The sequence below is a fragment of the Variovorax sp. GW821-FHT10D07 genome (assembly GCF_059415325.1).
The window spans coordinates 1-223677 of the sequence record NZ_JBWKMZ010000006.1 but is presented as its reverse complement, the minus strand read 5'-3'; the positions used below and the strand labels follow the sequence as shown (position 1 = coordinate 223677).

The window sequence follows — 223677 nt, the reverse complement described above, 5'->3', positions numbered from 1 at the left end:
CTGATGGGCGAGCGGCCGGGCCGCATCGTGCGCGAATGGCGCGTCGACATGCCGCGTCCACGCAGCGATGGCGCCGCCTTCACCGCGCTGCGGCTCGACATCCTCGCCGCCCTGCAGGCCACGCGCCGTCATTCCTCCATCGAATCGCCACCCGGCCTGCCAGAAAGAAAGCCCGTCGAATGACCGACCCGAATCCCGCCCATGGCGCCGCGCCGCGCGCCACCCATGTCTGCGCCTCGTCCGCCTGCGACTGCGGCCTCACGCGGCGCGACATGCTGCGGCTGTCGGCCCTGGCCGGCGCCGCGGTGGCGGCACCCTTTCTCTCGGCCGGCGATGCGATGGCGCAAGGCTTCAAGGGCGACGACCAGCCCGTGAAGATCGGCTATTTGCCGATCACCGATGCCACGCCGCTGTTGATCGCGCATGCGCGCGGGCTGTTCGACAAGGAAGGACTGCGCGCCGAGGTGCCGCGCATGTTCCGTTCGTGGGCGCAGATCGTCGAGGCCTTCGTCGCGGGCCAGGTCAACGTGATCCACCTGCTCACGCCGGCCACGCTGTGGGTGCGCTACGGCTCGAAGTTCCCGGCCAAGATCGCGGCCTGGAACCACATCAACGGCTCGGCGCTCACCGTGCTGCCCGAGATCGGCAAGCTCTCCGACCTCGGCGGCAAGACCGTGGCGGTGCCGTTCTGGTACTCGATCCACAACGTGCTGCTGCAGGACATGCTGCGCGCCGAGGGCCTCAGCGCCGTCACCAAGGGCGCGGGGGCCGGCGGCGGCGTGGGTCCGAAGGAAGTCAACCTCGTGGTGCTGGCACCGGCCGAGATGGTCTCGGCGCTGGCCGCGCGCTCGATCGCGGGCTTCATCGTGGCCGAGCCCTTCAACGCGGCGGCCGAGATCGCGGGCGTGGGCAAGGTGCTGCGCTTCTCGGGCGATGTCTGGAAGGACCATGCCTGCTGCGTCACCTTCCTGGCCGAGCGCGATATCGCCGAGAAGCCCGAATGGGCGCAGCGCGTGACCCATGCGATCGTCAAGGCCCAGCTGTGGACGCGCGACAACCGGCTCGACGCGGCACGGCTGCTGTCGAACGCTGGCGAACGGCGCTACACGCCGCATCCGCCGCAGACCCTGGCCAAGGTGCTGGCCGCCACCGACTACGCGAGCTACGAGGCCAGCGGCGTGGTGCGCCACAAGGGCTGGAGCCAGCGGCGCATCGATTTCCAGCCCTATCCCTTCGCCTCCTACACCGAGCAGCTGGTGCGCGCGGTGCAGGGCACCCGGGTCGAGGGCGAGAACGCCTTCCTGCGCGCGCTCGATCCGAAGTTCGTGGCGCGCGACCTGGTCGACGACCGTTTCGTGCGCAAGGCGATCGAGGCCGTGGGCGGGCCGCAGGTGTTCGGCGTGGCGCCGGACTACCAGCGGCGCGAGACCATCGCGGTCTGACGTGGGCCGCCGCCTCGGACTGCCGCTGGCCGGCCTCGCGCTCGCGCTCGTGCTGTGGTGGGTCGGCAGCGCCTGGCTCGCGCAGCGCACGCCGATCGCCGCGGCCTTCGCGCCCTGGCCGTCGGCGCTGGCGCTCGCGCGCCTCGTCGCCGGCCCCGACATCTGGCAGCACGCGCTGCTGAGCCTGCAGCGCGTGGCCATCGGCCTCGCACTGGCGATCGTGTTCGGCGTGCCGCTGGGCGTGCTCACCGGGCTGTGGCGCGGCTTCGCGCAGGCCAGCACGCCGGTGTTCCAGTTTCTGCGCATGATCTCGCCGCTGTCGTGGATGCCGATCGCCGTGATGGTGCTCGGCGTGGGCGACCTGCCGGTGTATTTCCTGCTGGCCTTCGCGGCCGTGTGGCCGATCCTGCTCAACACCGCGGCCGGCGTGGCGCAACTCGACCCGCACTGGCTCACGCTCGCGCGCAGCCTGTCGGCCACGCGCCGCGAGACCGTGCTGCGCGTGATCCTGCCGGGCATCACCGCGCACCTGCTCACGGGCGTGCGGCTGGCCATCGGCATCATCTGGATCGTGCTGGTGCCGGCGGAGATGCTCGGCGTGTCGGCCGGGCTCGGGTACTTCATCCTCGACACGCGCGACCGGCTCGCCTATTCGGAGCTGATGGCGGTGATCGTGCTGATCGGGGCGCTGGGCTATCTGCTCGATGGGTTGGCGCGGTGGTTGCATGCGCGGTGGACGCATGGGTGAGGGGCTTTGCGTGCCCGACCAGGATCGTTGACTCGGAGGCTTACGGTGTATATACTTTTTGTATATACAAAGGAGGGCCCATGACCCATGCCCGTGTCTTCCAGTCAGGCAACAGCCAGGCGGTCCGCCTGCCGAGGGAATTTCGATTCGCCTCCGACCAGGTGGAGATTTTTCGCCGCGGCAACGAAGTCGTCCTGCGAGAACTGCCGGCCAGCGCGGCGGCCATATTCGACGCACTCGCCGAAATGCCCGCGGACTTCATGGCGGACGGCCGCGGCGATGCCCCTCCCCAGGAACGGGACGGGTTCTAATGGCGATCCGCTACCTGCTCGACACCAACATCTGCATCTACATCGCCAAGCACAACCCGGCCAAGGTGCGAGCGCGTTTCGAGCAACTGCCCGCCGACGCGCTGGCCATGTCGGTCATCACGCTCGGCGAGCTTCAGCATGGGGCGGAAAAAAGCCAGGCCCGTTCGAAGGCCCTGGCCGCATTGCACCAACTGCAGAGCGTCATCCAGGTCATGCCGCTGACGGAGGCGGTCGGGCAGCACTATGGCGAGATTCGCAGCGACCTCGAGCGCAAGGGCCGGCCGATCGGCAACAACGATCTATGGATCGCCGCCCATGCGCGTGCCGAAGCGTGGGTCCTGGTCACCAACAACGAGCGCGAGTTCAGCCGCGTCGAAGGTCTGTCGGTCGAGAACTGGGCCTGATCTCCCCGAGGCTTCGACGATTCCGATGGACTGAATTCACTCCGGAGCGGCGACATGGATGAAGCGATGTGCAACCACGAGCGCCTGCCTCTCTTCGCAATCCTCCTGTGGCTTTGCATCGCCCTCGGTTCGGCCAACGCGGCGCCGCCGACCTACCAGGATCTGCAGGCTGACCCGGGCACTGTGCCGATGCAGCCAACCTGGCAATTGCGGCCGGTGGATGCATCGGCGCCGCCCTGGGCAGATATCTTCACTTTCACCATCGGCATCGCCCCGGACCTGATCGAAAAGGCGCGTTGGCTGAGCCTGAATCCGGGCAGGAACAGCGAGCGCGCGCCCGCGCTGTTCGACGCCCTCGACGGGCGCGTGCTTTTCCTGTCACCGACGGCGCGCAGCTTCTGCGATGGCCGCTGGCAGGTCGCGTGGCTGGAGCGCATCGGCATCATCGGCATCGACGCCGCATTCCAGCCGACGCTCAAGGTGTGGCTGGTGGAGCAAAAGCCCGGGGGCGGACAACGGACCACCGTGGGCATCGGGCGCATCGATGCGCAAGGGCAGTGGGCCGTGCCGCCCGTGCGTTGCGATGGCAAGGACACGACATCCATCGAGTCCCCCGCCGCCCTGTCCTACCTGATGCCCGACGAATCCAGGCCAGCGGCTTCCGATCTGCAGGTGGACACGGTCTACGCACAGCCCGGCTTGCGCGATGCCGCGGGGCAGTGGCGCACGCCGCCGCCGCCGCGTGACATCACCACGGCGCAATGGATGGACTACCAGCGGCAGAGGCCGGCACCCGGCTCCACTGGCTCGGGCCTCATCGACGCGCGAGGCAGGATGGTGATTCCGTTCATCTTCGGCGGGCTGCCCGACGCGACGGCCCAGCGGCGCATCCGGCTGTGCACCGCCGTCGGACTCGATCGCCAGCGCAACGCCAGCACGCCGCACGCGTGCCGCTGGCAACGGCTGCGCGGCGGCAACACCGACGCCGCACTGCGGCCGGCCAAGGACGCGGACACCGGCCGATGGGGCTACCGGAACGCGCAGGGCCAATGGGCGATCGCGCCGCAGTTCCAGGAGGCGCGAGCGTTTCGTCACGGCTATGCCGTCGTCGCGGGCGCGTTCCCCCAGGACTGGCGGCCGCCCGGGTGGCAGGACGAGCGGCCGATCATCCGGCAGTTCCACCGCATGGGCCGCCATTGGGTGGCCGAAGCCCTGGTGCGCAACGCGTCCACCGCCGGCGCATGGGAGATACGCTACGGCCTGCTCGACGATGCGGGGCAATGGCTGGCCGCCGTGCCGCAGCCCGCGCTGCACGTGACCGTGCCGTTTCCACCCGGTGGCCGCAGCAGCCACTATGCCGGGATGCTGGCGAGCCACCTGCCCAGGCTGCTGGGACGTGGCGTGCAGGTCGATCACGTGCCGCAAGCCACCGAGGCCGACTACCGCCGGCTGATGACGGAGGGCGGCAACGAGAAGGTCCTGCTCGCGGCTCTGAGGCTGCCGCGCGGAGGTATCGAGGGCGTGCACCAGGGCCCGCCGATCGATGCGCTGATGCAGGCCCTTCGTCCCGTCACGCTGCTGGCGTCGCAGCCTCTGGTGCTGGCCATCGACAGCACGAAGGCCGATGCGCTGGGCATTCACGACACGGACGACCTGCTCGCCTACGCGCGGGCCCACCCCGGCAGCCTGCGCATCGGCACGGGCGAAGACGGCTGGACCGGCCACCTCGCCTTCGGCCAGTTCCGCGCGCTGAGCGGCGTCGACGTGCAACGCGTGGTCTTCAAGGGCATGTACCCCGACTCGGACGTCATCACGAAGGAGCATGCGGTGGACCTGCTGTTCGCGCCCGTGAACGGCGTGGCGGTCGCGGTACGGCGCGGCCAGTTGCGCGTGCTGGGCACCACCGCCGACCCGGCGCGCCCGCAAAGCTTCGACGGTGTGCCGTGGCCGACGTTGGCCTCGAGCGCGCCCCTGGCCGGCTATGCGACGTACGATCACTTCAGCCTCTGGGCACCGGCGAATTCGGATGCCGCGTCCAATCGCATCGTGCAGCAAGCCGTGGCCCAGGTGCTGGCCAGGCCCGAGGTGCGCAAGCAGCTGCAGGACCTTCAGGTCGTTGGCGGAGGCGGTTCACCCGAGAGCTTGCTGGCGCTGGAAGACGAAGAGCGCGAACGCTGGCTGCGTGCGCTCTCCTCGTCGGCGCGTTGATCGCGCTGCCGGGTCTTCGGGCGTGACGGCCTCGACCGTCGCGCTCATTCCGTCGCGAACCACGCCAGCGCCATCGCCGGCAACGCGAACCCGATCCACGACGCCAGCGGCCATCCGCCCTTCGCATAGGCCCAGGCACCGAGTGCCGACCCCACCGCACCTCCGAGGAAGAAGGTGGCCATGTAGAGCCCGTTGAGCCGCGAGCGGAGTTCGGCACCGAGGCCGAAGATCGCGCGCTGCCCCAGGGTCATGTTGGCTGCCACGCCGAAGTCCAGCACCACCGCCGCGACCACCAGCAGGCCCAGCGACAGCGGCGATCCGCCATGGGTGAAGTGGGCCAGCAGAAAGCTGCCCGCCACCGCGAGCATGGCGCCGATGGTCGCGCCGCGGCTCCAGCCGCGGTCGGCGGCACGGCCGACCAAGGGCGCGGCCACGGCGCCCGCCACGCCCACCAGCGCGAAGAGGGCGATCTCGGCCTGCGACAGCCCGTAGGCGCTGCTCGCCAGCAGCAGCGGCGTGACGGTCCAGAACAGGCTGAACGATGCGAACAGGAAGGCGTGATAGAGCGCGCGCCGCTGCAGGACCCGCGTGGTGCGCGCGAGCCGCACCATCGATGCGAGCAACTCGCCGTAGCGCAGCCGGTGCGACGGCGTGCGCGTCGGCAGCGCCAGCGCGAGGACCAGGGCCAGCACCAGCATCAGCGCCGACGAAAGCACGAACACCAGGTGCCATGACGACAGCTGCGCGACGAAGCTCGCCGCCGGCCGCGCCCCCATGATGCCCAGCATCAGCCCGCTCATCACGCTGCCGACGGCACGCCCGCGCCGGGCCTCGGGCACCAGGTGGGTGACGTAGGGCACCAGCACCTGGACCGCCACGGTGCCGAGCCCGATGAACAGCGCCGCCGCCAGGAAGGGCAGCGGATGGGTGGACAGCCCCGCGGCCAGCAGCGACAACGCATCAATGCACAGCAGGACCAGCACCAGCAGCCGGTTCTCGACCAGGTCGCCGAGCGGGACGATGAACAGCAGGCCCAGCCCGTAGCCGAGCTGCGTCAGCGTGACGATGAGGCCGGTGGCGGCGGGCGACAGCCCGAGCGCGGCGCTGATGAGTCCGGCCAGCGGCTGCGCGTAGTAGAGGTTCGCCGCGGCCAGGCCGCAGGCCGTGGCCACCAGCGGCACCAGCCAGGCATGGGGTTGCGCGGCGGTGGTGCGTGGCGTCGCCGTGTTCGTGGAGGTCGTCATGGGGAGCGAGAGAGCGTGGAAGAAAGGAGGGTGCCAAATAAGGAAATGTTCATGTCCCAAATTGGCAAAAAAAAGATCGGTCGAAGTTCAGTCGAAGATGTGCATCGCGGCCTCGGCGACCGCCAGCATCTCCTTCTTGCTGCGGCCCGTGGTGCCGACCACGCGCATGCCCTGGAGTACGCACAGCACGAGGCGCGCGGCGGTCCTGTCGTCGAGGGTGGTGGCGATGGAGCCGTCGTCCTTGCCCTGCCGGATCAGTTCCTCGAGCAGCGCCTCGTTCCGGTCGAGCGAGCGCTTGACGCGCTGCGCGACCTCGTCGTCGAGCGTGGCCAGTTCGGTGGCCGTGCCGACCACGAGGCAACCGCGCTCGCCCTCGACGCCATGCGACGAGCCCGCGAAGAAGCCGAGCACGTTGAGCAGCCGCTCGCGGCCCGTGGCGCCGCGCTCGACCTGGGCCCGGATCAGCGGATCGCGCCTCTCCTTGTAGCGGTCGAAGGCCGCGAGGAAGATGCCGCGCTTGTCCTTGAAGGCCTTGTAGACGCTGCCCGAGGTCAGCGCCATCGCGGTCGTCAGGTCGGTGATCGAGGTGCCGTGGTAGCCGCGTTCGCGGAAGACCAGCACGGCCTTGTCGAGCGCCTCGTCCATGTCGAACTCGCGCGGGCGACCGCGGCCCCGCGTGGTGTTGGTCTGGATCGAAGGGGAGGAGGACATGGGCGGCGAGTATATAGGGAATGATCGATCCCTATTATGCGGGCCGGCAAAGGCGAGGCTTTCCCGGCCGCTGAGCTGCGCTCCCTAGACCTGCTCACGGGCATCCGGCTGGCCATCGGCATCAACTGGATCGTGCTGATCGGGGCGCTGGGGTATGAGCTCGATGGATTCGCCCGCTGGCTGCATGCGCGGTGGACGCATGGATGAGGGGGCTGCCATCCCGGCGGTCACGAGACCGTCATTCGCGAATGTGATCCTCGCAGTAGTTGAAATGCCGTCCACAAGCTTGCCGATACGATCCTCTTCTTCCTTGTCGGCTTCCGTGCATGGTGGTTGTGGGCGAGTTGTCGTACGGGGCTCTGGCCGGGGCAAGGACGACAGGCTCGTGCGAGCCGTTGCCTCTGGCCTGACGTGTACCGCAGTTTGCGTCTGCATCGCCTGGATATCGACAGCGAAGGCGGTCGCCGCGGGCACTGACGCGCAGTCGGTGGATATCGCCACTGGCGCTTCGTCCGAATCGCAGATGCTGGACTTCGATGTGCCGGCGCAGCCATTGGTGACTGCCTTGGCGCAATACGCCGCGGTGTCGGGGCGATCGGTGATGTTCATCGACGAATGGGTGGCCGGGCGAACTTCCGCGCCGGTGCGAGGGCGCTATACGTCGCATGCAGCCTTGCGGATCTTGCTGGCCGGCACAGGCTTCACTGCGGATGACGTGGACACCCAGCTTTCCGGTGCCTTCATACTGAAGCGTGTCGCAGCGGCGCCTGTGGCGGCATCGGCTGCCGGTTCGCAACGCCGGTACGACGCCCTGGTTCAGGCCCGTGTCTGGGAGGCATTGTGTGCCGATCTCCGCACTGCCCCCGGCCACTACCGCTCGATCCTGCAACTGCGGGTGGCCGCGTCGGGCCACATCAGCCAGGCCAGCCTGGTTTCGTCTTCGGGAGATCCTGGGCGGGATGCGGCCATGCTCGCGGCATTGGCGAATCTGAAGATGGACGGCCCACCACCAGCAGACCTGGCTCTGCCGCTCACGCTCGCCATCCTCCCGCACGACGTATTGCCCGGACCCCGCTGCGCCACGGTGCACTGACGCATGACGGAGAACGTCATCCCGCTGCTGCGCAGCTTCCTGGTTCAACGCTACGATCAGCTCAAGCAACGCTTGGCCCTGCGGCTGGGGAATGCCGAACTGGCGGAAGACGCCTTGCACGAGACTTGGCTGAAGCTGCAGCGCAGCCAGTCCATTCCGGGGCCCATTGCCACGCCCCAGGCGTACCTGCTGCGCATGGCGGTCAACCTGGCCATCGACGTGCGGCGCGCGCAGAGCCAGGTCTTGCTGTCCGACGACATCGAGGCGCTGATGAACGAACTGCCGGACCCGGCGCCCGGTCCCGCCGAGGTGGCCGAAGCCCGTTCGCAGCTGGAGGCGCTGGATGACCTTCTGTCGCGCTTGCCGCCGCGCCGCCGCGAAATCCTGCTGCTGATTCGGCTGGAGGGCTGGTCCCAGCGGGACGTGGCCAAGCGGCTCGGTATTCCCGTACGGAACGTCGAGTACGAACTGAAAGCCGCACAGGATTTTCTGTTCTCACGACTGGAACCGAAATCCGGCGGGTTCTCATGACGGCACGAAGAAACAGTTTGAGGATTGCGGCGTCCGCAACCGTCTACAAGGTACGGGCCCCCTGAGACCATCATGACGACGCACCCTCAACCACTGAAGCTGCCCGAGACCCTGCGCGAAGACGCGCGCGCCTGGGTGCGCAAGTTGCATTCGGGCGCCGCGACGCAATGGGAGGCACAGGCGTTCCGGCGCTGGCGTGACGCAAGTCCCGCGCATCAAGCGGCGTTCATCGAGGCCCGGCAGCAGTGGCGAGTGCTTCAACCCGCGCTGAACGGTCTGGTGCGCACCGACGCCGAAGCGGCGAACCTTCACCGCGAAACCCTGCGCACGCCCGAGGCGAGCCGCCGGGCCTTCCTGGGCGCGGCTGGAGCGGCAGCCGTGGCTGGTGTCGCGGGGGGGGCGGTCTATTCGCCCTTGGGGTTGTGGCCCGCGGCCAATGAATGGAATGCGGACTGGCGCACGGTCGCCGGCGAGCAGCGTGCGATCGCGTTGTCCGATCAGATCGGCGTGACCTTGAACACCCGGACCAGCGTCCGCCGGTTGACCTCGGACGGCCAGACCGTGGGGCTGGAATTGCTGAACGGCGAAGCGGCGATCGAGATGCTGGCGAGTGCGCGCGACTTCAGCGTCGTGGCTGGCGCCGGCCGCAGCATTGCCGAATCGGCTCGCTTCGAGATCAGCCGCCTGGAAGGACGGGTGTGCGTTACCTGCCTGGCGGGACGCGTACGCATCGAGCATCCGGCCGGCGACCGCCTGCTGCTGGCACGCCAGCAGGCGGTCTACCGCGATCACTCGATCAGCGGCATCGCCACCGTCGACCCCAAGGTGGCTTCTGCCTGGCGGCGCGGTGAACTCGTGTTCAAGCAGGTCCCCTTGTCCGCGGTGCTGGATGAGATCAATCGCTACCGCCCCGGGCGCGTGGTCCTGATGGTGGATTCGCTGCGGGAGAAAACGGTCACCGCGACCTTCAGGCTCGACCGTCTCGATCTGGCATTGCTCCAGATGCAGCGTTCCTTCGGCTTGAACGCCCGGTCGCTCCCCGCCGGTGTGCTGGTCCTGAGCTAGGGGCAGGTCCCGGGGGCGGGTGGTGACCCTGTCTCGATGTCGCGTCGGGTCCACGTCGAATGATCGGTGGCGTTGTCGAGGCTTCTCATGGTTGTCGTGCGCAGCCACTGTGAAGCTTTCGTGACTTTGCCGAAGTGCAGCGCGTCCCCGCCGTTGATCTGCAAGGACTTTTCAGATGGAGGCCGCAGCGGCGAGCGCGTGCCCGCAACGAGTCCAAAAATATTCTTCTGGAATTCGACGTTTCCGTCCCGTCAAGGAACTGACGGCTCCTATCGCGTTGGCTCTTGATCGCCATCGCAGGGGGCTTCTTGAATGCGGCTTGCCTGCGCGACGCGAGCAGCCTCTTCGGCACAGTCCTTACTTCGGCGGGAACAAGAAATGACCATCAGTGGGTACAACGAGAAGAATCGACCGACACGCGCGGCGCGGCAGGTTTTCAGGATGGCGCCAGTCGCGCGGGCCATCGCGGTGGCGCTGGCCGCGGGTGGGGTCCTCGGCAGCGCGCACGCCCAGCGGGTGTTCGGTCCGGCGTGGTTCGCCGACAAGGGCGCGACTCGGGCGGGCGTGATCGCAACGGGCAAACTGCCGAACGGCACCCCGGCGTCCAGCCTGATCAACCCGGCGCAGCCATCGGCCGCGGCGAGCCAGCAGTTGCAGGCTTCCATCAACAACCTGAACCTGGCCGCGCGCACGATCGCCGCGCAACAGGCGCAGCAGGCACAGAAGCGGGCCGAGGCGCTGGCCAGCGGCGAATCTCCGCCGGACGGCCTGGCCGAAGGCGGCCTGAAGGTCGACACCCATTCGCTGACGGCCGGTTGGCTCAATGCCAGGAATCCCGTTCAAGCAGCAGCGGACGGCAGGACCACGGTCACCATCGAGCAGACCGCCGACAAGGCCATCCTGAACTGGGAGACCTTCAATGTCGGCAAGAACACGACGGTGAAGTTCGACCAGCGTGGCGGCACCCGGGCCAAGACCGGCGTCAACGAGTGGATCGCGCTCAACCGCATCAACGATCCCAGCGGCCGACCCAGCCAGATCGCTGGCCGCATAGAGGCCGAGGGCAGCGTCTACCTCATCAATCGCAACGGCATCCTGTTCACCGGCAGCAGCCAGGTCAACGTGCGCAACCTGGTCGCCTCCAGCCTGAAACTCAGCGACGAACAGTTCAAGGCCGGTCTCAACACGCGCCTGGGCGCGAAGGCGGGCGACCCCGGTTACTGGAGCGGCCTGGAAGTCGGCGTCGGGATTCCCACCTTCGGCGAGAACCCCAAGCAGATGCCGACCGATTCGAACGTCCTGTTCGAAGACATGGGCCCGGCCTTCGATCCGGGCAAGCCGCCGGGCGACGTCAAGGTGCTGGCCGGTGCCCAGATCACGGGCCAGGGTGGCCACGTGCTGATGTTCGCACCCAAGGTCAGCAATGCGGGCAGCATCCGGACGCCGAGTGGCCAGACGCTGCTGGGCGCCGGCGAGAACGTGTGGCTGGAAGCCAGGGAAATCAGCCCCACCGTGCGCGGCTTCGATGCCGTCGCCTCGTCGGTGCGGCCCTGGGTCTTTCCGGCCAAGTTCCTGATCAATCCGCAGACAGCGCCCGCCTTCCAGCCCTACCTCATCGGGCGCATCGTGTCCGACATCCTGCCGCTGATGGAGCAGCGCGCGGCCCAGGTCGGCTACAGCGTGCTCAACACCGGCATCGTCCAGGCCGATCACGGCGACATCACCATGGTGTCGCGCGAAATCAATCAGCACGGCATCCTGCAAGCCAGCACCGCGCTGAACAACCGGACCGGCTCCATCCGCCTGCACGCCTGGGGCCAGGGCGTCCACAACATCGACATCAATCTGGCGGCCAACGTCTCGCACCTGGCGGCCTGGTCGGGCGGCACGCTGACCCTGGGGCCGGACAGCATCACGCAAGTCGTCAACGACTGGCAGGACACCACCCGGATCGAAAGCGGCTCGCTGGCCAACCGCTACCAGCCCGGCCGCATCGAGCTTTACGGCAAGACGATCGACGTGCAGACCCGTGCCCAGGTCACCGCCGCTGCGGGCAACATCGACATCCAGGCCCAGGCCAACCCTGCGGCCCTGCAGCGCAACACCCAGGTGGGCGACGGCAGCCGCATTCTCATCGGTGAACATGCCACCGTCAGTACCGCGGGACTGATGCAGATGCCGGTGGACATGGCCAGCAACTTCATCGAAGCCGAACTGCGCATCAACGAACTGCGCGACTCCCACCTGCAAGCGAATACCTGGCTGTACGGCCGGAAGGTCGTCGTGGATCGACGCAAGTCGGGGACCTTCAAGGGGCTGATGGCGGGGGTCGAATGGGTCACCGACGAGTCCGGCAAGGTGGTCAAGGGCGTCTGGGTCGGCACCCCGCTGGCGGACGTGACGGGCTGGGTGGGCAACGGCCTGATCGGCTTGTCCGAGCTGGCGGCGCGAGGCGGCGACATCACGATCCAATCCAACGGCTCGGTGATCACGCGGCCGGGATCCATTCTGGACGTGTCCGGCGGCTCGGTGCGTTACAGCGACGGCTGGAACACGGAAACCCTGCTGCGAGGCGTGGACGGGCGCAGCTACACCATGTCGTCCGCGCCGGCGGACATGACCTACGAGGGCATCGCGGGCCAGTACCAGTACACGCATGCGCGCTGGGGTGTCACGCAGACCTATGTCAATCCGCTGTTGTCGGGGCGGCGCTGGGAGCCGGGCTACGAGGAAGGCCGGAATGCCGGTTCGATCGACATCCGTGCCGGCAGCGCCTTCATCCTGGAGGGTGAGTTCAGGGGCTCGGTGCAGCCCGGCGACCGGGTGCAGGAAGCGTCCGAGCTGCCTCGGGCCGGCCGCCTCACGGTGGGTTCCAACCGGGCGCAAGAGGGCATGTGGACCCTGGGGCAGGTCATCATCAGCGACAGGCCCGTGCTGCTGCCGGCGGATTTCTCCATCGACAGCCCGCTGGGCAGGGACGCCTTCCTGACCGAGCCGGAAGGGCAATCCCCCGGCGCCGGCGCGGGCGTGGGCCGCACCACGTGGCTGTCCGCCGCGGGGTTGAGCCATTCAGGCCTGGGCGCCATCGAGTTGAACCTCAACACGGGCTTCGTGCTGGAAGACAACGCGGTGGTGAATCTGCAGCCGGGGGCGCGCTTCACGGCCGCGGTCTACGATGGCCAGGGCATCCCCGGCAACTTCGACATTCAGGGCAAGCTCATCGCCCCGGGTGGCTCCATTGCCCTGAGCGCCGGCGGCCAGGCGGACAGCGTGCTGCGCCTGGGTGCGAACAGCCTGCTGAGCGTCGCGGGCCAGTGGGTCAACGACACCGCTGGGGGCGTCACGCTGGGCCGCGCCATCCATGGTGGCTCGATTGCACTGGGGACCCCGATGAAAGAGGGCCTCGGCACGGTGTACGGCAACGTGGACGTGGCCGCCGGCGCAGCGCTGGACGTGTCCGGCGGCGGCTGGCTGTCCGGTGTCACGTCGGGCGGCAAGGCGGGCAAGGTGCAGGCGGGCAATGGCGGGGCCATCAGCCTGACGGCGTTCGACAACACGGCGCTCGACACGCTGGACCTGCGCGGCTGGGCGGGGGGCGATGCGTCCCGGCTCACCCTCACTGCGACCGGTGACGTGCAGGTGGGCGGCTCCGCGCCCGCGGGCGGGGCAACGGGCGAAAGTACATCGGGCGCAGCCAAGCCGCTGCACCTGCCGCAGACCCTGTATGCCGAGCGCGGCTTCGGCACGATCGGCATCCGTTCGCTCGGCGGGGACATCGTGGTCGCGGAAGGCGCACGGGTCCAGATCCAACCCGCGAGCTGGGACATGCCCGCCGCGGTATCGACACTGCGCACGCTGCCCAGCGGCGGCGCATTGGGCGATGTGCTGGCCCCCAGGGCACTGGACGAACTGAGCGAGCCGCGCCGCGCCGCGCGCGCGCCCGGCGGCCTGTCGCTGGCGACCGCCGCGTCCGGCGGCGGCATCCGCATCGACGCGAACGCCAGCATCCAGACCGAAACCGGCGGCGCGATCTCGCTGGACGCCGACGGGTCCGGGCAGGCTTCCGTGCTCGTGGCGGGCCGTCTTCAGGCGCCGGCCGGGACGCTGAACATCCGCGCCAAGAACACCTTGACGCTGGCCGACGGGGCCGAATTGCTGCTGCCCGGCGTGGCGCAAATCTTCCACGACCCGGTCATGCGCCTGCCCCAGGGCAGGGTGCTGCCGGGCGGCACGGTCACGCTCAACGCCGGCACGCTGGATGCGCAAGCGGGTGCGCTGATCGACGTGTCGGGCGCGCGGGGCACGGTGGCGTATTGGGATCGCGGCACGGGTGCGCTCGGCGCCCTGCGGCGCGTGAACCAGGAGCTGGGCAGCGATGGCGGCGCGGTCGTGATGGCGGCCGCGGCCGGCGGTGCCATGAATGCCAGGCTTCGCGCCCACGGCGGCAATGCCCAGGCGGCGGGCGGGTCCTTGTCCATCACGGACACCAGCGCGGCCGGGAGTGCGTCCGGGGACCTGGTGGCGCCGGACATCGGCTCCTTCCTCTACTACAAGAGCCCCACCGGCACGTACACGTTCAACGGCGAAAGGTACGCGCGGATCATCGGCACCAGCGGCAACCTCGATGTCCATGACGAGTACGCCGGCGACGTCAAGATGAGCAGTGCCATGCGCACCGCGCTCAACACGATGCTGCCAACGTCGGTGTCCAGCAGCCAGGGGCTGGTCCTCGACGCGGGTGCGGCGCTTGCCGCGGGACCGGGCGCCGACAGGGCGCCGTGGGAGCACGACGCGAGCATCGACAAGCGCGTGGTCGAACTGCTCAACAAGTATTTCTGGAGCGGCACCGGAACGGCACTGACCCACAAGATCGACATCGGCAACATCGCCACCTCGGATGGCACCCTGCACGTGTCGGCGAGGGCGCTGCAGGACACGGGCTTCTCGGCGGTCGATCTGCATTCCACGCAAGTGGGCGTGCGGCTTGCCGGCGGCGTCGACCTGAGCGTCGCCGGTCGCCTGGGCATCACCGCCCCGGTCATCAGGAGCGACGGGCTGGGCGGCGTGGTGCGCCTGCACGCCCGCCATCTGCAACTGAACCCGCTGGCAGGCACGGTCGGCGCCACGGCCGGCAATGCCGGCGAACTGATCCTGTCGGCCAGCCAGGCCATCGACATCGCAGGCAGGGGTGCGAAGGGCGAATCTGCGTCGCCCGTCGACGTCAAGCTGCGCGGCTTCGAACGCACGGTGCTGGACACCGCCGACCTGCGCTTCGTGGCAGGGGCCTACAGCGAAGGCGGCACCGACTACGACGACTCCCAGCTCAGGGCCACGCTGGACGTGGGTGGCGCGCTGGAGATCAAGGCCGCGCAGGTCTACCCGGCCACGGCCGTCACGGCGCGAATCAACTCGGACCGGTCCATCACCGTGCGCGGCAACGGGAGCGCCGCGGCGCCTCTGTCGGCCGGCGGCAGCCTGACGCTGAACGCGCCCGTCATCGAGCAGGACGGCGTGCTGCGCGCGCCCTTCGGGCAGATTGCGCTGAATGCCAGCGAGCGCCTGACGCTGGGCACGAACAGCCTGACCTCGGTGTCCGGCGCGGGCCTGGACGTGCTCTACGGCAGCCTGCGCAACGCCGAATACTGGCTGGACCCTGCCAACCCGCAGGGCCGCAATCGTGCGAATGCCGGCGATGCCAGTTCCCTGGACGAAAACCGCTATCTGTCGTCCCTGCCGGAAAAGCGCGTGCTGCTGCAAGCGCCGGACGTGGCCATGGCCGCGGGCGCGGTGGTGGACATCGCGGGCGGGGGCGATCTGCATGCGTGGGAGCACGTGCCCGGCTCGGGCGGCTCGCACGACGTGCTGACGCTGCCCGGCATGTACGCGGTGCTGCCGGGCTACCAGGGCCTGTCGCCCGTGGCGGGCGGTGCGGCGGGCCAGAAGGTCTGGCTGGCCGGCGGCGGCCTGGGGGCCGGCTGGTACACGCTGCTGCCGGCACGCTATGCGCTGCTGCCCGGTGCCTTTGCGGTGCAGAGCACGGGCCAGGCCTTGCCGGCGTGGGCTGCGTCCCGTGGCGAGGTGGCGAGCCTGCGTGACGGCTCGACGATCGTGGCCGGGCGGGAACAGGACACGATCAGCGGCGCGCGCGATGCCACGGCCTCGGGCTGGCGCGTGCTGCCCGGCAGCCTGGTGCGCAAGGTCAGCGAATACAACGAAGCGCGGGGCAACGCCTTCTTCTCGTCGGATGCGTTCAAGCTGACGCAATACCGCCTGACAGGGCAGGACGTCGTGACCCCGCGCCTGGCCCGCGATGGCGGCGCGGTGGTGTTCAAGGCCGATCGCGCCCTGACGCTGGACGGCGAGCTGCGCGCGCAACCCGATGCGGGCGGGCGCGGCAGCCTGGTGGACATTGCCGCCGCGAAGATCGCCATCGTCGGCGCGGGGCAGGACAGCAACGACCTGCGTGCCGACGGCTACCTGGTCGTGGACGCCGGCAGCCTGACGCGCTTCGGCGCGGGCAGCCTGCTGGTGGGCGGCACGCGCACAGGCGATGTGCGGGGCCTGCAGGTGGACGTGGCCGCCAGCGACGTGGTGCTGCGCAACACCGCAGGCACCGCGCTGAGCGGCCCGGAGGTGATCCTGGCCGCGGCGAATGCGGTGTCGATCGAGTCGGGCAGCGTGCTGCGCGCGGACGGCCGGGCCTCGGGCGACGAAGCGAACCTGGTGCTCAAGCCGCAGGTGGCGGCCGTGTGGAGCGACAACAACACGCCGAACGACACCAGCGACGACCACATCGTCACACCCTCCAGGGACTGGGGTGCGCTGGTGCGCGTGAGCAGCGGCCAGGCCGTGCGGGCGTTGCGCGAGAACGTCGACACCACGGTCGGCGGCCAGGTGCGCATCGGCGCCGGCGCGCTGCTGCAGGGCGGCGAGGCGCTGCTGCTCGACGCCACCAGCAACACCGAGATGGCTGCCGGCGCGCAGCTGTCGGGCAAGGCCTTGTCGGTGGCCGCGAGCCGCATCGGCATCGGCGGCGGCAGCGGCGGCCTGGTGCTGGACGCCGACGCCCTGGCGCAGTTGTCGCGCGCGCAGGCATTGACGCTGCACAGCTACGGCAGCCTGGACTTCTATCGCTCGCTGGACATGCGCGGCCTGGCGCAGGTGGTGTTCGACGCCGCGGCCCTGCGCGGTCATGGCGCCGATGCCGTGCTGGTACAGGCCTCCCACCTGACGCTGCAGAACACGGGCGCGTCGCTCGGCAGCGCGGGCACGGGCAGTGGTCGCCTCGAGCTGTCGGCAGGCGAACTGGTGCTGGGCGCGGGCGACAAGACGATGTCCGGTTTCGACCAGGTGCTGCTGTCGGCCAGCCGTCGCATCGCCGGCGAAGGCACCGGGGGCCTGGACGCCGGGACGGCGGCGCTGACGCTGCGCACGCCGGTGCTGCAAGGGGTGTCCGGCGCCGACCAGGCCCTGCGAACGCAGGGGCAACTGGTGTTGCAGCAAGAGGCGCAACTGGATGCGCAAGAGATGGCGGCACTGGGTCGCGCCAGCCTGGGCGCGCGCCTGAGCCTGTCGGGCCAGGGCGTGACCGTGGCGCTGCCGGTGCTCGCGCTGGGCGGCAGCATCGCGGTCGATGCCGGCACGGGCAACCTCACGGTCGCAGAGTCGGGCCGCCTGCACGCGGGAGGCCTGGAAAAAGTCTTCTTCGACGCGGCCCAGTACGTGGATGCGGGCCAGATCAGCCTCGCGACGCGAGGCGGCTTGATCGACCTGGCCCCGGGCAGCCTGCTGGACCTGTCCGCCCATCCACGCGGCGGCGACGCCGGCCGCCTGACGGTGGATGCATCGGCCGGCGGACGGGTCCACTTCGGGGGCTCGCTGCAGGCGCAGGCCGGTGCCGACGGCAATGGCGGCAACTTTGCGCTGGCCATCGATCGGCTGGACGATTTCGGCGCGCTGGCGCGAACGCTCAACGATTCGGGTTTCAGCCGGTCGCGGCAGTTCCGCGTCCGCCAGGGCGACCTGACGATCGCGGGCACCACGCGGGTGGCCGACTTCGAAGTCATCACCGACCGCGGCGTGATCTCTGTCGACGGCACGGCGCGCGTCGAGGCCAACGCGGCCTACGGCGGCAGCATCCGCCTGGTCGGCGGGGCAGGGCTGACGATGCAACCTGGCGCGGTGCTCGCAGCCCATGCCACCGACGCCATCGACGGCCTGGGCAGCAGCCGCATCGACCTGGAAGCGGTCGACGGCCAACTGAACCTGGCCGGCGGCACGCTGGACCTGAGCGGCGGCGAGGGCGGCAAGCTGCGGCTGCGGGCGCAGCGCACCGCAGGCAACGACGGCCTGAACGTCACGGCGCTGAACGCCGCCGTGCAGGGCGCGCGCTCCGCGGTGCTCGAAGGCGTGCGCCGCCATGCCAGCACGGACGGCACGGTGGAATCCGTGGCCCCGCGGGCGATCGCCGAGGCCAATGCCTTTGCAGGCCACACCGACATCCTGACGCGGCTGGGCGGCAATGCCGCCGCCTATGCGCTGGCGGCGGGCATCGAGATCACCAGCCCGGGCGACCTGACGCTGGGCCGCGACTGGAATCTGTTCGACAGCTTCGGTGCGGCGCACCGCGAAGGCACGCTCACGCTGCGCGCCGGCGGCAACCTGAACATCGACGGCCATCTGAGCGACGGCTTCGACGTGGCGGGCCGCGACAACGGCGCGGGCCGGGCGGCGCGGCTGCAGCAGGCCGCGTCGTGGAACCTGCGCCTGGTGGCGGGCGCGGACCTGAATTCGGTCGACGCACTGGCCACGCGGGCGCCGGGTGCGCTCGCGAGCGATGCCGGCACGATCCGCGTGGGCACGGCCGGTGCCGAGTCGGGCGCCGGCAAGCTGGTGCGCACCGGCAGCGGCGACCTGACGGTGCGCGCCGGGCGCGACCTGGTGCTCGCCCACAAGGAGTCCGCGCTGTACACGGCGGGCCGGGCCGAGGCCGATCCCACCCTGGGTGGCGGCTTCGACACCGCCAGCGTCGATGCCCAGTACGGCACCGCGGGCGGTCACCTGGACGTCGCGGTCCAGGGCAGCGTGCGCGCGCCGACCCAGCAGGGCCTGCGTTCGGACCAGATCCTGACCGAATGGTTGTTCCGCCAGGGACGCTACGGGGGCGAGTTCGGCAGCCCCACCGGCTACTACGACGCGTACAACATGGGCGACAGCTGGGCGCCGGTCATGTCCACCCGGGGCCAGCAACCGAGCTGGTGGGTGAACCACGCCAGCTTCCAGCAGGGCCTGGGCGCGCTGGGCGGCGGCAACGTGAAGCTGTCGGCGGGCGGCGACCTGGTGAACCTGGTGGTGGCCTTGCCCAGCACCATGCGCGTGACGGGCGGGCGTTCCGCCGGCGATGCCGCGGCCTCCATCGTGACGCGCAATGGCGGGCAACTGCAGGTTAGCGCGGGCGGCGCCCTGAAGGCCGGCCAGTACTACGTGGGCCGCGGCGCCGGCGAGATCGACGCAGGCACCAGCGCCGCCGGCTATGTCATGACCGGCACGTCGAGCAACGGGTCGGGCGCCACCTATGCCTACGACATCGCGCCCGTGCTGGCGCTGTCGGACGCCACGCTCAAGCTGCAGACGCTGGGCGACCTGGTCCTGCAGACCGTGATCGACCCCATGCAGATACGCCGTGCCTACATCGACCAGGCCGACAAGGACACCAGTGGCGGGGCCAGCCATGCGATGTTCATGAGCAGCCAGACCGAGCGCAGCGCCGTCACGCTGGTGTCCACCGGCGGCAACGTGCGCCTGGAAAACCAGTCGGAGTACGTGGCGGGCAACGACACGGGCAACACCACCAAGCTGGTGAACGGCATGACGGACACCAAGCTCCAGACGGACATGGTGGGCCTGTATCCGGCCAAGCTGAGCGTGTCGGCCCTGAGCGGAAGCATCGACATCGCAGGCCTGCTGGCGATGGCGCCGGCGAACACCACCGACCTCTCCTTGCTGGCTGCCCAGGATCTGCGCTTCCTGCGCGGCAGCAGCCTGCTGAACACGGGGGCCATCGTGATGACCCAGACCACGCTGGACAAGTGGCCCTCGATCTTCCGCCCGTGGACAGGCCTTACCACCATGCTGGGCGGTGCGTCGGCGTTTGGCGCGCCGCTGAAGTCCGTCTATGGCGGTTTCTCGGTGACGAATGCCTTCCTGACGAACAGCGCCAATGGGGGGGCGGAGCTGTTCGACAACCCGGAGACGCTGCCGATGCAGGCGCACGACTTCGCGCCCAGCCGCCTCTACGCGGGGGCCGGTTCCATCAGCGACCTGAACCTGATCGCGTCGGAATCGGTGCGCGTGCAGGCCGGCACCGACATCCGCAATTTCGAGCTGAGCGCGCGAAACCTGCGCGCCACCGACAGCACGGTGCTGGCGGCGGGCAACGACATCCTGGCTGTCGCCAACCGGTTCCTGTCGCATCCCTATGCGGGAGCCAGCGGAGGCGCGGCCTCGTACTACTACGACAGGGGCAGCCGCACCGCGCTGCAAGGGCCGGGGGAGCTGCTGCTGCTGGCCGGGCGCGACATCCAGGGCAACAACTTCTCGCTGTACACCAACGGCAATCGCTATTGGGACTACGTGTCGGCGACGCCGCGCGGCGAGGAAACGAACATCATCAAGGCCCTGCCCGTCGAGGGCGCCGACATCACCCTGATGGCCGGCATGAACAAGGCCGCCAGCTACGACGCCTTCGAGTCGGCCTACCTGAACCCGGCCAACGTGGCCGCCATGCCGCAGTACCTGAAGACCACCCTGGCGGACGGCACGGTGGCGCCGCTGTACCTGACCGACGGCGTGGACCACCGCGGCGACCTGCCCAAGCTCACGCGCCGGGGCCTGGTGTCCTTCGTGGAAGGCGTGCTCGGTGCCGACAAGGTCGCCGGCCTGACCGGCCGCGCGGACGGCAAGCTGAGCCCGCAGCAGGCGTGGGAGCAATACCGGCAATTGCCGCCCCTGGTGCGCGAGCAGTTCCTGCGCCAGGTCTTCGTCTATGAACTGCGCGAGGGAGGGCGCGACCAGAACGGGGGCGACGGGCAGAACGGTCCGATCAACGGCGGCTACCGCCGCGGCTCCGCGGCCATCGACACGCTGTTCCGCGGCGCGACGGCCGAAGGCCAGCCCGTTCGCTACGCCGCGGACCTGCCGGACAACTGGCGCAGCAGCTGGTCCGGCGTGGGCAGCATCGCCGCGACCCGGATGGCGGCGCGCACCCACCAGGGGGGCGACATCAACGTCTTCACCCCCGGCGGCGGCCTGCAGGTGGCGGGGCTGGGCGCGGTGGTGCCTGACGGATACGGCCTGGTGACGCTGGCCTCGCCGGGGCAGGTCAATGTGTTCGCCGACCGCGACATCATCGTGAACCGCTCGCGCATCCTGTCCTTCGTCTCGCAGGCTGAGCCCCTGGGCAGCGACCAGGTGTTGTGGTCCAGCCAGGGCGACATCGACGCCGGCCGCGGCGCGAAGACGGTGCGCATCCCGCAGGCGCCGGAAGTCACGTCGGACGCGGACGGCAACATCACCGTGCAGGAAAAGCGCGACATGAGCGGCGCCGGCATCGGCACCGTGGGCGAAGGCGACGTGGACCTCGTCGCGCCGCGGGGGACCATCGATGCAGGCGATGCCGGCATCCGGGTCGCCAGCAACCTCAACATTGCCGCGCTGCAGGTGCTCAACGCCGACAACATTCAAGTCGAAGGCGAAGCGACCGGTCTGCCGATGGTGGCGGCGGTGAACATCGGTGCACTGACCAACGCCAGCGCGGCGGCGGCGTCGGCGGCCATGGCGGCGCAGGAATCCCTGCGAAACGAGCGGGACGCGGCGCGGCGCAGCCTGCCGTCGGTGTTCACGGTGCGGGTGCTGGGCTTCGGCAACGAAAGCCTGTCCCCGGGAGGTGCGGATACATCGCCGCCGCCGCGCCCCGGCTCGCCATCGAGCGTTTCGCTTCGATACGACCCTGCCCACTCCGTGCAGGTCTTCGGACACGGCAACCAGTTCGACGCGTCCGTGATGTCGTTGCTGACCGAAACCGAGAAGACCAGGTTGCGGCATGCCAAGTAAGACGCTTTCCCCGCTCGACTTCGGTCTCGGTCCTTGTTCCCAGGGGCAATGAGCGAAGGCGGTCCGCTATGAATGCACATTCTTCGTGTTGTCCGGGCGTCGCCGGCGCGGCCGATGCATCGTCTCTTGATCCCGATCCTGAGTTCGTGGGCAGCGGCGAGCTCCCCGGCGTGGTGCTGCGGGCGTTCCTGACGGCGAACTACGCGTACCTGCATCGCCGGTTGGCCCGCGATCTCGGCTGTTCCGATCGGGCCAGCGAGTGCTTGCACGACGCCTGGCTGCGCTTGGGCGACATGACGGCATCGGAGCCCGTGCGCAGTCCCGGGGCCTACGTCTACCGAACGGCTCGCAACCTGGCCATGGATCGCCTGCGCCACGATCGGTCCTGGCAGTACGTGGCCGAGTGGGATAGCGCACTCGATCTCCTGGTCGATCATGCGCCCGGCCCGGATGCCATCGTCGAGGCGCGTTCGGCCGTGGAGGCCGTCGAGGAGGCAATGCAGCGGCTTTCGCATCGGCATCGTTCGGTACTCGTTGCGCTGCGACTAGAGGAGATGACCCGCCAGGACGTGGCGGACCGGCATTGCATCTCCCTGCGCAGGGTGGACACTGCACTTCGTCAGGCCCTGGACTATTGCGCTCATGCGTCCGGTCAGACAGCGTGGGCGGAAGTCTCTTCGCCCCGACCGGGTCCTTCTCGACGATGGCAGGAGAAAGTCGTCGCCCCGATGCGCGCCAGCGGCCGCGAATGATCAGAGGCGCGACAGCGGGATCCACGCAGCTCGGCTGGTGCGCCCGCCCGGCGATCACGAAGACCGATAGCGCTCCAGCCAGTGCGCGTACGGCGCGGGCAGCGTCCAGGCTGCCTTGTCCACGCCGAGCTCGAGCGCGGCGCGGTACGGCCAGTGCGGATTCGCAAGCAGCGGCCGGCCCAGCGTGACCAGGTCGACGGTGCCGCCGGCGACCAGTTCGTCCGCTTGCCGGGGCTCGCTGATGAACCAGCTGGTGGTGGCGGGCAGGCCCGTTTCGCGGCGCACGCGCTGCGCGATCGGCGCCATCAGGGCCGGGCCCCATGGGATCTTGGCCTTGGGTGTCGAGAAGCCGATGCTGACGTCGATGAAATCGAGGCCGGCCGCCTTGAGCCTGCGCACGAGCTCGATGCCTTCCTCGAGGTCGTCCTGGCCCGCGAACTCGGTGACGCCGAAGCGGGCCGCGAGCGGCAGGCGTTCGGGCCAGACCTCGCGCACGGCGGCGAGCGTTTCGATCAGGAAGCGCGCGCGGCCTTCGAAGTCGCCGCCGTAGGCATCGGTCCGCGTGTTGGACCAGGTCGAGAAGAAACTCTGCGCCAGGTAGCCGTGCGCGAAATGCAGCTCGAGCCATTCGAAGCCCGCGTCGAGCGCGCGCCTGGCCGCGGCCACGAAGTCGGCCTTGACGCGCTCGATGTCGGCCAGCGTCATGGCCTCGGGCACCTTCGGCAGGCCGCCGCCGAACGCGACGGCCGAGGGGGCGATGGTCTGCCAGCCGCGCGCGTCGTCGTCTGCGATGTGGTCGTCGCCTTCCCAGGGCCGGTTGGCGCTCGCCTTGCGCCCGGCGTGGGCGATCTGGATGCCGGGCACGGCGCCGGCGGCCTTGACCGAGGCGACGATCCTGCGCCACGCCTCGGCCTGCGCATCGGTCCAGATCCCGGCGCAGCCGGGCGTGATGCGGCCCTCGGGCGAGACGGCCGTGGCTTCGGCGATGACCAGGGCCGCGCCGCCGCGCGCGAGGCCCGACAGATGGACGTGGTGCCAGTCGTTGACCACGCCGTCGACGGCCGAGTACTGGCACATCGGCGAGACGACCATGCGGTTTTTCAGCGTGACATCTTTCAGCGTGAAAGGCGAGAAGAGGCTTGGCATCGGATCCCTGGAGAAGGTGTGAAGAACAAGGTTTGATCGTACCTTAGTTCGATAACTATCGAACAATAGGACAAAAGCCGATCCGTGCTATGGTCGCGCGATGCGCAGCCTCAACCATCCGGCCCTCGACGATGTCTCGCTGACCCAGGTCCTCTATGCCCTGAGCGATCCCGAGCGGCTGCGCGTGGTGCACGAGCTGGCCGGCTGCGGCGAGGCCAGTTGTGCCGCGCTGGGCGGGGGCCGGGCGAAGTCGAGCATGTCGCACCACTTCAGGGTGCTGCGCGAGGCGGGCATCGTGCGCACCCGCACCGACGGCCCCGCGCATGTGAACGAGCTGCGCCGCAAGGAAGTCGACAAGCGCTTTCCCGGCCTGCTGAAGGCCGTGCTCGCGGCCCAGGAGCCGGCCGCGAAGCAGGGCTGAGGGCGCTGCCTCAGACCCGCTCGAAGCGCTCCACCTGCTTCGAGACCACCCAATCCGTCGTCAGGCTGTCGAAGCGCTGGAAGTGCGCGCTCGCGAGATGCGCGTCGAAGGCCGCGCGGTCGTCGTAGACCTCGTAGAGGAAGACATGGCCCGCGTCGTCGGGCGCCACGCAGACGTCGAATTGCCGACAGCCGGGCTCGTGCTCGACCGAGCGCGAGGCGTTGGCCTTGATCTCGCGGAGGAAGTCTTCCCGGTGTTCGGGGGCGATGTGGAAGCGGGCGGTGACGATGTGCATGGTGGGTGGATTCTCGGTGGATCGGAAGACCGGCCGCCGATGCGCGTCGGCTGAGGGCTCGGCGTCGCTCGTGTGGATGCGCCAGCCACGGCGGAGGGAGTCGTCGAGGAATTTAGAAATGCGCAAACTGTTTCCAGTATTGATTTGTCATTAGCTGGAATCGGCGTGTCAATAAAACACGTTAATTTTTGCTATTGCAAAAGAAGGGTTTCATTCTGATTTTCACTCCAAATCCCTAGTCTCAAAGTTTCTCAATTTTCACGATTTCGCCACACCTGATGCCAATCGTTGAGCACTATTTCCCGAAAACAATACAAACATACTGACTCTTCGTAAGAATTCGATGGTCCAGGTTTTCGACGAAAGAAGGGTGGAGTAATCTTTATGAAACTGAACATTCACTCTCTTTGGTGAAGGCGATTTGCGCTGTTCGGACATACGACGAAAAGGATCCAAGTGATAAAGGACGTGGGGATGCAACAAGAGGGAACGGCACACGAGGCCGGCCCGGACTCCGAAGTTATCGAAAAGCGCGTCAATCGATTCGTGGTCCACGTGACCCCGCCGCTCGAACCACCGACGTCGGCCCCTGGAGCGTGCGCATGGTGAGTTCGGCGGCACACACGGCCAAACCCATCACGACGCTGGCGCTTGTCTTTGGCGACGACCACAACCGCAGCGCGCTGCGCAGCGCCCTCGACCCGCAGGGCTTCGCCTCGGCGGCCTTCGATTCGGTGCAGGCCTTGTGCGAGTCCATGTCGACCGGCCACCACTACGACGCGCTGATCGCCTGGGCCGACAAGGCGTGGAGTCCGCGGCGGTGGGTGAATCTGCGCAGCATGGTGCGATTGCCGATCCTCGTCGTCGTGGCGCGCGATGCCGTGGAACTGGCATCGGCCTTCGGCAACGAATCCCTCAATGGCGAACGGATCGAGTTCGCCACGGCGCCCGTGGACGGCACCGAGTTGGCCATGCGATTGAGGCTGCTGCACTCGCGAAGGTTCGGGGGCAATGCCTTGCCCGAAGAGGAAGACCTGGTCTGGGGAAGCTTTCACTTCAAGCGGCACGCGCGCGTGGTGCTGGTCGATGGGGTGGAGGTCCGGCTGCAGCCGCGCGAGTTCGACATCGCACTGATGCTGTTTCTCAACCTCGGCAAGGTGGTGGCCCGCACCGACATCGAGGCACAGATCTCGGATTGGCGCGCCAGTCCTGGTTCGCGCGTGCTCGATGTGCATCTGGCCCGGATGAAAAAGAAGCTCTCACTGGGGCCGGAGAAGGGCGTTCGGCTGCTGACGGTCTATGGCATCGGCTACCGGCTGGTGATGCTGGGCCATCCGCTTGGGGGTGTGGCCGACGCGGACTCGGAAGGCCACGATCTTGAGCCTTGAGAAGGTTCTCGTCGCTCTCCCTCGCGATGTCCCCGCCCTCCATCATTAATAACTTTATCAAAAAATTAGCCAGACACTTTTAATTGAGATGTATTTGTGGAAGTCTATCGCAGTCGTCTTCGAGTGGTTGAAAGAGTTAATCACGTTTTTAATTTCTATTGTGTGATGCGACGTCCTGCGTGGTTTTCTATCTATACGATGACAATTGTCCGCAATAGGTTGCGGGCAATTCTTCATATCAATATTTAGGACTTTCATGTCGAAAAAACATCTTTCCAAGTTCGCAGTGATTGCGGCAGTTGCCGCCGTGTCGCAAGGTGCCTTCGCGGCTGCCGCAGACACCGGCAACATCAACTTCGAGGGTGAAATCACCGCCAGCATCTGCTCGATCTCGCCGAAGAGCCAGAACATGACCGTCTTCCTCGGCAAGCCGACGGTCAACCGGTTCAAGGCGGCGGGCGACAAGGCCCAGCCGGCCGACTTCACCATCGACCTGCTCGATTGCCCCGCCGTGGCCGCCGGCAGTCCCGCCAACGTGGCAAACGTGACCTTCAAGGGTGACGGCGACATGACCGCCGCGAGCGGCGGCAAGTGGCTGAAGATATCCAATGCCGGTCAGGCTGGTGGCGTCGTGGCTGCCAAGAACGTGGCCATCCAGATCCTCGATTCGGCCAGCACCCAGGTCGACCTGAACACGGGCAAGTCGGGCGACTACATCCTGGGCGAGGGCACCAACTCGCTGAAGTTCAAGGCTGCGTACATCGCCACCGCGGTCGGTGTCACGGCGGGTCCGGCGAGCTCGAGCGCCACCTTCCAGGTCGACTACAAGTAAGCGGATCGACAGCGAGGGGCGCCAACGCCCCTCGCGTTGTCGGCGGCGCGAGGCGTGGCGATGCTCAGTCGCGCGGCGCTCGCGCCAGCCCACGCTTCTTCTCCTTCTGATTTTCTTGAACGCACCGCCATCGGTGCGGAGTGCTTGCGCGCGCGCGTCGAATGCGGCTTGCAAGGCGGGGATACATAAATGTGTAGCAACAAACAGATTCGCTGGCTCTTCGTCCTCATCCCGCTGCTCGGTCTTCAATGTGCCGCGCATGCGAGCATCATGCTGAGCGGCACGCGCGTGATCCTGCGCGAACAAGCCCGCGAGGCCTCGCTTCCCATGAAGAACTACGGCACCGCCCCTTACGTGGTGCAGGCCTGGATCGATGCGGGCGAAGGCAAGAACAAGACGCCGTTGCTGGTTTCCCCGCCGCTGTCGCGGCTCGACCCCGGCAAGGAAAACATCCTGCGCATCATGCGCGCAGGCGGTGAGTTGCCATCCGACCGCGAGTCGGTGTTCTGGATCAACGTCAAGGAGATTCCCCAGAAGTCGCAAGAAGAGAACGTGCTGCAGATCGCGCTGCAGAACCGCCTCAAGGTGTTCTATCGCCCCGCCGGTCTCGAAGGAAGCTCCGCCGAGTCCCGCAGCAAACTCAAGTGGGCGGTCAGTGCTGACGCTCAAGGTCAAGGTGCGATTCTGAGAATCGCCAATCCGACGCCTTATCACATCACCTTGGTCACGCTGAACATCAACAACGGCCAGCAGATCATCGATCCGGGCATGCTCCCGCCTTTCGGCGAACTGTCCTATCCGCTCAGCGCGATCAAGACGCCGCAAGCCGTCCAGGTCAATTTCGTGACGATCAACGACTACGGCGCCGGCACGCCCGAGGAGTTCGTCAAGGTTCCTGCGGCACCCGAGCCGGTGGCGGTGCAGGCCGAGCCCGTGCCGAAAAAGCCCGAGGCTTCCGCGACAGATACCAGCCAGCGCTGACCGGCCATGGGATACATCTCCTCATTGGGGGCGCCGTTTCGCCTCTCGCTGTGCGCCGCCGCCATCGGTATGCTGGGTACGCCGGCCTTCGCGCAGAAGTCGCCGCCAGAACAGTTGCCCGAGAAGTCTGCCGCCTCGGTCTTCAACGAAGACTTCCTCAACTACGGTGCCACCCAGAAGAGTGCGGACCTGTCGCTCTTCGCCTTCGGCAACCGCGTGCTGCCGGGGCGCTACACCGTCCGCGTATCGCTCAATGAGCGCGATGTCGGAAAGGTCGAGATCCAGTTCGACGACAAGCCAGGGAAAAGCGATGCCGAGCCCTGCCTCACGCGCCACATGCTGGACGACTGGGGCGTCAACGTGCTGGCATTCCCAGCCCTCACGGCCTTGTCGGACGATGCGTGCGTCGCCGACCTGGGCGCTGCCATTCCCGATGCTTCATTCGGCTACGACGGTGTGAAGCTGCTTCTGACCCTGAGCATTCCGCAGGCGGCATTGAAGCGCTCGGCGCGCGGCGCGGTCGACCCCGGCAAATGGGACACGGGCATCACCGCCGGCATGCTCGACTACCAGGTCAACTTCTCGCGCTATGGCGGCGACACCTACAGGCGCTCGTCGGATCCCTTCGCGCAGACGCGAAGCCTGTTCGACAACAACCCTTTCGATCGACCTCCCAACGACCCTCGGCGCGACACGTTGTACGCGGGCCTGCGAGCCGGTTTCAACCACCGCGAATGGCGCTTTCGCCATTTCTCCACCTACAGCCGCGGCACGGATGGGCGTGCTCGCTGGCAGGCCGTCGAGACCTATGCGCAGCGCGACTTTCCAGCGATCAACGGGCGCTTGCTGATCGGCGACGGCAGCACGCCCGGCAACTTCTTCGACAGCCTGCCGTTCCGCGGCGTGCAACTCGCTTCCGATGAAGCGATGCTGCCCGACAGTCAGCAAGGCTACGCGCCCACCATCCGCGGCATCGCGCAGACCAATGCCCGGGTCACGGTGCGGCAGAACGGCTACGTCATCTACAGCACCTTCGTCGCGCCCGGCGCTTTCGTCATCGACGACCTCAATGCCAACGGCTCGGGCAGCGACCTGGAAGTCGTAGTCACCGAAGCCGACGGCCGCGAAAGCCGGTACTTGCAGAGCTTCTCGGCCGTGCCCACGCTGTTGCGCGAAGGCGCCTGGCGCTATTCGGCCACGGTGGGCAAGTACCGGCGTGCGTCCGGGCAGGGCCGTGGCTACAACAGTTGGGGCGGGCTGTCGCAATGGCCGTGGACCCAGTCCCGGCAACCGCTGGCCGAGCCTGCGTTCTTGCAAGGCTCGCTGGCACACGGGCTGGGCGGCGACTACACGCTGTACGGCGGATTGATCGTGTCAGGTCGTTATCAGTCGGTGCTGGCCGGCGTCGGCAAGAATCTTCGAGCTTTCGGCGCCATTTCGGCCGACCTGACGGCCGCGCGCGCCACGGTGCCGATGCCGCTACTGGTCGACAAGACCTACAACGGCCAGTCCCTGCGCTTTCTCTATTCCAAGGCCTTCGAGGTCGGCACCAATGTTCGCGTGGCTGGCTATCGCTATTCCACCGGCGGCTATCGCACTTTCCAGGAGGCCGCCGACATGCAGGGCCTGCTGCCGCTGGAGCGCCTCAACAACCGGCGCAGCGAGTTGCGCCTGGAGCTCTCGCAGCAACTGGGTGACAAGTGGGGGTCGGTGTTCGTCTCGGCGCGGCAGCAGAGCTATTGGGGCGCCCGCGACAAGGACCGTGCGGTTCAATTCGGCTGGTCGGGCAGCTACAAGCAGTTCAGGTTCGGTGTGCACTACAACCGCGGCGTGTACCAGGATTCCCGGCGCAGCAGCCAGATCATGTTCACCGTGAACATGCCGCTGGGCGCATCGGGGCTCAGCGCGCAATACGCGGTCACGCAGGAGCGCAACGGCCGTACCAGCCAGCAGGCCAATGTCTTCGGTTCCGCGCTGGACGATTCGCGTCTCAGCTACAGCGTGACAGCCGGGCATGACGATGGCCAGGGTTCCACCGGCGCCGTCAGTGCCAATTACCTGTCGCCCGTGGGGCGTTTCGATCTGGGCCATTCGCAGGGGGCCGGCTATCGGCAGACCACCGTCGGCATGGCGGGTGGCCTGGTGGTTCATGCGGGTGGTGTCACGCTGTCGCAGACCCTGGGCGAGACGATCGGGCTGGCGCGGCTGCCCAAGGCGCCTGGCGTGGGCTTCGAATCGATGTCAGGCGTGGCGACCGACTGGGCGGGCAACGCGGTCATCCCGAACCTTAACCCCTATCGCATCAACCGGGTGGCCGTGCGCACGCAGGACCTGGGCGACACCTTGGACGTCAAGAACGCTGCGACCGAGATGATTCCCACCCGAGGCGCAGTGGTTCTTGCGGCTTTCGAAACCTCGGTGGGCTACCGGCTGATGTTGACGTTGGCTGATCGCAAGGGCGAGCCACTTCCTTTCGGCGCCAGGATCGAAAGCGACACCGGCGTGGAGATGGGTATTGTGGGATCCGAAGGTCAGGCTTTTGTAACGGGTGCGGGTCAAAGCGGACGCTTCATCGTGCGCTGGGGACAACGGACGGTCGATCAGTGCACGGTGACCTATAGCTTGCCCGAGGCAGAGAGTCCTCCGCCTATCCGCGAAATGACGGCGAGCTGTGAATGACAGAGTGGATCCGCTGCGATGTTGGCTGATGCGTTTCATTCTTCGATGGCTAATCTTCTCTCGCAGCTTATCCGGTCATGGGATTATTTTAAAAATTAGCCTTAATCTACTGATTGGTGGTGTGTAGATGATAAAAAATCGTATTGATGTCCTTGTTTGGGTTGTCTTGTTTAATTGCTTGATCTTGGTTTCTACAGGTGTGAATGCAGCTTGTCCGGCGGTCTTGAATGTCAGGGGCCCTTCATCGATTACCTATGATCCCTCTGGGCCAGATCTATTGTGGGAGGGGAGTGTGAGTGTTTCAGGAGGGACTTTGGTTTGTCCTGCTAACCCGCCAGGTACTTATCCTATTAGTGGTTATATTGCGTATAATGAGCATTATGATGGAATTGGGACTCCTAATGGCAACATCTACGAATCTGGAATTCCAGGAATTGGATATCGACTGTGGCTTGAGGGTTCTACAGTAGCAGTCGCGGGAAGATATTGGCCAACTATTGTGCGGGGTCTGCGTTGGCTCGGAAGTTTTACTATAAACCCGCACACTATGCGTGTTCAACTGATTAGAACAGGACCTATTTCACAGGGGGATTGTTGTCGGGTGTATTCGGAAAGATTTCTGCAGGTGGTATGACGGATGTGATTTTATATACTTGGTCTCCAGCCATTGTCGTCAAACCCAGCGTCCCAACTTGTGTGGTCATTACGCCATCAGTGAGGGTTCCTTTGGGAAGCGTTCCGCGCGCAGAGTTCGCCGGCCTAAACAGCACTTCGGCCAGCCGGCCGCTCAACATTGGCCTGTCGTGCTCTGGCGGGGACGGTATTAGGGGAGTCAACGTTTATACGACATTGACCGACAATACAAACCCTGGAAATCGGTCAACCTTGCTCACGCTGACAAGCGCCTCTACAGCGAAAGGGGTCGCAATTCAAGTGCTCAAAAATGGGGCGGTACTCGGCTATGGACCGGCTTCGAGTGCCAATGGAAACACGAATCAATGGTTCGCCGGCATGTCTTCCGGGGGAATTCTCAACATTCCCTTGACTGCTCGGTATGTTCAAACTGGGCCGACAGTCACTGCGGGGTCAGCCAACGGTGTGGCGACTTTTACGATGAGCTATAAGTGACGTGATCGACGGGCGATGACGATGTGACTGCGCGAATTCAGTGTTTTCCCCAAAGGTGGTCGTGTCGTTGACAGCTGACTCACTGGCACGGACCAAGAAAGCAGCGGCAACTGCAGCCGCGCCAGCATGTTCGAATCAGGCTTGTTGTTGAGCACTTCGTTGTTGAGATCACCCGATGCGATCCCTGCAGGTTCTCGTCATCGGCTTGAACTGGACGCGGCAGACGCGCTCAATGTCTCCCCGGCTTTCGTGACGAGGTCACTCAGCCAGGCCGTTAGCGACGCCTTGGCCTCCCGGTCCGCTTCGACGATGTGCTTGGCGATTGCCTCGTTGTGCGTGCTTTCCGCACTCATTCCCAGGATCAGTGGAGGCTCGGAACATCGGGGGTGCCCGCCAGTCATCGGCGTAGGTCTGATAACTGGAACCTGGCTGTGATCGTGAGTCCAAGGCCTCTCAATTGCACAATGGTCATGCCATCGCAAACCATTCGATTAGGACATATCCCGAGCACGGCATCCGGCCAATCGATCCACCTCACTGTTGCTCTCGGGAACATCCACAGCCAGTGGCATCTCGATCCAAATGCTCAGTTATGGGCCCGCGTCGAATGCCAACAACAACGCGAGTCAATGGCTTGCGGGCAAGACTGGCAATGAGTCTTCAACATGCCGTTGACGGAGCGCTACGTTCAAAAGGGCGCGACGGTCACTGGGGGTTCGGCCAATGGCCTGAGACAGTCACGATGAACTATCAGTGATTGACCAATGACATTGAGGGCCGAGGCGCGTTGAAAGACCCCGATCAGCTCGCCTTCCCCCGCCCCAACTTCTTCACTCCCTCGGCACGCCCCGCAGCCGCCGAAGCCTGCCCGACCTGCATCTGCTCCACCCACAGCAAGGTGTCCACATAGGTCATGAAGCGATTGAGGTACTCGGGCGAGAGATCGCGCATGAGGATCAGCGCGCGGTGCACGAGGTGGTGCGAATTGAGCGGACCCGCGTTCTCGGGCATCTTCGCGAGCGACTGCGTGAGCCGGCGATCGGCGCTCAGGCGCGACCAGGTGCCGCGGAAGTAGCGCATGGTCTTGAGCTCGGCGGGCGCGGCGGCGGACGAGGCGAGGCTCGCCGACGTGGCGCGAGCCGGCACGGCACCGCTTGGTGCCGGGGCTTCCTCGGGCAGCGGCGACTGACGCGCGATGTGTTCGACGAGCTCGGCGAGCGCGCCGCGCGGCAACGGCTGTGCCGCCGCGGCCGCCATCTCCGGCGCCGCCTTCTCGAAGTCCTCGCCATACGCGCTCAGCAGTTGCCGCAGCCGCTCGTCGAGCAGCCGCCTGGCCTCGCCACGCTGCGCCGCGGTGCGCTTCGCAAGCGTCTCGATGAAATGCAGCCGCACGGGATCGAAGCGCTCGGCCCCGCGCGCGCGCCAGGCCGCGACGGCCGCGAGCGGGTCGTCGTTCGCGTCGATGGGCGCGTCGCTACTCACGGGCCTTCGCTGCAGTGCCGGCGGTGCTCGCCGCATACGACGGCCGCGGCGTCGGCGCCATCTCCACGCGCCGGTTCTTCGCGCGGCCATCGGCATCGGCATTCGAGGCCACGGCCTGCTCGGCGCCGAAGGCGGCGGCGAACACGGAGGACGAGGGCACGCCTTCCTCGATCAGCGTGCGGGTCACGGTCAGCGCGCGCTGGGCCGAGAGCTCCCAGTTGTCGGCGAACAGGCGTGCGCCCTCGCGCATCTGGCGGTTGTCGGTGAAGCCGCTCACCATCAGGATCTCGTCGCGCGAACGCAGGTAGGTGGCCAGCGGCGCGGCGAGGCTTCTCAGCACCTGCCGGCCCTCGGGCTGCAGGTCGGCGGAATTGAAGGCGAACAGCACGCTGCCGCTGATGCCGATGCGCCCGTTGTTGAGCGTGACGCGGCCCGCGGCCAGCGGCCCGGCCAGCGCCTTCTCGAGCGCCTCGCGGCGCTGCGCCTCGGCCTGGCGCTGCTTGACCTCGGATTCGAGCTTGGCCGCGAGGTCGAGCTGCATGCCGATCGCGCAGACCAGGATCAGCACGAAGGCGCCGAGCAGGCCCGACATCAGGTCGCCGAAGACGGCCCAGACCGGCACGCTGGTCTCGAGACCCGCGTCGTCGATGTCCGCGTCCTGGCGCATCACGCCTCGCTGGCCACGGCGGCGGGCTGCCGGCTGGCGATCTGCTGCAGGTCTTCCACGATCTGCTTCTGCGACATGATGCTGAGGTCGATGACCTCGCGCGCCTGCGCCACGTAGTAGGCCAGCTGTTCGTCGCTGCGCGCCATCGACTTGCCGAGCGCGCCTTCCACGCGCTGCAGGTGCGCCACCAGCTTGTCGTTCGATTCGCCGAAGCGCTGCACCGCGAAGCCGAAGGTCTCGCCGAGGCTCGCGACCTCGACCGCGCTGCCCGTGACCTGCGCGGCCACCTCGGCCATCTTGCCGGTCTGCGTTTCCACCTGTTCGGCGAAGCGGCTGCCCGCGCGTTCCATCGCCTCGGCCGATGCCGCCACCAGCGCGTCGACCGCGCTGCGCTGCTCGGTCGACGCATGGTTGACCGCGTCGAGCAGCGTGCCCAGCGTCTCGAGCAGGCGGTTGCGTTCCTCGAGCATCGCGTTGTCGCGCGCCATGCTGTCCGACAGCTTCTGGCGCAGCTCCGACACCACCTCGGCGGCGGCGCGCGGCGCTTCGGCGGCGGCCTGCAGCAACTGCGCGATCTCGGTGACGGTGCGCTTGGCATGCGCCTCGTTCTGCGACGACATCTCGCCGGCGGTCTTCGTCAGCGCATCGAGCAACTGGCGCTGCTGGTCGGCGCTGTGCGCACCGGCCTGCTGCCATTCCTGGCGCAGCGCGCCGGCCATGGCTTCGAGCGAGCCGGTCCAGGCGGCGAGGCGCTGCTCGTCGCGCGAGGCGAGGTCGGCCTGCGTCTCGAGCAGCTTCTGCTGATGGTCGAGCGCATGGGCGCCGGCCTGCTGCCATTCACGCTGCAGCGAGGCGGCCATGGACTCGAGCGAACCGGTCCAGGCGGCGAGGCGCTGTTCGTCGCGCGACGAGAGGTCGGCCTGGGTCTCGAGCAGCTTCTGTTGATGGTTCAGCGCATGGGCACCGGCCTGTTGCCATTCCTGCCGCAGCGACGCAGCCATGGCCTCAAGCGATCCGGTGAAGGCCGCGAGGCGCTCCTCGTCGCGCGCGGCGAGATCGGCCTGCGTTTCGAGCAGCTTTTGCTGATGGCCCAGCACATGGCTGCCCGCCTGTTGCCATTCCTGTTGCAGCGATGCGGCCATCGCCGCGAGCGAGCGGGTCCAGGCCGACAGCCGTTCCTCGTCGCGCGAAGACAGATCGGCCTGGGTGTCGAGCAGCTTCTGCTGGTGGATCAGCGCCTGCGCGCCGGCCTGCTGCCATTCCTTCTGCAGGGCCGCGCCCATCGAGGTCAGCGATTCGGTCCAGGCCGCGAGGCGCTGTTCGTCGCGCGCGGCCAGCGCGGCCTGCAGCTCGCCCTGCGCGTCGCCCACGGTGCGCAGCAGCGAGGCCGCATGCGCCTCGAAGGCCGTGGCGGCGGCCGACAGCGCCTGCTGCGCGTCGTCCGAGAGCCTGTCGCTCGTCTCCTGATGCCGCGCAAGCGCCTGTTGCCAGGTGTCGGACACCTTGCCGACCGTGGTCTCGAGCCGCGTCGACACACCGTCGACCAGCGCGGTGGAGCGCTGCTCGAAGCTCTGCGCGAAGCCTTCGAGCGAACCGCGCAGGTCGCTCGACAGCGCCTCGCTGGTGCGCTGGTGCGCGGCGAGCGCGCCCTGCCAGGTGTCGGCCACGCGACCGGTGCTGGCTTCGAAGCGCGAGGACAGGCCTTCGAGCTGCTGCTGCACCGTCTGCGCGATGCTGCCGTGCAGCGAGGCGGTCTCGCGCGCGATGCCCGCCATGGTGGCCTCGACCACTGGCTGGATCGCGGCGCCGGCCACGCGCGCGCTCTCGATCAGGCTGTGCTTGAGCGACTGGTCGACCGAGCTCGCGAGGCCGGCGTAGACCGCCTCGGCCTTGCCGTGGAACTCGGCCTGGTTGCCGATCAGGCGCTCGCTGAGCACCTGGGTCTGGCGTTCCATCGCGCCCATCATGGCCTGCAGCTGGCCGACCAGCTCGGGCATCAGGTCGGCCTGGCGCTGCAGCAGCTTGAAGGATTCGTCGCGCCGGTGCGCCTGCGAATGCACGCGCAGGGTGCTCGCGATCTTCGCGTCGAGCGCCTGCGAGGCCTGCAGCCGCTCGCGCCGGCACAGCGCCGACACCAGGCCCAGCGCCGCCGAGGCGGCCACGCCGGCCACCGAGGTGCCGAAGGCGAGGCCGAGGCCGCGCACCGGGGCCGAGAGCGATTCGCGGATGGCTTCGAGGTCGGTCGCGCCCTGCAGCGCCGCGCCGGTGCCGTTGAGCGTGACCACCATGCCGAGGAAGGTGCCGAGCATGCCCAGCAGCACCAGCAGGCCCGCAAGGTAGGGCGCCAGCGCCGGCCCGGGCAGGCCCACGCGTTCGCCCTCGACGCGCAGGCGCACCGCGTTGCGCAGCGAGGGGTGCAGCGAGGCGAGCCAGTCGCCGAGGCTGGCCGGAGGCTCGGACAGCGCGTTCGTCGCCTGCACCAGCGAGCCCGTGGCTTGCTGGAAGCGATGCAGCTCGAGCCCGCCCATCAGGTAGAACGCGGCCACGAGCCCGGTGACGGCCAGCGCCAGCGTGTTCGTGCCGATGTAGCCGGCGCCGACCCAGCCGACGACGGCCAGGCCCGCGACGAACACGGCGTGATGGAGAAATCGGGTCATGTGGATCCAGTCAGCCCTTGTGACCGGTGCGCAGGGCTTCGAGCAGCCCGTCGACCGGTTGAAATCGAAAGTCCAGTTCGGCCTGCAGCACGTCCTGGATGTCCTTGCGGAAGACCGCGAGCCAGTCGGCATGGCCGCTGGCATCGGGGTCTTCCCCCGTCGTTTCCTCGCTCTGGCGGGCCTTGCGCAGTCGCGCGAAGCGCTTCTCGAGCGCCGCCGGCACGCTCGCCAGCAGGCTGCGTTCGCGCGCGCCCAGCACCTGTTCCATCACCACGTCGACGGCGGCGAGCCGCGCCATGTCGTGCGAACCGGCCGCGAGCCGCGCGCGCAGCCGGCCGCGCAGCGGGCCGATGGCCGTCTCCATCGCCTGCTGCCGCGCGAGGTAGCGCTGGCGCATCGGCGCGAAGTCGGGCGGCGTCTGGGCGTCGGCGGTTGCCGCGGCCGCGCGTGCCTTGGCGGGCGCGAAGCTGCCGTCCTCGGCGATCGCCTGGGCCAGCGCGGCGCGCACGCGCGCGCACTCGCTTTCATCGGCGCGCACCGAACCCCGCGGGGCCGGCGGCAGGCTGGCCGGCGTGCCGTTGAGGGCGGCCGACAGCGAGATCGCGTCGGTCCAGCCGAACCATAGGCTCAGCCGGTCCGCCGAAGCCTGTTCGGATTCGCGGATGTCGCCATCGGTCAGTCGGGAAAGCAAGCGGACGAGCGCCGAGCCGTTGAAACCAGTGCGCTGTGGAACGTGCGCCATGCCAGAGTCGGAAAAACCCGGCAGTCTACACCGCCGACCCTCGGGGGAATCCCGGGGGCGGGCCCGCTGGCAGTGGCGCGGACGGCGTTTCGCCAGGGGCGGCGCGGGCCGCCGAGGCGGCGGGAATTTTGTATCGAAATCCAACCTGCCCGTGCCGGGCCCGGCGCTCAGGCCGGGGGCTTGGGCAGCGCGTGTGCGAGCAAGGCCACGGCCGCCTCGACCGGCCGGTCCACCGCCAGGCCTTCGGCCCAGTCGAAGCGCAGCCCTTCGAAGGCCGCGCCGCCGGGCACCAGCCGCCTTGCGCCGGCCGCGCGCGCGCGGGCCGACAGCGCGCGCACCTGCGCGCGGAAGCGCTCGGGATCGGCCCGCAGCGCCGCACCGTCGCCATCGAGCGCGAACACGCCCGCCAGCAGGTGCGTCGCGCCTCCGGCCGCCACGCAGTCCGTGAGGATCGGCACCCAGGCCGCGCCCGCCGTGAGGATCGCGAAGCGCTCGCCGCGTTGCCGCGCGGCCAGGACGGCGGCCTCCGCCAGGCCGGTCACGGGCACGCCGGCGCGTTCGCGCAGTACCGCGAGCCCGGGGTCGCCGAAGCAGGCCAGCAGGATGGCGTCGGCGCGCGGCGCCTCGGCCAGCAGCGCGGGCATCGCGGCCGCTGCCGCGTCGTAGCTCGGGCGGTCCTTGATCACCGGCGGGCCGGCGGAGGCGGTCCAGCCGATGGCCTTCAGGCCCGGCGGCAGCAGCGCGCGGGCGGCCGAGACCACGGCCTCGGTCATCGCCTGGCTGGTGTTCGGGTTGAGCACCAGCAGCGTGGCGTCGCTCATCGCCCTTCGTCCGTGGATTGCGCGGCGCGCTGGCCGGCCCACATGCGCAGCAGCACGCCCACCACGTCCTGCGAGGGCGCGGCCGCGCCGGGGCGCAGCCGGGTCTCGACCAGCGACAGGTGCGAGCGCATCGCGCGCGCGGCACCGCCGCCGTCGCCCTTGAGCAGCGAGGTGAAGATGTCGCGGTGCTCGTCGCAGGCGCATTGCGCCGAATGCGGCGCCTCGTACATCGCCACCAGCATCGAGGTCCGGCTCACCAGTTCCTGCATCTGCTGCAGGATGAAGGTGTTGCCCGTGGCCTCGGCCAGGATCATGTGGAAGTCGGCCGACAGCCGCACCGAGGTGGCGCGGTCGCCCTCGACCAGCGCGGCCTGCTCGCGTTCCATGTGCTCGCCGAGGCGGCGCAGCGCCTCGGCGCCCGCGTTCTGCGCCAGGTGGGCGACGATGCCGCCCTCGAGGATGCGGCGCGCGTCGTAGATCGAGCGCGCCTGCTCGAGCGAGGGCGCGGCCACGAAGGCGCCGCGGTTCGGGATCATCTCGATCAGCCGGTTGGTGCCCAGCCGCAGCAAGATCTTGCGGATGCGCTCGCGGCTCACGCCGAAGACCTCGGCCAGCGCGGTCTCGCGCAGCGGCGCGCCGGGCGCCAGCGCGCCGGCCAGCAGCGCGCGCGAGAGCGTGTCGTAAACCGCGTCCTCGCGTTCCTTCATGCGGTGCTGCCCTCGTCGGTGTGCGCCAGCCAGTGGCGGGCGATGCGTTCGCGGCTGGTCACCCAGGCGCCGCCCTTGTCGTGGAGGTGGCGCAGGATGCGCTCGAGCGCGCCGATGCGCCCGGGCCGGCCGATCATGCGCAGGTGCAGGCCCACCGACAGCATGCGCGGCGCGTGGCCGCCCTCGCGCCACAGCCAGTCGTAGGCGGCACAGACGTAGTCGGCGAAGGCGTCGCCGGTATCGAAGCGCTGGGTGTTCTGGAACTGCATGTCGTTGGTGTCGAAAGCATAGGGCAGCACGAGGTGCGGCCGGCCGTCGACCGCCACGCGGTAGGGCGTGTCGTCGTTGTAGGCGTCGCTGTCGTAGAGGAAGCCGCGCTCCACCAGCAGGCGGCGCGTGTGCGGGCTCGGGTTGGAGCGCGTGTGCCAGCCCACGGGGCGGCGCCCGGTGGCGGCCTCGATCGCCGTGCAGCAGCGGTCGATGGCCAGCCGCTCCTCGTCGAGCGTGAGGTCGATGCCGCGCTCCCAGCGCCAGCCGTGCGCCGAGACCTCGTGGCCGGCCTGCGCCGCATGCCGCGCCAGCCACGGCGAGCGCTCCACCGCGCGGCCGCAGGCGCTGAGCGTGAAGTGCCCGCCATGCTGCTCGAACAGGTCGGCGATGCGCCAGTAGGCCACGCGCGTGCCGTACTCGAAGTGGCTGTCGATGCAGCGGTCGGGCACCGGCTGGCCGTCGATCACCTCGTAGATGGCCTCGTTGCGGCTGTCACCGTCGGTCATCGAGAACTCCGCGCCCTCCTCGAAGTTGACGACGAAGGAAACGGCCACGCGCGCCGCCTCGGGCCAGCGCACGGCGGGCAGGTCGCGGCCGTAGCCGATGAAGTCGCGCGTGGTGGCGGTGGTGTCGGAAGAAGTCGGATCGGCCATGGTCAGAACTGGGCCAGCCGGCGCAGGCCGACCAGCCTTTCGGCGATGAAGAGCACCACGGCGGCCAGCAGGATCAGGCAGGCCGAGATGGCGGCGATGGTGGGGTCGGGCGACTCCTCCAGGTAGTGCAGGATCTCGATCGGCAGCGTCTTGCTGCGCGCGTCGGTCAGGAAGATCGAGATCGGGTAGTTGTCCATCGAGGCGAGGAAGGCGAACAGCCCCGAGGTCAGGAAGGCCGGCGCCAGCGCCGGCACCATCACCTGCAGCAGCGCGCGCGGGCGCGACAGCCCCAAGGTCTGCGCCGCCTCGAGCAGCCGGGTGTCGAACAGCGCCAGGCTCGCATGCACCGTGCGCGTGACGTAGGGCAGGGTGATCACCACGTGCCCGATCAGCAGGCTCCAGAACACGTTGGCGAGCCCGACCGCGCGGAAGGCCTGCAGCAGCGCCACGCCGATCACCAGCCCCGGCATCATCAGCGGCGATACCAGGAAGGCCAGCAGCGCCTCGCGGCCGCGGAAGCGCCCCTGCTCGATCGCGATCGCGCACAGCGTGCCGAGCACCAGCGCCGCGAGCGTGGCGCCCGCGGCCACCGCGGCCGACAGCAGCACGGTGTCGGCCAGGCCCTCCTTGGCCAGCATCGCGCGGTACCAGCGCAGCGACCACTGGCCTTCGGGCAGGTTGAACACCGGCGAGGGGCTGAACGAGACCAGCACCACCACCACCAGCGGCGCCAGCATGAAGACCGCGGTCGCCGCCATCAGCAGCCCGCCCGCGATGCGGTTCCAGCGCGCGCTCATGTCGTGGCTCCTTGTGGCTGCCCGCGCGCCTGCAGCCGGCGCGTGAGCAGCGTGCTTCCCACGACCACCGCGACCGCGATGGCCAGCAGGATCACCGCCAGCGTCGAGCCCGACTGCCGGTCGCGCATGAACAGGTAGGCGCGCGCCAGCAGCGCCGGCAGCGTCTGGTAGCGGTCGCCCACCAGCAGCGCGGGGATCACGTACATCGACACCGCCATCGAGAACACGAAGGCCGAGCCCGCCACCACGCCCGGCAGCGACAGCGGCCAGGTCACGCGCACGAAGGCATGCAGCGGCTTCGCGCCGAGCGTGGCGGCGGCCTCGGCCAGGCGCGAGTCGATCTGGCGCGCCACCGTGAACACCGGCAGCACCATGAAGGGCAGGAACACGTGCACCGCGGCGATCACCAGCCCGCGCTCGTTGAACAGCAGCCGCGCGGGCTCGTCGACGAGGCCCAGGCCCAGCAGCACCTGGTTGACCAGGCCGTTGCTGCGCAGCAGGATGGTCCAGGCGAAGCTCTTGACCACCACGCCCACCGACAGCGGCAGGATCAGCGCAAGGAACATCAGCCCCTGCACCGGCAGCGAGGCGCGCGCCATGGCGAAGCCCACCGGGTAGCCGATCAACAGGCACAGCAGCGTGACGAGCAGCGCGATCTTCAGCGTGTTCCAGACCACGACGGCGCTGAAGGGATCGGTCGCGAAGCGCGCGTAGCCCGCGAGCGAGAAGCCGCCCTGTTCGCCCTGGAAGCTGGTGGCCAGCAGCGCGGCCAGCGGCAGCACGAACAGCAGCACGAGGTAGCCCGCGCCCGGCACGGCGAGCCAGCCCGGCGATCCTTCGGCACGGCGCATGCTGCCGCTCATGGCGCCGCCTCGGCCGCGAACAGCAGCGTGTCGGCCACCGGCCATTGCACCGACAGCGTCTCGCCGGGGCGCGGCGCCAGGTCGTCGTGCGCCGGGAATTCCGCGAGCAGCGTCGCGCCGCCGCCGGGCGCGCTGAAATAGACCAGCCGGTTGGCGCCGCGGTAGACGGTCTGGCTCACCACCAGCGAGAGCCGGTTCATGCCCGCGGCCGCGGGTTGCGGATCGCGGGAGGCACGCAGCCGCTCGGGGCGCACGCCCACCAGCACCTCGTGGCGCAGGCCGCCCGCGCCGACATCGCGCGCGCGCTCGGCCGGCACCTCGATCTCGCCGCAGGCGGTGCGCACGCGCGCGCCGTCGAGCGTGCCGCGCCATTGCGAAGAGAGGCCCACGAAGTTGAGCGCGAACTCGGTGCGCGGCTGGCCGTAGATATGTTCGGGCGCGTCGAGCTGCTCGATCGCGCCGCGGTTCATCACCGCGATGCGGTCGGACATCACCAGCGCCTCTTCCTGGTCGTGCGTGACGAAGATCGCCGTCATGCCCGCGTCGCGCAGGATCTGGCGCAGCTCGACCTGCATGGTCTCGCGCAGCTTGCGGTCGAGCGCCGACAGCGGCTCGTCGAGCAGGATCAGCCGCGGCCGCGTGGCGATCGCGCGCGCCACCGCCACGCGCTGCTGCTGGCCGCCCGACAGCGCCGAGATCGGCCGGTCCGCGAGCGCCGCGAGCCGCACCGAGCGCAGCGCCGCGTCCACCGCCTGCGCGAGCTCGGCGCGCGGCGTGCCGCGGGCCTTGAGGCCGAAGGCGATGTTCTCGCTGACCGTGAGGTGCGGGAACAGCGCATAGCTCTGGAACACCACGCCGATGTTGCGCTGGTGCGCGGGCAGCGCGGTCACGTCGCTGCCGCCCACGCGCACCGTGCCGGCGTCGCACGCCGCGAGCCCGGCGACGATGCGCAGCAGCGTGGTCTTGCCGCAGCCCGAGGGGCCGAGCAGCGACACGAATTCGCCGGAACCCACCTGCAGGTCCAGCCCGTCCACGACCGTCTGCGCGCCGTAGCGCTTGACGATCCCGCTCAGTTCGAGGGTGCTCATGCGTTGCTTCCCGTCGGGGCGCGCGGCGCGCGCCTCACAGCGCCATCTCGCGGTCCCAGCGCTCGACCCAGGCCTTGCGGTTCTCGGCGATGTAGGCCCAGTCGGGAATGAACACCTCGCCCTTGGGCAGGCCGGCCGGCGCGGCCACGCCGGTGTTGGTGGGCATGGCGAGCGAGATCTCGGCGATCTGCTGCTGCCAGGCACCGAGCATCGCTTCGACGAAGGCATTGGCGAGGTCGGCCTGCGGCCCGCCCCTGACCTTGGCGATGCCGGTCGGCATGGCCATGCCGCCTTCCTTCGGCAGCACGAAGTCGATCGGCGCGCCCTTGGCCTTGCGGTCGAAGGCGTTGAATCCGATCATGCCCGCGATGGCCGTGGCCTCGCCCTGCTCGAGCAGGTTCAGCGCCTGCGGCAGCTGGGTGTAGACGGTCAGCAGGTTGGGCTTGAGCGCCTTGAGCTTGCGGAAGGCGGCCTCGGGCTGGTACTGCGCATCCTTCATCGGCTTGCCGGTCTCGAGCGCGGCCGCCACCAGGAACATCGACAGGCCCTCGGTGTTCTGCAGCGAGGGGATCACGACCTTGCCCTTGTTGGCCGGCTCCCACAGCGCCGCGTACGAGGGCATTTGCTTGAGCTTGGCCGTGTTGACCGCCACGCCGGTGGTCGACTGCATGTAGTTGGCCCACATGCCGTCCATGTGGACCGTGCCGGGCTTGAGCTTCGCGAGGCTGGGGATGTCGCGGGCGGTGAGCGGCTCCAGCACGCCTTCCTTGACGGCCGGGATCATCACCGGGTCGTCCATCAGCACCACCGACATGTACTGGCGGCCCTTGTTGTTGACCATCTTCTCGAGGTTCACGAGCGAGCGCGTGCCCTCGAAGATCACCTTGCAGCCGGTCTGCTTCTCGAACACCGGGATCAGCGGATCGAGGAAGGCCTTGTGGCTGCCCGCGCCGCCGACCACGAGTTCGCGGCCCTTGCCCTGGGCGCGCACCCAGGCCGGCGCGGCCAGCGTGGAAGCGGCGAGGAGTCCCTGCCCGAAGGCGCGGCGCGAGAGGCCGGATGCTGAGCGATTCATCTGCATGTCCTTGGGGGGCGATGCCCCAAATGGGTGGATGGAAGGCCGTGGCAGCCGCCAGTCAGCCCAACAATTGTGCGCTCTTCAAAAGAAATTGTGCACAATTCATGCAGGAAGCCAAATCCGTGCCAACCCGCGGGTGCGGGTGTCGCGGAGAAAAGAGGGAAAGCGCTAAGCGCGCAGGCGACGTGCCGGCTCCGCCTCGTGCAGGTAGGCCGTGAAGGTGTCGCGCGGCGACGAGCCTGTGTGGCGCGTGAGGATCTGCCCGACCTCGCCGCGGTGGTAGCCGCCATGCGCGATCACGTGGCCCAGCATCTCCTCGCGCGACATGCGGCCGGCCGAGCCGTCGGTGAAGTCGAAGGCGAGCGGGGCCGCCAGGTCGTCGTCGCCGATCGCCTGCACGTGCGCGACGAACCAGCGGTCGTTGTCGCGCACCGCCTGCAGCAGGTGCCCGGGCGCCAGCCGCTGGGGCGAATGGGTGCCGGTGTAGGCATGGGGCCGGCCCTCGAGGTGGGCCCTGAAGATGCCGTCGACCGCATGGGCATGGTCGAGGGTGGCCCAGGCCGCCTCGAGGTCGTCCTCGGGCAGCGTGCCCCGCGCGGCCAGCAGGCCGGCGAACAGGCTCTCGTCGGCCCAGGCCTTGTAGCGGAACATCGAGGTCAGCAGCGTGCGTGCGCTCATCGGGGGTCTCCTGGCGAAGCGCCGCGGCGCGGCGCGCTTCGGGGCACGATGATCCCCGGCGCCCCTGGCGCGGTCCAATGAAATGCAACCGGCCCACTGATAAGAGCCCCGCATCAATGCAGGGCCTGGCCGGGCGGCCGATTGCGCGGGCGCGGCTTCATGGGCACGATGCTTGCGGATGCGTCGGCGTACGGCCGATCCGCATCCTCCACCTCCAAGGCAGCGCCGATGTCCTTCCTGTGGCCCGGTTACCTCTGGTTCCTGCTGGCGCTCGCGCCGCTGCCGCTGGCCTATGCCTGGCTGCTGCGGCGCCGCGGCCGGCTGGCCCAGCGCTATGGTCGGTTGCAGACAGAGGGCGCCGCGACGCTGCGGCGCGGCTGGCGCCGGCACCTGCCGCCCGCGCTGTTCCTGCTGGCCTGCGCCGGCCTGCTGTTCGCCGCCGCGCGGCCGGTGGCGCGGGTGCCGCTGCCCTGGGCGCGCACCTCGATCATGCTGGCGATGGACGTCTCGCTGAGCATGCGCGTGAACGACGTCAAGCCGACCCGGCTCGAGGCCGCGCAGGCCGCGGCCAAGTCCTTCCTGCGCGAGCTGCCGCGGCGCATCGAGGTCGGCCTCGTCACCTTCGCCGGCAGCAGCCAGGTCGCGCAGCGCGCCACGCTCGACCGCGACGCGCTCGCGGCCAGCATCGACGCCTTCCAGATGCAGATGGGCACCGCGGTCGGCGACGCGATCGTGCTGTGCCTGGCCGAGCTGTTCCCGCAGGACAACATCAGCCTCGGCGAGATGACCTTCGGCGGCAACGCGCCGCGCGGGCGCAGCCTGGACGACAAGGCGAAGCCGCCGCCGCGCCAGATCACGCCGGTGGCGCCCGGCTCCTACGATGCCGCGGCGATCATCCTGCTGAGCGACGGCCGCCGCACCACCGGCATCGACACGCTCGAGGCCGCGAAGATGGCGGCCGACCGCGGCGTGCGCGTCTACGTGATCGGCATGGGCACGCTCGACGGCGACATCGCCGCGCCCGACGGCATGGCGATCTACATGAAGCTCGACGAGCCCACCTTGCGCGAGGTGGCGCGCATGACCGGCGGCGAGTACCACCATGCCGGCACCGCCGAGGCGCTGCACGGCGTCTACGAGAAGCTCGGCTCGCGCGTGCAGGTGCAGCCGCGCGAGAACGAGCTCTCGGCCCTGCTGGCGCTGCTGTCGGCGCTGCTCGCGATCACGGGCGCGGGGCTGTCGGTGCTGTGGTTCGGGCGCATCGTCTGAGCCGCGGTTTGCCGCTCCCGCGCGGCGGCGCCACAATCGCGGCTGCACCCGCTGGCCCGCCGGCCACCGTGTCGCATCCACCGGCCGATCCTCCATGCAGCATTCCCCGTTCCTCCTGCGCACGCGCCCCATCGGCGCTGGCAACCTGCGCGCCTTCGAGGTCGTGGCGCGGCACCTGAACTTCCGCGCCGCGGCCGAGGAGATGTCGCTCACGCAGCCGGCCGTGAGCCGCCAGATCCAGGCGCTCGAGGAGGAGGTGGGCGTGCGGCTGTTCCTGCGCCACACGCGCGCGGTCGAGCTCACGAGCGCGGGCGCCTTGCTGCTGCTGTCGGTGCAGCAGGCGCTGCCGCGCATCGACGCCACCATCCGCCAGATCCGCCAGAGCGCGTCGCGCAAGAGCGTGGGGCTGACCACCTTCGCCTCGTTCGCCTCGATGTGGCTGATCCCGCGCCTGGAGGCCTTCCAGCGCGACCATCCCGACATCGACATCCGCATCGATGCCTCCGATGCGGTGATCGACCTCGAGGTCAGCGACATCGACCTCGCGCTGCGCTACGGCCGCGCCGAGCACATGCCCGAGGGCGCGGTGCGGCTGTTCGGCGAGCACCTCACGCCGGTGGCCAGCCCCTGGCTCATCAAGAGCAACCCGCCGATCGAGAAGCCCGAGGACCTCGCGCGCTTCACGCTGATCGAGGTCGGCGATGCGCACCCCAGCTATGTCGAGTGGCTGGTCTGGCGCCGCTGGTTCGAATCGAACGGCCTGGCCCGGATCCAGCCGCGCCGCTGGCTCTACTTCAACTACGACTACCAGATGGCGCAGGCCGCGCTGACCGGCCAGGGCGTGGTGCTGGCGCGCAGCCCGCTGATCGCCGAGAGCCTGGCCAACGGCGACCTGGTCGAGGTGCTGCCGCGCCAGCGCATGGATTCGCCGATGGCCTACTGGCTCGTGAGCGGCCCGCGCAGCGCCGGCCGGCCCGAGCTCCAGGCCTTCGGCGCATGGCTGCAGCAGCAGGCAGTGCTCACGCGCGCGGCGATCGGCGATGCGGTCGACGACGAGGCGCCGGTGGCACGGCGCCAGAGTGCCGCATGAACGCCGCATGAGCGCCGAGTGAGCGGCGGGCGCGGCAACAGCGTCTACGTCGAGCTGGCGCCGCTCGCGGCGCACCGCGCGCTGCTCGACCACCTGTTCATCCTCGTCGACGACGGCACCCTGACCGCGCCGGGCCGGCACCGCTTCGCCACGCCGTTCTCCGAGATCCGCTACCTGCGGCGACCGGACGACGACCCGCCATGGCAGGCCTCGTGGTCGCGGCCCGTGGCCGCCGCGCGGCCCCGGCAGCGCGCGCTCGCGGGCATGGTGGTCGGCTTTCGCGCGCATGCGCAACCATCGCCCGGCGCGTTGCCGGAACTCGGGCCGATCGGCATCGAGGGATCGCTCGACGCGGTGGTCCATGCGCTCGATGCGCTCGCGGCCGACCTGTGCCCACGTCTCGGCGGGGCACCGGCGATGGCTGCGGTGTCGCAACGCACGCTGCGGCGCCGCTTCGAGGCCAGTGTCGGCCTGGGCCCGAAGGCCTGGCAGGCGCTGCATCGTTTTCGCGGCGCGCTGCTCGACCTCGCGCGTTCGCCGGCCAGCCTCGCCGACACCGCGCAGGCGCGCGGCTATGCCGACCAGTCGCACATGTCGGCCGACTTCCAGCGCCGCGCCGGCACCTCGCCCGGTCGCTTCGCCGCGCGCTCGCGCGCCGAGGCCGGCGGCGATGTTGGCCGATTCTTCCAAGACCCGGCGCTGCGGCAGCGGGTACACACCCTGGTTTCCACGTGATGAACGGAGCGATTCCATGGTGCGAGAGACGATCGACCCCGCCGATGCGCAACGGGTGAGGGCCAGCTTCGAACGGCAGAACGCGATGCGCGCGCTCGGCATCGAACTGGTCGAGGTGCGGGCCGGCGAGGTCGAACTCGCGATGCCGGCCTCCGAGCGGCTGACCCAGCAGCACGGCTTCCTGCATGCGGGCATCGTCGCCACCGGGCTCGACAGCGCCTGCGGCTATGCGGCCTTCTCGCTGATGCCGCCCGAGGCGGCCGTGCTCACGGTCGAGTTCAAGATCAACCTGCTGGCCCCGGCGGCCGGCGAGCGCTTCGTGTTCCGCGCCGGCGTGACCAAGGCGGGCCGCACGATCAGCGTGAGCGACGGCCGTGCCTATGCGCTGCGCGAGGGGAAGGAGTCGCTGATCGCGACCATGACGGCCACGCTGATGGCGGTGGTGGGGCGCGAGGACATCCGGCACTGACGGGCCGCGGCGACCGCCACCATGGCGGGTGGGTCGAATGCTGCCGTCCGTTCAGAAGCTGAACGTTCAGGAGTTGTTCGGTGGCCGCGCGTGGATGGCATGAAGGGCGTCAAAAGGCCCTGAAAAGCCTCGAAACCATCGCTTTTGGCGTGCAAAACACGAGGTTTGGCGTTGGCACGGCGCTTGCCATGTCGTGTGCATGACCCCCACCACAGCCACCCCCGAAACACCCGGCGCGCACGGCGCCGATCCCGACGGCCGGCCCGCGCTTCGCGAGGGCGCGACCGGCAGCGCCACGCTCGTCGTCGCGCCGAAGCATCTGGCCAGCGCCTTCGCCGAAGAAAGTGGCGAAGCCTATCCGCAGGTGCTCGCCACGCCGGCCCTGGTCGGCCTGCTCGAGCGCGCCTGCGCGGCGATCCTCGTGCCCGCCCTGCGCGCGGGCGAGATGTCGGTCGGCCACCGGGTCCGGCTCGTGCATGGCGCGCCCACGGCGCCCGGCCAGGTGGTTCGCGCGAAGGCGACCTTGCTGCGCCGCGAGAAGCGCCTCTACGTGTTCGAGGTCGAGGCGCGCGACGACGCGGGCGTCGTGGCCACTGGCGAGCATTCGCGCGCGATCGTGCCGGCCGCCGCGGTCGAGGCCACGGCGCTGCGCCGCGCGAACGACGCCGCGGAGGCTGCGCGATGAGCACCGCCGCGATGCTGCATCCCGAGGTCGAGACGCTCGCGCCCGCGACCCTGCGTTCGCTGCAGGAAGCGCGCTGGACCGAGCAGTGGCGCTACGTGCGCACCAGCTCCGTCTTCTACCGGCGCAAGCTGTCGGGCTGGCTCGACCGCGCGCTCACGCTCGACGAGCTGCAGGAGCTGCCGCTGACCGAGAAGGACGAACTGCGCCTGAGCCAGGAGGCCGACTATCCGTTCGGCGACTACGTGGCCTGCGCCGAGAAGCGCGTGGTGCGGCTGCACCGCACCTCGGGCACCACGGGCCGGCCGCTGATCCTCGCCAATTCGCGCCGCGACGCCGAGATCGTGGCCGAGGTCGGCGGCCGCTCGATGTGGGCCTCGGGCCTGCGGCCCAGCGACCGCGTGGTGCACTGCCTCAACTACTGCATGTGGACCGGCGGCTTCACCGACCACACGACGCTCGAGGCGGCCGGCGCCACCGTGCTGCCCTTCGGCGTGGGCAACACGCGGCAGTTGATCGATGCCATCCTCGACCTGAAGATCACGGCGATCTCGTGCACGCCGTCCTATCCGGCGCTGCTCGAGAGCGTGCTGCGCCAGCACTATCCAGGGCTGCAGCCGGCCGACCTGGGGTTGAAGCTGGGCCTGTTCGGCGGCGAGGCGGGGCTCGACAACGCCGAGTTCCGCGCGCAGATGGAGGCACGCTGGGGCTTCAAGGTGCGCAACGCGAACTTCGGCCTGTCGGAGGTGATGAGCATCCTCGGCGGCCAGACCGACTGGACCACCGACCTGCTGTTCCACGCCGGCGACGTGGTGTTCGCCGAGATCCTCGATCCCGCCACCCTGCAGCGGCTGCCGATTCGCGAAGGCACGGTCGGCGAGCTGGTCTGCACCCACCTGCGCAAGGAGTGCCAGCCGCTGGTGCGCTACCGCACGCGCGACGTGGTGACGGTGACCGGCACCGAGCCCGGTCCCGACGGCCGCACCGCCTGGCGCTTCCGCGTCAGCGGGCGCACCGACGACATGTTCAACGTGCGCGGCATCAACGTGTTTCCGAGCGCGGTGCGCGCGGCGATCGAATCGCTGCCCGCGTTGAGCTCGGGGCACTTTCGCATCGTGCTGCGCGGGCCCGGCCCCTACGACCGCGTCGAGCTGCGTGCCGAAGCGGCCGCGGGGCTCGCGGCGGCCGACTGGGACGCGGCCGCGCGCCGCCTGGAGATCGCGGTGCGCGAGCGCGCGGGCGCCACTGCGCTGGTGGAGATGGTGCCGTTCGAGTTCTACGAACGCACCGACGGCAAGACCCAGTGGGTCGAGAAGCACTGAAGACCCGCCAGGGACCAACGAACGAACGAGCAAAGGATTTTTCGCCATGGACTACGTCACCCTCGAAACCAGCGACGGCATCGCGCACGTGCGGCTGCAGCGGCCCGAGCGCCTCAACGCCATCAGCGCCGTGGTGCTCGACGACCTGCACGAGGCGCTGCGCGAGGCGCAGTCCTCGGCCGAGGTGCGCGCGATCGTGTTCTCGGGCGCGGGCCGGGCCTTCTGCGCCGGCGACGACCTCAAGGAGTTCGGCGAGCAGACGCGCACGCCGGCCTCGATCCGTCATCACATCGAGCGCATCCAGACCATCACGCGCGACCTGATGTTCGGCGGCACGCCGGTGATCGGCGCGATCCACGGCTTCGCGGTCGGCGGCGGCTTCGAATGGCTGCTGAACTGCGACCTGGTGGTGGCCTCCGAGGACCTGGTGTGCTTCTTTCCGGAGATGGACTGGGGCCAGTTCGTGACGGGCGGCGTGACCTGGCTGCTGCCGCAGGCCGTGGGCCACCAGCGCGCGATGGAGCTCTGGCTGCTGGGCGAGCGTCAGTCGGCCGCCGACCTGCTGCGCCTCGGGCTCGCGAACTGGGTGGTGCCGCCGGAGCGCGTGCTGGCGCGCGCCTTCGAGGTGGCGGCGGTGGTGGCCTCGAAGTCGCAGGGCTCGGTGTCGCGGCTCAAGCGCGTGGTGACGATGCAGGCGCAGTCGAACCTCGCGGTGGCGCTCGAGCTCGAGCAGGAGGCTACCGTGGCCGCCTTCGCCACGCCCGACGCCGCCGAGCGCGTGCTGAAGTTCGGCCGTCGCGCCTGAGCAGGGAGACCGCGATGAACGTCCGCGCCATCACCTTCGACTACTTCGGAACCCTGGTCGACGTCGACCGCGGCGGCATGGCCGGCATCGAGGCCGTGCTGGCCGAGGCCGGCCTGCGCACCGAGCGGCCGCTGTTCGAGCTCTACCTCGACTGGGACATCCGCAACGTGCAGCGCTACCGCGGCGGGCGTTGGCGCCCCTATCGCCAGGTGGCGCGCGAGGCGCTGCGCGAGACGCTCGAGGCCATCGAGCCCGGCGTCACGGCGCGGCTCGACATCGACCTGCTCAACGAGCTGTACCTCGGCCACCTGGTCGAGTCGGCACCGCCCCATCCCGAGGTCGAGGCCATCCTGCAACGGCTGGCCGAGCGCTTTCCGCTGATGCCCATCACCAACATGGACAGCGACCTGTGGCAGCGCAGCCAGCTCGTGCGCTTCTTCGACCAGGTCACCACGGCCGAGATGGCGCGGGCCTACAAGCCCTCGGAATCGATCTTCAGGCTCGCGCTCGACCGCCTCGCGGTGCCGGCGGAGTCGGTGCTGCATTGCTCGCTCGCGAGCTGGGCCGACATCGACGGCGCCAAGCCGCTGGGCATGCAGGTGGCCTGGATCAACCGCGGCGCCGAGCGGCTGAGCGTCTGGCAGCCGCGGCCCGACCACGAGTTCCCCACCCTCGAGGGCGTGCTCGCCCTCCTGGACTAGTCCGATCTTTCCCATCCACTTCGAGGTACAGAACCATGCGCCGTCTCCTGCTTCTTGCTGCTTCCCTGGGCCTGTGGGCCTCCCTCCTGCCCGCCAGCGCGCAGGACCTGGTCGTCAAGATCGGCCATGCCGGCCCGCTCAGCGGTCCGCAGGCCAACGCGGGCCGCGACAACGAGCGCGGCGTGAAGCTCGCCATCGCCGATCTCAACGCGCAGGACTTCCGCATCGGCGGCAGGCGCGCGCGCTTCGAGCTGGTCTCGGAGGACGACCAGGGCGACCCGCGCACCGGCACCCAGGTGGCGCAGAAGATGGTCGACACCGGCGTGCGCGCGGTCATCGGGCACTACAACTCGGGCGTCTCGATTCCCGCCTCGCGCATCTACAGCCAGGAGGACATCCCGATGATCACGGGCGCGTCCTCGAACCCGCAGCTCACGCGCCAGGGCTTCGCGAGCATCTTCCGGCTCGCGGCCAACGACAACGTGATGGGCGCGGCCATGGCCGAGTTCGCCGCCGCGCGCGGCCTGCGGAAGGTGGCGGTGATCGACGACCGCACCGCCTACGGCACCGGCGTGGCCGACATCTTCGTGCAGACCGCCAAGGGGCTGGGCCTCGAGGTGGTGGGGCGCGAGTTCACCAACGACAAGGCCACCGACTTCACCGCCATCCTGACCAAGTTCAAGGGGCTCGCGCCCGAGGCGGTGTTCCTCGGCGGCTACTACGCGCAGGGCGCGGGCGTCGCGCGCCAGATGCGCCAGCTCGACATCAACGCGCTGCTGCTCGGCGGCGACGGCATCTGCACGGCCGAGGTGGTGCCGCTGGGCGGCAAGCTGCTCGAAGGCCGCTACTTCTGCGCGCAGAGCGGGCGCCCGCTCGACAGCCTGCCGGGCGGCCCGGCCTTCCGCGAGCGCTTCACCAAGACCTTCGACGCGCCGATCGACGCCTATGCGCCGGCCTTCTACGTGGCGACGCTGGTGGTCGCGCGCGCGATGCAGCAGGCCGGCAGCGACGAGCCGAAGAAGGTCACGGCCGCGCTGAAGACGCTGAGGATGGATTCGATGCTCGGCCCGGTGCAGTTCGATGCCACCGGCGAGTGGCTCAAGGCGCCGGTCACGGCCTACCAGATCGCCGGCGGCAAGCTGGTGCCGGTCGAGCGCAAGCCGTGAGCGCGCGCGCCCCGGCGGATGGCGCCAGCGTTCCGCCGCCCGCGCTTCCTTGGCAGAATCGGCGCGACCGGTCGGCCGCGGCGTCCTCGCCGCGCGCGCCGGGCTGACGAGGACAAGGAACGCGATGACGCCGATGCTCGACGAGGTCTGGGACGTGCTGGTCGAGCGGGCGGTCGCCCAGGGCCACGGCGCGCTGCTGTTCGGCGCGGGGCGCGTGCTGCGGCGCGCCTGGACCGCGCCCGGCATCGAGGCTTCGGCCCTGATGGCCGCGCTGCCGGCCGAGGGCGCGGCGCTGGCGCCGTACCTGCCGGTGGTGCAGCCCCAGGGCTTTGATCGCCTGCACCTGCGCGCCGCCGATTCGAAGACCGGCGAGGCGCTGTTCGTGGCGCTGCTCGCGCGGCCGGACAGCGCGGACCTCGGCGACGAACTGCGCCTGCTGGCCCACCTGTGGGCCGCGGCGCATTCGGCCGAGCTGGTGGCCGAGCAGCAGGGCGCGCTGCTGCAGGAGCAGTCCGCGATCGTCGAGCACATCACCGACGGCCTGCTGGTGGTCGACCGCGACCTGATGGTCAAGCACATGAATGCCGCGGCCGGCCGCATCCTGAGCCTGCATCCGCGCGAGAGCATCGGCAAGCCCTTCGGCTCGCTGCTCGATTTCGCGCCGATCATCCAGCCGCTGCTGGAAACCGGCGAGGGCTACATCGACCGCGAGCTGATCATCGACTCGCCGCAGCGGCACCTGCACCTGGTCGATACCGCGGTGCCGATCAAGAACGCGGCGGGCCAGGTGGTGTCGATCGTGAATTCCTTTCGCGAGATCCAGCGCGCGCGCCGCATGGCCGACCGCATCGCGGGCAACCATGCGCGCTACAGCTTCGACGACGTGGTGGGCACGGCACCGCCGCTGGTGGCCGCCGTCGAGGCCGCGCGCAAGGCCGCGCGCGGTTTCGCCAACGTGCTGCTGATCGGCCAGAGCGGCGTCGGCAAGGAGGTCTTCGCCCAGGCCATCCACAACGCCAGCGCGCGCGCCGCGGGGCCCTTCATCGCGATCAACTGCGCCGCGCTGCCGCGCGACCTGATCGAGAGCGAGCTGTTCGGCTATGCGCCCGGCAGCTTCACCGGCGCCACGCGCGAGGGCCGGCCCGGCAAGTTCGAGGCGGCCAGCAGCGGCACCATCTTCCTCGACGAGATCTCCGAGCTGCCGATCGACGTGCAGGCCAAGCTGCTGCGCGTGCTGCAGGAGCGCGAGGTGGTGCGCGTGGGCGACACGCGCAGCATCCCGATCGACGTGCGCGTGATCTCGGCCAGCAACCGCGACCTGCAGGCCATGATCGAGCGGCGCGAGTTCCGCGAGGACCTCTACTACCGCTGCCACGTGATCGGCATCGAGCTGCCGTCGCTGCGCGAGCGGCCCGAGGACGTGCCCGTGCTGGTGCACCACTTCCTGCGCAAGTACGCGCAGCTGCTGCGCAAGAACGTATTCCGTGTTTCTCCGGCCCTGATGCAGCGGCTGGTCGCGCATCCGTGGCCCGGCAACGTGCGCGAGCTCGAGAACACCGTCGAGCGGCTGGTGAACATGACCGATGCCGAGACCGCCTGCGTCGACGACCTGCCCGCATGGTTCTCCGGCGGCCCGAAGCCCGATGCCGCGCCGCCGCCGCCGGTGCGCCCGGCCTCCGAGGTGCGCACGCTCGAGGAGGTCGAGAAGGAGGCGATCGCGAATGCGCTGCGTGCCTGCGGCTTCAACGTGACCGAGACCGCGCGCCGGCTCGGCATCGCCAAGCCCACGCTCTACGCGAAGATCCGCGGCTATGGGCTGCGGCTGAAGCGCGGCGGGCGCGGCGCCTTCGATGCCGAGGAGGCGCGGCCGGCCGGGCACTGACCCCGATGGCATGGGCGCGAAGGCGTCCGGCACCGGGCGGCTGCCGGCGCGTTGAATGCCCAACAAGGCGCACTTTGCGAATGGCAAATTGCGCATTCCGCCGGATCGGGCAATGCTGCGGCCATGACTACCGAGACCTCCGTCGACCTACGGGCCTGGATCGGCCGCACCGAGCGCAGGGGCGACGACGTGGGCGCCGCGTCCCTGTCGGCGCTGGCCGCCACGTTCGACCGGGATGACCTCGCCTTCAACCTGGGCAGCGACGTGCCCCCGTTGTGGCACTGGCTGCACTTCATCCCGCTGGCGCGCCAGGACCAGATCGGCGTCGACGGCCACCCGCTGCGCGGCGGCTTCCTGCCGCCGATCGCGCTGCCGCGCCGCATGTGGGCCGGCGGCGAGCTGCAGTTCCACCATCCGCTGCAGGTGGGCGACGAGATCACGCGCCAGTCGCGGATCCTCGACGTGGATGCCAAGCAGGGCAAGAGCGGGCCGCTGGTCTTCGTCAAGGTCCGCCACGAGATCTCGAATGCCAGGGGCCTCGCCATCACCGAGGAGCAGGACATCGTCTACCGCGACATGCCGGCCGCGGGCGCGCCTGCCCCGGCGGGAAAAAAGGCGGCGACGGACGAGGACTACCGCGAGACCGTCGTGCCCGATCCGGTGCTGCTGTTCCGCTATTCCGCGCTGACCTTCAACGGCCACCGCATCCACTACGACCGGCCCTACGCCACCGAGGTGGAGGGCTACCCGGGCCTGGTGGTCCATGGCCCGATGGTGGCCACGCTGCTGCTGGGGCTCGCGAGCCGCCGGCTGCCGCAGCGCCGCGTGCGCGGCTTCGCCTTCCGGGCCGTGCATCCCCTGTTCGACACCGCCGCCTTCGAGCTGTGCGGCAAGGCCCAGGCCGACGGTTCCCAGACGCTGTGGGCACGCAACCATGACGGTGTGCTGGCGATGGAAGCCCGCGCCAGTTTTTTCTAACCCCCAAGCAGCGATCCAATGACGAAGAACGCCGTCGACAAGTACCAGGACATCCGCGATGCCGTGCGCGCACTCTGCGCCGAGTTTCCCGACGAATATCACCGCAGGATCGACGAACAGCGCGCCTACCCCGAGGCCTTCGTCGATGCGCTGACCAAGGCCGGCTGGCTCGCGGCGCTGATCCCCGCCGAGTACGGCGGCTCGGGCCTGGGCCTGACCGAGGCCTCGGTGATCATGGAGGAGATCAACCGCTCGGGCGGCAACTCCGGCGCCTGCCACGGCCAGATGTACAACATGGGCACGCTGCTGCGCCACGGCTCCGAGCAGCAGAAGCAGCTCTACCTGCCCAAGATCGCCTCCGGCGAATGGCGCCTGCAGTCCATGGGCGTGACCGAGCCCACGACCGGCACCGACACCACCAAGATCAAGACCACGGCCGTGAAGAAGGGCGACCGCTACGTCGTCAACGGCCAGAAGGTCTGGATCTCGCGCGTGCAGCACTCCGACTGGATGATCCTGCTGGCCCGCACCACGCCGCTGGCCGAGGTCAAGAAGAAGTCCGAGGGCATGTCGATCTTCCTGGTCGACCTGCGCGCCGCCGAGAAGAGCGGGATGACGGTGCGGCCGATCCCGAACATGGTGAACCACGAGACCAACGAGCTGTTCTTCGAGAACCTCGAGATCCCGGCCGAGAACCTGATCGGCGAGGAAGGCCAGGGCTTCAAGTACATCCTCGACGGGCTCAATGCCGAGCGCACGCTGATCGCGGCCGAGTGCATCGGCGACGGCTACTGGTTCATCGACCGCGTGACGAAGTACGTCAACGAGCGCGTGGTGTTCGGCCGCCCGATCGGCCAGAACCAGGGCGTGCAGTTCCCGATCGCCGACGCCTACATCGAGGTCGAGGCCGCCAACCTCATGCGCTTCAAGGCCTGCGAGCTGTTCGATGCGCACCAGCCCTGCGGCGCGCAGGCCAACATGGCGAAGTACCTGGCGGCCAAGGCGAGCTGGGAAGCGGCCAACACCTGCCTGCAGTTCCATGGCGGCTTCGGCTTCGCGAACGAATACGACATCGAGCGCAAGTTCCGCGAGACGCGCCTCTACCAGGTCGCGCCGATCTCCACCAACCTGATCTACGCGTACGTGGCGGAGCACCTGCTCGGCCTGCCGCGTTCCTTCTGAGCGCCATGACGCGAACCCAAGGCAGGCGCCCGCTCGAAGGCATCACCGTCGTCACGCTCGAGCACGCGGTGGCGGCGCCGTTCGCCACGCGCCAGCTCGCGGACATGGGCGCGCGGGTCATCAAGATCGAGCGCCCGGGCGTAGGCGACTTCGCGCGCGCCTACGACCGGCGGGTCCGGGGCGAGGCCTCCTATTTCGTCTGGATCAACCGGTCCAAGGAAAGCATCACCCTCGACGTCAAGCAGCCCGAGGCGCGGCAGGTGCTGGCCAAACTGCTGGGCCAGGCCGACGTGCTGATGCAGAACCTCGCGCCCGGCGCGGCGGCGCGGCTCGGCCTGTCCGAGGAAGCGCTGCGCCCCGCGCACAAGCGCCTGATCGTCTGCGACATCTCGGGCTACGGCAGCGCGGGACCGTTCCGCGACAAGAAGGCCTACGACCTGCTGATCCAGGCCGAGGCCGGCCTGCTGTCGGTGACCGGGTCGCCCGAGGAGATGGCGCGTGCCGGCATCTCGGTGGCCGACATCGCCGCCGGCATGTATGCCTACAGCGCGGTGCTGGCGGCACTGATCCAGCGCGGCATCACCGGCGAGGGCAGCCACATCGACGTGTCGATGCTCGAGTGCCTCGCCGAATGGATGGGCAACCCGCTCTACTACGGCTTCGAGGGCCAGGCGCAGGCCGCGCGCGCGGGCGCCAGCCATCCGAGCATCTATCCCTACGGCCCGTTCACGGCGGGCGACGGCAAGACCGTGCTGTTCGGCCTGCAGAACGAGCGGGAATGGAAGGCCTTCTGCGAACAGGTGCTCGCGCACCCGGAACTGGCCACCGACGAGCGCTTCGATGCCAATGCCAAGCGCAGCGCCCACCGGGTGGAACTCAAGCAGCGCATCGAGTCGCTGCTGCAGCCGCTGACGGCGGCCCAGTGCATCGAGCGGCTCGATGCCGCCCACATCGGCAACGCCAGCGTCAACGACATCGCCGACGTGTGGGCCCATCCCCAGCTGCGCGCGCGGGAGCGCTGGTGCGAGGTGGGCTCGCCCGTCGGGCCGATCCCGGCGCTGAAGCCGCCGGCCGACAACGATCGCTTCGCGCCGCGCATGGACCCGGTTCCCGCGCTCGGCGAGCACACCGATGCCATCCTGCAAGCGCTGGGCTATGGTCCCGAAGACATCGCGCGCCTGCGTGCCAGCCAGATCCTCTGAAAGAACATCCGACATGACGACCTCGAACACCCCCGAGTCCATCCTGGCGAGCTTTGCCGCCGACCTGAAGGCCGAAGACATTCCACCGGCCGTGCTGCGCCGCGCCGAGGACCTGCTCCTCGACTGGATCGGCTCGGCACTGGCCGGCAAGGGCGCGCGCCCGGTCGAGACCATCACCCGCTTCGCATCCGCCATGGGCGCGGGCGATGGCCGCAGCGAGATCCTGATCCACCGCACGCGCTCCAGCCCCCTGATGGCCGCGATGGCGAACGCGGCCGCCTCGCACTTCGCCGAGCAGGACGACGTGCACAACGGCTCGGTGTTCCATCCGGCGGCCGTGGTGTTCCCGGTGGCGCTGGCGATCTCCCAGGCGCATGGCCTCAGCGGCGCGCAGCTGCTGACCGCGGCGGTCGCCGGCTACGAGGTCGGCATCCGCGTCGGCGAGTTCCTGGGCCGCTCGCACTACAAGATCTTCCACACCACCGGCACCGCCGGTGCCGTGGCCGCCGCGGTGACGGCCGGCCACCTGCTGGCGCTGACGCCCGAGCAGATGCTGCATGCGATCGGCTCCGCGGGCACCCAGGCCTCGGGCCTGTGGGAGTTCCTGCGCGACGCCGCCGATTCGAAGCAGCTGCACACGGCGCACGCGGCCGGCGCCGGCCTCACGGCCGCCTACCTCGCCAAGGACGACTTCACGGGCGCGCGGCGCATCCTGACCGGCGCGCAGGGCATGGCCGCGGGCATGTCGAGCGATGCCGATCCGGCCCGGCTCACGGACGGCCTCGGCACGCGCTGGGCGCTGCCCGAGACCTCGTTCAAGTTCCACGCCTCGTGCCGCCACACGCATCCCGCGGCCGATGCGCTGCAGCAGCTCCTGCAGCGCCACCAGCTCGCGGCCGGCGACGTGAAGGCGGTGACGGCGCAGGTGCACCAGGCCGCCATCGACGTCCTCGGCCCGGTCACGGATCCGCAGACCGTGCACCAGTCGAAGTTCTCGATGGGCACCGTGCTCGGCCTGGTGGCCGTGCATGGCCGCGCGGGCCTGGCGGAGTTCGACGGGCACTTCAAGGACGCCGCGGTCTCGGCCTTCCACGACAAGGTCAGCATGGTCCTCGACCCCGAGGTGGACCGGGCCTACCCGGCGCGATGGATCGGCAAGGTGCATGTTGATACCATCGACGGCCGTCGTCTCGAGGGCCGCGTCGACGAGCCCAAGGGCGATCCCGGCAACACCCTCGAGCGCCATGAACTGGAAGAGAAGGCGACGCGCCTGGCGCTCTACCGCCACGGCGCCACGGCCGCCGAGATGCAGAGCGTCATCGGCTGGGTCTGGTCGCTGATGTCGGTGCCGCGCGTCGGTCCCCTGCTGGAGCCTGTCGTTCCTCGTTGACGCAGGGAAGGGCGGCGGCGGGCGAGGGGAAAAGTCGGAAAGCAAGATGATCCATTTCGATCTGGTAGACCTGCGGCTGTTCCTGGCCATCGCCGAGGCCAACAGCCTCACGCGAGGCGCCGAGGCCACGTTCATGTCGGTCTCGGCGGCGAGCATCCGCGTCAAGAACCTGGAGGAGAGCGTGGGCACCAAGCTGCTGTACCGCAGCAGCCAGGGCGTGACCCTCTCGCCGCCGGGCCAGGCGCTGGCCTATCACGCGCGCCTGGTGGTCGGCCAGCTCGAGCACCTGCGCAATGACCTGCAGGAGTACGCGAGCGGGATCAAGGGCCATCTGCGCGTGTTCGCGAGCACGACCGCCATCACCGATTTCCTGCCGGCCGTGATGAGCCGCTACCTCATCACCCATCCCGACGTGAACGTCGACCTGCGCGAGCGCGGCAGCGGCGACATCGTGCGCGCGGTGTCCGACGGCCACACCGACATCGGCATCGTCTCGGGGCGCGTGCGCACCGAGGGGCTCGAGGTCGTGCCCTATCGCGAGGACCGGCTGGTGCTGGTGGTGCCCGACGGCCATGCGCTCGCGGCCCGCTCGCCGGTGCCGTTCGCCGAGACCCTCGAATACGAGCACGTGGTGCTCAACGAGGGCACGGCCATCCATTCGTTCCTGAACCAGATCGCCCGCGACATGAACCGCGTGCTCAGGCCGCGCATCCAGGTCGGCAACTTCGAGGCCTGCTGCAAGATGACCGAATCGAACGTCGGCATCAGCATCATGCCGGGCACCTCGGCCGAGCGTTACCGGCAGTACATGGCGGTCCGGGTCATCCAGCTCGAGGATGACTGGGCCTTGCGCAACCTGCAGATCTGCTTTCGCAGCCTCGAGGCGCTGCCGGGCTTCGCGCGCGACCTGGTCGAACTGCTGAAGGCCGATGCGCTGTCGGCCACGCGGTCTTCGGGCGGCGAGGCCGATTGATTTTCAGACCCCGGGCTCGAGCAGGGCACGAGCACCGGGTCGGTCTTGTTCATGACTGCGCCGCTGCCGCGCCGGCCAGCCGCAACGCACGCTCGCCCGCTTCCTGCACGATCGCCTGGGCACGCATCATGACGGGGCGGTCCACCATCCTGCCGTCCACCGCGACGGCGGCGCCCGCCGAACGCGCGGCCGCCTCGAGCACGCGGCGCGCCCAGGCGAGTTCCTCGGCGCTGGCGCAGAAGGCCGCGTTCACCGCGCCCACCTGCTTGGGGTGGATGCACAGCTTGGCGCCGAAGCCGAGCCGCCGCGAACGCAGAGTGTCGGCCGCGAGCGCGGCCTGGTCGTCGATCGAGGTGCTGACGCCATCGATGGGCGCGGCCAGCCGGGCCAGGCGCGAGGCCATCACCAACTGCGCGCGGTAGGGCAGCAGTTCGAGCTCGTCGCCCGAGATGCCCAGGTCGAGCTGGAAGTCGATCGAGCCGAACACCAGCCGCTGCACGCCCTGCGCCCGCGCGATGGTGTGGACGTTGTGCAGCCCGGCCGCGGTCTCGATCATCGGAAACACCGCCGTGCCCGCGCCGATGCACGACACGCTGAACACCTCGTCGATGCGCTCCGTCTTCGGCAGCATGATGCCCGCGACACCGGGCAGCCGGGCCAGCGCGAGGTCGTCCTTGAACCAGGGCGTGTCGGCCGCGTTGATGCGCACGATCACGCGATGGTGGGCCGCCAGCCAGGCGGCCACGGAATGGCGCGCCTCGGTCTTGTTCTCGGGAGGCACCGCGTCCTCGAGGTCGATGACGACGGCATCGGCGCCGCAGGCCAGCGCCTTGTCGAAGCGGTCGGGTCGGTTCGCGGGCACGAAGAGGAAGGAGCGTTGGGGCAGTGTCATGGTTTCGCCAGTGAGTTCGCCCTGAAGAATGCCCACCGCGCGCGGGCCGCGCAATTTGCGCTTCCACAAGCCGCCATTTCGCGTGGCCAAACACCGGCCGGATGCGCAGGCCCTGTTCGACATCGACCCCGCATCGCCCCTGCCTTGAGGGCTCGCGAAGTGCCCGTTTGCGAATCTCAAATAGCGCACGGCGCGCGGATCCGGGAAGCTCCGCGCGCCGGCATGCAACGCCGTGCGCAACACCACGGACCCATGAACGAACTGACCCACGCTTCCCGCCCGGCGCTCGACACCTTGCATCGACAGTGGGCCCGGGCCCATGAAGCGCTCTGCGCGCAGCCGCTGAAGCTCAGCATGGCGCGCGGCGTGCCGTCGGCGGAACAGGTCGCACTGTCCGAGGGGCTGCTGGCGCTGCCCGGCACGCAGGACTTCCTCGCCGAGGACGGCACGGACTGCCGCAACTACATGGGCCTGCAGGGCCTGCCCGAAGCGCGGCGGCTGTTCGCCTTCATGCTCGGCGTGCCGCCCGGGCAGGTGGTGGCCGGCGGCAACTCGAGCCTGTCGATGATGTACGACTGCGTCTCGCATGCTTGGCGCGCGGGCGTGCCCGGCGGCAACGCGCCATGGCATGCCGTGCCCTCGGGCGTCGCCTTCCTCTGCCCGGTGCCCGGCTACGACCGCCACTTCGCGATCTGCGAGGCCTTCGGCATCCGCCTGATTCCGGTGCCGCTGCACGACGACGGACCCGACATGGAGGGGGTGCGCGCCCACGTGCAAGACCCGTCGGTGCGCGGCATGTGGTGCGTGCCCAAGTACAGCAACCCGACCGGTGCCGTGTACTCGGACGCGGTCGTCGAGGCGCTAGCGTCCATGCCCACGGCCGCGCCGGACTTCCGCCTGTTCTGGGACAACGCCTACGGCCTGCACCACCTGGGCGCGGAGGAGGTGCAGATCGCGAACATCGCCGAGCGCTGCGCGGCGCACGGCCATGCGAACCGGCCGCTGGTCTTCGCCTCCACCTCGAAGATCACCTTCGCCGGTGCCGGCGTCGCGCTGTTCGGTGCCTCGCCCGAGAACCTGCGCTGGTGGCTCGGCCATGCGGCGGTGCGCAGCGTGGGCCCGGACAAGCTCAACCAGCTGCGCCATGTGCGCTTCCTGCGCGACCGCGTGGGCCTCGAGATGCTGATGCTGCGCCACCGCGCCCTGCTGGCGCCGCGCTTCGACCGCGTGCTCGAGGTGTTCGAGCGTGAACTAGGCCCGCTGGGCATCGCGCAATGGACGCGTCCGCGCGGCGGCTACTTCATCGCGCTCGACGTGCAGCCGGGCACGGCTCGCCGCGTGGTCGAGCTCGCGGGCCGCGCGGGCGTCACGCTCACGCCGGCCGGCGCGCCGTTCCCGGGCGGCATCGATCCGCAGGACCGGACGCTGCGCATCGCGCCGTCCTCGCCGTCGATCGAGCAGCTGGGCCGCGCCGCCGAAGTGGTGGCGCTGTGCGTGCGGCTGGCCGCCGCCGAGCAGCTGGTGGCGGCGCGCGCCGCCTGACCTCCCTTTTTCCCATCCCCCGCTGGAGCTCCCCGCATGAAGAAGAAACAAGCATCGATCCTGGCCATCGCCACGCTGGCCGCCTGCGGCGCGCTCGCGCAGGCCAACGACACCCTCGCCAAGGTCAGGGCCTCGGGCGCCATCACCGAGGGCGTGCGCGAGTCCTCGGGCCTGGCCTACACGCTGGGCAACGGCCAGTACACGGGCTTCCACTTCGACGTCTGCGCCAACATCATCAAGGACCTCGAGAAGTCGCTCGGCCGCAAGCTCGAGGTCAAGTACCAGCCCGTGACCTCGCAGAACCGCATCCCGCTGGTGCAGAACGGCACCGTCGACCTCGAGTGCGGCTCGACCACCAACAACGCCGCGCGGCAGAAGGACGTGGCCTTCGGCCTGACCACCTACATCGAGGAGACCAAGATCCTCGTGAAGGCGAGTTCGAGCATCCATGCGCTCGCGGACCTCAAGGGCAAGACGGTGGTCACCACCACCGGCACCACGCCGCTGCAGACCCTGCGCAAGCAGAAGCGTGCCGAGAACCTGAGCTTCTCCGAGGTCTACGGCAAGGACCATTCCGACAGCTTCCTGCTGCTCGAATCCGACCGTGCCGACGCCTTCGTGCTCGACGCCTCGGTGCTGGCCTCGCTGGCCGCCAAGTCGAAGTCGCCGAAGGACTTCAGGCTGCTGCCCGACGTGCTGGCCGTCGAGCCCATCGCGATCATGATCCGCAAGGACGACCCCGCGTTCAAGGCCGCGGTGGACGAGAGCATCAAGGCCCAGGCCAGGTCGGGCGAACTCGCCAGGCTCTACGACAAGTGGTTCCTGAAGCCGATCCCGCCCGTGGGTGTGACCATCAACCTGCCGCTGGGCGAGGCCACGAAGAACGCCTGGGCCAATCCGAGCGACAAGCCCGCTGAAGCCTACGTGGCCAAGGAATAGGCCCCGGACCCATCCATGCCCCATTCGTCGCGCGCCGCCTTGAGCACTCCTGAAGTGCCTGTTTGCGAATCGCAAATGGCGCCGCGCGTATCGATGTAGGAAGCTTCGTCCACCGATATGAAACGCTACTCACACTGGATCGACGGACAGGATGCCGCCCCCCTCGGCGGCAGCTGGTTCGAAACACACAACCCCTACACCGGCGAGGCCTGGGCCGAGATCGCCTCGGGCAGCGCGGCCGACGTCGACGCCGCCGTGCAAGCGGCGCACCGGGCCTTCACCGAGGGCCCCTGGGCCAGGCTCACGGCCACCGAGCGCGGTGCGCTGCTGCGCCGCGTTGGCGACCTGATCGCCCGCGATGCACGCCGGCTGGCCGAGATCGAGGTGCGCGACAACGGCAAGCTGCTGGCCGAGATGCTGGGGCAGCTCCACTACATCCCGCAGTGGTTCTACTACTTCGGCGGTCTGGCCGACAAGGTCGAGGGGCGCGTGATGCCGCTCGACAAGCCGGGCTACTTCAACTTCACGCGCCGCGAGCCGCTCGGCGTGGTGGCCGCCATCACGCCCTGGAACTCGCCGCTGCTGCTGGCCACGTGGAAGATCGCCCCCGCGCTCGCCGCCGGCTGCACGGTGGTGATCAAGCCCTCGGAGTTCACCTCGGCATCGAGCCTGGAATTCGCCCGGCTGTTCGAGGAGGCGGGCTTTCCGGCCGGCGTGGTCAACGTGGTCACGGGCTTCGGCCGCGAGGTGGGCGCCACGCTCGTCGAGCATCCGCGGGTCGCGAAGATCAGCTTCACCGGCGCCGACGCCACCGGCCGCGCCATCAACGAGGCGGCAGCGCGCCAGTTCAAGCACGTGAGCCTGGAGCTCGGCGGCAAGTCGCCCAACATCGTCTTCGCGGATGCAAACCTCGACGACGCCGTGAACGGCGCGGTCTCGGGCATCTTCGCCGCCACCGGCCAGACCTGCATCGCGGGCTCGCGCCTGCTGGTGCAGGACGCGGTGTACGACGAGGTGGTCGAGCGCCTGCTGGCGCTGGCGCGCACGGCGCGCATGGGCGACCCGATGTCGATGGAGACCCAGGTCGGCCCGGTGACCACGCGGCCCCAGTACGACAAGGTGCTGAGCTACATCCGAATCGCGAAGGACGAGGGCGCCCGGCTGCTGCTGGGTGGCGGTCCCGCCACCGGCGAGGCCTGCGGCAGCGGATGGTTCGTGCAGCCGACGATCTTCGGCGACGTCGACAACGGCATGCGCATCGCGCAGGAAGAGGTGTTCGGCCCCGTGCTCTCGATCATCCGTTTCCAGGACGAGGACGACGCGGTGCGCATCGCCAACGACGTGCGCTTCGGGCTCGGCTCGGGCGTGTGGACGCGCGACATGGGCCGCGCGTTCCGCATGTCCGAGCGGCTGCAGGCCGGCATGGTGTGGATCAACACCTACCGCGCCGTGAGCTTCATGTCGCCGTTCGGCGGCTACAAGGATTCGGGCCTGGGCCGCGAGAACGGCATGGACGCGATCAACGAATACCTGCAGACCAAAAGCGTCTGGATCAATACCGGCGCGGCGACGGCCAACCCTTTCGTCATGCGCTGAGCATCGATCGATCCCTTCCTTCCATCATTCACTACCCCACTCACTCCCATGTCCACCATCGATTGGCCTCAGCAAATCTTCGAAGGCTTCAAGAACCTCGGCGTCCGGCAGGTCGCCTACGTCCCCGACGCGGGCCACAGCCAGCTGATCCGCCTGTGCGAGGCGGACCCCGAGATCCACGCGGTTTCGCTCACCACGGAGGAAGAGGGCGTCGCGATGCTCGGCGGTGCCTGGCTCGGCGGCGACCGCGGCGTGCTGCTGCTGCAGTCCAGCGGCGTCGGCAACTGCATCAACATGCTGTCGCTGCAGCACGAGACGCGCATGCCGCTGTTCATGGTCGTGACGATGCGCGGCGAGTGGGGCGAGTTCAACCCCTGGCAGGTCGCGATGGGCAAGTCGACGCAGGCGGTGCTCGAGGATTCGGGCGTGTACGTGTACCGCGCCGATTCGCCCGAGGAGGTTCCGCCCACCGTGATCGCCGGCGCGAAGTTCGCCTACCAGACTGGGCGCAGCGTCGCGGTGCTGATCGGGCAGCGCGTCATCGGCACGAAGAATTTCAACAAGTGAGCACCGCCATGTCATCCACAGCCAAGAACCAAGCCGTCCTGAATCGCCGCGAAGTGGTGGCGCGCATCCTGCGCGACCGGGGCGAGGCGCTGGCCATCACGAGCCTGGGCAACCCGACCTTCGACGTGGCCGCCGCCGGCGACGGTCCGCAGAACTTCTACCTCTGGGGCGCGATGGGTGGCGCCGTGATGGTGGGCCTGGGCCTGGCCCGCGCGCAGCCGAAGAAGCGCGTCATCGTGTTCGTCGGCGACGGCGAGATGATGATGGGCCTGGGCTCGCTGGCGACCGCCGCGGTCGACCGCACCGAGAACCTCACGGTCGTCGTGATCGACAACGAGCACTACGCCGAGACCGGCATGCAGCCGGCCCACGCGGGCCGTGGCGTCAACATCACCGAGGTCGCCAAGGCCACGGGCTTCCCGCAGGCGCTGACGGTGCGCACGGCCGCGGAGCTCGAGGAGGCGGTCGACAAGATCCTCCACGGCCAGGGCCCGGTGCTCGCGACCATCAAGGTCACGACCGATCCCGCGCCCACGGCGCTGCCGCCGCGCGACGGCCCGTTCCTGCGCAGCCGCTTTCGCACCGCGCTGCTGGGCGCCGAAGCGCACGTCTGAGGCCCGGGGCCCCCGCGAACCCTTCGTGCACCGCGACGTCGCGGATGCGTGGAGGCCGCACAACGGCTGGCTCGAACGCCGGCGGCCGGGGCGCGGCCGCCGGCCACACAACAACCCACCGGAGACATCACATGGGCCACACCTACAGCGCATCGAACACGCGGGGCCGCGGCCTCGCCGTCGCGAGCCTCCTGGGCCTCGCGCTCGCCTTCACCTTGTGCCTGCCGGCGCGCGCCGACACCGACTACCCCGACAAGCCCGTGCGCCTGATCGTTCCCTTTCCGCCGGGCGGCGGCGGCGACAAGCTGGCGCGCGTGCTGGCGCCAACGCTCGGTGAGCTGCTCAAGACCAGCGTCATCATCGACAACCGCGCGGGCGCCAACGGCAACATCGCGCTGCAGGCGGTGGCCAAGTCCAGGGCCGACGGCTACACGCTCGGCCTCACGCTCACCGATCACATCGCGCTGAGTCCGTCGCTCTACGACAAGCTGCCCTTCGACCCGGTGAAGGACTTCCAGCCGATCGGGCTGATCGCCTCCACGCCCTATGTGTTCACGGTCGACGCGGCCAGCGGCGCGGCGAATCTCGCGGCCGCTATCGCGAAGGCGAAGAAGGATCCGGGCTCGGTGAGCATCGGCTATCCGACCGTGAGCCCGCTGCTGGCGACCGAGCTGCTGCAGAAGCAGTCGGGCGCGAAGTTCAACCTGATCCCCTATCGCGGCATCGCCCAGGGCATGCCGGACATGCTCGGCGGCCGGCTCGATGCCTGGGTCGGGACCAGCGTCACGATGCGCGGCTTCATCGACGGCGGCAAGGTACGCGGCATCGCGGTCACCTCGGCGCAGCGCTCGCCCGCGCTGCCGGGCGTGCCGACGATCGCGGAGAGCGGTTTCCCGGGCTTCGAGCTCGTGAGCTGGTACGGCATCGTGGCGCCGGCCGGAACGCCGGCGGCGATCGTCGCGACGCTCAACGCCAGGCTCAACGAGACGCTGCGCACGCCCGACGTGAAGGCCAGGCTCGAGGCCGATGGCGCGCTGATCCTCGGCGGCGCGCCCGAGCAGCTCGCGCGCGCCCTGCGCGCGGACATGGACCGGCTGGGCCCGCTGGTCAGGGCCGCGGGCATCAAGCCCGAGTGACGCGGCCGATGGGGCTCGCATGAACCCGGTCGAACTCGTGGCCCAGTCGAAGGTTGGGGGCGCAGCGAAGGACCCGGTCACCCGTGGCCTTCGCGTTGCCGCTCAGTGCATGGCGTCGGAGGAGATGAAGTGGCAACCGGGCTTCGCGGCGATGGCCGCGTCTAGCAGCGCCGCGGCAATGGCCGCTGCCGGATTGACACGCCATCGCGCCGGAAGCACCGGCCCCAGGCGCCGCGCCCAGGTCAGCGCCATGCCTTCCGCGCGCCTTTCCTCATGGCGCTCGCCGCCGATCAGGCTCGGGCGACAGATCGTCAGCGAGCGGAAGCCGATCGCGCGGATGTCCCGCTCCACTTCGCCCTTGGTGCGCGGATAGAAGAACAGCGAGTTGGCCGAGGCGCCCATGGCCGTCACGATCACGTAGGTGCCCACGCCGGCGGCATGCGCGGCCTGGCCGAAGGCAACCGGCAGTTCGTGGTCGACGTAGCGGAAGGCCTCCTTCGAACCGGCTTTCGCCTGCGTCGTGCCCAGTGCGCAGACCACGGCATCGGGCCGGTGCGCGATGCAGGCCGGCACCAGCTCCTCGAGCCGCGAGGCGACCGGGTTGACCAGCTTGACGTGGCCGGCCAGCGGCGTTCGCGTCGGCGCGATCACCTCGGAGAAGGCCTCGTTCGAGAGCGCGAGCTGCAGTGCCCGGCCGCCCACCAATCCCGTCGCACCCAACAGCAGCAGTTTCATGTCGATCGCCTCGCGTGGTTCACCGGAGGCCATTGTGCGGCCCGATCAGGCCTGCGCGTCCAGGTCCTGCTCGTAGGCCTCCAGCGCCTTCGGCTTGCCGAACAGATAGCCCTGGTACAGGTGGCAGCCGTGGCGCGCGAGGAACTCGCGCTGCGCCTGCGTCTCCACGCCTTCGGCGACGATCTGCAGCTCGAGGTTGAGCGCCATGCCGATGATGGTCTGGATCACCAGCTCCACCTTCGGGTTCAGGCCGATGCCGTGCACGAAGTACTTGTCGACCTTGATCTGGTTGAGCGGCAACTGGATCATGTACGACAGCGACGAGAAGCCGGTGCCGAAGTCGTCCATCGAGAACTGGATGCCCATGCCGGCCAGGGTTTTCATCTTGGCGATGGTGTCGGCGACCTTGAACTGCAGCAGGCTCTCGGTCAGCTCGAGCTTGAGCTGGCGCGGATCGGCGCCGGTGCGCTCGAGCACGCGGGCGACCTGCTTGACGAAGTCGTCGGTGCGGAACTGCCGCGCGCTCACGTTGACCGACAGCTGCAGGTGCGCGCGGCGCGGGTCCTCGCTCCAGGCCGCGAGCTGGCGGCAGGCGGTCTCGAGCACCCAGAGGCCGAGCGGGATGATGAGCCCGGTGTCCTCGGCCGCGGCGATGAACTCGCCGGGCGCCAGCAGGCCGCGCGTCGGATGCTGCCAGCGCACCAGCACCTCGGCCGCGACCACGCGGTCCTCGCTCGTGACCTGGCTCTGGTAGTGCAGCACGAACTGCCGCTGCTCGACGGCCGCGTGCAGTTCGTTCTCGAGCGCCGCGCGCGCGGTGATGCTGGTCTGCATGCTGGTCTCGAAGAAGCGCAGCGCGTTGCCGCCCGCGGTCTTGGCGTAGTACATCGCGATGTCGGCCTGCTTGATGACCTCGTCGAGCGAGGCATCGGCGGTGTCGAACAGCGCCACGCCGATGCTGCAGGTGCTGTGGTGCTGCTGGCCGCCGAGCTGGTAGGGCCGGTTGAGCTGCTCGAGGATGGCCGCGCCCATGGCCTCGGTCTCGGAGGTCGCGATCAGCCGCCGCTCGTGCAGCTCGGCCAGCATCACGACGAACTCGTCGCCGCCCAGCCGCGCCACCGTGTCGCCGCGGCGCAGGCAGGCGGTCAGGCGCTGCGCCACCTGCTTGAGCATCACGTCGCCGGTGTCGTGGCCGTGGGCGTCGTTCACGGTCTTGAAGTTGTCGAGGTCGAGGAACAGCAGCGCGCTCCAGCGCGAGCGCCCCGGCACGGCATCGATGGCGTGCTTGATGCGGTCCACCAGCAGCCGGCGGTTGGGCAGGCCAGTGAGCGTGTCGTAGAAGGCGAGCTGCTCGACCTCGTCGGCCGCCTGCTTGCTCTCGGTGATGTTGCGCAGGATCACGATGAAGCGCGGATCGGCCTGCGCGCCGCTGGCCTTGCGCGAGACCGAGATCTCGAACCAGGCCTTGCTGCGCGCGTAGCGGCGCTCGAACTGGCGCCCGCTCGAACGCCCGGTCTGGTTGGCTTCCTTGAGTGCCGCCATGACCTCCGCGCTCGCCTGCGGCGGCAGCAGCTCCTGCAGCCGGCGACCGGCCGGCTGGTCGACCTGGATGCCCGGCAGCGGCACGCGCGGCGCGTGGTGGCCGTGGCAGATGCCGTCGAGGCCGACCTCGAGCAGCAGGTCGGGCAGCGCCTCGAGCGTGGCCTGCAGCTGGGCCTTGCTCTCGACGATGGCGGCCATGTGGCGCCGCTTCTCGGTGATGTCCTGGTAGACGCAGACGGTGCCGCCGTCGGGCGTGCGGCTGCGCGTGGCATGCAGCACGCGGCCGTCCTCGAGCACGGCCTCCTGCTCGGAGTGGTCCTGCGCGAGCTGCGGCATGTTCAGCGCCATCCAGCCGGGCGGGCCGCCCTCGTGCACCACGTGGCGCGCGGTCTCGGCCACCAGTTCGCGAAACGGCAGCTGCGGCGCGAGCAGCGGCCGCACCCACGGGAACATCGCGACGAAGCTGCGGTTCCAGGCCAGCACGCGGTCGTCGGCATCGAGCAGCACGAAGCCGCCGATCATCGATTCGAGCGCCTGGTCGAGCGTGGCCTTGGAGCGCACCAGTTCCTGCCGCGACTGCCACTGGCGCCGCAGCTGCAGGTGGGTGAAGGCCGCGATCGCGAGGATCAGCGCGCCGATGACGGCGCCGGTCCACGCGATGCGGTCGCGCTCCTCGCGCCAGTCGCGCAGCGCCGCGGCCAGCGGGATGCTCGCGACGATCAGCAGGTTGCGGTGCAGCGTCGGGCGCGCCACCAGGATCGCGGGCACGCCGCTCAGGCGCGCGGCCATGCGCACGGGCTTGCCGTCGCTGGTCTGTTCGCTGAGCGCGGGTTCGAGCTGCCGGCCCAGCAGGTCGTCGCGCGCCGGCACGCTCACCAGCAACGGACCGGCATCGCGCTCGAGCGTGATCTCCAGGCCCGGGATCGCCGCGCCCTGCGTCGTCACCATGGCCAGCAGCGAGATCTGCACCTCGGCCACGGCCAGCACGCGGCTGCCGTCGGCCAGCGGCACGGCGCGCGCGAAGAACACCACCTTCTGCAGCGTGGCCGGGCTGGCGATCGGCGCGCTCACGGCCATGGTCGACAGCGGCTGCGCCAGCACCGAGCGCGCGAAGCCCTCGGGCAGCGCCATCGGCAGCCGCGCGCCGCGGCGGTCGGAGGAAGCGAGCGGCGTGCCGTCCGCGTCGACGAAGGCGACGAAGCGCACCAGCAGGTTCTGCCGCACCAGGTTGACGATCAGCCGCTGCACCTCGGGCCGGCCGGCCTCCTCGGCGAGGCGTTCGCGCGGCACGGCGCGCAGTTGCTCGCCGGCGCCGGCCAGCAGCATGTCGATGCTCAGCAGCGCGCGGTTGAGCGCCGCCTCGGAGCCGCCGACGAAGCGCATGGCCTGGGTCTCGGCGTTCTCGATCGCCCGGCCGCGCGCCTCCCAGGTGATGCTGGCGGCCACGGTCGCCAGCGTGCCGAGGAACAGCAGCGCCACGCCATAGACCACGGCGGCGACGCGACGGGAGAAGCGCTGCGTCATCGCACGAGCGGGGCGCGGATGCCGACCACGGGACCGACGGTGTCGTTCCAGACCTGCGCGCAGACCGGGCCGCAGCGCTGCAGCCAGGCCGGCAGCACGCGGGTGGCGAAGATCTCGCGCCGCCGCGCCTCGTCCTGCGGCGTGGGCGCGACCGCGGTCATGCGGCCCCGGACGGGCTTGGTGCAGGCGTCGGCGCCGGTGTTGCAGGCGATGCCCTCGGTGGTCTCGCGTTCGGACTCGGCCCACACCGCGGCCTCGAGCTTCGGCAGCTCCTGGCGCAGCACCGCCTGCAGGTCGGGCGGCAGCGCCTCGAGGTTCTCGCGGTTGGCCGCGAACACCGCGAGGCCCCAGCTCAGCGGCATGGTGTAGAGCGCGCTCGTGAGTGCATGCAGGCCCAGCGTGTGGCCCGACATGGTGCCGGTGATCGCGCAGTCGGTGTTGCCCGAGCGCATGTTCGGCAGGATGGCCGCGAACTCGGTGTAGACCGGCGTGGCGCCGAGCGCGCGGATGAAGTCGGCCTGCGTGGCGCTCGACACGCGCACGCGCCGCTTCGCGAGATCGGCCAGTCGCGCGACCGGCCGGTTGCAGAAAACGGCCTGCGCCGGGTAGATGTAGATCGCGAGCAGCTCGGCGCCGTAGCGCTCGCGCAGCGCGCCCGCGAGGTAGGGGCGAAAGGCCGCGACCACCCGGCGCAGGGTCGCGATGTCGGGGTTGAGCCCGGCCATGTCGGGCGTGCCGAGCTCGGGGAACTGCATCGCCATCTGGCTCATGAGCGCGGTGCCGAAGGGCACCACGCCGAGCTGGATCAGGCTCAGCATCTCCTGGCCCGGCACGCCCGCGCGGTCGAAGGGCACGATGCTGGCGCTGTAGCGCCCGCCGGTGCGTTCGGCGAGCTCCCGGGCCCAGAAGTTCTCCTCGTGCCGCGTGTACTGCGTGATGCCACCGAGCCCGCCGACGATGCGCAGGCGCTGCAGCGGGGCGTCCGGCGCCGGCGTGGTCTGGGCCTGGCAGGCGAACGCGGCGAGCAGCAGCAGGGCGGCGAGCAGGCGGGGCATGGCGTGGCTCCTTCTTCGCGTGGGCGGGCGCATCAGGCGATGCCCGTTCCGCCGGCCAGCGGCCCGGCCTGGGTGGGGCGCGCCGGGCCCGCGTGCGTGTCGCCGAAGAAGGCGAAGCCCGGTCCCTGGCGCTGCTGCTTGACGCGGTACATCGCCTGATCGGCGCAACGCAGCAACTGTGCCAGCGTGCGGCCGTCCTCGGGATTGCAGGCGATGCCCAGGCTCATGCCGACCGACACTTCGGCGCCATCGGCCTCGATGGGCTGCAGGCCGGCGTCGACGATGCGGCGCGCCATCTGCGCGAGCGCCTCGCGCGAGGGCCGGCCCGGCACCAGGATCGCGAACTCGTCGCCGCCCAGGCGCGCCACCGTGTCGCTCGCGCGCAGTTGCGAGCGCAGCCGCGCCACCGTCTGCACCAGCACCGCGTCGCCGACCGCGTGGCCATGGCCGTCGTTGACCTCCTTGAAGCCGTCGAGGTCGAGCAGCATCAGCGCGAAGGGCTGGCCGTTGCGCAGCCATTCCTCGCCGCGGCTCTCCAGGCCGGCGCGGCTGGCGGCGCCGGTCAGCGCGTCGGTGCCCAGCGCTTCCACCAGCTGCTGCGTGCGCGCCGTCAGCGCCTGCTCGGAGCGCAGCACCAGCCGCAGCCGCGAGGCCATCGCCACCGCGAACACCACCAGCTCGGCCACCAGCGCCGCCTGCGAGACGTTCATCTGGCCGGGTGCCCATTCGATCCAGCCCCAGCTCGCGAACACGATCGCGCCGATGCCCGCCAGCAGCAGCCCGACCCCGATGCAATAGAGCACGGCCGGCCAGTAGCGCCGGCGGATCGCGAACATCGCGCCGATCACCATCACCGCCGTCGAGGCCACCACCGACATCTGCACCAGCCGGAAGGTGATCAGCGGATGCGCGCCCCAGTGCGCGTAGGGAATGGCCAGCAGCAGCGCGACCGAGAAGGCCTGCACCAGCCGGTCGAGCAGCGGCGCGAAGTGCGACAGCCGCAGCAGCCGCCGGCCGAACTGCAGCTTGCACAGCGCCCACAGCGCGGGCCCGGCCGTGTAGGCGAAGCCGGCGCCGGCCGGCCAGTGGGCGAAGGGATAGCGCAGTGCATGGCCGTTGATGCTCGCGAGCGCCAGCAGGCCGCAGAGGCAGGCCAGCATGTAGTAGGCATAGAGCGCCTCGCCGAACACCACGAACAGCACCAGGCCATAGACCGTGAGCCCGAGCAGCAGGCCGTAGCTGACACCGTCGAACATGCGCTTGTCCTGCGTCGACTGCAGGTAGTCGGCCGGGTCCCAGAGCGTCACGTCGTAGATGCGCGCGAAGGTCGACTCGACGCGAAAGTACACCGTGTAGACGCCCGGCCCCGGCAGCTCGAAGCGCCAGGCCATCTGCTCGGAGGCGGCCGGCCGCGTGGCCCAGGGGTGGCGCATGCCGGTGACCACCGGCTCGGCCAGGGCGTGGCCGGTGGTGTCGAAGGGGCCGTAGAAGCGGATGTCGCGCGTCGACACCGTGGGCACCAGCATCAGCCATTCGCGCGCCGCATCGGCCGGGTCCTGCAGCTGCATCTGCAGCTTGAACCACAGCACCCGGTCGGATTCCTGGCCGCGCAGCGGCTGGTCGGGCAGGGTGAAGCGCGCCTCGTGGGCCGGGGTGCGGACCTCGTCGATGTGCAGGGCACGGGTCGTGTCCTCGAAGAACTGGAGCTGCAGCACCGCGGGCAGGCCGGCGGCCTGGCGCGAGAGCGTGAGCACCGGTTGCTGGCTGCCGGGCGGCGGTGCGCCGAGGGCCGGGGTCAGCGCGGCGAGCAGCAGCCACAGCGCCAGCAGCCAGTGCCGGCAGGGCCTGCGGTGCGCGGCGCGTGGGCGTGCCGGTCCGTCCTCATCCTCGAAGGCGCGAGACCGGACGAACGCGGATACCAGGGACATGGGGCGAACGGAGACGCGCCGCTGCCAGGCGGCATGAATGAAGAAGTTTGCAATTGTGTCCTACGGACTTCGGTGGGTGGGGCGGGACGTGGCCTGGTTGCCACGGGTGGCCGACGAACGGCTTGGGAGTCTTCCCGAGGGAGGCCGGATCGAAGGCGTTCCCGCCATTTCGTGCGGTGATTGAATGACCCATTCGCCGCAAATTCTGCGGTGAATAATTTGCTACTGCGGCGAATCCGGCGTCTAATCTCCGCATGAATAGCGGAGAAAACATCTACATCTGGCAGGCCGACGACTGGCCCCGGTGGCGCTATGACCTGCCCGCCCTGGCCCAGCCCCTGGCCGATGTCAGCCGCGCCCAGGGCACCTTGCTCGGTCGCCTGGCCGACGTGGGGCTCGCGCTGCGCGACCAGGCCAGCCTGGCGGCGCTGACCGACGACGTGGTCAAGACCAGCGAGATCGAGGGCGAGGTGTTGGACGTGGCCTCGGTCCGGTCGTCGATCGCGCGCCGGCTCGGGCTCGACATCGGCGCGCTGGCGCCCGTGGACCGGCATGTGGAAGGTGTGGTCGAGATGGTGCTCGACGCCACCTCGCGCAGTGGCCAACCCCTGAGCGCCAACCGCCTGTTCGGCTGGCACGCGGCACTGTTCCCGACCGGCTATTCGGGCCTGTCGAAGATCGCCGTGGGCTGTTGGCGCGATGACGCGACCGGTCCGATGCAGGTCGTCTCCGGCCCGGTGAATCGCCGCAAGGTCCACTTCGAGGCGCCGCCCGCGGACATGCTGCCCGCGCAGGTGGAAGCGTTCCTGGCCTGGGCCAACCGGGAGACGGACGAACCCGCCCTCCTCAAGGCGGGCCTGGCGCACCTGTGGTTCGTCACCCTGCATCCCTTCGACGACGGCAACGGCCGCATCGCGCGCGCCGTCGGCGACCTGTTCCTCGCCCGTGCCGATGGCGCGGGGCAGCGCTTCTACAGCCTGTCGGCGCAGATCCAGCGCGAGCGCAAGGCCTACTACGACATCCTCGAGCGCACCCAGAAGGGCTCGCTCGATGTCACCGCATGGCTGGCCTGGTTCCTCGGCACCCTGGGCCGGGCCACCGCCAGCGCGCAGCTCACGCTCGACGGCGTGCTGGCCAAGGCGCGCTTCTGGCAGCGCTGGGCCGGTACACCGGTGAACGAACGTCAGGCGAAGCTGCTCAACCGCCTGCTCGACGGCTTCGAAGGCAAGCTCACCAGCAGCAAGTGGGCCGCCATCGCCAAGTGCTCGCCGGACACGGCGCTGCGCGACATCACGCAGTTGCTGGCGTTGGGGGTTCTGAAGAAGTCGGTGGGAGGTGGGCGCAGTACCGGTTATGAGCTGATGGAGCTCTGAAGCCTTTGCATCGGCTGCGTCGATCGATCGCAGGCCGCCGGCAAAGGCGAGCGCGGCCAGAGGCAAACGCTAGCTGGACAGCATTTCCAGCGCAGTTGGACCCTTTCAACCGAAATGGACCTCTCGGTGGCAGTTCGGACAAAGCGCCAACGCGTTGGCCGGATGGTCGACGCCGCCATCGGCCAGCCGGACCTTGTGATGGACCTCGAGATACGGCGCCTTGTCGGCGGCTCTGAGAAACGGAGCGCTGGCCCTGCACCTTTCGCAGCTTCCCTTCGCTCGGAGAAGGACGGCGGCGACCACGGCCGGACTGCGCTTGAAGACCTTGGTCCGCGCATAGAAGTAAGGGGGCGGCTCGCTCGAGACCTCCACCAGTTCTTGCTGCAGTTGCTCGGGTGCCGCCATCAACTCGCGGGCCCGTGCCTGCAGCAGTGCCTCCTGGGTGGCCGCCTGGTCGATGCTCGACACGTCGGGTTTGCAGCGGCTGCACAAGGTCGAGAAGTTTCGGGCTCCATGGAGGGCCATCCAGGGCAGCAGCGCATCGGGGAGGTCGGCGCAGACCTTGATGTAGTCGCCGCCCGTGAATGCGTCCGCTCTCACATGCGGCTGATACCGCGTCACAGTGCTGCACTTCGCCGTGTGCAGCTGCATGTAGGAAGCCTTGGGATTGCGCCGCGCATTCAGCACGAAGCCATCGGGGTGCTCTGCGAGCCAGGCGCGATAGTCGGCCTCGCGTTGGATGAATTCTTCGAAGTCGCTCGACACGCTGTGTCCTCCTTCGACCGATTGTTGCTCGCCATGCAGCCAGTGCGCACGCGCGCCACGGATCTGGCTCGAGTGTTTTCCCTTGGCTGGAAAGCCGGGCTCAAGAGTGCGGCATCCACGCGACATGCCGCGCGATAGGCAAGCCAAGCCCGCACCCACCGGCTATCCTCCGCCGCGCGATAGAACAACACTGGAGGAGATGACATGACGATGACCGGTATTCGGAGGTGGGGACTCGCGAGCGTGGTGGTGCTGAGCGGCTGGCTGGCCGGCTGCGCATCGATCACCCATGGCACGGAGCAGAACGTGAAGCTGGAAACCCGCACGGAGGCGGGCGAGGTCGTGACCCAGGCGGACTGCCAGATGTCCAACGACAAGGGCACGGCCAGTGCGCCATCGGGCGTCGACACCAAGGTCCGCCGCTCGGGCGGGAACCTGATGGTGCGCTGCACGCACCCGAACCATCCGGCGGCCGTGGGGCAAGCCATCTCGCGTGCCAACGTGGGCATGGTGGGCAACATCATGATCGGCGGCCTGATCGGCGTGGCGGTGGACGCGGGCACCGGCGGCGGCTTCAGCTATCCGAGCTGGATGCAGCTGGTGTTCGGCCAGGAACGGCTGTTCGACCGCATCGAGAACCGCGGCGACGGTCCGACCCCCGGCACCTTCGTGCGGGCGGCGCAGGATCCGCCGACCGGGCTGCCCGCTGCCGCAGCGCCGCCATTGCAGGCGGCACCGCTCGCGACAGCGGCGCCGGCGACGAGTCCGCCGCGCGTCGCGGCGGCACCCGTGCGGCCGGCGCCGAGCCGGCCCGCGCCACCGCCCGCGGCGGTCGAGCCCGCCTCGCCGCTCAACATCGCGAGCGCGGAAGACTTCGCGCGGCAGCGCAGCTGCCATGCGGCGCCGCAGGCCAGCTTCGTGGGGCGCGGCGCCAACGACGAGACCTTCACCATCGCCTGCGACAGCGGCTATGCGTTGCTCGTCAGGTGCGTTGCCGGCGGCTGCCAGGAAATCCGCTAGCGCGGGTCGGCGAGCGCGTTCCGGCTTTACGCCGAGCGCGCCGAAGCCGGCACCCGCGCGCCCCCATCGGCCACCAGCGCCGCACCCGTCACGAACGACGCCTCGTCGCTCGCGAGGAACAGGCACGCGGCCGCCATCTCCTCGGCCGAGGCCATGCGCCCGAGCGCGATGCGCGCCACGGTCTGTGCATGCGCGGCTTCCTCGGAGATGCCGCGCTCGGCAGCCAGGTCGCGCATCTCCTGCCGGCTCATCGGCGTGTCGACCCAGCCGGGGCACAGCGCATTGACGCGCACGCCGCGCGGCCCATAAGCCTGCGCGGCCGAGCGCGTGAGCGCGACCACGCCGGCCTTGCTGGCGGCGTAGCTCGCCATACCGGCACCGGCATTGAAGGCCGCCACCGAGGCGATGTTGACGATCGCGCCGCCGCCTTGCGCCACCATGCCCGGCAGCACCGCGCGCTGGCAGCGCATGGTGCCGCCGAGGTTGACCTCGTGCAGCCGCCGCCAGTCCGCGTCGTCGATGTCGGCCGCGTCGTCGTTGCGCACGATGCCGGCGCAGTTCACGAGCACGTCGATGCGGCCGAAGGCCGAGATCACCGTGGTCACGGTCGCGCGCACGGCGTCGTCGTCGGTCACGTCGCAGTCGAGCGCGGGGCCGTCGCCCACCGGCTGCGGCCGCGGCCAGCCGGCGACCGCGACGCGCGCGCCCTCGCTCGCGAAGCGCGCGGCCACGGCGGCGCCGATGCCGCTCGCGGCGCCGACGACGAGGCAGGCCTTGCCTTGCAGCCTGCCGCTGCTCATGCCTGCTCCGCGAAGAAGGGACTCTCTGGCAGGGTCGATCCGCCGTCGACCACGATAGTCTGCCCGGTGATGTAGCGCGCGGCGGGGCTCGCCAGGAAGCGCATCGCCAGGGCGATGTCCTCGGGCCGGCCCAGCTCGCCGATCGGGATGTGGCGCGCGATGCGCGCGGCCTTCGCGGGATCGGACAGCAGCGAGCCGCCCTGCTTGGCGATGTAGCCGGGCTCGACGCCGTTGACGGTGATGCCCTCGCGCGCGTACTCGAGCGCGGCACTGCGGATGAAGCCGTTGACGCCGGCCTTGCTGGCCGCGTAGTGGGCGCTGCCGGGCATGGCGACGCGCGGGCCGGTCACGGAGGAGGTGACGAGCAGCCGTCCGCCGCCGCGCGCGCGCAGGTGCGGCACGGCGGCCTGCGCGAGCCAGAAGCAGGCCTTGAGGTTCACGGCCAGCGTGCGCTCGAGCTGTTCGTCGCTCATCGCGTCGATGGCGGCCCAGGGATTGACGGCGGCGTTGTGGACCACGATGTCGAGCGCGCCGAAGACGCGCACCGCCTCGGCCACCGCGCGCTCGGCCTCGTCGCGCCGGCCGATGTCGCAGGCCAGTGCCTGCACGGCGAAGCCGTGCGCGCGCAGCGCGGCCGCCACGGCCTCGCCGGCGCTGCCGGTGCGGTTGGCGATGAGCACCGAGGCGCCGGCCTCGGCGAAGGCTTGCGCGATCGCGGCGCCGATGCCGCGTCCGCCGCCGGTGACCAGCGCGACCTTGCCCTGCAGACCGAAGGGATCGTTGCCGCTCATGCACTGCACTCCCGCGCGAAATCGGCGAAGGCCGCATCGTGCTCGTCCACTTCGCGCGCGGTGGTGCCGGGGCAGCACAGCATCATGTTGTGGAAGGGCGTGATCAGCACGCCGCGGTTCATCATGTAGAGGTGCAGCAGCGCCTCGAGCTCGCCGTCGCGCGTGCGCCGCACGTCGGCGGCGTTGCGCGGCGCATCGGGGCTAAACAGGGTCTCGACGCGCGCGCCGACCTGGGTCGCGTGCCAGGGCAGGCCGGCCCTGGCGATGCTCGCGTTCACGCCATCGGCCAGCCGCTCGGCGAGCGCGAGCATGCGATCGAAGGCCTCGGGCGTCAGCACCTGCGACAGCACCGCGCGCATCACGGCCACGGTGAGCGCATTGCCGGCGAGCGTGCCGCCGAAGCCGGCATGCGCCGACTGCCGCTTGGTGGGATGCAGCTTGGGCAGCACCTGCCACACGCGCTCAGCGGTCTCGGCACTGAGGCCGAAGGCCGCGGCGGGAATGCCACCGGCGATGGCCTTGCCGATCACGAACATGTCGGGCGCGAGGCCGTGCGCGCGCGTGTAGCCGCCGGGGCCGCTCGAAATGGTGTGGGTCTCGTCGATGACCAGCAGGGTGCCGGTCTCGCGCGTGAGGCGGCGCAGCGCATCGTGGAAGCCGGGCGCGGGCGCGATCATGCCGTAGTTGGTCATGGCCGGCTCGGCCAGCACGCAGGCCACGTCGCCCGCGCGCAGCGCGCGTTCGAGCGCGGGCAGGTCGTTGAACTCGACCACGGCCGACAGGCGGTCGTGCGGGAAGCCGTTGGGGTGGATGTCGTTGCGCATCGCGACCGCGCCGTCGCGCAGCTCGACGTGCGCCTCTTCCACCGAGCCGTGGTAGCAGCCCGAGAACACCAGCACGCGCGGCCGGCCCGTGACCATGCGCGCGAGCCGGATGCAGGCGCGGTTGGCGTCCGAGGCCGAGGTCGTGAGGTTCCAGTAGGGCAGGCCGAAGCGGCGCGCGAGTTCCTCGCCGACCCAGGCCGCGTCGTCGGTGGGCAGCATCAGCGAGCTGCCGATGCGCGCCTGCCGCGCCAGCGCCTCGACCACCGCGGGGTGGCCATGGCCGCACATGCCGCCGGTGTCGCCGAGGCAGAAGTCGGCATAGCCGTGGCCGTCGACGTCGACGAAGCGCGCGCCGTAGGGCAGCTTCGCGTCCTGCACGTAGAGCGGCCAGCCGCCGATCCAGCGACGCATCCAGTGCGAGGGCGCGCCGTAGAGCCAGGCCTGCTGGCCTTGCGCGAAGAGTTCGCCGGATCGCGCATGGGTGCGCGCGTAGCGCTCCTGCTCGGCGCGCATCAGGGCCTGCACGCGTTCGCGCGGCACGGTGGGTTCGAAGGTCGGGGTCATGGTCGTTGCGAAGAGGAAGAGGGAATGCCGAGCAGCGCGAGAGCCTGCGCGTAGCTCGCGGCGGGCTGCATCACGTCGAAGTGCACGCAGCGCAGGCCCACGCGCTCGGCGCCGGCGATGTTGCGCAGCTGGTCGTCGACGAACACGCAGGCCTCGGCCGGCAGGCCGAGTTCATCGAGGCACTGTCGATAGGCGCGCGCATCGGGCTTGAGGATGCCGGTGTGGGTGGCGTCGACCACCACGTCGAAGGCCGCCATGAAGGGCAGGCGGCGGCGGAAGTCGGCGCCGTAGAACAGGTCGAGCTCGTTCGAGAGGATCGCGAGTCGGCAGCCCGAGTGGCGCGCGGCCTCGATGGCGGCCAGCGCCTCGGGGCGGATCGCGGCCTCGGGATCGGCGCCGCGCGCGCGTTGCACGAAGGTCTCCATCGCGTCCCAGCGCTCGCCCACCAGCGCGCCGACCTCGCGCGTGCGCGCCATCCAGTAGTCGCGCTCCGAGAGCTTGTCGGCCTGCATGTCGCGCCACAGCGGATCGCTCGCGAGGTCGAAGGGGCCGCGCCAGGTCAGCGTGCCGCGCGGCAGCGCGAGCGCTTCCTCGGTCAGTGCGTGGGTCTCGAACAGCGTGCGGCTGATGACGCCGCCGAAGTCGAGCACCAGTGCTTGCGTTGAGCTCATGCCGGCCTCCCCGCGGGCACGGTGCCGTCGGCGACCCAGGCATCGAACACCTGCAGCGCGGCCTCGCAGAAGGCGGCGTCGTTGATGTGCGCGTTGAGCTCGATCATGCGCGTGGCGCCGACGCTGTCGCGCAGCGCGGCGGTGAAGGCGGCCAGGCCCTCGGGATCGTGCAGCGGTTCGCCGGGCCGGTCCCAACCCTCGATGCCCTGCAGCGGCAGCAGCACGCAGGTGGCGCCTTCCGCGCGCGCCAGGCGGCTCGCGATCTCGGTCGCCACGCCGCGCCGGAAAGCGGGTGCGCTGAGCGCCGAGGCCAGCAGCCGGTTGTGCGTGTGGGCCGGCCGGCCTTCGAGGCCTTGGGGCGTGGGTTGCCAGGCCGGGAAGTCGAGCATGTCGATGGCGCCCGGCGCCACGATCTGCGGCGTGCCCGCGCGGCCGGCGCCGAGCAGCCGGTCGGGCCCCGCGGTCACGCAGGAGCCGCCGAGCTGGTTCGCCAGTTCCTGCAGGCTGAAGTCCATCACGGCGCAGAAGCGGCCCTCGGCGGCCAGCGCCTCGAAGGCGCGACCGCCCATGCCGGTGGTGTGGAACACCGCGACCTCGTAGCCGCGCGCCTCGAGCGCGGGCTTGAGCGTCTTCATGTAGGTCAGCGCGCTCGAGCCCAGCGAGGTCATGCCGACCAGCGGCCGCTCGAAGGCCGGCGCACGCGCCTGGCGGCAGGCGCCGAGCACCGCGCCCGCGGCCTGGCTCAGCGCCGAGCGGCACAGGCTGTTGAGGCCGTAGAGGCCGCCGGCCCACAGCACCATGATCAGGTCGGGCGGGATGCGTTCGGGCGGCAGCAGGTGCGAGTAGGCGATGGTCGAGACCACCACCTTCGGCACGCCCAGCGGCAGCGCCTGCGCCACCTCGAGCGCGAGGTCGGTGCCCATGGTGCCGCCGAGCGCCAGCAGGCCGTCGATGCGGCCCTCGGCATGCCAGCGCGCGGCCAGCTTCGCGGCGCCGCGCGCCATCAGGGTCATGGCGCTGTTCTCGTCGCCGCTGGCCGCCACCTCGGCCACGCTGCGGCCGGCGGCCGCGGCCACTTCGGCATTCGTGATCTCGGGCACGAAGGGCGCGCCGTCGAGCACGCCAACGTCCATCACCGCCACGTGGCCGCCGCCGGCCTCGATGCACTCGCGCATGAACAGCAGCTCGGCGCTCTTGGTGTCGGCGGTGCCGATCAGCAGGACGGTCGGCACCTTGCTCACAGCGTGGCTTCCACGTCGGCGAAGGCGCCCTCGAGCGCATCGACCATGTAGTCGACCTCCTCGCGCGTGATCACCAGCGGCGGCGACAGGATCAGGTTCGGGCCCGAGATGCGCACCATCAGCCCGCGCCGATAGGCCGCCTGCGCCACCTTCGCGGCGATCGGGTTGCCGCGCGGCAGCGTGGTGCGCGTGGCCTTGTCGGCCACCATCTCGATGCCCAGCATCAGGCCCATGCCGCGCACGTCGCCGACGAAGCTGAACCGGTCGACGAAGGGCCGCACGCGCGCCTGGAAATGCGCGCCCACGCGCGCCGCGTTGCCGGGCACGTCGAGCGCCTCGATCTGGTCGAGCGTGGCGAGCGCCGCGGCCGCGGCCACCGGATGCGCGCTGTAGGTGTAGCCATGGCCCACCGCGGCCTGGCCCGTGGGGTCGTTGAGGAAGACCTCGGCCACCTTGGCGCCGATGGCGGTGGCGCCCAGCGGCACGTAGCCCGAGGAGATGCCCTTGGCCAGGCACCAGAGGTCGGCCTTGACGTTCCACAGCCGCGTGCCGAACAGCGCGCCGCCGCGGCCGAAGCCGGTGACGACCTCGTCGGCGATCAGCAGCACGCCGTACTTGTCGCAGATCTCGCGCACGCGCGGCCAGTAGTTGGGCGGCGGCACGATCACGCCGCCGGCGCCCTGGATCGGCTCGGCGATGAAAGCGGCCACGGTGTCGGGCCCCTGGAACTGGATCTCGCGCTCGAGCAGGGTGGCGCAGATCTCGCCGAGTTCCTCGGGGTCCTGCGTGTAGGGATTGCGGTAGAGCCATGGCGTGTCGACATGGAAGCAGCCGGGCAGCAGGGGCTCGTAGGCGCGGCGGAAGTTGAGGTTGCCGTTCACGCTCATGCCGCCGAAGTGCACGCCGTGGTAGCCCTGGCGCAGCGCGATGAACTTGTAGCGGTCGGCCTGGCCCTGCAGCTTCCAGTACTGGCGCGCGAGCTTGAGCGCGCCCTCCACCGCGTCGGAGCCGCCGTTGCTGAAGAACACGGCGGCCACGCCGTCGGGTTCCATCGTCTGCACGATGCGCTTCGACAGCTCGATCGCGCGCGGATGCGTGGTGCCGCGGAACACGTTGTAGAACGGCAGCTCGTCGAGCTGCGCCACGATCGCGTCGCGCACCGCCCGGTTGCTGTGGCCCAGGTTCGCGGCCCACAGGCCGCCGACGCCGTCGAGCATCTTGTGGCCGTCCACGTCCCAGATCCAGCAGCCCTGGCCGCGCGCGACGATGTCGGGCTTGCTCTTCTGCATGGCCTGCGGATGGGCCATGGGGTGCCACAGGTAGCGGGCGTTGTCTTCCTTGAGTGCGTCGATGTCTGTTGTCGTCATGCGGGGACTCCCACGGTGATGGTCTTGAGTTCGGTGTAGTGCAGCAGGCCCTCGGCGCCCATCTCCTGGCCGATGCCGCTCTGCTTCCAGCCGCCGAAGGGCATCTCGGGCTGCGAGACGCCGAAATGGTTGATGCCGACCATGCCGGCCTCGAGCGCTTCGCCCAGGCGGTGCGCGGTCTGCAGGTCGCGCGTGAAGGCATAGGCGCCGAGGCCGTAGGGCAGGGCGTTGGCGGCGGCGATGGCTTCGTCGAGCGTGTCGTAGGGCTGCAGCACCGCAATCGGGCCGAAGGGCTCCTGGCGCATCACGCGGCTGTCGTCGGGCGCATCGGCGATCACCGTGGGCTCGAAGAAGTAGCCGGGCCGCGCGATGCGCCGGCCGCCACACAGCAGCCGCGCGCCGCGGTCGACGGCGTCGTCGACGAAGCGCTGCATGTCCTCGATGCGGCGCGCATGCGCGAGCGGGCCCATCTGTGTCGCGGAATCGCTGCCGGCACCGATGCGCAGCGCGCGCGCGGCCTGCACGAAGGCCTCGGCCCATTCATCGAAGCGCGCGCGCGGCAGGTAGAAGCGGATCGGCGAGGCGCAGACCTGGCCCGCGTTGCGGAACTTGGCGGCGATCGAGTTCCTGAGCGCGAACGCGAAGTCGGCGTCCTCGCAGACGATCACCGGTGCGTGGCCGCCGAGCTCGCCCGTGAAACGCTTGACGTGGCGCGCCGCCTGTTCGCCGAGCAGCTGGCCCACCGCGACCGAGCCGGTGAACGAGACCTTGGCGATCGCGGGATGGTCGATGAGGAACGAGGACACCTCGGCCGGATCGCCGCACACCATGTTGAGCGCATCGGGCGGCACGCCCGCGTCGAGGAAGGCGCGCACCAGCAGCATGCAGGTGCCCGGCGTCTCCTCGGCCGGCTTGATGACCACGCTGCAGCCCGCGGCCAGTGCGCTCGCGAGCTTGCGCGTCGGCAGGTTGGCCGGGAAGTTCCACGGCGTGAAGGCCGCCACGGGGCCGACCGGCTGGCGCGTGACCGCCTGCGAGAGGATGCCCTCGACGCGCGGCGGCACCAGCCGGCCGTACAGGCGCTTGGCCTCCTCGGCCTGGAAGTCGACGATGTCGGCCGACAGCGTGACCTCGCGCAGCGCCTCGGCCAGCGGCTTGCCCTGTTCGAGCGTGAGCACCTGCGCGATGGCCTTCGCCCGGTCGCGGATCGTCTGCGCGGCGGTGCGCAGGATGTTGCAGCGCTCGAGCGCGCTCTTCGCGCGCCAGAGCGCGAAGCCGCGGCGCGCGGACTCGGCGGCCTGCGCGAGTTCGTCGCGGCTGGCGAGCGGCAGTTGCGCGAGGGTGGCTTCGGTGGCGGGATCGACGACGGCGCGTTGGCCGCCTGCGGTCTGCGTGCGCCATCGGCCGGCGATGTGCAGGGCGAGTTCGGGATAGTCCATGCCGCGACGATAGGGATCGCACCCCCTGCCGCGTTATCGAAAACTGGCAAACCTCGTGCGTCCATCGTCGCTGTGTGGGCACGATGCATGAACGCGTTCCTATACTGTCCGCGCCCTTCACCTCCTCGCTCGCACCGTGCCCCGTTCACGCACCTCCTCGCCGCCGCGCTCGATCGCCGATGCCTTCGACCTCGAGACCTTCCTGCCGTTCCAGCTCTCGGTGGTCGCCAATCGCGTGAGCCAATCGGTGGGCCAGGCGATCGCCGGCCGCTTCGCGCTGCAGATCCCCGAGTGGCGCATCGTGGTGGTGCTCGGCAAGTACGGCGCGCTGTCGGCGCTCGAGATCGCGCGCAAGACCAGCATGGACAAGGCGCGCGTGAGCCGCGCGCAGCACCGGCTGGTCGACCTCGGCCTGGCCAACATGCACCCTTCCGCCGAGGACCGGCGCAAGGTCATCGTCTCGCTCGAGGAAGAAGGCCTCGCGCTCTACCGCGACATGGTGCCGCTCGCGCACGACACCGCGCAGCGGCTGTTCGCGCATCTCTCGGCCGACGAGCGGCGCGTGCTGCAGACCCTGGTGCAGAAGCTGTTCGACAGCACCTCGGGCTTCGAGCCCAGCGGCGAGCTCGAGTAGGCAGGCTACGGGCCCTGGAGGTAGTGGGCCTTCTGCGCGGGGTAGTAGTCGCCGAAGGAGGGCAGCGCGCGGCCCTCGCGCGCGGCGACCAGCATGTCGAGGTAGTACTCCCAGCCCGGTCCCACCTCCGCCGCGAGCGCCGGATCGTCCAGGCGCTGCACGAAGCGCAGCGTGGTGATGTCGTCCTGCTGCGCCAGCGTCAGCTCGAGGCGCCACTCGCCGAACTCGTCCACGGTCGCGACCGCGAGGCGATGCGGCGCCTCGCAGGCATCGATCCTCAGGTCGGTCCAGGGCTGGTCCTTTTCGTGCACCAGCTGGAGCCGCACCGTCATGCCCTGGCCGGCCTCGCCTTCCCAGGGCCCGAACCAGAGCGCGGTCTTCTCGGGTCTCGTGACGCTGGCCCAGACGTCGTCGATGGGCGCGCGAAACCTGCGCTCGATGATCAGGTCGTTTCCTTGAAGCCGGCCGGTGGCTTGGGGGCTCATGCAGTCTCCTGGCGTTCGTGGATCGCCACGCATTCTCTTCGGGGCGCGTGGATCCGATGGAATTCAGGCCCGGGCGCCGAGGGTTTCTCCCGGTGCTTTGAGATCGTTGTCAACGAAACAATCTGGTCTGGAGATTGCTTCGGTCCAGGGGATCCCCCGTCCCCGTGGATATCCGCCATGAACTGCCAGACCGCCTCCACCCCCCGCCTTCCCATCGAGCGCTGGACCCTCACCACGCACGACATCGACGCCTATGCCAGCAGCCAGAGCGGCTGGCACCTGGAGTGCGACATGCTCTCGGGCGGCAGCTTCGCGGGCTTTCTCGACCATGTGCAGCTGCCGGGCCTGCGGCTGGTGCGCGAGACCACCAACCGCGCGCTGCGCCAGCACGGCGAGATGAATCCCGAGTGCTGCGGCTTCGCGCTGACCTGCCGGCAGGAGGGCGAGGCGCGCTTCTCGGGCCAGCGGCTCGACACCGGATCGGTGATGGTCGGGCGCTGCGACGAGCTCGACCTGTGCAGCCCGCCGGGCTTCGAGCTGATGGGCATCGTGGTCGACAACGCGCTGCTGCAGTCGCTGGCCGAGCGCCTCGACGAGCGCGGCCCGCCGGCCTGGCTGGCACGGCGCGTGGTGCTGCACTTCGACGACGCGACCATGCGCGCGCTGCGCGGCACGCTGCTCGGCGCCTTCGCCGCGCTCGATGCGATGCCCGCGCTGCTCGCCGACCCGACCGCCACCACGCAGCTGCGCGACGACGTGCTGCTGGCCTGGCTCGAGGCGCTGCCCGAGGACGTGGACCTGCGCGAGCTGCGCTCCACCGAGGCGCAGCGCCGCGTGGTGCGCCGCGCCTGCGAGCTGATGATGGCGCGGCCCGACGAGCCGCTGTCGATGCTCGAGGTCTGCGGCCGCATCGGCGCGAGCCAGCGCAAGCTCAACTACTGCTTCCAGGAAACGCTGGGCCTGAGCCCGGCGCGCTACCTCCGGGCGCTGCGCCTCAACGGCGTGCGGCGCGAGCTCAAGCGCCTGGGCGCCGGCTCGGTGCAGGACATCGCGGCCCACTGGGGCTTCTGGCACCTAAGCCAGTTCGCGACCGACTACCGGCGCCAGTTCGGCGAGCTGCCCTCGCAGACGCTGCGCGGCGCCGCGTTGATGCACCACTGAAGGGCCGGCCGGGCGACCCCAGGGGAAACCCCGGGGGCCGCGGCAGGCCAGGTTTGCCAATTCTTGATACCCGCTTCGCGGCGCGATCGCTATCGTCGATCGCCATATGTCGTCCTTTCCGTCCACCTTGCCGAGCGCCCGCGCGCTCGCCGCGGCGCTGAAGCGCCGCGAGTTCTCGTGCCGCGAACTGATGCAGGCCTGCCTGGCGCGCATCGACAGCCTCAACCCGAAGGTCAACGCGCTGGTGTCGCTGCAGCCGCCCGAACGGATGCTGCGCGAGGCCGATGCCTGCGACGCGCGGCTGGCACGCGGCGAGCCGGTGGGCCGGCTGCACGGTTTTCCGATGGCGCCCAAGGATTTCGTCGCCACCGCGGGCATCCCCACCACCATGGGCAGCCCGCTGTTCGCCAACCAGCTCACGCCGCACGACGCGATCATGGTCGAGCGGCTGCGCCGCGCCGGCGCGATCTTCGTCGGCCGCAGCAACACGCCCGAGTTCGGCCTGGGCTCGCACACCTACAACACGGTGTTCGGCACCACGCGCAACGCCTGGAACCTCGAGCGCGCGGCCGGCGGCAGCAGCGGCGGCGCCGCGGTGGCGCTGGCGCTGCAGATGCTGCCGGTGGCCGACGGCAGCGACATGATGGGTTCGCTGCGCAACCCGGCGGCCTGGAACCATGTGTATGGCCTGCGGCCCTCGCTGGGCCGCGTGCCGACCGGGCCCGGCCCCGAGTTGTTCTTCCAGCAACTGGGTTGCGAAGGGCCGATGGGCCGCACGCCCGAGGACGTGGCCTGGCTGCTGTCGGTGCAGGCCGGCCACGATCCGCGCTCGCCGCTGAGCCTGGCCGGCGACGGCGAGGCCTTCGCGCAGCCGCTCGATGCCGAGCTGCGCGGCACGCGCGTGGCCTGGCTCGGCGACCTCGGCGGCCACCTGGCCATGGACCCCGGCGTGATGGCGCTGTGCGAGGCCGCGCTGCGCCACTTCGACACCCTGGGCTGCACGGTCGAGCCGGCCGTGCCCGATTTCGACTTCGACGCGCTGTGGACCGCCTGGCTGCGCCTGCGCGGCTTCATCGTGGCCGGCGCGCTGCAGGGCCTGCATGCCGATCCGGCGCTGCGCGAGCGGCTCAAGCCCGAGGCCTGCTGGGAGATCGAGCAGGGCCAGCGCCTGGCCGTGCCCGCGCTGCACGAGGCCGCCGTCACGCGCACCCGCTGGCATGCCACGCTGCTGATGCTGTTCGAGCGCTTCGACGTGCTGGTGCTGCCGGCCGCGCAGGCCTTCCCGCTGCCGGCCGAGCTGCATTGGCCGCGCGAGGTCGGCGGCCGCGCGATGGACACCTATCACCGCTGGATGGAAGTGACCATCGGCCCCTCGCTCGCGGGCCTGCCCGCGATGGCGGTGCCGGCCGGCTTCTCGCCCGACGGCGCGACGCGCGGCCTGCCGATGGGCCTGCAGCTGATCGGCCGGCCCGGTGCCGACCTCGAGGTGCTGCGGCTTGCGCACGGCTGGCACCAGGCCGTGCCCTTCGCCGATGCGCACTCGCCGCTGCTGGTCGCGGCCTGAATTCCGAGAACAGACAACAACCACCCGAGGAGTAAAGCGCATGCGCAGACGTTCGATGATCGGTGCCGGCCTGGCGGCCGGCCTGTCCACCATGGCCGGTTCCGTCCTGGCCCAGGGGCTGGCCGGCAAGACCCTGAACCTGATCGTTCCCTACCCGGCCGGCGGCGGCTCCGACATCAACGCGCGGCTGGCCGCGCCCGAGCTGTCGCGGCTGCTGGGCCAGCCGGCCGTGGTCGACAACGTGCCGGGTGCCAGCGGGTCGCTGGGCGTGATGAAGGCCGCCAACGGCGCGGCCGACGGCTCGGTGCTGCTGATGGGCTCGCCGATGGAGCTGATGCTCACGCCGCTCACGCTCGCGAGCGCGCGCTACAAGGCCGAGGACTTCCGCCCCATCGGCATGATGGCCGTGACCTCGATGGTGCTGCTGGCGCGCAAGGACCTGGGCGTGGGCAGCGTCGACGAGCTGATCGCGCAGCTGCGCAAGCCCGACGCCAAGGAGCTGAGCTACGGCAGCATCGGCCCGGGCTCGCTCTATCACCTGCTGGGCGAGCGCTTCACGCAGCAGACCGGCACCAAGATGCTGCACGTGCCCTACAAGGGCTTCGCACCGATCATCAACGACCTGCTGGGCGGCCAGATCGACCTAGTGTTCGCGCCGCTGGCCGGCAACGTGCCCGACCTGCTGGATGCCGGCAAGGTCAAGGCGCTGGGCATCGCGGCCGCCACGCCGCACGAGCGCTTCGGCGCCATTCCGCTGATCCGCGCCAGCAAGGGGCTCGACGACTTCGTCTACAGCCTCTGGGCCGGCGCGCAGGTGTCGCAGCGTGTGCCCGAGGAGACGCAGCAGCGGCTGCACGTGGCCTTCAACGAGATGATGCGCAAGCCCGAGCTGCGCCGCGCCATCGAGCTCGGCGGCAGCAAGGTGGCGCCCGAGCAGACGCTGGCCGAGCTGCGCCGCGGCTACCAGGCCGACGTGGAGCGCTACCGCGCGATCGCGAAGTCGGTCAACCTGCGCCCCGAATGAGGGCGGCGGCTGCGGCCCGCGATTTGCCAGTTTTCGATAACGGCGAGCCGGCGCGCGGAGGGAGGATGCGGCCCTGTCCATCCTCCATCGCCAAGGAGCATTCCATGCCCGCCGCTTTTCCTTTTGCAGCCTCCGGCGCGCTGACGCGCCGCCAACTCGTCATCGGCGGCGGCGCGGCCGCGCTGGCCGGCGTGCCCGCGCTGTCGCACGCCCAGTCGAAGACGATCAAGATCGGCTACCTCACGACCTTGTCGGGCGTGCGCGCCAATTTCGGCGAGGCCGACCCCTGGAGCCTGGAGCGCGTGCGCGCCGCGCTGAAGGACGGCCTCACCATCGCCGGCACCAACTACAAGGTCGAGATCGTGGTGCGCGACACCCAGTCCGACGCCAACCGCGGCGCCACGATGGCCAGCGAGCTGCTGCTGCGCGAGAAGGTCGACCTGCTGCTGGTGCAGGACAGCGATGCCGCGCTCGCGGCCGGCCAGCTCTGCGACGTCAACGGCGTGCCGATGGTCTCGACCATGGGCCCGTGGCAGGCCATCACCTTCGGCCGCGGCTCCACGCCGCAGAAGGGCTTTCCGTTCTCGTTCCATTTCTTCTGGGGCGCCGACGACGTGCTGAAGAACTTCTTCGGCATGTGGGAGCCGCTGAAGGTGGAGCGCTCGCTGGGCACGCTCTACATCGACAACGGCCCGGGCCATGCCTTCGCCGATCCGGCCACCGGCATCCCGGGCGGCGCGAAGCAGCGCGGCTACAAGGAGACCAACGGCGGCTTCTTCAAGATCGCGACCGACGACTTCAGCAACCAGGTCTCGAGCTTCAAGGCGGCGCGCGCGAACATCGTCTCGGGCTTTGCCTATGCCAACCACTTCGCCACCTTCTGGAAGCAGGCGCAGCAGTCGGGCTACCGGCCCGAGGTGGTGACCATGGCGGCGGCCTTCCTGTTCCCGAGCGCGGTCGAGTCGCTGGGCGCGGCCGGCAACGGCATGTCGACCGAGGTCTGGTGGACGCCCAACTTCCCGTTCAAGTCCTCGCTGACCGGCCAGAGCGCCAAGGCGCTCGCGGCCGACTGGGAGAGCTCCACCGGCAAGCAGTGGACCCAGCCCATCGGCTACGGCCATGCGCTGTTCGAGGTCGGCATCGCGGCGCTGAAGAACGCGACCAATCCAAAAGACAAGAAGGCGGTGCGCGATGCGCTGGCCAACCTGCAGCTCGATTCGGTGGTCGGGCGCATCGACTTCAAGGGCAGCCCGATCAAGAGCGTGGCCGTCACGCCGATGGTGGCGGGCCAGTGGCGCAAGACCGCCGCGGGCGCGAAGTTCCCCTACGAGCTGGTGATCACGCACAACAGCACCGCGAAGCAGATTCCGGTGGAAGACGAACTCAAGCTGCTGTCGCAGCTCAAGGCCTGAGCGCGCGACGCATGACCGATTGCCTCGTCATCGACGGCCTGTGCAAGCGCTACGGCGAGATCGTGGTGGCCGACGGCGTGTCGCTCGCGCTCGCGCGCGGCCAGTGCCTCGGCGTGGTCGGCCCCAACGGGGCCGGCAAGAGCTCGCTGTTCAACCTGATCACCGGCGTGGCCGTGCCCGATGCCGGCAGCATCCGGCTCGAGGGCCGCGAGCTGGTCGGCCTGCGCGCCGATGCGCGCGCGCGGCTGGGCGTGGCGCGCGCCTTCCAGATTCCGCAGCCCTTCGCGCACCTGAGCGCCTACGAGAACGCGCTGGCCGCCGCCAGCTTCGCGGCGCGGCTGCCGCGCGCGCAGGCCGCGCAGCTGGCCTGGGAGGTGCTCGAGCGCACCGGCCTGGCCGACCGCGCCGAGGTGCCCGCGGGCCGGCTGCCGCTGCTCGACCGCAAGCGGCTCGAACTGGCCAAGGGCCTCGCGGCCCGGCCGCACCTGCTGCTGCTCGACGAGATCGCGGGCGGCCTGACCGAGGCCGAGGTGCAGGTGCTGGTCGCGCTGGTGCTCGAGCTCAAGCGCGACGTGGCGATGATCTGGATCGAGCACATCGCGCAGGCGCTGATGGCGGTGGCCGACCGCATCATGGTGCTGAACTTCGGTCGCAAACTGCTCGAGGACGCGCCGGCCGCCGCGATGGCCAGCCGCGAGGTGCGCGAGATCTACATGGGCGTCGGAGAAGAAGCAGAGGAGGGCGCCCATGCCGCTGCTTGAAGTGCGCGACCTCTGCAGCCACTACGGCGACCTGCAGGCGCTGTTCGATCTCTCGCTCGACGTGGGCGAGGGCGAGGCCACGGCGCTGATCGGCGCCAACGGGGCCGGCAAGTCCACGCTGATCCGCGCCATCGCGGGCCTGGGCCGGCGCAGCCGCGGCACGGTGCGCTTCGACGGCCAGGCCATCGAGGCCGAGCCGGCCGAGCGCATCGCGCGCCGCGGCATCGCGCTGGTGCCCGAGGGCCGCATGCTGTTCGCCTCGCTCACGGTGGAGGAGAACCTGCGCATGGGCGCGCTGTGCGGCCGGGCCGGCCACTGGAACCTGGCCACCGTGTATACGCTGTTCCCGATCCTGCGCGAGTTCCGGCACCGGCCGGCCACGCGGCTGTCGGGTGGCCAGCAGCAGATGGTGAGCATCGGCCGCGCGCTGATGGCCAACCCGCGGCTGATGCTGTGCGACGAGATCTCGCTGGGCCTGGCGCCGGTGGTGATCGCGCAGATCTACCGCGCCTTCGGCGACATCCAGGCGCAGGGCACGGCGCTCTTGATCGTGGAGCAGGACGTGACGCGCGCCTGCCGCATCGCGCAGCGCGTGTACTGCCTGCTCAAGGGCCGCGTCACGCTGGCCGGCCGCGCGTCGGACTTCAGCGCGCAGCAGATCGCCAACGCCTACTTCGGGCACTGAGAAAAGCACCATGGCCTGGATCGAAACCCTCATCAACGGCGTGCTGCTCGGCGGCCTCTATGCGCTCTTCGGCCTCGGGCTGGCGCTGGTCTTCGGCGTGATGCGCATGGTCAACCTCGCGCACGGCGAGTTCGTCGTGCTCGCGGCCTACTTCGCGGTGTTCCTGGCCGCGCAGTTCCCGCAGGTGTCGCCGCTGCTGCTGCTGGTGCCGGTGGCGCTGGCCGCCTTCGGCACCGGCTACCTGCTGCAGCGGCTGCTGCTCAACCGCGCGGTGGCGACCGACGATCCGCTGACGCCGGTGCTGGTGACCTTCGGCATCGCGGTGGTGCTGCGCAACCTGATGGTCGAGCTGTTCGGTGCCGACCCGCGCGCGCTCGACGGCGGCGCGCTGGCCACGGCCGGCTTCGAGATCGGCGGCCTGCGCATCGGCTGGTACCCGGTGCTGGTGCTGGGGCTCGCGGTGCTGGCCTTCGGCGCATTGCAGTGGCTGCTGCGGCACTCGCGCTTCGGCCTGATCGTGCGCGCCACCTCCGACCACCGCGAGATCGTGCGCACCATGGGCGTGCGGCCGCGCCATGTCTACGGCGTGGTCATGGGACTGTCACTGGCCTTCGCCTCGGTGGCGGGGCTGCTGCTGGCGCTGCGCAGCTCGTTCACGCCGTTCTCGGGCGTGGAGCGGCTGCTCGGTGCCTTCGAGGTCGTGATCATCGGCGGCATGGGCTCGTTCTGGGGCGCGCTGGCCGGCGGCATCGCGCTGGGCGTGGCGCAGCTCGCGGGGCAGCGGCTCGATTCCAACGCGGGCGCGCTCTATGCGCACCTGCTGTTCTTCATCGTCCTGATGGTGCGCCCGAACGGCATCGCGGGCCAACGGGCCTGACACCCGATGCGCAACCCATCTCTTCTTCCCTCGATCGGCTTCCTCGCCGCGGCCCTCGCCATCGCCTTCGCGCCCACGGTGGCCGATGCCGGCCTGCTGCGCCTGCTGAGCGAGGTGCTCGTGGTGCTGGCCATGGCCCAGATGTGGAACCTGCTGGCCGGCTACACCGGCCTGGTGTCGATGGGGCACCAGGCCTTCGTCGGCATCGGCGCCTACCTGGTGTTCGTGGTCTCCGACCGGTTCGGCCTCTCGCCCTACTGGATGGTGCCGCTGGCCGGCGTGGGCGCGGCGCTGCTGGCGGCCGCGGTGGCGCCGCTGATGTTCAGGCTGCGCGATGCCTACTTCTCGATCGGCATGTGGGTGCTGGCCGAGATCGTGCGGCTGCTGGTCGCCAAGTTCCCGCTGTTCGGCGGCGAATCGGGCGTGCCGCTGCAGGCGGTGCGGCTGGTCGATGCCGAGACCTTCCAGCGCAACGCGTTCTGGATCTCGGGCGCGATCGGCCTCGCGGCCGTGGCCGGCGTCTACCTGCTGATGCGTTCGCCCTTCGGCCTCGGGCTGATGGCGGTGCGCGACAACGAGCTGGCCGCCACCAGCATCGGCGTGAACGTCTGGCGCAACCGCTTCATCGCCTTCGTGCTCTCGGGCCTGGGCTTCGGGCTGGCGGGCGGTGCGCATTTCATGGGCACGATGTTCGTGTCGCCCGACTCGGCCTTCGACATCAACTGGGTCGTGACCGCGATGTTCATCGTCATCATCGGCGGCATCGGCACCATCGAGGGCCCGCTGATCGGCACGCTGATCTACTTCGGGCTGCGCGAGCTGTTCAACACCTGGTTCGCGATGTCGGGCGGCTGGTACCTGATCGCCATGGGCAGCATCGCGGTGGCCGTGATGCTGCTGGCGCCGCGCGGCCTCTGGGGCCTGGCGCGCGAGCGCTGGGGCTGGCGCGGCCTCAGCGTGCAGCGCCATCCGCCGCACGGGGCGGCATCGATTTCCTCTTCTTCTTCTCCTTCCATTTCCCACACCACCGAGGACGCAACGCATGAAGAACACAGCCTTCTTTCACGATGAACGCACCTTCTGGCACGTGCCGGGCGGGCTGCACGCCCTGTTCCTGCCGGTCGGCGGCTGGGTCCAGCCCATGGCCGGCAGCGGCATGGCCGAGTCGCCCGATTCCAAGCGCCGCATCAAGTCGCTGATGGACGTGTCGGGCCTGAGCGCGCAGCTCGACCTGCTGGCCGCGCCGATGGCCAGCGAGGAGGACCTGCGCCGCGTGCATCCCGCGAGCTACCTCGAGAAGTTCAAGGCCGCCAGCGATGCGGGCGGCGGCGATCTCGGCGAGGTCGCGCCCTTCGGGCCCGGCAGCTACGAGATCGCGAAGCTCTCGACCGGCCTGGCCATCGCCGCCATGGACAGCGTGTTGCAGGGCCGCCACCGCAACGCCTTCGCGCTCACGCGGCCGCCGGGTCACCACTGCCTGCGCGAGCACAGCATGGGCTTCTGCCTGTTCAACAACATCGCGGTGGCGATCGAGACCATGAAGGCGAGGCATGGCGTGAAGCGCGTGGCCGTGATCGACTGGGACGTGCACCACGGCAACGGCACGCAGGAGATCTTCTACGACCGCCCCGACGTGCTGACCGTCTCGCTGCACCAGGAGAACTGCTTCCCGCCCGGCTACAGCGGCGCCGAGGACCGCGGCGAGGGCGAGGGCCTGGGCTTCAACGTCAACGTGCCGCTGCAGCCCGGCGGCGGCCACGTGAGCTACATGTATGCCTTCGAGCGCATCGTGGCGCCGGTGGTCGAGCGCTTCCGCCCCGAGCTGATCGTGGTGGCCAGCGGCCTCGATGCCAATGCCGTCGACCCGCTGGCGCGCATGCAGCTGCATCCCGAATCGTTCCGCCAGATGATGAAGCAGGTCAACGCGCTCGCGGCGCGGCACAGCGAAGGCCGCGTGGTGGTGGTGCACGAGGGCGGTTACTCCGAGGCCTGCGTGCCCTTCTGCGGGCTCGCAGTGGTCGAGGAACTCTCGGGCCACCGCACCGAAGTGCAGGATCCGTTCAGCGACTTCTTCGGCCTGCAGCAGCCCTCGGCGCGCTTCGATGCGTTCCAGCGCGGGCTGATCGACGAGATGGCGACGCTGCACGGGCTCTGAGCGCCGCGCCGGGCCCGGGCTCAGGCGGGCTGCGCGTGCCCGAGCGCCTGGAACGGATGCCAGTGCGAACCGGCACGCTGGCGACTCGCCGGCGCGGGCTTCGACGGCACCGCGCCCGGCGTCTGCATGCGCGCCTCCAGCAGATCGAGCAGCGCGCGCAGCGCCGCGCTGTTGTGGCGGCGCTGCGTGTAGGCCGCGAACAGCCAGAGGTCGCTGGGCATGAAGTCCTTCAGCACGGGCACGAGCCGGCCGCCGTCGATGTGCGGCTGTGCGAGCAGCGCGGGCACGCAGACGGCGCCGACGCCCGCGAGCGCCGCGGCGATCAGGGCGGCGGCATCGTTGGCGTCCATGCGCGCGTTCACGGGCACGCTGTGCGGCTTGCCGTCGATCTCGAAGGGCAGGTGCGCGGGGCCGCCGCCGGCCGAGTAGGCGAGCACCTCGTGGCGGCGCATGTCGTCGGGCACCCGCGGCATGCCGCGCCGGGCCCAGTAGCCGGGTGTGGCGCACAGCACCAGCGCCATCGGGCGCAGCTTGCGCACGATCAGGTTCTCGTCGCCGATGCGGCCCACGCGCAGGGCGACGTCCACGCCTTCCTCGACCAGGTCGATCACGCGGTTGCTCAGGTGCAGGTCGATGTGGACGTCGGGATGCAGGGTGATGAACTCGCCGAGCAGGCCGGGGAAGTCGGTCTGCACGAGGCCGTGCGGCGCCGCCACGCGCAGCCGCCCGCTCGGGCGCGCGCTGTGAGCCTGCAGCTCGTTCTGCGTGTCCTCGACCATCTCCATCAGCGGCATGCTGCGCTCGCGCAGCAGCCGGCCCGCGTCGGTCAGCGTGACCGAACGCGTCGAGCGGTTGAACAGCCGCACGCTGAAGCTGGCCTCCAGCTGCGCGACATGCTTGCTGACGCTGGCCTTCGAGATGCCCAGCATGTCGGCGGCGCGCGAGAAGCTGCCGCGCCTGGCGACCTCGAGGAAGGTGCGCAGGTGCTCGAGACCGTCCATCGAATCCCTGCTCCGTTCAGGACGCCTTGGCGGCGCCGGCCGTGCGCGCGGCCGGGCGCCGCTGCACCAGCACGTGCGTGGTCTCGGTGATGGGCTCGCCGCTGCTGCGGTCGACCAGCACGGGATCGATCTGCCGGCCCGTTTCCTTCTCCTGCAGCACCACGCTCTTGCCCTCGGTGGCGAAGTGCCGGTTGCCCCAGGTCACGAGCGAGAGCAGCACCGGCCGGAAGTCGCGGCCCAGCGGCGTGAGGCAGTACTCGTAGCGCGGCGGGCGCTCGCTGTACTGGCGCTTCTCGAGCAGGCCGTCCTCGACCAGCGAGTTGAGCCGCCGCGTCAGCATGTTGGGCGCGATCTGCAGGCTGTTGACGAAGTCGTCGAAGCGGGTGATGCCGTAGAAGGCGTCGCGCAGGATCAGGATGCTCCACCGCTCGCCCACGCGCTCGAGGCTGCGCACGATGGGGCAGTACTTCATCCGCTGCTCGGGGCTGATGGGCGTGGGGGTCTTCGGGGTCATGGGCGGCTCTTCTTGGAAACGTCGGTGGCGCGGAAGTCGGCGAGACTCAGTGCGCGTCGGCGGACGGTGCCTTCGGCGGCCCGACCTTGCGCATGAGCGGCACCATCGCGGTGGCGATGATGAAGCAGACCATGATGCCAAAGAAAACGTCGGAAAAGGTCAGCGTCAGGGCCTCGCGGAAGGTCAGGTTCCACAGCTGGCGCAGCGCGGCCGAGGCGCCCACCAGCTGGTCGGTGGCGCCCTGCAGCCGGCTGCTCACGCCGTCGAGCAGCGCGGTGGTGGCCTCGTTGCTGCGCGTGAGGTGCTCGGCCAGCCGGTAGAAGTGCAGGTTGGTGCGGTCGTTGAGCAGCGTGGCGCAGGCCGCGATGCCGAGCGCGCCGCCGAGGTTGCGCATCAGGTTGAACAGCCCCGAGGCGAGCTTGAGCCGGTTCATCGCGAGGCCGCCGAGCGTCAGCGTGACCGCGGGCGGCACCGCGAACTGCTGGCCGATGCCGCGCAGCGCCTGCGGCAGCAGCAGCTCGGCCGGGCCCCAGTCGTGCGTGATCGGCGTGAACTGCCACATCGACAGCGCGAAGCACGCCAGCCCGAACATCATCAGCCAGCGCAGGTCGACGCGGTTGGCGAAGAAGGCATAGACGGGAATGGCCAGGATCTGGAACACGCCGGTCGAGAAAACGGCCAGGCCGATCTGCAGCGCGCTGAAGCCGCGCACGCGGCCGAGGAACAGCGGCGTCAGGTAGATGGTGGCGAAGATGCCGATGCCCGTGATGAACGAGAACAGGCAGCCGAGCGCAAAGTTGCGGTCCTTCAGCGCTCGCAGGTCGACCACCGGGTGCGCGTAGGTCATCGAGCGCCAGACGAACAGCACGCCGGCCGTGCCCGAGACCCAGGCCGCGCCCGCGATGGCGGGGTCGCCGAACCAGTCGAGGCGCGGTCCCTCCTCGAGCGTGTACTCGAGGCAGCCGAGGAACAGCGCCATCAGCACCATGCCCAGGTAGTCGGCGTTGCGCAGCAGCGACCAGTCGTGGCGGTCGATCTTCACCAGCAGCGGCACGGCGATGGTCACGAAGATGCCGGGCACGAGGTTGACGAAGAACAGCCAGTGCCACGAGTAGCTGTCGGTGATCCAGCCGCCGACCGAGGGCCCGAGCGTGGGCGCCAGCGAGGCGATGGCGCCGATGATGGCGGCCGCGAAGACGCGCTGCTTGCCCTGGAAGAAGGCGAAGGCGGTGGTGAAGACCAGCGGGATCATCGAGCCGCCGAGGAAGCCCTGCAGCGCGCGGAAGGCGATCATGCTCTGGATGTTCCAGGCGATGCCGCACAGGAGACTGGTGAGCGTGAAGCCCGCGGCCGAGACGGCGAACAGCCAGCGCGTGGACAGCACGCGCGACAGCCAGCCCGACATCGGGATGACGATGATCTCGGCGATCAGGTAGCTTGTCTGGATCCAGACCGTCTCGTCGGTGCCGGCCGACAGGCCGCCGCCGATCTCGCGCAGCGATGCCGAGACGATCTGGATGTCGATCAGCGCGATGAACATGCCCACGCACATCGCCGCGAAGGCCAGGGCCTTGGCGGAGGTGGTCATGCCGGCGGGGTCGACGATCCCCGAGGCGGGCTGGCTCATGGTTCGCCCGCCGTGCCCGTGCGTGCGTTCGCGAGCTGCACGTCGCGCGCATCGACCTCGGCCGTGACCGACAGGCCGGGGCGCAGCAGGCCGAGCACGCCGTCGGCGTCGTCGAGCACGATGCGCACCGGCACGCGCTGCACGATCTTGGTGAAGTTGCCGGTCGCGTTCTCGGGCGGCAGCACGCTGAACTGCGCGCCGGTGGCCGGCGAGAGGCTCGCCACGTAGCCGTGGAAGCGGCGCCCGGGCACGGCATCGGCCTCGACGATGGCGAGCATGCCGGGACGGAAGCGCGCGAGCTGGCTCTCTTTGAAATTGGCGTCGATCCACAGGCCGCGCGCCGGCACGATCGACATCATGTGCGCGCCCGCCGCCGCGAAGGCGCCGTTGCGTGCATTGCGGTTGCCGACCGTGCCGTCGATGGGCGCGCGCAGCTCGGTGTAGCCGAGGTTGAGCCGCGCGATGTCGCGCTCGGCCGTGGCCTGCGCGAGCGCGGCCTGCGCCTGCTGGCGGCGGGTGGCGATCACGTCGAGCTCGCGCTCGGCGGCCAGCTTGCTCGCCTGCGCCTTCTGGCCGTTGGCCACGGCCTGCTTGTAGTCGGCGTCGGCCTTCTGCGCGCTCTGCACCGACACGGCCGCGGTGGCCGAGAGGTTCTGCAGCCGCTGGGCATCGTCGCGCGCGCGCAGCGTCTCGGCGGCGGCGGCGTTCACGCTCGCCTCGGCCTGCGCGATCACCGCCTGCTGAAGGCTGCGCGTGGCGAGCAGGTTGGCCAGCACGGCCTCCTGGCTCGCGACCGTGGCCTCGGCCTTGTCGAGGGCGGCGCGGTAGTCGCGGTCGTCGAGCTTCACCAGCAGGTCGCCCGCATGCACCGCCTGGTTGTCGGTGGCCGCGGCGCTGACGATGTAGCCCGGCACCTTGGGGCTGACGACGGTGATGTCGCCGCCCACGTAGGCGTCGTCGGTGCGTTCGACGAAGCGCCCGCCGTTCCACCAGTGCCAGCCATAGACGGCCGCGGCCAGCACCACGGCGATGGCCGCGCAGCTCGCGACGAGGCTGCGCCCGTGCGGGCGCCGGTGCCGCGGAATTCCTGCCGGGGCCTTTTCAACGGAGGAGTCCGTCATGTGTTGTTTTCCTTGGTCGGATGGGAATCGGGTGGCATGCATCCATGTGGATTGCAATATGCAAGTTACTATACAGTTGCGACTTGCATCGTGCAAGTAACTACCCGATCGACCTTCGAATCCCGCCGCCAAGGAACCTCCATGAACCTCCGCCAGACCCTGTTGCCGATACCGCCCAGCCGCCCGCGTTGGCCCGGCTTCCGCCGGTTGCGCGTCGGCATCGCCATCGCCTCGCTCGGTGTCGCCGCGTGTGCCGTCGGCCCGGACTACGCGAAGCCCGAATCCGCGATGCCCGAGCGCTTCCAGCATGCCGCGGTGCCGTCACCCGCGCCCGAGGTGCAGCTGGAGGCCTGGTGGAAGGGCTTCGGCGATCCGGTGCTCGAGCGCATCGTCGAACGCGCGCTCGCGCAGAACCTCGACCTCGCCGCATCGTTCGCGCGCGTCGCGCAGGCACGTGCCGCGGCGCAGCGCGCGGTGGCCTCGGAACGTCCGGTCATCGCCGTTGACGCACAGGCCGCGAGGCAGCGCCAGTCGCTCGAAAGCCCGCTCGGCGCGCTGGCCAGCGCGCACCCCGGCTACCAGCGCGATGCCTCGCTCTACGACAGCGGCATCGGCGCCAGCTGGGAGCTCGACCTCGCGGGCGGCCTGCGCCGCGGCGCCGAGGCATTCGCGGCCGAAGCGCAGGCGGCCGAGGCCGAGCACGCCGGCGTGCGCATCTCGATCGCCGCGGAAGCCGCCGACGCCTACTTCCGCGTGCGCGCCGCGCAGACCCGCCTCGCGGTCGCGCAGTCGCAGCTCGACACCGACCGCGAACTGCTGAGCCTGGTGCGCATGCGCCTGAGCCAGGGCATGTCGACCGCGCGCGAGCGCGCCCAGGCCGAGGCGCGGGTGGCGCAGGTCGAGGGCACGCTGCCCGCGCTGCAGGCGGAGCGCGACACGCAGCTCAACCGCCTCGACGTGCTGATGGCCGCCACGCCCGGGACGCATGCGGCCGAACTCGCGACGCCCGCCGCGCGCGTGGTGCTGCCCGCGCTGGCGACGGCGCTCACGCCGGGCGAGCTGCTGCGCCGGCGCCCCGACGTGATCGCCGCGGAACGGCGCCTCGCCGCCTCCAACGCCCGCATCGGCGTGGCAACGGCCGAGTACTACCCGAGCGTCTCGCTGTCGGCGCTGCTGGGCTTCGAGAGCCTGCGCACCGCGACGCCGTCGTCGGCCAATTTCCAGCCGCTGGCCGCGGTCGGCCTGCATTGGCGGCTGTTCGATTTCGGCCGTGTCGACGCGGAGGTGGCGAAGGCCGAGGGCGCGAAGGCCGAAGCGCTGGCGCGCTACCGGCAATCGCTGCTGCGCGCCACCGAGGACGTCGAGAACGCGCTGATCCGGCAAGGGCAGCTCGACGCCGAGCGCCTCGCGCTGCTGCAGGAGGTCGATGCCGATGTGCGGGCGCGCGGCGCCACGCAGCAGGCCTACGCGGGCGGTGCGGTGAGCCTGCTGGAGTTGCTCGAGCAGGACCGGCAACTGCTCGCCGCGCGCGACCGGCTGGTGCGCGTGCAGTCCGACAGCGGCCGTGCCGCGGTCGCCACCTTCCGCGCCCTGGGCGGCGGTTGGTAGCGCTTCTGTTCCGCGGACTTCAGAGCAGGTCGGCGCGCAATTCGCGCACGCCGCGGCCCAGGCGCTCGCGCAGCAGCGCGCCGAGCGTGGAGCCATCGGCATAGCCGACCTCGGCCGCGATGGCCTCGAGATCGAGGTCGCTGCCATGCACCAGCGAGCGGGCGCGCTCGATCCGCAGGTCCTGGATGTAGGCCAGCGGCGACTTGCCGAGCACGGCCTGACAGCGCCGTTGCAGCGTGCGCGGACTGGTCGCGAGCGCGCGCGCCGCGGTGTCGAGCGAGAAGCCCTGCTTGAGGTTGTCGCGCGCCCAGCGCTCGAAGCGCAGGATCGCGGGGTCGGCCTGCGCGAGGTGGTGGGGCACGATGTACGGCGCCTGCGAGGAGCGCAGGTCCGCGAGCAGGTAGCGCGAGACCATGGCCGCGAGGTCGGGGCTGGCCTGCTGGATCAGCCACAGCGCGAGATCGAGATGGCCCATGGCCGCGCCGGCCGTCACCACCCGGCCCGAGGGCACCAGCATGCGCGATTCATCGAGCGAGACCTTGGGATAGCGCTGGCGGAAGAGCGGGCCCAGCCACCAGGTCGTGGTCGCCTGGCCGCCATCGAGCAGGCCGGCATCGGCGAGCAGGAAGGTCCCGATGCACGAGGCCGCGATCCGCGCGCCCTGCGCATGCCAGGTGCGCAGTTGCGCCTTGGCCTGGCGCACGTCGGGCCGCGCGAGCGCGGGCACCAGCGATTCGGGAGTCGAGGTGTTCAGCGCCGGCACCACCACCCAGTCCGGCCGCAGGCCCGGCGGTGGCGGCTGCACGGGAATCGCAAAGCCCTGGCCCGAGCGCACGCGCCGGCGCATGCCCACGATCGTCACCTCGAAGGACGGCGACCCGCCCATCTCGCGGGCCGCGAACTTGTTGGCGAGGCCGAGGGCGTCGAGCATCACGGTGAGGCCGGTGTCGAAGACACCGTCGAGGGCGAGCAGGAAGATGTGCATGGCGGAAATGGCGGAAAAGACGTCGATTGCGACTATAGGCATTCGGCGTGGAAGCGGGGCGGAAACCCTTCGGCCAGGTTGGCGGAAATGACCGTGAAGTTGTCGTTCGCGCCTGTTCGGGTTTTTCACGCCGGCGCCTAACCTCGGTCTTCCTCAACAACGCAACGCACTTGCATCAGGAGTCCCCCATGAAAGTCCTCGCCATCGGAACCATCGTCAAGCCGCTCTCGCCCGAGCAACGCCAGCAGGTCATGTCGAAGGAGGTGCCCGACACCCTGCAGCTCTATCTCGACGGCAGGATCGAGCAGTACTGGTACCGCAGCGACAAGCCCGGCGTCGTGTTCCTCATGAGCGCCGAGTCCGTCGAGCAGGCCAAGGCCGCGATCGATGCGCTGCCGCTCGTGACGGGCGGCTTCGCGCAGTACGAGTTCATGCCGGTCGGCCCGCTCGCGCCGCTGGGCCTGTTGCTCCAGGGCCGCTGAGCCACTCGGGATCCTTCTACCCGCCGATCTCGACCACGATCTTTCCCTCCGCGCGTCCCGCCTCGACTTCCTCATGGGCCTGCATGGCCGCATCGAGGTCGAAGCGGCGCGCATCCATCAGCGGCAGCAGCCGGCCGGCCTCGACCAGCTTCGCGGCCTCGCGCAGGATGTGGCCGTGGTGGGCGCGTCCCTTGCCGCTGAGCATCGGCAGCAGCGTGAAGACGCCCGAGTAGGTGGCCGCGCGAAAGGACAGCGGTGCCAGCTTGTGGGTGCCCCAGCCGAGGCAACTGACGACATGGCCGCCGTACTGGCGTGCCGCGTCGAACGAGGCGTCGAGCGTGGCGCCGCCCACGGTGTCGTAGACCACGTCGAAGCCTTCGCCGCCGGTGTGGGCGGCCACGTACTGCTCGACCGTCGTGGTCGTGTAGTCGATCGGCGTGGCATCGAAGCCGCGGATGGTGTCGGCCTGGGCGGGCAGACCGGTGGCATACACCTGCGCGCCGAGCGCGACGGCGATCTGCACCGCGACATGGCCGACGCCGCCGGCACCGCCATGCACCAGCACCTTCTGTCCCGGCTGGGTGCGCGCGCGGTCGACCAGGCCCTCCCATGCCGTGATCACGACCAGCGGCAGGGCCGCGGCTTCGCGCATCGAGAGATTGGCGGGCTTGGGCGCGAGCAGGTCGGCATCGACCGCGGCAAACTCGGCCAGCGAGCCCTGCAGCCCGCCGACGCCGCCGGTGAGGCCGTACACCTCGTCGCCGACGCGCAAGGCCGTGACGCCGGGGCCGACCTGTTCGACCACGCCGGCGAGGTCCATGCCGAGGATCGCGGGCAGCGGATGGCGCGCATGGGCCGCGGCGCCGGCACGGATCTTCGCGTCGAGCGGGTTGACGCCGCTCGCATGGATGCGCACCAGCACCTCGCCTTCGCGCGGCACGGGCCGGGGCACCCGGACGGCCTCGAAGCGGCCGCCGGCTTCGCGCACCACCAGTGCGCGCATCGAATCGTCTTTGGACATGGAGAACTCCTTGTGTTGCTTGCAGAGGCGTCCATTGTTCGATCTTCAAAACTGAACGTAAACTCACAGAACTGCATCACATCCATTCACTTCTGATGGGTTGAAAAACATGGACTGGAGCGACGTGAAGATCTTCCTGGCGGTGGCCAGGGCCGGTTCGCTGGGCGGCGCCGCGCGCCTCACCGGCCAGTCGCAGCCGACCATGGGGCGCCGGCTGCGCGTGCTCGAGCGCGAGGTCGGGCAGGCGCTGTTCCAGCGCGGCAAGGACGGCTTCGTGCTGACCGACGAAGGGGCCTCGGTGCTCGCGCATTCGGAACGGATGGAAGAGGAGGCGCTGGCCTTCGAGCGCCGGCTGGCCGGCCAGGCGCAGCAGCTCGAGGGCCTGCTGCGCGTGTCGTCGTCGGACTGGTTCGGCGTGCACATCCTCACGCCCGTGTTCGCGGAGTTCGTGCAACAGCACCCGCTGGTCAACATCGAGCTGATCACCGATGCACGCCTGTTCAGCCTGGCGCGCCGCGAGGCGGACCTCGTGTTCCGCATCCAGCCCTTCGACGAAGCGGACGTGGTGCAGCGCAAGGCCGTGCACGTCGCCTACCGCGTCTACCGCGCGAAGGGCACGGCGCATCCCGTGCGAAGCGATGGCCAGGGCGTGCCGCTGATCACGCTCGACAGCGCGTACCAGGACTTCCCCGACGCGGCCTGGCTGCGCAAGAAGCTGCCGAAGGCGCGCGTGGCCTTCGGCAGCAACAGCCGCGAGGCGCAGGCCCGGATGTGCGCCGCGGGCGTGGGCCTGGCCGTGCTGCCCGCGCCATTGGGCGATGCCTGCACGGCGCTCGAGGTCGTCGATCTCGGCGGACTGCCGCCGGGGCGCGACGTCTGGGTCGGGTTCCACCGCGACCTGCGCCGGCTCGGGCGGCTGCGGGCCCTGGTCGACGCGACCGTCGAGCGTCTTTCCGCGAGCTAGAAAACCATCCCGCCCGCGACGTCGATGGTGCAGCCCGTGACCCAGCCCGCATCCTCGGAGACGGCGAAGGACACCGCTGCGGCGATGTCCCGGGGCTGGCCGGCGCGGCCCAGCGGCGTCTTCGGCACGAAGTGGGCCGAATAGGCCTCGGCACCGGCCGCGTTGCCCTCGGTGAGGACGAAGCCGGGCGCGATGCCCACCACGCGGATGTGGCGCGGACCGAGTTCCATGCCGAGGCTGCGGGTCAGCACGTCGACGGCGCCCTTGGTCGCGCAATAGACGTGCGCCTGCGGCGAGGGGCTGGTGGACACGCCCGAGCTGATGTTGACCACCGTGCCGCCGCTGGGCAGCACGCGCGCGGCGGCCTGCGTCATCAGCAGCAGGCCGCGCACGTTCAGGTCGAAGTGCTCGGCGATGCTCTCGGGCGTGATCGTGTCGAGCGAATCGAGCCGGTAGGTGCCGGCGTTGTTCACGAGGATGTCGAGCCTGCCGAAGCGCGCCAGCGTGGCATCGACCAGCGACTGGATCTGCTCCGGCCGGGAGATGTCGGCCTGCACCGCCACGGCCTGGCCGCCCGCGGCGCTGATCCGGTCGACCACGGCGGCCGCTTCCTTCTCGCTGCGCGCGTAGTTGACGACGACGCTGGCGCCGTCGCGCGCGAGGCGCTCGGCGATGCCCGCGCCGATGCCCTTCGAGGAGCCGGTGACGATGGCGACCTTGCCTGCGAGATGGGTCATGGTGAATCCTTTGAATGGTGAAGCGTTGGACCCGACGATAGGCCGCCGATTGCTGAATTGAAATATGGATCGGGTCGATGCGGTTTGAAGTCGAGCTTCATAATGAAGCGATGGCTCCCGACCTCATCCCCTTCATCGCGGTCTTCGCCCGCGTCGCGCATCACGGCAGCTTCACGCGCGCCGCGGCCGAACTCGGCGTGTCGCCCTCGGCGCTGTCGCAGACGCTGCGCTCGCTCGAGAAGCGGCTCGGCGTGCGGTTGCTCGACCGCTCCACGCGGCGCGTCAGCGTCACCGAGATCGGCCAGAGCTTCCTGCAGGATGCGGCGCCCGCGCTCGCGGCATTGTCGGCCGCCGTGGAGCGCGTCAACGAGGTGCGCGAGAAGCCGGCCGGCCTGCTGCGCATCAACCTCTCGCGCGTCGCGTTCGAGCTGCTGCTGCTGCCGCACCTGGCCGCGTTCGCGCAGGCCTATCCGGACATCAGGCTCGAGCTGCATTGCGACAACGCGCTGGTCGACCTCATCGGCAGCGGCTTCGACGCGGGCATCCGGCTCGGCGAGAACCTCGCGCAGGAAGTCGTCGCCGTGCCGCTCGGTGGCCCGCATCGCATCGCGACCATCGCGGCGCCGAGCTACCTGAAGGGACGCGCGGCGCCGCGCACGCCCGAGGAGCTGAGCCAGCACCGCTGCATCAACATCCGCCTGAGCAACAGCGTCTACCGCTGGGAGTATTCGAACAAGGGCCGCGACTTCGAGGTGGAGGTCGATGCCGCCATCCTCACCAACGACGGCGACGTGCTGCTGAGCGCCGCGCGCGCCGGCGCCGGCATCGCCTGCGTGTTCGAGGCCCAGGTGCACGACGACCTCGCGAGCGGCCGGCTCGTGCCCCTGCTCAAGCCGTGGTGGCCCAGCTTCCCGGGCTTCCACCTCTATCACGCCAGCCGCATGCACGTGCCGCGCAAGCTGCGCGCCTTCATCGACTTCATGCAGCAGCGCACGGGCCCGCGGCGGCGCTGATCAGCGCGGCGTGGCGAGCGAGCGCAGGTAGGCGATCAGGTCGGCGCGGTCCTGCGCGCCGGGCACGTTCAGCGGCATGGTGGTGCCGGGCACCGCCTTGGTCGGCGCCGCGAGAAAGGCCTCGAGGCCCTGCACGTCCCAGGGCCGGGTCGAGGCCGCCATGCCCGGCGAATAGCGAAAGCCCTCGGCCTTGCCCGCGACGCGGCCGAAGGCGCCGTCGAGATGCGGGCCGATGCCGTTCTTTCCGGTGACCGAGTGGCAGGCGGCGCAGCGCGCGAAGGTGGTCTTGCCGCGCGCCAGGTCGCCGGCGCCGGGGTCGACGGTCTGCGCCTGCGCCGCGCCGATCCCTCCAAGGGCCGCCAGGCAGGCGGCAATCAGCTTCGGTCCGAGCTCGTTCGTTGTCATCGTGGATTTCCAATCGTGGGTGGCGCGGCGCTTCATGCCCGCTTGAGTTCTTCCGCGGCGAACGGCAGCCGGCGGATGCGTTTGCCGGTGGCCGCGAACACGGCATTGAGGACCGAGGGCGTGGTCAGCACGGTGCCGACCTCGCCGATGCCGCCCGGCGTTTCGGTGCTCGGCACCAGGTGCGTCTCGATGACGGGCATCTCGTCCATGCGCAGCACGCGGTAGGTGTCGAAGTTGGCCTGCTCGACGCGCCCGTCCTTGATCGAGATGTTTCCGTAGAGCACCGCCGACAGCCCGAAGGCCGTGCCGCCCTGCATCTGCGCGACCACGGTGCCGGGGCTGATGAGGCGTCCGCAGTCCACCGCGATCACCACGCGATCGACGCGCACCGCGCCGTCGGCATCGACGCTCACCTCCGTCACCTGGGCCGCGTAGCTGCCGAAGCAGAAGGTCAGCGCGACGCCGCGACCCTTGCCGGCCGGCAGGGCACCGCCCCAGCCGGACTTCCGCGCCACCAGTTCGAGCACGTGGCGCGCGCGCGGATGCTTCTCGAGCAGCTCGTGCCGGTAGGCGATGGCATCGCTGCCCGCCAGGTGCGCGAGCTCGTCGACGAAGCATTCGACCGGGAAGGCGTTCTGCATGTGGCCGACGCCGCGCCAGAAGGCGGTGGTGATGCCCGCTGGCGGTTCCTCGCGCACATACTCGACCAACACGTTCGCGAAGCCATAGGGGCCTGCGGCGTCGCGGATGGCATCGCCGTCGAGCTCGTTCTGGAACCGCGCCGGTGCCCAGCGCGCGAGGATCGAGGAGGCGGTCACGCGGTGATGCCATGCCACCGGCCGGCCGCGCGCATCGAGCGCGGCGCTGAGCCGGTTGTAGTGGTAGGGGCGGAAGGTGCTGTGCCGCGTGTCCTCCTCGCGCGTCCACACGACCTTGACGGGGCCATTCACCTGTTTCGCGATCTTCACGGCCTGGATCACGAAGTCGATGTCGAGCCGCCGGCCGAAGCCGCCGCCGAGCAGGTGGTTGTGCACTTCGACGCGCTCGATCGGCAGGCCCGTGAGTTCGGCCGCGGCGGCCTGCGCGCGCGCCGGCACCTGCGTGCCGACCCAGAGCTCGCAGGCGTCGGGCCGCACGTGCACGGTGCAGTTCACCGGCTCCATCGGCGCATGCGCGAGCAGGGGCTGCTGGTAGACCGCGTCCACCGTGCGCGCGGCGCCGCGCGCGGCCGCCACCGTGTCGCCGTCCTTGCGCGCCACGGCGCCGGAGCGCGACGAGGCGTTGGCCAGCGCGGCGATCAGCTTCTCGGTCGAGTAATCCGCGTTGGCGCCTTCGTCCCAGCGGATCTCGAGCGCGGCCAGGCCCTTGCGCGCCGCACCCATGTGGTCGGCCACCACCGCGACCGCGTTGTCGATGCACACGACCTGCCGCACGCCCTTGATCGCTCTGGCCCGGGTGTCGTCGACCGACGCCAAGCGCCCGCCGATCACCGGGCAGTGGGCGATCGCGGCGATGCGCATGCCCGCGACGCTGGCATCGAGGCCATAGCGCGCGCGGCCGTTGACCTTGTCGGGTCCGTCCAGGCGCAGCAGCGGCTGGCCGATCCGCTTCAGCGTCGCCAGGTCCTTGAGCGGCACCTCGGCGGGCACGGGCAGGCCCGCGGCCGCATGGGCGAGCTGCCCATAGGCGAGCTTCCTGCGCGTGGGCACATGCTCCACCGCACCGTCGCTGGCGCGGCAGGTCGAAGGGTCGACCTTCCACTGGCGCGCGGCCGCTTCGACCAGCAGCAGCCGGGCCGTGGCGCCGGCGCGGCGCATCGGCTCCCAGGTGCTGCGCACCGAGGTCGAGCCGCCCGTGATCTGCCCGCCGGTCAGCGGGTTCGAATAGCGCGTCTCGTCGGCGGGCGCATGTTCGAGGCGAACGCGCCGCGGGTCGATCTCGAGCTCCTCCGCGATCAGCAGCGCGACGGCGGTGTAGATCCCCTGGCCCATCTCCACGCGCGGCATCACCAGCGTGACGAGGCCGTCGGTGCCGATGCGGACCACGGCATTGGGCGCGAAGGCCTCGGGCTGCGCGCCGGCGGCCTTGGCGTCGAGCGGCGGCAGGCTCACAGTGAGCGCCAGCCCGCCGCCGGCGGCCAGCGCCGTGGCGACGAAGGCGCGGCGCGTCAGGCCGTGGGTGGAGGCGGTGTAGGCCATGGGCATGCGGTCGTGCTTCATGTCAGGCCGCCTTGATCGGGATCAGCGTGGCGGCGCGCTGCACCGCGGCCTGGATGCGCACATAGGTGCCGCAGCGGCAGATGTTCCCCGACATGCCGCCCACGATGTCCGCGGGCGTGGGGCGCGGCGTGGCCGCGAGCAGTGCCGTGGCCGACATGATCTGGCCCGACTGGCAGTAGCCGCACTGCACGACGTCCAGTTCCAGCCAGGTCTTCTGCACCGCCTGGCCGACCGCCGTCGCGCCGATGCCTTCGATGGTGGTGATGCGCTGCGCGCCCACCGACTCGACGGGCGTGATGCACGAGCGGATCGCGACGCCGTCCTGGTGCACGGTGCAGGCGCCGCACAGGCCGGCACCGCAGCCGAACTTGGTGCCGTACAGGCCCAGCACGTCGCGCAGCACCCAGAGCAGGGGCGTGTCGCCGTCGACATCGACCTCGCGCGAGCTGCCGTTGATGTGGAGTGTGAAGGGCATGGTGCGGTCCGTGGGCATGTTGGGGTGCGCAAAGTCTAGGGACGCGCATCGCCGGCACACAGGCCCGAAGTCGCGAAGGCCTTTGAAGCCAAACTGAACAATCGGCCGCCGGACGCCGGTCCGTTCGACCCCGCGTCGAGCGCACGCGAATAGCGCGAAAGCGCTCGGCCCCGACCGCTCGAAAACCCTTGGCATCGATCTTGCGGAACCGCGCCAGAATCCAGTCTCGTTTTTGATCCTGGTTTCTTTAATGGTGCTTTTTTATCGGATGTGCCAAGTTTTCGAGGCGATACGCCTCATGGCGGTGCACCCGTGCCAGAGCCACCTGTCCGTCGTTCGGGCGTGCCGCGAAGGGGCGCTCGGCGTTCCCTCGAGCCTTGAGAAGTGAGCCACCCATGAAGAGTCTTGTAGTTGCCGCCGTCGCGCTGTCGACGGCCTGTTGCGCCTGTGCGCAGAGCAGTGTGTCGGTGCAGGGATTGATCGACGAATACGCGGGATCGATGCGTTACGCGGGCGACCTCGGCCGCACCAAGGTCCTTGGAAGTGGAGGCATGACCACCTCGTTCTTCGGCTTCGCCGGTACCGAGGACCTGGGCGGCGGGCTGCGGGCCTACTTCGCGCTCAACTCCTTCTTTCGCGCCGATACCGGCAAATCGGGCCGCTTCGACGGCGACCCCTACTTCGCGCGCGATGCCAACGTCGGTATCGCCGGTGCGTACGGCAGCCTTCAGCTCGGGCGCGCCGCGGCGCCGAACTTCATCCCGACCGTGCTGGTGAACCCCTTCGGCAACTCCTTCGCGTTCTCGCCGCTGGTGCTGCATGCCAACGTCAACACCGCGCGCTGGCTGTACCGCACCTCGCCGTCCGACACCGGCTGGAGCAACCAGCTCATCTACAGCACACCGAGCTTCGGCGGCCTGCGCGTGAACCTGCACTACCAGTTCGGCGAGCAGTCCAGCGACACCGGCTACAAGGGCAAGAACAACACCGGCATCAGCGCGACCTACGTCAGCGGGCCGCTCACGGTGGCCGGCTTCTACGAGCGCGACCAGATCTCCAACCCGGTCAACCCGGGCGTCATCACGGCCACGGTCGCCGGCGCGGTGGTGCCCACCACGCGCAAGGACTGGATGCTGGGCGGGGCCTACGACTTCGGCCTTCTCAAGGCCTATGCGAGCTACGGCCGGTCGAAGGCCGACGCGACCGGCTATCGCGGGACCACGAGTTCCCTCGGTGCCAGCGTGCCGGTCGGGTCGACCGCGGGTCAGATCCTCGCGGCCGTCGCGAGGACGAAGATCGCCGGCTCCTACGACGGCACCCGCACGACGGTGAGCCTGGCCTACGATCACTACCTGTCGAAGCGAACCGACGTCTATGCCGTCCTCATGCGCGATCGCGCGACCGCCATGGCGGGCGGCAACAGCTTCGGCGTCGGCATCCGCCACCGCTTCTAGCGGCCGCGCGAGCCGACGCCAGGCTCGATCCCCCGGTTTCCCTCGTTCCTTTCATCCATCCACAGAGACAACCCCGGTGAACTTTTTCTTGATCGATATCTTTTTTGATACTAGTATCGCAAATGAGCGAAACGGACTCCATGCCGAGACCGTTTCCATGGCCCATCCATCCGCCGGCGCCGGGCTTTCCGCGTCGAACCAGGAGTCCTGACGTGTCATCCACCCCAGATTCGACCGCCTCCGCGCCACGCGACGACGCCGTCTCGGGCTACGCCTGGAAGGCGCTGGCCGGTTCCGCCATCGGCTATGCGATGGACGGCTTCGACCTGCTGATCCTGGGCTTCATGCTCACGGCCATCTCGGCCGACCTGCACCTCACGCCGGGCCAGGCCGGCTCGCTGGTGAGCTGGACGCTGGTCGGCGCCGTCGTCGGCGGCATCGTCTTCGGCTCGCTCAGCGATCACTTCGGGCGCATCCGCGTGATGACCTGGACCATCGTCCTGTTCGCGGTCTTCACCGGGCTCTGTGCCTTCGCGCAGGGCTACTGGGACCTGCTGGTCTACCGGACCATCGCGGGCATCGGCCTGGGCGGCGAGTTCGGCATCGGCATGGCGCTGGCGGCCGAGGCCTGGCCCGCCAAGCATCGGGCCCGCGTGTCTTCGTATGTGGCGCTGGGCTGGCAACTGGGCGTGCTGGGCGCCGCCTTGCTCACGCCGCTGCTGATGCCGCACATCGGCTGGCGCGGCATGTTCCTCGTCGGCGTCGTGCCCGCGCTCGTGGCCTGGGTGATCCGCAACAAGCTGCACGAGCCCGAGGTGTTCGTGCGCAAGCCCAAGGTCCGGGGCTCGCGCCTGAGGTCGTTCAAGCTGCTGGTCAAGGATGCGCAGACGACCCGCACCAGCCTGGGCATCGTCGTGCTGTGCGCGGTGCAGAACTTCGGCTACTACGGGATCATGATCTGGATGCCGAGCTTCCTGGCCAACAAGCTCGGCTTCAACCTCACGAAGTCGGCCATGTGGACCTCGGTGACCATCCTCGGGATGATGCTGGGCATCTTCGTCTTCGGCCAGCTGGCCGACCGCATCGGGCGCAAGCCGAGCTTCCTGCTGTTCCAGGCCGGTGCCGTGGCGATGGTGCTGGCGTACTCCCAGCTGTCCGATCCGGTCTCGCTGCTGTGGGTCGGCGCCGTGCTCGGCATGTTCGTCAACGGCATGCTCGGCGGCTACGGCGCGCTGATCTCCGAGGCCTATCCCACGGAAGCACGCGCCACGGCGCAGAACGTGCTGTTCAACCTCGGCCGCGGCATCGGCGGATTCGGCCCGGTGGTGGTCGGCGCGCTGGTCGCGGCCTATTCGTTCCAGATCGCCATCGCGCTGCTCGCCGCGATCTACCTGGTCGACATGGTCGCCACCTACTTCCTCATTCCCGAACTCAAGGGCAAGGAGCTCGAATGATGCTCGCCGCCATCGACCACCAATCGCCCGCGTTCCGGCCCGTGCATCCGCCCGCGCTGCAGGGCGAGGGCGCCTGCTTCCAGCGCAACGCGCAATTCGTGGCCTCGTACCGCTGCGAGGTCGCCGAGCACCGCTGGGTCAACGACCGCTACAGGTACCTGAAGCTCAGCGCGCCGGCCGACCTGGCGGGCGCGACCAGGCCCGGGCAGTTCTACCAGCTCAAGTGCCCGACGACGAACGACCTCCAGCCCTTCCTGCTGCGCCCGATGAGCGTCTACGGCGTGGGGCCGGAGGCGGGCACGATCGAGTTCCTCTACAACGTCACCGGCACCGGAACCCACGCGCTGGCCTCGCTGCCCGTCGGCGGCGCGATGGACATCGTCGGCCCGCTGGGCAACACCTTCACGCTGCCGCCCGGCGACGAACGCATCATGGTCGTCGCGCGCGGCGTCGGCCTGGCGACGATGGCGCCGCTGCTGCAGCAGGCGGCCGGGATGGGCATCGCGATCACGGCGGTGATGTCGGCACGTGCCCCCAAGGACCTGATGCGTGACGAGTTCCTGCGCGGTGCCGAGGCCGACGTGCATTGCGTCTACGACTCCGACGGCAGCTCCTCGGTGGAGGCCATGGACACGCTGGTGCGCCGGCTGCTCGGCGAACGGCACCACGACGCCGTCTACACCTGTGGCTCGCATCGCGTGCTGATGCTGCTGCAACGCATCCTCGCCGACCATCCGGGCACTCGGGGCGAGGTCGCGATGGAACAGCGCATGGCCTGCGGCATGGGCGTGTGCCTGTCCTGCGTCAGGCTGTTCGACCGCGAGGGCGACAAGCAATTCCTGCGCGTCTGCCGCGAAGGTCCCGTGTTTCCCATCGGCGACGTGGTCGGGGAGGTGGAGTTTGGCTGATCTCAACGTCAGGGTCGGCGACGTCGGCCTGCGCAACCCGGTCATGCCGGCCTCGGGCTGCTTCGCCATCGAGTACGCGGAAGCGCTCGACTTCAACCGGCTGGGCGCGCTGGTCATCAAGAGCGTCTCGCCCAAGAGCCGTGCCGGCAACCCGACGCCGCGCGTGGCGGAAACCCGCGGCGGCATGCTCAATGCAATCGGCATTCCGAGCAAGGGCCTGGACTACTACCGCGAGACGGTGCTGCCGCCCTACACGCGCTTCGACACGCCCGTCGTGGTCTCGATCTCGGCGGACACCGTCGACGAGTTCGCCGACGCGGTGGCCGAGATGTCGCTGCCCGAAGTGGCGGTGATCGAGGCCAACATCTCCTGCCCCAACCTCGAAGCCGACGGCATGGCCTTCGCGATGACGCCCGAGACCACCTACAAGGTCGTGAGCGCGATCCGCCGCCGCACCCACCATCCCGTGTGGGCCAAGCTCACGCCCAATGCCTCGCACGTGGCAACGGTGGCGAGGGCCGCGGAAGAGGCCGGTGCCGACGCACTCGTGATGGGCAACACGGTGCTGGCCATGTCGATCGACGTGCGCACCCGCAAGCCCATGCTCGGCAACGTGATGGGCGGCCTGTCGGGGCCGGCCATCAAGCCGATTGCGCTGCGCATGGTGCACCAGTGCTATCGCAGCGTGCGCATCCCGGTCATCGGCTGCGGTGGCATCGCCAGCGCGCACGACGCGGTCGAGTTCATGCTGGCCGGCGCGAGCGCGGTCCAGGTCGGCACGGCCTCCTTCATCGACCCGGGTGCGATGCAGAAGATCATCGATGGCCTGGTCGCGTACTGCGACGAGATGGGCGTGAAGAACATTCGCGACCTCACTGGCCAGGTCAAGCTCGACCGCCAGCTCTCGGACCGCTGGCTGCGCTTCGCGCAGCAGTCGGGCTAGGGGAGGGCAAGGATGATGAGCCTGCCGGGACTTCGCCCCATGGCCGAGAAGCTGTTCTCCGACGTGCGCGAGCTGACCTTCGACGGGGTCGGCGTCACGCGGCAGAGCTACGGCCGTGGCGAATCGGACACCGCCGACTACCTGCGCGCCTTCGCCGCGAGCGAAGGGCTAGAGGTCCGGGCCGACCGGGCCGCGAACCTCGTGTTCGGCCTGCCGCAGACCGCGGCGGCGAGCGCGGTCACCTGGTGCGGATCGCACATCGACTCGGTGCCGCAGGGCGGCAACTTCGACGGCTACGCGGGCGTGGTCGCGGGCCTTCTGTGCCTGGTCGCGCAGAAGGCCGGCGGCACGCCCTACGCGCGCCCGCTCGAGGTGGTCGCGTTTCGCGGCGAGGAGAGCGCCTGGTTCGGCAAGGCCTACATGGGCTCGGGCGCGCTGTTCGGCAAGGTCAGCGAGAGCGACCTCGCGCTCAAGCAGCGCACCACCGGCGAATCGATGGAGGCCTGCATGCGGCGCTGCGGCGCCGACGTGGAGGCGATCCGCGCGCAGCAGCCGCTGCTCGACAAGGCGCGCATCAAGGCCTACCTCGAGCTGCACATCGAGCAGGGGCCGGTGATGGTCGCGCGCCAGCTTCCGCTGGCCGTGGTCTCGGGCATCCGCGGCAACGTGCGGCACAACCGCGTGGTCTGCCATGGCGACGCGCAGCATTCGGGCGTGGTGCCGCGCTGGCTGCGCCACGACGCCATGTTCGCGGTGGCCGACCTGATCATGCGCATCGACGAGCACTGGCGCGTGCTGCTGGAGCGCGGCACCGACCTGGTCGTGACCACGGGCATCGTCAGCACCGACCCGGCCGAGCATTCGATCTCGCGCATTCCGGGGCAGGTGAGCTTCAGCCTCGAGGCGCGCAGCAAGAGCACGGACACGCTCGAGGCCTTCTACCAGCTGGTGCGCGCCGAATGCGGCTCGATCGAGCGCGAGCGCGGCGTGCGCTTCGAATTCGATCGGCGCCTGCTCAGCGATCCCGCGACCATGAACGAGAAGCTCTGCGGCGTGCTGTCCGAGGCCTGCGCCGCGCAGCAGGCGGCGTTCGAGCTCATTCCCAGCGGAGCGGGGCACGACGCCTCGTTGTTCGCCAATGCCGGCATCCCGAGCGGCATGCTGTTCGTGCGGAACCAGAACGGTTCGCACAACCCGCACGAAGCGATGGACATCGAGGATTTCATGCTCGGCGTCGGCGCGATGGATGCGGCCTTCGCTCGATTGAAGTGAGCTTGTTCATGACCCCCCGCATCACCCTGCGCCGCCCCGACGACTGGCACCTGCATCTGCGCGATGGCGCCATGCTGCAGACGGTGCTGCCCTACAGCGCCGCGCAGTTCGGCCGCGCCATCGTCATGCCGAACCTCAAGATCCCCGTGACGACCACCGCGCTCGCGCGGGCCTACCGCGAGCGGATCGTGGCGGCCCTGCCTCCCGGCGCCGACTTCGTGCCGCTGATGACGGTCTACCTGTGCGACGGCATGTCCGCCGACGACCTGTGCCGGGGCTTCGAGGACGGCGTGCTGACCGCGGCGAAGCTGTATCCGGCCGGCGCGACCACGCATTCCGAGCATGGCGTCACGTCGATCGCGAAGGTGGCGCCGGTGCTCGAGACGATGCAGGCCATCGGCATGCCGCTCTTGCTGCACGGCGAGAGCACCGATCCGGCCGTCGACGTCTTCGACCGCGAGGCGGTGTTCATCGAATCGACGCTGCGTCCGCTGCTGCGCGACTTTCCCGCGCTCAAGGTGGTGCTGGAGCACATCACGACCGAGGAGGCCGCGGACTTCGTCAGGGCCGATGCGAGCGGGCGCCTCGCGGCGACGATCACGCCCCAGCACCTGATGTTCAACCGCAACGCGATCTTCACGGGCGGCATCCGGCCGCATTTCTACTGCCTGCCGGTGCTCAAGCGCGAACGCCATCGGCTGGCGCTGCGCAAGGCGGCGACCTCGGGCGATGCGCGCTTCTTCCTCGGGACCGACTCCGCGCCGCACCTTCGCACGCTGAAGGAAGCGGGTTGCGGCTGCGCCGGCATCTTCAATGCGCCGGTCGCGCTGCAGAGCTACTGCACAGTGTTCGAGGAGGAGGGCGCGCTCGACAAGCTGGAGGCCTTCGCGAGCCTCAACGGTCCGCGCTTCTATGGCCTCGCACCCAACGAGGCGAGCGTGACGCTGGAGCGCTCGTCCTGGGAGGTGCCGCAGGACGTGGAACTCGCGGCCGGCGACGCGCTCCATCCCTTCCTCGCCGGCAGCCGCCTGCCATGGGCCCTGCGGGATGCGCCCGTGCCCGAGCCGGTCGCGGCGTGAGTTCCCGCACCGCCTCGCGCCTCGCCGGTGACCGCGGATGTCGAAACTCGCCTATAGTTTCTTTTTCGATCCATAAAGTGGAAAACGAGATGGAAGCTGCGAATTCGACCTTCAAGTCATCGATCGACTACGTGGCGCTGGGCAACCGCCTGCGTGCCTACCGGGTGGGCGCCTCGCTGCTGGCCGAGGACGTGGCCGAGCGGCTGGGCATCTCGCGCGCGGTCGTGTACCGGCTCGAGAAGGGCGAGATCGTCAAGATCGAGACGCTCGAGCGCCTGGCCCACCTGCTCGACACCACGCTGGCGTCGCTGCTCGGCGTGGAGGTGGAGTACTACTCGACCGCGCTGGGCCTGTTCGAGCGCATGCGCCAGCTCGAGGAGTCGTCCGACCGCATCCTCGCGCACTTCGAGCCCATCTCGCTGCTGCTGACCTCGGAGGACTACCTGCCGACCCTGCGCCAGATGCTGATCGAGGCCTCGCCCAAGGGCGCGGGCAAGGGGCCGACCTCGGCCGACATCGACAAGATGCTGCAGATCATGCAGGAGCGCCGGGCCTTCTTCCAGCGCCGGCGGCCGCACATCGTGAGCCTGATCGGGCTGCGCGAGCTCGAGCGCTTCGTCGATACCGGCCTGGTCGGCCGCATCGACCTGCCCGAGAGCGTGCGCACCGAGCGTCGGCTGGCGGCGCGCCGCGAAGTCGAGCGCATCGCCGACCTGATGGAGAGCGAGCCGATCGACGTGCAGATCGGACTCATCGACGACGCCATGCCGACCGCGACCTTCCAGGTGTTCTCCGGCCGGGCCGGCAGCGTGCTGGCCGTGAGCCCGTTCCGGCTCGGCGAGCTGCCCAACGTGCGCAACGGCATCGCGACCGTGACCGCATCGCCCGAGGCGGTGCGCATGTACGAAACCATGATCGGCCGGCTCTGGAAAGCTGCCTACAAGGGCAAGGCGGGTGCGATGCACCTGCGCAAATTGCTCGACCGAATTCACTAGCCGAAGGCACGACCGCCATGACCACTGCCCCAGACTCGACTCCGACCCGCCTCGATGTCGCCGCCCGGCTGCTCGATGCCGGCTGCGTGACCTTGCGCACCGACGAGCCCTTCCGGCTTCCCTCGGGATGGGCGACGCCGGTCTACATGGATTGCCGGCGGCTCGTTTCCTTTCCCGAGGCGCGCCGCGCGCTCGTGGGCCATGCCATCGAGCTGCTGAAAGCCGATGGCTGCCTGGCCGGCGTCGGCTCGATCGCGGGCGGCGAGTCCAGCGGCATCGCGCTGGCGGCCTGGATCGCGGATGCGCTGGACCTGCCGATGCAGTACGTCCGCAAGCGCGCGATCGGCGCCCGCCAGGTCGAGGGCGTGGTGCGCGCCGGCGCGCGCGCGCTGCTGGTCGACGACATGATGGCGGCCGGCGCATCGAAGGCCAAATTCGCGCGGGCGCTGCGCGCCGCGGGTGCCGAGGTCGGCGATGTGCTGGTGCTGTTCGACTACGGCATGTTCGGCGCCGGCCGTACGCTGGCCGCGCTGGGGCTCGAGGTCCATGCGCTGGCGAACTGGCACGACATCCGCGCGGTCGCGGCGCAGCGAGGCAGTTTCGGCCGCGAGGTGATCGCCGAGTTCGACGATTTCCTGCGCGATCCGGTCGCCTGGTCCGAGGCGCACGGCGGCAAGGGTTTCATCACTGAGCACATCGAAGGCAACACACCATGAACTTCCAGGAAATCAGCACCCGCTTCGAGAACGACCTGTCGGGCTCCGACGCCTTCAAGCTGCTGTACCGCGGCGCCTTCGACCTCATGAAGTCGGACCTCGACAACGCGGGCCTCTACTTCGTCATCGGCGTGGCGGCGCAGGCCTTCGTCCAAAAGTACGAGGACCAGGGCATCACGGTGGAATTCGCCGACAACGCCAAGGCCACGATGGTGGCCCTGAACACCCGCATCCTGGCCGCGTTGGCCGCCGAGCCCGCGCAGCGTTTGCGGATCCTCGGCGAGGTCGCGACCGAGTACGAGTGGAACGTCACGGCGTTCTGAACGCGCTGCGCCGGTCACGGCGCGTGCGCGCGCCATGACCGATTCGCTCAGAGATCGAGGACGAGCCGCGCGGAACAGCTGCGCGACACGCACGGCAGCATCAGCGTCCCCGACGCCTTCTCGGGCTCGGTGAGAAAGGAATCGCGATGCTCGGGTTGGCCCTCGAGCACCGTGGTCATGCAGGTGCCGCAATGGCCTTCCTCGCACGAGGTCTCGATGTGCACGCCGTGGGCGCGCAGCACCTCGACGATGCTCCGGCCCGCTTCCACTTGTGCCGAGATGCCCGAGGCGGCGGCGCAGACCTCGAACGCGGCCTGCGCCGCCGATGCAGCGGCGGGCGTCGAACCCGCGCCGAAATACTCGAAGCGGACCTGGTCGGCCGGCCAGTTCGCCGCGGCCTGCCGCACGAGCTCCATGAAGGGGCGCGGTCCGCACAGGTAGAGGTACTTGCCCGGCACCGGATCGCCGACGATCGATGCCAGCAGCTCGGGCAGCGCGTCGGGACCGTAACCCTGGTGGTGCCTCACGGAAGGGGCCAGGGCCGCGTCCTCGAGATGCCGGCGGAAGGCGACGTGTTCCGCCGACTGCGCGAAGTAGTGCAGCTCGAGCGCTCTTCCGGCAGCGCCCAGGTGCGAGGCCATGCACAGCAGCGGCGTGATCCCGATGCCGCCCGCGACGAGGATGAAGCGCTCGCCGTCCGGCGCGAGCGGGAAGTGATTTCTCGGCGCGCCGATGTTGAGGACGTCGCCTTCGTTCACGGCCTCGTGCATGAACCGGGAGCCGCCGCGTGAGCGCGGATCGCGCTTCACGCCGATGACGTAGCGCCCCTCGCCATGCGGCGCGCACAGCGAGTACTGCCGGGTCTCGCCACCGCCCACATCGACGTCGATGTGGGCGCCGGGCTCGTAGGGCGGAAGCGGCTCGGTGCCGATGGCGACCAGCTCGAAGGAACAGATGTCGGTGGCCTCGGGCACCTTGCGTTGGACTTTGACTTGCATGGGTATCGACGGAGTGGGTGGATGGATGGCGTTCGGTTCGGTGTTCAGGCGGCTGGCCCGGCTTCCGCCACGACCTCGCAGATGTAGGAGCGGTGCGGCGCCGAGCCGCTGATCGGGTCGAGATCGCCGTCGTCGACCAGCAGGTTGAAGTTCGAACCCTGTTCGGAAAGCGGTGCGTGCGCGGGCAGGCCCAGCTGCTCGTTGCCCTGCCACCAGCCGTACTGCGCGCAGACCACGCGCGGATCGAGGCTGGCATCGAGCGTGGCCTTGAAGCGCACCGAGCCACTCGGCGAGCGCACGCGCACCCACATGCCGGGCTTGATGCCGCGCGCGGCTGCCGTGGCGGGATTCATGGCCACGAGCGGGTCGGGAGCCTTGCTGCGCAGCGACGCCACCTGCCGGTGCTGGCTGTGGCAGTACTGGGGCAGCTTGGCCGAGGTCAGCACGAGCGGGAAGTCCGAGCTTCCTTCGCGAAGCCGCAGCTTCGGCAACGGCGGCACGTACACCGGCAGCGGCGACTGGCCATGCCGGTGCAGCAGCGCCGAATAGATCTCGACCTTGCCGGTGTCGGTCGCGAAGCGGAAGCCCGCGCCGTGGTGCTTCTGGTAGCGCGTCTCCAGCGGATAGCGGATGCCTTCGGGGTGCTGCCGCAATGCTTCGAGGCCGATCCCCAGCGGCTCGAGCATGTAGCGCATGCCCTCGTCGATGTCGCCGCCCCAGAACCGGTCGGCCAGCCCGAGCCGCTTCGCGAGCTCGAAGACGACCCAGGCGTCGGAGCGGCTGTCGCCGACCGGCGCCACCATCCGCGGTCGCAGCTGCACCAGTTCCTCGGCGCCCTGGTTCACCTCGAAGCCGATGCGCAGCGCCTCGCGTTCCCAGGGCGTGCCGATCGGCAGCACCACGTCGGCGTAGTGCGCGGTCGGGGTCAGCGTCACATCGGCATGCACGAAGAAGTCGAGCTTGCGCAGCGCCTCGGCGCCGCGCAGCGGGTTCGCATGCGCGAGCAGCAGGTTGGCGCCGAAGCCGATCACGCCGCGGATCGCATAAGGCTTCTCTTCGAGGATGGCGCGGTACAGGGTGTCGCTGCCGATGCAGCCCTGCGCGGCCGGGCCGAGCGGAAGCTCGTCGATGCCCACGCATTTCGCGAGCTGCGCCGCCGACAGCAGCTCCTTGCCCGATGCCTTGCGCGCGGGCGGATGCGCGAAGTCCACGTTGCCGCCGGCCGCGTCGAAGCTGCCCGTGAGCGCGTAGAGCAGCGCGATCGCGCGGTCGGTCTGCGTCGCGTTGGTGTGCTGGCCGACGCCCGACCACGCGTAATAGCTGACGGGGCGGTGCGCGAACAGCAGCCGTGCGGTGTCGCGCACCTGCTGCGCGCGAACCCAGCAGAGTTCCTCCGCGCGTTCGGGGGACATGGCCTCGCACAGCTTGGCATAGAGCGCGAAGGCGGGCCGGCATCGAACGGGGCCGGTGGTCGTCTGCAGCGTGATGGCGCCGAAGAGCGCGAGGGTGCCGTCTTGCGAGGCATAGGTGGCCGTACCGGGGTCGTAGGGCACGATGGATTCGCTCGCCTCGTCGAAGGCCACGAGCCGCTCCGAGGCGAGGCCCGTGAGGTCGGCTTCGCGCAGGAACGCGCCCGTGTCCTCGCGCACCAGCAGCGGCCCGTTCGAGTGCCGGCGGATGAAGTCGATGTCGTATTCGCCGTTGCGGATCATCTCGCCGGCGATGGCCAGCGCCAACGCGCCGTCGGAACCCGGCCGCACGCGCAGCCACTGGTGGGCACGCATCGCGAAGCCCGCCTTGCGCGGATCGACCACGACGATCTTCGCGCCGCGCGCGAAGGCTTCCGTCACGCCCGTCGCATGGTCGAGCCAGGTCGCCGACGGGTTGTGGCCCCACAGCACGATGCACTGCGTGTTCGAGAAGTCCGGCGCGCCGATGCCGCGCCCGAAGGTGAAGCCGTGCGCGACGTCCTTGTGCCAGTTGCAGATCTCGGTGCCGCGGCACAGGTTCGGGCTGCCGAAGGCATTGACCAGACGTTCGATCCAGACGATGCCGTCGGACAGTGGCGAGCCGCTCGGCGAAGTGATGGCGAAGGACACCGACTCGGGACCGCTCTCGTCGCGGATGCGCCCGATGCGTTGCGCGACGAGGTCCAGTGCCTCGTCCCACGAGGCCTGGCGCCAGAGCGGATCGGCGGCCTCCTTCGGCGCCGTGCGTATCAGCGGATGCAGCAGCCGCTGCAGATTGGCCACCAGCTCGGGCGCCGCGCGGCCCTTCACGCACAGGGCCTTGCCGGTCGGGTGGGAGGGATTCGCTTCCTGGGCGATCAGCACGCCGTTCTCCACCACGCTGATCGAACCGCAGCGCGAGCGGCAGAGGGCGCAGAAGCCAGGGATTTTTTCGGCCATAGTTCCAGTGCCCAGGCGGAGGTGGAAGTCCGGCCTGGCGCATGATTATATATAAAGTGAAGAAAGTATATATACTTTGAGAAAAGGCGCAACATGAAGGAAAGCAGCTCGCAAGTGGCCGCGGGATCGGTCTACGAGACGCTCCGCTCCGAGATAGCGACGGCCGTGCTCGAACCCGGCGCGCCGCTCAAGCAGGACCACATCGCGGCGCGCTTCGGCGTCAGCCATGTGCCGGTGCGCGAGGCGCTCTCGCGGCTCGTCGCCGCGGGGCTGGCCACGGCCCGGCTCAACAAGGGCACCTCGGTGGCCTTCCTGAGCGCGCGCGAGGCGGTCGAGCTGATCGAGCTGCGCTGGCTGCTCGAAGGGCGGCTCATCGAGCTGGCCGTGCCCCATCTCTCGCGTGCCGACATCGCGCGCGCCACCGGGTTGCTGGACGAGCTCGGCAAGGCCAGGCAGGTCGAGGAGGTGTTCCGCCTCAACCATGAATTTCATGCGAGCCTCTATGCCAGGGCCGACCGGCCGCTGCTGTTGCAGTCGGTCGAGTCCGCGCGGCTCAACCTCGGGCGCTATCTCTACCTGCCGTGGAAGTCGAAGACCAACGTCGATCGCTCCGAGGCCGAGCACAAGAAGCTGCTGCGCCTGTGCCTGGCCGGCGATGCGCAGGGTGCGAAGGCGATGGTGACGGAGCACGTCATCCATACCGGCAAGCTGATCGTGGAGATCATCGAACAGCAGAAGGTGAATGTCGGCATCGACTAGCCCCAGGCGAAGCACGGGCTGTTGCGTTGTGATCGGCGATTCGTCGCGATAATGGCGCCCGTGCACGTCCTTCGAAAACTCTCGACCCTGCATCGCCTCGTGCTGGCGTGGTTCGTGCTGTCCCTGTCCGTCGCGGTCGCCTCGCCGATCGTCAAGCCTCAGCAGATCGACATCGTGTGCTCGGCCTCGGGCCACGTCACGATGGTCGTGCAGACCGAGGATGGCGCGGTGCCGATGGGCAGCATGGGCATGGACTGCCCGTTGTGCGTGATCGGCGGCCTGCCGCCCACGGTCGCGCAGGTCGAGGTGCCGATGCCGGCACCGCTGTCCTACGCCCTGCGTTCGATCCCCGCCGCGCGCATCGCCGCGGCCACCGCCGCGCCGCTGCCGGCGCGCGGGCCTCCTTCCTTCCTCTTCGCCTGAACCGCTGAATCCGTCGCACGACGGACCCTGGCGTCGCCTCGCGGGCGCGCCGGTCCGCGCGCGGCGCCCATCGTTCGTCGACGGCATGCGCGGCCACGCGCCGCTGCGCCGTCAGCGCAGCCACGCGCTGCGAGAAGAAAGATCCCGTGCCTTTCATTGCCATTCCCCACGGCCGTGGTGCCGAGCGCCTGTGCGCGCGTGCGCTGTCCTGCTTCGCGCTCGGTGCCTTCGCCGCGCCCTTCGCGCACGCCCAGGTCCAGACCACGCTGCAAGCGATCGAGGTCGACCCGCCACCCGCGCCCGCGCCCAACGGGCGCCTCAACCTCGACACGCCCTCCGAGACCGGCAGCCGCCTGGGCCTGACGCCGCGCGAGACGCCGGCCTCGGTCAGCGTGGTCGACCGCGCCACCATCGAGGCGCGCGGCGCGCAGGACACGCAGGAGATCCTGCGCGCGGTGCCCGGCATCACGGCGCACAACGCGCCCGGCAACATCGGCGTGAGCTACCGCGGCTTCGGCGCCGGCTCGCTGAGCCAGATGTTCAACGGCATCAACGTGCAGTACTCGATCGCCGCGCGGCCGGTCGACAGCTGGATCTACGACCGCGTCGAGGTCATCGGCGGACCCTCGAGCTTCCTGTTCGGCGCGGGCGCGGTCGGCGGCTCGATCAACTACATCAGCAAGATCGCCGAGCGCAGCGACCTCACCGAGGCCCGGCTGCGCCTGGGCACGCAGCAGCTCAAGGAAGCCTCGATCGGGCTCAACCGCCGCATCGCGGGCGATGGCGGCGCGGGCAGCCACTACGCGCGCATCGACCTCAACCGCAAGGACGCCGACGGCTGGACCGACGGCACGCGCACGCGCGCCACGCAGCTCGCGGCCTCGCTGCTGTCGGACTTCGGCGGCGGCGTCACGCACACGCTGGCCTACGAGTACCAGGACGAATGGGTGGACCGCCCGTACTGGGGCACGCCGCTGCTCAATCCCGTGGTGGGCAGTCTGCGCGTGGACCCGGCCACGCGCTTCAAGAACTACAACAGCGCCGACGGCATCTATGCGCAGCGCGTGCAGTGGCTGCGTTCCATCGCGGACTGGCGCGTGTCCGATGCGCTGCAGCTGAAGAACACCTTCTATGCCTACGACGCGCTGCGCGACTACCGCAACGTCGAGAGCTACCGCTTCAACGCGAGCAACACGGCCGTGATCCGCTCGGGGGCCCTGCTGCAGCGCCATGACCAGCAGGTGGTGGGCGACCGCATCGAGGGCCTCTACAAGGGGCAGCTCGCGGGCCTGCGCAGCGACTGGTCCTTCGGGCTGGACTTCAGCGTCAACAAGCAGACGCGCTTTCCGAACAGCCTGCCGGCCACCGTGAGCACGGTGAACCCCTACCTCTTCGCCACCGAGCCCTTCTTCGCGGTGCCGGGCATGCGGCCGGGCTTCAGCCCCGACCGCGACAACAAGGTGACGACCACCGCGCTTTCGATCGAGAACCGCACGGCGCTCGCGCCCTCGCTGCACCTCGTGAGTGCGCTGCGCCACGATCGCATCGAGCTCGCGCTGACCAATCGGCGCGCCATCACCGCCAGCGCGCCGGCCAGCTACCGGCGCAACTACAACCCGACCACGGGACGCGTCGGTCTGGTGTGGGACTTCGCGCCCGGCGCCAACCTCTATGCGCAGTACGCGACCGCAGCCGATCCGCCCTCGGGCGTGCTGTCGACCGCCTCGTTCGCCGACGTGATGAACAACAGCGAGCTCACGACCGGCCGGCAGGCCGAGGTCGGCGCCAAGCTCGACTTCTGGCAGGGCAAGGGCACGGCGACCGTGGCGGCCTACCGCCTCTCGCGCAAGAACATCGCCACGCAGGACCCGAACAACAGCGCGCTGACCGTGCTCGTGGGCGAGCAGTCGTCCAGGGGCGTGGAGATCGCGGTGGGCCTGCAGCCCACACCGCAGTGGTCGCTGCAGGGCAACCTGAGCTACGTCGACGCGAAGTACGACAACTTCGTGCAGAACGGCGTGTCGCTCGCGGGCCGCACGCCGACCAACACGCCGGCCGTGGTGGCCAACCTCTGGGTGTCGTACGCGATCACGCCCGCGCTGCAGGCCAGCGTGGGGCTGCGCCATGTGGGCAAGACCTACGCCGACGCGGCCAACAGCGCGCGCTGGCCGTCGTACACGCTGGTCGACCTGGGCCTGTCGTGGAAGATCAACCGCTCGCTCACGCTGGTGGGCCGCGTGCGCAATGCCACCGACCGCATCTACGCGGCCAACCTCGGCAGCACCTTCGCCTACCTGGGCGCGCCGCGCACCGGCGATCTCAGCCTGCACGTCGCGTTCTGAGGAGGGCGATTCCATGGCCCATTTCAAGCGCTGGCTGTTCCTGCTGCACCGCTGGCTCGGCATCGTGGTGTGCGCCTTCTTCGCGATGTGGTTCGTCTCGGGCGTGGTGATGATGTACGTGGGCTATCCCAAGCTCACCGAGTCGGAGCGGCTGCTGCATCTGCCGCCGCTCGCGGCCGATGCCGCGCTGCTCGGGCCGCGCGAGGCGCTCGATGCGGCAGGCATCGCGGGGCCGCTCAAGGATCTGCGCCTGGCTGTGGCCAGCGGCGGCCGCGCCGTGTATCTCGCGCAGCCCGCGGGTGGCAAGGGCGCCAAGGCCAGCATGGTGATCGACGCGGCCACCGGCACGCCGTTGCGCCATGTCGACCGCGAACTCGCGATGGCCAGCGCCGCGGCCTTCGCGGGGTCGGGCGTGGGCCTGGTGTACGAGGGCACGCTCGACGAGGACGCGTTCACCCATTCGCGCGCGCTCGATGCGCACCGGCCGCTGCACCCGGTGGCGCTGGTCGATGCCGCGCACACGCGGCTCTATGTCTCGGGCCGCACCGGCGAGGTGGTGCGCGATGCGCCGCGCGCCGAGCGGCTGTGGAACTACGCGGGCGCGTGGATCCACTGGCTGTATCCCTTGCGCGGCGGCGCGCTCGATCCGTACTGGGCCGACATCGTCAACTGGCTCTCGATACTGGGCATCGCGGTCACGCTCATGGGCACGGCCGTCGGCATCCTGCGCTGGCGCTTCGCGGGCCGCTACCGCAGCGGCTCGCGCTCGCCGTACCGTGGCTTCATGATGCGCTGGCATCACATCACGGGGCTGCTGTTCGCGGCCGTCACGCTGACCTGGATCTTCAGCGGGCTGATGTCGATGAACCCCTGGCGCGTGTTCGACAGCGGCGCACCCGCGTTGCGCACCGAGGCGATGAACGGCGGGCCGCTCGTGCCGCCGGCCGATGCCGCCTCGCCCCAGGCGCTGATCGCGGCGGCGGGCGGCACGGTGCGCGAGCTGCGCTGGACCCGCGCCGCGGGATGCGATCTCGTGCTCGCGCGCGGCACCGCGTTGCGGCCCACCGTGCTCGATGCCGCGAGCGCCGCGCCCACGGCGCTGGACGCCGACATGTTGAAGGCCGCGGTCGCGAAGCTCTCGAACGCGCCGGTCGCGCGCATCGAGGTGCTGACCGCCTACGACAGCCACTACTACACGCGCGAGCCGCACACCATGACCGGCGGCGGCGACAAGCCGCTGCCCATCTGGCGCGTGGTGTTCGCGGACGAGGCCGGTACCTGGGCCCATGTCGATCCGCGCACCGGCGCCTTGCTGAGCCGCAGCGACAGCCATCGCCGCGCCAGCCGCTGGCTGTTCGCGATGTTGCACAGCTGGGACTGGCGCCCGCTGCTCGAACGCCGTCCGCTGTGGGACCTGGCGATGGTGCTGCTGAGCCTCGGCGGCGCGGCGCTGAGCCTCACGGGCGTGGTGATCGGCTGGCGCCGGCTGGGCCGCAAGCTGACACCGAAGCCGGCGGCCCGGCGCATTCCCCCATTCACTCCCTCGAAGGAACATCCATGACCCGCGTACTCCCGACGACCCGCCGCCGCCTGCTGCTGGGCACCGCCTCGCTGCCCCTGTGGGCCGCGCTGGCCGCCTGCGGCGAATCCGAGCCGAAGCCGAGCTTCACCGGCACCGACATCACGGGCGCCAACTACGGCCGCGACTTCGCGCTGAGCGATCCCGACGGCAAGCGTCGCACGCTGGCCGACTTCAAGGGCAAGGTGGTGATGATCTTCTTCGGCTTCACCCAGTGCCCCGACATCTGCCCGACCGCGCTGACGCGCGCGGCGGAGGTCAAGCAGCAGCTGGGCGCGGCCGGCGACGACCTGCAGGTGATCTTCGTCACCGTCGACCCGGAGCGCGACACGCCCGAGGTGATGCGCGCCTACACGGCGGCTTTCGACCCGAGTTTCCTCGGGCTGCGCGGCGACCTCGCGCAGACCGAGGCGACCGCGAAGGAGTTCAAGGTGTTCTACGAGAAGGTGCCCACGCGCACCTCCTACACCATGGACCATTCGGCCTTCACCTACCTGATCGACCGCAAGGGCCGCATGCGCGTGGTGATGCGCTATGCGCAGAGCGCGAGCGAATTCACCGCGGACGTGCGCGCGCTGCTGGCGGCGGGCTGAGGGAAAGTCCTCATGCGCGGCGTCGCTCGCGCATAAGTTTTCGCCCGTCGCGCAAAGGACGCGCCGCGCGGCCGTCTATAGACTGCCCCGCATGCAGACCGACCCGACGCCCGCCGTGGCCCCACCGTTCTTCTCTCCCTCGCGCCGCGAGGGCGAACTCGTCTTCGTCAGCGGCCAGATGGCCTTCGACACCCAGTGGCGCATCGAGGGCGACACGGTTGGCGAGCAGACCCGGCGCTGCCTCGGACGCATCGGCGAGATCCTCGCGACCGAGGGCCTGGGGCTCGCCGATGTCGCGAAGACCACCGTGTGGCTCTCGCGCGTGGAGGACTTTGCCGAATTCAATCGCAGCTATGCCGAATGCTTCGATCCCGCCGCGGGCCCCGCGCCCGCGCGTTCGACGGTGCGCGCCGACCTGATGGTGCCGGGCGCGCTGGTCGAGATCGAAGCCATCGCGCATGCACGCCGCGCACCTGGAGCCTGACGCCATGACCACCGCATCCCCAGCCGCTTCCGAACTGCCCGACCTCGACCTCGAGGCCATCCGCGAGACCGCGCGCGCCAATGCGCAGGCGCTGCTGCGCACGCCGGTCGCGCCGCTGCACGGACCCACGGTCGAGCGCCTGCTCGGCCGCGCCGACGTGCACATGAAGCTCGAGCTGTTCCAGCGCACCGGCACCTTCAAGGCGCGCGGCGCGCTCAACGTGGCGCGCCGACTGTCGAGCGAGCAGAAGGCGCGCGGCATCACCGCGATGAGCGCCGGCAACCACGCGGTGGCCGCGGCCTTCGCGGCGCGCGAGGCCGGCGTCTCCGCGAAGATCGTGGTGCAGGCCTCGGCCAATCCGGCGCGCGTGGCGATGGCGCGCGCCTACGGCGCCGAGCTGCTGATCGCGCCCGACGGCGCCACCGGCTTCGCGATGGCCGAGGCGCTGGTGCGCGACGAGGGCCGCACCTTCATCCATCCCTTCGAGGGCGAGGGCACCTCGCTGGGCACCGCCACCGTGGGGCTCGAGTTCGCCGAGCAGGTGCCGGGCCTCGACACGGTGCTGGTGGCCGTGGGCGGCGGCGGCCTGGGCAGCGGCGTGGCCACGGCGATCCGCAAGCTGATGCCCGGCTGCCGCGTGATCGGCATCGAGCCCGAGGGCGCCGACGTGATGCGGCGCAGCTTCGAGGCCGGCTCGCCGCAGCGCATGGAGAAGCTCTCGACCATCGCCGACAGCCTGGCGCCGCCGATGACCACGCCGATGGCCTACGGGCTGTGCCGCCGCCACATGGAGCGCATCGTGACCGTGAGCGACGACGAGATCTGCCGCGCGATGGCCGTGATGTTCCGCGATGCCAAGCTGGCGGTGGAACCGGCCGGCGCGACGGCGCTGGCCGCGCTGCTCGGGCCCCTGCGCGAGGAATTGCGTGGGCAGCGCACCGGGCTGATCGTCTGCGGCGCGAACCTCGATGCCGAGACCTACGCGCGCCAGCTCGCGCGCGGCGAGCAGTTGCTCGAGGCCTGAGCGCCGGCTTTTTTTCCTCTTCGTTGCGTTCGTTGTTCCGTGGCCGGTGGGCGCGCGTCGCGCCCGCCAGCCGCTCGTTGCCGTTCGTCCCTTGTCTTTCGGAGAACCCCCGATGAAGCGTCGCGCCTTCCTGCCCCTGCTGCCCGCCGGCGTCATCGCCGCTACCTTGCCGCCGCTGGCCGTGGCACAGCCGTCCGCCACGGCCGGCCGCACCATCCGCCTGGTGGTGGGCTATCCCGCGGGCGGCACGGCCGACGCGGTGGCGCGCCTCTATGCGGAGGAACTGCAGAAGCGCCTGGGCGCCACCGTGGTGGTGGACAACCGTCCCGGCGCGGGCGGCCAGATCGCGGCCGAGCAGTTCCGTGCGCTGCCGCCCGATGGCAGCGCGCTGCTGCTGGGCAACAGCCACATGTTCTCGACGCTGCCGCTGACCTCGCGCTCGGTGAAGTACGACCCGGTGAAGGACTTCGCGCCGGTGGCGCGGCTCGCGACCTTCGAGGTGGCGCTCGCGGTCAGCGCGGCGCAGCCCGCGAAGACGCTGCAGGAGTACCTCGCGCTGGCGCGCGCGAAGCAGGAGGCGCGCAGCTTCGGCGTGCCCGCCGCGGGCAGTTCGCCGCACTTCGTGGGCTATGTGGTCGGCAAGAAGGAGGGCATCGAGCTGCTGCCAGTGCCCTACAAGGGCGGCGCGCCGCTGCTGGCCGACCTGATGGGCAACCAGATCCCGGCCGCCGTCGATGCGCTCGGCGGTTTCCTGGGCGCGCACCGCGCCGGCAAGATCCGCATGCTGGCCGTGACCGGCCCGCGCCGCGCGGCCAGCGTGCCCGAGGTGCCGACCTTCGGCGAGCTCGGCTTCAGCGCGCTCGGCAGCTCGAGCTGGGTCGGGCTGTTCGCGCCACCCGGCACCTCGCAGGCGCTGGTCGATCGCGTGAGCGCGGCCGTGGCCGAGATCGCGGCGCTGCCGTCCACCACCGCGGGCCTGGCCAACGTGGGCTTCGATCCCGCGGCCGGCAATCCGCAGCAGCTGCGCGAGGCGGTGCGCAGCGAACTCGCGCTGTGGCAGCCGATCATCCGGGAATCCGGCTTCCAGATTGATTGATGAACGCAGCGCCAATGATCCCCACCGACATGCTGTTCAGCGCCGACTATGCGACGGCGCGCCGCAAGTTCCTCGCCGCCTGCGCGCTGCGCGGTCTTGCGCCCGAGGTGCATGGCCATCCGCTCGCGGGCGCGCAGGGCGAGGCGCTCGCCACCGACGTGGTGCGCATCGGCCCGGCCGACGCGCAGCGCGTGCTGGTGCTGACTTCGGGCGTGCATGGCGTGGAGCTGTTCGCGGGCTCGGGCTGCCAGATCGACTGGCTGCTGACGCAGTCGCCCGACGACCTGCCGCCCGACACCGCCGTGGTGCTGGTGCATGCGATCAATCCCTGGGGCGCCTCCTGGCTGCGGCGCTACACCGAGGACAACGTCGACCTCTGCCGCAACTTCATCGACCATGCGCAGGCACCGCCCTCGCACAAGTACGCGCCGCTGCATGCGGCGATCGCGCTCGATCCCGGCGATGCCTCGGCCGTGGCCGCGGGCGATGCGCTGCTCGCGGACTTCGCGCGAGTCCATGGCAGCGAGGCGCTCTACAACGCGCTGATGGCCGGACAGTACGCCTTCGCGCAGGGCATGGGCTTCGGCGGCCAGGCGCCCACCTGGTCGCGCCTGACCATCGAGGCCGTGCTGCGCCGCCATGGCGCGTCGGTGCGCGAGGTCTGCCTGGTCGATTACCACACGGGGCTCGGCCCCTATGGCTACGGCTCGCTGGTCGCACTGCAGCAGGGCGAGGCGCTGGCGCGCATGCGCGAGGTGTTCGGCGAATGGGTGGTGGCGGTGCACGAGAGCGGCGCGCCCGAGGACTTCGCGCCGGTCACGGGGCACAGCACGCCGGGCTACGAACGCGCGCTGCCGCAGGCGCGCGTGACGGCGGCCGTGCTCGAGTTCGGCACCGCGCGGCCGCAGCGCATGCTCGACCTGCTGGTGCGCGACCAGCGCGAATGGGCGACGGGCATCGGCCGCACGCAGCTGTCGGACACGCGGCGCGAGCTGCTGCGTTTCTTCTATCCGGGCGAGCCCGCGTGGCAGCGCAGCCTTGTCGACCAGTCGCGGCAGGTGATCGCGAACGCGCTGCGCTGGTTGGGCGAGGCCTGAAGCCTCGACGTCCTAGGCGTCGTCGACCTGCGCCAGCGAAGTGCGGAAGGCCTGCAGCAGGTCGTCGAAGTCGGCGCGCCTGCGGCCTTCCGCGACCGACAGCGCCGACACCGTCACCGGGATACGCGGCGAGACGCTGCGCACCGACAGCGATTCATCGCGCGAAAAGCCCGCGGTGAAGGAGTCGATCACGCAGGGCCCGAAGCCGTCGAGCGTGAGCAGCAGCGCGGACTGGTAGGTCTGCGCCGAGAGCCGCGTGCCCGCGAACACCGCGCTCTCCGACAGCAGGCCCAGCAGGGCCTTGCCGACGAGGTCGTCCTTGTCGATGCCGATGAAGTCGCGCGCCGCGATCTCGGCGATCGGCATGTCCGCGGTGTCGGCGCGCTTCCTCGCGCCGGCCTCGCGGCGCTCGACCCACACCAGGTGGCCCGTGCCCACCACCTCGGTATCGATCGGGGGCGCGTCGATCTCGCCATAGGCGATGCCCAGGTCGCATTCGCGCAGTGCCACCGAGCGCGCGATCTCGTCGGAATGGAGGATCTTGATCGAGACCGCGCTGCGCGGATGGCGGGCCTTGAACGACGCGAGCGCGCGCGACAGGCAGGTGGTGGACAGCGAGGGCACGATCGCGATGCGGAACTGCGCCAGGTGGTCGGGCCGCAGCGACTGCGCGAGGCGCCGCAGTTCGTCGACCTGCTCGAAGATCTTCTGCGCCCGCAGATGCAGCTGCCGTGCCTCCGGCGTCGGCTTCATGCCGCCCTTGTCGCGCACGAACAGCGCATAGCCGAGCTGCTGCTCCGCGTGCTTGAGCGTCTGCGTCACGGCGGGCTGCGTGACGTTGAGGATGCGCGCCGCGGCACTCACGCTGCCCGACAGCATGATCGCGTTGAAGACCTCGATGTGCTTGAGTTTCATAGGGGGGCCATTAGAAGACCTTATCGCGTTGCGTCAAATTCTGATTTGACGCTCCCGGGCCCCGGATCGGAGACTTCGATGCATGGAAGACAGACGGGGCGCGCCGATCATGGCGCACGCCGGAAGTCGATGGCAACAACCGGCATCGGGAACCTATGGCGCATTCATTGGCGGTGGACCACACCGCACGACACGAGATCGATCCAGGCCTGTTCGACACGCCCGAGGTGCGGCAGGCCTGCGTCGACCTCGCGGCCTGCTTTCGCATGGCTGCGAGGCTCGGCATGGAAGAGGGCATCTGCAATCACTTCTCGGCGGTGGTGCCGGGCGTCGACGATTGCTTCATCGTCAACCCCTTCGGATTGGCCTTCGACGAGATCCGCGCTTCCGACCTGATCATCTGCGACTTCGACGGCCGTGTGCTCAAGGGCGACCGGCCGCCAGAGATCACCGCGTACTACATCCATGCGCGGGTGCACAGGAGCCTGCCGCGCGCCCGTGTCGCGTTCCACACGCACATGCCGTATGCGACCAGCCTCGCGCTGGTCGAAGGTCAGCCGCTGCAATGGGCCGGCCAGACCGCGCTGAAGTTCTACGGGCGCACGGCGGTCGACGACTTCAACGGTCTGGCGCTCGATGCGAGGGAAGGCGACCGCATCGCGGCGGCGATCGGCGATGCCGACGTGGTGTTCATGCGCAACCACGGCGTGATGGTGGTCGGCGCGACCATCGCGGAAGCGTGGAACGACCTGTACTACCTGGAGCGCGCCTGCGAAGTGCAGGTGCTGGCCGAGTCCACCGGCCGCAAGCTCAGTCCCGTGCCGCCGGAACTGGCCGCGGCCACCTATGCACAGATGCGCAGCGGCGGCAACGAAAGCGCGGTCCAGCACCTGGCGAGCATCAAGCGGCGCCTGCTCAAGACCGATCCCGATTACCTGCTCTGAATGCCACTCCTCGAACCCCACATGAAATCCCGTCTTCCGCATCTCGCCATCGCCGCCCTCGCATTCGCCTGCCTGGGCGCGAACGCCGCCGAACTGACCGGTCGCCTCAAGACCATCAAGGAGCGCAACACCATCACCGTGGCCTACCGCGAATCCTCGATCCCGTTCTCCTACCTCGGCGGCAACGGCCAGCCCATCGGCTATGCGCAGGACATCTGCCAGAGGATCGTCGAGGACATCAAGACCGCCATCGGCAGCCCGGACCTCGTGGTGAAGCGCCAGGCCGTGACCTCGCAGAACCGCATCCCGCTGATCCAGAACGGCACCATCGACCTCGAGTGCGGCACCACCGTCAACAACCCCGAGCGGCAGGCGCTGGTGAGCTTCAGCACCACCTACTTCGTGGTCGGCACCAAGTTCGTTTCGCGCAAGGCCGACAAGCTCGCCACGCTGCAGGACCTCAAGGGCAAGACCGTCGTGGCGACCACGGGATCGAACACCGTGATGCGCCTGCGCGGCATCGACCGCAAGGAAAGCCTGAACCTCAACCTGATCCAGGCGAAGGATTTCTCGGACAGCATGCTGACCTTCACCTCGGGCCGCGCCGATGCCTTCTTCGAGGACGACATCAACCTGGTCGGGCAGATCTCGTTCTCGCTCAACCCGGCCGATTTCAGCCTGAGCACCGACACCCTGAGCCGCGACCCCTATGCGGTCATGCTGCCGCGCGGCGAACCCGAGTTCAAGGCCGTGGCCGACAAGACCATCGCGCGGCTGTTCGCCAGCGGCGAGATCAAGGCGCTCTACGACAAGTGGTTCCAGTCGCCGATTCCGCCGCGCGGCGTGAACCTGCATTTCCCGATGAGCGATGCGCTGGCCAAGGTGATCGCGAAGCCGACGGATTCGCCGAATCCGGCGGACTACTGAGCAAGGAGTCCGGCGTGCCTGACACCCGCAAGGTCGGCATCCTGGGTGGCATGGGGCCCGCGGCCGGTGCGGATTTCCTGCGGCTCTTCGTCGGCGCCTGCGAGGCGCGACTGCGAGCCAGCGGCAGTCCCGTGTCCGACCAGGCCTTTCCCGAACACTGGCTCGCGCAACTTCCGGTGCCTGACCGCACGCTGGCGCTGCTCGAGGACGGCCCCTCGCCCTTCGAAGGAATGACGAGCGGCATCGAGGGCCTGCGCAGCCACGGCGTGGCGAGCATCGCGATCGCGTGCAACACCGCGCATGCGTGGCACGCGAAGCTACAGCGCTCGCATCCCGACGTGGAGCTGCTGCACATCGTCGAGGAGACCGCGAAGTACCTCGCGGCGCAGCGCATCGAAGCGGTGTGCCTGCTCGCGACCCAGGGCACCTACAGCCTGGGCTTCTACCAGGCGGCGTTGGCGGAGCGCGGCATCGCCTGCCATCTGCCGACGGAGCCGGAGAGGGCGCAAGTCATGCGCGGCATTCGCGATGGCGTGAAGGCCGGGGACCTCGGGCTCGCGACGCGGCTGTTTGCCGAGGTGGCGCGGCGGATGGTCGAGCGGCATGGGTGCGACAGCCTGCTGCTGGCTTGTACCGAGATACCGCTGGCGTTGCATGGTGTGCCGGGGCATGCGGGGGCACGGTTGATGGATCCGGCGGATGTGCTGGCGAGGGCGTTGGCCAATCGGGCGTATGAGATGGGTTGATGCCGAACGCAGGCGCGGTGAGCCACTGGCTTTGGATATTCGGGGCCTTAAGGCCTTTGACGCATTGGCACAGTTGCGGAATGCCGTTCGGTATCTGCGTCGGCAGCCAGGCTGCATATGGATGTGGTCCCGTGCGTGCCATCGGAGTTCGAATAACGCGCTAGCCGAAATGTGTGGATGTCGATGTCGCGCTTCTCATCATTCTTGGCTGCCCTTGCTCGACGGCTAGTTTGAACTACGGCGAACAGCGGGTATGCGCTTCACCGCAGATGTTGGACGATGCGCCGCGAGCGTCTGCTTTGCAGCGGCTACCGAAATTCGGTCCAGCGCGAATGGGTACTATCGCCAGAACCAGACATTCGCAGCAACATCCAAATGGACGCCACACGCATCCAACGCTCGGTCTTCTACCGCTACCAGTACGTGACCGGCGCAACATCTGTGTTGATTTCCGTTCGATTTGGAAAGACGCCGCCAAATGGCCCAAGGGTAGTTCGGTTGCTTGCAATGGACCGGTCAGAAAGCGAGGTTCGGTTCGACCTGCAGAATCACGTTTCCGAGATACTTGCCGGCGTGGCCCGGGCAAACTCTGAATGCGGAACCGGCCTCGAAGTGGAAGCAATTGAAGTGGTCCCTGATGACTACCCAGGGAACGGACACGCGGAGCACGTCGCTCACCAAATTGCCTTGGCCGTAGGTCGGGGCGAGGTATAGCCGAAGCCGGCCATAACCAGTCCTGCCAACTCCGCCTCCAGTAGAACCATGCAACGACACACTCTGTATGCGTACGTGGACGGCTCTGACCTAGAAGACGTCGCAACGGCCATCGAGGAAAGGCTCCTTGTTCTTGCCGCAGCGACAGGCTAGGTCACCTGCAAGCCAACCGTGGTGAATCAGAAGACAAACGTGTCGGGCAGCCGCCCAGGAGGCTTGCCCGACTGGGACCTTGGCATCAACTTGCCGCTGCCGGACCCAGGCGCAGAGCCTGAAGGGTGGTTTGGGGACGTTGAGCGCATCGTCGGGCACTTGGCAAAGCTTTACTCGGCGTTTGACCGCGAGTTCGTTATCGGCATTGCCGACAACTTTAGGGGCGTCTCCGAGGATCTCTTTTTCGTTGAGTCAGGCACGCCGGACCTAGACAGGCTGCGTAGCGCGATTGGTGTTCCCGGCGGCTAACATCAGCGGCCTGCGGCCATAACCAGCCGGTCGCGTGGCGCACAGAACTCAAGGGAACGCAGTCATTCGCAGGACGGTTACAACATAGGTCGCCCGTACCACTGCCGCTACTGTTGAAGCGCGTGTACACCAACGGCATGCGCGCCAAAAATCGCTGCGGGGAAGCCTTTATTATTGAAGCGCTGGCGGTCAAGGCCGTTTCGTTCAAGAGCCGAAGGAATCATGGAAAGCGAAAACAAGCCGCGCGAGGAGGAGCAAACCTTCGCCATCTTTGCATTGCCTGACGACTATGCGTATCACATCGGGCAGGTAGCGAGCATTGGTTCCGACGGACTGAGGGTGGTTCGCAAGCAACTGTCGATAACGACTCCGTACAGGATCGAGGTCGTGCCTGCGTCAAATATTGAGAGGGTGGAATACAGGAGCGGTTTGGCGATGGTGCGAATCGTGGCTGGTGTCCTGGTGTTGCTGCTGTTGGTCGGCATCTTCTACTACTTGGGCGTCTACTGGGATCGCCTTGAGCCGGGCACGACCATCCGGGTCGGCCTGCTCGGGCTTGCGGGGATTTATGGGTTGAAGTGGGCCTTCATGTCGCGGCGACACCAACTGACATTTCACCTACGCGACGGGAGCCGACTCCGCTGGCGTTCCCGCTCGGGCGACTTCAAGTACAAGGAGCGCGTAGTGGGTCGTGCGGTTGATCACCTGAGAGAGCTTGGATTGCTGGCCCGCAGTTCAGCGTAGCGTCTCGGACCCGAATCGGCGGCCAAGAGCTGACTTCCAAGGAAACCTCGCAGGACCGAAGCTTCGGCGACCCGAATCTCAGGAACCAATGGACACTACGATGGATCGTGTAGCCGCCCTAAATTTCTTGAAATCCCTCACTCGAACGGAACTCGCTTTGCTCGTCGCAGAAGCGGCCGAAAAGTGGACGGTAGGAGATTTGGCAGAGGGGCGTTCGGTTTTCCGTCTTGCCGAGTGCTTTGCCTTTAAGGGGCCTGGTGAACAACGCCCCGAATCTGCCTACTTGGCCTTGGTCGCCTATCCGGCGAAACCAGAAGACTATGCCGGTCATGATGGGGTTGAACAAGATGGCTCATGCTCAAGATGCGGTGTGGAAGTTTGTTGTGCAGCAAAGGTGGCCATTTGCCCGGTTTGCGGTGGAGAAGCGCTCTGCACATAAGTAGGCCGTGATCTATCTCATCAAAATTTGAAAGGCAGCTCTTAGAGTTTTCCAATGACAACATCGGGCCTCCTTCGTCCTCCGAGGGCCTCGACTACATTCGGCCAGAAGCGGACGTAGCTGCAGAATTCTCATATGCCTTTTCTAGACCCCTCAATCGTGACGGTAGAAGTGCTCATTCTGTACAGCCGGACGGTTCGCGTGAGAGATCTGGACGCCTACGCTAAGACGTTAGTTGGCTCTGGTAAGCGTACGCGAAGTAAGCTTCACGGCATGCGAACCCGTATGCTGCCTGGAGATGAGTTCTGGGAATTTGACTACAGAGAGGACGCCAAGGTGAGGCCTCGGCACTTTAACGGTTGGGCGCTTTTGCGGGATGGGCGTGTTGTGGAGTATTCGGCCGACGAGTGACTGCTTGGGGCGCCTTTGCGACGGCTGTGCAACCGGCTACAGTCGGCCAGAACCGGTCGTTCGAACACGTCGCAGAATTCGTGAGATAGCGGACATTCGCGGTGTCGACACCAACTGAAACTCCAAAGCGGAAATGAGCACGCTTCTACGCTTCCTCTTCTCGAACTCGACGCGCAGGAGGCAGTTCATATCGCTTGCGCTGCTCTATGCCGCAAGCAACGCTCACTCAGCGGAGACGCTCGCCGAGGGCATCTTGGCCTCGAAATTCTGGAATGATTTTGCGATAGCAGTCGACCGAAACTACTGGAAGGCTGTCGAGCGGAGTTCACTGGAGGGCGCTTGTCGGCAGGGAGCGGTCGCAGCGAAAACTGGCGAGAGCGCACAGGCCAGTTGTATCCTGGCGGCTCTCCAAGTGCTTGACGCACCAACTCGGTTTTCTAACGGTGAACAGTACCAGAGGGCTGAGTTCATCAAACGTCTTCCTAAGGGGTCGATTGGAATCGACATTCAGGTAAGTAAGAAATCGAATGCGCCCGGCCGAGTTCTGAAGGTCCATAAGGGTACCCCCGCTCAATTGGCGGGGATGATAGATGGAGTGGACCTTCTAACGATTGACGGCAAAGCGACTTCGGGTCAATCGCCTGATGAGGTCCTTGCTCTCCTTCGGGGAGAACCCGGCTCTTCCGTAGCGCTCAGATGGCGTCGTGACGACGGTGATGTTGTAGAGGGGGTTGCGACGCGACGTGAGTTGATTCCGTTGCGCATTGAGGATGTCAAATTAGCCGGTGGACTGCACTACATAAAAGTGCCGCCATTCTTTCCTCCCGTCGGCGACCAATTTCTCAAAGCGCTATCTGAAATCGACGGGGGCGCTGATTCGTCCGGCGTGCTGATGGACCTCCGAGGCAACAACGGCGGTGACCCGGAGGAAATCCAGAAGGCACTGAGCACGCTGTGTAGTCCTGGCAGCTCGCTTTGGAGGACTGTGGGGCGCGTCCATCAGAAGTCGGTGGACTGCGACCGGCCAGGCGAGGCAGTTCTGAACAAGCGAAGAATCGTAGTTCTGGTCGATGAGACGACCGCGAGTGGAGCCGAAATTTTTGTTCGAGCTCTTCGTGCTCAGCGTCCAATCGTTACCGTCGGGCGACCTACGTTTGGCTCCAACTCTATTCAAACTTGGTACCACTTGGACAGCACAGCTGCCGTCTACTTTCCGACCGAGCGACTTCTTGATGCCGATGGTTTCCCCGTCAGTGGGCCGTTATGGCCCGGAAGAAGGGTCCCTGACTTGACAGGGAGCTCACTTGGTGCCTCCGGGGACGCAGTCCTTCAAGAAGCAATTCGGCTAGGACACCAAGAGCGATAGACCGAATGCGGCCAGAGCCGGACCTTCAAGAAAATCTGCGAGACGCATGCAAATCGAAGTTCCCTCGCTCTCCGCTCCCATCTTTCGTCGGTCGGCCCGGGGCGATGCGGCTGCCGTGCTTGAGCGCTTGGGTGTAAACCAGGACTCACAGCTAGGAGCCTTCTTCCTCGAGTACGCGGGCCCTTTCGTCAGCCCGAATACTGGCTTCGAACAGCTCGACCTCGTTGGTGAGAATAGGCAGCATTCGGTCGAATCGTCCACCTTGCTCGTTCGCACTCGCCTTGCGTGGCCTGACCGATACCTTGTCCTCACCGGCTTTCTCGCGGGTGGGGTTATGGTCTACGACATCCCAACCCAGCAGGTCTATGACGTCGACTTAGAGGGCGGCGACGCTTTGCTGAAGAATGGTCAGCTCGAACCGCAATATCTGTCGTTTGTGGAGTATCTGCGCTTCTTCTTCGGCGATGCCACGGCCAATTGAGTGGCCCCGTTTGGCTACAACCGGTCAGTCGCACCGTGGGGCAAAAGGCTATAAACGGACAGCTCGAGTAGCTCCGTAAAATCAATCTATGAAGCAGATTTCCGATACGGCGATTGGCTCCCGCTTGACGGCCGGGTTATCCGACTTTAACTGTGCGCGGGTTCTTTTTGACTCGTGCTTTGTAGTTCCTTCTTCGGTGCCAGGGGACTTCACCGCCTTCGCCGATGTAAGGCTCATTGATGCGTCCCACATAAACTGCGAACTCACTACATGCCAATTCGAGAGAATCTACGTTAGTGGCATAAAACGAATGGGCTCCGATCCTCTTTTCTTATGGGGATGCGTATTCAACCAAGTCGAGCTGACAGGGCGGATCAGCGGGCTAAAGATCAATCGCAGAGTATCCCCATCGACCACGCCTGCTGAACAGGATGCTTGGGACCTTGCCGTTCGCGCCTACTACAAGAATGTCGATTGGGCGCTCGACATCTCGAGAGCAAAGTTCGCCGGCGGTGTCACTTTTGAGGCGTTGCCGGGCGACAAGATCAAAAGGAATGTCGAAACCCAGGTGCTTGTGCGACGCGAAACGCTCGACGCAGCAGCAGACTGGCAGAAACTCGACTTTGGTGGCTCTGCGATCGACATCGCCCTAAGCTGGTTTCTTGGTGGATCTCAGTTTGATTCGGTAGTGCTGGCGGCACGTACCGCCAGCAAACATGCGTCGAAAGACGTGGCGGTGCTGGACATGCTGCGCAAGCTCAACCTAGCAGAATAGCTACGAGGCAACCGAATGCTTTGAAACTGTCGCAAGCTGTTCGGCGTCCGCTTCCGAACCAAGCCTGCGTCTGCTTCGGGCCCGAAGCCGAAGTTCAGCTCCGCCGAAAGCAGACATCCAGGGAGCATGGCGCGTTCACCAAAGTCGCTTGGGCGCCCCGGGCAAACTCTCCAGAGGAAACGGAAACCTGGGCTCCATGCCGCATTTTTTCATCGTTGCCACCAATGCGCGGTACCGCTCGAGCAACGCTCCCCGAGCGCCCCAATCTTCGTTCTCATCCTCAATATCGGGTTCGAGGAAGCTCGCCTCGGCGTCACCAATCATCCCTGAGGAGTAGTTCCAGTCATAGCGAAACACGACTTCAAAGGCACCCACAAATTCGGAGATGGTGCGTTGCAACTCGTCCTGTTGCTGCAAAGAAATTTTGACCATAGGAGTTCGGGCGTCAGATTTCAAATGAAGAAGTGAGCAGCATGAGCTTGACTTGCGCTGGGTCGTTGGGCACGAAGGTTGAAGGTAGGCTACTGGCCGAACGCGAACATTGACGAGGATCTCCTGTTCGAATGCTCGAGGCAGTGCCCGGTCGTTCAAGCGTGAAAAGGCTCTCGTCCCAGCACCCCCGTCAGGTCGTCCAGCAATGCCCGCTCTCGCACATCGAGCGCGGACGCATCGACATGGCGCCAGTTGCGTTCGTAGGTGCCCCAAGCCTCCTCGGGCGTGAGTTCGGTGTCGGGCGCCAATTGCCAGCCAATGCGTCGCAACTGCGGATAGTCTGCGACTCGTATGCCACCAGGAACGGACAGCGGAGCCGCGGCCTGCGTCGAGGCGATCACATCGACGTCGAGCCCCAGCGCCGCGATGGCATTCATGTAGGCACCCATCGTGACCGAGGGCTCGCCGCGTTCGATGCGGGCCAGCGTCATGCGAGAGATGCCCGCGGCCTCGGCCGTGGTGGTGGCGCTGACCTTCAGCGCCTTGCGGCGCTCATGGATGCGCCGGCCGAACGCCGTGAGGCGATGGTCGGACGTGGGAGCGATCAGAGCGGCTGCGGCGGGCATATGTGCATCTCATCGTAGACAAATTTGAAATTTGTCTGAAACGAGAAACGGGTTCGGGCCCATAGCCCGACCCGCACCAGCCGATATCAGAGCCCCAACGCCTTCGCCACCCCCGCCCCATACGCCGGATCGGCCTTGCTGCAGTTGTCGATGTGCCGGCGCTTGATGAACTCCGGCGCATCGCCCATCGCGCGTGCCGTGTTGTCGAACAGCGCCTGCTGCTGCTCGGGCTTCATCAGGCGGAACAGGTCGCCGGGCTGCTTGTAGTAGTCGGCGTCGTCCTCGCGGAAATTCCAGAAGTCGGCGTCGCCGCGCAGCTTGAGCGGCGGCTCGCGGTAGTCGGGCTGTTCCTGCCACTGGCCGAAGCTGTTGGGCTCGTAGTGCAGGGTGCCGCCGTAGTTGCCGTCCACGCGCATGGCGCCGTCGCGGTGGTTGCTGTGCACCGGGCAGCGCGCGGCGTTCACGGGGATCTGGTGGTGGTTGACGCCGAGGCGGTAGCGCTGCGCGTCGGAATACGCGAACAGGCGCGCCTGCAGCATCTTGTCGGGCGACACGCTGATGCCGGGCACCAAGTTGTTGGGCGCGAAGGCGCTCTGCTCGACGTCGGCGAAGAAGTTCTCGGGATTGCGGTTGAGCTCCATCACGCCGACCTCGATCAGCGGGTAGTCCTTCTTGGGCCAGACCTTGGTGAGGTCGAAGGGGTGGTAGGGCACCTTCTCGGCATCCGCCTCGGGCATGACCTGCACGTAGAGGGTCCACTTGGGGAAGTCGCCGCGGCCGATCGAATCGAACAGGTCGCGCTGGTGGCTCTCGCGATCGCCGCCGACGAGCGCGGAGGCCTCGGCGTCGGTGAGGTTCTGGATGCCCTGCTGCGTCTTGAAGTGGAACTTGACCCAGAAGCGCTCGTTGGCCGCGTTGACGAAGCTGTAGGTGTGCGAGCCGAAGCCGTGCATGTGGCGGTAGCTGGAAGGAATGCCGCGGTCGCTCATCACGATGGTGACCTGGTGCAGCGCCTCGGGCAGCGAGGTCCAGAAGTCCCAGTTGTTGGTGGCGCTGCGCATGTTGGTCTTGGGATCGCGCTTCACCGCCTTGTTGAGGTCGGGGAACTTGCGCGGATCGCGCAGGAAGAACACGGGCGTGTTGTTGCCCACGAGGTCCCAGTTGCCTTCCTCGGTGTAGAACTTCAGCGCGAAGCCGCGGATGTCGCGCTCGGCATCGGCCGCGCCGCGCTCGCCGGCCACGGTGGTGAAGCGCGCGAACATCTCGGTCTTCTTGCCGACGGCGCTGAACAGCTTGGCGCGCGTGTACTTCGAGATGTCGTGCGTGACGGTGAAGGTGCCGAAGGCGCCGGAGCCCTTGGCGTGCATGCGGCGCTCGGGAATGATCTCGCGGTTGAGGTTGGCGAGCTTCTCGATCAGCCAGACGTCCTGCATCAGCAGCGGGCCGCGCGGGCCGGCCGTGAGGCTGTTCTGGTTGTCGACCACGGGCGCGCCGAAGGCGGTGGTCAGGGGTGTCTTGTTCTGGGGATCGGATGGGTTGCTCATGGGGCGTCCTCTCGTCGTGGGTTGAAAGCGGGTCCACTCTACGAGCATCCGATGACCTTTCCAAACGACCTCCGTGGGGCGACGGGGGATACGATGGAATGATGCGGCGAGGCGCGGAATGGAGTAGGCAATCGGCCCGGCCCTGTGCGCGCTATCGCCGGCCCTAGCCGCGCATCCGTTCGACCGCGTCGATCCAGCGCACGAAGGCCGCCATCTGGTCGGTGACGAACTTGCGCGTGGTGTCGTCGGTGCAGCGGCCGCTCTCGGCGTCGAACTTGGTGGGCGCGTGGCCGATGAAGACCTCGGGCTTGACCAGCGGCATGGCGTTGAGGAACAGCATGACCTTGCGCAGGTCGTACTGCACGCGCGCACCGCCCAGCGGGCCCGGCGCGGCGCTGACGATCGCCACCGGCTTGGCGTTGAAGGGCTGGTCCTCGCCGCGGCTGAGCCAGTCGATGAGGTTCTTGAGCCCGCCGGGAATGCTGAAGTTGTACTCGGGCGTGGCGATCAGCACGCCATCGGCGGCGCGGATGCGCTCGCGCAGCGCGGCGACCGGTGCCGGCAGGCCGCGCGCGTAGTCGTCGGCATCGAACACGGGCACCTCGCGCCATTCGAGCAGGGTGAGGGAGGCGCCTTCGGGCAGGACCTCGCGCGCGAGCTGGACCACGTGGCGGTTCACGGAGGCGGCGCGCAGGCTGCCGCAGAGGGCGACGATGTCGCGGGTTGTCATTCGGAATCCTTCGGGAGCAATGGGAACGGGAACGCGGCGAGCGGGCTCACTCGAGCGAGATGTTGTTGTCCTTGACGACCTTGACCCAGCGCTTCGACTCGGTGCCGACCAGTTGGGTGAAGTCCGCCGGAGAACCGCCGACCGGAATCAGCCCGAACTCGCCGAGATAGCGACGGTACTCGTCGGACTCGGCGATGCGGCGCGACAGGCTGGCGAGCAGGTCGACGATGGGCTGCGGCGTGCCCTTGACCGCGAACACGCCATGCCACGAGTCGCCCTCGAAGCCCGGGAAGGCCTCGGCCACGGTCGGCACCTGCGGCAGCGACTCGAGCCGGTGCGTGCTCGACACGGCCAGCGGCCGCACCTTGCCGGCCTTGATGTAGGGCAGCACGTCGGCGATCGGCGAGAAGGCGGTGCTGACGCGGCCGCCGAGCACGTCGGTCAGGCCGCCGTCTCGGTAGGGCACGTGGTTGAGCGCGAGGCCGGCGCTGTTGGCGAAGTAGGCCATCGACATGTGCGGCACCGTGCCCACGCCGTACGAGGCATAGCTGACCTCGCCGGGGCGGGCCTTCGCGTCCTTGATCAGGTCGGCGAGCGTCTTGTAGGGCGATTGCACCGGCACCGAGACCACCAGCGGGATCGACAGCATGCGCGTCACCGGCACCAGGTCCTGCGGCTGGTAGGGCAGCTTCTTGTAGACGAAGGGGTTGATGGTGAGCGTGCCGCTCGCGGTGTAGAGCAGGGTGTAGCCGTCGGCGGGCGCGGTGGTGACGGCCTGCGTGCCGACGATGGTGGAGGCGCCGGCGCGGTTGTCGATCACCACGGGCTGCTGCAGCTGCTTGGAGATGCGGTCGCCCCAGTAGCGCGCCATCACGTCGGGCGCGGTGCCGGCGGGGAACGGCACTACCACGCGGATCGGCTTGCTCGGGTACTTGTCCTGGGCTTGAGCGCTGGCGGCGACGGTGAGGCCAAGGGCCAGCGTCCAGGCGGTGCGTTGGAAGAAGGGGCGGATCGCGGTCGGCATGGTGGTCTCCGGTGGGCCGGACTTGGGTGCCGGCTGGTTGAAGCGCGGGGTGCGCGCAGTGCCAGCGAATCTAGGTGTTCCATCGAGCGCAATGAAGCGCCCCCGGCGGAAAGCTTTGTTCCGCCTGCAGGAAAACTCGGGCGCGGGAGTATCCTCGGCGCCTCTTCGAACCCGCCCACGGACCCAAGCGATGGACACGCCGTTCAGCCTGCCTTCCGCCTATCGCCTCGCGTCGACCCGCCGCTGGGGCCGCACCCAGGGACTGACGGTGACGCCGACCGGTGCGGCGCGCGGCCGGCGCGAGTTCCTGTGCTTCCGGCCCGGCTTCTATCTGTCGCTGGGCCATGTCACGCACCTGGAAGAAAGCCGCGAGGTCTATCGCAGCGGTGACTTCATCAAGCTGCATTTCCGGCTCGAGGGCGAAAGCCGGGTCGGCCAGCCCGGCAGCACGGGCGCGCAGACGGTGAGCGCGATGAGCGTGAGCACCCTGCTGCAGCCGCCCGGCGCGGCCAAGGAGGAGTTCTTCGCGAGCGAGGTGCGCGAGCGTTCGGTCACGCTGTGCTGTTCGCGCGATTTCCTGTCGGAGGAACTGGGCCTGCTCGAGTTGCCGCTGGACGGGCCTTTCGGCGCCTTCATGCAGGCGCGGCCCGATCGCTTCGAGCTGCTGCGCTTTCCGCTGAGCACCGCGCAGCACGAGATCGCCGATGCGCTGCTCGACGACGGATCGGGCGACCGCTTCAGAGGGCTCTATGCCGAGGCCAAGGCTTTCGAGCTGTTGCATGGCTTTCTGACGCGCGGCTTCGGCGATGCGCCGGTCGATGGCGCCACGGCCGCGGCGCGCGAGCGGCTGGCGCCGCTCAAGGACCATATCGACACGCACCTTGGCGAGGTCTTCGACATGCGCAGCCTGGCACGCCGTTTCGGGCTTAGCGAGAGTCGCCTTGCGCGCGGCTTTCGGCAAGCCTATGGCAGCTCGCTGTTCGAGTACGTGGCCAAGGCGCGGCTGGCACGCGCTCGGGTTCTGCTGGAACAGGGGCACCAGAGCGTGACCGAGATCGCGCTCGGCGTGGGCTACGGGCATGCCGCGAATTTCAGCACTGCCTTCAAGCGCCACTTCGGGCTGAGCCCGCAGGCGGCGCGGCAGGCCGCGCGCTCGGGGCACGGCGGGCACTGACGCGACGGCTCAGACCACGTCGGCCGGGGCGATCAGCACCCGCGTGTACTTGTTCATCGCCTCGACCTCGAGGCCGAGCCAGCGCGCGACCTGCTCCACCGACGTGCCGCGGCGAAGCTGGCGCAGCGCGAAGGTGTGGCGCAGCCGGAACGAACCGCCTTCGGCGCTGTCGAGCCCGGCCTGAGCGAGCAGTTCGCGGGCGCAGCGGTAGTGCGATTCCTTGCCCCAGGGCTTGCCCGTGCGCGTCGAGGGAAAGAGGTGTTCGCCAGGAATGCCCAGTTCGGCGCGGACCTGCAGCCAGTGCTTGAGCAGCTCGGCGGCCCAGGGCGCGATCGGCGTTTCGCGCGGCGGCAGGTTGCCGTTGCCGGGCACGGCGATCTTCCAGGGGCGGTCGGCCACGCGGCCACCGGCGGTGGTGGGGGCGTCGATGGCCAGCGCGCGCACGTCGCCCGGCGCAAGGCCGGCACCGAGCTGCAATCCGACGGCCGCGTGATTACGCAACTGCTGCCAGGTCAGCGGCTGGCCGCGGCCTTCCGACGAGGCACCGGGGCGCGGGCGGGCACTCGAGAGAAAGAGGATCAGGTGCTTGGCCTCGGACGCCGACAGGAACTCGGGCGGCGGGTCGGCACTGGCCGCTTCGGCATAGCGGATCTCGGGATGGGCCAACAGCCAGTCGGCAGCCGCCGTGCTCGGGGGCAGGTCGTGCATGGCGCAGCGATGGCGCAGCACGTGGTCGATCAAGCGCACCAGTCGCAGCGCATGGCGCGGCGAGAGCGACAGGTCGCTGCTCTTGATGCCGTAGCGCGCGGCCTTGAAGGCGTCGAGGTCGGCGGGTGACAGGGACTCCAGCGTGACCCGCGGCGACTGGCCCAGGCACCACGAGGTGAAGCCGTTCCACATGTCGCGGTAGACGGCCATCGACGAGGCCTCTCGCAGGGTGCCGGCGGCGCTGCGGGCCGCGAGCCATTCCTGGAAAGCCGTTTCATGCGGGCTGCCGACGGGGTCGGTATCGAAGAGGGAAGGCGTGACCATGAAAATACGCTAACGGCCTGGGTTTGTGGTTGATGAACGGTGTTTGTTTCGGCGGAGGCTTAAATCAGAGTCGTATCAAGAGTAGGCCGTTAGTGTATTTACAGGACCATGATCCTGCTGCTGATAGAGGCCTGAAAGAGACATCTTTTCGACTCGCACTGGCCGACCTATTGCGACTAGACCCATCGATCCACCGTTTTCCGTTGGCAACTTGTCGGGCAGCCGTTTTCAAGAATCGCCCGAGGCCGCCGAGATGCCCTCTGACAGGCCATCCCGTGGGGACGCTGCAAGTTCCAGCGCATGCTGAGCCTGAATGCCCTCTCACCCATGCTGGCCGACTCGCGCACCATCGATCTGAGCGAGTCGGGCTGGATCTTCGAGCAGCGACTGAGCGGCTGTCGCCTGCTGGCGCAGACCCGCACGCCCACGCGATCGGGCAAGGTGCAATTGCAGACGCGTGACGGCTCGGATGCCACGGGCTGGTTTCCCGAGGTGGTGGAGAGCCTGGCCCAGTTGAAGGAAGGCCCCTGCATCCTCGATGGCGTGGCCTGCGTGCTCGACGACAGAGGCCGTTGCGACCGCGAAGGGCTCAGCGAGCGTGCCAAGCGGCGCGGGTGGTATCGCGGGGCCAGGCCGGTGTTCTATTTCGTCTTCGACCTGCTGATGGTGCAGGGCACCGATCTCACCAGCGAGCCCTTGTCGCTACGCAAGCAAAGACTCGCGCGTCTGCTCGGAACGCCCTTGCTCAATGTGATTCCGGTCCATCACTACGAACGTTCGGAAGCCGTCGCATTGCTGCAGCAGGGCAGGGCCCAGGCGGACTTCGCGGGCTTGATGGCCAAGCGGGGTTCCAGCATCTACAGACCCGGCGTCCGCTCGGCCGATTGGGTGGCACTGAACGCACAGGGCCCGCACGAGCGCATTCCGACCTGAGCCGATGCCTCGGCGCCTTCAGCGCGTGTCGGTCGTCTCGAGCTTGGCGGCCAGTTCCTCGAGGATCGCGCGCAGCTGCGCGATCTTGCGTTCGCCGAGCAGTCCGGCCAGCCGCTCCTCGTAGCTCTTCGACAGCACGATCCCGGTCAGCACCGCTTTCTCGCCGCGCGCGGTGAGCTGCACCGTGTTGGCCCGGCGGTCCTGTGCATCGGGCGTGACCGTGACGAGGCCGCAGCCCTGCATCTGCTCGACGAGGTAGCTCATGCTCTGCTTGGTCATGCCCGCGCGCGCCGCGAGCTCGCTCACGCGCGAACTGCCGGGCCCCAGGTTGCGCAACACCGCGCTGAAGGCGGGCCGGATGTCTTCGAAACCGCTTTCCCGGAGCTCCGCATAGAGCCACCCGGACATGCGCTCGTAGGGCATGCGCAGCAAGGCACCCAGGGTCTGGTGGGTGTCGGTGAAGGGCTTTTCCTGTGGCATCGCGCGAGTATCCAGAACGACAGTCCGCCTGTCCATCTGCGATCCCGCCTATGGCCAATGGCCGATGAAAAAGACAGGGCCTTTGTCAATAATTGGCAGACATTCTGTCTTTCAACGACGTCCCGGCAGAGGCGTCACCTGCATCAGGAGCTTTGGCTTGCAAACGATCGAACACAACCTGGCGGTGGTGGACCGCCATATCCAGGGGGAGGCCCGCGATGTCGACTCCATCCTCGACCTCTACACCGACGACATCGTGCTCGAGGTCCCGGGCCGCGGCTTGCGCTTCGTCGGCCGCGACGCCGTGCGTGCCAACTACCTCGCGATGTGGCCGTCGATGGCGGAGGTGGAGATCACGCCGCTCGACCGCTTCGCCACCGAGCACCGGGTGGTCGACGACATGCTCGTCCACCTGCGCCTCGTGGGACCGGGCATGGTCAACGCGCCCGTGGCCATCGGCGCGCGCGTGGCGCTGCGCCTCGTTCACCACTTCGAGATGCGCGACGGACTGATCGCGCGCGAGCAGGTGTTCGAGATGTGGAACCTGCGCGAGCCCGAGGCCGGCCGCTGAACGGGGAGAGGCATTCGCAGCGGAACCAGTCCCGGCTTTAGCGAGTCGCATCGGTCGGTCGGTGAGCAGCCGTCTTGCGCGTGTCGGCATCTCTTCCGACAGGCGCGGCGAAGGCCGCTGACTACGCTCGTCGGCAGACCCGGGTGACACCGGGGCCCGATTCCAGCCACGCCTGCTTCTGCGTCACGCGACATGTCCTCGATGCCTCTGCCACCGTCCCTCCATCCGTTCTTTCTCCGGAAGCAGCCGAAGACGCCCGCATCGAGCGGCATCGGGCGCGACACGCTCTCGCATTCCGAGCAGCACCAGGGATGGGAATTCCACTACAGCCTCGCGCCAGTGCCCGCGCGCGCCACCTTCTCGGGCACCGCGCAGATCCATCGCCAGGGCGAACGGCATTGCGAGCTGCCGATCTTCGAGCCGCAACGCAATGCGCTGGCATCGATCGACCTGCTGCGCGAGCAGTGTCTGGCGTGGATCGAGAGCCGCTCGGCGGCCACGGGCCAGCCGCCGCCCTCCGCGAACTGAGCCCCCCATGGACTGGATCTCCTGGCTGCAATGGCCCGCCTTCGTCGCCTCGGTCGGCGCCGCCTGGCTGGTGGCATCGAATGCGAAGGGCAGGCGCAACACGGGGTTCTGGGTATTTCTCGCGAGCAATGTGCTGTGGGGCATCTGGGGCGTGTATTCGAGCGCCTGGGCGCTGATCGCGCTCCAGGTATGCCTGGCCGCCATGAACCTGCGCGGTCTCGGCAAGACCAAGGAGGCGTCGTCGCAGAACTGATCGGCAGCCGACCCGGCGCGGAAAACAGCCCCATCGGTCAAAAATAGCCAATAGGGCTAGAATGGCCAGATTCCTCCCTCGGAGAAGTCCATGGCTGCCCTCTGGCCCCCGCTCGATCAACTGCCGCGTCAGAACGCCTCGCAGGTCAAGAACCGCTGGGGCGAAGTCGTGCGCCAGGTGCGCCAGTCGGGCAGCGTGGCGATCACCAATCACGCCAATGTCGAGATGGTGCTGCTCGACGCGGCCACCTACGAACAGCTGACCACCGACCTGCAGGCCCTGCGCTCGCGCGAAGCCCATGTGCTCGAGGAGCTCGGCGCGCGCTTCGATGCGCGGCTCGCGGTGCTGCAGCAGGAGGACAGCGCCGCCAGGCTCGACGGCCTGTTCGAGGCGCGCGGCAAGCAGCGCCGGCGTCCGCGGGCCGGCGAAAGCTTCTGATGGGCGCCGCCGCGGCACGGCGGCCGTTCATCTTCGTGCTGGCCGGCGTTAATGGCGCCGGCAAGAGTTCGGTCGGCGGCGCGATGCTGGCCGAGCACGGCCTCGACTGGTACAACCCAGACCGTTTCGCGCGCGAGCTGGTGGCCGCGCTCGGCATCGACATCGCCGATGCCAACGGCCGCGCCTGGGAGCATGGCCGTGCGCGGCTAGCGGCCGCCGTCGAGAGCGGCCGCAATTTCGCCTTCGAGACCACGCTCGGCGCCCGCACCATCCCCGACCTGCTGGCGCGCGCCGCGCGCAGCCATGACGTTTCGATGATCTTCTGCGGCCTGGCCTCGCCCGAGCTGCATCTGCGCCGCGTGCGCGCCCGCGTGCTGCGCGGCGGCCACGACATCCCCGAAGCGAAGATTCGCGAGCGTTGGACCGCCTCGCGCGCCAACCTGATCCGGCTGCTGCCGCATCTCGCGCGGCTGCAGGTGTTCGACAACAGCGCCGAGGCCGCGCCGGGCGAGGAGATCGACGATCCCGTGCTGGTGCTCGAAGTCATCGGTGGCCGCGTCACGTACCCGGCGCCCGAGGACGCCGCGGCACTGGCCGCCACGCCCGCATGGGCACGAGCCATCGTGCAGGCGGCGATCGAGCAGGCTCGGTCGCCGGACAGCACGGCCTGATTCAGGCAGGCACCGCGCCGGGCCGAACCGTCTCGCCCGCGATCGCGCGCCGCGCGACATGGGCCACGCCCTCGGCATCCAGCATGTAGTGACGGTACAGGTGCGTGGGCGGCGCGATCAGGCTGTACTCGTCGTGGATGCCGTGGCGCACGAGGCGCACCGAGCCGCCGACATCCGACAGCACCTCCGCCACCGCGGCGCCGAGGCCGCCGAGCACGTTGTGCTCTTCCACCGTCATCAGCAGCTTCGATCGGCCGGCCGCCTCGAGCACCGCCGCGCGGTCCAGCGGCTTCACCGTGGCCATGTCGAGCACGCCGACCGACAGCCCCTCGGCGCGCAGCGCCTTGGCCGCTTCGAGCGCGGAGTAGACCGGCATGCCGCAGGCCATGATCGTGAGGTCGGTGCCCTGGCCGTGCACGATCGCCTTGCCGATGCGGAAGTCGATGCCGTCCGCGTAGATCTCCGGATCGCGGCCGCGCCCGATCCGGAAATAGATCGGCTCGGGCCAGTCGACCGAGGCCTTGATCGCGGCCTTCAGCTGGTGACCATCTGCGGGCGAGATGATCGTGAGCCCGGCGATCGAGCGCATGGTGCCGATGTCCTCGGTCGCATGGTGCGAGGTGCCGTAGAAGCCGAGCGAGATGCCCGTGTGGTGGCCGATCAGCCGCACCGGCAGCGCGCTGTAGGCCACGTCCATGCGGATCTGCTCGCAGCACAGCAGGCCGAGGAAGGAGGCGAAGGTCGCCACGAACGGCATCTGGCCCGTGGTCGCGAGGCCGGCCGCGGCCGACACCATGTTCTGCTCGGAGATGCCGAACTGGATGTAGCGCTCGGGAAAGGCGGCCGCGAACTTGTTGAGGCCGTTCGAATACTGCAGGTCGGCCGAGCCGGCCACGACCGGATGGCCGGCCTCGGCCAGTTCGATCAGGGCGTCCGAGAGCATGCTCAATCCGGGCGTGGTGGCGTTGAGCGAGCGGTACTGCCAGCTTTCGGGGGAAAGGGGTTGGGACATCGGGTGGGCCTCGTGGTCAGATTTCGGTTTGCATGATTTCTTCGATCGCGCGCGCGGCGTCGTCGGGCGACAGGTAGCCCAGGTGCCAGCCGGGCTCGGTCTCCATGTACGACACGCCCTTGCCCTTCACCGTGTGCGCGATCACGCAGGCGGGCCGCTCGCGCCGCGCGTCCTGCTTGAGGCTGCGCAGCAGCTGCGTGAGGGCCGAGAGGTCGTGGCCGTCGACCTCGTGCGTCTCCCAGCCGAAGGCGCGCCATTTGTCGGCCAGGCCTTCGATGCCGATCACGTCGTCGACGCGGCCATCGAGCTGGAAGCCGTTGCGGTCGACGATGGCGATGAGCTTCGAGAGCCGGTAGTGGGCCGCGAACATCGCCGCCTCCCAGACCTGGCCCTCCTGCATCTCGCCGTCGCCGAGCATCACGAAGGTGTCGAAGCCGCGCTTCGCGATGCGCCCGCCGAAGGCCATGCCGGCACCGGCCGACAGCGCATGGCCGATCGAGCCCGAGCTGAAGTCGATGCCCGGCACCTTGCGCATGTCGGGGTGGTCGCCCAGCGGATTGCCCAGGCGGGTGTAGCCGTCGAGCGTGGCGCGGTCGATGTAGCCGTACTCCGCGAGGATCGGGAACAGGCCCACCGCCGCATGGCCCTTGCCCATGAGGAAGCGGTCGCGATCGGGCCAGCGGGGCTCGTTGGCGCGGATGTCCATCACGTCGTAGTAGAGCGAGGCGAACAGCTCGGCGGCGGAGAACACCGAGCTGTAGTGGCCGACCTTGGCGATCTCGATCAGCCGGATCGTTTCGAGGCGGATGAAGCGGGCCTTCTCGCGCAGGCGGTGGAGCTCTTCCGCGGACAGGGCGGACGGGGCGGGCGGTGATTCGGACGGGAATGGCATATCGGTTGCGTGGCTAGAGGGTGAAAGGAGCCCGCGCGCATGGGCATGCGCCGCGGGCGGGCGTGGGGTTCGGGAGCGTCGTGCCGGGCCTGCGTCCTCCATCGGGTTTTCCATCAACGGATCGAGCGAAAAAAGACTTGTCTCGCTCGAAATCAACATATAGGATATATCCTACATCACCGATCGGGGCCTGCAAAGTCCGATTTCCTCCCCACTGTCCAGAAGGTCGTCCATGACAGTCGTATCCGCGCGTTCCCGCTGTCGCGCAGGCATTTCCAAACTCGCCGCGCTCCTCGCGCTGGCCACGGCCGCCACCGCGTCGATGGCGGCCGATCTCACGGTCGTCGGCTTCGGCGGCGCCTTGCAGGAAGCATTTCGCAGCGCCTACTTCGAGCCGTTCAAGAAGCAGGGCGGCATCGCGCTGGTCGAGGACAGCTACCCCGGCGGCTACGCGCGGCAGAAGGCCATGGTCGAGACCGGCAACGTGACCTGGGACCTGGTGCAGATGGACGAGAACGAGATGGCCTCGGCCTGCGAGCAGGGCCTGCTCGAGCCCATCGACCGCAAGCAGTTCGCGAAGGCGCAGGACATCAACCCCGCCGCCTTCGCCAAGTGCGGCGTGGGCGCCTTCGTCTGGTCGAAGGTGCTGGCCTACGACGGCCGCAAGTTCGGCGACAACGGTCCGCGCACCTGGGCCGAGTTCTGGGACACCCGGCGCTGGCCCGGCAAGCGCGGCCTGCGCAAGCAGCCGCGCATGACGCTCGAGATCGCGCTGCTCGCGGACGGCGTGCCCGCCGCCGATGTCTACAAGGTGCTCGCCACCAGGGCCGGGCAGGACCGCGCCTTCGCCAAGCTCGAGCAGTTGCGGCCTTCCATCGTCTGGTGGGAGTCGGGCGCGCAGCCGCTCGAATGGCTCGACAGCGGCACGCTGGCCGCCACCGCCGCTTACAGCGGACGCATCGCCTCGGCCAACCAGCAGGGCAAGCAGTTCCGCTTCAGCTGGGACGGCCAGCTCTACAGCATGGATTACTGGACCATCGTGAAGGGCAGCCCGCACCGCCAGCAGGCCTACGCGCTGCTCGACTCGATGTTCGACGCGCAGCGCCAGGTCGCCTTCGCGCAGGCCATTCCCTATGGCGTGACCAACACCCGCGCCGCCGCCGCCATGCCCGAGGCGCTGCGTCCGCTGCTGCCGACCTCGCCGCAGAACCTGCGCAACGCGCTGCTGCTCGACACCGCCTTCTGGGTCGACCACGAGGAAGAGCTGCTGCAGCGCTTCACGCGCTGGGTGTCGCAACGTTGAGGCCCGCAACGATGTCCACCGGTTCCACCGCCGTCTCGCTCGCCGTCCCAGCCCTGCCGGCGGGTGCCGGCGCGGCCCTCAGGCGCTCGACCCACCGCGCGGGCCGGCGCCAGCGGCTGGTGTCGCTGCTGCTGGTCGCGCCGCTGCTGATCTATGGCGCCGTCTTCTTCCTGCTGCCGCTGGCGATGATGGTCCACCGCGCCGTCGACAACCCCGAGGTGCGCGAGGCGCTGCCGCGCACCGCGCAGGTCCTCGCCGACTGGCAGTCCGTGGCCGCTTCGCTGCCCGGCGACCCCGCCTTCGCCGCGCTGGCCGCCGACATGGCGCAGGCCCAGGGCACGCGCGCCATCGGCGAGCTCGGCCGCCGCATGAACTACGAGATCAGCGGCTACCGCACGCTCGTGATGAAGACCGCGCGCCGCGCCGGCACCGACGCGCCCGCCGCAACCGATGCCAGGGCCTGGCTGCTCGAGGTCGATCCGCGCTGGGGCGAGACCGCCTACTGGAGCGCGCTGCGCCGCGCCGCCACGCCCTACACCGGGCGCTACCTGCTGGCCGCGCTCGACATGGCGGAGAACGACGAGGGCCGCATCGTGCGCGCCGAGCCCGACCAGCGCATCTACCTCGACATCCTCTGGCGCACCCTGTCGATCGCGGGCGCGGTCACGCTGGCCTGCCTGCTGCTCGGCTATCCGCTCGCGGCGCTGCTGGTGAAGGCGCCCAAGCCGATCGCCTTCGCGATCATGCTGGCGGTGCTGCTGCCCTTCTGGACCTCGCTGCTCGCGCGCACCACGGCCTGGATCGTGGTGCTGCAGGAGAACGGGCTGGTCAATGCGCTGCTGCAGGCCATCGGTGCCGTGAACCAGCCGCTCGCGCTGATCTTCAATGCCACCGGCCTCTACATCGTGATGGTGCACATCCTGCTGCCCTTCGCCGTGCTGCCGATCTACAACAGCCTCAAGAGTATTCCGCCACACCTGATGCGCGCCTCGTCCTCGCTCGGCGCGCACCCGGTACGCGGCTTCCTGCACGTCTACCTGCCGCTGAGCCTGCCGGGCGTGGCGGCCGGCGGCCTGCTGACCTTCATCGTGGCCGCGGGCTACTACATCACGCCCTCGCTGGTCGGCAGCGCGCGCGAGCAGATGCTCGGCTACTTCGTCGCCTTCTACGCCAACAACACCGTCAACTGGGGCATGGCCTCGGCGCTCGGCCTGATGCTGCTGGCCTGCGTGATGGCGGTGTACCTGGTGGCGGCCTCCACGCTCGGCGTGAAGCAGCTCGCGGGCATCAAGTGAAAGACGGGAGCCCCTTCGCATGACCCATCGCCAATTCGCCCGCGCCGCCGGCGCCGTGCATTACCTGTACGGCGCGCTGATGGTGTGCTTCCTGCTGCTGCCGCTGCTCGCGATGACGCCGATCTCGCTGAGCGCCGGCTCCTTCCTGTCCTACCCGCTGCCCGGCTTCTCGACCCAGTGGTACCAGCGCGTGTTCTCGCCCGGCCCCTGGCTCGATTCGCTGCGCAACAGCCTCGTGGTCGGCGTGTGCTCGACCCTGATCGCCACCGTGCTCGGCACGCTCGCGGCCTTCGCCTTCGCGCGGCGCAACCTGCCGGCGCGGCGCACGCTGCTCGGCTTCCTGATGGCGCCGATGATCGTGCCGCCCGTGATCACCGGCCTGGGCATGTACTTCCTGTTCTCGCGCATCGGCCTCACGGCCTCGCTGCCGGGACTGGTGATCGCCCACGCGGTGCTGTCGACGCCCTTCGTCGTCATCACGGTCACGGCCACGCTGCAGCAGTTCGACATGGGCCTGCTGCGCGCGGCCTACAGCCTGGGCGCCTCGCCCGTGCGCGCCTTCTTCACCGTGGTGGTGCCGATCGTCATGTCGGGCATCGTCTCGGGCGCGCTGTTCGCGTTCATCACCTCGTTCGACGAGGTCGTGGTCGCCATCTTCATCGGCGGTCCCGGCCAGCGCACGCTGCCGCGCCAGATGTTCGACGGCATCCGCGACACCATCGACCCCTCGATCATCGCCATGTCGACCTTCCTGATGGTCGTCGCGGCGGTGGCGCTCACGCTGTCGGCCTGGCTGAGCCAGCGCTCGGCTCCCGTTCAACGCCCCCAGGACCCCGGAAGCTCCTCATGAACCCAGACTTCTCCGCCGGCGTCGCCCACGTCGACGGCCAGTACGTCGCGCTGCGCGACGCCCGCATCCCCCTCGTCGACCGCGGCTTCGTGCGCTCCGACGCCACCTACGACGTGGCCCACGTCTGGCAGGGCCGCTTCTTCCGGCTCGACGACCACATCGATCGCTTCCTGTGGTCGATGGGCGAGCTGCGCATGAGCCTGCCGCTCTCGAAGAAGGAGATGCGCCACATCCTGGAGCAATGCGTGGCGCTCAGCGGCCTGCGCGATGCCTATGTGCAGATGACCTGCACGCGCGGCGTGCCGCCGCCGGGCTCGCGCGATCCGCGCGAATGCCAGAACCGCTTCTATGCCTTCTCGCAGCCCTTCGTCTGGATCGGCACGCCGGCGCAACAACGCGCGGGGCTCGCGATGGTGATCAGCCAGGTGCAGCGCATCGCGAGCGCGGCGATCGACACGCGCGTGAAGAACTTCCACTGGCTCGACCTGACCATGGGCATCTTCGAGGCCTACGACCGCGGCGCGCTGGTCGCGGCGCTGCCCGATGCGCAAGGCAACGTGACCGAGGGCGCGGGCTTCAACATCTTCGGCGCGAAGGACGGCGCGCTGTTCACGCCGCGGCGCAACGTGTTCGAGGGCATGACGCGGCGCACCGTGATCGAGCTCGCGCGCCAGCTCGGCATCGGCTGCGAACTGGCCGACATCCCGGTGCAGCGGCTGCGCGAGGCCGACGAGATCTTCATCACCAGCACCGCCGGCGGCGTGATGCCCGTGACCCGGCTCGACGGCGCCGGCGTGGGTAACGGCGAGGTCGGTCCGCTGACGCAGCAGCTGCAGCGCATGTACTGGCAGCGCGCGGCTGACGACCCGCGCAACACCCCCGTGCCCTACGAGAACATGGCCGCCGCGCGCGGCGGCAAGGAGCTCGCATGATCGTCGTCACCGGAGGCACCCACGGCATCGGCGCGGCCATCGTCGCGCAACTGGCGGGCAACGGCGAACAGGTGCTGTTCACCGGTCGCGACACCGCGGCCGGCGAGGCGCTGGCGCAGCACACCGGCGCCCACTTCGCGGCCGCCGACGCGTCCGACCCCGCGGCCGTGGCCGAGGTCGTCGCGCGCGCCGAGGCGCTGGGCGGCGGGGTCATCGACGGGCTGGTCAACAACGCGGGCGCCGGTTCGCGCAGCGCCTTTCTCGAACTGGGCGTCGACGACTGGGACCGGCTGATGGCGGTCAACCTGCGCTCGGTGTTCCTGTTCAGCCAGAAGGCGCTGCCGGCCCTGCAGAAGTCGCAGCGCGGCGCCGTCGTCAACGTGGCTTCGATCGCCGGCAAGGTCGGCGAGGAGGGGCTCGCGGCGTACTGCGCCTCGAAGGGCGGCGTGATCGCGCTCACGCAGGCGCTGGCGCTGGAGTTCGGCGAGCGCGTGCGCTTCAACGCGGTGTGCCCCGGCCAGATCGCCACGCGGATGATGGCGCGCGTGATCGCCGATGCCGACCGCCTGGCCGCGCTCACGCGGCGCATTCCCGCCGGCCGGCTCGGCGAGGCCGGCGAGGTGGCCGACACGGTCTGCTGGCTGCTCTCGGCGCAGGCCAGCTTCATCAACGGCGCGGTGCTCACGGTCGATGGCGGCGAAACCGCCGGCTACCGCACGCCGCCGCTGCCCGGCGCACCGCGCGCCTGAACGCTCCTTCCTTCGATAGCGAGACACCCATGCTTCCCGTCCTCTACACCCCCATCCACCGCGAGCACGAGCCCTCGTTCTTCTTCGTCACCGGCCGCTTCACGTCCGCGCAGGAGCGCATCGACCGCGCGGAGCAGTTGCGCGACGCGGCCGTGCAGGCCGGGTGCGAACTCGTGGCCGCCGCCGAGCACGGCCTGGGCCCGGTCGCCGACGTGCACACGCCCGACTACCTGTGCTTTCTGCAGGACGGCCATCGTCGCTGGTCCGAGATCCCGGGCGCGGCGCCCGAGATCGTGCCCAACGTGTTCGCGGTGCCGGGCCAGCAGCACGGTTACCCCGAGCGCGTGGTGGGCCAGGCCGGCTACCACATGCAGGACCTGGCCTCGCCGATCGGCCCGGGCACCGCGGCCGCGGCCTTCGCCTCGGCCAATCTCGCGGCCGATGCCGCGCAGCGCGTGCTGCAGGGCGCCAAGGCGGCCTACGCGATCTGCCGGCCGCCCGGCCACCATGCCTACCGCGAGCGCGGCGGCGGCGTCTGCTACCTCAACAATGCCGCGATCGCCGCGCAGCTGCTGCGCCGCCATGGCCGCCGCGTGGCCGTGATCGACATCGACGTGCACCACGGCAACGGCACGCAGGGCATCTTCTACGAGCGCTCCGACGTCTACTTCGTCTCGCTGCACCGCGACCCGGCGAACTACCACCCGTACTTCTGCGGCTATGCGCAGGAGCGCGGCGCCGGCGCGGGCCTGGGCTACAACCTGAACCTGCCGCTGCCGGCCGAGACCGGCGACGACGCTTACCTGGTGGCGCTCGAGCACGCCTGCCGCCGCCTCGCGGCCTACAGCCCCGACGCGCTGGTGATCTCGCTGGGCCTCGACGCGCACGAGCACGACCCGTTCAAGGGCCTCAAGGTCACGACCGAGGGTTTCCGCCGCATCGGCGAGCGCCTGGGCCGGCTCGGCATGCCGAGCGTGATGGTGCAGGAGGGCGGCTACGACTGCGACCACATCGGCGCCAACCTCGTGCACTTCCTCGACGGCTTCACGGGCGGCCTGCGCGCCTGAGCCCGTTTCTCTCTTTCCTCCCCGTTCCTTTCTCCCGGAGTTCTCATGAACCTTTCGCTTTCCCTGCGCGGCCTCGTCCTGGCCGGCCTCGCCTTCGCCGCCCCGTGGACCCAGGCGCGCGACCTCACCGTCGTGAGCGTCGGCGGCGCGCTGCAGGAGTCCTTCCGCAAGGCCTACTGGCAACCCTATGCCGCCGCGAAGTCCGAGAAGCTGGTGGAGGACAGCAACGTGGTCGGCCTCACCAAGGTCAAGGCCATGGTCGAGTCGGGCAACGTGATCTGGGACCTGGTGCAGATGGACGAGGAGGACGTGGTGGTCGGCTGCGACTCGGGCCTGCTCGAGAAGATCGACTGGGCCAGCTCTGCGCCCGCCACGCGCGACCTGCCCAGGGAGCTGATGAATCCCTGCGGCGTGCCGGCCATGCTGTGGGCCAAGGTGCTCAGCTACGACAGCAAGCGCCTGCCCGACGGCCCGAAATCGTGGGCCGACTTCTGGGACACCAAGCGCTGGCCCGGCAAGCGCGCGCTGCGCAAGCAGGCCAAGCAGACGCTAGAGATCGCGCTGATGGCCGACGGCGTGCCGGCCGCCGAGGTCTACAAGCTGCTGGCGACCAAGGCCGGCCAGGACCGCGCCTTCGCCAAGCTCGACCAGATCAAGAAGGACGTGCAATGGTGGGAGGCCGGCGCGCAGCCGATCGAGTGGCTGGCCTCGGGCGCGGTGGTGATGGCCTCGGCCTACAACGGCCGCATCGATGCGGCGAACAAGGAAGGCCGCTCGCTGGCCATGGTGTGGAAGAACCAGGTCTACGGGCCGACCGACTGGGTGGTGGTGAAGGGCAGCCCGAACAAGGCCAAGGCGCTCGCGCTGATCGATTACATGAGCGCGCCGGCGCAGCAGAAGCTGTTCGCCGAGACCATTCCCTACGGCCCGGCCAATCCGAAGGCGCAGGCCCTGCTCTCGAAGGCCGTGCTCGACAAGCTGCCCAACGCGCCGCAGAACATCGACCAGCCGCTGCTGCAGAACACCGCCTTCTGGGCCGACCATCTCGACGAGCTGCAGCAGCGCTTCGCGAAGTGGGTGTCGAACTGAGCGGCATGGCGATGGCTGGTAACGCCAGCGGGTTGCAGATCCTGCACACGCCGCTGCATGCGCTGCACCGCCCCGGGCTGCTGGGCGCGCGCGGCGGATGGCGCACCTCGCGCGACGTGCCCGAGCGCGTCGACGCGATGCGCACCGCGCTCGGCGCAGCGGGCTTCGCGGTGCAGGACGGCACGGTCTCGCACGGCCTGGCGCCGCTGGCGCGCGTGCACGATGCGCGCTACCTCGACTTTTTCGCCACCGCGCATGCCGAGTGGTCGGCGCTGTCGGGTGCCTCGGCCGAGGTGCATGCCAACGTGTTCGCGATGCGGCGCTACGGCGGCGGCTATCCGCGCTCGGTCGAGGGCCGCGCGGCCTTCCACTTCCACGACCAGCTGGCCCCGATCGGGCCCACGACCTGGGAGGCTGCGCGCGCCGCCGCGGACCTGGCCGTCGAGGCCGCCGAACGCGTGCTGCGCGGCGCGCGCTGCGCCTACGCGCTGTGCCGGCCGCCCGGCCACCATGCCTATGCCGACATGGCCGGCGGCGGCACCTACCTCAACAATGCCGCGATCGCCGCCGAGCATCTGCGCCAGCGCTTCGCGCGCGTCGCGGTGCTCGACCTCGACGTGCACCACGGCAACGGCACGCAGGACATCTTCTGGCGCCGCGCCGACGTGCTCTTCGTCTCGCTGCATCGCGACCCGGTCGACTACCACCCGTTTTTCGCCGGCCATGCCGACGAGCGCGGCGAAGGGGAGGGCGAGGGCTACACGCTGAACCTGCCGCTGCCCGCGGGCACGGGCGACGCGGACTACCTGCTGCAGCTCTGGTCCGCGCTCGAGCGCATCGACCGCTTCGCGCCCCAGGCGCTGGTGGTGTCGCTGGGCCTCGACGCCCACGAGTCGGACCCGGCTGCGGGACTGCGGCTCACCGAGGTGGGCTTCGCCGGCATGGGCCGGCAGGTGGCATCGCTGGAGCTGCCGACGGTGCTGGTGCAGGAAGGTGGCTACAACCCCGCGGTGGTCGGAGCGTCGCTGGTGGCGTTCCTCGACGCCTGGCGCTGAGCGCGCGGGCCGATCAGGCCTCGGCGGCCTCGAGGCTCTGCTCGTATTCCTTGAGGAAGCGCTCGATGCTCGGCCCGGCCGACATCAGGTCGGCCCGGATGGCCGTCACGGCGGCGGCCGGATCGCGGCGCGCGAGCGCGTCGAGCAGCGCATCGTGCTGGCCGTAGCCCTGGTCGTACGAACCGTCGGACTTCTCGTAGAAGGCGCGCAGGATCGGGCCCATCGAGGCCCACATGTTCTCGATCATCGACAAGAGCCGCGGCAGGCCGCAGTGCTCGTAGACGCCGAAATGGAACTCGCGGTTGTAGCGCAGCTGGTTCTCGGGATGGTGCGCCGCCTCGGCCTGCGCAAATTTCTTGTTGATCCGCACCAGCTCCGCCACGTCCTTGTCGCTGACCTTGAGCGCGGCCTGCTCGACCGCCGCGCTCTCGAGCGCCACGCGCACCGTGCGGATCTCGATGTAGCGCTCCAGGCTCAGCGGCGGCACGATGATCTGCTTGGCCGTCTCCATCTCGAGCGCATGCTCGCTGACCAGCCGCAGCAGCGCCTCGCGCACCGGCGTGTCGCTGGTGCCGAACATCTGCGCCGCCTCGCTGATGCGGATCCGGTCGCTGGGCATGAAGCGCCCGGCGATCAGCGATTCGCGCATCTCCGAGTACACGCGCGCGGCGAGGTTGGTCTTGTCGATGGGTTTGATCTTGGGTTTCACGGGTTCTTTTCAGGCGGGTCGCGCGAAAACGAGCATATCGCGGGATTGCCATCCCAGAGCGACGTCCGCGCCCACCACGGTATCGCGCGGCAGCGTGCCGTGGCCGAGCTTGGCCACGATCTGGTCGCCGTTGCGCAGCCGCGCGATCAGCCGCGTGTGGTCGCCCAGGTAGACCAGGTCGACCACCTCGGCGCTGACCTGCACGCCCTGGCCGTCGGCCAGCCGCACGCACTCGGGCCGCACCAGCGCGCAGCCCGCGCCCGCCGGATGCGCTGCCTGCCCCTGGCCGGTCTCGGGCAGCGGGATCCGCAGGCCGTCGCGCAGCTGCAGCACGCCCGCGGCCTCGATCGTGCCGTCGAGCCGGTTGTTCTCGCCGATGAAGGTGGCGATGTAGTCGGTGGCGGGCGCGTCGTAGATGGTGCGCGGCGGCGCCAGCTGCTCGATGCGGCCGTCGTGGAAGACCGCGACCCGGTCGGACATCGTCAGGGCCTCGCCCTGGTCGTGCGTGACGTAGACCACCGTGACGCCCAGCTCGCGATGGATCTGCTTGATCTCGTACTGCATGTGCTCGCGCAGGTTCTTGTCGAGCGCGCCGAGCGGTTCGTCCATCAGCACCAGCTCGGGGTCGAACACCAGCGCGCGCGCCAGCGCCACGCGCTGCTGCTGGCCGCCCGAGAGCTGGCCCGGCTTGCGCTCGGCCATGCCCGCGAGCCGCACCAGCTGCATCGCGCGATCGACCTTGTCGCGCAGCGCCTGCCCCGAGATGCCGCGCATCTTGAGCGGATAGGCCAGGTTCTGCGCCACGCTCATGTGGGGAAACAGGGCGTAGTTCTGGAACACCATGCCGATGCCGCGCTTGTGCGGCGGCACGTCCTGGATCGGCCGGCCGTCCATGAGGATGCGTCCGCGCGTCGGGTTTTCGAAGCCCGCCAGCATCATCAGCGTCGTGGTCTTGCCCGAGCCCGAGGCGCCCAGCAGGGTGAGGAATTCGCCGCGGCGGATCGCCAGATTCAGGTCGGGGATGACGAGGTGCTCGCCGTCGTAGCTCTTCTGGACGCCGATCAGTTCGATCAGCGGACGTTCCGTCGTGGTGTTCACGCTGCTTCCTTTCGCGCTGCGGCGGGTGCCTTCCAGGGATCGCGCGCGGCCACCTCGTCGAGCGCGGCGCCGAGGGTACGCGCCATCCATTCGACCTGGGCCTCGTCGAGCACGTAGGGCGGGCTCAGCGCGATCACGTCGCCCATGTTGCGCACGATCAGCCCGCGCTCGCGCGTGGCCTGTTCGACCTGGGCGCCCACGCCCTGCGTCGGATCGAAGGCCTCGCGCGTGTCGCGGTCGCGCACCAGCTCGATGCCCGCGATGAAGCCCTTGCCGCGGATCTCTCCGACCAGCGGATGCGCGGCCAGCGGCGCCAGGCTCGCGTGCAGCCGCTCGCCAAGGCGCCGGGCATGGGCCGGCAGGTCCATCTGCTCGTAGATCGACAGCGCCTCGAGCGCCACCGCCGCGCCCAGCGGATGGCCGGAGTAGGTGAAGCCGTGGCCGAAGCCGCCGGTGCGGCCGCTCTCGGCCTCGATGACCTCGTACACCCGGGGCGCCACCACCACGCAGGAGATCGGCGCGTAGCCGGCCGACAGCCCCTTGGCGCAGGCCATCATGTCGGGCTCGAAGCCGAAGGACTGCGCGCCGAACCATTCGCCGGTGCGGCCGAAGCCGCAGATGATCTCGTCGGACAGCATCAGGATGCCGTGGCGCCGCAGCACCGCCTGCACGCGCGGGAAGTAGCCCTCGGGCGGCACCAGCACGCCGCCGGCGCCGATGATCGGCTCGGCGATGAAGGCCGCGATGGTGCCGGCGCCCTCGCGCTCGATGGTGTGCTCCAGGTCGGCCACCAGCCGGTTGACGAAGGCCGCGTCGCTCTCGCCGGGCAGGGCGTGGCGGTAGGCCGAGGGGCATTCGAGCCGCACGATGCCGGGGATCGGCAAGCCGAAGGCGGCATGCATGTTCGGCAGGCCCGAGAGGCTCGCGCCCATCACCGTCGAGCCATGGAAGCCGCGCTGGCGCGCGAGGATCTTGCGGCGCGCCGGCTCGCCGCGCGCGATGTGGAAGTTCCAGGCCAGCTTGACCATGCTGTCGTTGGCCTCCGACCCCGAGGTGGCGAAGAACACGCGCGCATCGCGCATCGGCGCCAGCGCCGCCACCTTGGCCGCGAGCAGCGAGGCGACGTCGGTCGAGCGGTGGTTGAAAGTGTGGTAGTAGGGCAGCCGGCGCATCTGGCGCAGCGCGGCGTCCACCAGCCGCGACTCGGAGAAACCCAGCGAGGCGCACCACAGGCCGGCCATGCCCTCGAGGTAGCGCTGGCCGTGCTCGTCGAACACGTAGGCGCCTTCGCCGCGCACCATCACGAGCGGGCCGCGGCTGCGATGGGTCTGGAGGTTGGTCTGGGAATGCAGGTGGTGTGCCGTGTCGGCCTTGCCGACGGCGCTGTGGCGCGCCGTGTCCGGAGGGAGGGTTTCGATGTCGGTCATGGTCTGGGTTTGGATGCAGGATATATCCTATATGACGAATCGAAACGGTGCAAGCCGATGGCTGGCGGCGCGAAAACGCTGGATGGAAGGGGGCGGCGGGCACGCGAAGGCCCATGCGCAGCGCGGCCGGGCCGAAGATGACCGGGCGGAGGGAATACCAAAGGATGAAGGGGCTCGGCGCTCGCGCCCTCAGCGGTGGAGGGCGTTGGTCAGGGAAAAGATGGCGCCAGGAAGCTGCCGGACAAAGCTGTGCACCGCACAAACTTTAAGCAGACTGTTGTTTCCCCTTTGAAAACAACGAGTTAGATCGCTTTTACAACGCAGTACCTGAGTTATCCACAAAGTTGCCCACGGAAAATGGGGAGCACTTGGACATCATCAGCTCGCGCGCGGAGAAGCCGCGGCGCAGGTGGGGCCGCGGCAGCGCGAAGGTCGGGCGGTCGCGCTCTTCGATCCAGTGCGAACCCGCGCCGTAGACCGCGTTCTGCACCTCGCACACGATGCGGGCCTCGCGGCGGGCGGCGGCCGTGGCCGGCACCCACATGCCGCCATCGTGGTGCTCGTCGTCCTCGTGGTGGCGCACATCCCAGCGCCAATGGACGCGGATCTGGGCGGTCTCCACACCCGGAAAGATCTCGGCGATGAAATTGTTAAAAATCATTAACTGCATGCTAGGCAGGCCCGGCGGAGGCACAAGGGCCGCCGGCGAAACCTGCCTTCAAGGCTGTGCAGTTTTCCTCACTTTTTGACACATTTTTGTTCCGTGTCACGTTTCGTTTGTTCCCGATGGAACGTAACGCCCGTAACGCCGGCAGCCCCGAAGGGCGGTCAGGCGCCCAGATTCAGGCGTCGAGCGCCAGCCGCAGACCCGTTCGCGTATCGAACAGATGGACCTTGCGCACGTCGGGCACGAAGCCGACCCGGTCGTCGACCCGGGCCTGGGTGCGCTCGCGCAGCACGCAGTTCAGCCGCAGCGTCTCGCCGATGCCGAGCACCACGTGGGTCTCGGGCCCGGTCGGCTCGATCGACCGCACCACGGCCGAGCCCTCGCCCGGAACGCCGCCGCCCAGCGCGATGTCCTCGGGCCGCACGCCGTAGGTGCAGTCCTGGCCGGCCCAGCGCCGCGCGGCCTCGGGCAGCGCCAGCACGAGGCCTTCCGGGGTGCGCAGCACCGGCGCGCCGCCATCGGGCGACTCGACCCGGCCCGGCACGAAGTTCATGGCCGGCGAGCCGATGAAGCCCGCCACGAAGACGTTGCGCGGCCGGTCGTAGAGCTCGAGCGCCTCGCCCATCTGCTCGACCACGCCGTCGCGCATCACCACGATGCGGTCGGCCATGGTCATGGCCTCGATCTGGTCGTGCGTGACGTAGACCATGGTGGTGCCGAGCCGGCGGTGCAGCGCCTTGATCTCGGCGCGCATCTGCACGCGCAGCTTGGCGTCGAGGTTCGACAGCGGCTCGTCGAACAGGAACACCTGCGGATCGCGCACGATGGCACGGCCCATGGCCACGCGCTGGCGCTGGCCGCCCGAGAGCTGTTTCGGAAAGCGCTGCATCAGCGGCTCGAGCCCGAGGATCGCGGCCGCGTTGGCCAGCCGGCGCTCGATCTCGGCCTTGGGCTCGTTGCGCATCTTCATCGCGAAGGCCATGTTGTCGGCCACCGTCATGTGGGGGTAGAGCGCGTAGTTCTGGAACACCATCGCGATGTCGCGCTCCTTGGCCGGCAGGTGGTTCACCAGCCGCTCGCCGATCCGGATCTCGCCTGCGCTCACGCGCTCGAGCCCCGAGATCATGCGCAGCAGGGTCGACTTGCCGCAGCCCGAGGGCCCGACCAGCACCACGAACTCGCCGTCGGCCATCGGGATGCTGACCTCCTTGATGACGGCCGTGTCGCCGAAGGACTTGCTGACCTTGTCGATCTGGATCGCTGCCATGGCGCGCTCAGGCCTTCGCTTGCACCGCGCGCCATGCCTCGTAGGCGCGGCGGCTCTCGTCCGAGGGCGGGTAGAGGCCGAAGGTGGAAGCGCCCTGGTCGACCTGGCGTGTGACGTAGTCCTCGAACTCGGTCATCTGCGCGGCCTCCTCGGCCACCTCGTCGACCAGGTGCGGCGGGATCACGATCACGCCCTCGGCGTCGCCCACGATGACGTCGCCCGGGTAGACCGGCACGCCGCCGCAGCCGATGGGCACGTCGATGTCCATCGCATGGTGCTTGGTGAGGTTGGTCGGCGCGGCCGGCTGGCGGCAGTACACCGGGAAGTCGAGTTCGCGCAGCTCGGGCGTGTCGCGAAAGCCGCCGTCGGTGACCGCGCCCGCGGCGCCGCGCCGCAGCATGCGCGTGATCAGGATGGCGCCGGCCGAGGCCGCGCTGGCATCGCCGCGGCTGTCGATCATCAGCACATGGCCCGGCGGAATAGTCTCGACCACCTTGCGCTGGGCGTTCTCGCGGTCGGCGAACACGCCCAGGTGATCGAGGTCCTCGCGCGCCGGGATGTAGCGCAGCGTGGTCGCCAGGCCGACCATGCGCGCGGCGCGCCGGTTGAGTGGCAGCGCGCCCTGCACCACGGCATTGCGCAGGCCGCGCTTGAACAGCGCGGTCGACAGGGTGGCGATGCTGATGCCGCGCAGTTGCGCCGCGCGCTCGGGGCTGAGGGTCGGGGTCGTGGAGGTGGTCATGGATGAAGGCCTGGAAAAGTGGATCTGTGCGGTGGATCAGGCGTTGCCGATCGGCTGCGCGAAGGCGAGGCGGTTGCGCTCGCGCGCCTGCTGCAGTTGCGGGTGCGCGAGCAGGGTGCGCAGCAGCGCGTGGTCGGCGTCGGACAGCTCGGGCCGCGCGGCCGCCTCGACGCTGGCCGACAACTGCTCGGGCGTGCCCGCGCCGACGATCAGGCCGTCGACGCCGGGCTGCGCCAAGGTCCAGCGGATGGCGGCGCGCGCCACCGCGGCGCGGTCGTCGATGCCGGCGGCCGCGGCGATGCGGAACAGCTCGCCCTTCATGAAGACCTCGCGCACCACCACGCGCACGCCCATGGCCCGCGCGGCGGGAATCAGGCGCTCGAGGGCGCCGTCGTCGGCCAGGTTGAAGTTGAGGTTCAGCGAGGCGAAGGCGCCGGTCTCGAGCAGCGCGAGGTAGGTGGCCGCGCCCGAGAAGCTGTCGGCCGCGGCGCAACGGATCAGCCCTTCGCGCTGGAGCGCGCGCACCGCTTGCGCGAGCTTGTCGGGAAAGGCGTGGTCCTGTTCGATGGCGTCCTTCAGGATGCCGAGATTGAGGATGTCGATGCGCTCGCGGCCCATCAGCGCGAGGATGCGCAGCACCTCTTCGCGCAGCCGGCCCGGCGCGACCATCCGGCGGTTGCCGGGGTCGTAGCCGTAGACCATGCCTTCGGGCCGGGTCTGCACCACGGCCGCTCCGGGCGGCGGCAGCTCGCGCAGGTTGCGGCCCAGCGCCTCCTTCTCCGAGTCCATGGTCACGTCGAAGCTGTCGATGCCCAGCGCGTAGGCGCGCTCGAGCACCGAGCGGCGCAGCGGCCCGCCGAAGTCCGGGAACAGGTGGCCGGGCGTGACCGCGAGGCGCAGGTCCTCGTTGAAGGCGCGCGAGCGGCCGTCGGGCAGATACTCGTGCCCGCCGAGCACGATGCGCGAGAGGCGTACGCCGCTGGCGCCCAGCGCGAAGTGGTCCATCGGCGTCATCCCTTCACGGCCGAGCCGGCCGAACTCTTGACCAGGTAGCGCTGCAGGAACACGTAGGCTCCCGCGGGAATGGCGCAGCCGATGACCGTGGCGGCCATGATGTCGGACCACAGCACGCGGAACTGGCCCACCAGGTTGGTGATGCCCAGCGTCATCGTCTGCTTGCTGGGCTCGCTGATCAGGCACAGCGCCCACAGCAGGTCGCCCCAGGCCAGCAGGAAGGCGAACACCATGGTCGCCACCAGCCCGGGCAGGATGTTCGGCAGGATGCAGTGCCACAGGCATTGCAGCCGCGAGGCGCCGTCGATCTCGGCGGCCTGGTCGATCTCCAGCGGCACGCTGTCGATGTAGCCCTTGAGCATCCAGACCGAGAACGGCAGGGTCAGCGTGGTCTGCGCGAGGATCAGCCCGAGGTGGGTGTTGTAGAGCCCCGCGAAGGACATCATCTTGAAGTAGGGCCCGACCAGCAGCACGCCCGGGATCACCTGGCTCGCGAGGAACATCACCATCATGGTGTCGCGCCCGCGGAAGCGGAAGCGCGAGAAGCCGTAGGCGCAGAACACGCCGATGGTGGCCGAGAGCAGGGCGGTGGCGCCCGAGACCTGCAGGCTGTTGAGGAAGTAGCGCACCAGCCCTTCCTGCCCCCAGATGCGTGCATAGGCGTCGACCGTGAAGGACTGCGGCAGGATCGTGGCGGGAAAGCTCGTGACCTCGATGTCGGTCTTGAACGAGGACGACACCATCCAGAAGAAGGGCAGCAGGTTGTAGAGCGCCATCGCGGCCAGCGCCGCGTAGATGCCGAGCCAGCGCGCGAAGCCGCCGCCGCTCTCGTCGTGGGTGCGCATCACTTGTCCTCCTTGAGCGTGAGCCGCACGTAGGGCACCGCGAGCACCATCAGGATGGCCGCGAGCACGACCGCGATCGACGAGGCATAGGCGGTGTCGAAGAACTGGAAGTAGTTCTTGTAGACCTGCAGCGAGAGGTTCTGCGTGGCGTAGCCGGGGCCGCCGCCGGTCATGCCGTAGACCATGCCGAACAGCCGGCATTCCCAGATCGCGTCGAGCACCACGGCCAGCAGGATCATGGTGCGCAGGTTGGGCAGCGTGATGTGGCGGAACTTCTTCCAGGCGCCGGCGCCGTCGATCTCGGCCGCCTCGTACTGGTCGCGCGGGATCGCCTGCAGGCCGGCCAGCAGGATCAGCATCACGTAGGGATAGCCGCGCCAGGTCTCGGCCACGATCACCGACAGCAGCGACAGCGAGGGATCGCCGAGCCAGTCGATCGGGCCGGGCAGGTCGAGCCGCTGCATCACGGCGTTGATGCCGCCGGTGAGCGTGTCGAAGATGAAGCGGAAGATCAGCCCGCCGATGACGTCGGGCATGGTCCACGGCAGGATCGCGATCACGCGGAACAGCCAGCGCGCCTTCATGTCGAGGTTGAGCAGCATCGCCACGCCCAGCCCCAGCACGAGGTGCAGGCTCACGACGGTGCCGACGAACAGCGCGGTGTTGAACAGGGTGCGCGCGAACTCGGCGTCGCCCAGCAGCCGCCGGTAGGCGCCCAGGCCCATCGGCGCGCTGCCGCCGGCGCCGAAGCTCTGGAACACCGAGGCGATGGCCGGGAACCCCAGGATCACCACCATCAGCACCACGGCGGGCATGACAAAGGCATAGCCCGCGCCGCGGGACTCGTCGGACATCGTCGGTTCCTTCGCTTGAACGCCGGGGGGCTTACTGCTTGAGCAGCGCTTCGATCTGCTGGTGGGCGTCGGCCAGCGCCTGCTCGCGCGGCTTCGAGCCCGCCACCGCGGCCTGCAGGTTCTGGCGGAAGATCTCCAGCGCCTGCGGCCACTTCGGCGTCTGCGGCAGGAAGGCGCCATGCGCGATCTCGGCCGCGACGATGAGCGCCGATTCGCTGTTGGCGATCTTGTCGTAGCCCTCGTTCACGCTCTTGCGCGACGACAGCATGTTGTTGTCGTCGAACCATTTCTTCATGCTCGCGCTGTCGGTCAGGTACTTCGCGAGCTTCCAGGCTTCCTCGGGATGCTTGCTGTTCTTGCCGACGAAGATCGACTTCTGGAACAGCGTGGTGCGCACCTGCTTGCTGCTGCCGGCCGGCTGCGGCATCGGCGCCATCGCCAGCACGTTCCAGCCGTCCAGCTGCGGGTTCATCGCGCTGACCTCGGGGTAGCTCCAGGTGGTGCCGATCTTCATCGCCACGGTGCGGTTGGCCAGCAGCCGGCGCGAGCCGTTGGCGTCGACCTGCGCGGCGCCGGGCGGCACCGACTTGTCGACCAGGATCAGGTCGATGATGAAGTTGAAGGCGGCCTTGGCCTCGGGCGTGTCGAGCGCCGAACGCTGGCCGTCGGGCGTGATGAAGTCGGCGCCGAAGCCGCGCAGGATCGACGACACGCGCAGGTCGAAGCCGGCCGGCGCGAGCACCACCGAGAAGCCCCAGCGGTCGATCGCCGAGCCGCCGGTCGACGAGCGCGTGAGCTTCTTCGCGGCGGCGCGGAACTCGTCCCAGGTCTTGGGCGGCCCCGCCACGCCGGCCTCGGCGAACAGCTTCTTGTTGTAGACCAGGGTCATCGCGACGGTGTTCATCGGGATGCCGTAGGTCTTGCCGGTGACGGTGACCGGCAGCAGCGAGTTCGGATAGAAGTCGGCCAGGAAGTTGCCGCCTTCCTTCTGGATGTAGGGCGTGAGGTCGCGCACCCAGCCCTCGGCGATGTACTGGCGCACCGGGTTGGCGTCGAGCGCGAACACGTCGGGGCCTTCGCCCGCGCGGATCGCGGTGCTGTACTTCACGTCGCGCTGCGCCAGCGGCACCGGCTCGCGCTTGACCTTGATGCCGGGGTTGGCCTTCTCGAAGGCGTCGATCACGCCGTTGAGCGACTTGCCCCAGACGTCCTGCGCGAGCTGCCAGTCCGAATAGGTGATCGTGACATCGGCATGCGCCGACATGGCCGCGGCCATGCCCGCACCTGCCACCATGGCCCGCAGCAGATGTGCGGCCCGCAGGGATAGCTTCATTTCTTGTCTCCGGTTTCCGAGGTTGTCGCTCATGACGCCTTTTGCGTGGCGTTCTGGGATACTAGTATACCAGTTGAGCCGGATCAAGTTCTTTCGCGATCGGCCGGCCCATAATCGGCCGCGATCCCACTTTCCGAACAAGATGAATGCGCCTTTGCTGAAGCCCGCGCTGAAGATGCCGCCGCGCGAGAGCACCAGCCAGCAGGTCTACGAACTGCTGCGCACCGCCATCGTCAATGCCACGCTGGCGCCGGGCCGCGCGATCTCGGAGATCGAGATGGCGAACCAGCTCGAGGTGAGCCGCACGCCGGTGCGCGAATCGTTCCGCCGGCTGGCCGCCGAGGGTTTCCTCAAGGTGGTGCCGCAGGTGGGCACCGTGGTCTCGAAGATGAGCCGGCGCGAGTTGATGGACGCGCTGTTCATCCGCGAGTCGATCGAATGCGCGGCCGCGCGCCTGGCCGTGAAGGCGCCGCTCGAGGAGCGCGAGGCGCTGCACCGGCTGATGCTGCGCCAGCGCGCGGCCGTCGACCGCGGCGACATCGAGGAGGGCCTGAACAAGGACGAGGACCTGCACCGCGGGCTGATCGACCTGTCGGGCCATCCGCGTGCCTGGGAGCCGGTGCGCCAGGCCCGCGCGCACATGGAGCGCGTGCGCCGCATGGCGATTCCCGAGCTGCAGAGCAACATCAAGGCCGCCGAGCAGCACGAGCGCATCGCCGCGGCGCTGGTGGCGGCCGATACCGAGGTGCTGGTGAGGGAGCTGCAGGCGCACATCCGCCTGATCGAGGGCTTCATCGAGGGCATCTCGGCGCGGTATCCGGACTACTTCGAGGACTGAAGCGCACCAATGAAACGCGCAAAAAAACACCCGCCGAAGCGGGTGTATCCCTTGCGGGCCCAGAGGGAGGTTCTTCTTGCTCTTCTTGGCACCCTGGTGCGTGACAGCGACGCCATGTTCGATGCGAAGCCGTAAGAGACGCGTCAGCCTTTGGGAGGCAGCGCGTGTAGGCCATTGCAAAAATCGTGAAGAATTGCTCAGAATTATTCATATGGGATGCCGAAAAGCCCGCCCTCCCATAGAAATGTCGGTGTCGTCTGACGTGAGATGACTGTTTCAGGCTCGAACATCCTTGTGTCCGGCCGTTCCTCCCTCGGCTGGGCGCCTAGTGTGTGACAGCAACTTAGGCTTCGCGCCCGGCCTCGTGCCGGGCGCTTTTCTTTGTGCCGCCCGATCCGGCCCTCGAGTCCACGTAAAGCTTGTGTGAAACCGTGCCAATAAGAATCATTCTTATTAAAATGATTTCAATAGTGTTACAGCCGAGGATCAGGCATGGACAAGTTCATGGCACGTGCCGAGTGCGAATGGCTCGCACAGTTTTTTCCGGCTCCGGGGGCGGACACCGTGCCAGCACCGCCGAGCCAGCGCGGGAACGTCCCTCCCAAGCAAGAGGCCGCCACAAGCCGCGCGCCCTGGCATCGGGCGATCCGATCGTCGGTCGCGCGCGTGCTGCGCCCCGGCGCGCCCAAGGCCGGCGCCTGAGCCGGTGCCGGCCCGGCGCTGAGCTCAGCGCCGGCGCAAGGCCCGGCTCAGATGCGGGTCTGCTTCCTCGTCATCGGGCGCATCCGCCCCCAGGCTGACTTCCACCGTGTGGAGGTGGCTGCGCAATAGCGCCAGCGCTTCCTCGGTCGATCCGCTCTCGATCAGGGCGATCAATTGCGCATGCTCGTCCTGCAGGCACTCGGTGTGCTTGTCGTATTCGTGCTGGTAGAGCAGCAGGATCAGCGCGATCCGCCCGACCAACTGATCGAGCGTCTGCGCGAGCAGGTCGTTGCCCGCGAGCCGCGCGAGCAGCACGTGGAATCCCGCGCCGAGCCGGCGCACCTCTTCCATGTCGTTGCCCACGCGCGCCGCGCGCTCCTGCTTGACGTGCGCGCGCAGCGCCGCCAGGTCCTTCCTGGTATGGGCCTGCGACAGCTTCTCCAGTGAGTGGCGCTCGATCGCCCAGCGCAGATCGAAGGTGTCGCGCGCCTCCTTCGGCGTGGGCTTGGCCACCGAGGCGATCTTGCCGGGCGTGAGGTCCACCAGCCCCTCGCGCGCCAGGCTCTGCAGCGCCTGCCGCACCACCGTGCGGCTCACGCCGTAGAGCTTGCCCAGGCTCACCTCGCGCAGCTGCGTGCCCGGCAGCAGGCGGTGGGCGGCGACCGCTTCCCGGATGCTGTCGCTGATCTCTTCGTTCTTGGTAGACATGGTCCGGGATTGTAATTAGACTGAATCGGTATACCGATATAGAGTACCGACTCAGAATTCAGAACGCCCCACCCATCCTCGAGGACAACGCCCCATGATCGAATTTCGTACGGCTGTCGCAGCCTTCGCGGCCTTCTTCTGCGCCACAACCGCGTTCGCGGCCGAGCCGCTTCAGATCGGCTTCGTCTATCAAAGCCCCGTCTCCGATGTCGGCTGGGTGGCCGTGCACGAAAGCGCGCGCAAGCAGCTCGAGAAGGAATTCGGCAACCGCATCAAGACCCAGGTGGTGCAGGACGTGAAGGCCGGCCCCGACGGCGCGCGCGTGATCCGCGAGCTGGTCGGCAACGGCGCCGGGCTGATGGTGCTCGGCAGCTTCGGCTACATGAACGACGGCCTGAAGGCGGCCGCCGAGAACCCCAAGGTCAACTTCGTCCACGCCAGCGGCTTCCGGCAGGCCGCCAACTTCGGCACCTATAACGCGCGCTGGTACGAGGCCGCCTATGTGGCCGGCCTGGTGGCGGGCAAGGTCACGAAGTCGAACAAGCTCGGCTACGTCGGCGCGCTGCCGATCCCCGACGTGGTCTCGACCATCAACGCCTTCGCGCTCGGCGCGCAGAAGAGCAACCCGGCCGCCAAGGTCTCGGTGGTGTGGGTCAACGAGTGGTTCAACCCCGGCAGCGAGCGCGACGCCGCCAACACGCTGATGCAGCAGGGCGCCGACGTCATCGGCTCCGGCTTCCAGGACAACCCGGCCGTGCTGCAGGCGGCCGAAGCTAAGGGCGTCTGGTCGATCGGCATGTTCTCCGACCACCGCAAGTCCGCGCCGCAGAAGCTGCTGACCTCGCTCACGCACGACTGGACGCCCTACCTGCGCCAAGCCGTGCAGGACACGCTCGACGGCAGGTTCAAGGGCACGGCCTATGCCGCGACCCTGGCCAACGGCGGCGTGAACCTCGCGGACTGGAACCCCGGCGTGCCGGCCGACGTGGTCCAGATGGCGAAGCAGGCGCGCGCCGACATCGTGGCCGGCAAGCTCAAGGTCTTCGCCGGCCCGCTCAAGGACAACACGGGCAAGCAGCGTGCGGCCCCGGGTGCAGCGCTGCCCGATTCGGACATCGCCGGCATGAACTGGTTCGCCGAAGGCATCCAGGGCGCGATCCCGCGCTGAGGCCCGGCCATGAACCAGACCGCAGACACGGCGGCGGCGACCTCCGCCGACTGGTTTCCCGTGGAGTTTTCGCGCAACCTTCTGCCGGGACAGGTGCTGCAGTCCACGCTGCTCGGCCATGAACTGGCCCTGTGGCGATCGGCCTCGGGCGCGATGGAGGTGTGGGAGAACCGCTGCCCGCACCGCAGCGTGCGGCTCAGCCTCGGCTTCGTCGTCGGGGAAGAACTGGTCTGCCGCTACCACGGCTGGCGCTACGGCCGCGACGGCCACTGCGTGTCGGTGCCCTCGTCGCCGAAGGACGCGAGCCCGCCGGCCGCCTGCGCGCGCACCTACCTCAGCCGCGAGAGCGACGGCATCGTCTGGGCCAGCCTCGCGCGCATGCCGGCCGGCTATCCGCCGCGTCTCTGCGAGGGCCTCGTGCCGTCGCGCAGCTTCACGGTCGATCTCGATGCCGACACCTTCGCGCTGCAGGCCGAACGCGCGGGCTGGTTGCAAGGGCAGAGCACTTGCGTCTGGCAAGAAGGTGCGTTGGCCCTGCTGATCCAGCCGCTGCTGCCCGGCACCTCGATCGTCCACCTGCTCGTCGCGCGCGGTTCATCGAGCCTCGACAAGCAACGGGCCATCGAAAGCATCAAGACGCACATCGCGCAATGGACGGCCGAGGCCCGCGCCCCGAGGGAGACCGAACATGCCTGACACCATCGACCCCGCAATCGCGGCCGACTGGCTCGCCATCGGCGACAGCCTCGGCCTCGCGCCCGGCACGGGCCGGCGCACGCGCCTGCTGGGCCACGACCTGCACGTGCGCCGCCAGCCCGACGGCGCGCTCGAGGCCTGGTTCGAGGCCGAACCCGCGAGGCCTTGCCACGCCACCGACCACTGCGGCTTCATCCTCCTGTGCCTCGGCGACGCGCCCAGGCCGCTGTTCGAACTGGCGGCCTTCGCGAACCCCGCGCGCCGCTTCCTCTACATGGGCGGCTTCGGCATCCGCAGCGGTCCGCTGCGGGTGGTGGAGAACTTCCTCGACATGGCGCACTTCCCCTTCGTCCACGCCCACATCCTGGGTTCGGAGGAGGCGACCGAAGTGCGCGGCTACGAGGTCGAGCTCGACGCCCACCAGGAGCTCTGGGCCCGCGACTGCAAGTTCATCCAGCCACTGGCCTCGGCGGATGCGAAGGGCGGGGCGGACGTCGACTACGTCTACCGCGTCGTCAATCCGTTCTCGCCGATGCTCTACAAGCATCCGGCGGGCCGCTCGGCCGAGCTCGCCGACATCATCTTCCTGTTCATCCAGCCCACCGACGAAGAGCGCTGCATCGCGCACTTCGCGATCAGCCTGTTCGATGTCGAAAGCTCGAACGGCGAGATCATGGCCTTCCAGCAGAACATCCTCGGGCAGGACAAGCCGATCCTCGAGAACCACGTCCACAAGAAGCTGCCGCTCGATCCGCGCGTCGAGGTGCCTTCACGCGCCGATGCCGCCTCGAGCACCTTCCGCCGCTGGCTGCGCGACATCCATCTGCGCTGGGGCATCGAAGCGCAGAGCACCGAGCCGCGGCCACGGCTCAGCGTGGAGGTGGCGGAAAAAAGAACCGTGGCGCAGGACATCGTCGAGTTCAGGCTGCGCTCGCCGCGCCGCGGACCGTTGCCGAGCGCCACCGCGGGCTCGCACCTCAACGTGCACCTGCCGAACGGCCAGATCCGCCAGTACTCGGTCTGCGGCCAGGACGACGAGGGCTACACGATCGCCGTCAAGCGCGAGGCCGATTCGCGCGGCGGCTCCATCGCCCTGCACGAGTCGGTGCAAGCCGGCATGCGGCTCGAGATCGGACTGCCCAAGAACAACTTCCGGCTCGACCCGCGCATCGAACACGCGGTGCTGATCGCGGGCGGCATCGGCATCACGCCGATCCTCGCGATGGCGCGCGATCTTGCAGCGAGGGGAAGGCCGCCAGCCCTTCATTACTTCTGCCGCTCGGCCGAGCATGCGGCCTACCGTGCCGAGCTCGAAGCATTGTTGGGCGCGAACCTGCATCTGCACCTGGGCCTGCCGCCGCAACAGACCGAAGACCGGATACGGCAGGCACTGCAAGCCGGTGACGATGCGCATGCCTTCGCCTGCGGGCCCGCACCGCTGATGCAATGCATCGAGCGCGTCGCGGCAGTACTCCATTGGCCCGCCGATCGCGTGCACTTCGAATACTTCCGACGCACCACGCCCGTCGAGGCCACCGGCCCCGCCTTCACCGTCGAACTCGCGCGCAGCGGCCGCCGCGTGCAGGTCGCGAGCGACACCACCATCGTCGAAGCACTGCGCGCGATCGACATCCACCTCGACACCAGTTGCGAACAGGGCGTCTGCGGCACCTGCCTGTGCACCGTCATCGACGGCGAGCCCGACCATCGCGACCAGTACCTGAGCGCGGGCGAGAAGGCGTCCGGCATGCAGATGCTGCCCTGCGTCTCGCGATCGCGCTCCGCGACGCTGGTGCTCGATCTCTGAGGGCTGGCGATGATCAAGCTCTACAACGAACAGATGTCCGGCAACTGCTACAAGCTGCGGCTCTTCATGGCGCTGCTCGGCATCGCCTACGAGCGCGTGCCGGTCAACTTCCATCCCGGACGCGAACACAAGCAGGCCGAATTCCTCGCGCTCAATCCCTTCGGCCAGTTGCCGGTGATCGACGACGACGGCTTCGTGCTGCGCGACGCGCAGGCCATCCTCGTCTACCTCGCGAGCATCCACGACAGCATGGGCACCTGGTTCCCCGCCGATCCGCAGCGTCGCGCCCAGGTCATGCTGTGGCTCACCGTGGCCGAGGACATCACGCGCAGTGCCTCGGCCGCGCGCCTGCACGATGCCTTCGGCTATGACTTCGACGCACCGGCCTGCCGCGCGGCCGCGCACAAGCTGTTCGCGCACATCGAGGACCACCTGGGTGACCGCGAGGCCACGGGCGAGGGCTGGCTGGTCGGCGCCATGCCCACGCTCGCCGACATCGCCTGCTTCCCCTACATCGCGCTCGCGCCCGAGGGCGGCATCGCGCTGACGCGCTATCCCGCGCTCAGGCGCTGGATCGCGCGCGTCAAGTCGATCCCCGGCTTCATCGGCATGCCCGGCATCTTCGCGCTCGGCATCGACGCCGACGCCACCTGACGCATCGCGCAATGCCTAGCTGATTCGCCTCAAAAAACCTCATCCCGGTTGATTGGTCCGGGTCGCCGTGTCCCTTAACCTCGGTCGCGAGGCAGCAAAGCACTGCCTCGATTCGACCCAGGACAGGAGACAAGCCATGACCCCAACGAGCGCGACCGCCGCGCCGGCCGCCGATGCGCGCGGCTTCGAACCCGACGCGCCGATCCGCTGCCGCGACTTCCGCATCGGTGCCATCGGCGCCGGCTTCATCATGGCGGACGTGCAGCTCGCGGCCTACCGCGAGGCCGGCTTCCCCGTGGTGGCGATCGCCTCGCGCACCCGTTCCAAGGCGGCCGATGTGGCGCAGCGTTGGGACATCCCCACGGTGCACGACACGCCCGAAGCGCTGATCCGCGACCCGCAGGTGCAGATCGTCGACATCGCCTTTCCGCCCGACCGCCAGCCCGAGCTGATCCGCCTCGCGCTCGCGCAGCCGCACGTGAAGGCGGTGCTCGCGCAGAAGCCGCTGGCGCTCGACCTCGACACGGCGCGCGCGCTGGCCGAGGAGGCGCGCGCGGCCGGCAAGCCGCTGTCGGTGAACCAGAACATGCGCTTCGACCAGTCGATGCGCGTGCTCAAGCAACTGCTCGACCGCGGGGAACTCGGCACGCCGGTGCTCGCCACCATCGAGATGCGCGCCATCCCGCACTGGCAGGAGTTCCTGCGCGGCTACGGCCGCCTCACGCTGGCCAACATGAGCGTGCATCACCTCGACGTGCTGCGCTTCCTGTTCGGCGAGCCCGAGGACATCTACACCGCCGCGCGGCCCGATCCGCGCACCGGCTTCGAACACAGCGACGGCATCGTCTGCTCGACCCTGCGCTTTCGCAGCGGCGTGATGGCGCTGAGCATGGAGGACGTCTGGACCGGCCCGCACGGCGAGGGCTTCGATGCCGGCATCTTCATCAAGTGGCGCGTCGAGGGCACCGAGGGCGTGGCCGAAGGCACGATCGGCTGGCCCGACTATCCCGAAGGCAGCCCGAGCACGCTGCGCTACAGCTCGCGCCACGGCACGGGCGGCGAGTGGATTGCACCGAGCTGGTCCACGCGCTGGTTCCCGCAGGCCTTCGCGGGCGTGATGGAACAGCTGCAATGGGCGCTGGCCCAGGGCGAGGCGCCGCTGCTCGACGTCGCCGACAACGTGAAGACCATGGCGCTGGTCGAGGCCGGCTACCGCTCGCTCGAAGAGCGGCGCGCCGTGCCGCTGGCCGAGTTCGGCGTCTGAGCCGCGCGCTTTCCCCGCATCCCCACCCACAAACCATCGGAGACAACCCATGATCCAAGTCGGCATCTTCAGCGGCTACTTCCCCTATGCCCTCGAGGAGTCCGCGCGCCGCATCAAGGCGCAGGGCTTCAACACCGTGCAGCTCGACCTCGCGTTCAAGGACATCGACTTTTCCACGCCCGAGGCCATCACGCGCGAGAAGTGCCACCGCGTGCGCGACACCTTCCGCCGCCACGACCTGCCGATCAGCTGCATGTCGGCGTACACGAACATCGTTCACCCCGATGCCGGCGAGCGCAAGCGCCGCAACGACTACCTCAAGGCCACCTTGCGCCATGCGCGCGACTGCGGCACGCCCTACGTCATCAGCGAGACCGGCACCGTCAACCCCGACAGCGACTGGTCATCGCATCCCGACAACAAGAGCGAGCGCGCCTACGCCGACTGCGTGAAGGTGGTGCGCGAGCTCGCGCAGGAGGCGCACGACCACGGCGCGGTGTTCCTGGTCGAGACCTACGTCAACAACATCATCGGTTCGGTCGAGGAGACGCTGCGCCTGTTCGCCGACGTCAATCATCCGGGACTGGGCCTGCTGATGGACCCGACGAACTACTTCGAGACCCACAACATCGACCGCATGGACCAGGTGCTGAACCAGATGTTTGACGCGCTGGGCGACAAGGTCCGCATCGCGCATGCCAAGGACGTGAAGCGCGCCGCGGGCGACGACAAGAGCGAGAAGTTCGCCGACATCGACGCCTCCGAAGCGCACCAGTTCCGCGGCGTGGGCGAGATCGAGCTGCCGGCGCCGGGCCTGGGCGCGCTGAACTACGACCTCTACCTCAAGCGGCTCGCGCAGCACCATCCCAACATCCCGATCATCATCGAGCACCTCGACGAATCGGACGTGCCGCGCGCCAAGCGCTTCCTCGACGACAAGCTGCTGGAGGCCGGCGCGTGATCCAGCTCCACGGCCGCCACTGGACCCGGCGCGAGTTGCGCGAACACGCGGGCACGCTCGCGCAGTTCGCGGGCGTGCGGCTGGTGACGCTGGGCGACGGCGTGGAGCGCGGCATCCGCTGCCTCGAGTTCCGCACCGGCACCGGCTTCGCGTTCCAGGTGCTGGTCGACCGCGCGATGGACGTGGGCGCCTGCGAGTACCGCGGCGCCGCCATCGGCTGGCAATCGCCCACGGGCTTCCGGCATCCGGGGCTGCACGAGAACGCCGACGAGGGCGGCCTCGGCTGGCTGCGTTCCTTCTCGGGCCTGCTCGTGACCTGCGGCCTCGACCACACGCTGTTCATGGACAGCGACCCGGCCGGCCACTACCACTACACGCCGCGCAAGAGCGTCGACAGCGGCCTGCACGGCCGCATCGCGAACATTCCCGCGCGGCTCACCGGCTATGGCGAGCGCTGGGAGGACGACGACTGCATTCTCTGGTGCGAGGGCGTGGTACAGCAGTCGGCCGTGTTCGGCGAGGACCTGCACCTGGTGCGGCGCATCGAGGCGCGCGTGGGCGAGCATGGCTTCACGCTGCACGACCGCGTGGTCAACCACGGCTTCTACCGCACGCCGCACATGTTCTGCTACCACATCAACGCCGGCCATCCGGTGCTCGACGAGGGCAGCCGCTACATCGCGCCGATCCGCCACACGCCCTGGGCCGCGCATGCCGATGCATTGCGCAAGCAATCGGTGGGCTACCGCACCCAGCCCGGACCGCAAGCCGACTTCCACGAGCAGGTCTACGAGCATGCGATGGCGGCCGATGCGCAAGGGCGCATCCCGGTCGCGCTGGTCAACGAGGGCTTCGACGGCGGCCGTGGCATCGGCCTCGCGGTCGAGGTCAACCGCGACGAGTTCCCGTGCCAGTTCCAGTGGCAGAACTACCAGCGCGGCCAGTACGCGATGGGCATCGAGCCGAGCACCAACCACGTGCTGGGCAAGCCCTTCGCGCGCGAGCGCGGCGAGCTGATCTGGCTCGAGCATGGCGACGAGCGCCGCTACACCACGCGCTTCTCGGTGCTCGACGGGCGCGGCGAGATCGCGGCCTTCGAGGAGCGCGTGCGCGCCATCTGCGCGCAGCCCGCCGACGAGTACCCGGCCATCACCGGCCGCTGGGACTGAGGCGTGAAGAAGATGGGCGAGCCGGTGCGGACATCGCGGCAGGGCGTCTCGTTGCGCGGAATACTCGGCGACATGAAGACGAAGACATCGACGCCCTCCGCCGAGACCCCCGGCCGCTCGCGCCTGGCCGACGTCGCACGCGTGGCTGGCGTTTCGAAGGCCACGGCCGACCGCGCGCTGCATGCGCGCAAGGGCGTGCGCTCGGCCACGGTGCAGCGCGTGGTGCGCGCGGCCGCGCAACTGGGCTACCTGCCCGACGAGAGCCTGCACCAGGTGCTGCGCCCCAGGCCGATGGAGCTGATCTTCCTGCTGCCGGCCGGCACCAACCAGTTCATCCGCATGCTCGGCGACTACGTCGGCATCGTCGAGAAACAGCTCGAACCCTTCAACGTGCGCTGCCGCCGCGTCGAGATCGAGGGCTTCGATGCCGAGGTGCTCGCCGCGCGGCTGCTGCGCCATGGCCGGCAATGCGACGGCATCGCCTTCGTGCCGCTCGAGCATCCGGCCGTGCGCGAGGCCGTCGCGACGCTGGCCGACCAGGGCGTGCACCTGCTCACGCTGCTGTCGGACCTGCCGGGCTCGCGGCGCGCCGCCTATGTGGGCATCGACAACCATGCGGCCGGCCGCACCGCGGGCTATCTCATGGGCCGCATGCTCGACCGCAAGTCGGGCAAGGTCGGCCTGATCGCGGGCAGCCTCAGCTACCGCGGCCACGAGGAGCGGGAGGTCGGCTTCCTGCAGGTGCTGGCCGAGCAGTTCCCGGGGCTGCGCGTGGTGGGCCTGCGCGAGGGCCACGACGACGTGGCGCAGAACTACCGCCAGGCGCGCACGCTGCTGCGACAGCATGCCGACCTGGTGGCGCTCTACAACATCGGCGGCGCCTCCGAAGGCATCGGCCGCGCGCTCAAGGAGGCGGGCCTGGACCACAAGGTGGTCTTCATCGGCCACGAGATCACGCCCGACACCCGCGCCATGCTGATCGACGGCACGCTCGACGCGGCCATCAACCAGAACCCGCAGACCGAGGTGATGAACTGCGTGCGCATCTTCGCCAACCTGCGCGCGGGCCGCGATGCGCTCGCGGGCGTGGAGCCGGTGCGCGCCGGCATCGCGGTGCGCGAGAACCTGCCCTGATCCCTCCTTTCCTCACACGACTTCAAAAGACACGACACGACCATGGACATGACAGGCAAGAAGGTGCTGGTGACCGGCGCCGCCGGCGGACTCGGCACCAGCATCTGCTGGGCTTTCGCGCGCGCGGGCGCGCAGGTGCTGGCGCTGGACATCGATCCGGCCAAGGGCGAGCGCCTGGTCGCGGCCGGGGAGGGCGAGGGCGCCGAGGTGCGCGCGCGGCTGCGCTTCGTGCAGGGCGACCTCGCCGACCTCGGCGCGCTCGCGGCGCAGCTGGCCGCGCTGTTCGAGGCCCAGGGCGGCATCGACGTGCTGGTCAACAACGCCGCCATCTATCCCTCGCGCAGCATCGAGGAGTTCAGCATCGAGGAGCATCGCCGCGTGCAGGGCGTGAACGTCGACGCGGCGCTGGTCTGCGTGCAGGCCGCGCTGCCGCACATGAAGCGGCAACGCTTCGGCCGCATCGTCAACGTCGTCAGCATCACGATGTACGGCGGCTGGCCGCTGCTGCTGCCCTACGTCACCTCCAAGGGCGCGCTGCTGGGCATGACGCGCGCGATGGCGCGCGAGCTCGGGCCGCACGGCATCACGGTCAACGCGGTGTCGCCGGGCGCTTTTCCGACCGATGCCGAGAAGATCCATCCCGACGCCGAGGGCTACGAGCGCTTCGTGCTCGAGCACCAGTCGGTCAAGCGCCGCGGCGCGCCCGACGACATCGCGAACGCGATGTTGTTCTTCGCGAGCGAGGGCAGCGGCTTCGTCACCGGCCAGACGCTCAACGTCGATGGCGGCTGGGTGATGCAGTAGCCGCCGAAGCCCCCGCCTTTCCACTCGACATCTCGACCACCAGCTAGGGAAATCCCGTGATCGCAGCCACGGGCTGCAACGCTAAAGTCGTACTTGTTAGCGCTAACAGTTAGCGCTAATAATCTCGCCAACAGCAGCGCGACGGCTTCGGCCGGACGCCTCGAATCCCACGGCAGGGCCTGCCGTCATCGGAGACAGACACACATGAAGCAACGCCTTTTCACCGGCCGCCGCGCGGCCCTCGCCGCGATCGCCATCGTTCCGGCCCTGCAGCTGCTCGCCGCGGGCAGCGCCCAGGCGCAGGCCGCCGGCAAGCAGGTCGTGACCTTCGCCGCATCGAGCTTCGCCGAGCCCGGGCGCGGCGAGAAGATGCGCGCCTGGATCGGCAAGTTCAACCAGAGCCAGGACAAGGTCGAGATCCAGCCCGTCACGATCCCGTTCTCGTCCTTCGCGAGCACCGTCTTCACGCAGATGGGCGGCAATGCCGGCCCCGACCTCGTGCGCTTCGACCTGCCCGAGTTCTACGCCGCGGTCGATGCCAAGCGCCTCGTGCCCATCGACGACGTGATCGCCGACGGCGCCTTCCCGCTCACCGGCCCCGACAAGTACATGAAGATCGGCGGCAAGCGCTACGGCGTGGTGTTCGAGGTCAGCAACTACGCGATGGTTTACAACAAGGCGCTGCTCAAGGGCACGCCGCCCGCGAACTTCGACGAGTTCCTGGCCGCCGCCAAGGCCTCGACCGCCGCCGGCAACTACGGCTATGCCTACCGCGCCACCATGGCCGAGCGCGGCGGCTTCTGGTACGACCTGTGCAACTACGTCTACGGTTTCGGCGGCCGCTGGTCCGACGAGCAGGGCAACCCGACCATCAACAGCGCCAAGGTGATCGAGGGCGTGGCGGCCTACAAGAAGGTCTACGACGCCGGCGCGATCCCCAAGGGTGCCGATGCCGCCACCTACCGGCGCATGTTCGCCGAGGGCAAGATCGCGATGCAGGTCGACAACGGCGGCGTGGCCGCCAACCTCGCGACCCAGGCCAAGGGCTTCGAGTTCGGTGCCGCGCCCTCGCCGTTTCCCACCAAGGCGCAGGGCATGATCCTGGCGCCGATCAGCATCAACGCCAACAGCAAGAACAAGGCCGCGGCCGGTGCCTTCCTGCAATGGATGCTGACGCCCGAGGCGCAGCGCGAGCTGCAGCTGATCCACGGCGCCTCGAGCGTCGCGATCGCCGTGCCGCGCTCGGCCGAGGAGGTCGCCAAGTGGCCCTGGATCTCGGTCTACGACCAGCAGACCGCCAACAGCGTGCCCGCGCTGCCGCAGGGCCTCGAGGTCAAGGCGCCCGAGATCCAGCAGATCGTGATCGAGCAGGTCATCAAGGTGCTGCAGGGTGGCGTCGATCCCGCCAAGGCGATGAACGACGCGCAGCAGACCGTGCTGAGCCGCGTGCTCAAGCGCTGAACCCGCGCCACATCCCGTGACGATGAACGCCACGCTGTCCTCCGCCGCCGCGGTGGCCCGCCGCGAGGGTGCGCGCCGCCGCGCGCGCCTCGACGGCCATCCGCTCGCGCCCTATGCGCTGGTGCTGCCGGCCACGCTCTACCTGCTCGTGTTCCAGGGCTATCCGCTGTTGCGCGAACTGGTGCTGAGCTTCACCTCGACCTCGCTGCTCGCGGCCTCGCAGGGCGAATGGGTCGGGCTGCAGAACTACGCCGACCTCTGGAACGATCCCGACTTCCACCGCGTGATCTTCACCACGCTGCTCTACACCGTGGCCTGCGTGGCCTCGGCGATCGGGCTGGGCCTGGCCTCGGCGCTGCTGCTCGACGCGCCGTTCCGCGGCCGCGGCATCGCGCGCGCCGCCGTCACCATCCCGTGGGCCGCGCCGCCGGTCGCGGTGGCGCTGATCTTCATCTGGATCTACAACGCCCAGTACGGCGTGTTCGGCCACACGCTGCGCTTCTTCGGCATTGCCGCAGGCAGCGAGAACTGGCTCGACAGCATGCAGCACGCCATGCCCGCGGTGCTGATCACCACCATCTGGCAGATCTTTCCGTTCGCCTCGGTGGTGCTGCTGGCGGCGCTGCAGGGCGTGCCTTCCGAGTTGCGCGAGGCGGCCGTGATGGACGGCGCCGACCGGCTCAACGTGTTCAAGGCCGTGGTGTGGCCCACCATCCGGCCCTCGGTCGCGCTGCTGGCGTTGTTCTCCACCATCTGGTCGCTGCGCCGCTTCGACCTGATCTGGCTGCTCACGCAGGGCGGGCCGGTGGGCGCCACCAACACGCTGGTGATCGACCTCTACCGGCGCGCCTTCGTCAACCACCACCTGGGCCAGGCCGCGGCCGTCGGCATGGTGGGCGTGGCGATCGCGCTGGCCGTGACGCTGGTGTACTTCCGCTACACCGCGCGCGCCGAACGCGAAGGAGCGCGCTGATGCACGCCGCCATGAGCCGACAGGCGCTGCGCATGCTCGCGGTGCTGGTGCTGCTGGGCGCAGCGGCCTTCCCCATCTACTGGATGCTGGTGACCTCGCTGACGCCGACCGAGGCGCTGTTCGCCGACCGGCCGCAGCTGCTGCCGTCGCTGGGGCAACTGCCGGTGTATGCGAGCGTGTTCGCCATCAAGCCGGTGGCGAGCTGGCTCTTCAACAGCGCCTGCGTCGCGATCGGCACCACGGTGCTGAGCATCGCGCTGGCGGTGTTCCCGGCCTATGCGCTGTCGCGCTTCCGCTTCGGCGGCAAGGGCGCGATCGGCTTCGGCCTGTTCGCCACCCAGATGCTGCCCGAGGCGATGCTGGTGGTGCCGCTGTATGCGATCTTCGCGCAGATGCAGCTGCTCAACACCCTGAGCGGCCTGATCCTCGCGAACACCGCCTTCACCGTGCCGGTGATCACCTGGATCCTCAAGGGTGCCATCGACGGCGTGCCGATCGAGGTCGAGGAGGCAGCGCGGGTGGACGGCTGCTCGCGCATCGGCATCGTGCTGGGCGTGGTGGTGCCGCTGATCGCGCCCACGCTGGCCGCGGCCGCCGTGATCTCCTTCTTCCATGGCTGGAACGAGTACGTGTTCGCGCAGACGCTGATCACCGAGGAGCGGCTGCACACGGCCTCCGTCGGCCTGGCCGGCTTCATCGGCGAGCTCAGCACGCCGCTCGATGCCGTGATGGCGGTGGGCGTGATGTACACGCTGCCGGCCGTCATCTTCTATCTGATCGTGCAGCGCCACGTCGTCTCCGGCATGACCGCCGGCAGCGTCAAGGGCTGACCCCGAACCATCGAACCGAACACACAGCCATGGCTTCCATCAAGCTCCAGGACATCACCAAGAACTTCGCCGACAAGCATGTCGTCAAGGGCGTGTCGATCGACGTGCCCGACGGCGAATTCCTCGTGCTGCTCGGCCCCTCCGGTTGCGGCAAGTCGACCCTGCTGCGCATGCTGGCCGGGCTCGAGAGCATCAGCGGCGGCGAGATCCACATCAACGAGCGCCGCGTCGACGAACTGCCGCCGACCGAACGCGACATCGCCTTCGTGTTCCAGTCCTATGCGCTCTATCCGCACATGACGGTGCGGCGCAACATCGCCTTTCCGCTGATCATGCGGCAGCACCGCTGGTGGTTCCACATCCCGCTGCTCGGCGGCATGGCCAAGCGGCGCATCGAGCGCTCGCCGGCCGTCTCGCAGCTGGTGGAGCGCACCGCGCGCACGCTGGCGCTGACCGATTGGCTCGACAAGTACCCGCGCACGCTCTCGGGCGGCCAGCGCCAGCGCGTGGCGCTCGGCCGCGCGATGGTGCGCGAGCCGCAGGTGTTCCTGATGGACGAGCCGCTGTCGAACCTCGACGCCAAGCTGCGCACCACCATGCGCGCCGAGATCTCGAAGCTGCACCAGCGCGTGGGCGGCACCTTCGTCTACGTCACGCACGACCAGGTCGAGGCGATGACCATGGGCACGCGCATCGCGCTGCTCAAGGACGGCGTGGTGCAGCAGTTCGGCAGCCCGCGCGAGATCTACGAGGCGCCCGCCAACCTCTACGTGGCGCGCTTCATCGGCACGCCGCCGATGAACCTGCTGCAGGCCACGGTGAACGCCGACGGCAGCGCGCTCGCGCTCGGCGGCGAGGCCTCGATGCCGCTGCCCGCGCACCTGCGCGGTCTGGCCGCGCCCGGCGCCGCGGTGGTGCTCGGCCTGCGGCCGAACGCGCTGACGGTGGCGCGCGGCGGCCAGGGCCTGGCCGGGCGCATCGCGCTGGTCGAGCATGTCGGCGCCGAGTCGCTGGTGGCGGTCGCGCTCACCGACGCCCGCACGCTGCACGACGAGGAAGGCGCCGCGAACGCCGACCTGATGGTCACGGTGCCGGGCTACACCGACCTCGCGAACGGCGACCCGGTCGCGGTCGGCTTCGATGCCACGCAGGCCGTGCTGTTCGACGCCGCCACCGGCCGCAACCTCGCCGCCGCGCCGCGCACGCACTGAATTCTTCCCACCCCTCATCGCCAACACACTCCATGAACAAATCCTCCGCCATCCTCGAGGGCTTCCGCGTCCTCGACTGCTCCATCGCCATGGCCGGCCCCTTCGCGGCCCAGCGCCTGGGCGACCTGGGCGCCGACGTCATCAAGGTCGAGCCGGTCGCCGGCGAATGGCAGCGCCACGTCTCGGCCGGCGGCGCGCGCGGCAACCGCATCAACGTCTCCTTCCTCTCGCTCAACCGCAACAAGCGCAGCCTCGCGGTCGACCTCAAGAGCGACGAGGGCCGCGACGCGCTCTACGAACTGGTGCGCGGCTCCGACGTGTTCCTGCAGAACTACCGCCCCGGCGTGGCCGAGCGCCTGGGCGTGGACTACGCCACGCTGTCGAAGATCAACCCGCGGCTGGTCTACGTCTCGATGTCGGGCTACGGCGAAGACGGCCCCTACAAGCTCTGGCCCGGGCAGGACCTGCTGCTGCAGGCGATGAGCGGCGCGATGCTCTCCACCGGCCGCGCCGGCGAGCCGCCGTCGCCAGCGGGCCAGTACCTGGTCGACGCCATCACGGCCTCGACCGCCTTCGAGGCCGTGATCGCCGCGCTGCTGCACCGCGAGCGCACCGGCGAGGGCCAACTGGTGCAGGTCAACATGCTCGATGCGATCGTCGCGCTGCAGATGCAGGAGCTTTCGGTGTTCAGCGTGGCCGGCAAGCCGCAGGAGCGCACGGCCGAGCCCCATGCCCACGTCTACATCCGCGCGCCCTATGGCGTGTTCGCCACGCAGGACGGCTTCCTCGCGCTGGCCTTCCCGAAGATGGCGGCGCTGGCGCAGGCCATCGGCGCGCCGGTGCTGGCCGACTTCGACGACGAGCGCGACACCTTCGCGCGGCGCGACGAGATCTTCTCGATCACGCGCGAGAAGCTGCGCCACCGCAGCACTGCCGAGTGGCTCGCTGTGTTCCGCGCGGCCGACATCTGGGCCGGCCCGGTGTACGGCTATGCCGACGTCATGAACGATCCGCAGATCGTCCACAACGGCACCTTCGTCGAGTACGAGCATCCGACCGAGGGCAAGGTGAAGACGCCGGGCTTCCCGATCAAGTTCACGCGCACGCCCTCGAGCGTGCGCCGTGGCGCGCCGCTGGCGGGCCAGCACACGCGCGAGATCCTCGGTGAGCTGGGCTGGAGCACAGAGCGCATCGACGGCCTGCTCGCGGCCAAGGTGATCGGGGAAGAGACGCTGTGAGCGGCGCGCCGATCAAGGGCCTGACCTGGGACCATCCGCGCGGCTACGTCGCGCTCGAGCGCGCGGCCGAGCGCGCGCGCGCCGAGGGCCTCGACCTGCACTGGGAACGCCAGCCGCTCGAGGGCTTCGAGTCGCATCCGATCGAGGACCTGGCCGAGCGCTACGACCTGATCGTGCTCGACCATCCGCACATCGGCGACGCCGTGGCGGGCGACTGCCTGCAGCCGCTGGAATCGCTGTTCGCCGCCGATGACCTCGCGCGCTGGCGCGCGCAGAGCATCGGCCGCTCGTTCGACAGCTACCGCTATGCCGGCGCGCACTGGGCGCTGCCGCTCGATGCCGCCACCCAGGTGGCGGTGGCGCGCACCGATCGGCTCGAGGGCGCGCTGCCGCGCAGCTGGGCCGAGGTGCTCGCGCTGGCCGCGCGCCAGCCGGTGTGCCTGTCGCTGGCCGGCCCGCATGCCGCGCTCTCGCTGTTCAGCATGGCGGCCGCGCATGGCGACGCGCCCACGGGCAGCGAGCCCGGCCGCCTGTTCACGGGGCAGGGTGCCAGCACGGCCTGGGAGCTGCTGTCGGAACTGCATGCGCTGGCCTTTCGCGGCTGGGCCGGGCTCAACCCGATCGGCATCCTCGATGCGATGTCGCGCGATGCGCAGGCCGTGTACTGCCCGCTGGTCTACGGCTACGTCAACTACGCGGTGGCCGGCGCCGGCACGCGGCCGCTGCACTTCGCCGACGTGCCCGCGGGTTCGCACGGCCTCGGCTCCACGCTCGGCGGCACCGGCCTCGCGGTGAGCCGGCGCGCGACCGTCAGCGATGCGCTGCGCGCCCACCTCGTCGCGCTGATGAGCCCGGCGATGCAGGAGGACTTCATTCCTTTCGCCGACGGCCAGCCGAGCGCGCGCAGCGCGTGGAGCAACGCGCGCGTCAATACCGCGTGGAACGGCTTCTTCGCGCAGACTGAGGCCACGCTCGAGGCCGCGATCGTGCGGCCGCGCCATCCGGGCTACATCCCGTTCCAGACCGCGGCCTCGGCGCTGGTGCGCGAGATGCTCGCCGACCGGCTCGCGGCCAGGGCCGCGCTCGAGCGGCTGCAGTCCCTCTACCAGGCTCACCGGCCCGCGGGCAGCGAAGTCTGAGCCCGTCTTCCCTTCTTCAGTCCACATCCGCCATGAACCACATCCTCTTCGAGGTCCGCGACCAGGTCGCGACCCTGATCCTCAACCGTCCCGAGAAGCTCAACGCCGTCACGCCCGAGATGGCCGATGCGCTGGTCGCCCACGTGAAGGACTGCAACGCGCGCGCCGACGTGCGCGCCGTCGTCATCACGGGCGCCGGCGAGAAGGCCTTCTGCGCCGGCAGCGACATCGCCGAGCTCGACGGCTACGACACGCCCTGGACCTTCCGCAACCGGCCCGACTACTGCGACGCGATCCGCGCGCTGCGCAAGCCCGTGGTCTGCGCCATCAACGGCTATGCGCTCGGCGGCGGCCTCGAGACCGCCATGTCGTGCGACATCCGCATCGCGGCCGAGCACGCGCGCTTCGGCGCGCCCGAGGTCAAGCTCGGCTGGATCGGCGGCGGCGGCATGTCGTACATGCTCGCGCACAGCATCGGCGCCTCGAACACCGCGCTGATGCTGATGGGCGGCGATCCCGTCAGCGCGCAGCAGGCGCTGCAGTGGGGCCTGGTGAGCGAGCTGGTGCCGGCCACCGAGCTGCTGGCGCGCGCGCAGGCCATTGCCGCCACCATCGCGAGCCGCCCGCCGATCGCGGTCGAGACCGCCAAGGCCAACCTGCGCGCCGCCTATGCGATGCCGCTGGAGACCGCGATCCAGTACGAACGCGACCTGCAGACCGTGTGCTTCGCGACCGAGGACGCGAAGGAAGGCCGCGCGGCCTTCAAGGCACGCCGGCCCGCCGTGTTCGAGGGGCGCTGAGATGCAGGCGATTCCCGACATGGTCGATGCCGCGGCCACGCTGCCCATCGATGCGGAGAAAGCGCTGCTCGTGGGCCGCGCCTGGCTTCCGGGCGGGAACGGCGAGCTGGGCGGCCCGACGCTGGTGACGGTGCGCGAAGGCCAGCTGGTCGACATCGGCACGCTCGCGCCCACGGTCTCGGCGCTGCTGGAGCGCGAGGATGCGGCCGCCGCCGTGCGCGATGCCGAAGGCGTGCCGCTCGGCACGCTGGCCGACTGGCTCGCAAGCACCGCCGCGCACGGCCCCGATCCCGCGCAGCGCCACCTGCTCGCGCCCAACGACCTGCAGGTGGTGAAGGCGGCCGGCGTGACCTTCGCGGCCAGCATGGTCGAGCGCGTGATCGAGGAGCAGGCGCGCGGTGACGCAAGCCGCGCCGAGGCGGTGCGCCACCAGGTGGTGGCCGTGGTCGGCGACGACCTCTCGGGCATCGTGCCGGGCTCGCCGGAGGCGATGCAGCTCAAGCAGGTGCTGCTCGCGCAGGGCCTGTGGTCGCAGTACCTCGAGGTCGGCATCGGGCCCGACGCCGAGGTCTTCACCAAGGCCGCGCCGCTGGCCTCGGTGGGCACGGGCGTGCAGGTGGGCCTGCATCCGGGCTCGACCTGGAACAACCCGGAGCCCGAGGTCGTGCTGGCCATCGACAGCCGCGGCCGGACCGTTGGCGCCGCGCTCGGCAACGACGTCAACCTGCGCGACTTCGAGGGCCGCAGCGCGCTGCTGCTGGGCAAGGCCAAGGACAACAACGCCTCGTGCGCCATCGGCCCGTTCATCCGCCTGTTCGATGCCCACTACGGCATCGACGACCTGCGCGCCACCGTGGTCGAACTGCGCGTGGAAGGCGAGGACGGCTTCGTGCTCGAGGGCTCGAGCTCGATGGCGCGGATCAGCCGCGATCCGCTCGAGCTGGTGCGCCACGCCATGGGCGCGCACCACCAGTACCCCGACGGCATCCTGCTGTTCTGCGGCACCATGTTCGCGCCGATCCAGGACCGCGACGCGCCGGGCGCCGGCTTCACCCACCACGAGGGCGACCGCGTGGCGATCCGCGCCGAGCGGCTGGGCACGCTGTTCAACCGCGTCGGGCGCAGCGATCGCATTCCGCCGTGGACCTTCGGCATCGGCGCGCTGATGCGCAACCTCGCCGCGCGCGGGCGGCTTTGAGCGCGACGGTGGCCGGGCGCGCTTGGCGGCAGAATCCGGGCCACCCATGACAGAACCCGAAAAAAGACAGGGCCGCCGCCGCTTCGGCACCAACTCCGTCACCATGGCCGACGTGGCCCAGGTGGCGGGCGTGTCGGCACAGACCGTGTCGCGCGTGCTGCGCGACCCCGAGGGCTGCACGCCGCAGACGCGCGAGCGCGTGGAGGCGGCGATCCGCAGCACCCGCTACGTGCAGAACCTCGCGGCCAGCCACCTGGCCTCGAACCGCAGCATGACGGTGGCCGCCGTGATCCCGCAGATCGCGGCCTCGGTGTTCGCCGAGACGCTGCAGGGCCTGTCGAACGTGCTGCTGCAGGCCGGCTACCAGGTGATCATCGGCCACACCGACTACAGCCACGAGCGCGAGGAGGCCGTGGTGCGCAGCCTGCTGGGCCGCCGCCCCGACGCCTTCTTCCTCGTCGGCACGCGCCACACCGACGCGGTGCGCGAGATGCTCGCGCGCGCCGCCATTCCCGTGGTCGAGAGCTGGGCCTGGACGCGCAAGCCCATCGACCAGCTCGTGGGCTTCTCGAACCAGGAAGCGCTGGCCGCGGCCGTGGCCTATGCGCAGCGCCGCGGCTACCGCCATCCCACCTTCGTGGGCGCCGCGCGCCCCGGCGACGACCGCGCGCGCGAGCGCCTGGACGGCTACACCACCGGCATGGCGCGCCACTATCCCGGTCAGGCGCCGCGCAGCCTGGTGGTGGAGAACCTTCCCTACACCATGGGCAGCGGCAGCACCCTGCTCGAGGCCGCGCGCGCACGCTTCCCCGACAGCGATCTGCTGCTGTTCTCGAGCGACCTGCTGGCCTCGGGCGCGCTGCTGGCCTGCCAGCGGCTGGGCATCGCGGTGCCGAAGCAGCTCGCGATCATGGGCTTCGGCGACTACGAGATCGCGCGCGAGCTCAACCCCGGCCTCACGACCATCGCGGTGCCGACCGTGCGCATGGGCGAGGAGGCCGCGCGCATGCTGGTGCAACGGCTGCGCAGCGAGACGCCGGCGGCGCGCAAGCGCGATTTGGGTTTCGAGCTGATCGAGCGCGGGAGCGCCTGAGCGGTCCGGCGCCCCGCGGGGCGCCATGAGAAAAGGGGCCGACCGTCGCCGGTCCGCCCCTTTTCTTCGTGAGCCGCGGCGCGAGCCGCGGTGCGCGATCAGCCCAGCAGGCCGTGCAGGATGTTGGCGACCGGGGTCACCACGTTGCCCACCGTGTGCTCGACCTGGCTGGTGATCGGGGTCACCACGTCGCTGACCACCGAGCCCACCGCGTGATCGACGTTCTCGACCACGTTGGACACGGTCGCGACCACCGGGGCCGCCGCCGCGGTCGCGCCGGCCAGGATGTCGGTCACCGGGGCCAGGGCACCGGAGCCGGCGCTGGTCAGCGTATCGACCACCGGAGCGAGGGTGTCGCTCAGGCCGCTGGCGATCTCGGTCACCGGCTGCAGGATGTTGGCCACCGGGCCGTCGCCGCCCAGCGCGCCGAGCAGGCTGCCGACGAGGCCGTCGTTGCCGAGCAGGCCACCCACCAGGCCACCGACCAGACCGTCGCTGCCCAGCAGGTTGCCCACCAGGCCATCGTTGCCGAGCAGACCGCCGACCAGGCCGTCGTCGCCGAGGACGCCGCCGAGCAGGCCGCCTTCGCCACCGCCGAGCACACCACCCAGCAGGCCGCCGTCGCCCAGCACACCACCGAGCAGACCGCCATCACCGCCGAGCACACCGCCCAGCAGGCCGTCGTCACCGAGGATGCCGCCGAGCAGACCGCCGTCGCCACCGAGCACGCCGCCCAGCAGGCCGTCGTCACCGAGGATGCCGCCGAGCAGACCGCCGTCACCGCCGAGCACGCCGCCCAGGAGGCCGTCGTCACCCAGGATGCCGCCGAGCAGGCCGCCTTCGCCGCCGAGCACGCCGCCCAGAAGGCCACCGTCGCCCAGGACGCCACCGAGCAGGCCGCCGTCGCCACCCAGCACGCCGCCCAGCAGGCCGTCGTCGCCGAGGATGCTGCCGAGCAGGCCGCCGTCACCGCCGAGCAGACCGCCCAGCAGGCCGTCGTCACCGAGGATGCCGCCGAGCAGACCGCCTTCGCCACCCAGCAGACCGCCGAGCAGGCCACCATCGGCCGGCGCATCGGCCGCGACCATCAGGCTGGCCGAGGCGCTGGCATCGGCACCACCGCCGAGCAGGCCGCCCAGCAGACCGCCGAGAAGGCCGTCATCGCCGAGGATGCCGCCGAGCAGGCCACCGTCGCCACCGAGCACGCCGCCGAGCAGACCATCGTCACCCAGGATGCCACCGAGCAGGCCATCGTCGCCGAGGACGCCACCCAGGAGGCCACCGTCGCCACCGAGCAGGCCGCCCAGCAGACCGTCGTCGCCCAGGACACCACCCAGCAGACCGCCGTCGCCACCAAGCAAGCCACCCAGCAGACCGTCATCACCCAGGATGCCGCCGAGCAGGCCACCGTCGCCGCCGAGCAAACCGCCCAGCAGACCGTCGTCACCCAGGATGCCACCCAGCAGGCCACCGTCACCGCCGAGCAAGCCGCCCAGCAGGCCGTCATCACCCAGGATGCCGCCGAGCAGGCCGCCGTCGCCGCCGAGCAAGCCGCCCAGCAGACCGTCATCGCCGAGGACGCCACCCAGCAGGCCGCCGTCACCGCCGAGCAGGCCGCCCAGCAGACCGTCGTCGCCCAGGATGCCGCCGAGCAGGCCGCCGTCACCGCCGAGCAAACCGCCCAGCAGACCGTCGTCACCCAGCACGCCACCCAGCAGACCACCGTCGCCACCGAGCAGACCGCCCAGCAGGCCGTCGTCACCCAGCACGCCACCCAGCAGCCCATCGCCGCCGATCAGATTCGCCACGCCATCGGTCAGGAAGTCGACCTGCGTGCCCACCGCGCCCAGCAGTGCGTCGGTGGTGCCGGCGCCCAGCAGCTGGTCGGTCAGCGGGCTCAGCAGGCCGCCGACACCGTCGGTGACCTGGCCCACGAGGTCGTCCACCGGATCCAGCACGTTCGGGTCGTTCGGCGTGAAGGTGTCGCCGAGCACCGGGCCCAGCAGGCCGCTCACGGTGTCGGTCAGGCTGTCGGTCAGGCCGACCACCGGGGCGAGCACGTCGCCCAGGCCGAGCTCGCCGAGCAGGCCGTCATTGAGGCCGTCGACCAGGCCACCGACGATGCTGTCGGTCGGGTCGAGCAGTTGGGCACCGGTGCCGCCGCCGCCACCGCCGATGCCGCCGAGCACGCCGCCCAGCAGACCGTCTTCACCGAGCAGGCCGCCCACGAGGCCGTCGCTGCCCAGCAGGCCGCCGACCAGACCGTCGTCGCCGAGCAGGCTCGGCACCAGGCCGTCTTCACCCAGCACGCCGCCGAGGATGCCGCCTTCGCCGAGCAGGCCACCCAGCAGGCCGTCGTCGCCGAGCAGGCCACCGACCAGGCCGTCATCGCCGAGCAGACCGCCCAGCAGGCCATCGCCGCCGATCAGGCCACCGAGCAGACCGTCGTCGGCCAGCACGCCGCCGAGCAGGCCGTCGTCACCGAGCAGGCCACCGAGCAAACCGTCATCGGCCAGCAGGCCGCCGAGCAGGCCGTCATCGCCCAGCAGGCCGCCGAGCGGGCCACCGGCGCCGAGGATGCCGTCTTCGCCGAGCACGCCACCGAGCAGGCCGTCGTCGCCGAGCAGACCGCCCAACAGGCCGTCGTCACCCAGCAGGCCGCCGAGCAATCCGTCTTCACCGCCGAGCAGGCCACCGAGCGGGCCGTCGGCCAGCAGGCTGCCGACCACGCCATCCGGTCCCAGCAGGCTGCCGACCAGACCGTCGGGTCCGAGCAGGCCGCCGCTCAGGCCATCGCTGCCGAGCAGGTTGCCCAGCAGGCCGTCGTCGCCGAGCAGGCTGCCCACGATGCCGTCTTCGCCGAGCAGGCCGCCGAGGGCACCGTCGTCGCCCAGCAGGCCACCGAGCAGGCCGCCTTCGCCGAGTGCCGGGCCCAGCAGGCCGCCGAGCAATCCGTCTTCGCCGCCCAGGCCGCCGAGCAGGCCGCCGTCACCCAGCAGGGTGTCGAGCAGGCTGCCGACCGCGGTGCCTTCGCCGATCAGGCCACCGAGCAGGCCGTCGTCGCCGAGCAGGCCGCCCACGAGGCCGTCTTCGCCCAGCAGGCCACCGAGCAGGCTGTGCTCGCCGAGCAGGCCGTCGAGCACCTGGCCGACCACGCCGTCGTCGCCCAGCAGGCCGTCGACGAGGCCGTCGATGCCCAGGCCGGTGGTCACGCCGCCCAGCAGGCCGTCGCTGCCCAGCACGTTCTCGAGGATGTTGTTCAGCGCATCGGTCAGGTAGTCGACCTGGCCATTGAGCGTGTCGATGATCGCGCCGGTGGTGCCGCCGCCCAGCAGGCCGTCGACCACGGGGGACAGCACGCCGCCGAGGTTGGTGGTGACATGGTCGACCACGTTGTCCACGGGATCGAACTCGTTGGGATCGTTGGGCGTGAAGTCGCTGCCGGCGATCGGCGCGAGCACGTCGTCGATCACGTCGGTGACGCTGTCGACGATGGGCTTCACGGTCTGGAGCGCGCCGCCCAGGCCCAGGGTGTTGTCCACCGCATCGATCACGTGGCCGACGGTGCCGTCGCCCGGATCCAGCAGGTGGTCGGCATCCGCATCGGCGTCGGCGTCCGCATCGGCGTCAGCGTCGGCATCCGCGTCAGCGTCCGCATCTGCGTCGGCATCCGCATCGGCGTCTGCATCCGCGTCGGCATCGGCGTCCGCATCGGCGTCCGCATCGGCATCCGCGTCTGCGTCGGCATCACCGTCCGCATCGGCGTCGGCATCCGCGTCCGCATCGGCATCCGCATCGGAATCGCCGACACCGGGAATGAAGAAGGGAACGCTCGAATCGCTGCCGCCGCCGCCCAGGGCCGCGGCCAGCGCGATGCCGCCCAGCGCGCCGAGCGCGAACTCGCCGACGCCGAGGCCACCGCCGGTGGCGAGCTTCTTGGTAACCGCCAGCGCCGCCGCATCGGCGTCGGCATCGGGCGGAGTGACCGCGAGGTCGCCCGAGGCCACGTCGACGTTCACCTGCTCGAGGCCGCCCGGCAGCTTGGTCGACGTCACGGTGGCATCGGTGCCGCCCGCGAAGACGCCGGCCAGCGGCGCCTTGTTGGTGGCCGAGCCGGGGAACAGCACGTTGGCCTGGCCGCCATCGGGAACGATCACGCGGTCGCCGGCGATCAGCGACTGGTTGCCGTCCACCGGGATGCTCACGCCGTCGCGCACGATGGTCGTGCCGGGCGTCGCATTCGATAGCGATCCGATGCTGGCGGGCGCGGCGGCCGCGGGTGCCGAGGAGGGCACTGCCGCGGCCGCGCCCATCGGGGCGATCGGCGAGGCGGTGGCTTGAGCGAGGACCACGGGCGCCCCACCGTTTGCGGTGGTGGCCGGGGTCGTCGGAGTCGATGATTCTGTTGTAGTCATGGCGGCCTCTGTGACAAAGATATGGCCTACAGGGGCAACATGCGTGCCGCCTTCGCGCTACCGCCATGGCAGGCCTTTGTTACGGCACCGTGATCGACTTATCTCGTTGATTCAAAAGGCTTTTCACAATTGGGGTAACACGCGGCGGGAACATGCGTAACACCGCTTTTCGCCGCGCGTTACGTAACGCGGGGCGCTTTTTTTCCGGAACGCCAAGCGGGTTCCGGGGACATGCAACGGCGCAGGCGCACGCCCCGAAAAGCCGTCGGACGGCGCGCGCGCGTGCGCGCCTCGACGCCTAGCGCTCGAACCCATAGGGCGCGAACCGGCTCTGGTTCTCGTCCACGTCCAGCGCCTCGCCGATGAACGGAAAGGCGCGCTGCGGGCAGCGCTCGCGTTCGCAGACCTTGCAGCCCATGCCGATCGGCGTGGCGGCCTCGGGGTCCTGCAGGTCGAGCCCCTTCGCATACACCAGGCGCGGCGCATGGCGGATGTCGCAGCCCAGTCCGATCGAGAAGGTCTTGCGCGGCGAACCATAACCGCGCTGCCCGCGCGAGACCGAGCGCGCGATCCACAGGTAGCGCCGCCCGTCGGGCATGCGCGCGAGCTGCGGCAGGATGCGCTCGGGCTGCGCGAAGGCCTCGTACACGTTCCACAGCGGGCAGGTGCCGCCGGTGCGGCTGAAGTGGAAGTGCGTGGCCGACTGGCGCTTGGAGATGTTGCCGGCCTTGTCCACGCGCACGAAGAAGAAGGGCACGCCGGGCGCGCCCACCCGTTGCAACGTGCTGAGCCGGTGGCACACGGTCTCGAAGCCGACGCCGAAGCGCTGGCCGAGCAGGTCGATGTCGTAGCGCAGCGATTCCGCGGCCTCGAGGAAGGCGCCGTAGGGCAGCAGCAGGGCGCCCGCGAAGTAGTTGGCAAGGCCGATGCGCGCCAGCTTGCGCGAGGCCGGGTCCTCGGTGAAAGGCGGCGCATCGACCAGCGCGTCGATCGCCGCGCCGAGCTCGAGCAGCGCGAGCTGGGTGCCGAGCTGGAAGGCCTGCTGGCCCGGCTCGAGCGCGGGCGACAGCCGCAGGCTGCGCTGCGCGGCGTCGTAGCGGCGCTTGCTGACCTCGGTGTCGTCGGTCAGCAGCACGCGCACGCCGTGGCGCTGGCGCAGCCGCTCGACCAGCCATTCGGCGAGATGGCCGCCGTGCTCGCGCGCGCCCGGCGCGGCCTGCGCCTGCTGCGCTTCCTGCGCCAGCGCCTCGGCCGCGCGGTCGAGGGTGTCGAAGTGGTTCTGGTGCGCGAAGAAGAAGTCGCGCACCACCTCGAAGGGCATGGCGCGCGGCGCGGCCAGGCCCGAGCGCTCGTCGCCCAGGCGCAGCGCCATGGTCTCGAGCTGCTCCATCGCCTCGATGTTGCGCCGGTGCAGCGCCAGCAGCGCGCGGCCCAGCGCGGGCATCTGCGCCGCCACCTCCTGCAGCTCGGGCAACGCCACCGGCTCGGCGGCATCGGCCAGCGCCTCGCGCATGCCGGCGACCAGCCGCGCCTCCTCGTCCTCGGAGAACTGCTGGATGTCGACGCCGAGCGCGCGGCTGATCTTGAGCAGCACCGCCACCGTCAGCGGCCGCTGGTTCTGCTCGAGCTGGTTGAGGTAGCTGGGCGACAGCTCCAGCGCATTGGCCAGCGCCACCTGCGACAGGCCGCGCTCCGCGCGCAGGCTGCGCAGGCGCACGCCCATGAATGTCTTCTTCATCGTTTCGCCTTCGCTGCGAATGCGGGGAAATTCGCAAAATTTGCAAATTTGAGGATTGGGGTCCGCAAGAATTTGCCTTTTCAGTCCTTCTGCAAACCGCATTCTCTGCGTAGATTGCGAAGCATGACAACACCCGCTGGAACGACCGAACTGCGCGAACTGGTGCTGCCGGTGCATGCCAACCACCGCGGCACGCTGTTCGCCGGGCAGGGCCTGCAACTGATGAGCAAGGCCGCCTTCCTGGCCGCGCGCGGCCTGGCGCAGCGCGAGGTGGTGATGGCCGGCGTGACCGGCGTCGACTTCCTCGCGCCGGTGCCGGTGGGCCACCAGCTGCTGCTGCGCGGCTGGGTCAGCCGCATCGGCCGCAGTTCGATGACCGTGTGCGTGACCGGCCTGGCCGACGTGCCGGGCGCGCCGGCCGAAGAAGTCCTCAAGGGCGTGTTCGAAATGGTGGCGGTCGACGCCGCCGGTCGTCCCGCCGCCATCGATCGCGCCTACCTCAACGAAGAAACCGCATGAACCCCATGACCGAAACCACCGCCCCCGCGGGCTTCCGCCCCAAGAAATCCGTCGCCCTCTCGGGCGTGACCGCGGGCAACACCGCGCTGTGCACCGTGGGCCGCACCGGCAACGACCTGCACTACCGCGGCTACGACATCCTCGACATCGCCGAGGTCTGCGAGTTCGAGGAGATCGCCCACCTGCTGGTGCACGGCAAGCTGCCCACGCGCGCCGAGCTCAAGGCCTACAAGGCGCGGCTCAAGGCGCTGCGCGGCCTGCCCGCGAGCGTGAAGGAAGCGCTCGAGAGCCTGCCGGCCGGCGCCCACCCGATGGACGTGATGCGCACCGGCGTCTCGGCGCTGGGCTGCGTGCTGCCCGAGAAGGACGACCACAACCTGCCGGGCGCGCGCGACATCGCCGACCGCCTGATGGCCTCGCTCGGTTCGATGCTGCTGTACTGGTACCACTGGAGCAGCCAGGGCAAGCGCATCGACGTGGAGACCGACGACGACTCGATCGGCGGCCACTTCCTGCACCTGCTGCATGGCCGGAAGCCTTCCGAGGCCTGGGTGCGCGCGATGCACACCTCGCTCAATCTCTATGCCGAGCACGAGTTCAACGCCAGCACCTTCACCGCGCGCGTCATCGCCGGCACCGGCAGCGACATGCACTCGGCCATCGCCGGCGCGATCGGCGCGCTGCGCGGCCCCAAGCACGGCGGCGCCAACGAGGTGGCCTTCGAGATCCAGAAACGCTACGACAGCCCGGCCGAGGCCGAGGCCGACATCCGCCGCCGCGTGGAGGCCAAGGAAGTCGTGATCGGCTTCGGCCACCCGGTCTACACCGTGAGCGATCCGCGCAACGTGGTGATCAAGGGCGTGGCCCGGAGGCTGTCGGAAGAGGCGGGCTCGACCAAGATGTACGACATCGCCGAGCGACTCGAGTCCGTGATGTGGGAGGTCAAGAAGATGTTCCCCAACCTCGACTGGTTCAGCGCCGTGAGCTACCACATGATGGGCGTGCCCACCGCCATGTTCACGCCGCTGTTCGTGATCGCGCGCACCAGCGGCTGGGCCGCGCACGTGGTCGAGCAGCGCGTGGACAACAAGATCATCCGCCCGAGCGCCAACTACACCGGTCCCGAGGACCTGGCGTTCGTGCCGATCGAGGCGCGCGCCTGAGCGGGGGCAGCGGCGCGGTGAAGTCCTTCCAGGTCGATGTCGCTCGGAGCACACTCCGCGGTGCCGCTCCCCGGGGCGGCGCTCCCACACCGAAGCACAACACTGGAGACAAGACCATGACGCTGAATCGCCGCGCCTTCTCGGCCGCCGCCCTGGCGGGACTGACGCTGCCCGCCGCCACCCTCCGTGCCCAGGAGGCCTTCCCGAACAAGCCGCTGCGCATCGTCTGCCCCTTCGCGCCGGGCGGCGGCTCCGACTTCATCGCCCGCGTGGCGGCCAACGTGCTGACCCAGCAGCTGGGCCAGTCGGTGGTGGTGGACAACCGGCCCGGCGCCGGCGGCACCATCGGCACCGAGTACGCGCTGCACACGCCACCCGACGGCTACACGCTGCTGCTGATCGCGGGCAGCTACACGGTCAATCCCTCGCTCTACAAGCTGCGCTTCGATCCGGTGGCCGAGATGACGCCGGTGATCCAGCTCTCCAAGGGCGCCTACGTGCTGTGCGTCAACCCGTCGAAGGTGCCCGCGAAGAACCTGCAGGAATTGCTGGCCTTCGCGCGCCAGAACCCCGGCAAGCTCACCTTCGCCTCGGCCGGCAACGGCAGCCACCTGCACATCGTGAGCGAGTACCTGTTCGGCATGGCGAAGGTCAAGGCCACGCACGTGCCGTACCGCGGCACCGGGCCGGCCGTTACCGACCTGGTGGCGGGCAACGTCGACATGCTGATTGCGGGCACCGAGGCGCTGATGCCGCACGTGCAGTCGGGCCGGCTGCGGGCCTTCGCCGTCACCACGGCGAAGCGGCTGCAGGCCTATCCCGACATCCCCTCGATCGCCGAGAGCGGCGGCCTGCCCGCGTACGACGTGGTGGCCTGGCACGGCCTGATCGCGCCCCGGGGCGTGCCGCCGTCCGTGCTCGCCAAGCTCAACGGCGCGCTCGATGCCGGCCTCAAGGCGCCCGAACTGGTCGCGAAGCTCGATCCCACCGGCGTGTCGCCGGCCGGCGGCAGCGCCGAGCAGTTCGGTGCGCTGATCGGCACCGAGATCCCGCGCTATGCCAAGGTCGTGAAGGACAACGACATCCGCTCCGAATGAACCCCGCGCGGCCCCTCGCAGCGGGGCCGCATCGCTTTCCTGCCCGCTTCCCACGATGACTTCAAGCCACAGAAAAAAACTCCCCGGCACCGCGCTCGACTACATCGACGCGCGCGCCGCCATCGAAGCGCTGCGCCCCGGTGCCTGGGACACGCTGTCCTACACCGCGCGCGTGCATGCCGAGAACCTCGTGCGCCGCTGCGATCCCGCGATCCTCGACGAATGCCTGCTGCAGATCGCCGAGCGCCGGCGCGATCGCGACTTTCCGTGGTTCCCGGTGCGCGTGGTCTGCCACGACATCCTGGGCCAGACCGCGCTGGTCGACCTCGCGGGCCTGCGCGATGCGATCGCGGCCGAGGGCGGCGATCCGGCGCAGGTGAATCCGGTGGTGCCGGTGCAGTTGATCGTCGATCACTCGCTGGCCGTGGAGTGCGGCGGCTTCGACCCGCGGGCCTTCGAGAAGAACCGCGAGATCGAGGACCGGCGCAACGAGGACCGCTTCCATTTCATCGAGTGGACCAAGCGCGCCTTCGCCAACATGGAGGTGATCCCCGCGGGGAACGGGATCATGCATCAGATCAACCTCGAGAAGATGTCGCCCGTGGTCTACGTGCAGGACGGCCTGGCCTTTCCCGACACCTGCGTGGGCACCGACAGCCACACGCCGCACGTCGACGCGCTGGGCGTGATCGCGGTCGGCGTGGGCGGGCTCGAGGCCGAGAACGTGATGCTCGGCCGCGCCTCGTGGATGCGGCTGCCCGAGATCGTCGGCGTGGAGCTCACGGGCCGCCGCCAGCCGGGCATCACCGCCACCGACATCGTGCTGGCGCTGACCGAGTTCCTGCGCAAGGAAAAGGTGGTCGGCGCCTACCTCGAGTTCTACGGCGAGGGCGCGCGCAGCCTCACCATCGGCGACCGCGCGACCATCTCCAACATGTGCCCCGAGTACGGCGCCACCGCCGCGCTGTTCCACATCGACGAACAGACGCTGGCCTACCTGCGGCTCACCGGCCGCGAGGACGCGCAGGTCGCGCTGGTCGAGACCTATGCGAAGACCGCGGGCTTCTGGGCCGACGCGCTGGCATCCGCCACCTACGAGCGCGTGCTGAAGTTCGACCTCTCCAGCGTGGTGCGCAACATGGCGGGCCCGTCGAACCCGCACCGCCGCCTGCCGACCTCGCAGCTGGCCGAGCGCGAGATCGCCATCGGCCTGCACGCGGCGCGCCAGCAGGAGGCCGCGGGCCTGATGCCCGATGGCGCCGTGATCATCGCGGCCATCACCTCGTGCACCAACACCTCGAACCCGCGCAACGTGATCGCCGCCGGGCTGCTGGCGCGCAACGCCAACCGGCTGGGCCTGGTGCGCAAGCCCTGGGTCAAGTCCTCGCTGGCGCCGGGCTCGAAGGCCGTCGAGCTCTACCTGCGCGACGCCGGCCTGCTCGCCGAACTCGAGCAGCTGGGCTTCGGCATCGTCGCCTTCGCCTGCACCACCTGCAACGGCATGTCGGGCGCGCTCGATCCGAAGATCCAGCAGGAGATCGTCGAGCGCGACCTCTACGCCACCGCCGTGCTCTCGGGCAACCGCAACTTCGACGGCCGCATCCATCCCTACGCCAAGCAGGCCTTCCTGGCCTCGCCGCCGCTGGTGGTGGCCTATGCGATCGCGGGCACCATGCGCTTCGACATCGAGCGCGACATCCTCGACGTGGTCGACGGCAAGGAGATCCGCCTGGCCGACCTCTGGCCCGCCGACGAGGAGATCGACGCGATCGTCGCCGCCTCGGTGCGGCCCGAGATGTTCCGCCAGGTCTACGAGCCGATGTTCGCGATCCATGCCGACCACGGCGAGAAGGCCAGCCCGCAGTACGACTGGCGCCCGCAGTCCACCTACATCCGCCGCCCGCCCTACTGGGACAGCGAGGGCGTGGGCGCGCTCGCGGCCAACCCGCGCACCCTGCGCGGCATGCGGCCGCTGGCGCTCCTGCCCGACAACATCACGACAGACCACCTGTCGCCGTCGAACGCGATCCTGCGCGACAGCGCCGCCGGCGAGTACCTCGCGAAGATGGGCCTGCCGGAAGAGGACTTCAATTCCTACGCCACGCACCGCGGCGACCACCTGACGGCCATGCGCGCCACCTTCGCCAATCCGCAGCTCGTCAACGAGATGGCGGTGGTCGACGGCGTGCAGCAGAAGGGCTCGCTCGCGCGCATCGAACCCGAGGGCCGCGTGGTGCGCATGTGGGAGGCGATCGAGACCTACCTGAACCGCCGCCAGCCGCTGATCATCGTGGCCGGTGCCGACTACGGCCAGGGCTCCTCGCGCGACTGGGCCGCCAAGGGCGTGCGCCTGGCCGGCGTCGAAACGGTGGTGGCCGAGGGCTTCGAGCGCATCCACCGCACCAACCTGCTCGGCATGGGCGTGCTGCCGCTCGAGTTCAAGCCCGGCACCACGCGGCTCACGCTGGGGCTGGACGGCACCGAGACCTACGACGTGGCCGGCGAACCGGCCCCGCGCGCCGACCTCGCGCTGATCGTGCATCGGCGCGATGGCGAAGTGCAGCGCGTGCCGGTCACCTGCCGCCTCGACACCGCCGAGGAAGTGTCCATCTACGAGGCCGGCGGCGTGCTGCAGCGTTTTGCGCAAGACTTCCTGGCCGCGAACACCGCGGTCGCTTGAGAACCCATCACCATGGCATCCATTCCTCAGATCAAGATTCCCGCCGTCTACATGCGCGGCGGCACCAGCAAGGGCGTGTTCTTCCGCCTGCAGGACCTGCCGCAGGCCGCGCAACAGCCGGGCCCGGCGCGCGACGCGCTGCTGCTGCGCGTGATCGGCAGCCCCGACCCCTATGCCAAGCAGATCGACGGCATGGGCGGCGCCACCTCGTCGACCTCGAAGACCGTGATCCTCTCGCGCTCGACGCGGCCCGATCACGACGTCGACTACCTGTTCGGCCAGGTCTCCATCGACAGCGCCTTCGTCGACTGGTCGGGCAACTGCGGCAACCTGTCGGCCGCCGTGGGTCCGTTCGCGATCGCGCAGGGCCTGATCGATCCGGCCCGCGTGCCGCCCGATGGCGTGTGCACCGTGCGCATCTGGCAGGCCAACATCGGCAAGACCATCGTGGCCCATGTGCCGATCTCGGACGGCCAGGTGCAGGAGACCGGCGACTTCGAGCTCGATGGCGTGACCTTCGCGGCGGCCGAGGTGCCGCTGGAGTTCATCGATCCGGCCGACGAAGGGGAGGGCGAGGGCGGCGGCGCGATGTTCCCCACGGGCAGGCTCGTCGACGACCTCGAGGTGCCCGGCGTCGGCACCTTCAAGGCCACGCTGATCAACGCGGGCATCCCCACCATCTTCGTCAATGCCGCCGACATCGGCTACAGCGGCACCGAACTGCAGGACGCGATCAACGGCGACCCCAAGGCGCTCGCGATGTTCGAGACCATCCGCGCGCACGGCGCCGTGAAGATGGGCCTGATCCAGGACATCGCCGAGGCCGCGAAGCGCCAGCACACGCCCAAGGTCGCGTTCGTCGCGCCGCCGAAGGACTACGTCGCATCCAGCGGCAAGCCGGTGCGGGCCGCCGACGTCGACCTGCTGGTGCGCGCCCTGTCGATGGGCAAGCTGCACCACGCCATGATGGGCACGGCCGCGGTCGCGATCGGCACCGCGGCCGCGATTCCCGGCACGCTGGTGAACCTCGCGGCCGGCGGCGGCGAACGCCAGGCGGTGCGCTTCGGCCATCCGTCGGGCAGCTTGCGCGTCGGCGCCGAGGCGCGCGCGGTCGATGGCCAGTGGGCCGTGACCAAGGCCCTGATGAGCCGCAGCGCCCGCGTATTGATGGAAGGCTGGGTGCGCGTGCCCGGCGACAGTTTCTGAAAAACGGATCCTCCCCATGTCCACCCGCAAGCAACTCAAGTCCCTCGCCGAGGCCCGCCGCGGCCTGATCGTTCCGGGCGCCTTCAATGCGCTCTCCGCCCGTGTCGTGGAAGACCTCGGCTTCCAGGCGATCTACGTCACCGGCGCCGGCGTCACCAACATGTGGTTCGGCATGCCCGACCAGGGCTTCATGGGCCTGTCGGAGATCGCCGACCACACGGCGCGCATCCGCGACGCGGTGTCGGTGCCGCTGATCGTCGATGCCGACACCGGCTTCGGCAACGCGCTCAACGTGCGCCACACCGTGCGCACGCTCGAGCGCGCGGGCGCCGACTGCATCCAGTTCGAGGACCAGGTCGCGCCCAAGCGCTGCGGCCATTTCTCGGGCAAGGAAGTGATCTCCACCGAGGAGGCCGTGAGCAAGATCAAGGCGGCCGTCGATGCGCGCCGCGATCCCGACCTGCTGATCATGGCGCGCACCGACGCGGCCGCGGTCCATGGCTTCGAGGCCGCGGTCGAGCGCGCGCAGCGCTTCGCCGAGGCCGGCGCCGACATCCTGTTCGTCGAGGCCGTGACCAGCGCCGAGGAAGTCCGCGCGCTGCCGCGGCGTCTCGACCGGCCGCAGCTCATGAACATGGTGATCGGCGGCAAGACGCCGATCTTCAACGCGACCGAACTCGGCGAGCTCGGCTACGGCATCGTGCTCTATGCCAATGCCGCGCTGCAGGGCGCGGTGGCCGGCATGCAGAAGGCCTTGACGGTGCTGCGCGACGAGAAGGAAGTGCGCGAGTCCAGCGGCCTGGTCACGCCCTTCGCCGAGCGCCAGCGGCTCGTGGGCAAGCCCGAGTGGGACGCGCTGGAACAGCGCTACACCTGAAGCACCGCGGCCAGCAGCCGCACGCCCTGCGCGATCTGCTCGACCGTGAGGCTCGCATAGCCGAGGATCAGGCCGCCGCAACGACTGCCGGTGGCCTTGCTCGCGTAGAGCGGCGACACCGGATAGACACCCACGCCACGCAGCCGCGCGGCGGCGACCAGCGCGGCTTCGTCGCGCGGCCGCAGCCACGGCAGCCACAGCACCACGTGCAGCCCGGCCGCCGTGCCCGCGACCTGCGCCTCGGCCGGCAGATGGCGCGCGATCGCCTCGAGCAGCGCCGTGCGGCGGCGCTCGTTCTCGCGCCGCGCGCGCCGCACGTGGCGCTCGTAGGCGCCGCTGTCGATCAGCGCAGCCAGCACCCGCTGTTCGAGCAGCGGCGCATGGCGGTCGGCCATGCGCTTGGCCTGGCGGAACACCGGCACCAGCTCGGGCGGCAGCACCAGGTAGCCGAGCCGCATCTGCGGCGACAGCGCCTTCGAGAAGGTGCCCACGTAGAGCACGCGCCCGTCGGCATCGATCGCGCGCAGCGCATCGATCGGGCGCTGGCCGTAGCGGAACTCGCCGTCGTAGTCGTCCTCCACGATCCAGGCGCGCTGCTGCCGCGCCCATTGCAGCAGCGCGAGGCGCCGGCCGATGGCGAGCACGCCGCCGAGCGGGAACTGGTGCGAGGGCGTGACATAGGCCAGGCGCGCGCGGCCGTCGCGCGGCAGCGCGGCCGTGTCCAGGCCCTGCGCATCGACGGGCACCGGCAGCAGCGTCGCCCCCGTGGCCTCGAAGCAGCGCCGCGCCATCAGGTAGCCGGGGTTCTCGAACACGAAGGCATCGGCCGGATCGAGCAGCAGCCGCGCGCACAGGTCGATGCCCTGCTGCGAGCCCTGCACCACGACGATCTGCCCGGCGTCGCAGACCAGCCCGCGCGCGCGCCGCAGATAGCCCTGCAGCGCGCGTCTCAAGCCTTCGTCGCCTTCGGGCGGCGCGTAGCTCAGGCTGCGCTGCTGGCGCAGCAGCTCGGCCTGGTAGGCACGCCGCCAGACCAGCGCGGGGAAGTCGCGCGAGGCGACCGCGCCATAGAGGAAGTCGATGCGCGCCGGCTCGCTCGGTGCAGCCGCTGGTGGCGCCATCGCGGCGATGCGGCGGCCGTAGGCCGACAGCGTGGGCGCGGGCCGGGCGCGGCGGGAGGCGGCCGCCGGCCGAGCCACGGCGGCAGACGGCGGGCTCGCCACGCGCGCCGCGCGCCCCGCCGACGTGAGCAGGTAGCCCTCGGCGGCGAGCTGCTCGTAGACCGCGGTCACCGTGGTGCGCGAGACGCCGAGCTCGGCCGCCAGGGCCCGGGTCGACGGGGCGCGCGCGCCCGCGGGCAGGGTGCCGTCGGCGATCTGGTCGCGCAGCAGCGCGTAGATGCGGCGGCCCGCGCCCTGGCCCGGGGGAAGCGACAACTGGTCCATGCAAAAAGACTCAAACTGGTTCTTCGCATTGTGCCGGTTCGAGGCGACAGTGAGGCACCCCATACGCTTTCCGAGCCACGCCCGATGTACATCCCCGCGCATTTCGCCGTCACCGATCCCGCCGCGCTGCAGCGCGTCATCCGCGAGCATCCGCTCGGCATGCTGGTCACGCACGGCCCCACGGGGCTGGACGCCGATCACCTGCCCTTCGAGTTCGATCCCGAGGTCGGCACCCACGGCCTGCTCTCGGCCCACGTCGCGCGCGCCAACGATGTCTGGCAGCGCTGCCCGACCGGCACCGAGGTCATGGTGGTCTTTCGCGCCGCGCAGGCCTACATCTCGCCGAGCTGGTATCCGAGCAAGCACGAACTGCACCGGCAGGTGCCGACCTGGAACTACGAGGTGGTGCATGCGCACGGCACGATCACCGTGCGCGACGACGAGCGCTTCGTGCGCGGCATCGTCGCGCGCCTCACGCGCCGGCACGAGGCGGCCGAGCCCAGGCCCTGGAAGATGGGCGACTCGGCGCCCGAATTCATCGACGGCCTGCTGGGCCACATCGTCGGCATCGAGATCGCGCTCACCTCGCTGGTCGGCAAGTCGAAGCTGAGCCAGAACAAGGAAACGCGCGATCGCGCGGGTGCGTCCGAGGCGCTGGCCGCGCGCGGCCACGCCGAGATCGCCGAGCGCATGCGCCCGATCGACTGATCGGTCGGTCGCGCGCCGCTATGCGACGGCGCCCACCGCGGCCCGGCGCTGCCCATGCCGCGGCCGCTGCAGCCCCAGGTGCTCGCGCAAGGTGCGCCCCTCGTACTCGGTGCGCACCAGGCCGCGCCGGCGCAGCTCGGGCAGCACCAGCTCGATGAAGTCCTGCAGGCCGCCCGGGAACCAGGGCGACATGATGTTGAAGCCATCGGCGCCGCCTTCCTCGAACCACTGCTGCAGCTGGTCGGCGATGCTCTGCGGCGTGCCCACCACCTGCTGGTGGCCGCGCGCGCCCGCGATGCGCAGGTAGAGATCGCGGATGCTGAGGTTCTCGCGCCGCGCGAGGTCGAGCAGCAGGCGCTGCCGGCTCTTGGGGCCGTTGGTCTCGGGCAGCTCGGGCACGGGGCCGTCGACCGGCAGGCCCGAGAAGTCGAAGCCGCCGATCACGTTCGACAGCAGCGAGACGCCGACCACCGGGTGCACCAGGTCCTGCAGCAGCGCGAACTTCTCCTCGGCCTCCTCCTGCGTGCGACCGACCACCGGGAAGATGCCCGGCATGATCTTGATCGACTCGGGCTCGCGGTCGTAGGCCTGGGCGCGGTCCTTGATGTCGCGGTAGAAGCTCTTCGCCTCGTCGAAGGTCTGGTGCGCGACGAAGATCACCTCGGCCGTGCGTGCCGCGAGGTCGCGGCCGGCCTCCGAGGCACCGGCCTGCACCACCACCGGCCGGCCCTGCGGCGAACGCGAGACGTTGAGCGGCCCGCGCACCGAGAAATGCTTGCCCTTGTGATGCAGCACGTGCAGCTTGTCCTCGTGGAAGTACTGGCCGCTGTCCTTGTCGCGCACGAAGCTGTCGTCCTCCCAGCTGTCCCACAGGCCGGTCACCACGTCGTGGAACTCGGCCGCGCGCTCGTAGCGCAGCGCATGCTCGAAGTGCTCGTCGCGGTTGAAGTTCTGCGCCTCGCCGGTGCCGCTCGAGGTCACGAGGTTCCAGCCCGAGCGCCCGCCGCTGATCTGGTCGAGCGAGGCGAACTTGCGCGCCACGTTGAAGGGCTCGTTGAAGCTGGTCGACACGGTGGCGATCAGGCCGATGCGCTCGGTGACCGCGGCCAGCGCCGACAGCAGGGTCAGCGGCTCGAAGTGGTCGCTGCGCGCGGTGCGCGAGAGCGAGGCGAGTTCGCTGCTGCGCACGCCCACCGAGTCGGCCAGGAAGACGGCATCGAACTTCGCGGCCTCGGCCAGCTTCGCGAGCTCCACGTAGTGGCGGAAGTTGCTGCCCGCGTCGGCCTGGGCCTGCGGATGGCGCCAGGCGGCGATGTGGTGGCCGGTCTGCATGAGAAAGGCGCCCAGCTTGATCTGGCGGGAGGAAGTGGCCATGGGAACTCGTGGTCGGAGGGTGCGCGCAAAAGTGCGGCGGCAGGTTAAGTCGGTGCCCGCTCGCGCGGAAAGAAGGGATTCGCACTTCCTTAGGCGCGCACTGCATTTGGCAAGGCGGCCGGGTGGCGCAGCCTCGGTTTGCGCATATGCATGCGACTTTTTCTTCGCAGCCGGCGCGCGCCGCGGCCGCCACAATTTCCGCTTCATGCCCGAGCCTTCGCACGCACCCTCCGCCCAACGACCGACGGTGCGCAAGCGCCTCGGCTTCTTCAGCCGGCTGCTCGACGACGCCCCCGCGGCCGAGCGCTATCGCCTGGTGGCCGCGCAGATCGCGCATGCCGAGGCCTTCGGCTTCGACTCGGCCTGGGTCGCGCAGCACCACTTCCACGAACACGAGGGCGGGCTGCCTTCGCCCTTCGTCTTCCTGGCCCACGTGGCCGCGCGCACGCGCCGCATCCGCCTGGGCACCGGCATCGTGACCCTGCCGCTCGAGAACGCGCTGCGCGTGGCCGAGGACGCCATCGTGCTGGACCTGCTCACGGGCGGCCGGCTCGAACTCGGCGTGGGCACGGGCGGCACGCCCGAGGCCTTCGCCGCCTTCGGCCTCGATGCGGCCGAGCGTCCGGCCCTGTTCGCACGGCAACTCGCCGCCGTGCGCGCGGCCTGGGCCGGCCGGCCGCTCGCGGGCGGCGACACGCTGTACCCCGCGGGCGCGCAACTGCTGGGCCGGATCTGGCAGGCGACTTTCTCCGTCAGTGGCGGCACGCGCGCGGGCCAGGCCGGCGACGGCCTGATGCTCTCGCGCACCCAGCCGCGCACGCTGGAAGCACCCGATGCGACGCTGGCGGAGCTGCAGGAGCCGATCGTCGATGCCTACCTGGCCGCGCTGCCCGCCGGCGCCACGCCGCGCATCGTGGGATCGCGCAGCGTCTTCGTGGCCGACACGCGCGCCGAGGCGCTGCGACTGGCCGAGATCGGCCTGCGCCGCTCGGCCGCGCGCTTCGCGGCCTCGGGCGGTGGTGGTCTCGCCGACCGCGCGGGCCCCGAGGCCCCGCTCGAACGATTGATCGCGGCCTACGACGTGCACGTGGGCACGCCCGAGGACGTGATCGCCTCGCTCGCGGCCGACAGCACGCTCGCGCGCGTCACCGACCTCGTGTGCCAGGTGCACTCGGTCGATCCGCCGCATGCGGCGATTCTGCGCTCGATCGAGCTCGTCGCCACCGAGGTCGCGCCGGCGCTCGGCTGGCAGCGGGACACGGCTGCGGCACCCACCGACATTCCTGCCCTCCAGACCTCATGACCGCCACCACCCCTCCCGTCGCCGACGTGATCGACCAGTTGGTCGGCATCGCGCCCGGCGATCCGCTCGACCGCTTGCGCGCGCAGCGCGAACAGGCACGCCTCAACGCCCAGCAGAGCTACCTCGCGCTGTTCGCGCCCACGCCGCCCGTGCCCGAAGCGTTCGACATCGCGGACCGCTTCGCCGTCGCGGCCTTCGTGACCGCGCTGCACGAACAGCCCGAGGTCGCGCGCTTCTATGCACAGCGCCTCGCCGCGCAGCGCGCCCGTGCGGGCGTGGCCGAGGCGATCGCCGACGAAGCGAAACGCGCCGCCGCCAAGGGCCCGTACGGCCGCTATCCCGCCGGTCCGCTGAGCGTCGAGGACACGGCCGGCCCTTCTTACGCGGTCGCCGATGCGAACCGCGAAGCGCTGGGCCCGCGCCTCTCGGCCGCGCTCGTGCATGCGCAACTGCTGGTGTTCCATCCGCGCGATGCGAGCCCCACCGCGCTGCAAGCCTTGCTCGATGCCGGCTGGTCGTCCACCGGCATCGTGACCCTGTCGCAGCTCGTGGCCTTCCTCGCGTTCCAGATCCGCGTCGTCGCGGGCCTGCGCACGCTGGCGCGCCATCCCATCACTTCCGTCGACTGAACGCCATGGCCACCGAATCGACCCTGAGCTATCCGGACAACGCGCACCCCACGCGCTTCACGCAGGTGCAGCTCGAATGGCTGCCCTGGCTCGAGCCGCTGCCCGAAGCCGAGCTCACCGAGCGCCACTTCGCGGGCCTGGTGGATGCGGCGCGCGCCAAGTCGCCGTACTTCCGGCTGCTCGCGCGCGATCCCGACATCCTCGGCGCGCGCACGCGCACCGACAAGGACATCTTCTACAACCCCGAGGCCGGCCTGCCGCGCGCCGAGCGCGAACTGGCCGCGGCCGCGGCCTCGCGCCACAACGGCTGCATCTACTGCGCCTCGGTGCATGCGCGCTTCGCCACGCATTTCTCGCAGCGTTCGGACGACGTGCAGCGGCTGCTCGACGAGGGCACGACGGCCGCGCTCGGCGAGCGCTGGGACGCGATCGTCGCGGCTTCGGTGGCGCTGTCGTCCACGCCGTCCAGCTTCGGCACCGAGCACATCGAGGCATTGCGCGCGCAGGGCCTGGACGATCTCGCGATCGCTGACGTGATCCACGGCGCGGCCTTCTTCAACTGGGCGAACCGGTTGATGCTCTCGCTGGGCGAGCCGCAGCAGCCAGGCGCCTAGGCGTCGTCGGGCGGCACTTCCGCGCTGGCGCGCGCGATCGCCTCGCGCGCCATGCCGGGCGCGAAGGCATCGATGAAGGCATGGATGTAGCCGCGCAGATGCCCGCCGCGGCGCACCGCGAGCTGGGTGCGGTTCTCGCCGAACAGGTGGCCGGCTTCCAGCGCGCGCAGGCGCCGGTCGCGCACCGCGTCGTAGGCCAGGTCGGCGACGATGCCCACGCCCACGCCCAGTTCCACATAGGTCTTGATCACGTCCGCATCCATCGCGGCCAGCACGATGTCGGGCGAGAGGCCATGGCGCGCGAAGGCTTCGTCGATGCGCGAGCGGCCCGTGAGACCGCTGTCGTAGGTGATGAGCGGATGGCGCGCGAGCTTCTCGATGGTGAGCGGCGCTTCGGTCAGCAGCGGATGGCCCGCGGGCGCCACCACCAGGTGCGTCCAGCAGCGACAGGAGATGGCCGCGAGCTGCGGATGGTTCTGCGGCAACTCGGTGGCGATGCCCACGTCGACCTCGCCGTCGAGCAGCATCTGCGCGATCTGGCGCGGCGTGCCCTGGTGCAGGTGCAGCCGCACGCCGGGAAAGCGCAGGCGGAATTCCTGCACCGCGGCCGGCAGCGCATAGCGCGCCTGCGAATGCGTGGCCGCGATCGACAGCAGGCCTTCTTCGCGCGCCAGGAAATCCTGGCCGGCCTGGCGCAGGTTCAGGCTGTCGTCGAGCACGCGCTCGATGATCGGCAGCAGATGGTCGCCGGGCGAGGTGAGGCCGGTGAGCCGCTTGCCCGAGCGCTTGAACAGCAGGATGCCGAGCTCGTTCTCGAGGTCGCGGATCTGCCGGCTCACGCCGGACTGCGAGGCCTCGAGCACCACGGCGGCTTCGCTGAGGTTGAAGCCGCAGCGCACGGTCTCGCGCACGGATCGCAGTTGCTGGAAGTTCATGGCGACGGGAAGAGGCTTGTCTCTGGCGGGGGCATGCGCCTTCCGGGCGCGCACTCGGTGGGAGTGCCCGCAGGCTATCGCGCGACGATGCCGCGCGGCAAAGAACAAAAACGGATCAGCGTATGCGGATTACGTGCTTCGCGAAGGCCGCGCTCTCTTGAAGAATGAGGGCTCTTGCCTTCGAGGGTGAGTGTCTCCTGGTCGCTACGGCGATGCAGTTTCAACGGGCCCCTCGGGGCCCGTTTTTTTTCGCGGCATCCGCCGCGCCACTCCTGTCGACCACCTCATGAGCAACGCCCCCTCCACGCCCCTCGCACCGAACGACCCGCGCGACCGCTTCGCCCACGAGGCGCTGCGCCTGCTCGGCCCCGCGCCCGCCAACTGGGTGCCGCGCCACGATGGCATCGACCACGACGTGCTCGTCGTCGGCGGCGGCCAGAGCGGTGCCGCGCTCTCGTTCGCGCTGCGCCGCGCGGGCATCGCCGAAGTCAGCGTGATCGATGCCGCGCCCGATGCGCAGCGCGCGGGCGTGTGGCTCACGCGTGCGCGCATGCACAAGCTGCGCACGCTCAAGAACCTGGTCGGCCCCGAGGGCTCGGTGAGCGCGCTGGGCTTCCAGGCCTGGTACGAATCGCGCCACGGCCTCGAGGCCTATGCGGCGCTCGACCGCATTCCGCGCACCGACTGGGCCGCCTACCTCGACTGGTTTCGCGACATCACCGCCACCGGGGTGCGTTATGGCACGCGGCTGGTCGGCTTCGAGGCGGCCGGGCAGGGCGCGGTGCCGCACTTCCGCGTGCGGCTCGAGATCGACGGCCAGGAGCGCATCGAGACCGCGCGCAAGCTGGTCTTCGCCAACGGCGTGGCCGGCAGCGGCGCGCCCTTCGTGCCCGAGCTGCTCGCGAACGCGGTGGCCAGCGGGCTCGCGGCCCACACCGGCCATGCGATCGATTTCGCGGCGCTCGCAGGCAAGCGCGTGGCCGTGATCGGCGCGGCGGCCTCGGCCTTCGACGCAGCCGCGGTGGCGCTCGAGCATGGCGCGGCCGCCGTCCATCTGTTCGCGCGCCGCGACCATCTCGCGGCCACGCCGGTGGCGCGCGTGCGTGGCTATCCGGGCCTGTACGACAACTACTTCGCGCTGCCCGATGCCACGCGCTGGCACCATGCGGCGCGCTACCGCCGCCTGGGCACTACGCCGCCGCCCGACTCGGTGCAGCGCGTGCTGGCCTTTCCCAATTTCCATCTGCACCTGGGCGCGCCGTGGCGCGGCGTCACGCAGAACGGCAACCAGCTCGTGGCCCATGTGCACGATGAGCATTTCCACTTCGACTTCGCGATCGCCGGCACCGGCTACAGCCACGAGCTGAGCGAGCGCCCCGAGCTGGCCGGCATCGCCGAGCTGGTGCTGCGCTGGCGCGACCGCTTCGAGGCGCCCGCGCACGAGCGCGACGACGAGCTCGCGGCCGCGCCCTACCTGGGCGCGGGCCTCGAGCTGGTCGAGAAGACAGCGGGCACGGCGCCGTGGCTGCGCGACATCCACGTCTACAACCCGGGCGGCTTCGCGAGCACCGGCCTGCCGCTGGGTGACGTGCCCGGCATGCGCGGCTACGTGCCGGCCATCGTGCGCCGCATCAGCGAGGACCTGGTGCTGGCCGACCTGCCGCTGCACGAGGCGCGCACGCGCGCCGAGGTGCCGCCGGACTTCGGGCCCGAGCTCTATGCGGGCGCGCTGTGGCAGGGGGAGGCGCGGCTGCAGGCAGCCTGAACGGATGACGGCGGGATCTCAGCGCAGCGAGATCCCCGCCGTCTGAATGGTCTTCGCATAGCGGATGCGCTCCGCCGCCAGCGTGCGCCCCAGGTCGGCCGGCGAGCCGCCGGTCACCTTGAAGCCCATGTCCTCGAGCTTGGCGCGCGTCTCGGGCGCGGCGATCACGGCCTGGATGTCGCGGTTGATCTTCGCGACCACGGCCGGCGGCGTGCCGGCCGGCGCGAAGTAGCCCTGCCAGCTCTCGACCGCGAAGCCCGGCAGCCCGGCCTCGGCCATCGTCGGCACCTCGGGCAGGGCGCCCGAGCGGTAGTCGGTGGTGACCGCGAGCGCGCGCAGCTTGCCGGCGCGCACGTGGTCGGTCACGGCGGCCAGCGTGATCAGCGTGGCGTCGACATGGCCCGCGAGCACGTCGAGCGTGGCCGGTCCGCCGCCCGAATAGGGGATGTAGTTGACCTGCGCGCCGGTCTCCTGGCCGATCATCTCGTGCGCCACGTGGGCGATGCCGCCATTGCCCGGCAGGCCCAGGCTGATCGAGTGCGGCCGCGCCTTCGCGCGCGCGAGGTAGGCGCGGAAGTCGGCGATGCCGGTCTTCGGGTTGACCACCAGGATCTGCGGGTTGACCACCGCCTTGATCACCGGCGTGAAGGCCTTCTGGCCGTCGTAGGGCAGGCGGTCGAACAGGATGCCGTTGAGCGTCAGTCCCTCGCCCTGCTGCAGCAGCGTGTAGCCGTCGGCCGGCGACTTGGCCACGCGCGCGGCGCCGATGGTGCCGCTGGCACCCGCGAGGTTCTCGACCACCACCGACTGGCCCCAGCGCTCGGTCAGGCGCTCGGCGATCAGGCGGGTGAGCTTGTCGGCGCTGCCGCCGGCGGCCACCGGCACCACGATGTGGACCGGCTTTGAGGGGAAACCGGCCGCCTCGTCGGTGGCGGCGCGGGCGGAAACCGTGAAGGCGGCGAGCAGGACGGGAGCGGCCAGCGTGGCGCGCAGCAGGGCGCGGCGCGCGCCGCGGGTCGGGGAGGGCAGGGAGGTCATTGGGTGTCTTGTTCGAGGATGCGCCGACCGTAGGCGCGGGCGCGCGCGCGTCCAACGAAGCAAACCGGATATGCGTAGAAGAAAAACTTCGTTCGGCCGGCCCGGCCCGCCGCATACCCTGCCCACACCGCGGCCCCGAGCCGTGTTCCCGCTTCCCCGCCTTCCCCTCGAAAGTCCCCCATGAGCCTCTCCGAACTCCCCGTCGAAACGGCGGGCAACGACCTCGCGAGCGAGCGCGCGCGCGCCGTCGACGCCTTTCTCGCGCAGGCGCGCGGCCTGCTGGCCGCCGGCCCCGGCGAGGGCCACGCCCAGCTGCAGCCGGTGGCCGACGCGCTGATCGCCCTGGGCCGGCGCGCCGACCTGTTCCCGGCCGCCCATTTCCCGATCGATGCCGAGCGCCCCGCGCAGGTCTACCGGCTGGCCGAGGACGCCGACGGCGGCTTCGCGCTCTACCTCTCGGCGGGCCTGGCCGGCAAGGCCCAGCCGCCGCACGACCACACGACCTGGGCGATCATCGCGGGCGTCGAAGGCAACGAGCGCAACGTGCTCTACCGCCGCGAGAAGACCGCCGATCCCGCGCGCGACGACCTCGTGCAGACGCGCGTGGTCGACGTGGCCACGGGCAGCGCGGTGGTGCTGACGCCGACCGACGTCCACACCATCGAGCTGGTCGACGGCCTCGACGGCCGGCACCTGCATTTCTACGGCCGCGCGCTCGAGCGGCTCGAGCATCGCGTGGTGTTCGAAGGCACGGCCGGCGGCAGCTACCGCCGGTTCGGCCCGCCGCGCAACATCCGCCATCCGGCGATCGCGCCGGCGGCGCTCAAGGCCGCGCTGTCCGACGGCGAGGAGATCGCACTGCTCGACGTTCGCGAGACCGGCGTGTTCGTGCGCAGCCACATCCTGCTGGCCGCCTCGGCGCCGCTGTGGCGGCTGGAGCTCTTGATCGACCGCCTGGTGCCACGCCGCGACACCCGCATCGTGCTGACCGACGCCGACGAGTCGCTGGCCCACCAGGCCGCGGGCAAGCTGGTGCGCCTGGGCTGGCGCAACGTGTCGGTGCTCGCCGGCGGCACCGCGGGCTGGGCCGCGGCGGGCTACGAACTCTTCAGCGGCAGCAACGTGCCGAGCAAGGCCTTCGGCGAGGTCATCGAGCACCGCAAGCACACGCCGTGGATCTCGGTCGACGAGCTGCACCAGCGCGTGGAACGTGGCGACGACATCGTGGTGGTCGACAGCCGCACGCCCGAGGAGTTCGCCGACTTCAGCCTGCCGTTCGCCCACAGCCTGCCGGGCGCCGAGCTGGTCTATCGCATCCATGAATTCGCGCCGCGTCCCGAGACGCTGGTGGTGGTGAACTGCGCCGGCCGCACGCGCAGCATCGTCGGCGCGCAGACGCTGATCGATGCGGGCATCCCGAACCCCGTGGTCTCGCTCAAGGACGGCACCATGGCCTGGCTGCTGGCCGGGCGCACGCTGTCGCACGGCCGCAGCGCGCCGCTGCCCGAGCCCGAGGCCGCCGGCCTCGAGCAGGCGCGCGCGCGGGCCGAGGACGTGGCCCGGCGCGCCGGCGTGCGCCGCATCGACGCCGCGGGCCTGGCACGGCTCGAGGCCGAGTCGGGCGAACGCTCGCTCTACCGCTTCGACGTGCGCACGCGCCAGGAATACGAGGTCGGCCATCTCGAGGGCTGGCGCTGGGCGCCCGGCGGCCAACTGGTGCAGGCCACCGACGAATACGTGGGCGTGCGCCGCGCGCGCATTGTGCTGGCCGACTGGGACGGCGTGCGCGCGCTGACCACCGGCGCCTGGCTCGCGCAGCTCGGCGGGCACGAGGTCTTCGTGCATGCGCCGGCGCCGCTGCCCGTGCTGGTGCTCGGCCCCGAGCCCGTGAAGCTGCTGCCGCTGCATGCGCGCGCGCCGCGCATCGCCGTGCGGGAACTCGCATCGGCGCTCGACGCCGGCAGCGTCGCGGTGTTCGACATCGAGCGCCGCGCCGCCTACGAGCGCCGCCATGTCGCGGGCGCGCGCTTCGCGGTGCCCGACCGGCTCGAGGAATTCATCGCCGGCCTGCCCGCCACGCAGCGCGTGGTGCTGGTCTCGTCCGACGGCGTGCTGGCCGGCGCGGTCGCGGCCGAACTCATCGCGCGCCTGGCCCGCGACGGCAGCGCGCGCGAGGTGCTCGCGCTCGCGGGCGGCACCCAGGCCTGGGTCGCGGCCGGCCTGCCCACGGGCCAGGGCGGCGAGGGCGTGCTGACCGGCGACGACGACCACTGGTACAGCCCCTACGCGCATGCCGACCTGGCGGCGCGCAATGCCGGCTTCCAGCAGTACCTCGACTGGGAGATCGGCCTCGTGGCCCAGCTCGAGCGCGAAGGCGACGTGGGCATCCGGCTGGTCGCGCCCGCCACGGCCGACGCGGCGGTGGCGCCATGAACCTGCGAAGCGCTGGCCGAACCCTGGTGCGCACGGCCTGGCAGGCCGTGCCGACCGTGATCGGCGTCATCCTGCTGAACTTCGTGCTGATGCAGCTGATCCCGGGCGACGCCGCCGACGTGGTGGCGGCCGAATCGGGCTCGGCCACGGCCGAGAGCATGGCGCAGCTGCGCGCCCACTTCGGCCTCGACCTGCCGGTGCTGCAGCAGCTCGGCAGCTACCTCTACAACCTCTCGCACGGCAGCCTCGGCGTTTCGCCGCGCTACAACATGCCGGTGGTGGCGCTGATCGGCGCGCGGCTGGGCAACACGCTGCTCTTGATGCTCACCGCGCTGGGCTTCGCGCTCGCCATCGGCATCGCGCTGGGCACCATCATGGCCACGCGCGTGGGCCGCTGGCAGGACCGCACGCTCTCGGTGCTGGCGCTGCTGCTGTATTCCACGCCGGGCTTCTGGCTCGGGCTGATGGCGATCGTGCTGTTCTCGGTGCACCTGGGCTGGCTGCCCACGGGCGGCAGCGAGACCATCGGCGCGGGCTACACGGGCCTGAAGCATGCGGTCGACGTGGCGCGCCACCTGGTGCTGCCGGCGCTCGCGCTCGCGGGCTTCTACATCGCCATCTTCTCGCGGCTCACGCGCGCCGCCATGCTCGAGGTGTCGCGCCAGGACTTCGTGCGCACCGCCGAGGCCAAGGGCCTGCATCCGTGGACCGTCACGATGCGCCACGTGCTGCGCAACGCGCTGATTCCGGTCACCACCGTGGCCGGCATGCACCTGGGCACCCTGCTCGGCGGCGCGGTGGTGGTCGAGACCGTCTTCAGCTGGCCCGGTCTCGGCCGGCTGGCCTTCGACTCGGTGGCCGGACGCGACTACACGGTGCTGCTCGGCGTGCTGCTGATGTCGTCGCTGCTGGTGATCGTGGCCAACATGCTGGTCGACCTGCTGCACGCGCTGCTCGACCCGCGCATCCAGGTGCGCTGAGTTCCGCGCGCGCACCGCTTCACGCTCTTCTGGTTCCTCACCGATGTCCACTCCCTTCCTGCTCGATTCCAACCTCGCGCAAGCGCCCGCGCCGGCAACGGCGCCACGCCGCGCGGAACCACCCGCGCCGCCGACGCCGGCCGCTGCCGTCGTCGCCGCCGTCGACGCACGCCCGGTCTCGGCGCGCCGCGCCGCGCTGCGCGCCTTCGTGCGCAACCCTTCCGCCGTGGCGGGCGTGGTGCTGCTGCTAGCCATGCTGGTGCTGGCCCTGCTCGCGCCGCTGCTCTATCCGGGCGATCCGCTCGACATGGTCGCGCAGCCGCTGCTGTGGCCCGGCCAGGACGCCGCCTATCCGCTGGGCAGCGATTCGCTCGGACGCGACGTCGCGGCCGGCATCGCGCACGGCGCGCGCGTCTCGCTCGCGGTGGGCGTGGTCGCGGCCGTGCTGAGCCTCGCGATCGGCATCCTCGTGGGCGCCACCGCGGGCTACTTCGGCGGCCGGGTCGACGACGTGCTGGTGCGCATCACCGAGCTGTTCCAGACCATGCCCTCGTTCCTGTTCGTGATCGTGGTGGTGGCGATCGGCCAGCCCTCGGTGCCGGTGATCGTGTTCGCCATCGGCCTGGCCTCCTGGCCCGTGATCGCGCGGCTGGTGCGCGCCGAGTTCCGCGCGCTGCGCGAGACCGAGTTCGTGCTCGCCGCGCGCAGCCAGGGCTTTGGCCATGCGCGCATCATCTTCCAGGAGATGCTGCCGAACGCGCTGCCGCCGGTCATCGTCACCACCTCGGTGCTGGTGGCCAGCGCGATCCTGATCGAGTCGGCGCTGTCCTTCCTCGGCATGGGCGACCCCAATGCGGTGTCGTGGGGCAGCATGATCGGCCAGGGCCGCGAGCTGCTGCGCACCGCCTGGTACCTCACTGCGCTGCCGGGGGCGGCCATCGTCTTCACCGTGCTGGCGCTCAACCTCGTGGGCGACGGCCTCAACGATGCTTTCAACCCGCGTTTGAGGGGCCGTTGAGATGACGCTCGAACCCGTGACGATCGCGCCGCCGCTGCTGGACGTGCGCGGCCTCGATGTCTTCTTCCACGGCTCGAACGGCCCGATCCAGGCCGTGCGCGGGCTGGACCTGACCTTGCAGCGCGGCGAGACGCTGGCGCTGGTCGGCGAATCGGGCTGCGGCAAGTCGACCACCGCGCTGGCGCTGCTGCGCCTGCTCGCGCCCGGCACCGCGCTGCGCGGCAGCATCCATTTCGACGGGCGCGACATCCTCGCGCTGTCGCCGGCCGCGTTGCGCGAGGTGCGCGGGCGCGAGATCGCGATGATCTTCCAGGAGCCGATGACCTCGCTGAACCCGGTGCACACCATCGGCGCGCAGATCGAGGAGACGCTGCGCCGCCACGAGAAGCTCTCGGCCGCCGCGGCGCGCCGGCGGGCCATCGAGCTGCTAGACCTGGTGCGCATTCCCGAGCCGCAGCGGCGCATCGACGACCATCCGCACAACCTCTCTGGCGGCCAGCGCCAGCGCGTGATGATCGCGATGGCGGTGGCCTGCAAGCCGCGCCTGCTGGTGGCCGACGAGCCCACCACCGCGCTCGACGTGACCATCCAGGCGCAGATCCTCGAGCTGCTCGACGGCCTGCGCCGCGAGCTCGACATGGCGCTGCTGCTGATCACCCACGACCTGGGCCTGGTGGCCCAGTGGGCCGACCGCGTGGCCGTGATGTACGGCGGCGAGAAGGTCGAGGAGGCACCGACCTCGAAGCTCTTCGCCGCCCCTTCGCATGCCTACACCCGCGGCCTGCTCGGCGCCTCGCTGCATGCCGGCAGCGCGCTGCACTACGCGGATGCGCGCCTGCCCGAGATCCAGACCCGGCTCGATCCCGCGACCGGCGTGCGCGACTTCGCGCTGCACGTGCCGCAGCCGAACACGAAGGTGCGTGCCTTGCCCGTGCGCGCCGCGGCCGGCGAGCCGCTGCTGTCGGTGCAGGACCTGCGCACCGACTACCCGACGCGCGGCGGCGGCGTGCTGCATGCCGTCGACGGTGTTTCGTTCGACATCCGCGCCGGCGAGACCGTGGGCCTGGTCGGCGAATCGGGCTGCGGCAAGTCCACGCTCTCGCGCACCCTGCTGCGACTGGTGGACCCGGCGGGCGGGCGCATCGTGTTCGACGGCACCGACATCGCTTCACTGTCCGAAAAAGTGCTCAAGCCCTGGCGGCGGCGCGTGCAGATGGTGTTCCAGGATCCCTACGCGTCGCTGAACCCGCGGCGCAGCGTGTTCGACATCCTCGAGTCGGTGCTCAAGGTGCACGGCGTGGACGACCGCGCCGAGCGCCGCAACCGCATCGCCGCCATCCTCGAGCGCGTGGGCCTGCCGGCCGACGCGGCACGGCGCTTCCCCAACGAGTTCTCGGGCGGGCAGCGACAGCGCATCGGCATCGCGCGCGCGCTCGTGCTGCGGCCGTCGCTGGTGGTGCTCGACGAGCCGGTGTCGGCGCTCGACGTGTCGGTGCAGGCGCAGATCCTGAACCTGCTGGTGGAGCTGAAGGAGGACTTCGGGCTCTCCTACCTGTTCATTTCGCACGACCTGTCGGTGGTGCGGTACATCGCGGATCGGGTGATGGTGATGAACAAGGGGAAGATCGTGGAGACGGGGGGATATCAGGATATTTGGGATCGGCCGCAGCATGCTTATACGCGGAGCTTGATTGCTGCTGTGCCTGGGGCGGAGCAGAGGAAGGCGGCCTGAGGTTGCTCCGAAAACGCCGGCGGGAACACGCCGTCGGCGTCAGTCCCAATTTGGGACTAAAATCGCGTCATGCGAGTCATCGCCCAGAAAATGCTGGTCGACTTCTACCGGCAGGACGCCCATCAGGACTGTGTCGGCCCGGCGCGGGCCTGGTACGCGATGGCCTGCGCCGCGCAGTGGACGCAGCCCGCCGATGTCGTGGCCGCCATGCCGAAGGTCAGCATCCTCAAGGACGGCCGTGCCGTGTTCAACCTCGGGGGCAACAAGTACCGGCTCGTCGTCTGGATCAACTACGACTACGCAACGATCTACACCCGGTTCATCGGCACGCACGCGCAGTACGACCAGATCGACGCGAACACCATTTGAAGGAAGGAGCCCGTCATGGAAATTCAACCCGTCAAGAACGAAAGCAGCTACCGCGCCGCGCTCGCGGCGATTGAAGGCCTGATGATGGCCAAGCGGGACACGCCCGAAGGCGACCGCCTCGATGTGCTCGTGACGCTGGTTCAGGCCTACGAAGCGAAGCATCACCCGATCGATCCACCCGACCCGATCGAGGCGATCAAGTTCCGCATGGATCAGTCGGGAATGGGCGTGAAGGATCTCGTTCCCTTTATCGGGCCGCTGAATCGCGTGTACGAAGTGCTGGCGCGCAAGCGCCCGTTGACGTTGCACATGATCCGGCGCTTGAACAAGGGGATGGGGATTCCGGCCGATGTGTTGATTGGGTTGGCCGAGGAAGAAGCATTGGCGGATTGATGTGCGCGTGGGGCCGGCTCTTCGGTTTTATGTGTTGTTCTCTTTGGTGAGGCTGTTGGCCGGGTCTCGCCCCGGCGGGCGACTTACTTTTCTTGTCTCGCCAAGAAAAGTAAGCAAAAGAAGGCGACCCCGCTGTCTGTGTCCCTCCGCTTCGCTACGGGCAACCTGCGGTGCTCGGAGAAAGCGGGGGTCCGCAG

General features: G+C 69.5%; 203 protein-coding genes (1 of these 203 only partly in view). 133 read left to right on the top strand and 70 right to left on the bottom strand.

Features of this window, described 5'->3' with window-relative positions; translation table 11 throughout:
* The 6 genes from AC07PU_RS19835 to AC07PU_RS19810 all read left to right on the top strand — a co-directional run.
* Positions 1 to 183 carry the 3' end of an ABC transporter ATP-binding protein gene (locus AC07PU_RS19835; RefSeq protein WP_495319754.1) on the top strand. It extends 681 nt beyond the left edge of the window, so the window shows 183 of its 864 coding nt (coding positions 682–864); the start codon falls outside the window, past its left edge; the stop codon is at positions 181 to 183.
* Positions 180 to 1442, top strand: coding sequence for an ABC transporter substrate-binding protein (locus AC07PU_RS19830; RefSeq protein ID WP_495319752.1), 1263 nt, complete (start codon positions 180 to 182; stop codon positions 1440 to 1442). The genes AC07PU_RS19835 and AC07PU_RS19830 overlap by 4 nt, the downstream gene beginning before the upstream one ends.
* A 1-nt stretch (position 1443) precedes the next feature.
* Complete coding sequence (locus AC07PU_RS19825; protein ID WP_495319750.1) at positions 1444 to 2190, top strand: ABC transporter permease; 747 nt, start codon at positions 1444 to 1446, stop codon at positions 2188 to 2190.
* A gap of 80 nt (positions 2191 to 2270) precedes the next feature.
* Positions 2271 to 2501 carry an antitoxin gene (locus AC07PU_RS19820; protein ID WP_398498843.1) on the top strand — a complete coding sequence of 77 codons (231 nt, stop codon included), beginning with the start codon at positions 2271 to 2273 and terminating at the stop codon, positions 2499 to 2501.
* Positions 2501 to 2905, top strand: a complete 405-nt coding sequence (gene vapC / locus AC07PU_RS19815) for a type II toxin-antitoxin system tRNA(fMet)-specific endonuclease VapC (protein ID WP_490877457.1) — start codon at positions 2501 to 2503, stop codon at positions 2903 to 2905. The genes AC07PU_RS19820 and vapC overlap by 1 nt, the downstream gene beginning before the upstream one ends.
* A 54-nt stretch (positions 2906 to 2959) precedes the next feature.
* The gene (locus AC07PU_RS19810) at positions 2960 to 5113 is read left to right on the top strand and encodes a tripartite tricarboxylate transporter substrate-binding protein (RefSeq protein WP_495319747.1); all 2154 of its coding nucleotides are present in this window, start codon (positions 2960 to 2962) and stop codon (positions 5111 to 5113) included.
* Positions 5114 to 5157: 44 nt separating this feature from the next.
* Here the strand turns inward: AC07PU_RS19810 and AC07PU_RS19805 are convergent, their stop codons facing one another.
* Both AC07PU_RS19805 and AC07PU_RS19800 read right to left on the bottom strand, forming a co-directional pair.
* A complete protein-coding gene (locus AC07PU_RS19805) occupies positions 5158 to 6357 on the bottom strand; it encodes an MFS transporter (RefSeq protein ID WP_495319745.1) in 1200 nt (399 codons plus the stop codon).
* 87 nt (positions 6358 to 6444) lie between these two features.
* A complete protein-coding gene (locus AC07PU_RS19800; protein WP_495319743.1) occupies positions 6445 to 7068 on the bottom strand; it encodes a TetR/AcrR family transcriptional regulator in 624 nt (207 codons plus the stop codon).
* Positions 7069 to 7104: 36 nt separating this feature from the next.
* Between AC07PU_RS19800 and AC07PU_RS19795 the strand changes: the two genes are divergently transcribed.
* The 6 genes from AC07PU_RS19795 to AC07PU_RS19770 all read left to right on the top strand — a co-directional run bounded on the left by AC07PU_RS19795 (position 7105) and on the right by AC07PU_RS19770 (position 22620).
* Positions 7105 to 7275 (top strand): hypothetical protein, encoded by a 171-nt coding sequence (locus tag AC07PU_RS19795; protein WP_495319741.1) that lies wholly within the window; start codon positions 7105 to 7107, stop codon positions 7273 to 7275.
* 316 nt (positions 7276 to 7591) lie between these two features.
* Positions 7592 to 8161 carry an STN domain-containing protein gene (locus AC07PU_RS19790; protein ID WP_495319739.1) on the top strand — a complete coding sequence of 190 codons (570 nt, stop codon included), beginning with the start codon at positions 7592 to 7594 and terminating at the stop codon, positions 8159 to 8161.
* A gap of 3 nt (positions 8162 to 8164) precedes the next feature.
* Entirely contained in the window at positions 8165 to 8692 is a 528-nt protein-coding gene (locus AC07PU_RS19785; protein WP_093345358.1) for an RNA polymerase sigma factor, read from the top strand.
* A 72-nt stretch (positions 8693 to 8764) separates the two neighbouring features.
* Complete coding sequence (locus AC07PU_RS19780; protein WP_495319737.1) at positions 8765 to 9757, top strand: FecR family protein; 993 nt, start codon at positions 8765 to 8767, stop codon at positions 9755 to 9757.
* Positions 9758 to 10135: 378 nt separating this feature from the next.
* Complete coding sequence (locus AC07PU_RS19775) at positions 10136 to 21868, top strand: filamentous hemagglutinin family protein (RefSeq protein ID WP_495319735.1); 11733 nt, start codon at positions 10136 to 10138, stop codon at positions 21866 to 21868.
* 68 nt (positions 21869 to 21936) lie between these two features.
* On the top strand, positions 21937 to 22620 hold the full coding sequence (locus AC07PU_RS19770; RefSeq protein ID WP_495319733.1) for an RNA polymerase sigma factor: 684 nt from the start codon (positions 21937 to 21939) through the stop codon (positions 22618 to 22620).
* A 54-nt stretch (positions 22621 to 22674) separates the two neighbouring features.
* Here the strand turns inward: AC07PU_RS19770 and AC07PU_RS19765 are convergent, their stop codons facing one another.
* Positions 22675 to 23766 (bottom strand): NADH:flavin oxidoreductase/NADH oxidase, encoded by a 1092-nt coding sequence (locus tag AC07PU_RS19765; RefSeq protein WP_495319731.1) that lies wholly within the window; start codon positions 23764 to 23766, stop codon positions 22675 to 22677.
* A 100-nt stretch (positions 23767 to 23866) separates the two neighbouring features.
* Here AC07PU_RS19765 and AC07PU_RS19760 point away from each other — a divergent pair, with 100 nt between their 5' ends.
* Positions 23867 to 24187 carry an ArsR/SmtB family transcription factor gene (locus AC07PU_RS19760; RefSeq protein ID WP_093345369.1) on the top strand — a complete coding sequence of 107 codons (321 nt, stop codon included), beginning with the start codon at positions 23867 to 23869 and terminating at the stop codon, positions 24185 to 24187.
* 10 nt (positions 24188 to 24197) lie between these two features.
* Here the strand turns inward: AC07PU_RS19760 and AC07PU_RS19755 are convergent, their stop codons facing one another.
* A complete protein-coding gene (locus tag AC07PU_RS19755) occupies positions 24198 to 24482 on the bottom strand; it encodes a putative quinol monooxygenase (RefSeq protein ID WP_093345372.1) in 285 nt (94 codons plus the stop codon).
* Between the two features lie 602 nt (positions 24483 to 25084).
* Here AC07PU_RS19755 and AC07PU_RS19750 point away from each other — a divergent pair.
* The gene (locus AC07PU_RS19750) at positions 25085 to 25870 is read left to right on the top strand and encodes a winged helix-turn-helix domain-containing protein (RefSeq protein WP_495319728.1); all 786 of its coding nucleotides are present in this window, start codon (positions 25085 to 25087) and stop codon (positions 25868 to 25870) included.
* A 57-nt stretch (positions 25871 to 25927) separates the two neighbouring features.
* Here the strand turns inward: AC07PU_RS19750 and AC07PU_RS19745 are convergent, their stop codons facing one another.
* On the bottom strand, positions 25928 to 26281 hold the full coding sequence (locus AC07PU_RS19745) for a hypothetical protein (RefSeq protein ID WP_495319726.1): 354 nt from the start codon (positions 26279 to 26281) through the stop codon (positions 25928 to 25930).
* Between AC07PU_RS19745 and AC07PU_RS19740 the strand changes: the two genes are divergently transcribed.
* From AC07PU_RS19740 to AC07PU_RS19725, 4 genes are all read left to right on the top strand, one after another.
* Positions 26280 to 26702 (top strand): fimbrial protein, encoded by a 423-nt coding sequence (locus tag AC07PU_RS19740; protein ID WP_256222654.1) that lies wholly within the window; start codon positions 26280 to 26282, stop codon positions 26700 to 26702. The genes AC07PU_RS19745 and AC07PU_RS19740 overlap by 2 nt on opposite strands.
* A gap of 189 nt (positions 26703 to 26891) precedes the next feature.
* Positions 26892 to 27683: a fimbrial biogenesis chaperone gene (locus AC07PU_RS19735; protein WP_495319723.1), complete on the top strand. Its 792-nt coding sequence runs from the start codon at positions 26892 to 26894 to the stop codon at positions 27681 to 27683.
* 6 nt (positions 27684 to 27689) lie between these two features.
* On the top strand, positions 27690 to 30362 hold the full coding sequence (locus AC07PU_RS19730) for a fimbria/pilus outer membrane usher protein (RefSeq protein ID WP_495319721.1): 2673 nt from the start codon (positions 27690 to 27692) through the stop codon (positions 30360 to 30362).
* Between the two features lie 630 nt (positions 30363 to 30992).
* Entirely contained in the window at positions 30993 to 31490 is a 498-nt protein-coding gene (locus AC07PU_RS19725) for a fimbrial protein (protein ID WP_495319719.1), read from the top strand.
* Between the two features lie 801 nt (positions 31491 to 32291).
* On the opposite strand, the gene AC07PU_RS19720 is transcribed toward AC07PU_RS19725, so the two are convergent.
* From AC07PU_RS19720 to AC07PU_RS19665, 12 genes are all read right to left on the bottom strand, one after another.
* The gene (locus AC07PU_RS19720; RefSeq protein WP_495319717.1) at positions 32292 to 32972 is read right to left on the bottom strand and encodes a DUF2894 domain-containing protein; all 681 of its coding nucleotides are present in this window, start codon (positions 32970 to 32972) and stop codon (positions 32292 to 32294) included.
* Positions 32965 to 33639, bottom strand: coding sequence for an OmpA family protein (locus AC07PU_RS19715; RefSeq protein ID WP_495319715.1), 675 nt, complete (start codon positions 33637 to 33639; stop codon positions 32965 to 32967). The genes AC07PU_RS19720 and AC07PU_RS19715 overlap by 8 nt, the downstream gene beginning before the upstream one ends.
* Positions 33639 to 36296: a DUF802 domain-containing protein gene (locus tag AC07PU_RS19710; protein ID WP_495319713.1), complete on the bottom strand. Its 2658-nt coding sequence runs from the start codon at positions 36294 to 36296 to the stop codon at positions 33639 to 33641. The genes AC07PU_RS19715 and AC07PU_RS19710 overlap by 1 nt, the downstream gene beginning before the upstream one ends.
* Before the next feature lie 10 nt (positions 36297 to 36306).
* Positions 36307 to 37038 (bottom strand): DUF3348 domain-containing protein, encoded by a 732-nt coding sequence (locus tag AC07PU_RS19705; protein WP_495319711.1) that lies wholly within the window; start codon positions 37036 to 37038, stop codon positions 36307 to 36309.
* Positions 37039 to 37205: 167 nt separating this feature from the next.
* Positions 37206 to 37859 (bottom strand): aspartate/glutamate racemase family protein, encoded by a 654-nt coding sequence (locus AC07PU_RS19700; protein ID WP_495319709.1) that lies wholly within the window; start codon positions 37857 to 37859, stop codon positions 37206 to 37208.
* On the bottom strand, positions 37856 to 38566 hold the full coding sequence (locus AC07PU_RS19695) for a GntR family transcriptional regulator (protein WP_495319706.1): 711 nt from the start codon (positions 38564 to 38566) through the stop codon (positions 37856 to 37858). The genes AC07PU_RS19700 and AC07PU_RS19695 overlap by 4 nt, the downstream gene beginning before the upstream one ends.
* Positions 38563 to 39489: a polysaccharide deacetylase family protein gene (locus AC07PU_RS19690; RefSeq protein WP_495319704.1), complete on the bottom strand. Its 927-nt coding sequence runs from the start codon at positions 39487 to 39489 to the stop codon at positions 38563 to 38565. Before AC07PU_RS19690 ends, AC07PU_RS19695 begins: the two co-directional genes overlap by 4 nt.
* Before the next feature lie 2 nt (positions 39490 to 39491).
* On the bottom strand, positions 39492 to 40286 hold the full coding sequence (locus AC07PU_RS19685) for an ABC transporter permease (RefSeq protein WP_444813603.1): 795 nt from the start codon (positions 40284 to 40286) through the stop codon (positions 39492 to 39494).
* Entirely contained in the window at positions 40283 to 41149 is an 867-nt protein-coding gene (locus tag AC07PU_RS19680) for an ABC transporter permease (RefSeq protein WP_495319701.1), read from the bottom strand. The genes AC07PU_RS19685 and AC07PU_RS19680 overlap by 4 nt, the downstream gene beginning before the upstream one ends.
* Positions 41146 to 42237 (bottom strand): ABC transporter ATP-binding protein, encoded by a 1092-nt coding sequence (locus tag AC07PU_RS19675; protein WP_495319699.1) that lies wholly within the window; start codon positions 42235 to 42237, stop codon positions 41146 to 41148. The genes AC07PU_RS19680 and AC07PU_RS19675 overlap by 4 nt, the downstream gene beginning before the upstream one ends.
* 34 nt (positions 42238 to 42271) lie before the next feature.
* Positions 42272 to 43312 carry an ABC transporter substrate-binding protein gene (locus AC07PU_RS19670; protein WP_203207657.1) on the bottom strand — a complete coding sequence of 347 codons (1041 nt, stop codon included), beginning with the start codon at positions 43310 to 43312 and terminating at the stop codon, positions 42272 to 42274.
* A 171-nt stretch (positions 43313 to 43483) separates the two neighbouring features.
* Positions 43484 to 43993 carry a DinB family protein gene (locus AC07PU_RS19665; protein ID WP_093345409.1) on the bottom strand — a complete coding sequence of 170 codons (510 nt, stop codon included), beginning with the start codon at positions 43991 to 43993 and terminating at the stop codon, positions 43484 to 43486.
* A gap of 228 nt (positions 43994 to 44221) precedes the next feature.
* Here AC07PU_RS19665 and AC07PU_RS19660 point away from each other — a divergent pair, with 228 nt between their 5' ends.
* From AC07PU_RS19660 to AC07PU_RS19590, 15 genes are all read left to right on the top strand, one after another.
* Positions 44222 to 45262: a VWA domain-containing protein gene (locus AC07PU_RS19660; RefSeq protein ID WP_495319696.1), complete on the top strand. Its 1041-nt coding sequence runs from the start codon at positions 44222 to 44224 to the stop codon at positions 45260 to 45262.
* A gap of 94 nt (positions 45263 to 45356) precedes the next feature.
* Positions 45357 to 46352 (top strand): LysR substrate-binding domain-containing protein, encoded by a 996-nt coding sequence (locus AC07PU_RS19655; protein ID WP_208510119.1) that lies wholly within the window; start codon positions 45357 to 45359, stop codon positions 46350 to 46352.
* Positions 46353 to 46370: 18 nt separating this feature from the next.
* Complete coding sequence (locus AC07PU_RS19650; RefSeq protein ID WP_495319693.1) at positions 46371 to 47087, top strand: helix-turn-helix transcriptional regulator; 717 nt, start codon at positions 46371 to 46373, stop codon at positions 47085 to 47087.
* A 16-nt stretch (positions 47088 to 47103) separates the two neighbouring features.
* Positions 47104 to 47556: a PaaI family thioesterase gene (locus AC07PU_RS19645; protein ID WP_296783700.1), complete on the top strand. Its 453-nt coding sequence runs from the start codon at positions 47104 to 47106 to the stop codon at positions 47554 to 47556.
* Between the two features lie 199 nt (positions 47557 to 47755).
* Positions 47756 to 48241: a thioesterase family protein gene (locus tag AC07PU_RS19640; RefSeq protein ID WP_495319691.1), complete on the top strand. Its 486-nt coding sequence runs from the start codon at positions 47756 to 47758 to the stop codon at positions 48239 to 48241.
* Positions 48238 to 49560: a phenylacetate--CoA ligase family protein gene (locus tag AC07PU_RS19635; RefSeq protein WP_495319689.1), complete on the top strand. Its 1323-nt coding sequence runs from the start codon at positions 48238 to 48240 to the stop codon at positions 49558 to 49560. The genes AC07PU_RS19640 and AC07PU_RS19635 overlap by 4 nt, the downstream gene beginning before the upstream one ends.
* A gap of 46 nt (positions 49561 to 49606) precedes the next feature.
* A complete protein-coding gene (locus AC07PU_RS19630) occupies positions 49607 to 50365 on the top strand; it encodes an enoyl-CoA hydratase/isomerase family protein (protein WP_495319686.1) in 759 nt (252 codons plus the stop codon).
* 14 nt (positions 50366 to 50379) lie between these two features.
* A complete protein-coding gene (locus tag AC07PU_RS19625) occupies positions 50380 to 51066 on the top strand; it encodes an HAD family hydrolase (protein ID WP_203207648.1) in 687 nt (228 codons plus the stop codon).
* Between the two features lie 35 nt (positions 51067 to 51101).
* Complete coding sequence (locus AC07PU_RS19620; RefSeq protein ID WP_495319684.1) at positions 51102 to 52232, top strand: branched-chain amino acid ABC transporter substrate-binding protein; 1131 nt, start codon at positions 51102 to 51104, stop codon at positions 52230 to 52232.
* A 124-nt stretch (positions 52233 to 52356) separates the two neighbouring features.
* Complete coding sequence (locus AC07PU_RS19615) at positions 52357 to 54114, top strand: sigma-54 interaction domain-containing protein (RefSeq protein WP_495319682.1); 1758 nt, start codon at positions 52357 to 52359, stop codon at positions 54112 to 54114.
* A 123-nt stretch (positions 54115 to 54237) separates the two neighbouring features.
* Entirely contained in the window at positions 54238 to 55092 is an 855-nt protein-coding gene (locus AC07PU_RS19610) for an HTD2 family dehydratase (RefSeq protein ID WP_431513752.1), read from the top strand.
* Positions 55093 to 55110: 18 nt separating this feature from the next.
* Positions 55111 to 56274, top strand: coding sequence for an acyl-CoA dehydrogenase family protein (locus AC07PU_RS19605; RefSeq protein WP_208508530.1), 1164 nt, complete (start codon positions 55111 to 55113; stop codon positions 56272 to 56274).
* 5 nt (positions 56275 to 56279) lie between these two features.
* Positions 56280 to 57476: a CaiB/BaiF CoA transferase family protein gene (locus AC07PU_RS19600; RefSeq protein ID WP_495319679.1), complete on the top strand. Its 1197-nt coding sequence runs from the start codon at positions 56280 to 56282 to the stop codon at positions 57474 to 57476.
* Positions 57477 to 57489: 13 nt separating this feature from the next.
* A complete protein-coding gene (locus tag AC07PU_RS19595; protein WP_495319677.1) occupies positions 57490 to 58866 on the top strand; it encodes an MmgE/PrpD family protein in 1377 nt (458 codons plus the stop codon).
* 46 nt (positions 58867 to 58912) lie between these two features.
* Positions 58913 to 59839 carry a LysR family transcriptional regulator gene (locus AC07PU_RS19590; RefSeq protein WP_495319675.1) on the top strand — a complete coding sequence of 309 codons (927 nt, stop codon included), beginning with the start codon at positions 58913 to 58915 and terminating at the stop codon, positions 59837 to 59839.
* A gap of 49 nt (positions 59840 to 59888) precedes the next feature.
* On the opposite strand, the gene AC07PU_RS19585 is transcribed toward AC07PU_RS19590, so the two are convergent.
* Positions 59889 to 60731, bottom strand: a complete 843-nt coding sequence (locus tag AC07PU_RS19585) for an HpcH/HpaI aldolase/citrate lyase family protein (protein WP_495319673.1) — start codon at positions 60729 to 60731, stop codon at positions 59889 to 59891.
* 252 nt (positions 60732 to 60983) lie between these two features.
* On the opposite strand from AC07PU_RS19585, the gene AC07PU_RS19580 reads away from it, so the two are divergent.
* The 6 genes from AC07PU_RS19580 (at position 60984) to AC07PU_RS19555 (ending at position 67125) form a co-directional block, all read left to right on the top strand.
* Positions 60984 to 62273, top strand: a complete 1290-nt coding sequence (locus AC07PU_RS19580) for an aspartate aminotransferase type Ic (RefSeq protein ID WP_495319671.1) — start codon at positions 60984 to 60986, stop codon at positions 62271 to 62273.
* 36 nt (positions 62274 to 62309) lie between these two features.
* Positions 62310 to 63212 carry an amino acid ABC transporter substrate-binding protein gene (locus AC07PU_RS19575; protein ID WP_495319669.1) on the top strand — a complete coding sequence of 301 codons (903 nt, stop codon included), beginning with the start codon at positions 62310 to 62312 and terminating at the stop codon, positions 63210 to 63212.
* A gap of 117 nt (positions 63213 to 63329) precedes the next feature.
* Positions 63330 to 64808 carry an aldehyde dehydrogenase gene (locus AC07PU_RS19570; protein ID WP_495319667.1) on the top strand — a complete coding sequence of 493 codons (1479 nt, stop codon included), beginning with the start codon at positions 63330 to 63332 and terminating at the stop codon, positions 64806 to 64808.
* 48 nt (positions 64809 to 64856) lie between these two features.
* Entirely contained in the window at positions 64857 to 65375 is a 519-nt protein-coding gene (locus AC07PU_RS19565; RefSeq protein WP_495319665.1) for a thiamine pyrophosphate-binding protein, read from the top strand.
* An 8-nt stretch (positions 65376 to 65383) separates the two neighbouring features.
* Positions 65384 to 65989, top strand: a complete 606-nt coding sequence (locus tag AC07PU_RS19560) for a thiamine pyrophosphate-dependent enzyme (RefSeq protein ID WP_431513757.1) — start codon at positions 65384 to 65386, stop codon at positions 65987 to 65989.
* Between the two features lie 131 nt (positions 65990 to 66120).
* A complete protein-coding gene (locus tag AC07PU_RS19555) occupies positions 66121 to 67125 on the top strand; it encodes a Bug family tripartite tricarboxylate transporter substrate binding protein (RefSeq protein WP_495319663.1) in 1005 nt (334 codons plus the stop codon).
* 102 nt (positions 67126 to 67227) lie between these two features.
* Here AC07PU_RS19555 and AC07PU_RS19550 read toward each other — a convergent pair whose 3' ends face one another.
* Genes AC07PU_RS19550 through AC07PU_RS19535 form a run of 4 tightly spaced genes read right to left on the bottom strand, consistent with a single transcriptional unit; the run spans position 67228 to position 73909 of the window.
* The gene (locus tag AC07PU_RS19550; protein WP_495319661.1) at positions 67228 to 67860 is read right to left on the bottom strand and encodes an NAD(P)H-binding protein; all 633 of its coding nucleotides are present in this window, start codon (positions 67858 to 67860) and stop codon (positions 67228 to 67230) included.
* Between the two features lie 45 nt (positions 67861 to 67905).
* The gene (locus AC07PU_RS19545) at positions 67906 to 70926 is read right to left on the bottom strand and encodes a bifunctional diguanylate cyclase/phosphodiesterase (RefSeq protein WP_208508539.1); all 3021 of its coding nucleotides are present in this window, start codon (positions 70924 to 70926) and stop codon (positions 67906 to 67908) included.
* Positions 70923 to 71981, bottom strand: a complete 1059-nt coding sequence (locus tag AC07PU_RS19540; RefSeq protein WP_495319658.1) for a TRAP transporter substrate-binding protein — start codon at positions 71979 to 71981, stop codon at positions 70923 to 70925. The genes AC07PU_RS19545 and AC07PU_RS19540 overlap by 4 nt, the downstream gene beginning before the upstream one ends.
* A gap of 32 nt (positions 71982 to 72013) precedes the next feature.
* Positions 72014 to 73909, bottom strand: coding sequence for a diguanylate cyclase domain-containing protein (locus tag AC07PU_RS19535; protein WP_495319656.1), 1896 nt, complete (start codon positions 73907 to 73909; stop codon positions 72014 to 72016).
* 254 nt (positions 73910 to 74163) lie between these two features.
* Between AC07PU_RS19535 and AC07PU_RS19530 the strand changes: the two genes are divergently transcribed.
* Complete coding sequence (locus tag AC07PU_RS19530) at positions 74164 to 75282, top strand: Fic family protein (RefSeq protein WP_495319654.1); 1119 nt, start codon at positions 74164 to 74166, stop codon at positions 75280 to 75282.
* Between the two features lie 105 nt (positions 75283 to 75387).
* On the opposite strand, the gene AC07PU_RS19525 is transcribed toward AC07PU_RS19530, so the two are convergent.
* Positions 75388 to 76047, bottom strand: coding sequence for an HNH endonuclease (locus AC07PU_RS19525; RefSeq protein WP_495319652.1), 660 nt, complete (start codon positions 76045 to 76047; stop codon positions 75388 to 75390).
* Between the two features lie 204 nt (positions 76048 to 76251).
* On the opposite strand from AC07PU_RS19525, the gene AC07PU_RS19520 reads away from it, so the two are divergent.
* The gene (locus tag AC07PU_RS19520) at positions 76252 to 77067 is read left to right on the top strand and encodes a hypothetical protein (RefSeq protein ID WP_495319650.1); all 816 of its coding nucleotides are present in this window, start codon (positions 76252 to 76254) and stop codon (positions 77065 to 77067) included.
* 26 nt (positions 77068 to 77093) lie between these two features.
* Here the strand turns inward: AC07PU_RS19520 and AC07PU_RS19515 are convergent, their stop codons facing one another.
* The 7 genes from AC07PU_RS19515 to AC07PU_RS19485 are packed head-to-tail and all read right to left on the bottom strand — an operon-like array spanning position 77094 to position 84764.
* Positions 77094 to 77867, bottom strand: a complete 774-nt coding sequence (locus AC07PU_RS19515) for an SDR family NAD(P)-dependent oxidoreductase (protein ID WP_093345468.1) — start codon at positions 77865 to 77867, stop codon at positions 77094 to 77096.
* Entirely contained in the window at positions 77864 to 78658 is a 795-nt protein-coding gene (locus AC07PU_RS19510) for an SDR family oxidoreductase (RefSeq protein ID WP_495319648.1), read from the bottom strand. The genes AC07PU_RS19515 and AC07PU_RS19510 overlap by 4 nt, the downstream gene beginning before the upstream one ends.
* A complete protein-coding gene (locus AC07PU_RS19505; RefSeq protein WP_495319646.1) occupies positions 78655 to 80046 on the bottom strand; it encodes a transaminase in 1392 nt (463 codons plus the stop codon). Before AC07PU_RS19505 ends, AC07PU_RS19510 begins: the two co-directional genes overlap by 4 nt.
* A complete protein-coding gene (locus tag AC07PU_RS19500) occupies positions 80043 to 80717 on the bottom strand; it encodes an HAD-IA family hydrolase (protein WP_495319644.1) in 675 nt (224 codons plus the stop codon). The genes AC07PU_RS19505 and AC07PU_RS19500 overlap by 4 nt, the downstream gene beginning before the upstream one ends.
* Positions 80714 to 81958 (bottom strand): Tm-1-like ATP-binding domain-containing protein, encoded by a 1245-nt coding sequence (locus AC07PU_RS19495; protein ID WP_495319642.1) that lies wholly within the window; start codon positions 81956 to 81958, stop codon positions 80714 to 80716. The genes AC07PU_RS19500 and AC07PU_RS19495 overlap by 4 nt, the downstream gene beginning before the upstream one ends.
* Positions 81955 to 83325 carry an aminotransferase class III-fold pyridoxal phosphate-dependent enzyme gene (locus AC07PU_RS19490; protein ID WP_208511774.1) on the bottom strand — a complete coding sequence of 457 codons (1371 nt, stop codon included), beginning with the start codon at positions 83323 to 83325 and terminating at the stop codon, positions 81955 to 81957. The genes AC07PU_RS19495 and AC07PU_RS19490 overlap by 4 nt, the downstream gene beginning before the upstream one ends.
* Complete coding sequence (locus AC07PU_RS19485) at positions 83322 to 84764, bottom strand: NAD-dependent succinate-semialdehyde dehydrogenase (RefSeq protein ID WP_495319639.1); 1443 nt, start codon at positions 84762 to 84764, stop codon at positions 83322 to 83324. The genes AC07PU_RS19490 and AC07PU_RS19485 overlap by 4 nt, the downstream gene beginning before the upstream one ends.
* A 136-nt stretch (positions 84765 to 84900) precedes the next feature.
* Here AC07PU_RS19485 and AC07PU_RS19480 point away from each other — a divergent pair, with 136 nt between their 5' ends.
* Complete coding sequence (locus AC07PU_RS19480; RefSeq protein WP_495319637.1) at positions 84901 to 85398, top strand: MarR family winged helix-turn-helix transcriptional regulator; 498 nt, start codon at positions 84901 to 84903, stop codon at positions 85396 to 85398.
* A 5-nt stretch (positions 85399 to 85403) separates the two neighbouring features.
* On the opposite strand, the gene AC07PU_RS19475 is transcribed toward AC07PU_RS19480, so the two are convergent.
* Complete coding sequence (locus tag AC07PU_RS19475) at positions 85404 to 85883, bottom strand: SRPBCC family protein (protein WP_495319635.1); 480 nt, start codon at positions 85881 to 85883, stop codon at positions 85404 to 85406.
* 177 nt (positions 85884 to 86060) lie between these two features.
* Between AC07PU_RS19475 and AC07PU_RS19470 the strand changes: the two genes are divergently transcribed.
* The 9 genes from AC07PU_RS19470 to AC07PU_RS19430 all read left to right on the top strand — a co-directional run bounded on the left by AC07PU_RS19470 (position 86061) and on the right by AC07PU_RS19430 (position 95522).
* Positions 86061 to 87044, top strand: coding sequence for a helix-turn-helix domain-containing protein (locus AC07PU_RS19470; protein WP_495319633.1), 984 nt, complete (start codon positions 86061 to 86063; stop codon positions 87042 to 87044).
* 127 nt (positions 87045 to 87171) lie between these two features.
* Positions 87172 to 88608: an amidase gene (locus tag AC07PU_RS19465; protein ID WP_495319631.1), complete on the top strand. Its 1437-nt coding sequence runs from the start codon at positions 87172 to 87174 to the stop codon at positions 88606 to 88608.
* A 40-nt stretch (positions 88609 to 88648) separates the two neighbouring features.
* Positions 88649 to 89632 carry a Bug family tripartite tricarboxylate transporter substrate binding protein gene (locus AC07PU_RS19460; protein ID WP_208511778.1) on the top strand — a complete coding sequence of 328 codons (984 nt, stop codon included), beginning with the start codon at positions 88649 to 88651 and terminating at the stop codon, positions 89630 to 89632.
* Between the two features lie 104 nt (positions 89633 to 89736).
* Positions 89737 to 91044, top strand: a complete 1308-nt coding sequence (locus AC07PU_RS19455) for an ABC transporter substrate-binding protein (protein WP_431513774.1) — start codon at positions 89737 to 89739, stop codon at positions 91042 to 91044.
* An 11-nt stretch (positions 91045 to 91055) separates the two neighbouring features.
* The gene (locus AC07PU_RS19450) at positions 91056 to 91805 is read left to right on the top strand and encodes an ABC transporter ATP-binding protein (protein ID WP_431513775.1); all 750 of its coding nucleotides are present in this window, start codon (positions 91056 to 91058) and stop codon (positions 91803 to 91805) included.
* The gene (locus AC07PU_RS19445) at positions 91792 to 92490 is read left to right on the top strand and encodes an ABC transporter ATP-binding protein (RefSeq protein ID WP_495319628.1); all 699 of its coding nucleotides are present in this window, start codon (positions 91792 to 91794) and stop codon (positions 92488 to 92490) included. The genes AC07PU_RS19450 and AC07PU_RS19445 overlap by 14 nt, the downstream gene beginning before the upstream one ends.
* Positions 92491 to 92500: 10 nt before the next feature.
* Positions 92501 to 93367: a branched-chain amino acid ABC transporter permease gene (locus AC07PU_RS19440; protein WP_057590101.1), complete on the top strand. Its 867-nt coding sequence runs from the start codon at positions 92501 to 92503 to the stop codon at positions 93365 to 93367.
* A gap of 6 nt (positions 93368 to 93373) precedes the next feature.
* Complete coding sequence (locus AC07PU_RS19435) at positions 93374 to 94438, top strand: branched-chain amino acid ABC transporter permease (protein WP_495319625.1); 1065 nt, start codon at positions 93374 to 93376, stop codon at positions 94436 to 94438.
* A complete protein-coding gene (locus tag AC07PU_RS19430) occupies positions 94410 to 95522 on the top strand; it encodes a class II histone deacetylase (protein WP_495319623.1) in 1113 nt (370 codons plus the stop codon). Before AC07PU_RS19435 ends, AC07PU_RS19430 begins: the two co-directional genes overlap by 29 nt.
* 20 nt (positions 95523 to 95542) lie before the next feature.
* Here AC07PU_RS19430 and AC07PU_RS19425 read toward each other — a convergent pair whose 3' ends face one another.
* Genes AC07PU_RS19425 through AC07PU_RS19410 form a run of 4 tightly spaced genes read right to left on the bottom strand, consistent with a single transcriptional unit; the run spans position 95543 to position 99785 of the window.
* Positions 95543 to 96523: a LysR family transcriptional regulator gene (locus AC07PU_RS19425; protein ID WP_495319621.1), complete on the bottom strand. Its 981-nt coding sequence runs from the start codon at positions 96521 to 96523 to the stop codon at positions 95543 to 95545.
* A 16-nt stretch (positions 96524 to 96539) separates the two neighbouring features.
* Positions 96540 to 97037, bottom strand: coding sequence for a winged helix-turn-helix transcriptional regulator (locus AC07PU_RS19420; RefSeq protein ID WP_371268820.1), 498 nt, complete (start codon positions 97035 to 97037; stop codon positions 96540 to 96542).
* A gap of 46 nt (positions 97038 to 97083) precedes the next feature.
* Complete coding sequence (locus AC07PU_RS19415) at positions 97084 to 98664, bottom strand: DHA2 family efflux MFS transporter permease subunit (protein ID WP_495319618.1); 1581 nt, start codon at positions 98662 to 98664, stop codon at positions 97084 to 97086.
* Complete coding sequence (locus tag AC07PU_RS19410; RefSeq protein WP_495319616.1) at positions 98661 to 99785, bottom strand: HlyD family secretion protein; 1125 nt, start codon at positions 99783 to 99785, stop codon at positions 98661 to 98663. Before AC07PU_RS19410 ends, AC07PU_RS19415 begins: the two co-directional genes overlap by 4 nt.
* A gap of 141 nt (positions 99786 to 99926) precedes the next feature.
* Here AC07PU_RS19410 and AC07PU_RS19405 point away from each other — a divergent pair, with 141 nt between their 5' ends.
* Positions 99927 to 101393 carry an efflux transporter outer membrane subunit gene (locus AC07PU_RS19405; protein ID WP_495319614.1) on the top strand — a complete coding sequence of 489 codons (1467 nt, stop codon included), beginning with the start codon at positions 99927 to 99929 and terminating at the stop codon, positions 101391 to 101393.
* A 19-nt stretch (positions 101394 to 101412) separates the two neighbouring features.
* Here the strand turns inward: AC07PU_RS19405 and AC07PU_RS19400 are convergent, their stop codons facing one another.
* Positions 101413 to 102378 carry a GlxA family transcriptional regulator gene (locus AC07PU_RS19400; RefSeq protein ID WP_495319612.1) on the bottom strand — a complete coding sequence of 322 codons (966 nt, stop codon included), beginning with the start codon at positions 102376 to 102378 and terminating at the stop codon, positions 101413 to 101415.
* 188 nt (positions 102379 to 102566) lie between these two features.
* On the opposite strand from AC07PU_RS19400, the gene AC07PU_RS19395 reads away from it, so the two are divergent.
* Positions 102567 to 102860, top strand: coding sequence for a hypothetical protein (locus AC07PU_RS19395; RefSeq protein WP_093345525.1), 294 nt, complete (start codon positions 102567 to 102569; stop codon positions 102858 to 102860).
* Positions 102861 to 102876: 16 nt separating this feature from the next.
* Here the strand turns inward: AC07PU_RS19395 and AC07PU_RS19390 are convergent, their stop codons facing one another.
* On the bottom strand, positions 102877 to 103881 hold the full coding sequence (locus AC07PU_RS19390; RefSeq protein WP_495319609.1) for a zinc-dependent alcohol dehydrogenase family protein: 1005 nt from the start codon (positions 103879 to 103881) through the stop codon (positions 102877 to 102879).
* Between the two features lie 109 nt (positions 103882 to 103990).
* On the opposite strand from AC07PU_RS19390, the gene AC07PU_RS19385 reads away from it, so the two are divergent.
* Complete coding sequence (locus tag AC07PU_RS19385) at positions 103991 to 104845, top strand: LysR family transcriptional regulator (RefSeq protein ID WP_495319607.1); 855 nt, start codon at positions 103991 to 103993, stop codon at positions 104843 to 104845.
* Here AC07PU_RS19385 and AC07PU_RS19380 read toward each other — a convergent pair.
* On the bottom strand, positions 104842 to 105582 hold the full coding sequence (locus AC07PU_RS19380) for an SDR family NAD(P)-dependent oxidoreductase (protein WP_495319605.1): 741 nt from the start codon (positions 105580 to 105582) through the stop codon (positions 104842 to 104844). The two genes, AC07PU_RS19385 and AC07PU_RS19380, sit on opposite strands and share 4 nt — an antisense overlap.
* A 110-nt stretch (positions 105583 to 105692) precedes the next feature.
* Between AC07PU_RS19380 and AC07PU_RS19375 the strand changes: the two genes are divergently transcribed.
* A complete protein-coding gene (locus AC07PU_RS19375) occupies positions 105693 to 106595 on the top strand; it encodes a LysR family transcriptional regulator (protein ID WP_208514111.1) in 903 nt (300 codons plus the stop codon).
* On the opposite strand, the gene AC07PU_RS19370 is transcribed toward AC07PU_RS19375, so the two are convergent.
* Genes AC07PU_RS19370 through AC07PU_RS19360 form a run of 3 tightly spaced genes read right to left on the bottom strand, consistent with a single transcriptional unit; the run spans position 106596 to position 109694 of the window.
* Complete coding sequence (locus AC07PU_RS19370; protein ID WP_495319603.1) at positions 106596 to 107000, bottom strand: c-type cytochrome; 405 nt, start codon at positions 106998 to 107000, stop codon at positions 106596 to 106598.
* 32 nt (positions 107001 to 107032) lie between these two features.
* Positions 107033 to 109219: a xanthine dehydrogenase family protein molybdopterin-binding subunit gene (locus AC07PU_RS19365; protein ID WP_495319601.1), complete on the bottom strand. Its 2187-nt coding sequence runs from the start codon at positions 109217 to 109219 to the stop codon at positions 107033 to 107035.
* Position 109220: 1 nt separating this feature from the next.
* Positions 109221 to 109694 (bottom strand): (2Fe-2S)-binding protein, encoded by a 474-nt coding sequence (locus AC07PU_RS19360; protein WP_208514113.1) that lies wholly within the window; start codon positions 109692 to 109694, stop codon positions 109221 to 109223.
* Positions 109695 to 110089: 395 nt separating this feature from the next.
* Between AC07PU_RS19360 and AC07PU_RS19355 the strand changes: the two genes are divergently transcribed.
* The 9 genes from AC07PU_RS19355 (at position 110090) to AC07PU_RS19315 (ending at position 118838) form a co-directional block, all read left to right on the top strand.
* Entirely contained in the window at positions 110090 to 111148 is a 1059-nt protein-coding gene (locus AC07PU_RS19355) for a porin (protein ID WP_495319599.1), read from the top strand.
* 212 nt (positions 111149 to 111360) lie between these two features.
* Entirely contained in the window at positions 111361 to 112602 is a 1242-nt protein-coding gene (locus AC07PU_RS19350) for an MFS transporter (RefSeq protein ID WP_495319597.1), read from the top strand.
* Positions 112602 to 113510, top strand: a complete 909-nt coding sequence (locus tag AC07PU_RS19345; RefSeq protein WP_495319987.1) for a dihydroorotate dehydrogenase electron transfer subunit — start codon at positions 112602 to 112604, stop codon at positions 113508 to 113510. Before AC07PU_RS19350 ends, AC07PU_RS19345 begins: the two co-directional genes overlap by 1 nt.
* Positions 113503 to 114453, top strand: coding sequence for a dihydroorotate dehydrogenase (locus tag AC07PU_RS19340; RefSeq protein ID WP_093345548.1), 951 nt, complete (start codon positions 113503 to 113505; stop codon positions 114451 to 114453). Before AC07PU_RS19345 ends, AC07PU_RS19340 begins: the two co-directional genes overlap by 8 nt.
* Positions 114454 to 114468: 15 nt before the next feature.
* Complete coding sequence (locus AC07PU_RS19335; RefSeq protein WP_495319595.1) at positions 114469 to 115725, top strand: hydantoinase/carbamoylase family amidase; 1257 nt, start codon at positions 114469 to 114471, stop codon at positions 115723 to 115725.
* An 8-nt stretch (positions 115726 to 115733) separates the two neighbouring features.
* Positions 115734 to 116804, top strand: coding sequence for a dihydroorotase (gene pyrC, locus AC07PU_RS19330; RefSeq protein ID WP_495319593.1), 1071 nt, complete (start codon positions 115734 to 115736; stop codon positions 116802 to 116804).
* A gap of 89 nt (positions 116805 to 116893) precedes the next feature.
* Entirely contained in the window at positions 116894 to 117799 is a 906-nt protein-coding gene (locus AC07PU_RS19325) for a helix-turn-helix transcriptional regulator (RefSeq protein ID WP_495319591.1), read from the top strand.
* Positions 117800 to 117816: 17 nt separating this feature from the next.
* On the top strand, positions 117817 to 118515 hold the full coding sequence (locus AC07PU_RS19320; protein ID WP_495319589.1) for an orotate phosphoribosyltransferase: 699 nt from the start codon (positions 117817 to 117819) through the stop codon (positions 118513 to 118515).
* A complete protein-coding gene (locus AC07PU_RS19315) occupies positions 118512 to 118838 on the top strand; it encodes a hypothetical protein (protein WP_057590090.1) in 327 nt (108 codons plus the stop codon). Before AC07PU_RS19320 ends, AC07PU_RS19315 begins: the two co-directional genes overlap by 4 nt.
* Positions 118839 to 118885: 47 nt before the next feature.
* Here the strand turns inward: AC07PU_RS19315 and AC07PU_RS19310 are convergent, their stop codons facing one another.
* Together AC07PU_RS19310 and AC07PU_RS19305 are read right to left on the bottom strand one after the other, a co-directional pair.
* Positions 118886 to 119836: a PDR/VanB family oxidoreductase gene (locus tag AC07PU_RS19310; protein ID WP_495319587.1), complete on the bottom strand. Its 951-nt coding sequence runs from the start codon at positions 119834 to 119836 to the stop codon at positions 118886 to 118888.
* A gap of 44 nt (positions 119837 to 119880) precedes the next feature.
* Positions 119881 to 122244, bottom strand: a complete 2364-nt coding sequence (locus AC07PU_RS19305; RefSeq protein ID WP_495319585.1) for a molybdopterin-containing oxidoreductase family protein — start codon at positions 122242 to 122244, stop codon at positions 119881 to 119883.
* A gap of 93 nt (positions 122245 to 122337) precedes the next feature.
* Between AC07PU_RS19305 and AC07PU_RS19300 the strand changes: the two genes are divergently transcribed.
* The 9 genes from AC07PU_RS19300 (at position 122338) to AC07PU_RS19260 (ending at position 131641) form a co-directional block, all read left to right on the top strand.
* Positions 122338 to 123003 (top strand): GntR family transcriptional regulator, encoded by a 666-nt coding sequence (locus AC07PU_RS19300; RefSeq protein WP_495319583.1) that lies wholly within the window; start codon positions 122338 to 122340, stop codon positions 123001 to 123003.
* 51 nt (positions 123004 to 123054) lie between these two features.
* Complete coding sequence (locus tag AC07PU_RS19295) at positions 123055 to 123426, top strand: DUF2946 family protein (protein WP_495319582.1); 372 nt, start codon at positions 123055 to 123057, stop codon at positions 123424 to 123426.
* Positions 123427 to 123581: 155 nt separating this feature from the next.
* The gene (locus tag AC07PU_RS19290) at positions 123582 to 125768 is read left to right on the top strand and encodes a TonB-dependent receptor (protein WP_495319985.1); all 2187 of its coding nucleotides are present in this window, start codon (positions 123582 to 123584) and stop codon (positions 125766 to 125768) included.
* Positions 125769 to 125781: 13 nt separating this feature from the next.
* Positions 125782 to 127329, top strand: coding sequence for a PepSY domain-containing protein (locus AC07PU_RS19285; protein ID WP_495319580.1), 1548 nt, complete (start codon positions 125782 to 125784; stop codon positions 127327 to 127329).
* Entirely contained in the window at positions 127326 to 127940 is a 615-nt protein-coding gene (locus AC07PU_RS19280) for an SCO family protein (RefSeq protein WP_495319579.1), read from the top strand. The genes AC07PU_RS19285 and AC07PU_RS19280 overlap by 4 nt, the downstream gene beginning before the upstream one ends.
* A gap of 91 nt (positions 127941 to 128031) precedes the next feature.
* Positions 128032 to 128424 carry a RidA family protein gene (locus AC07PU_RS19275; RefSeq protein ID WP_495319577.1) on the top strand — a complete coding sequence of 131 codons (393 nt, stop codon included), beginning with the start codon at positions 128032 to 128034 and terminating at the stop codon, positions 128422 to 128424.
* Positions 128425 to 128428: 4 nt separating this feature from the next.
* The gene (locus tag AC07PU_RS19270; protein WP_208508669.1) at positions 128429 to 129448 is read left to right on the top strand and encodes a pyridoxal-phosphate dependent enzyme; all 1020 of its coding nucleotides are present in this window, start codon (positions 128429 to 128431) and stop codon (positions 129446 to 129448) included.
* 112 nt (positions 129449 to 129560) lie between these two features.
* A complete protein-coding gene (locus tag AC07PU_RS19265) occupies positions 129561 to 130544 on the top strand; it encodes a tripartite tricarboxylate transporter substrate-binding protein (RefSeq protein WP_495319575.1) in 984 nt (327 codons plus the stop codon).
* A complete protein-coding gene (locus tag AC07PU_RS19260) occupies positions 130544 to 131641 on the top strand; it encodes a M14 family metallopeptidase (RefSeq protein WP_495319573.1) in 1098 nt (365 codons plus the stop codon). The genes AC07PU_RS19265 and AC07PU_RS19260 overlap by 1 nt, the downstream gene beginning before the upstream one ends.
* A 12-nt stretch (positions 131642 to 131653) precedes the next feature.
* Here the strand turns inward: AC07PU_RS19260 and AC07PU_RS19255 are convergent, their stop codons facing one another.
* Positions 131654 to 132556 (bottom strand): LysR family transcriptional regulator, encoded by a 903-nt coding sequence (locus AC07PU_RS19255; protein WP_495319571.1) that lies wholly within the window; start codon positions 132554 to 132556, stop codon positions 131654 to 131656.
* Between the two features lie 155 nt (positions 132557 to 132711).
* Here AC07PU_RS19255 and AC07PU_RS19250 point away from each other — a divergent pair, with 155 nt between their 5' ends.
* The 9 genes from AC07PU_RS19250 (at position 132712) to AC07PU_RS19210 (ending at position 140565) form a co-directional block, all read left to right on the top strand.
* A complete protein-coding gene (locus AC07PU_RS19250; RefSeq protein WP_495319569.1) occupies positions 132712 to 133500 on the top strand; it encodes an aldolase in 789 nt (262 codons plus the stop codon).
* 21 nt (positions 133501 to 133521) lie between these two features.
* Positions 133522 to 134427, top strand: coding sequence for an amino acid ABC transporter substrate-binding protein (locus AC07PU_RS19245; RefSeq protein ID WP_495319567.1), 906 nt, complete (start codon positions 133522 to 133524; stop codon positions 134425 to 134427).
* Positions 134428 to 134441: 14 nt separating this feature from the next.
* Complete coding sequence (locus tag AC07PU_RS19240; RefSeq protein ID WP_495319565.1) at positions 134442 to 135173, top strand: aspartate/glutamate racemase family protein; 732 nt, start codon at positions 134442 to 134444, stop codon at positions 135171 to 135173.
* Positions 135174 to 135548: 375 nt separating this feature from the next.
* Positions 135549 to 135887, top strand: a complete 339-nt coding sequence (locus AC07PU_RS19235; RefSeq protein ID WP_495319563.1) for a hypothetical protein — start codon at positions 135549 to 135551, stop codon at positions 135885 to 135887.
* Positions 135888 to 136061: 174 nt separating this feature from the next.
* A complete protein-coding gene (locus tag AC07PU_RS19230; protein WP_495319561.1) occupies positions 136062 to 136349 on the top strand; it encodes a hypothetical protein in 288 nt (95 codons plus the stop codon).
* Positions 136350 to 136571: 222 nt separating this feature from the next.
* A complete protein-coding gene (locus tag AC07PU_RS19225; RefSeq protein ID WP_495319559.1) occupies positions 136572 to 137093 on the top strand; it encodes a hypothetical protein in 522 nt (173 codons plus the stop codon).
* Between the two features lie 983 nt (positions 137094 to 138076).
* On the top strand, positions 138077 to 139309 hold the full coding sequence (locus AC07PU_RS19220; RefSeq protein ID WP_495319557.1) for a S41 family peptidase: 1233 nt from the start codon (positions 138077 to 138079) through the stop codon (positions 139307 to 139309).
* A 46-nt stretch (positions 139310 to 139355) separates the two neighbouring features.
* Entirely contained in the window at positions 139356 to 139790 is a 435-nt protein-coding gene (locus AC07PU_RS19215; RefSeq protein ID WP_495319555.1) for a hypothetical protein, read from the top strand.
* Positions 139791 to 139878: 88 nt separating this feature from the next.
* Positions 139879 to 140565: a hypothetical protein gene (locus AC07PU_RS19210; RefSeq protein WP_495319553.1), complete on the top strand. Its 687-nt coding sequence runs from the start codon at positions 139879 to 139881 to the stop codon at positions 140563 to 140565.
* Between the two features lie 135 nt (positions 140566 to 140700).
* On the opposite strand, the gene AC07PU_RS19205 is transcribed toward AC07PU_RS19210, so the two are convergent.
* From AC07PU_RS19205 to AC07PU_RS19185, 5 genes are all read right to left on the bottom strand, one after another.
* Complete coding sequence (locus tag AC07PU_RS19205; protein ID WP_495319552.1) at positions 140701 to 140997, bottom strand: hypothetical protein; 297 nt, start codon at positions 140995 to 140997, stop codon at positions 140701 to 140703.
* A 155-nt stretch (positions 140998 to 141152) separates the two neighbouring features.
* Entirely contained in the window at positions 141153 to 141623 is a 471-nt protein-coding gene (locus tag AC07PU_RS19200; protein WP_495319550.1) for a helix-turn-helix domain-containing protein, read from the bottom strand.
* Positions 141624 to 141709: 86 nt separating this feature from the next.
* Positions 141710 to 143167 carry a catalase gene (locus tag AC07PU_RS19195; protein WP_495319548.1) on the bottom strand — a complete coding sequence of 486 codons (1458 nt, stop codon included), beginning with the start codon at positions 143165 to 143167 and terminating at the stop codon, positions 141710 to 141712.
* A 163-nt stretch (positions 143168 to 143330) separates the two neighbouring features.
* The gene (locus AC07PU_RS19190; protein WP_495319546.1) at positions 143331 to 143897 is read right to left on the bottom strand and encodes an NADPH-dependent FMN reductase; all 567 of its coding nucleotides are present in this window, start codon (positions 143895 to 143897) and stop codon (positions 143331 to 143333) included.
* Positions 143898 to 143943: 46 nt separating this feature from the next.
* Positions 143944 to 144921: a Bug family tripartite tricarboxylate transporter substrate binding protein gene (locus tag AC07PU_RS19185; protein WP_495319544.1), complete on the bottom strand. Its 978-nt coding sequence runs from the start codon at positions 144919 to 144921 to the stop codon at positions 143944 to 143946.
* 190 nt (positions 144922 to 145111) lie between these two features.
* Here AC07PU_RS19185 and AC07PU_RS19180 point away from each other — a divergent pair, with 190 nt between their 5' ends.
* On the top strand, positions 145112 to 146095 hold the full coding sequence (locus tag AC07PU_RS19180; protein WP_495319542.1) for a helix-turn-helix domain-containing protein: 984 nt from the start codon (positions 145112 to 145114) through the stop codon (positions 146093 to 146095).
* Positions 146096 to 146104: 9 nt separating this feature from the next.
* On the opposite strand, the gene AC07PU_RS19175 is transcribed toward AC07PU_RS19180, so the two are convergent.
* On the bottom strand, positions 146105 to 147127 hold the full coding sequence (locus tag AC07PU_RS19175) for a tyrosine-type recombinase/integrase (RefSeq protein WP_495319540.1): 1023 nt from the start codon (positions 147125 to 147127) through the stop codon (positions 146105 to 146107).
* Positions 147128 to 147427: 300 nt separating this feature from the next.
* Here AC07PU_RS19175 and AC07PU_RS19170 point away from each other — a divergent pair, with 300 nt between their 5' ends.
* Positions 147428 to 148060: an ATP-dependent DNA ligase gene (locus tag AC07PU_RS19170; protein WP_495319538.1), complete on the top strand. Its 633-nt coding sequence runs from the start codon at positions 147428 to 147430 to the stop codon at positions 148058 to 148060.
* A gap of 18 nt (positions 148061 to 148078) precedes the next feature.
* On the opposite strand, the gene AC07PU_RS19165 is transcribed toward AC07PU_RS19170, so the two are convergent.
* Positions 148079 to 148540, bottom strand: a complete 462-nt coding sequence (locus AC07PU_RS19165; RefSeq protein ID WP_495319536.1) for a MarR family winged helix-turn-helix transcriptional regulator — start codon at positions 148538 to 148540, stop codon at positions 148079 to 148081.
* Between the two features lie 157 nt (positions 148541 to 148697).
* Here AC07PU_RS19165 and AC07PU_RS19160 point away from each other — a divergent pair, with 157 nt between their 5' ends.
* The 5 genes from AC07PU_RS19160 to AC07PU_RS19140 all read left to right on the top strand — a co-directional run bounded on the left by AC07PU_RS19160 (position 148698) and on the right by AC07PU_RS19140 (position 151001).
* Entirely contained in the window at positions 148698 to 149111 is a 414-nt protein-coding gene (locus AC07PU_RS19160) for a nuclear transport factor 2 family protein (RefSeq protein ID WP_208508348.1), read from the top strand.
* 192 nt (positions 149112 to 149303) lie between these two features.
* Positions 149304 to 149639, top strand: coding sequence for a hypothetical protein (locus AC07PU_RS19155; protein ID WP_093345613.1), 336 nt, complete (start codon positions 149304 to 149306; stop codon positions 149637 to 149639).
* Between the two features lie 7 nt (positions 149640 to 149646).
* Complete coding sequence (locus tag AC07PU_RS19150) at positions 149647 to 149892, top strand: hypothetical protein (protein ID WP_208508349.1); 246 nt, start codon at positions 149647 to 149649, stop codon at positions 149890 to 149892.
* Positions 149893 to 149982: 90 nt separating this feature from the next.
* Positions 149983 to 150330 (top strand): type II toxin-antitoxin system prevent-host-death family antitoxin, encoded by a 348-nt coding sequence (locus tag AC07PU_RS19145; RefSeq protein WP_495319533.1) that lies wholly within the window; start codon positions 149983 to 149985, stop codon positions 150328 to 150330.
* Positions 150330 to 151001, top strand: a complete 672-nt coding sequence (locus tag AC07PU_RS19140) for an ATPase (RefSeq protein ID WP_495319531.1) — start codon at positions 150330 to 150332, stop codon at positions 150999 to 151001. The genes AC07PU_RS19145 and AC07PU_RS19140 overlap by 1 nt, the downstream gene beginning before the upstream one ends.
* A gap of 1 nt (position 151002) precedes the next feature.
* Here the strand turns inward: AC07PU_RS19140 and AC07PU_RS19135 are convergent, their stop codons facing one another.
* Complete coding sequence (locus AC07PU_RS19135) at positions 151003 to 152013, bottom strand: transketolase family protein (protein ID WP_495319529.1); 1011 nt, start codon at positions 152011 to 152013, stop codon at positions 151003 to 151005.
* Between the two features lie 16 nt (positions 152014 to 152029).
* Positions 152030 to 152905 carry a transketolase gene (locus AC07PU_RS19130; protein ID WP_495319527.1) on the bottom strand — a complete coding sequence of 292 codons (876 nt, stop codon included), beginning with the start codon at positions 152903 to 152905 and terminating at the stop codon, positions 152030 to 152032.
* Between the two features lie 232 nt (positions 152906 to 153137).
* Here AC07PU_RS19130 and AC07PU_RS19125 point away from each other — a divergent pair, with 232 nt between their 5' ends.
* The 8 genes from AC07PU_RS19125 to AC07PU_RS19090 are packed head-to-tail and all read left to right on the top strand — an operon-like array spanning position 153138 to position 161245.
* On the top strand, positions 153138 to 154208 hold the full coding sequence (locus AC07PU_RS19125) for an ABC transporter substrate-binding protein (RefSeq protein WP_495319525.1): 1071 nt from the start codon (positions 153138 to 153140) through the stop codon (positions 154206 to 154208).
* Between the two features lie 11 nt (positions 154209 to 154219).
* Positions 154220 to 155503, top strand: a complete 1284-nt coding sequence (locus AC07PU_RS19120) for an ABC transporter permease (RefSeq protein WP_495319523.1) — start codon at positions 154220 to 154222, stop codon at positions 155501 to 155503.
* A gap of 19 nt (positions 155504 to 155522) precedes the next feature.
* Positions 155523 to 156353 (top strand): ABC transporter permease, encoded by an 831-nt coding sequence (locus AC07PU_RS19115; protein ID WP_493211191.1) that lies wholly within the window; start codon positions 155523 to 155525, stop codon positions 156351 to 156353.
* Positions 156350 to 157285, top strand: coding sequence for an aminotransferase class IV (locus tag AC07PU_RS19110; RefSeq protein WP_495319520.1), 936 nt, complete (start codon positions 156350 to 156352; stop codon positions 157283 to 157285). The genes AC07PU_RS19115 and AC07PU_RS19110 overlap by 4 nt, the downstream gene beginning before the upstream one ends.
* Entirely contained in the window at positions 157282 to 158034 is a 753-nt protein-coding gene (locus AC07PU_RS19105; protein ID WP_208508358.1) for an SDR family NAD(P)-dependent oxidoreductase, read from the top strand. Before AC07PU_RS19110 ends, AC07PU_RS19105 begins: the two co-directional genes overlap by 4 nt.
* A 29-nt stretch (positions 158035 to 158063) precedes the next feature.
* On the top strand, positions 158064 to 159101 hold the full coding sequence (locus AC07PU_RS19100; RefSeq protein WP_495319518.1) for a histone deacetylase family protein: 1038 nt from the start codon (positions 158064 to 158066) through the stop codon (positions 159099 to 159101).
* 45 nt (positions 159102 to 159146) lie between these two features.
* A complete protein-coding gene (locus tag AC07PU_RS19095) occupies positions 159147 to 160190 on the top strand; it encodes an ABC transporter substrate-binding protein (protein WP_495319516.1) in 1044 nt (347 codons plus the stop codon).
* On the top strand, positions 160175 to 161245 hold the full coding sequence (locus tag AC07PU_RS19090) for a histone deacetylase family protein (RefSeq protein WP_495319514.1): 1071 nt from the start codon (positions 160175 to 160177) through the stop codon (positions 161243 to 161245). Before AC07PU_RS19095 ends, AC07PU_RS19090 begins: the two co-directional genes overlap by 16 nt.
* Positions 161246 to 161258: 13 nt before the next feature.
* Here AC07PU_RS19090 and AC07PU_RS19085 read toward each other — a convergent pair whose 3' ends face one another.
* From AC07PU_RS19085 to AC07PU_RS19040, 10 genes are all read right to left on the bottom strand, one after another.
* The gene (locus AC07PU_RS19085) at positions 161259 to 161954 is read right to left on the bottom strand and encodes a GntR family transcriptional regulator (RefSeq protein ID WP_057590058.1); all 696 of its coding nucleotides are present in this window, start codon (positions 161952 to 161954) and stop codon (positions 161259 to 161261) included.
* A gap of 9 nt (positions 161955 to 161963) precedes the next feature.
* Positions 161964 to 163052, bottom strand: coding sequence for an ABC transporter ATP-binding protein (locus tag AC07PU_RS19080; RefSeq protein WP_495319512.1), 1089 nt, complete (start codon positions 163050 to 163052; stop codon positions 161964 to 161966).
* The gene (locus AC07PU_RS19075; RefSeq protein ID WP_495319510.1) at positions 163049 to 164479 is read right to left on the bottom strand and encodes an aminotransferase; all 1431 of its coding nucleotides are present in this window, start codon (positions 164477 to 164479) and stop codon (positions 163049 to 163051) included. Before AC07PU_RS19075 ends, AC07PU_RS19080 begins: the two co-directional genes overlap by 4 nt.
* 313 nt (positions 164480 to 164792) lie before the next feature.
* Positions 164793 to 165149, bottom strand: coding sequence for a hypothetical protein (locus AC07PU_RS19070; RefSeq protein ID WP_495319508.1), 357 nt, complete (start codon positions 165147 to 165149; stop codon positions 164793 to 164795).
* 172 nt (positions 165150 to 165321) lie between these two features.
* Positions 165322 to 166413: an ABC transporter ATP-binding protein gene (locus tag AC07PU_RS19065; RefSeq protein ID WP_495319506.1), complete on the bottom strand. Its 1092-nt coding sequence runs from the start codon at positions 166411 to 166413 to the stop codon at positions 165322 to 165324.
* Positions 166414 to 166420: 7 nt separating this feature from the next.
* On the bottom strand, positions 166421 to 167155 hold the full coding sequence (locus AC07PU_RS19060; protein WP_495319504.1) for a ribonuclease activity regulator RraA: 735 nt from the start codon (positions 167153 to 167155) through the stop codon (positions 166421 to 166423).
* Positions 167156 to 167191: 36 nt separating this feature from the next.
* Entirely contained in the window at positions 167192 to 168160 is a 969-nt protein-coding gene (locus AC07PU_RS19055) for an aldo/keto reductase (protein WP_495319502.1), read from the bottom strand.
* 5 nt (positions 168161 to 168165) lie between these two features.
* Positions 168166 to 169014, bottom strand: a complete 849-nt coding sequence (locus AC07PU_RS19050) for a carbohydrate ABC transporter permease (RefSeq protein ID WP_093345661.1) — start codon at positions 169012 to 169014, stop codon at positions 168166 to 168168.
* Positions 169014 to 169868: a carbohydrate ABC transporter permease gene (locus tag AC07PU_RS19045; RefSeq protein ID WP_208513550.1), complete on the bottom strand. Its 855-nt coding sequence runs from the start codon at positions 169866 to 169868 to the stop codon at positions 169014 to 169016. Before AC07PU_RS19045 ends, AC07PU_RS19050 begins: the two co-directional genes overlap by 1 nt.
* 31 nt (positions 169869 to 169899) lie before the next feature.
* Positions 169900 to 171201: an ABC transporter substrate-binding protein gene (locus AC07PU_RS19040; protein WP_495319499.1), complete on the bottom strand. Its 1302-nt coding sequence runs from the start codon at positions 171199 to 171201 to the stop codon at positions 169900 to 169902.
* 142 nt (positions 171202 to 171343) lie between these two features.
* On the opposite strand from AC07PU_RS19040, the gene AC07PU_RS19035 reads away from it, so the two are divergent.
* Complete coding sequence (locus AC07PU_RS19035; RefSeq protein ID WP_177239390.1) at positions 171344 to 172039, top strand: GntR family transcriptional regulator; 696 nt, start codon at positions 171344 to 171346, stop codon at positions 172037 to 172039.
* A gap of 726 nt (positions 172040 to 172765) precedes the next feature.
* Here AC07PU_RS19035 and AC07PU_RS19030 read toward each other — a convergent pair.
* Complete coding sequence (locus AC07PU_RS19030; RefSeq protein WP_057590053.1) at positions 172766 to 173449, bottom strand: GntR family transcriptional regulator; 684 nt, start codon at positions 173447 to 173449, stop codon at positions 172766 to 172768.
* A 94-nt stretch (positions 173450 to 173543) separates the two neighbouring features.
* On the opposite strand from AC07PU_RS19030, the gene AC07PU_RS19025 reads away from it, so the two are divergent.
* The 18 genes from AC07PU_RS19025 to AC07PU_RS18940 all read left to right on the top strand — a co-directional run bounded on the left by AC07PU_RS19025 (position 173544) and on the right by AC07PU_RS18940 (position 193049).
* The gene (locus AC07PU_RS19025; RefSeq protein ID WP_495319496.1) at positions 173544 to 174617 is read left to right on the top strand and encodes a BMP family ABC transporter substrate-binding protein; all 1074 of its coding nucleotides are present in this window, start codon (positions 173544 to 173546) and stop codon (positions 174615 to 174617) included.
* Positions 174618 to 174626: 9 nt separating this feature from the next.
* On the top strand, positions 174627 to 175313 hold the full coding sequence (locus tag AC07PU_RS19020; RefSeq protein ID WP_495319494.1) for a Rieske 2Fe-2S domain-containing protein: 687 nt from the start codon (positions 174627 to 174629) through the stop codon (positions 175311 to 175313).
* Positions 175306 to 177120 carry a 2Fe-2S iron-sulfur cluster-binding protein gene (locus AC07PU_RS19015; RefSeq protein ID WP_495319492.1) on the top strand — a complete coding sequence of 605 codons (1815 nt, stop codon included), beginning with the start codon at positions 175306 to 175308 and terminating at the stop codon, positions 177118 to 177120. The genes AC07PU_RS19020 and AC07PU_RS19015 overlap by 8 nt, the downstream gene beginning before the upstream one ends.
* A gap of 9 nt (positions 177121 to 177129) precedes the next feature.
* On the top strand, positions 177130 to 177774 hold the full coding sequence (locus tag AC07PU_RS19010) for a glutathione S-transferase family protein (RefSeq protein WP_495319490.1): 645 nt from the start codon (positions 177130 to 177132) through the stop codon (positions 177772 to 177774).
* 136 nt (positions 177775 to 177910) lie between these two features.
* Positions 177911 to 179038, top strand: a complete 1128-nt coding sequence (locus AC07PU_RS19005; RefSeq protein WP_203207533.1) for a Gfo/Idh/MocA family protein — start codon at positions 177911 to 177913, stop codon at positions 179036 to 179038.
* 49 nt (positions 179039 to 179087) lie between these two features.
* A complete protein-coding gene (locus tag AC07PU_RS19000; RefSeq protein WP_093345684.1) occupies positions 179088 to 179999 on the top strand; it encodes a sugar phosphate isomerase/epimerase family protein in 912 nt (303 codons plus the stop codon).
* On the top strand, positions 179996 to 181168 hold the full coding sequence (locus AC07PU_RS18995) for an aldose 1-epimerase family protein (RefSeq protein ID WP_495319487.1): 1173 nt from the start codon (positions 179996 to 179998) through the stop codon (positions 181166 to 181168). Before AC07PU_RS19000 ends, AC07PU_RS18995 begins: the two co-directional genes overlap by 4 nt.
* Positions 181169 to 181240: 72 nt before the next feature.
* Complete coding sequence (locus tag AC07PU_RS18990; protein ID WP_495319485.1) at positions 181241 to 182302, top strand: LacI family DNA-binding transcriptional regulator; 1062 nt, start codon at positions 181241 to 181243, stop codon at positions 182300 to 182302.
* A gap of 42 nt (positions 182303 to 182344) precedes the next feature.
* Positions 182345 to 183106 carry an SDR family NAD(P)-dependent oxidoreductase gene (locus AC07PU_RS18985; protein WP_495319483.1) on the top strand — a complete coding sequence of 254 codons (762 nt, stop codon included), beginning with the start codon at positions 182345 to 182347 and terminating at the stop codon, positions 183104 to 183106.
* Between the two features lie 204 nt (positions 183107 to 183310).
* A complete protein-coding gene (locus AC07PU_RS18980) occupies positions 183311 to 184567 on the top strand; it encodes an ABC transporter substrate-binding protein (protein ID WP_495319481.1) in 1257 nt (418 codons plus the stop codon).
* A 22-nt stretch (positions 184568 to 184589) separates the two neighbouring features.
* Positions 184590 to 185540, top strand: a complete 951-nt coding sequence (locus tag AC07PU_RS18975) for a carbohydrate ABC transporter permease (protein ID WP_495319983.1) — start codon at positions 184590 to 184592, stop codon at positions 185538 to 185540.
* Positions 185540 to 186370, top strand: a complete 831-nt coding sequence (locus AC07PU_RS18970) for a carbohydrate ABC transporter permease (protein ID WP_256222662.1) — start codon at positions 185540 to 185542, stop codon at positions 186368 to 186370. Before AC07PU_RS18975 ends, AC07PU_RS18970 begins: the two co-directional genes overlap by 1 nt.
* 29 nt (positions 186371 to 186399) lie before the next feature.
* Entirely contained in the window at positions 186400 to 187581 is a 1182-nt protein-coding gene (locus AC07PU_RS18965; protein ID WP_495319480.1) for an ABC transporter ATP-binding protein, read from the top strand.
* Positions 187582 to 187613: 32 nt separating this feature from the next.
* On the top strand, positions 187614 to 188819 hold the full coding sequence (locus AC07PU_RS18960) for a CaiB/BaiF CoA transferase family protein (RefSeq protein WP_296783361.1): 1206 nt from the start codon (positions 187614 to 187616) through the stop codon (positions 188817 to 188819).
* Positions 188816 to 189958, top strand: coding sequence for an extracellular solute-binding protein (locus tag AC07PU_RS18955; RefSeq protein WP_495319478.1), 1143 nt, complete (start codon positions 188816 to 188818; stop codon positions 189956 to 189958). Before AC07PU_RS18960 ends, AC07PU_RS18955 begins: the two co-directional genes overlap by 4 nt.
* Positions 189959 to 189990: 32 nt before the next feature.
* On the top strand, positions 189991 to 190758 hold the full coding sequence (locus AC07PU_RS18950) for an enoyl-CoA hydratase/isomerase family protein (RefSeq protein ID WP_093345702.1): 768 nt from the start codon (positions 189991 to 189993) through the stop codon (positions 190756 to 190758).
* Between the two features lies 1 nt (position 190759).
* Positions 190760 to 191956 carry a fumarylacetoacetate hydrolase family protein gene (locus AC07PU_RS18945; RefSeq protein ID WP_495319476.1) on the top strand — a complete coding sequence of 399 codons (1197 nt, stop codon included), beginning with the start codon at positions 190760 to 190762 and terminating at the stop codon, positions 191954 to 191956.
* Positions 191957 to 192002: 46 nt separating this feature from the next.
* Complete coding sequence (locus AC07PU_RS18940) at positions 192003 to 193049, top strand: LacI family DNA-binding transcriptional regulator (protein WP_093345707.1); 1047 nt, start codon at positions 192003 to 192005, stop codon at positions 193047 to 193049.
* Between the two features lie 98 nt (positions 193050 to 193147).
* On the opposite strand, the gene AC07PU_RS18935 is transcribed toward AC07PU_RS18940, so the two are convergent.
* A complete protein-coding gene (locus AC07PU_RS18935; protein ID WP_495319474.1) occupies positions 193148 to 197464 on the bottom strand; it encodes a hypothetical protein in 4317 nt (1438 codons plus the stop codon).
* Between the two features lie 298 nt (positions 197465 to 197762).
* A complete protein-coding gene (locus AC07PU_RS18930) occupies positions 197763 to 199202 on the bottom strand; it encodes a short-chain fatty acyl-CoA regulator family protein (RefSeq protein WP_495319472.1) in 1440 nt (479 codons plus the stop codon).
* A gap of 123 nt (positions 199203 to 199325) precedes the next feature.
* Between AC07PU_RS18930 and AC07PU_RS18925 the strand changes: the two genes are divergently transcribed.
* The 6 genes from AC07PU_RS18925 to AC07PU_RS18900 all read left to right on the top strand — a co-directional run bounded on the left by AC07PU_RS18925 (position 199326) and on the right by AC07PU_RS18900 (position 206744).
* A complete protein-coding gene (locus AC07PU_RS18925; protein WP_398493636.1) occupies positions 199326 to 199721 on the top strand; it encodes an acyl-CoA thioesterase in 396 nt (131 codons plus the stop codon).
* A gap of 5 nt (positions 199722 to 199726) precedes the next feature.
* Positions 199727 to 200884, top strand: a complete 1158-nt coding sequence (gene prpC, locus AC07PU_RS18920) for a bifunctional 2-methylcitrate synthase/citrate synthase (RefSeq protein ID WP_495319470.1) — start codon at positions 199727 to 199729, stop codon at positions 200882 to 200884.
* 116 nt (positions 200885 to 201000) lie between these two features.
* A complete protein-coding gene (locus AC07PU_RS18915) occupies positions 201001 to 201981 on the top strand; it encodes a tripartite tricarboxylate transporter substrate binding protein (protein ID WP_203207516.1) in 981 nt (326 codons plus the stop codon).
* Positions 201982 to 202036: 55 nt separating this feature from the next.
* Positions 202037 to 204661: a Fe/S-dependent 2-methylisocitrate dehydratase AcnD gene (gene acnD, locus AC07PU_RS18910; protein WP_495319468.1), complete on the top strand. Its 2625-nt coding sequence runs from the start codon at positions 202037 to 202039 to the stop codon at positions 204659 to 204661.
* A gap of 12 nt (positions 204662 to 204673) precedes the next feature.
* Entirely contained in the window at positions 204674 to 205867 is a 1194-nt protein-coding gene (gene prpF / locus AC07PU_RS18905; protein ID WP_495319466.1) for a 2-methylaconitate cis-trans isomerase PrpF, read from the top strand.
* A gap of 16 nt (positions 205868 to 205883) precedes the next feature.
* A complete protein-coding gene (locus AC07PU_RS18900) occupies positions 205884 to 206744 on the top strand; it encodes an isocitrate lyase/PEP mutase family protein (protein WP_296779647.1) in 861 nt (286 codons plus the stop codon).
* Here AC07PU_RS18900 and pdxR read toward each other — a convergent pair.
* Entirely contained in the window at positions 206735 to 208189 is a 1455-nt protein-coding gene (gene pdxR / locus AC07PU_RS18895) for a MocR-like pyridoxine biosynthesis transcription factor PdxR (RefSeq protein WP_495319464.1), read from the bottom strand. The two genes, AC07PU_RS18900 and pdxR, sit on opposite strands and share 10 nt — an antisense overlap.
* A gap of 84 nt (positions 208190 to 208273) precedes the next feature.
* Between pdxR and AC07PU_RS18890 the strand changes: the two genes are divergently transcribed.
* Entirely contained in the window at positions 208274 to 208897 is a 624-nt protein-coding gene (locus AC07PU_RS18890; RefSeq protein ID WP_495319462.1) for an FMN-binding negative transcriptional regulator, read from the top strand.
* Positions 208898 to 208915: 18 nt separating this feature from the next.
* On the opposite strand, the gene AC07PU_RS18885 is transcribed toward AC07PU_RS18890, so the two are convergent.
* Positions 208916 to 210271: an LLM class flavin-dependent oxidoreductase gene (locus tag AC07PU_RS18885; protein ID WP_495319460.1), complete on the bottom strand. Its 1356-nt coding sequence runs from the start codon at positions 210269 to 210271 to the stop codon at positions 208916 to 208918.
* Positions 210272 to 210476: 205 nt separating this feature from the next.
* Here AC07PU_RS18885 and AC07PU_RS18880 point away from each other — a divergent pair, with 205 nt between their 5' ends.
* From AC07PU_RS18880 to AC07PU_RS18870, 3 genes are read left to right on the top strand one after another with little or no spacing between them, the layout of a single operon-like run.
* Positions 210477 to 211574 carry a putative FMN-dependent luciferase-like monooxygenase gene (locus AC07PU_RS18880; protein WP_495319459.1) on the top strand — a complete coding sequence of 366 codons (1098 nt, stop codon included), beginning with the start codon at positions 210477 to 210479 and terminating at the stop codon, positions 211572 to 211574.
* The gene (locus AC07PU_RS18875) at positions 211571 to 212203 is read left to right on the top strand and encodes a CMD domain protein (protein WP_495319457.1); all 633 of its coding nucleotides are present in this window, start codon (positions 211571 to 211573) and stop codon (positions 212201 to 212203) included. The genes AC07PU_RS18880 and AC07PU_RS18875 overlap by 4 nt, the downstream gene beginning before the upstream one ends.
* Before the next feature lie 5 nt (positions 212204 to 212208).
* Complete coding sequence (locus AC07PU_RS18870) at positions 212209 to 212817, top strand: alkylhydroperoxidase domain protein (protein ID WP_495319455.1); 609 nt, start codon at positions 212209 to 212211, stop codon at positions 212815 to 212817.
* Here the strand turns inward: AC07PU_RS18870 and AC07PU_RS18865 are convergent.
* Entirely contained in the window at positions 212814 to 213752 is a 939-nt protein-coding gene (locus AC07PU_RS18865) for a CysB family HTH-type transcriptional regulator (protein ID WP_296779660.1), read from the bottom strand. The genes AC07PU_RS18870 and AC07PU_RS18865 overlap by 4 nt on opposite strands.
* Positions 213753 to 214038: 286 nt before the next feature.
* Here AC07PU_RS18865 and AC07PU_RS18860 point away from each other — a divergent pair, with 286 nt between their 5' ends.
* Positions 214039 to 215517, top strand: a complete 1479-nt coding sequence (locus tag AC07PU_RS18860) for a SidA/IucD/PvdA family monooxygenase (RefSeq protein WP_495319452.1) — start codon at positions 214039 to 214041, stop codon at positions 215515 to 215517.
* Between the two features lie 18 nt (positions 215518 to 215535).
* Here AC07PU_RS18860 and AC07PU_RS18855 read toward each other — a convergent pair whose 3' ends face one another.
* A complete protein-coding gene (locus AC07PU_RS18855; protein ID WP_495319450.1) occupies positions 215536 to 216555 on the bottom strand; it encodes a tripartite tricarboxylate transporter substrate binding protein in 1020 nt (339 codons plus the stop codon).
* 180 nt (positions 216556 to 216735) lie between these two features.
* On the opposite strand from AC07PU_RS18855, the gene AC07PU_RS18850 reads away from it, so the two are divergent.
* From AC07PU_RS18850 to AC07PU_RS18825, 6 genes are all read left to right on the top strand, one after another.
* A complete protein-coding gene (locus AC07PU_RS18850) occupies positions 216736 to 218988 on the top strand; it encodes a rhodanese-like domain-containing protein (protein WP_495319448.1) in 2253 nt (750 codons plus the stop codon).
* Positions 218985 to 219968, top strand: a complete 984-nt coding sequence (locus AC07PU_RS18845; RefSeq protein WP_093345771.1) for an ABC transporter permease — start codon at positions 218985 to 218987, stop codon at positions 219966 to 219968. Before AC07PU_RS18850 ends, AC07PU_RS18845 begins: the two co-directional genes overlap by 4 nt.
* Positions 219969 to 220011: 43 nt before the next feature.
* Complete coding sequence (locus tag AC07PU_RS18840; RefSeq protein ID WP_495319446.1) at positions 220012 to 220986, top strand: ABC transporter permease; 975 nt, start codon at positions 220012 to 220014, stop codon at positions 220984 to 220986.
* A 1-nt stretch (position 220987) separates the two neighbouring features.
* Complete coding sequence (locus AC07PU_RS18835) at positions 220988 to 222718, top strand: ABC transporter ATP-binding protein (protein WP_495319444.1); 1731 nt, start codon at positions 220988 to 220990, stop codon at positions 222716 to 222718.
* A 69-nt stretch (positions 222719 to 222787) separates the two neighbouring features.
* Positions 222788 to 223087, top strand: coding sequence for a type II toxin-antitoxin system HigB family toxin (locus tag AC07PU_RS18830; RefSeq protein WP_431513876.1), 300 nt, complete (start codon positions 222788 to 222790; stop codon positions 223085 to 223087).
* Positions 223088 to 223102: 15 nt separating this feature from the next.
* Positions 223103 to 223480, top strand: a complete 378-nt coding sequence (locus AC07PU_RS18825; RefSeq protein ID WP_093345779.1) for a helix-turn-helix domain-containing protein — start codon at positions 223103 to 223105, stop codon at positions 223478 to 223480.
* Positions 223481 to 223677: the final 197 nt, after the last annotated feature.

Excerpts from the sequence above, each read along its gene's own strand:
- AC07PU_RS19830 (WP_495319752.1), top strand. The coding sequence starts at position 180 with ATGACCGACCCGAATCCCGCCCATGGCGCCGCGCCGCGCGCCACCCAT.
- AC07PU_RS19820 (WP_398498843.1), top strand. The coding sequence starts at position 2,271 with ATGACCCATGCCCGTGTCTTCCAGTCAGGCAACAGCCAGGCGGTCCGC.
- vapC (WP_490877457.1), top strand. The coding sequence starts at position 2,501 with ATGGCGATCCGCTACCTGCTCGACACCAACATCTGCATCTACATCGCC.
- AC07PU_RS19810 (WP_495319747.1), top strand. The coding sequence starts at position 2,960 with ATGGATGAAGCGATGTGCAACCACGAGCGCCTGCCTCTCTTCGCAATC.
- AC07PU_RS19805 (WP_495319745.1), bottom strand. The coding sequence starts at position 6,357 with ATGACGACCTCCACGAACACGGCGACGCCACGCACCACCGCCGCGCAA.
- AC07PU_RS19800 (WP_495319743.1), bottom strand. The coding sequence starts at position 7,068 with ATGTCCTCCTCCCCTTCGATCCAGACCAACACCACGCGGGGCCGCGGT.
- AC07PU_RS19795 (WP_495319741.1), top strand. The coding sequence starts at position 7,105 with ATGCGGGCCGGCAAAGGCGAGGCTTTCCCGGCCGCTGAGCTGCGCTCC.
- AC07PU_RS19790 (WP_495319739.1), top strand. The coding sequence starts at position 7,592 with ATGCTGGACTTCGATGTGCCGGCGCAGCCATTGGTGACTGCCTTGGCG.
- AC07PU_RS19785 (WP_093345358.1), top strand. The coding sequence starts at position 8,165 with ATGACGGAGAACGTCATCCCGCTGCTGCGCAGCTTCCTGGTTCAACGC.
- AC07PU_RS19780 (WP_495319737.1), top strand. The coding sequence starts at position 8,765 with ATGACGACGCACCCTCAACCACTGAAGCTGCCCGAGACCCTGCGCGAA.
- AC07PU_RS19775 (WP_495319735.1), top strand. The coding sequence starts at position 10,136 with ATGACCATCAGTGGGTACAACGAGAAGAATCGACCGACACGCGCGGCG.
- AC07PU_RS19770 (WP_495319733.1), top strand. The coding sequence starts at position 21,937 with ATGAATGCACATTCTTCGTGTTGTCCGGGCGTCGCCGGCGCGGCCGAT.
- AC07PU_RS19765 (WP_495319731.1), bottom strand. The coding sequence starts at position 23,766 with ATGCCAAGCCTCTTCTCGCCTTTCACGCTGAAAGATGTCACGCTGAAA.
- AC07PU_RS19760 (WP_093345369.1), top strand. The coding sequence starts at position 23,867 with ATGCGCAGCCTCAACCATCCGGCCCTCGACGATGTCTCGCTGACCCAG.
- AC07PU_RS19755 (WP_093345372.1), bottom strand. The coding sequence starts at position 24,482 with ATGCACATCGTCACCGCCCGCTTCCACATCGCCCCCGAACACCGGGAA.
- AC07PU_RS19750 (WP_495319728.1), top strand. The coding sequence starts at position 25,085 with ATGGTGAGTTCGGCGGCACACACGGCCAAACCCATCACGACGCTGGCG.
- AC07PU_RS19740 (WP_256222654.1), top strand. The coding sequence starts at position 26,280 with ATGACCGTCTTCCTCGGCAAGCCGACGGTCAACCGGTTCAAGGCGGCG.
- AC07PU_RS19745 (WP_495319726.1), bottom strand. The coding sequence starts at position 26,281 with ATGTTCTGGCTCTTCGGCGAGATCGAGCAGATGCTGGCGGTGATTTCA.
- AC07PU_RS19735 (WP_495319723.1), top strand. The coding sequence starts at position 26,892 with ATGTGTAGCAACAAACAGATTCGCTGGCTCTTCGTCCTCATCCCGCTG.
- AC07PU_RS19730 (WP_495319721.1), top strand. The coding sequence starts at position 27,690 with ATGGGATACATCTCCTCATTGGGGGCGCCGTTTCGCCTCTCGCTGTGC.
- AC07PU_RS19725 (WP_495319719.1), top strand. The coding sequence starts at position 30,993 with ATGACGGATGTGATTTTATATACTTGGTCTCCAGCCATTGTCGTCAAA.
- AC07PU_RS19715 (WP_495319715.1), bottom strand. The coding sequence starts at position 33,639 with ATGCGCCAGGACGCGGACATCGACGACGCGGGTCTCGAGACCAGCGTG.
- AC07PU_RS19710 (WP_495319713.1), bottom strand. The coding sequence starts at position 36,296 with ATGACCCGATTTCTCCATCACGCCGTGTTCGTCGCGGGCCTGGCCGTC.
- AC07PU_RS19705 (WP_495319711.1), bottom strand. The coding sequence starts at position 37,038 with ATGGCGCACGTTCCACAGCGCACTGGTTTCAACGGCTCGGCGCTCGTC.
- AC07PU_RS19700 (WP_495319709.1), bottom strand. The coding sequence starts at position 37,859 with ATGAGCGACGCCACGCTGCTGGTGCTCAACCCGAACACCAGCCAGGCG.
- AC07PU_RS19695 (WP_495319706.1), bottom strand. The coding sequence starts at position 38,566 with ATGAAGGAACGCGAGGACGCGGTTTACGACACGCTCTCGCGCGCGCTG.
- AC07PU_RS19690 (WP_495319704.1), bottom strand. The coding sequence starts at position 39,489 with ATGGCCGATCCGACTTCTTCCGACACCACCGCCACCACGCGCGACTTC.
- AC07PU_RS19685 (WP_444813603.1), bottom strand. The coding sequence starts at position 40,286 with ATGAGCGCGCGCTGGAACCGCATCGCGGGCGGGCTGCTGATGGCGGCG.
- AC07PU_RS19680 (WP_495319701.1), bottom strand. The coding sequence starts at position 41,149 with ATGAGCGGCAGCATGCGCCGTGCCGAAGGATCGCCGGGCTGGCTCGCC.
- AC07PU_RS19675 (WP_495319699.1), bottom strand. The coding sequence starts at position 42,237 with ATGAGCACCCTCGAACTGAGCGGGATCGTCAAGCGCTACGGCGCGCAG.
- AC07PU_RS19670 (WP_203207657.1), bottom strand. The coding sequence starts at position 43,312 with ATGAATCGCTCAGCATCCGGCCTCTCGCGCCGCGCCTTCGGGCAGGGA.
- AC07PU_RS19665 (WP_093345409.1), bottom strand. The coding sequence starts at position 43,993 with ATGAGCGCACGCACGCTGCTGACCTCGATGTTCCGCTACAAGGCCTGG.
- AC07PU_RS19660 (WP_495319696.1), top strand. The coding sequence starts at position 44,222 with ATGTCCTTCCTGTGGCCCGGTTACCTCTGGTTCCTGCTGGCGCTCGCG.
- AC07PU_RS19655 (WP_208510119.1), top strand. The coding sequence starts at position 45,357 with ATGCAGCATTCCCCGTTCCTCCTGCGCACGCGCCCCATCGGCGCTGGC.
- AC07PU_RS19645 (WP_296783700.1), top strand. The coding sequence starts at position 47,104 with ATGGTGCGAGAGACGATCGACCCCGCCGATGCGCAACGGGTGAGGGCC.
- AC07PU_RS19640 (WP_495319691.1), top strand. The coding sequence starts at position 47,756 with ATGACCCCCACCACAGCCACCCCCGAAACACCCGGCGCGCACGGCGCC.
- AC07PU_RS19635 (WP_495319689.1), top strand. The coding sequence starts at position 48,238 with ATGAGCACCGCCGCGATGCTGCATCCCGAGGTCGAGACGCTCGCGCCC.
- AC07PU_RS19630 (WP_495319686.1), top strand. The coding sequence starts at position 49,607 with ATGGACTACGTCACCCTCGAAACCAGCGACGGCATCGCGCACGTGCGG.
- AC07PU_RS19625 (WP_203207648.1), top strand. The coding sequence starts at position 50,380 with ATGAACGTCCGCGCCATCACCTTCGACTACTTCGGAACCCTGGTCGAC.
- AC07PU_RS19620 (WP_495319684.1), top strand. The coding sequence starts at position 51,102 with ATGCGCCGTCTCCTGCTTCTTGCTGCTTCCCTGGGCCTGTGGGCCTCC.
- AC07PU_RS19615 (WP_495319682.1), top strand. The coding sequence starts at position 52,357 with ATGACGCCGATGCTCGACGAGGTCTGGGACGTGCTGGTCGAGCGGGCG.
- AC07PU_RS19610 (WP_431513752.1), top strand. The coding sequence starts at position 54,238 with ATGACTACCGAGACCTCCGTCGACCTACGGGCCTGGATCGGCCGCACC.
- AC07PU_RS19605 (WP_208508530.1), top strand. The coding sequence starts at position 55,111 with ATGACGAAGAACGCCGTCGACAAGTACCAGGACATCCGCGATGCCGTG.
- AC07PU_RS19600 (WP_495319679.1), top strand. The coding sequence starts at position 56,280 with ATGACGCGAACCCAAGGCAGGCGCCCGCTCGAAGGCATCACCGTCGTC.
- AC07PU_RS19595 (WP_495319677.1), top strand. The coding sequence starts at position 57,490 with ATGACGACCTCGAACACCCCCGAGTCCATCCTGGCGAGCTTTGCCGCC.
- AC07PU_RS19590 (WP_495319675.1), top strand. The coding sequence starts at position 58,913 with ATGATCCATTTCGATCTGGTAGACCTGCGGCTGTTCCTGGCCATCGCC.
- AC07PU_RS19585 (WP_495319673.1), bottom strand. The coding sequence starts at position 60,731 with ATGACACTGCCCCAACGCTCCTTCCTCTTCGTGCCCGCGAACCGACCC.
- AC07PU_RS19580 (WP_495319671.1), top strand. The coding sequence starts at position 60,984 with ATGAACGAACTGACCCACGCTTCCCGCCCGGCGCTCGACACCTTGCAT.
- AC07PU_RS19575 (WP_495319669.1), top strand. The coding sequence starts at position 62,310 with ATGAAGAAGAAACAAGCATCGATCCTGGCCATCGCCACGCTGGCCGCC.
- AC07PU_RS19570 (WP_495319667.1), top strand. The coding sequence starts at position 63,330 with ATGAAACGCTACTCACACTGGATCGACGGACAGGATGCCGCCCCCCTC.
- AC07PU_RS19565 (WP_495319665.1), top strand. The coding sequence starts at position 64,857 with ATGTCCACCATCGATTGGCCTCAGCAAATCTTCGAAGGCTTCAAGAAC.
- AC07PU_RS19560 (WP_431513757.1), top strand. The coding sequence starts at position 65,384 with ATGTCATCCACAGCCAAGAACCAAGCCGTCCTGAATCGCCGCGAAGTG.
- AC07PU_RS19555 (WP_495319663.1), top strand. The coding sequence starts at position 66,121 with ATGGGCCACACCTACAGCGCATCGAACACGCGGGGCCGCGGCCTCGCC.
- AC07PU_RS19550 (WP_495319661.1), bottom strand. The coding sequence starts at position 67,860 with ATGAAACTGCTGCTGTTGGGTGCGACGGGATTGGTGGGCGGCCGGGCA.
- AC07PU_RS19545 (WP_208508539.1), bottom strand. The coding sequence starts at position 70,926 with ATGACGCAGCGCTTCTCCCGTCGCGTCGCCGCCGTGGTCTATGGCGTG.
- AC07PU_RS19540 (WP_495319658.1), bottom strand. The coding sequence starts at position 71,981 with ATGCCCCGCCTGCTCGCCGCCCTGCTGCTGCTCGCCGCGTTCGCCTGC.
- AC07PU_RS19535 (WP_495319656.1), bottom strand. The coding sequence starts at position 73,909 with ATGTCCCTGGTATCCGCGTTCGTCCGGTCTCGCGCCTTCGAGGATGAG.
- AC07PU_RS19530 (WP_495319654.1), top strand. The coding sequence starts at position 74,164 with ATGAATAGCGGAGAAAACATCTACATCTGGCAGGCCGACGACTGGCCC.
- AC07PU_RS19520 (WP_495319650.1), top strand. The coding sequence starts at position 76,252 with ATGACGATGACCGGTATTCGGAGGTGGGGACTCGCGAGCGTGGTGGTG.
- AC07PU_RS19515 (WP_093345468.1), bottom strand. The coding sequence starts at position 77,867 with ATGAGCAGCGGCAGGCTGCAAGGCAAGGCCTGCCTCGTCGTCGGCGCC.
- AC07PU_RS19510 (WP_495319648.1), bottom strand. The coding sequence starts at position 78,658 with ATGAGCGGCAACGATCCCTTCGGTCTGCAGGGCAAGGTCGCGCTGGTC.
- AC07PU_RS19505 (WP_495319646.1), bottom strand. The coding sequence starts at position 80,046 with ATGACCCCGACCTTCGAACCCACCGTGCCGCGCGAACGCGTGCAGGCC.
- AC07PU_RS19500 (WP_495319644.1), bottom strand. The coding sequence starts at position 80,717 with ATGAGCTCAACGCAAGCACTGGTGCTCGACTTCGGCGGCGTCATCAGC.
- AC07PU_RS19490 (WP_208511774.1), bottom strand. The coding sequence starts at position 83,325 with ATGACGACAACAGACATCGACGCACTCAAGGAAGACAACGCCCGCTAC.
- AC07PU_RS19485 (WP_495319639.1), bottom strand. The coding sequence starts at position 84,764 with ATGGACTATCCCGAACTCGCCCTGCACATCGCCGGCCGATGGCGCACG.
- AC07PU_RS19475 (WP_495319635.1), bottom strand. The coding sequence starts at position 85,883 with ATGAGCCCCCAAGCCACCGGCCGGCTTCAAGGAAACGACCTGATCATC.
- AC07PU_RS19470 (WP_495319633.1), top strand. The coding sequence starts at position 86,061 with ATGAACTGCCAGACCGCCTCCACCCCCCGCCTTCCCATCGAGCGCTGG.
- AC07PU_RS19460 (WP_208511778.1), top strand. The coding sequence starts at position 88,649 with ATGCGCAGACGTTCGATGATCGGTGCCGGCCTGGCGGCCGGCCTGTCC.
- AC07PU_RS19455 (WP_431513774.1), top strand. The coding sequence starts at position 89,737 with ATGCCCGCCGCTTTTCCTTTTGCAGCCTCCGGCGCGCTGACGCGCCGC.
- AC07PU_RS19450 (WP_431513775.1), top strand. The coding sequence starts at position 91,056 with ATGACCGATTGCCTCGTCATCGACGGCCTGTGCAAGCGCTACGGCGAG.
- AC07PU_RS19445 (WP_495319628.1), top strand. The coding sequence starts at position 91,792 with ATGCCGCTGCTTGAAGTGCGCGACCTCTGCAGCCACTACGGCGACCTG.
- AC07PU_RS19440 (WP_057590101.1), top strand. The coding sequence starts at position 92,501 with ATGGCCTGGATCGAAACCCTCATCAACGGCGTGCTGCTCGGCGGCCTC.
- AC07PU_RS19435 (WP_495319625.1), top strand. The coding sequence starts at position 93,374 with ATGCGCAACCCATCTCTTCTTCCCTCGATCGGCTTCCTCGCCGCGGCC.
- AC07PU_RS19430 (WP_495319623.1), top strand. The coding sequence starts at position 94,410 with ATGAAGAACACAGCCTTCTTTCACGATGAACGCACCTTCTGGCACGTG.
- AC07PU_RS19425 (WP_495319621.1), bottom strand. The coding sequence starts at position 96,523 with ATGGACGGTCTCGAGCACCTGCGCACCTTCCTCGAGGTCGCCAGGCGC.
- AC07PU_RS19420 (WP_371268820.1), bottom strand. The coding sequence starts at position 97,037 with ATGACCCCGAAGACCCCCACGCCCATCAGCCCCGAGCAGCGGATGAAG.
- AC07PU_RS19415 (WP_495319618.1), bottom strand. The coding sequence starts at position 98,664 with ATGAGCCAGCCCGCCTCGGGGATCGTCGACCCCGCCGGCATGACCACC.
- AC07PU_RS19410 (WP_495319616.1), bottom strand. The coding sequence starts at position 99,785 with ATGACGGACTCCTCCGTTGAAAAGGCCCCGGCAGGAATTCCGCGGCAC.
- AC07PU_RS19405 (WP_495319614.1), top strand. The coding sequence starts at position 99,927 with ATGAACCTCCGCCAGACCCTGTTGCCGATACCGCCCAGCCGCCCGCGT.
- AC07PU_RS19400 (WP_495319612.1), bottom strand. The coding sequence starts at position 102,378 with ATGCACATCTTCCTGCTCGCCCTCGACGGTGTCTTCGACACCGGCCTC.
- AC07PU_RS19395 (WP_093345525.1), top strand. The coding sequence starts at position 102,567 with ATGAAAGTCCTCGCCATCGGAACCATCGTCAAGCCGCTCTCGCCCGAG.
- AC07PU_RS19390 (WP_495319609.1), bottom strand. The coding sequence starts at position 103,881 with ATGTCCAAAGACGATTCGATGCGCGCACTGGTGGTGCGCGAAGCCGGC.
- AC07PU_RS19385 (WP_495319607.1), top strand. The coding sequence starts at position 103,991 with ATGGACTGGAGCGACGTGAAGATCTTCCTGGCGGTGGCCAGGGCCGGT.
- AC07PU_RS19380 (WP_495319605.1), bottom strand. The coding sequence starts at position 105,582 with ATGACCCATCTCGCAGGCAAGGTCGCCATCGTCACCGGCTCCTCGAAG.
- AC07PU_RS19375 (WP_208514111.1), top strand. The coding sequence starts at position 105,693 with ATGGCTCCCGACCTCATCCCCTTCATCGCGGTCTTCGCCCGCGTCGCG.
- AC07PU_RS19370 (WP_495319603.1), bottom strand. The coding sequence starts at position 107,000 with ATGACAACGAACGAGCTCGGACCGAAGCTGATTGCCGCCTGCCTGGCG.
- AC07PU_RS19365 (WP_495319601.1), bottom strand. The coding sequence starts at position 109,219 with ATGAAGCACGACCGCATGCCCATGGCCTACACCGCCTCCACCCACGGC.
- AC07PU_RS19360 (WP_208514113.1), bottom strand. The coding sequence starts at position 109,694 with ATGCCCTTCACACTCCACATCAACGGCAGCTCGCGCGAGGTCGATGTC.
- AC07PU_RS19355 (WP_495319599.1), top strand. The coding sequence starts at position 110,090 with ATGAAGAGTCTTGTAGTTGCCGCCGTCGCGCTGTCGACGGCCTGTTGC.
- AC07PU_RS19345 (WP_495319987.1), top strand. The coding sequence starts at position 112,602 with ATGCTCGCCGCCATCGACCACCAATCGCCCGCGTTCCGGCCCGTGCAT.
- AC07PU_RS19335 (WP_495319595.1), top strand. The coding sequence starts at position 114,469 with ATGAGCCTGCCGGGACTTCGCCCCATGGCCGAGAAGCTGTTCTCCGAC.
- pyrC (WP_495319593.1), top strand. The coding sequence starts at position 115,734 with ATGACCCCCCGCATCACCCTGCGCCGCCCCGACGACTGGCACCTGCAT.
- AC07PU_RS19325 (WP_495319591.1), top strand. The coding sequence starts at position 116,894 with ATGGAAGCTGCGAATTCGACCTTCAAGTCATCGATCGACTACGTGGCG.
- AC07PU_RS19320 (WP_495319589.1), top strand. The coding sequence starts at position 117,817 with ATGACCACTGCCCCAGACTCGACTCCGACCCGCCTCGATGTCGCCGCC.
- AC07PU_RS19315 (WP_057590090.1), top strand. The coding sequence starts at position 118,512 with ATGAACTTCCAGGAAATCAGCACCCGCTTCGAGAACGACCTGTCGGGC.
- AC07PU_RS19310 (WP_495319587.1), bottom strand. The coding sequence starts at position 119,836 with ATGCAAGTCAAAGTCCAACGCAAGGTGCCCGAGGCCACCGACATCTGT.
- AC07PU_RS19305 (WP_495319585.1), bottom strand. The coding sequence starts at position 122,244 with ATGGCCGAAAAAATCCCTGGCTTCTGCGCCCTCTGCCGCTCGCGCTGC.
- AC07PU_RS19300 (WP_495319583.1), top strand. The coding sequence starts at position 122,338 with ATGAAGGAAAGCAGCTCGCAAGTGGCCGCGGGATCGGTCTACGAGACG.
- AC07PU_RS19295 (WP_495319582.1), top strand. The coding sequence starts at position 123,055 with ATGGCGCCCGTGCACGTCCTTCGAAAACTCTCGACCCTGCATCGCCTC.
- AC07PU_RS19285 (WP_495319580.1), top strand. The coding sequence starts at position 125,782 with ATGGCCCATTTCAAGCGCTGGCTGTTCCTGCTGCACCGCTGGCTCGGC.
- AC07PU_RS19280 (WP_495319579.1), top strand. The coding sequence starts at position 127,326 with ATGACCCGCGTACTCCCGACGACCCGCCGCCGCCTGCTGCTGGGCACC.
- AC07PU_RS19275 (WP_495319577.1), top strand. The coding sequence starts at position 128,032 with ATGCAGACCGACCCGACGCCCGCCGTGGCCCCACCGTTCTTCTCTCCC.
- AC07PU_RS19270 (WP_208508669.1), top strand. The coding sequence starts at position 128,429 with ATGACCACCGCATCCCCAGCCGCTTCCGAACTGCCCGACCTCGACCTC.
- AC07PU_RS19265 (WP_495319575.1), top strand. The coding sequence starts at position 129,561 with ATGAAGCGTCGCGCCTTCCTGCCCCTGCTGCCCGCCGGCGTCATCGCC.
- AC07PU_RS19260 (WP_495319573.1), top strand. The coding sequence starts at position 130,544 with ATGAACGCAGCGCCAATGATCCCCACCGACATGCTGTTCAGCGCCGAC.
- AC07PU_RS19255 (WP_495319571.1), bottom strand. The coding sequence starts at position 132,556 with ATGAAACTCAAGCACATCGAGGTCTTCAACGCGATCATGCTGTCGGGC.
- AC07PU_RS19250 (WP_495319569.1), top strand. The coding sequence starts at position 132,712 with ATGGCGCATTCATTGGCGGTGGACCACACCGCACGACACGAGATCGAT.
- AC07PU_RS19245 (WP_495319567.1), top strand. The coding sequence starts at position 133,522 with ATGAAATCCCGTCTTCCGCATCTCGCCATCGCCGCCCTCGCATTCGCC.
- AC07PU_RS19235 (WP_495319563.1), top strand. The coding sequence starts at position 135,549 with ATGGACGCCACACGCATCCAACGCTCGGTCTTCTACCGCTACCAGTAC.
- AC07PU_RS19225 (WP_495319559.1), top strand. The coding sequence starts at position 136,572 with ATGGAAAGCGAAAACAAGCCGCGCGAGGAGGAGCAAACCTTCGCCATC.
- AC07PU_RS19220 (WP_495319557.1), top strand. The coding sequence starts at position 138,077 with ATGAGCACGCTTCTACGCTTCCTCTTCTCGAACTCGACGCGCAGGAGG.
- AC07PU_RS19215 (WP_495319555.1), top strand. The coding sequence starts at position 139,356 with ATGCAAATCGAAGTTCCCTCGCTCTCCGCTCCCATCTTTCGTCGGTCG.
- AC07PU_RS19210 (WP_495319553.1), top strand. The coding sequence starts at position 139,879 with ATGAAGCAGATTTCCGATACGGCGATTGGCTCCCGCTTGACGGCCGGG.
- AC07PU_RS19205 (WP_495319552.1), bottom strand. The coding sequence starts at position 140,997 with ATGGTCAAAATTTCTTTGCAGCAACAGGACGAGTTGCAACGCACCATC.
- AC07PU_RS19200 (WP_495319550.1), bottom strand. The coding sequence starts at position 141,623 with ATGCCCGCCGCAGCCGCTCTGATCGCTCCCACGTCCGACCATCGCCTC.
- AC07PU_RS19195 (WP_495319548.1), bottom strand. The coding sequence starts at position 143,167 with ATGAGCAACCCATCCGATCCCCAGAACAAGACACCCCTGACCACCGCC.
- AC07PU_RS19190 (WP_495319546.1), bottom strand. The coding sequence starts at position 143,897 with ATGACAACCCGCGACATCGTCGCCCTCTGCGGCAGCCTGCGCGCCGCC.
- AC07PU_RS19185 (WP_495319544.1), bottom strand. The coding sequence starts at position 144,921 with ATGCCGACCGCGATCCGCCCCTTCTTCCAACGCACCGCCTGGACGCTG.
- AC07PU_RS19180 (WP_495319542.1), top strand. The coding sequence starts at position 145,112 with ATGGACACGCCGTTCAGCCTGCCTTCCGCCTATCGCCTCGCGTCGACC.
- AC07PU_RS19175 (WP_495319540.1), bottom strand. The coding sequence starts at position 147,127 with ATGGTCACGCCTTCCCTCTTCGATACCGACCCCGTCGGCAGCCCGCAT.
- AC07PU_RS19170 (WP_495319538.1), top strand. The coding sequence starts at position 147,428 with ATGCTGAGCCTGAATGCCCTCTCACCCATGCTGGCCGACTCGCGCACC.
- AC07PU_RS19165 (WP_495319536.1), bottom strand. The coding sequence starts at position 148,540 with ATGCCACAGGAAAAGCCCTTCACCGACACCCACCAGACCCTGGGTGCC.
- AC07PU_RS19155 (WP_093345613.1), top strand. The coding sequence starts at position 149,304 with ATGTCCTCGATGCCTCTGCCACCGTCCCTCCATCCGTTCTTTCTCCGG.
- AC07PU_RS19150 (WP_208508349.1), top strand. The coding sequence starts at position 149,647 with ATGGACTGGATCTCCTGGCTGCAATGGCCCGCCTTCGTCGCCTCGGTC.
- AC07PU_RS19145 (WP_495319533.1), top strand. The coding sequence starts at position 149,983 with ATGGCTGCCCTCTGGCCCCCGCTCGATCAACTGCCGCGTCAGAACGCC.
- AC07PU_RS19140 (WP_495319531.1), top strand. The coding sequence starts at position 150,330 with ATGGGCGCCGCCGCGGCACGGCGGCCGTTCATCTTCGTGCTGGCCGGC.
- AC07PU_RS19135 (WP_495319529.1), bottom strand. The coding sequence starts at position 152,013 with ATGTCCCAACCCCTTTCCCCCGAAAGCTGGCAGTACCGCTCGCTCAAC.
- AC07PU_RS19130 (WP_495319527.1), bottom strand. The coding sequence starts at position 152,905 with ATGCCATTCCCGTCCGAATCACCGCCCGCCCCGTCCGCCCTGTCCGCG.
- AC07PU_RS19125 (WP_495319525.1), top strand. The coding sequence starts at position 153,138 with ATGACAGTCGTATCCGCGCGTTCCCGCTGTCGCGCAGGCATTTCCAAA.
- AC07PU_RS19120 (WP_495319523.1), top strand. The coding sequence starts at position 154,220 with ATGTCCACCGGTTCCACCGCCGTCTCGCTCGCCGTCCCAGCCCTGCCG.
- AC07PU_RS19115 (WP_493211191.1), top strand. The coding sequence starts at position 155,523 with ATGACCCATCGCCAATTCGCCCGCGCCGCCGGCGCCGTGCATTACCTG.
- AC07PU_RS19110 (WP_495319520.1), top strand. The coding sequence starts at position 156,350 with ATGAACCCAGACTTCTCCGCCGGCGTCGCCCACGTCGACGGCCAGTAC.
- AC07PU_RS19105 (WP_208508358.1), top strand. The coding sequence starts at position 157,282 with ATGATCGTCGTCACCGGAGGCACCCACGGCATCGGCGCGGCCATCGTC.
- AC07PU_RS19100 (WP_495319518.1), top strand. The coding sequence starts at position 158,064 with ATGCTTCCCGTCCTCTACACCCCCATCCACCGCGAGCACGAGCCCTCG.
- AC07PU_RS19095 (WP_495319516.1), top strand. The coding sequence starts at position 159,147 with ATGAACCTTTCGCTTTCCCTGCGCGGCCTCGTCCTGGCCGGCCTCGCC.
- AC07PU_RS19075 (WP_495319510.1), bottom strand. The coding sequence starts at position 164,479 with ATGACCGACATCGAAACCCTCCCTCCGGACACGGCGCGCCACAGCGCC.
- AC07PU_RS19070 (WP_495319508.1), bottom strand. The coding sequence starts at position 165,149 with ATGCAGTTAATGATTTTTAACAATTTCATCGCCGAGATCTTTCCGGGT.
- AC07PU_RS19065 (WP_495319506.1), bottom strand. The coding sequence starts at position 166,413 with ATGGCAGCGATCCAGATCGACAAGGTCAGCAAGTCCTTCGGCGACACG.
- AC07PU_RS19060 (WP_495319504.1), bottom strand. The coding sequence starts at position 167,155 with ATGACCACCTCCACGACCCCGACCCTCAGCCCCGAGCGCGCGGCGCAA.
- AC07PU_RS19055 (WP_495319502.1), bottom strand. The coding sequence starts at position 168,160 with ATGGACCACTTCGCGCTGGGCGCCAGCGGCGTACGCCTCTCGCGCATC.
- AC07PU_RS19050 (WP_093345661.1), bottom strand. The coding sequence starts at position 169,014 with ATGCGCACCCACGACGAGAGCGGCGGCGGCTTCGCGCGCTGGCTCGGC.
- AC07PU_RS19045 (WP_208513550.1), bottom strand. The coding sequence starts at position 169,868 with ATGTCCGACGAGTCCCGCGGCGCGGGCTATGCCTTTGTCATGCCCGCC.
- AC07PU_RS19040 (WP_495319499.1), bottom strand. The coding sequence starts at position 171,201 with ATGAAGCTATCCCTGCGGGCCGCACATCTGCTGCGGGCCATGGTGGCA.
- AC07PU_RS19035 (WP_177239390.1), top strand. The coding sequence starts at position 171,344 with ATGAATGCGCCTTTGCTGAAGCCCGCGCTGAAGATGCCGCCGCGCGAG.
- AC07PU_RS19030 (WP_057590053.1), bottom strand. The coding sequence starts at position 173,449 with ATGTCTACCAAGAACGAAGAGATCAGCGACAGCATCCGGGAAGCGGTC.
- AC07PU_RS19025 (WP_495319496.1), top strand. The coding sequence starts at position 173,544 with ATGATCGAATTTCGTACGGCTGTCGCAGCCTTCGCGGCCTTCTTCTGC.
- AC07PU_RS19020 (WP_495319494.1), top strand. The coding sequence starts at position 174,627 with ATGAACCAGACCGCAGACACGGCGGCGGCGACCTCCGCCGACTGGTTT.
- AC07PU_RS19015 (WP_495319492.1), top strand. The coding sequence starts at position 175,306 with ATGCCTGACACCATCGACCCCGCAATCGCGGCCGACTGGCTCGCCATC.
- AC07PU_RS19010 (WP_495319490.1), top strand. The coding sequence starts at position 177,130 with ATGATCAAGCTCTACAACGAACAGATGTCCGGCAACTGCTACAAGCTG.
- AC07PU_RS19005 (WP_203207533.1), top strand. The coding sequence starts at position 177,911 with ATGACCCCAACGAGCGCGACCGCCGCGCCGGCCGCCGATGCGCGCGGC.
- AC07PU_RS19000 (WP_093345684.1), top strand. The coding sequence starts at position 179,088 with ATGATCCAAGTCGGCATCTTCAGCGGCTACTTCCCCTATGCCCTCGAG.
- AC07PU_RS18990 (WP_495319485.1), top strand. The coding sequence starts at position 181,241 with ATGAAGACGAAGACATCGACGCCCTCCGCCGAGACCCCCGGCCGCTCG.
- AC07PU_RS18985 (WP_495319483.1), top strand. The coding sequence starts at position 182,345 with ATGGACATGACAGGCAAGAAGGTGCTGGTGACCGGCGCCGCCGGCGGA.
- AC07PU_RS18980 (WP_495319481.1), top strand. The coding sequence starts at position 183,311 with ATGAAGCAACGCCTTTTCACCGGCCGCCGCGCGGCCCTCGCCGCGATC.
- AC07PU_RS18975 (WP_495319983.1), top strand. The coding sequence starts at position 184,590 with ATGAACGCCACGCTGTCCTCCGCCGCCGCGGTGGCCCGCCGCGAGGGT.
- AC07PU_RS18970 (WP_256222662.1), top strand. The coding sequence starts at position 185,540 with ATGCACGCCGCCATGAGCCGACAGGCGCTGCGCATGCTCGCGGTGCTG.
- AC07PU_RS18965 (WP_495319480.1), top strand. The coding sequence starts at position 186,400 with ATGGCTTCCATCAAGCTCCAGGACATCACCAAGAACTTCGCCGACAAG.
- AC07PU_RS18960 (WP_296783361.1), top strand. The coding sequence starts at position 187,614 with ATGAACAAATCCTCCGCCATCCTCGAGGGCTTCCGCGTCCTCGACTGC.
- AC07PU_RS18950 (WP_093345702.1), top strand. The coding sequence starts at position 189,991 with ATGAACCACATCCTCTTCGAGGTCCGCGACCAGGTCGCGACCCTGATC.
- AC07PU_RS18945 (WP_495319476.1), top strand. The coding sequence starts at position 190,760 with ATGCAGGCGATTCCCGACATGGTCGATGCCGCGGCCACGCTGCCCATC.
- AC07PU_RS18940 (WP_093345707.1), top strand. The coding sequence starts at position 192,003 with ATGACAGAACCCGAAAAAAGACAGGGCCGCCGCCGCTTCGGCACCAAC.
- AC07PU_RS18935 (WP_495319474.1), bottom strand. The coding sequence starts at position 197,464 with ATGACTACAACAGAATCATCGACTCCGACGACCCCGGCCACCACCGCA.
- AC07PU_RS18930 (WP_495319472.1), bottom strand. The coding sequence starts at position 199,202 with ATGAAGAAGACATTCATGGGCGTGCGCCTGCGCAGCCTGCGCGCGGAG.
- AC07PU_RS18925 (WP_398493636.1), top strand. The coding sequence starts at position 199,326 with ATGACAACACCCGCTGGAACGACCGAACTGCGCGAACTGGTGCTGCCG.
- prpC (WP_495319470.1), top strand. The coding sequence starts at position 199,727 with ATGACCGAAACCACCGCCCCCGCGGGCTTCCGCCCCAAGAAATCCGTC.
- AC07PU_RS18915 (WP_203207516.1), top strand. The coding sequence starts at position 201,001 with ATGACGCTGAATCGCCGCGCCTTCTCGGCCGCCGCCCTGGCGGGACTG.
- acnD (WP_495319468.1), top strand. The coding sequence starts at position 202,037 with ATGACTTCAAGCCACAGAAAAAAACTCCCCGGCACCGCGCTCGACTAC.
- prpF (WP_495319466.1), top strand. The coding sequence starts at position 204,674 with ATGGCATCCATTCCTCAGATCAAGATTCCCGCCGTCTACATGCGCGGC.
- AC07PU_RS18900 (WP_296779647.1), top strand. The coding sequence starts at position 205,884 with ATGTCCACCCGCAAGCAACTCAAGTCCCTCGCCGAGGCCCGCCGCGGC.
- pdxR (WP_495319464.1), bottom strand. The coding sequence starts at position 208,189 with ATGGACCAGTTGTCGCTTCCCCCGGGCCAGGGCGCGGGCCGCCGCATC.
- AC07PU_RS18890 (WP_495319462.1), top strand. The coding sequence starts at position 208,274 with ATGTACATCCCCGCGCATTTCGCCGTCACCGATCCCGCCGCGCTGCAG.
- AC07PU_RS18885 (WP_495319460.1), bottom strand. The coding sequence starts at position 210,271 with ATGGCCACTTCCTCCCGCCAGATCAAGCTGGGCGCCTTTCTCATGCAG.
- AC07PU_RS18880 (WP_495319459.1), top strand. The coding sequence starts at position 210,477 with ATGCCCGAGCCTTCGCACGCACCCTCCGCCCAACGACCGACGGTGCGC.
- AC07PU_RS18875 (WP_495319457.1), top strand. The coding sequence starts at position 211,571 with ATGACCGCCACCACCCCTCCCGTCGCCGACGTGATCGACCAGTTGGTC.
- AC07PU_RS18870 (WP_495319455.1), top strand. The coding sequence starts at position 212,209 with ATGGCCACCGAATCGACCCTGAGCTATCCGGACAACGCGCACCCCACG.
- AC07PU_RS18865 (WP_296779660.1), bottom strand. The coding sequence starts at position 213,752 with ATGAACTTCCAGCAACTGCGATCCGTGCGCGAGACCGTGCGCTGCGGC.
- AC07PU_RS18860 (WP_495319452.1), top strand. The coding sequence starts at position 214,039 with ATGAGCAACGCCCCCTCCACGCCCCTCGCACCGAACGACCCGCGCGAC.
- AC07PU_RS18855 (WP_495319450.1), bottom strand. The coding sequence starts at position 216,555 with ATGACCTCCCTGCCCTCCCCGACCCGCGGCGCGCGCCGCGCCCTGCTG.
- AC07PU_RS18850 (WP_495319448.1), top strand. The coding sequence starts at position 216,736 with ATGAGCCTCTCCGAACTCCCCGTCGAAACGGCGGGCAACGACCTCGCG.
- AC07PU_RS18845 (WP_093345771.1), top strand. The coding sequence starts at position 218,985 with ATGAACCTGCGAAGCGCTGGCCGAACCCTGGTGCGCACGGCCTGGCAG.
- AC07PU_RS18840 (WP_495319446.1), top strand. The coding sequence starts at position 220,012 with ATGTCCACTCCCTTCCTGCTCGATTCCAACCTCGCGCAAGCGCCCGCG.
- AC07PU_RS18835 (WP_495319444.1), top strand. The coding sequence starts at position 220,988 with ATGACGCTCGAACCCGTGACGATCGCGCCGCCGCTGCTGGACGTGCGC.
- AC07PU_RS18830 (WP_431513876.1), top strand. The coding sequence starts at position 222,788 with ATGCGAGTCATCGCCCAGAAAATGCTGGTCGACTTCTACCGGCAGGAC.
- AC07PU_RS18825 (WP_093345779.1), top strand. The coding sequence starts at position 223,103 with ATGGAAATTCAACCCGTCAAGAACGAAAGCAGCTACCGCGCCGCGCTC.